This window comes from Larkinella bovis (assembly GCF_042655385.1).
GTDB lineage: Bacteria > Bacteroidota > Bacteroidia > Cytophagales > Spirosomataceae > Larkinella > Larkinella bovis.
Window position 1 is genome coordinate 1 of sequence record NZ_JBHSMA010000010.1, and the last position, 186,609, is coordinate 186,609.

General features: G+C 53.6%; 140 protein-coding genes and 1 pseudogene. 83 read left to right on the forward strand and 58 right to left on the reverse strand.

What is annotated here, in order from left to right:
- Positions 1-2,011 (reverse strand): M1 family metallopeptidase (locus tag ACFPMF_RS22170; protein ID WP_379849174.1); only part of this gene is annotated, 2,011 nt, incomplete at its 3' end.
- Between the two features lie 115 nt (positions 2,012-2,126).
- Positions 2,127-3,854 (reverse strand): DUF885 family protein, encoded by a 1,728-nt coding sequence (locus ACFPMF_RS22175; RefSeq protein WP_379849176.1) that lies wholly within the window; start codon positions 3,852-3,854, stop codon positions 2,127-2,129.
- A 130-nt stretch (positions 3,855-3,984) separates the two neighbouring features.
- Here ACFPMF_RS22175 and ACFPMF_RS22180 point away from each other — a divergent pair, with 130 nt between their 5' ends.
- From ACFPMF_RS22180 to ACFPMF_RS22200, 5 genes are all read left to right on the forward strand, one after another.
- Positions 3,985-6,174, forward strand: a complete 2,190-nt coding sequence (locus ACFPMF_RS22180) for a M28 family peptidase (protein ID WP_379849178.1) — start codon at positions 3,985-3,987, stop codon at positions 6,172-6,174.
- Positions 6,175-6,268: 94 nt separating this feature from the next.
- Entirely contained in the window at positions 6,269-7,753 is a 1,485-nt protein-coding gene (locus tag ACFPMF_RS22185) for a hypothetical protein (protein WP_379849180.1), read from the forward strand.
- Positions 7,754-7,840: 87 nt separating this feature from the next.
- The gene (locus tag ACFPMF_RS22190) at positions 7,841-9,775 is read left to right on the forward strand and encodes a glycoside hydrolase family 2 protein (RefSeq protein WP_379849182.1); all 1,935 of its coding nucleotides are present in this window, start codon (positions 7,841-7,843) and stop codon (positions 9,773-9,775) included.
- A gap of 376 nt (positions 9,776-10,151) precedes the next feature.
- Positions 10,152-13,346: a SusC/RagA family TonB-linked outer membrane protein gene (locus ACFPMF_RS22195; protein ID WP_379849184.1), complete on the forward strand. Its 3,195-nt coding sequence runs from the start codon at positions 10,152-10,154 to the stop codon at positions 13,344-13,346.
- Between the two features lie 25 nt (positions 13,347-13,371).
- Entirely contained in the window at positions 13,372-15,021 is a 1,650-nt protein-coding gene (locus ACFPMF_RS22200; RefSeq protein ID WP_379849186.1) for a RagB/SusD family nutrient uptake outer membrane protein, read from the forward strand.
- A gap of 234 nt (positions 15,022-15,255) precedes the next feature.
- Here the strand turns inward: ACFPMF_RS22200 and ACFPMF_RS22205 are convergent, their stop codons facing one another.
- A complete protein-coding gene (locus tag ACFPMF_RS22205; RefSeq protein ID WP_379849188.1) occupies positions 15,256-16,662 on the reverse strand; it encodes a cellulase family glycosylhydrolase in 1,407 nt (468 codons plus the stop codon).
- A gap of 181 nt (positions 16,663-16,843) precedes the next feature.
- On the opposite strand from ACFPMF_RS22205, the gene ACFPMF_RS22210 reads away from it, so the two are divergent.
- A complete protein-coding gene (locus ACFPMF_RS22210) occupies positions 16,844-17,458 on the forward strand; it encodes a c-type cytochrome (protein ID WP_379849190.1) in 615 nt (204 codons plus the stop codon).
- A 98-nt stretch (positions 17,459-17,556) separates the two neighbouring features.
- Here the strand turns inward: ACFPMF_RS22210 and ACFPMF_RS22215 are convergent, their stop codons facing one another.
- The 4 genes from ACFPMF_RS22215 to ACFPMF_RS22230 all read right to left on the reverse strand — a co-directional run bounded on the left by ACFPMF_RS22215 (position 17,557) and on the right by ACFPMF_RS22230 (position 21,941).
- Complete coding sequence (locus tag ACFPMF_RS22215) at positions 17,557-19,479, reverse strand: histidinol-phosphatase (RefSeq protein ID WP_379849192.1); 1,923 nt, start codon at positions 19,477-19,479, stop codon at positions 17,557-17,559.
- A gap of 81 nt (positions 19,480-19,560) precedes the next feature.
- Complete coding sequence (locus tag ACFPMF_RS22220) at positions 19,561-20,370, reverse strand: helix-turn-helix domain-containing protein (protein ID WP_379849194.1); 810 nt, start codon at positions 20,368-20,370, stop codon at positions 19,561-19,563.
- Positions 20,371-20,381: 11 nt separating this feature from the next.
- On the reverse strand, positions 20,382-21,413 hold the full coding sequence (locus ACFPMF_RS22225; RefSeq protein ID WP_379849196.1) for an SDR family NAD(P)-dependent oxidoreductase: 1,032 nt from the start codon (positions 21,411-21,413) through the stop codon (positions 20,382-20,384).
- Between the two features lie 336 nt (positions 21,414-21,749).
- Entirely contained in the window at positions 21,750-21,941 is a 192-nt protein-coding gene (locus tag ACFPMF_RS22230) for a cold-shock protein (RefSeq protein WP_379849198.1), read from the reverse strand.
- Between the two features lie 289 nt (positions 21,942-22,230).
- On the opposite strand from ACFPMF_RS22230, the gene ACFPMF_RS22235 reads away from it, so the two are divergent.
- Positions 22,231-23,856 (forward strand): S8 family peptidase, encoded by a 1,626-nt coding sequence (locus ACFPMF_RS22235; protein ID WP_379849200.1) that lies wholly within the window; start codon positions 22,231-22,233, stop codon positions 23,854-23,856.
- 31 nt (positions 23,857-23,887) lie between these two features.
- Here the strand turns inward: ACFPMF_RS22235 and ACFPMF_RS22240 are convergent, their stop codons facing one another.
- From ACFPMF_RS22240 to ACFPMF_RS22250, 3 genes are all read right to left on the reverse strand, one after another.
- A complete protein-coding gene (locus ACFPMF_RS22240) occupies positions 23,888-25,420 on the reverse strand; it encodes a T9SS type B sorting domain-containing protein (RefSeq protein ID WP_379849202.1) in 1,533 nt (510 codons plus the stop codon).
- Positions 25,421-25,615: 195 nt separating this feature from the next.
- Entirely contained in the window at positions 25,616-26,848 is a 1,233-nt protein-coding gene (locus ACFPMF_RS22245; protein WP_379849204.1) for a DUF5009 domain-containing protein, read from the reverse strand.
- 6 nt (positions 26,849-26,854) lie between these two features.
- A complete protein-coding gene (locus ACFPMF_RS22250; protein ID WP_379849206.1) occupies positions 26,855-27,673 on the reverse strand; it encodes a ThuA domain-containing protein in 819 nt (272 codons plus the stop codon).
- Positions 27,674-27,888: 215 nt separating this feature from the next.
- Here ACFPMF_RS22250 and ACFPMF_RS22255 point away from each other — a divergent pair, with 215 nt between their 5' ends.
- From ACFPMF_RS22255 to ACFPMF_RS22305, 11 genes are all read left to right on the forward strand, one after another.
- Positions 27,889-29,019 (forward strand): FecR family protein, encoded by a 1,131-nt coding sequence (locus tag ACFPMF_RS22255; RefSeq protein WP_379849208.1) that lies wholly within the window; start codon positions 27,889-27,891, stop codon positions 29,017-29,019.
- 149 nt (positions 29,020-29,168) lie between these two features.
- Complete coding sequence (locus ACFPMF_RS22260) at positions 29,169-29,633, forward strand: RidA family protein (protein WP_379849210.1); 465 nt, start codon at positions 29,169-29,171, stop codon at positions 29,631-29,633.
- Positions 29,634-29,702: 69 nt separating this feature from the next.
- Positions 29,703-30,923: an aminotransferase class V-fold PLP-dependent enzyme gene (locus ACFPMF_RS22265; protein WP_379849212.1), complete on the forward strand. Its 1,221-nt coding sequence runs from the start codon at positions 29,703-29,705 to the stop codon at positions 30,921-30,923.
- Positions 30,924-30,938: 15 nt separating this feature from the next.
- Positions 30,939-32,186, forward strand: coding sequence for an amidohydrolase/deacetylase family metallohydrolase (locus ACFPMF_RS22270; protein WP_379849214.1), 1,248 nt, complete (start codon positions 30,939-30,941; stop codon positions 32,184-32,186).
- 110 nt (positions 32,187-32,296) lie between these two features.
- Positions 32,297-34,057, forward strand: a complete 1,761-nt coding sequence (locus ACFPMF_RS22275; RefSeq protein ID WP_379849216.1) for a PQQ-dependent sugar dehydrogenase — start codon at positions 32,297-32,299, stop codon at positions 34,055-34,057.
- A gap of 190 nt (positions 34,058-34,247) precedes the next feature.
- A complete protein-coding gene (locus tag ACFPMF_RS22280) occupies positions 34,248-34,688 on the forward strand; it encodes a c-type cytochrome (protein ID WP_379849218.1) in 441 nt (146 codons plus the stop codon).
- Positions 34,685-36,148, forward strand: coding sequence for a PQQ-dependent sugar dehydrogenase (locus ACFPMF_RS22285; RefSeq protein WP_379849220.1), 1,464 nt, complete (start codon positions 34,685-34,687; stop codon positions 36,146-36,148). The genes ACFPMF_RS22280 and ACFPMF_RS22285 overlap by 4 nt, the downstream gene beginning before the upstream one ends.
- A gap of 11 nt (positions 36,149-36,159) precedes the next feature.
- Complete coding sequence (locus tag ACFPMF_RS22290) at positions 36,160-37,377, forward strand: aminotransferase class V-fold PLP-dependent enzyme (RefSeq protein ID WP_379849222.1); 1,218 nt, start codon at positions 36,160-36,162, stop codon at positions 37,375-37,377.
- 39 nt (positions 37,378-37,416) lie between these two features.
- Positions 37,417-38,697: an amidohydrolase/deacetylase family metallohydrolase gene (locus tag ACFPMF_RS22295; protein WP_379849224.1), complete on the forward strand. Its 1,281-nt coding sequence runs from the start codon at positions 37,417-37,419 to the stop codon at positions 38,695-38,697.
- Between the two features lie 127 nt (positions 38,698-38,824).
- Entirely contained in the window at positions 38,825-39,931 is a 1,107-nt protein-coding gene (locus ACFPMF_RS22300; RefSeq protein ID WP_379849226.1) for a bile acid:sodium symporter family protein, read from the forward strand.
- 26 nt (positions 39,932-39,957) lie between these two features.
- Positions 39,958-40,860: an SMP-30/gluconolactonase/LRE family protein gene (locus ACFPMF_RS22305; protein ID WP_379849228.1), complete on the forward strand. Its 903-nt coding sequence runs from the start codon at positions 39,958-39,960 to the stop codon at positions 40,858-40,860.
- An 18-nt stretch (positions 40,861-40,878) separates the two neighbouring features.
- Here the strand turns inward: ACFPMF_RS22305 and ACFPMF_RS22310 are convergent, their stop codons facing one another.
- The gene (locus ACFPMF_RS22310; protein WP_379849230.1) at positions 40,879-41,934 is read right to left on the reverse strand and encodes a response regulator; all 1,056 of its coding nucleotides are present in this window, start codon (positions 41,932-41,934) and stop codon (positions 40,879-40,881) included.
- Positions 41,912-43,129, reverse strand: coding sequence for a PAS domain-containing sensor histidine kinase (locus tag ACFPMF_RS22315; protein WP_379849232.1), 1,218 nt, complete (start codon positions 43,127-43,129; stop codon positions 41,912-41,914). The genes ACFPMF_RS22310 and ACFPMF_RS22315 overlap by 23 nt, the downstream gene beginning before the upstream one ends.
- Positions 43,130-43,399: 270 nt before the next feature.
- Here ACFPMF_RS22315 and ACFPMF_RS22320 point away from each other — a divergent pair, with 270 nt between their 5' ends.
- Positions 43,400-43,717, forward strand: a complete 318-nt coding sequence (locus ACFPMF_RS22320; protein WP_379849234.1) for a thioredoxin family protein — start codon at positions 43,400-43,402, stop codon at positions 43,715-43,717.
- 366 nt (positions 43,718-44,083) lie between these two features.
- Here ACFPMF_RS22320 and ACFPMF_RS22325 read toward each other — a convergent pair whose 3' ends face one another.
- Positions 44,084-44,887, reverse strand: coding sequence for a peptidoglycan-binding protein (locus ACFPMF_RS22325; RefSeq protein ID WP_379849236.1), 804 nt, complete (start codon positions 44,885-44,887; stop codon positions 44,084-44,086).
- Positions 44,888-45,139: 252 nt separating this feature from the next.
- Between ACFPMF_RS22325 and ACFPMF_RS22330 the strand changes: the two genes are divergently transcribed.
- Complete coding sequence (locus ACFPMF_RS22330; RefSeq protein ID WP_379849238.1) at positions 45,140-45,304, forward strand: hypothetical protein; 165 nt, start codon at positions 45,140-45,142, stop codon at positions 45,302-45,304.
- Positions 45,305-45,624: 320 nt separating this feature from the next.
- Here ACFPMF_RS22330 and ACFPMF_RS22335 read toward each other — a convergent pair whose 3' ends face one another.
- Both ACFPMF_RS22335 and ACFPMF_RS22340 read right to left on the reverse strand, forming a co-directional pair.
- A complete protein-coding gene (locus ACFPMF_RS22335) occupies positions 45,625-46,668 on the reverse strand; it encodes a glycoside hydrolase family 43 protein (RefSeq protein ID WP_379849240.1) in 1,044 nt (347 codons plus the stop codon).
- A gap of 178 nt (positions 46,669-46,846) precedes the next feature.
- Positions 46,847-48,826, reverse strand: coding sequence for a sialate O-acetylesterase (locus ACFPMF_RS22340; protein ID WP_379849242.1), 1,980 nt, complete (start codon positions 48,824-48,826; stop codon positions 46,847-46,849).
- Between the two features lie 366 nt (positions 48,827-49,192).
- Here ACFPMF_RS22340 and ACFPMF_RS22345 point away from each other — a divergent pair, with 366 nt between their 5' ends.
- From ACFPMF_RS22345 to ACFPMF_RS22355, 3 genes are all read left to right on the forward strand, one after another.
- Positions 49,193-51,853 carry a DUF7133 domain-containing protein gene (locus ACFPMF_RS22345; RefSeq protein ID WP_379849244.1) on the forward strand — a complete coding sequence of 887 codons (2,661 nt, stop codon included), beginning with the start codon at positions 49,193-49,195 and terminating at the stop codon, positions 51,851-51,853.
- A gap of 137 nt (positions 51,854-51,990) precedes the next feature.
- On the forward strand, positions 51,991-52,563 hold the full coding sequence (locus ACFPMF_RS22350) for a TetR/AcrR family transcriptional regulator (protein ID WP_379849246.1): 573 nt from the start codon (positions 51,991-51,993) through the stop codon (positions 52,561-52,563).
- A complete protein-coding gene (locus ACFPMF_RS22355) occupies positions 52,560-53,231 on the forward strand; it encodes an NAD-dependent epimerase/dehydratase family protein (protein ID WP_379849248.1) in 672 nt (223 codons plus the stop codon). Before ACFPMF_RS22350 ends, ACFPMF_RS22355 begins: the two co-directional genes overlap by 4 nt.
- Before the next feature lie 50 nt (positions 53,232-53,281).
- Here the strand turns inward: ACFPMF_RS22355 and ACFPMF_RS22360 are convergent, their stop codons facing one another.
- The 4 genes from ACFPMF_RS22360 to ACFPMF_RS22375 form a co-directional block, all read right to left on the reverse strand.
- Positions 53,282-54,667, reverse strand: a complete 1,386-nt coding sequence (locus tag ACFPMF_RS22360; protein ID WP_379849250.1) for a sensor histidine kinase — start codon at positions 54,665-54,667, stop codon at positions 53,282-53,284.
- Positions 54,668-54,703: 36 nt separating this feature from the next.
- Positions 54,704-54,940, reverse strand: a complete 237-nt coding sequence (locus tag ACFPMF_RS22365) for a hypothetical protein (RefSeq protein WP_379849252.1) — start codon at positions 54,938-54,940, stop codon at positions 54,704-54,706.
- 58 nt (positions 54,941-54,998) lie between these two features.
- Positions 54,999-55,676 (reverse strand): response regulator, encoded by a 678-nt coding sequence (locus ACFPMF_RS22370; RefSeq protein WP_379849254.1) that lies wholly within the window; start codon positions 55,674-55,676, stop codon positions 54,999-55,001.
- Positions 55,677-55,751: 75 nt separating this feature from the next.
- Entirely contained in the window at positions 55,752-56,624 is an 873-nt protein-coding gene (locus tag ACFPMF_RS22375) for an arylamine N-acetyltransferase family protein (RefSeq protein ID WP_379849256.1), read from the reverse strand.
- A 136-nt stretch (positions 56,625-56,760) separates the two neighbouring features.
- Here ACFPMF_RS22375 and ACFPMF_RS22380 point away from each other — a divergent pair, with 136 nt between their 5' ends.
- Positions 56,761-57,288: a DinB family protein gene (locus ACFPMF_RS22380; RefSeq protein WP_379849258.1), complete on the forward strand. Its 528-nt coding sequence runs from the start codon at positions 56,761-56,763 to the stop codon at positions 57,286-57,288.
- Between the two features lie 96 nt (positions 57,289-57,384).
- Positions 57,385-58,449, forward strand: coding sequence for a winged helix DNA-binding domain-containing protein (locus ACFPMF_RS22385; RefSeq protein WP_379849260.1), 1,065 nt, complete (start codon positions 57,385-57,387; stop codon positions 58,447-58,449).
- 152 nt (positions 58,450-58,601) lie between these two features.
- On the opposite strand, the gene ACFPMF_RS22390 is transcribed toward ACFPMF_RS22385, so the two are convergent.
- From ACFPMF_RS22390 to ACFPMF_RS22400, 3 genes are all read right to left on the reverse strand, one after another.
- Complete coding sequence (locus tag ACFPMF_RS22390; protein WP_379849262.1) at positions 58,602-59,876, reverse strand: sensor histidine kinase; 1,275 nt, start codon at positions 59,874-59,876, stop codon at positions 58,602-58,604.
- A complete protein-coding gene (locus tag ACFPMF_RS22395; RefSeq protein WP_379849264.1) occupies positions 59,873-60,550 on the reverse strand; it encodes a response regulator transcription factor in 678 nt (225 codons plus the stop codon). The genes ACFPMF_RS22390 and ACFPMF_RS22395 overlap by 4 nt, the downstream gene beginning before the upstream one ends.
- Positions 60,551-60,741: 191 nt before the next feature.
- On the reverse strand, positions 60,742-61,158 hold the full coding sequence (locus tag ACFPMF_RS22400) for an OsmC family protein (protein ID WP_379849266.1): 417 nt from the start codon (positions 61,156-61,158) through the stop codon (positions 60,742-60,744).
- Positions 61,159-61,294: 136 nt separating this feature from the next.
- On the opposite strand from ACFPMF_RS22400, the gene ACFPMF_RS22405 reads away from it, so the two are divergent.
- The 4 genes from ACFPMF_RS22405 (at position 61,295) to ACFPMF_RS22420 (ending at position 67,984) form a co-directional block, all read left to right on the forward strand.
- The gene (locus ACFPMF_RS22405; protein ID WP_379849268.1) at positions 61,295-61,888 is read left to right on the forward strand and encodes a Crp/Fnr family transcriptional regulator; all 594 of its coding nucleotides are present in this window, start codon (positions 61,295-61,297) and stop codon (positions 61,886-61,888) included.
- Positions 61,889-62,087: 199 nt separating this feature from the next.
- Positions 62,088-63,521: a TolC family protein gene (locus ACFPMF_RS22410; protein ID WP_379849270.1), complete on the forward strand. Its 1,434-nt coding sequence runs from the start codon at positions 62,088-62,090 to the stop codon at positions 63,519-63,521.
- Positions 63,522-63,623: 102 nt separating this feature from the next.
- The gene (locus ACFPMF_RS22415) at positions 63,624-66,851 is read left to right on the forward strand and encodes an efflux RND transporter permease subunit (protein WP_379849272.1); all 3,228 of its coding nucleotides are present in this window, start codon (positions 63,624-63,626) and stop codon (positions 66,849-66,851) included.
- A complete protein-coding gene (locus ACFPMF_RS22420) occupies positions 66,848-67,984 on the forward strand; it encodes an efflux RND transporter periplasmic adaptor subunit (protein WP_379849274.1) in 1,137 nt (378 codons plus the stop codon). The genes ACFPMF_RS22415 and ACFPMF_RS22420 overlap by 4 nt, the downstream gene beginning before the upstream one ends.
- A gap of 9 nt (positions 67,985-67,993) precedes the next feature.
- Here ACFPMF_RS22420 and gloA2 read toward each other — a convergent pair whose 3' ends face one another.
- Positions 67,994-68,383: an SMU1112c/YaeR family gloxylase I-like metalloprotein gene (gene gloA2, locus ACFPMF_RS22425; protein WP_379849276.1), complete on the reverse strand. Its 390-nt coding sequence runs from the start codon at positions 68,381-68,383 to the stop codon at positions 67,994-67,996.
- Between the two features lie 330 nt (positions 68,384-68,713).
- Here gloA2 and ACFPMF_RS22430 point away from each other — a divergent pair, with 330 nt between their 5' ends.
- From ACFPMF_RS22430 to ACFPMF_RS22445, 4 genes are all read left to right on the forward strand, one after another.
- Complete coding sequence (locus tag ACFPMF_RS22430; RefSeq protein ID WP_379849278.1) at positions 68,714-70,072, forward strand: sulfatase family protein; 1,359 nt, start codon at positions 68,714-68,716, stop codon at positions 70,070-70,072.
- A gap of 223 nt (positions 70,073-70,295) precedes the next feature.
- Complete coding sequence (locus ACFPMF_RS22435; protein WP_379849279.1) at positions 70,296-73,745, forward strand: ThuA domain-containing protein; 3,450 nt, start codon at positions 70,296-70,298, stop codon at positions 73,743-73,745.
- 239 nt (positions 73,746-73,984) lie between these two features.
- A complete protein-coding gene (locus tag ACFPMF_RS22440) occupies positions 73,985-74,593 on the forward strand; it encodes an RNA polymerase sigma factor (RefSeq protein ID WP_379849281.1) in 609 nt (202 codons plus the stop codon).
- A 234-nt stretch (positions 74,594-74,827) separates the two neighbouring features.
- Entirely contained in the window at positions 74,828-75,469 is a 642-nt protein-coding gene (locus ACFPMF_RS22445) for a carbonic anhydrase (protein ID WP_379849283.1), read from the forward strand.
- Between the two features lie 7 nt (positions 75,470-75,476).
- Here ACFPMF_RS22445 and ACFPMF_RS22450 read toward each other — a convergent pair whose 3' ends face one another.
- The gene (locus ACFPMF_RS22450; protein WP_379849285.1) at positions 75,477-76,181 is read right to left on the reverse strand and encodes a hypothetical protein; all 705 of its coding nucleotides are present in this window, start codon (positions 76,179-76,181) and stop codon (positions 75,477-75,479) included.
- Between the two features lie 286 nt (positions 76,182-76,467).
- On the opposite strand from ACFPMF_RS22450, the gene ACFPMF_RS22455 reads away from it, so the two are divergent.
- The gene (locus tag ACFPMF_RS22455) at positions 76,468-80,655 is read left to right on the forward strand and encodes a two-component regulator propeller domain-containing protein (protein ID WP_379849287.1); all 4,188 of its coding nucleotides are present in this window, start codon (positions 76,468-76,470) and stop codon (positions 80,653-80,655) included.
- 12 nt (positions 80,656-80,667) lie between these two features.
- On the opposite strand, the gene ACFPMF_RS22460 is transcribed toward ACFPMF_RS22455, so the two are convergent.
- A complete protein-coding gene (locus tag ACFPMF_RS22460) occupies positions 80,668-81,924 on the reverse strand; it encodes an asparagine synthetase B (protein ID WP_379849289.1) in 1,257 nt (418 codons plus the stop codon).
- Positions 81,925-82,161: 237 nt separating this feature from the next.
- Here ACFPMF_RS22460 and ACFPMF_RS22465 point away from each other — a divergent pair, with 237 nt between their 5' ends.
- Positions 82,162-83,163: an ankyrin repeat domain-containing protein gene (locus tag ACFPMF_RS22465; RefSeq protein ID WP_379849291.1), complete on the forward strand. Its 1,002-nt coding sequence runs from the start codon at positions 82,162-82,164 to the stop codon at positions 83,161-83,163.
- 238 nt (positions 83,164-83,401) lie between these two features.
- Positions 83,402-84,262 (forward strand): DMT family transporter, encoded by an 861-nt coding sequence (locus ACFPMF_RS22470; protein WP_379849293.1) that lies wholly within the window; start codon positions 83,402-83,404, stop codon positions 84,260-84,262.
- Between the two features lie 10 nt (positions 84,263-84,272).
- On the opposite strand, the gene trxA is transcribed toward ACFPMF_RS22470, so the two are convergent.
- Positions 84,273-84,599, reverse strand: a complete 327-nt coding sequence (gene trxA / locus ACFPMF_RS22475) for a thioredoxin (RefSeq protein WP_379849295.1) — start codon at positions 84,597-84,599, stop codon at positions 84,273-84,275.
- A gap of 76 nt (positions 84,600-84,675) precedes the next feature.
- On the reverse strand, positions 84,676-85,158 hold the full coding sequence (locus tag ACFPMF_RS22480; RefSeq protein WP_379849297.1) for a Cif family virulence factor: 483 nt from the start codon (positions 85,156-85,158) through the stop codon (positions 84,676-84,678).
- 120 nt (positions 85,159-85,278) lie between these two features.
- On the opposite strand from ACFPMF_RS22480, the gene ACFPMF_RS22485 reads away from it, so the two are divergent.
- Positions 85,279-86,085: a class I SAM-dependent methyltransferase gene (locus tag ACFPMF_RS22485; protein ID WP_379849299.1), complete on the forward strand. Its 807-nt coding sequence runs from the start codon at positions 85,279-85,281 to the stop codon at positions 86,083-86,085.
- A 72-nt stretch (positions 86,086-86,157) separates the two neighbouring features.
- On the opposite strand, the gene ACFPMF_RS22490 is transcribed toward ACFPMF_RS22485, so the two are convergent.
- The 3 genes from ACFPMF_RS22490 to ACFPMF_RS22500 all read right to left on the reverse strand — a co-directional run bounded on the left by ACFPMF_RS22490 (position 86,158) and on the right by ACFPMF_RS22500 (position 89,203).
- Entirely contained in the window at positions 86,158-87,060 is a 903-nt protein-coding gene (locus tag ACFPMF_RS22490; RefSeq protein WP_379849301.1) for an FKBP-type peptidyl-prolyl cis-trans isomerase, read from the reverse strand.
- A gap of 88 nt (positions 87,061-87,148) precedes the next feature.
- On the reverse strand, positions 87,149-88,207 hold the full coding sequence (locus ACFPMF_RS22495) for an MBL fold metallo-hydrolase (RefSeq protein ID WP_379849303.1): 1,059 nt from the start codon (positions 88,205-88,207) through the stop codon (positions 87,149-87,151).
- A 6-nt stretch (positions 88,208-88,213) separates the two neighbouring features.
- A complete protein-coding gene (locus ACFPMF_RS22500) occupies positions 88,214-89,203 on the reverse strand; it encodes a fasciclin domain-containing protein (RefSeq protein ID WP_379849305.1) in 990 nt (329 codons plus the stop codon).
- A gap of 228 nt (positions 89,204-89,431) precedes the next feature.
- Here ACFPMF_RS22500 and ACFPMF_RS22505 point away from each other — a divergent pair, with 228 nt between their 5' ends.
- A complete protein-coding gene (locus ACFPMF_RS22505; RefSeq protein ID WP_379849449.1) occupies positions 89,432-89,992 on the forward strand; it encodes a 3-keto-disaccharide hydrolase in 561 nt (186 codons plus the stop codon).
- A gap of 98 nt (positions 89,993-90,090) precedes the next feature.
- Here the strand turns inward: ACFPMF_RS22505 and ACFPMF_RS22510 are convergent, their stop codons facing one another.
- Both ACFPMF_RS22510 and ACFPMF_RS22515 read right to left on the reverse strand, forming a co-directional pair.
- Complete coding sequence (locus tag ACFPMF_RS22510) at positions 90,091-91,653, reverse strand: SusD/RagB family nutrient-binding outer membrane lipoprotein (RefSeq protein WP_379849307.1); 1,563 nt, start codon at positions 91,651-91,653, stop codon at positions 90,091-90,093.
- An 18-nt stretch (positions 91,654-91,671) separates the two neighbouring features.
- On the reverse strand, positions 91,672-95,115 hold the full coding sequence (locus ACFPMF_RS22515) for a SusC/RagA family TonB-linked outer membrane protein (RefSeq protein WP_379849309.1): 3,444 nt from the start codon (positions 95,113-95,115) through the stop codon (positions 91,672-91,674).
- Between the two features lie 558 nt (positions 95,116-95,673).
- Between ACFPMF_RS22515 and ACFPMF_RS22520 the strand changes: the two genes are divergently transcribed.
- The 5 genes from ACFPMF_RS22520 (at position 95,674) to ACFPMF_RS22540 (ending at position 102,049) form a co-directional block, all read left to right on the forward strand.
- The gene (locus ACFPMF_RS22520) at positions 95,674-97,836 is read left to right on the forward strand and encodes a TonB-dependent receptor (RefSeq protein ID WP_379849311.1); all 2,163 of its coding nucleotides are present in this window, start codon (positions 95,674-95,676) and stop codon (positions 97,834-97,836) included.
- 45 nt (positions 97,837-97,881) lie between these two features.
- A complete protein-coding gene (locus ACFPMF_RS22525) occupies positions 97,882-98,523 on the forward strand; it encodes a hypothetical protein (RefSeq protein WP_379849313.1) in 642 nt (213 codons plus the stop codon).
- Positions 98,524-98,546: 23 nt separating this feature from the next.
- The gene (locus ACFPMF_RS22530) at positions 98,547-99,713 is read left to right on the forward strand and encodes a sensor histidine kinase (RefSeq protein WP_379849315.1); all 1,167 of its coding nucleotides are present in this window, start codon (positions 98,547-98,549) and stop codon (positions 99,711-99,713) included.
- Positions 99,714-99,776: 63 nt separating this feature from the next.
- Positions 99,777-100,544, forward strand: a complete 768-nt coding sequence (locus tag ACFPMF_RS22535; protein ID WP_379849317.1) for a LytR/AlgR family response regulator transcription factor — start codon at positions 99,777-99,779, stop codon at positions 100,542-100,544.
- 749 nt (positions 100,545-101,293) lie between these two features.
- Positions 101,294-102,049, forward strand: coding sequence for a LytR/AlgR family response regulator transcription factor (locus ACFPMF_RS22540; RefSeq protein WP_379849319.1), 756 nt, complete (start codon positions 101,294-101,296; stop codon positions 102,047-102,049).
- Here the strand turns inward: ACFPMF_RS22540 and ACFPMF_RS22545 are convergent.
- Complete coding sequence (locus ACFPMF_RS22545) at positions 101,955-105,311, reverse strand: ATP-binding protein (protein ID WP_379849321.1); 3,357 nt, start codon at positions 105,309-105,311, stop codon at positions 101,955-101,957. The two genes, ACFPMF_RS22540 and ACFPMF_RS22545, sit on opposite strands and share 95 nt — an antisense overlap.
- A gap of 1,461 nt (positions 105,312-106,772) precedes the next feature.
- Here ACFPMF_RS22545 and ACFPMF_RS22550 point away from each other — a divergent pair.
- From ACFPMF_RS22550 to ACFPMF_RS22570, 5 genes are all read left to right on the forward strand, one after another.
- Positions 106,773-107,513 (forward strand): isoprenyl transferase, encoded by a 741-nt coding sequence (locus ACFPMF_RS22550; protein WP_379849323.1) that lies wholly within the window; start codon positions 106,773-106,775, stop codon positions 107,511-107,513.
- A 3-nt stretch (positions 107,514-107,516) separates the two neighbouring features.
- Positions 107,517-110,156, forward strand: coding sequence for an outer membrane protein assembly factor BamA (gene bamA, locus ACFPMF_RS22555; protein WP_379849325.1), 2,640 nt, complete (start codon positions 107,517-107,519; stop codon positions 110,154-110,156).
- A 116-nt stretch (positions 110,157-110,272) separates the two neighbouring features.
- A complete protein-coding gene (locus ACFPMF_RS22560; protein WP_379849451.1) occupies positions 110,273-110,914 on the forward strand; it encodes an OmpH/Skp family outer membrane protein in 642 nt (213 codons plus the stop codon).
- Positions 110,915-110,924: 10 nt separating this feature from the next.
- Positions 110,925-111,569 (forward strand): OmpH/Skp family outer membrane protein, encoded by a 645-nt coding sequence (locus ACFPMF_RS22565; RefSeq protein ID WP_379849327.1) that lies wholly within the window; start codon positions 110,925-110,927, stop codon positions 111,567-111,569.
- Positions 111,570-111,794: 225 nt separating this feature from the next.
- Complete coding sequence (locus ACFPMF_RS22570) at positions 111,795-113,423, forward strand: hypothetical protein (RefSeq protein WP_379849329.1); 1,629 nt, start codon at positions 111,795-111,797, stop codon at positions 113,421-113,423.
- Between the two features lie 74 nt (positions 113,424-113,497).
- On the opposite strand, the gene ACFPMF_RS22575 is transcribed toward ACFPMF_RS22570, so the two are convergent.
- From ACFPMF_RS22575 to ACFPMF_RS22595, 5 genes are all read right to left on the reverse strand, one after another.
- A complete protein-coding gene (locus ACFPMF_RS22575; RefSeq protein ID WP_379849331.1) occupies positions 113,498-114,355 on the reverse strand; it encodes an aldo/keto reductase in 858 nt (285 codons plus the stop codon).
- A 132-nt stretch (positions 114,356-114,487) separates the two neighbouring features.
- Positions 114,488-115,393: a DUF4249 domain-containing protein gene (locus ACFPMF_RS22580; RefSeq protein ID WP_379849333.1), complete on the reverse strand. Its 906-nt coding sequence runs from the start codon at positions 115,391-115,393 to the stop codon at positions 114,488-114,490.
- A 9-nt stretch (positions 115,394-115,402) separates the two neighbouring features.
- On the reverse strand, positions 115,403-117,883 hold the full coding sequence (locus ACFPMF_RS22585; RefSeq protein ID WP_379849335.1) for a TonB-dependent receptor: 2,481 nt from the start codon (positions 117,881-117,883) through the stop codon (positions 115,403-115,405).
- 117 nt (positions 117,884-118,000) lie between these two features.
- The gene (locus ACFPMF_RS22590) at positions 118,001-118,975 is read right to left on the reverse strand and encodes a DUF4249 domain-containing protein (protein ID WP_379849337.1); all 975 of its coding nucleotides are present in this window, start codon (positions 118,973-118,975) and stop codon (positions 118,001-118,003) included.
- Positions 118,976-118,979: 4 nt separating this feature from the next.
- Positions 118,980-121,412, reverse strand: coding sequence for a TonB-dependent receptor (locus ACFPMF_RS22595; RefSeq protein ID WP_379849339.1), 2,433 nt, complete (start codon positions 121,410-121,412; stop codon positions 118,980-118,982).
- A gap of 191 nt (positions 121,413-121,603) precedes the next feature.
- On the opposite strand from ACFPMF_RS22595, the gene ACFPMF_RS22600 reads away from it, so the two are divergent.
- Positions 121,604-122,443 (forward strand): 3-keto-disaccharide hydrolase, encoded by an 840-nt coding sequence (locus ACFPMF_RS22600; protein ID WP_379849341.1) that lies wholly within the window; start codon positions 121,604-121,606, stop codon positions 122,441-122,443.
- 42 nt (positions 122,444-122,485) lie between these two features.
- Here ACFPMF_RS22600 and ACFPMF_RS22605 read toward each other — a convergent pair whose 3' ends face one another.
- Both ACFPMF_RS22605 and ACFPMF_RS22610 read right to left on the reverse strand, forming a co-directional pair.
- A complete protein-coding gene (locus tag ACFPMF_RS22605) occupies positions 122,486-123,454 on the reverse strand; it encodes a DUF4249 domain-containing protein (protein WP_379849343.1) in 969 nt (322 codons plus the stop codon).
- A 5-nt stretch (positions 123,455-123,459) separates the two neighbouring features.
- Entirely contained in the window at positions 123,460-125,877 is a 2,418-nt protein-coding gene (locus ACFPMF_RS22610) for a TonB-dependent receptor (RefSeq protein ID WP_379849345.1), read from the reverse strand.
- A 129-nt stretch (positions 125,878-126,006) separates the two neighbouring features.
- Between ACFPMF_RS22610 and ACFPMF_RS22615 the strand changes: the two genes are divergently transcribed.
- From ACFPMF_RS22615 to ACFPMF_RS22655, 9 genes are all read left to right on the forward strand, one after another.
- Complete coding sequence (locus tag ACFPMF_RS22615) at positions 126,007-127,353, forward strand: NAD(P)/FAD-dependent oxidoreductase (RefSeq protein ID WP_379849347.1); 1,347 nt, start codon at positions 126,007-126,009, stop codon at positions 127,351-127,353.
- Positions 127,354-127,522: 169 nt separating this feature from the next.
- The gene (locus ACFPMF_RS22620) at positions 127,523-129,673 is read left to right on the forward strand and encodes a S46 family peptidase (RefSeq protein ID WP_379849349.1); all 2,151 of its coding nucleotides are present in this window, start codon (positions 127,523-127,525) and stop codon (positions 129,671-129,673) included.
- Complete coding sequence (locus tag ACFPMF_RS22625; protein WP_379849351.1) at positions 129,670-130,362, forward strand: cytochrome b/b6 domain-containing protein; 693 nt, start codon at positions 129,670-129,672, stop codon at positions 130,360-130,362. The genes ACFPMF_RS22620 and ACFPMF_RS22625 overlap by 4 nt, the downstream gene beginning before the upstream one ends.
- A 36-nt stretch (positions 130,363-130,398) precedes the next feature.
- Positions 130,399-131,205 (forward strand): molybdopterin-dependent oxidoreductase, encoded by an 807-nt coding sequence (locus ACFPMF_RS22630; protein ID WP_379849353.1) that lies wholly within the window; start codon positions 130,399-130,401, stop codon positions 131,203-131,205.
- Positions 131,206-131,278: 73 nt separating this feature from the next.
- Positions 131,279-133,546, forward strand: coding sequence for a S9 family peptidase (locus ACFPMF_RS22635; protein ID WP_379849355.1), 2,268 nt, complete (start codon positions 131,279-131,281; stop codon positions 133,544-133,546).
- Between the two features lie 174 nt (positions 133,547-133,720).
- A complete protein-coding gene (locus ACFPMF_RS22640; protein ID WP_379849357.1) occupies positions 133,721-134,296 on the forward strand; it encodes a magnetosome magnetite crystal formation protein family in 576 nt (191 codons plus the stop codon).
- A gap of 646 nt (positions 134,297-134,942) precedes the next feature.
- Positions 134,943-136,088, forward strand: a complete 1,146-nt coding sequence (locus ACFPMF_RS22645) for a pyridoxal phosphate-dependent aminotransferase (protein WP_379849359.1) — start codon at positions 134,943-134,945, stop codon at positions 136,086-136,088.
- Between the two features lie 122 nt (positions 136,089-136,210).
- Positions 136,211-137,236, forward strand: a complete 1,026-nt coding sequence (gene aroB / locus ACFPMF_RS22650; protein WP_379849361.1) for a 3-dehydroquinate synthase — start codon at positions 136,211-136,213, stop codon at positions 137,234-137,236.
- A gap of 128 nt (positions 137,237-137,364) precedes the next feature.
- The gene (locus ACFPMF_RS22655) at positions 137,365-137,901 is read left to right on the forward strand and encodes a DUF4136 domain-containing protein (RefSeq protein WP_379849363.1); all 537 of its coding nucleotides are present in this window, start codon (positions 137,365-137,367) and stop codon (positions 137,899-137,901) included.
- Between the two features lie 45 nt (positions 137,902-137,946).
- On the opposite strand, the gene gldA is transcribed toward ACFPMF_RS22655, so the two are convergent.
- Entirely contained in the window at positions 137,947-138,900 is a 954-nt protein-coding gene (gene gldA, locus ACFPMF_RS22660; RefSeq protein WP_379849365.1) for a gliding motility-associated ABC transporter ATP-binding subunit GldA, read from the reverse strand.
- A gap of 216 nt (positions 138,901-139,116) precedes the next feature.
- Between gldA and ACFPMF_RS22665 the strand changes: the two genes are divergently transcribed.
- The gene (locus ACFPMF_RS22665) at positions 139,117-139,560 is read left to right on the forward strand and encodes a lysozyme inhibitor LprI family protein (RefSeq protein ID WP_379849367.1); all 444 of its coding nucleotides are present in this window, start codon (positions 139,117-139,119) and stop codon (positions 139,558-139,560) included.
- A gap of 11 nt (positions 139,561-139,571) precedes the next feature.
- Positions 139,572-141,236: an amino acid permease gene (locus ACFPMF_RS22670; protein WP_379849369.1), complete on the forward strand. Its 1,665-nt coding sequence runs from the start codon at positions 139,572-139,574 to the stop codon at positions 141,234-141,236.
- 343 nt (positions 141,237-141,579) lie between these two features.
- On the opposite strand, the gene ACFPMF_RS22675 is transcribed toward ACFPMF_RS22670, so the two are convergent.
- The 5 genes from ACFPMF_RS22675 to panC form a co-directional block, all read right to left on the reverse strand.
- Entirely contained in the window at positions 141,580-142,266 is a 687-nt protein-coding gene (locus ACFPMF_RS22675) for a zinc metallopeptidase (protein ID WP_379849371.1), read from the reverse strand.
- Positions 142,267-142,416: 150 nt separating this feature from the next.
- Positions 142,417-142,899, reverse strand: a complete 483-nt coding sequence (rfaE2, locus tag ACFPMF_RS22680; protein WP_379849373.1) for a D-glycero-beta-D-manno-heptose 1-phosphate adenylyltransferase — start codon at positions 142,897-142,899, stop codon at positions 142,417-142,419.
- Between the two features lie 178 nt (positions 142,900-143,077).
- On the reverse strand, positions 143,078-144,124 hold the full coding sequence (locus ACFPMF_RS22685; protein ID WP_379849375.1) for a lysylphosphatidylglycerol synthase transmembrane domain-containing protein: 1,047 nt from the start codon (positions 144,122-144,124) through the stop codon (positions 143,078-143,080).
- Positions 144,125-144,243: 119 nt separating this feature from the next.
- Positions 144,244-144,591 carry an aspartate 1-decarboxylase gene (gene panD, locus ACFPMF_RS22690; RefSeq protein ID WP_379849377.1) on the reverse strand — a complete coding sequence of 116 codons (348 nt, stop codon included), beginning with the start codon at positions 144,589-144,591 and terminating at the stop codon, positions 144,244-144,246.
- Between the two features lie 103 nt (positions 144,592-144,694).
- On the reverse strand, positions 144,695-145,537 hold the full coding sequence (gene panC / locus ACFPMF_RS22695) for a pantoate--beta-alanine ligase (RefSeq protein ID WP_379849379.1): 843 nt from the start codon (positions 145,535-145,537) through the stop codon (positions 144,695-144,697).
- Positions 145,538-145,736: 199 nt separating this feature from the next.
- Between panC and ACFPMF_RS22700 the strand changes: the two genes are divergently transcribed.
- The 9 genes from ACFPMF_RS22700 (at position 145,737) to gldD (ending at position 154,339) form a co-directional block, all read left to right on the forward strand.
- Positions 145,737-146,546: a glycogen/starch synthase gene (locus ACFPMF_RS22700; RefSeq protein ID WP_379849381.1), complete on the forward strand. Its 810-nt coding sequence runs from the start codon at positions 145,737-145,739 to the stop codon at positions 146,544-146,546.
- On the forward strand, positions 146,476-147,918 hold the full coding sequence (locus ACFPMF_RS22705) for a DUF4270 family protein (protein ID WP_379849383.1): 1,443 nt from the start codon (positions 146,476-146,478) through the stop codon (positions 147,916-147,918). Before ACFPMF_RS22700 ends, ACFPMF_RS22705 begins: the two co-directional genes overlap by 71 nt.
- Positions 147,919-148,127: 209 nt before the next feature.
- On the forward strand, positions 148,128-149,981 hold the full coding sequence (gene glmS, locus ACFPMF_RS22710) for a glutamine--fructose-6-phosphate transaminase (isomerizing) (protein ID WP_379849385.1): 1,854 nt from the start codon (positions 148,128-148,130) through the stop codon (positions 149,979-149,981).
- Positions 149,982-150,113: 132 nt separating this feature from the next.
- The gene (locus ACFPMF_RS22715; RefSeq protein ID WP_379849387.1) at positions 150,114-150,485 is read left to right on the forward strand and encodes a Rid family detoxifying hydrolase; all 372 of its coding nucleotides are present in this window, start codon (positions 150,114-150,116) and stop codon (positions 150,483-150,485) included.
- Positions 150,486-150,586: 101 nt separating this feature from the next.
- Positions 150,587-152,122: a glutamate--tRNA ligase gene (gltX, locus tag ACFPMF_RS22720; protein WP_379849389.1), complete on the forward strand. Its 1,536-nt coding sequence runs from the start codon at positions 150,587-150,589 to the stop codon at positions 152,120-152,122.
- Between the two features lie 105 nt (positions 152,123-152,227).
- Positions 152,228-152,467 carry a hypothetical protein gene (locus ACFPMF_RS22725; protein ID WP_379849391.1) on the forward strand — a complete coding sequence of 80 codons (240 nt, stop codon included), beginning with the start codon at positions 152,228-152,230 and terminating at the stop codon, positions 152,465-152,467.
- Positions 152,468-152,518: 51 nt separating this feature from the next.
- Positions 152,519-153,298 carry a TIGR00266 family protein gene (locus ACFPMF_RS22730; protein WP_379849393.1) on the forward strand — a complete coding sequence of 260 codons (780 nt, stop codon included), beginning with the start codon at positions 152,519-152,521 and terminating at the stop codon, positions 153,296-153,298.
- Positions 153,299-153,360: 62 nt separating this feature from the next.
- Positions 153,361-153,651 (forward strand): hypothetical protein, encoded by a 291-nt coding sequence (locus ACFPMF_RS22735; RefSeq protein WP_379849395.1) that lies wholly within the window; start codon positions 153,361-153,363, stop codon positions 153,649-153,651.
- 106 nt (positions 153,652-153,757) lie between these two features.
- On the forward strand, positions 153,758-154,339 hold the full coding sequence (gene gldD, locus ACFPMF_RS22740) for a gliding motility lipoprotein GldD (RefSeq protein ID WP_379849397.1): 582 nt from the start codon (positions 153,758-153,760) through the stop codon (positions 154,337-154,339).
- 11 nt (positions 154,340-154,350) lie between these two features.
- Here gldD and ACFPMF_RS22745 read toward each other — a convergent pair whose 3' ends face one another.
- The 5 genes from ACFPMF_RS22745 to ACFPMF_RS22765 all read right to left on the reverse strand — a co-directional run bounded on the left by ACFPMF_RS22745 (position 154,351) and on the right by ACFPMF_RS22765 (position 161,009).
- Complete coding sequence (locus ACFPMF_RS22745; RefSeq protein ID WP_379849399.1) at positions 154,351-155,703, reverse strand: TolC family protein; 1,353 nt, start codon at positions 155,701-155,703, stop codon at positions 154,351-154,353.
- Positions 155,693-158,800 carry an efflux RND transporter permease subunit gene (locus ACFPMF_RS22750; protein WP_379849401.1) on the reverse strand — a complete coding sequence of 1,036 codons (3,108 nt, stop codon included), beginning with the start codon at positions 158,798-158,800 and terminating at the stop codon, positions 155,693-155,695. Before ACFPMF_RS22750 ends, ACFPMF_RS22745 begins: the two co-directional genes overlap by 11 nt.
- 8 nt (positions 158,801-158,808) lie before the next feature.
- Entirely contained in the window at positions 158,809-159,849 is a 1,041-nt protein-coding gene (locus ACFPMF_RS22755) for an efflux RND transporter periplasmic adaptor subunit (RefSeq protein ID WP_379849403.1), read from the reverse strand.
- A gap of 66 nt (positions 159,850-159,915) precedes the next feature.
- On the reverse strand, positions 159,916-160,320 hold the full coding sequence (locus ACFPMF_RS22760) for a ferredoxin reductase domain-containing protein (RefSeq protein WP_379849405.1): 405 nt from the start codon (positions 160,318-160,320) through the stop codon (positions 159,916-159,918).
- Between the two features lie 173 nt (positions 160,321-160,493).
- On the reverse strand, positions 160,494-161,009 hold the full coding sequence (locus ACFPMF_RS22765) for a Crp/Fnr family transcriptional regulator (protein WP_379849407.1): 516 nt from the start codon (positions 161,007-161,009) through the stop codon (positions 160,494-160,496).
- A 345-nt stretch (positions 161,010-161,354) separates the two neighbouring features.
- Here ACFPMF_RS22765 and ACFPMF_RS22770 point away from each other — a divergent pair, with 345 nt between their 5' ends.
- The gene (locus ACFPMF_RS22770) at positions 161,355-162,029 is read left to right on the forward strand and encodes a hypothetical protein (RefSeq protein ID WP_379849409.1); all 675 of its coding nucleotides are present in this window, start codon (positions 161,355-161,357) and stop codon (positions 162,027-162,029) included.
- Between the two features lie 431 nt (positions 162,030-162,460).
- Positions 162,461-165,022 (forward strand): TonB-dependent receptor, encoded by a 2,562-nt coding sequence (locus ACFPMF_RS22775; RefSeq protein WP_379849411.1) that lies wholly within the window; start codon positions 162,461-162,463, stop codon positions 165,020-165,022.
- 94 nt (positions 165,023-165,116) lie between these two features.
- Here ACFPMF_RS22775 and ACFPMF_RS22780 read toward each other — a convergent pair whose 3' ends face one another.
- Positions 165,117-166,088, reverse strand: coding sequence for an aldo/keto reductase (locus tag ACFPMF_RS22780; RefSeq protein WP_379849413.1), 972 nt, complete (start codon positions 166,086-166,088; stop codon positions 165,117-165,119).
- A 130-nt stretch (positions 166,089-166,218) separates the two neighbouring features.
- On the opposite strand from ACFPMF_RS22780, the gene ACFPMF_RS22785 reads away from it, so the two are divergent.
- Positions 166,219-166,518, forward strand: coding sequence for a putative quinol monooxygenase (locus ACFPMF_RS22785; protein ID WP_379849415.1), 300 nt, complete (start codon positions 166,219-166,221; stop codon positions 166,516-166,518).
- 90 nt (positions 166,519-166,608) lie between these two features.
- Positions 166,609-170,181, forward strand: coding sequence for a carboxypeptidase regulatory-like domain-containing protein (locus ACFPMF_RS22790; protein ID WP_379849417.1), 3,573 nt, complete (start codon positions 166,609-166,611; stop codon positions 170,179-170,181).
- A gap of 28 nt (positions 170,182-170,209) precedes the next feature.
- On the opposite strand, the gene ACFPMF_RS22795 is transcribed toward ACFPMF_RS22790, so the two are convergent.
- The 6 genes from ACFPMF_RS22795 to ACFPMF_RS22820 form a co-directional block, all read right to left on the reverse strand.
- Positions 170,210-170,737, reverse strand: coding sequence for an acyl-CoA thioesterase (locus ACFPMF_RS22795; protein WP_379849419.1), 528 nt, complete (start codon positions 170,735-170,737; stop codon positions 170,210-170,212).
- 296 nt (positions 170,738-171,033) lie between these two features.
- Positions 171,034-172,236: a DUF748 domain-containing protein gene (locus ACFPMF_RS22800; protein WP_379849421.1), complete on the reverse strand. Its 1,203-nt coding sequence runs from the start codon at positions 172,234-172,236 to the stop codon at positions 171,034-171,036.
- Positions 172,237-172,373: 137 nt separating this feature from the next.
- Entirely contained in the window at positions 172,374-173,144 is a 771-nt protein-coding gene (locus ACFPMF_RS22805; RefSeq protein WP_379849423.1) for a pentapeptide repeat-containing protein, read from the reverse strand.
- A 110-nt stretch (positions 173,145-173,254) separates the two neighbouring features.
- Entirely contained in the window at positions 173,255-173,620 is a 366-nt protein-coding gene (locus tag ACFPMF_RS22810; protein ID WP_379849425.1) for a hypothetical protein, read from the reverse strand.
- 51 nt (positions 173,621-173,671) lie between these two features.
- On the reverse strand, positions 173,672-174,379 hold the full coding sequence (locus tag ACFPMF_RS22815) for a PD-(D/E)XK nuclease-like domain-containing protein (RefSeq protein WP_379849427.1): 708 nt from the start codon (positions 174,377-174,379) through the stop codon (positions 173,672-173,674).
- 81 nt (positions 174,380-174,460) lie between these two features.
- Positions 174,461-175,141 carry a hypothetical protein gene (locus ACFPMF_RS22820; protein ID WP_379849429.1) on the reverse strand — a complete coding sequence of 227 codons (681 nt, stop codon included), beginning with the start codon at positions 175,139-175,141 and terminating at the stop codon, positions 174,461-174,463.
- Between the two features lie 298 nt (positions 175,142-175,439).
- Between ACFPMF_RS22820 and ACFPMF_RS22825 the strand changes: the two genes are divergently transcribed.
- The 10 genes and pseudogenes from ACFPMF_RS22825 to ACFPMF_RS22870 form a co-directional block, all read left to right on the forward strand.
- Positions 175,440-175,865, forward strand: coding sequence for an XRE family transcriptional regulator (locus ACFPMF_RS22825; RefSeq protein WP_379849431.1), 426 nt, complete (start codon positions 175,440-175,442; stop codon positions 175,863-175,865).
- 32 nt (positions 175,866-175,897) lie between these two features.
- Positions 175,898-176,638, forward strand: a complete 741-nt coding sequence (locus tag ACFPMF_RS22830; protein WP_379849433.1) for a tyrosine-protein phosphatase — start codon at positions 175,898-175,900, stop codon at positions 176,636-176,638.
- 440 nt (positions 176,639-177,078) lie between these two features.
- A complete protein-coding gene (locus ACFPMF_RS22835; RefSeq protein WP_379849435.1) occupies positions 177,079-178,410 on the forward strand; it encodes a UDP-glucose dehydrogenase family protein in 1,332 nt (443 codons plus the stop codon).
- A 75-nt stretch (positions 178,411-178,485) separates the two neighbouring features.
- Complete coding sequence (locus ACFPMF_RS22840) at positions 178,486-179,466, forward strand: UDP-glucuronic acid decarboxylase family protein (protein ID WP_379849437.1); 981 nt, start codon at positions 178,486-178,488, stop codon at positions 179,464-179,466.
- Positions 179,467-179,520: 54 nt separating this feature from the next.
- Positions 179,521-180,459: a GDP-L-fucose synthase gene (gene fcl / locus ACFPMF_RS22845; protein ID WP_379849439.1), complete on the forward strand. Its 939-nt coding sequence runs from the start codon at positions 179,521-179,523 to the stop codon at positions 180,457-180,459.
- Between the two features lie 32 nt (positions 180,460-180,491).
- Positions 180,492-181,604, forward strand: coding sequence for a GDP-mannose 4,6-dehydratase (gmd, locus tag ACFPMF_RS22850; RefSeq protein ID WP_379849441.1), 1,113 nt, complete (start codon positions 180,492-180,494; stop codon positions 181,602-181,604).
- A gap of 46 nt (positions 181,605-181,650) precedes the next feature.
- Positions 181,651-182,415, forward strand: a complete 765-nt coding sequence (locus ACFPMF_RS22855; protein ID WP_379849443.1) for a WecB/TagA/CpsF family glycosyltransferase — start codon at positions 181,651-181,653, stop codon at positions 182,413-182,415.
- A 455-nt stretch (positions 182,416-182,870) separates the two neighbouring features.
- Positions 182,871-184,379 carry a hypothetical protein gene (locus ACFPMF_RS22860; RefSeq protein WP_379849445.1) on the forward strand — a complete coding sequence of 503 codons (1,509 nt, stop codon included), beginning with the start codon at positions 182,871-182,873 and terminating at the stop codon, positions 184,377-184,379.
- Positions 184,379-185,947 carry a glycosyl hydrolase family 28-related protein gene (locus ACFPMF_RS22865; RefSeq protein WP_379849447.1) on the forward strand — a complete coding sequence of 523 codons (1,569 nt, stop codon included), beginning with the start codon at positions 184,379-184,381 and terminating at the stop codon, positions 185,945-185,947. The genes ACFPMF_RS22860 and ACFPMF_RS22865 overlap by 1 nt, the downstream gene beginning before the upstream one ends.
- A gap of 297 nt (positions 185,948-186,244) precedes the next feature.
- A pseudogene (locus ACFPMF_RS22870) lies at positions 186,245-186,481 on the forward strand (transposase); the annotation flags it as partial.
- Positions 186,482-186,609 lie beyond the last annotated feature (128 nt).

Sequence of the window (186,609 nt, forward strand, 5' to 3'; positions counted from 1 at the left end):
TGCGCTCGTCGTCCGACAACGTTGCCAGGTAAGCCTGGTAGCGCTGGCGGTCGGCATCGGTCACCGCAAACGGGTCGTAGCGGTTGTAGAAATCCTTCATGGTCGAATCCTGAGCCACCACGGTTTGGTCTTTGGTAGCCGCATCGCGCAGCTTGCTGATGGTGTTGGCCCTGGCCTGGGCCTCGGCGCGGGCCAGTTCTTTTTCCACCTCGGGATTCTGGGTGTTGATGGTGAACCAGTCCACTTCGACCAGATCCTGATCGACGGCTTCCACACCGTAGAACCAGCCTTTCCAGAACCAGTCCAGATCGACGCCGGAGGCATCTTCCATGGTGCGGAAGAAGTCGGCGGGGGTGGGGTTTTTGAAGGCCCAGCGGTTGGCATATTCCTTGAAGGCGTAATCGAACAGTTCGCGGCCCATGACCGTTTCCCGCAGGATATTCAGCGCCACCGACGGTTTGGAGTAGGCATTCGGGCCGAACTGGAGAATGTTGTCCGAAGAGGTCATAATCGGCGACAGCAACGCCGGATCCGACTTCATATAGGGAACGATGTACTGCGGTTCGCCGTACCAGCTTGGGAAGTTATAATCCCATTCTTTTTCGGCCAGGTACTGGCAAAAACTGTTGAGCCCTTCGTCCATCCAGGTCCACTGCCGCTCGTCGGAGTTAACGATCATCGGGAAAAAGTTGTGCCCCACTTCGTGGATGATCACCCCGATCATGCCGGCTTTTGTACCTGCTGAATACGTCCCATCGGGTTCGGGCCGACCGCCGTTGAAGCTGATCATCGGGTATTCCATCCCACCACCCGGCGTAGCGTGGCAGGAAATGGCGACCGGATACGGGTACTTGAAGGTGCGGTTTCCGTACGATTTCAGCGTGTGTTCCACCACCCGCGTCGAATACTGCTCCCACAACGGATTGCCTTCTTTGGGGTAAAACGACATGCTCCAGATTTTCTTGCCATCGCCGTAGACATCGGTTTGCATGGCATCCCAGATGAATTTGCGCGAGGAAGCAAAGGCGAAATCCCGCACGTTATCGGCTTTGTAAATCCAGGTTTTCTTGCCGGTGGGCTTTCCTTTTTCGGCCGCTTCGGCTTCGGCCTGGGTGACGATGATCACCGGGGTTTTGGAATTAGCGGCTTTCTGCATCCGCTGCTGCTGGGTGGGCGTCAGTACCTGTTTGTAGTTTAGACATTCGCCGGTGGCGGCCACCACATGGTCGTTGGGGACGGTGATGGCGACTTTGTAGTTACCGAAAATGAGCGTGAATTCGCCCTGGCCCAGAAACTGCTTGTGCTGCCAGCCGTTGACGTCGTCATAAGCCGCCAGGCGCGGAAACCAGTGGGCGATGAAGTAGTTGTAGTTTCCATCTTTCGGAAAATATTCGTACCCGCTGCGGCCGTAATACGCGGTGATGTTGTAATTCCAGTCGACGCCGAAGACGAAGTTCTGACCCGGTTTTAAGGGCGTCGGCAGCTCGATCCGCATCATCGTCTGGTTGATGGTATATTTCAGCGGTTTACCGGCGGCATCCCGAACGGCGGTTATTTTGTACCCATACTCTTTTTTAGGATCGATCTCAGCGCCGGGTTCGGCATTGTTAAGGTTGTTCAGCCGGGTCAGGCTGGTGCCATTACCCGAAACCACCGACTGCTTCGTGAGGTTGGCCGTTGAATTCGTCTCGAATATATTCTGGTCGAGTTGCAGCCAGAGGTATTTCAGGGCGTCGGGGGAGTTATTATAATACGTGACGGTTTCCGACCCGGTAATTTTCTGGTTGGCATCGTCCAGTTCGACTTTAATGTTGTAATCCGCCCGGTTCTGGAAGAAATCCCGGCCCGGCGCGCCGGAAGCCGTGCGGAAGGTGTTGGGCGTGGGCAGCACGGGCCCGAGTTGCTCGAACCGGTCGTTGGCCTTGTAATTGGGGGTGGATGGTGCCTGGGCTCGCAGGTGCAGCGAAAGACTTACGAAAACCGCCACCAGGACGGAAACTTTCCTTGTCATTATGTTGATGGAAGCGTTGGTAAAAAGAATGTTAGATGGGGGTTAAAGTTAAACGGAAAGCGGAATTGTCCCAAATTTTGGGACACTGGGATTGATTTTCAGACCGAAAAACCGCCTATTTTCCTTCCTTTTCGTAAAACCGCCACGACGTTTTGAAGTCCCGGCTCAGTTTCTGGTTCGTCAGGATGGCGCGGATCATTTCAACCGGCATCGCGTTCAGTTGCAGAATGGCGTCGTGGAACTGCTTGTAGGTCATTTTCTTGCTGTCCACCAATTCTTTTTTCAACCCGTAAAACTGAAAACCGCCGGTCATGTACGCCAGTTGATAAAGCGGAGGATACCCGCCCACGAACGACCGGCGCACTTCGCCTTCGGCGTTGGCGCGTTCGTGCCCGACCCGATCCACCAGAAAGTCGATGCACTGCTGCGGGGACCATTTGCCGAGGTGGTAATTGAGCGAGAAAATAATCCGGGCGCAGCGGTGCATCCGCCAGAACAACATCCCGATGCGGTCTTCCGGCGATTGCGGAAACCCCAGGTCCCACAGAATCATTTCCCAGTACAAGGCCCAGCCCTCGGTCCAGAATGGCGTGTCAAAATGCCGGTACGTCTTGTAGCGGTTGTTCATGAATCCCTGCAAATGGTGCCCGGCGATGAGTTCGTGGTGGACCGTCGAGCGGGAAAAGTGCGGATTGTTGCCCCGCATGCTCATCAGTTTGTCCTCGTGGCTCATCGTGCTGGTCGGGTAGGAAATCAGAATGGTTTCGCCACCCAGAAAAAACGGGCTCACTTTCTGCCGTGCGGGCGACATCATCTGCATCCGCCAGGTTTCCTCCGCAATCGGCGGAATCGTGATCAGGTCTTTTTGTTTCAGAAAGGCAACCGACTCGTTATACAGTCGCAAGATGAGTTCGGGCTGTTTACCGGCGGGAACCGTCGTGTTTTTCACTTTCTCCTGGGCGGCTTTCCAGTCGGTTCCGAAGCCCATTTCCTTCGATGCTTTCAGCAATTCGCGGTCGCACCAGGCAAACTCCCGGTTGGCAATGTCGATGAGGTCTTCCGGCGAATACGGAATCATTTCGTACGCCAGTTGCCGCAGCAACTCCTCGCGCCCTACGGCGATGCCCGCAATACCGCTGCCGTCGTCTTTGGTCGGGGCCGCTTCCCGGACTTTTTTGCCCAATAGAACCATATACGTCGTTAATAGGCTGTCGGTTTGGCGGTAGGGTTCGGGCACCCACCAGCTAAATTGCGGGTCGTAGGCGTTGTAAAACATAAACACGCTTTTCAGGGCCGCCTGTAACCCTTTGGCGGTTCCTTCGGCGCGTCGGGCGACGGCGGGGTCGGGCTTTTCCGCTTTTTCGGCCACTTGCCGGGCCGCGACGATTTCCCGGCCAATGGCGTTAAGCTCCGCGGCTACCTGCTCGGCCACCAGCGGCAGGCCGCGCCGACGCTGTTTTTCGAGGGCATAAATTTTGTCGGCAAACGGAAACCAGCTTTGGATCTGCTTCACCTCTTTTTCCTCATTCGCCAGCTCGAGCAGTTCGTTTTTCAGGTTCCGCTGAAACAGCAGGTAATCCACCCGGCTGTCGGTGCTCATCCGGTCGAAATCCAGTTGCTGCAACTGCCGCACATAGTCGCTGAAAAACGTTTTGAGCCGTTCCCGACGCTCGGGCGAATTTTCGATGGTATAAAACCGGCTCAGGCTGCCCCAATCCGCTTCGTACTGCGTCAGCAGGTGGTGGACGTCGCTGGTCTGGTGGTACAGATCGGGGGTAGGTTGCGCCAGCACCGAACGGGTCACAACTAGCAGGATAAGGGGTGTGGTAAACAGGTGTTTCATGAGCGTGTCGGTCAGTTCAATTCACTAAAATAGTTACAGTAGGATAAAATCCGGAAAATATTCGGCCAAAATCGCTTTTTGCCAACTATTCTGTACCTTATCGGGTGGTTAACCTGAACAACCTGATTCCATGAACAGACTTTTACACTATTCGGCGCTTCTCCTGGTTTGTGGCGCAACCGCTGGTTTTGGCCAGCATTTTACCGGTTTTACGCCCGCCCGGCAGGCGACGGAAGAAAAAGCCGAAGCCGAGTTCAAGAAACACCAGTCGTCGGCGGTTTTCAAAAAGCACCTCGAAGCCCTGAGCAGCGTTCCGCACGTGGCCGGAACGCCCGAAAACGAGCGTGTCCGCGACTACATTGCCGAAACCATGCGGAAAGCGGGCTGGCAGGTGGACATTTATCCGCACGACATTTATCTGCCCAAAGGACCGGGTGAGATTGCCGTCGAGCTGGTGGAACCGGTACGGCAACCGCTCAACATCCGCGAATACCTGTTTCCCGAAGATAAGTACAGCAAAGACCCGCGCATCATGCCGGGCTGGAACGCCTATTCGGGTTCGGGCGACGTAACGGCGGAGGTGGTTTACGCCAACTATGGTCGGAAGGAAGATTTTGAACAACTGAAGGCGATGGGCATTTCGGTGCAGGGCAAGATCGTCATGGCGCGCTACGGCGGTAATTTCCGGGGTTACAAGGCGCAGTTTGCCGAAGCCGCCGGGGCTGCGGGCCTGATCATTTATACCGATCCGGCGGATAATGGCTACATGAAAGGACTGACATTTCCCGAAGGGCCACAACCCAGCGAAAGCATTATCCAGCGGGGTTCGCTGCTGACGGTGCCGTATACCGGCGACCCGCTGACACCCGGAGAACCCGCTTTGCCGCTGGATGGTAAAACCAAAATCAAACGGCTGGACCCGAAGGATGTGGCCCTGCACAAAATTCCGGTGACGGCCATTCCGTACGGTTCGGCCATCGACATTCTGAAACGCATGACCGGCGCCAAACCTGTTCCGGCGGGCTGGCAGGGCGGTTTGCCGTTTACCTACCGGCTGGAAGGTGGTTCGGCGCTGAAAGTGCGGCTGATGGTAAAACAGGAGAAAGCCATGACACGGATTTACGAAGTGGTCGGAACGCTGACTGGTTCGGAGTTTCCGGATGAATGGGTGATTGCCGGTTGTCACTACGACGCCTGGTCGTTCGGGGCCACCGATCCCAACAGCGGCACGGCCATGCTGCTGGGCTTGACCGAATCATTGGGTAAACTGGCCAAAACCGGGCAACGGCCCCGGCGCACGATTAAAGTGGCGCACTGGGATGCCGAGGAGTTTGGCGTGATCGGGTCGGCAGAATGGGCCGAGCAGTTTCGGGACGAACTGACGCAGAAAGCGGTCGCCTACATGAACTACGATGCGGCCGTGTCGGGCCGGATGTTCGGGGCCAGCGCGTCGCCCTCGATGAAAAAGCTGCTGATTGAAGCCACGCAGGCCGTCGAATACCCGGATTCGAACATGACGGTTTACCAGCACTGGCTGAAACAGGGCGGTCGGCGGGGCGGCAGCACCGTCGGGATTGCCTCGTCGGCACCGGCTACCGTGGTCAACGAACCGGTGATTGGCAACCTGGGTGGTGGCTCCGATCACATTGCGCCGTATATGCACGTCGGAATTCCGTCGCTCAATGCCGGAACCGGTGGGCCGACGCTCTACCACTCGGCCAATGATGACCTGTTTTTTTACGACAAATTTGCCGACCCGACGTATAAGATGGGCCCGATGGTCGAGCAGGTGGTGGGCACGATGGCCCTGCGGCTGGCCAATGCCGATTTGCTGCCGTATGACCTGACCCGCTACGCCAGTGACCTGGATACCCACCTGAAAGCCGCCGAAAAAGCGATCAAAGTTTATGCGCCCACCTATTCCATCCAGCCGGTGCTGGCCGCCGTGGCCGATTTGAAGAAAACCGCCGAGGCCGCTGAAACCGCCCGGCAGGAGTATCTGAAAGCCGGTCGGACGGACAAACTGGCTGACCTGAACAAGACGATGCTGCAATTGGAAAAGGCATTCATCGACCCCAAAGGCATGGCGTTCGGGTCGTGGTACCGGTCACTGTATGCTTCGTCAGATCCGTACAGCGGCTACGCGTCGTGGATGTTACCCGGTTTTCTGTACGAAGCCTCCCTGAAATCGACGGCCAACCTGCCCGATCTGGAAAACCGGTACAAAAAAGCCATCCAGACCCTGGGCGAACGACTGGCGACCTTCGCGGAAGGTATTTCCGCCGGAAAGCCGGCTTCGCTGGGCGGAGGAAAAAAATAGCGATTTTTGGTATCTTGGGGCGGTATAGGCATTTTTGATCGTTCACCGGAAATACGACACCGGCGGACGGTTTGCTTTTAACCTAACCCTAATCATGCTCCTTTTGCGTCTCCGTACGTTGGTTCTGATCGGCTCGCTGATTACGTCTTTCGCGAGTTTCGCTCAGAACCAACCCATTGTCCTGCGCAACCAGCGCGAACTTTTTGTCGATAAGTACCTCATCGATACGCTCATCAATCTGGATTGGCGCCTGGGAACACCGGTTTCGGCCGGAAAAGCCCTGCAATTCGATCAGCCCTGGGAAGGCCGGTTTTGTACCTATGTTTCGGTGGTAAACGCCGGTGATCGTTTTCAGATGTATTACCGGGGGTTGGCCGGCTACGAGAACAAAGGCGATCAGCAGGTAACCTGTTATGCCGAAAGCCGGGACGGGATTCACTGGACCAAGCCCAACCTGAAGCTTTTCAAGGTCAATGGCACGCTCGACAACAACGTGGTGCTGGCCGATAACCGCCAGCGGAGTACGCACAACCTGACGGTGATGTACGACCCCCGGCCCGGTGTGCCGGCTGAAGAACGGTACAAAGCCGTGGGCGGGGAGTCGAATACGAAGATTCCGTCCAGCGGGTTGTTCCGGTACGTTTCGGCCGATGGGATTCACTGGAAACGGTATCCGAAGGATACGACCGCCCTTTTTCATGATTTTGCGCTGGATTCGCAGAACGTGCTGACGTGGGTGCCGGAAGAAAACGTGTATGCGCTTTACCTCCGGGCCTGGACGGGTGGAAAACCGGGCGATTTGTATCCGGCGGGGGGTGTCCGGTCCATTGCCCGTTCGGTTTCCCGCGATTTTCTGCATTGGTCAAAACCGGAGATGATGACGTTTGGGCCTACCGAAACGGAACATCTGTATACCAACACAACGCACCCCTATTTCAGAGCCCCCCAGATCCTGATTGCGATGCCGTTCCGGTTTTCGCCCCAGCTGAAAGTGCTTTCGGATGCGCAATTAATCGAAAATGGGACAGATCCAACGCAGTGGAAAGGCGTTGCCGACGGGGTTTTTATGACGAGTCGCGGGGGAAACCGGTACGACCGGACCTTCATGCAGTCGTTTGTTCGGCCCGGTTCTGAGCAAAAAAACTGGGGGGCACGGAGTAACATCCCGGCGCTGGGCATTATCCAGACCGGACCGGCCGAACTATCGTTTTTTGTGACCCGGGCCTACGGAACGCCCTCCGTTTTTCTGGAACGCATGACGCTACGGATCGACGGTTTTGCCTCTCTCCACGGCGGTTACAAAGAAGGCAGTATGGTGACCAAACCGGTTTTTCTGAAAGGAAAGGAACTGGTTGCCAACTATGCTACCTCGTCGGTGGGCTATGTAAAAGTGGCGATTCTGGAGGAAAATGGGCAGGTTATCCCCGGTCTTGAAGAGTCGGTGCCACTGGTGGGCGATAAAATCGATGGCCCCATTACCTGGAAAAGCGGTAAAACCGTTAGCGAGTTGGGTGATCGGAAAGTTCGGCTGAAATTAATCGTCCGGGACGCCGATCTGTATTCCTTTGCCATTCATTGATTCGGATTAAACCGGCTGATCAATCGAAAGAGTTCTATCTTTACGGGGAAAATTGCACTATTGCAGTAGTATCTATTTCTATACCTTATGAAACACCCGATTCGACGCACCTTCGATCGTATCTTATTGAGTTTATTCTTTGGTACCCTCCTTAGCCAGCCCATTCAGGCGCAAACGACGGCGGCCGAACCCAAACCGGCGGCCATTCTGAGCCGCTGGGAAAAGCAGGTGACTTCCGACAATGCCTGGCGGGAATACCCCCGTCCGCAGATGGTACGGGCCAACTGGCAGAACCTGAACGGGATGTGGGAATACGCCATCCGGCCCAAAACCGAAGGGCAGCCTACGAAATTTGACGGCCAGATTCTGGTGCCGTTCGCGTTGGAATCGACGCTTTCGAAAGTGACGAAAGGATTAGCCGCCGACCAGCGACTCTGGTACCGTCGGAACGTTACCATTCCGGCAGCCTGGAACGGCCAGCGGGTGTTGATGCACTTCGGGGCGGTCGATTATGAATGCAATCTGTGGGTGAACGGCGGTTTGGTCGGGTCACACACGGGTGGTTCGGATCCGTTTGAATTTGATATTACCGATTATTTGAAATCCGGGCAGAATGTGGTCGTGCTGGGCGTTACGGACCCCACGGATAAGGACGAACAACCCCGGGGCAAGCAGATCAACAACCCGCACGGTATCTGGTATACGCCGGTGTCGGGGATCTGGCAAACCGTCTGGCTGGAGCCGGTTCCCAATCCCAACTACATTGAAGAGGTTCGCATTACGCCGGAACTGGATTCGAGCCGGATTCGGGTAGAGGTCCTGGCGCGGACGCCGATGACCAGCCCGACGGCTGCGGTGCGGTTAACGGCGCTGGACGGCACGCAAACGGTTTCGAGCCTGATCGTCCGGTCGGGCCGTACGGCGTATGTGCCGATCAAAAATCCGAAACTGTGGACGCCCGACAGTCCGTTCCTGTACAATCTGAAGGTTGAACTCGTGACGGTAAAAGATCCGTTCCCGGGTACCGACAACCGCAAACGACCGATGCATAACGAAGCCGAGCGTTCGGCGTATGCCAAGGCGGAAGTAACGGGCAACGCCATTGATGCCGTAACGAGCTATTTCGCCATGCGGAAAATTTCGATGGGGCCGGGTAAAATCGCCGGACAGCCGGTCATGCTGCTGAATAATAAACCGCTCTTCCAGAACGGTCCGCTCGATCAGGGCTGGTGGCCGGGCAGCCTGCTGACGCCCCCGTCGGATGAAGCGATGGTTTTTGAACTGGATTTTCTGAAAAAATCGGGTTTCAATATGCTGCGGAAACACATCAAGGTCGAACCCGCCCGGTATTATTACCACTGCGACCGGCTGGGTATCATGGTCTGGCAGGATATGCCGTCGGGTTTTGTGAGCGGGCAGGATATGCATCCGTCGGAAAATGTAGAGCCCCTGCGCCGGTCGAAAGGCAAGGAACAGTTTGAATTGGAACTGCGCCGGATGATGAACCGGTTGCACAACCATCCAAGCATTGTAACCTGGGTGGTGCATAACGAAGGCTGGGGCCAGTACGATAACGTCCGGCTGGCCGACTGGGTGAAGGCCATCGATCCGAGCCGGCTGGTGAATGCCGCCAGTGGCTGGACCGATCTGGGCGCGGGTGAATTTTTCGATATTCACACGTACCACGAGGTGCCGCACATTCCGGAAGCCAAGAAAGACCGGGTGATCGTCGTCGGGGAGTTCGGAGGCATCGGCTGGCCCATTGCCGGCCACCTTTGGGACCCTAACAAACGCAATTGGGGGTATCAGACGTACCAGGATAAAGAGGCCGTCCTGAAAGCCTATAAAACCAAGTACGCGAAAATGGTCGAGATGTACCAGAAAAACGGCGTTTCGGCCGCGGTGTACACCCAGACGACCGATGTTGAAGGCGAAGTGAACGGTTTGCTGACCTACGACCGGGAAGTGATCAAGATCCCGATTGAAACCCTGCGGGAAATCCACGCACCCTTGTTTAAATAGAGCCGGTTTTCTGGTAGAATCGGTAGGAGGTTAAACGCCTTTTCTACCGGTAGTTAGGCTCAGATCTTTTCACGTAGCGCAGCGGCTTTTTGGTCAAAAAGCCGCTGCGCTACGTTGTTTTTATGGGATTTTTTTAATTGGATAACCGATAAAGTTCTAAAAAATATTGGTTACGTTTTATCGGCTTTTCGCCGGTCATTCAATCAAAATATTATCTTTTATTAATTCTACTATCTGGAATATTAACACAATAATATTTTAGATAGTAATAATTCAACAAAATTATTGATCGAAATTAAATTAATAACGGAATATAATATCGCATTGATTATTCTTTAGATTTGGGTAATCATCAACCTAAACTAAAGTAATACTCATGTCTAAATCTCTACTGACGGGATTCCTGTTGGTGTGCTCGGCTTTTGCCCCTCTGCTAGCCCAGGACAGGAAAGTTTCCGGAAAAGTCACTGCTGCGGAAGACAGCAGCCCCCTCCCCGGTGTATCGGTTTTGTTGAAAGGTACTTCCATTGGTACCGTAACCGATGGGAATGGGACGTATACCCTCTCCGTTCCCAACGCCAGAGGCACCCTGGCCTTTTCCTTCATCGGCATGCTGACGAAAGAAATCGAACTCGGCGCCAGTTCCGTCATCGATGTGCAGCTATCGACCGACGCCAAACAACTGTCTGAAATCGTAGTCACGGGGGTTGGGGTGGCCACCGACAAACGCAAAATTGCCATCTCTGTTGAATCGGTCAGCGCGAAAGAGTTGCCGCAAACGCCATCTGCCTCCGTCGATCAGGCCCTGATCGGGAAGATTCCGGGGGCACAGATTACCAGCCGGAGCGGAACGCCCGGTGCCGACGTGAATATTTTGCTGCGCGGCATCAACACCATCAACCGGGGCACCCAACCGATGATCTTGATCGACGGGGTGCAGATGGGCGCCACGAGCCTGCAAACCATCGACCTGAACGCCATCGAGCGCGTGGAAGTGGTGCAGGGAGCCGCTGCCGCGACGATCTACGGGGCTCAGGGGGCCAATGGGGTGATCCAGTTGTTTACCAAAAAAGGCAAGAACGGCCAGCTGAATATCGACATTTCGTCCAGCATTGCCAGCAACACGTACCTGAACGTGGGCGGGGTGAGCAAGGCGCAGAACCACGCTTTTGTGACCGACGCCAGCAACAACATCATCGGCTCGTCGGGCAAACCGATTGCCTATGACGCCGACAAGGGGATTTATACGGAAAATGTGCAGTATAACTCGACCGACCCTACGGCCACGAACAGCAAACCGTACAACGCGAACCTGCAATACCACGATCATTTCGCGTATTTCTTCCAACCGGCCAACACGATCAACAACAGTATTGCGATCTCGGGCGGTAGTCAGAAGGCGGATTTTGGGCTGTCGGTTTCCAACAGCCACCAGGAGAGCAACATCATCGACAACGGCTACTGGGATCGGAGCAATCTATCGGCCAACATCGGTACGCAACTAGCCAAGGGCCTGACGCTGCGTTCGATCACCCAACTGGCGTATACCAAAAGTACGCTGAAATCGAGCGACCGGACCATTCTGTATAACATGCTGAATGCCTATCCGCTGGCGGATTTCTCGCTGCTGACCACCGACGGTTCCATTCCGTACAACATGAACCAGACGATCGGGATCAACGCGTCGAACCCCTCGTACCGGCAGGCGTATACCCGCAACAACGACAATACCGTTGACATCATCCAGAATCTCAATCTCAACTACAAATTCCCGAAATTTGTGGAACTGGATGCCAAATACGGCTTGAACTTTCAAACCAAAAACCGGGATCTGGAATACCTCAACCAGTCGAACAACCAGAATATCAAGTACTGGCTGACGCAGGGGACGGCCTCCTACATCTCCAACTACAACACGACGAACAGTGGCGACCTGACCAAGTACGTCAACAGTAAAATGTTCCAGAACTTTCTGGCGACGGCCACGGCGGTTTTTGACTTCAGGGAAGATTTTGGCCTGAATCTGCCGATCCGGTCGGTCACGCAGGCGGCTTTCGACTGGCGCAACAGTACGGCGAAGGAGTACACCAGCGCGGCCATCGGGTTGCCGGCAGCCTATACGCCGTATAATGCGGCCAATACGTCGTCGTGGCGGATTTACCGTGATTACAGCGAACCGTTTATTACCTATGGATACCTGGTTAATCAGCGGTTTGAATACGGCGAGTTTGCCGGTGTTTCGGGCGGTTTCCGGAGCGATTATTCCTCAGCCTTCGGCCAAGGTTCCAAACCGTTTACGTTCCCGCGCGGGGATGCGTACCTGCGGCTGTCGGCCCTGAATTTCTGGCAGAACAGCGCCGTGAACAGCTTCCTGCCCGAATTTAAACTGCGGGCGGCTTACGGGCAGGCCGGGATTCAGCCCAAACCGTTTGACCGGTATGTGACCATCACGCCGACAACCCTGGGGAACACCACCGCGTTTTATTACGCCTACGGACAGAGTAACCCGGCGCTGGGCGTCGAGGTTTCGCAGGAAACGGAAGTTGGTGCTGATCTGGTTTTCAGTCTGTTAAAAGGAACGAGTTGGCTGAATGGCGTGGCGGTTTCGGCCACCTACTGGGATCGGAAAACGAAAGATGCCATTTACTCGGTGGACGTCGCCCCGTCCGTCGGCCTGGGAACCCTGATCGACAATGCCTTTACGCTCGGTTCGCGGGGACTTCAGATGTCGCTGAACTCCACGGTGTATAACGGCGCGACGGTAAAGTGGAACACGACGGTCAATTACGGAAACCAGACCTCGGAAATCGTTTCGGTCCGGGGCGATGCGCCGATTATCGTTACCTCCAACGCCGGTAGCACGAACTACGTCCTGAAAGCCGGGGAGAAAATCGGGCAGTTGTACGGGTATAAAACCATCGGCAGTGTCGGCGAACTCGGGCCGGACGGCAAGCCCTTTATTCCGCAGGCTGAGCAGGAAAGCTATACGCTCGCCAGCAACGGCATCGTCGTCAACAAAGCCACGAAGCAGCCCTATTTCACGGCGGATAAATTCAGCTTCGGTGATCCGAACCCGAAATTCAATATGTCGTTTATCAACGATCTGACGTTCAGAAATTTCCTGACGTTCAACTTCCAGCTCGACTGGGTGTATGGCAGCCACCTCTACAACCAGACGAAAGAATGGATGTACCGCGACGGGATTCACAGCGACTACGCCGTTCCTATTACCATCGACGGCCAGCCCGGGGCCTGGACGGCATTCTACCGCGGGGTTTATGCCCAGCGGACGGCCAACGGGACGAAGGATTATTTCTACGAGGATGCTTCCTTCCTGCGGCTACGGAACATTTCGGTTGGCATTGACTTAGCCAAGGCGTTCCACATCCCGGTTTTCAAAAAACTTCAGCTGATTCTGGCGGGCCGCAACATCTGGACGGCTACCAAGTACAGCGGTTTTGACCCGGAAATCAGCTCCGGCACCTCGAACTCGGCCTGGGACCGGGGCACCGACCACAGTACGATGCCGAACTTCAAGTCGTATCAGGCCACGCTGAACATTGGATTCTAAGACGCTTCATCTCATCACTGACTTCATGAAAAGACTAAAAATATGGGCCGTGGCGCTGGTATTTACCGGATTCCTGGCCGCTTGCAAGGAGGATCTGAACGTTCAGAACCCCAACCAGCCCTCATCCCCGGCACTGAAAACCGAAACCGGGTTGATTTCCTTCGGGCAGGGTTTTTACATCACCGGTTTCAAGGACGTCAAGTATTACGACGGGGTGCCGGGTTACTTCTGGTCGGGTGCTATTGGGAACCACGAACTGATGGGCGACGTCATCGGGACGGATATTGCCAACATCTTCATCAACCAGATCGGTTGCCCGGATGCGGTCACACTCGACGACGGTACGGTTTTGCCAAACCCGAATTCGCCCAGTAAACAGATTGATTTTATTCGTATTACGGCCAACGTCAATTCGACCGGTTACCAGAATTCGACCTACTACGAGTGGGCGTACATGTACAACCTGAACAATGCGGCCAACACCATTCTGACGAACGTCGATGCGGTGCCGTTTACAGGCGAAGCCGACACAAAAAAGGGCGTTCTAAAAGCCTGGGCCTACTGGTGGAAAGGCTATGCCTATTCCCGGATCGGTTCCATTTATTACGCCGGAATTATCAACAACCTGGCGAACGGTGAAACGTTGAACGGTACGAACGGTACTTACGTGGCCAAAGAAGCGATGATTGCCGAAGCCAATAAAAATTTCGACGAAGCCTTCAAAATACTGGGCGGCCTGACGGCCAGCGCCGATTACACGGCCGCGATGCAGGGGCTCATCCCTAACTTCAACCGGGTGGGCAAAGGCGGGGTGCTGACGCCCGCGATGTGGCAGCGGAACATCAACACGATGAAGGCCCGCAATATCCTGGTGAACAACCGGGTCAGTGCCATGACGGCGGCCCAGTGGAACGAAATTCTGACCCTGACCAATGCGGGCATTCTGGCGACCGACTTTGTATTTACGGGCCGTTCGAACGCGACCGGGGATTTTCTGTCACCCACAACCGGCACGGTTTCGGGCAAAACCACCGGTTCGAACAACACCTACAAAATTTCGGAGCGGCTGATTCAGGATTTCAAACCGGGGGATCTGCGGTTTACGAACAACTTCAAGCAACGGGCTTCGGCGTACATCGGTGAAACCTCGCGGGGGAACGCGTTCTTCACGCGCTTCGACCTGGTCAATCGGGGAGCGGCTGGTTCGGAAGGCAGCGCATCGGTCATCACTTTCTCGAACACGAATGCCGGGGGCTACGAATTGTATCTGGCAAGCTCGTACGAAGAAAATCAGTTGATGAAAGCCGAAGCCCTGCTCTATACGGGAAAAATAGAGGATGGTCTGGCCCTGATCGACGAGGTGCGGAAAGCGCAGGGCGCGGGTCTGGCGGCCGTGGCCGGAACGGGTTTGACGCTGGAGGCCGCCAAGGAGGAACTGCGTCGGGAACGCCGGATCGGTCTGCTGTTCCGGGCCCTGGCGTTCTACGACGCCCGGCGCTGGGGGGTGCTGGAAACCGGTCGGAGCAACGCCGTTGCCCTCAGCCGCACCGGCGCGGTCAGCACGAAGGCGAAACTTACCTACGGGTTTCTGGATTACTGGGATGTGCCCGATAACGAGCTGGTGTATAACCCGCCCGCCAGCGGCAGCGCGCCCACGACGAATCCGAAAAAATAACCGGCTGTTCAGGATTTGCTGTTCAGGATTTCCAAATCCTGAACCTACCTGCTGCGGATTTGCAATCCGCGATAGGTAACGTCAACCGGTTGTCTGGGATTTGCGATTTAAAATCCTGAACGGAACTGCTGGGGATTTAAAATCCCCAATAGCTAGCGTCACGATTGCAAATCGTGACGAGCCGCCCAAAAAGTACCCACGGACGAAAGCCGGAACGGCTGGTCCGTGGGTACGTTATTTTTTGATCATCACCGCCAGATCGACGCCAAACGGTGGGGTGGTCAGGGTGGCCTGACCGTTCCGGTGCCGCAGCTTGTGGGATTGTTTCCGACCGGTTTCCGGATCGACATAGGTGACGGTATACCGGCCAGCAGGCAGATTCAGCGCCAGCGTCAGGGGGTTGGCGGTTTTCGGATGGTTGCGGTTGTAGACGTAAAAAGCGTATTGCCGGCCCGCTTCGCTGAGCGCGTGCACCCGCATTGAGGGCGGCAATGTACCGCTCAGGAAGTTTGAATCCGGTTTCATGCGAACAAAGTCCAGCTGCTGCATGAAGGACTTTAAATAGCCGAGTTGCTGCCGCAGCGCCGGGCTGCCCCCGCCGGGCGATTTCGGACCCGGTTGATAGGTGCCATCCGGTTGGACGGACGTAAAGGAATAATCGAGGTTGTTGTACAACCCGCCCCCGGCCAGCAAAAACTCCCAGCCCTCCTTGCGGTAGGTCGAATCGGCGGTGCCCCGAAACCCGGTTTCATTGTCGCCCAGCACTTTGTTCAGGCCGTAATTCAGCGGGACGGTTTTGGGGGGCGTCGCGTAGTGGAAATTGAAGACGGAAACCGCCGGATGCGGTTTTTCGATTCGGGCCGAACCGTTGGCGATGTTCTGCGTGATCAGGTGTTTGTTCGGCAGATCCCGTTCGGTTTCCACAATCACGTCGGCGATGCGGTGCTGCCAGTTTAGTTGAACCCCACCAAAATACGGTTCGTTGCAGATCTCGAACAGCACATTACTAAAACCGTTCAGTTCCGTCACAATTTTCCGAACCAGCGCTTCCTGCACCGCCAGCAAACCGCCGTTTCTGTCGAGCGTATAGACCTCGTTCCGCCCGACGGTGCCGAGGTTGTTGACGTTATTCGTGACGTGCATTGGACTGATTACCCACATCTTTTCTTCGTAAAACGGACAGAACAGCGCCAGTTCCACCACAATGCCGCGTTGCTCAGCCGCCCCGACAAACGCCTTTAATCGATTGAAATAGGCATCATCCCAGCGCGTGAGATCGAACTTGTTGCCGCCCACGGCGTAGCCGGGTTGCTCGCTCCGGGCCCAGGGAGCTATGAACCGCCCCGATTCCGGTGCCATCGTGTTGTTTTCGATCCCGAAATCGCCCGGTGCTTCGCGGTAGGCACCCGTGAACGTCCGGGTCAGGTTCAGACCGTCTTTCTGGAGGGTATTGAGGTAGGTAATGAAATCAAAATCGAGATTCAGCACCGCGCCATAATGCTCGCCCGACGTAATCAGCACCGTCGGCTGGCCTTTGTAGCGGAAATAATGCGGGTTGTCCTGGTGGAGCGCAATGGGTTGCGCAGCAAGCCCGCCGATCAGCCCAGTGACGATCAAGACGGCCAGGAAAAGAGTTTTCATATGATATTAACTATCTGTAAATCAACGTATTGGTAAGGGTTTCGTTCTGCGGTGCAAAGTTTCCGTTTCAACCCTGAAAGTTACATACTCATCGATACTACTCTTGAAACCGGCGTGGTGAAGCCTGACCTTTGACACCGGAGTCTTTCTCTTTTCTTTTACACTTTAACAACCAATTCCTATGGTGAAAAAATGGCTTTATTCTCTGTCGATCGCCGTGCTTGGGTTTGCGGCCCTGAGTTTTACCGCTGACCGCAACGAGCCCGTAAAGCCCGCTCCCGCTACCGGCAACCGGATGGCCACCGCCAAACCGGCTAATGATCCAACGTTGGTCAAACGGGGTGAATACCTGGTAACGATCATGGGATGTACTGATTGTCATTCGCCCAAGAAGTTTACCGATAAAGGACCGGTGTCGGACATGGATCGGTATCTGTCGGGGTATGATGCGCGCGAAAAACTGCCGCCCTTCGACCGCAACATTGTGAAAGACGGCCAGTGGGCGATGTTTAGCAGCCAGTTTACAGCCATTGCGGGTCCCTGGGGCGTGTCGTTTGCCGCCAACCTGACGCCCGACGAAACCGGGATTGGAAACTGGACGTTCGAGCAATTCTCGAAAGCCTTCCGGCAGGGAAAATACCGCGGACAGGACAACACCCGGCCGTTGTTGCCACCGATGCCCTGGGAGCAGTATGCCCACGTGACTGATGACGATGCCAAGGCGATTTTTGCGTATTTGAAATCGCTGAAACCAGTCCGAAACACGGTTCCCATGCCGATTCCGCCGGGGCAGTAAAGGGTTAAGTCTAACTAGACAAAGGAGGAAAGACAAGAGAGGAAGGACTAATCCAGGGTCGAGTATCCAGTATCCAGAACTAGTCTTTCCTCTCTTGTCTAGTTCAACAAAAAATCGCGGGCGAGTTCGAGTTGATCCGTGCTGAGAAAATCGGCGCCGGCTTCGCGGAGTTTGGCCCAAACCACCGGGTCTTCGGGGCAGGCCCAGAGCCGTAGTTTTTTCCCTTCCGCGTGCACGCGTTGCACCAGTTGTTTCAGCTTCTGGAATTGCTCGTCGGGCATTGGCCCCTGGCCTCGCCAGCTTAATTGGTTCGCGTACGAATCGCTGACCACGGGCATCAGGCTCGGACTGAACCCTTTGCCCAGATCCGCCGGCCGACCGTCGAGGCCCGCCAGTCGTTCCTTCGCTTTTTTCAGGGTTTCAGTCGGGCGGTTTCCGGAAATGAAAACTGTCACGGCTCCCGGCTGACAGCGGTTGCCCCGGCAGGTCGTCAGGATGGAGCGGTAGTGTTGCAGCACTTTTTCCAAGGCTTTGTAGGTGCTGTCGGCTGCGGTTTTGAAGTCGATCATCAGGTAAACCGGATCCTTGTAATTGGGATACACCGTGCCGCCGTTCTGCCGGATGCGCTCCGTGAGCGGGCGGAGGTACAGGTTTTCGAGCGATTTGTCGGTATTCCAGAACGCCGGGCGGTTGTGGGAAACGTAGAGCGTGTCACGGAACGCATACACATCCGCTTCGATGCTCGTAAAACCGTGGTCGAGCGCGTCCCAGAGGGGGCGCGACTGTTCGTAATCGTTGTGGGCGTGACCACTGGGCAGCGGTTTGACGGTCGCCAGCGGCTGAGGAGTTTGCAGGCGGGCGATGGGCTGCGTCCAGGCGGTTTCCACATCACCGGCTTCAAACGGGTTGTATTTGGGCTTGCTCGAGATGATTTTGGCCCGCACCAGCCGTTCGTCGGTGACGTCGTACCGGGCTTCCGTGCCGGTCACTTCGCGGAGCACTTCCGCCTTTTCCTGCCCGTTCCGAATGCCGATGAACTGAATGCGGTAGCTGACGTTTGGTTCGGCTTTGATCTTCAAGGCCAGGGTCGAAGCGGTTTGCGTCAGGGTTTCCAGCGTGACACCCGTGGTGGCGTAAAACCGGCCGGCTTCCAGCGCTTCGACAATCGTGTTCGGCTTCAGTTCGGGAGCATTCACCATCACCCAGGCCCGGCCCGAATTGCTGAAGGTCGGCCCGAAAAAGTAGTAATGGTGGCTGTCGTCGGTGGCCAGCCCCAGCATCAGCGGACGGCCCTGCTTCAGAAAATGCAGGTTGATTTTGTCCCACATGGCCTCGGTGCCTTCGCGGGTGCTGTCGCCGTAATTATGTACCAGCGGGTGGCCGTTGAAGACCTCGAAAAACCGCTCGTGCCGGAGCTGCATGAGGTCGTTGGCGGTAATGGCGTAGTAGAAATTCGGGTGGTTGATGTGCGGAAACATGGGCTGGTTGGTTTGCCGCCGTTGCGCCACCAGCGCGTCGATGTTGTTCTGCATGACCTCGGCCACGCTGTTGCCCGGCAGGGGGCGCAGCAGGTGCTGGATGTTGGTCATGTTGATGTGAATCGGTTTTCCCTGATAACCGGTCGAAACTTCTTCACTTTTCAGGATCATGAACTTGCCGGGGTCTTCAAAATACGAGCGGTATTCGCTCAGGTTTTTCAGCCGGACTTTCAGCGAATCATTGGGGCCGGTTTCGTACTTCACCCAATCGGGGCCGAAGGTGCGCAAATACCGCTCGAAGGTCCGACGGCGTTCGGGGGCGCGGGGCACTTTGATCCATTTTTCGCCTTCCTGAAACGTGTTGTGGTCCGACAAACCGACAAAGTTGTACCCGTTGGCCTTGTACCAGTCCATGATCATTTCGGGATAATCGTCGCCGTCGCTCCAGAGCGAGTGCGTGTGCAAATTGCCTTTGTACCAGTTTTGGGCCTGAGCCAGGGAGATGGTGAACAGAAATAAGAAAGAAAGTAGGCGTGATCGCATGATGGCTAGAAAGAGGATGCATCCGAGAAAGCGGGAAAGGAACAGTTTCTAACCGGAAAGCGAGCGGGCGTAACGAAGAGTTTACGGGGCCATTCGCTCCGTCGGAGCGTAACCGTACCGTTTCCGAAACGCGTAGCCAAAATGGGAGAGGTTCTCGAAACCCACTTCCAGGTATACCTCCGACGGTTTTCGTTTCTTTTCCCGAATCTGGTAGTGGGCCAGTTCCAGCCGTTTTTCCATGAGCCATTTCTGCGGAGTCGTCAGAAAGGTCTTTTTAAAATCCCGTTTGAAGGTGGTCAGACTTCGGCCCGTCAGGTAACCGAATTTATCCATCGGCATGTTGAACATGAAATTCTGCTCCATGAAATCGACCAGACTGATTTTGCCGGGTTCGTCGAAATTCGCCAGTAAATGGTCAATTGTGAGGTCAATCATCCGAAGAATCGCGATGGCTTCCTCTATTTTTAACGACGCAATCGCGTCGGGGAGGGGGGCGTTCAGGTCGAAATACGGAATCAGCGACGCCAGGCAGCTTTTTAAGAGCGGATGTTGGTCAAAGGTACGGAACCGGGGCGGTTGCATGGGCCGAATGGCTACCCGGTTTTTGGTGTAAAAATCGGTTAACCGCTGTTTCGTCAGGTGCATCACCACCGACTGGTGGGGCAAACCGTCTTTCGGATAGTTGATAACCGTCACCAGTTGATTGCGGGGAAAGAGCAGGGTATCGCCGGTTCCGAACCGGTACGTACGATCGCCGTGGATGATGCGGGTTTCGCCCGAAATAAACCAGACCAGCAAATGCTGTTCGAACAGCACATCCGCTTTGTAAAACGGGCCATCGAAGCGCGAGAGCTTCAGATCAGGATGGATATAATTCGCTTGATACCCCATGCTTGTCGTCCTTAATTTGGTAAAAACCGCACGCCCGTCAGGTCTTCGCTCAACGTCCACAACCGCTCGGCCAGTTCCGCATCGACCGAATACGGTTTAACGCCCCGGAGCGTCAGGGGATTGTCGTACTGGTGATCGATGGTGCCATCATCCAGGTCGGCCACGTCCGCATTTTCACAGTAAAGACCGCCCAGGTCATTTAACTGCGGGCTGGTGGCGCACCAGACCGTGGTGGCGGCTCCCTGCGGAATCGTCTTAAGGGTTCGGGCGACTTCCGGGAAGAGATTGCCGTCGGCATCGTGCGTTCCCAGTTGCTGAAACAACGCCATCGGAGCTACCCGGCCCAGATCCGTCCCATTGACCGAGCCCGGATGCACCACAAAGGCACGAACCCCAAATTCCTTCGCGCGTCGGTCCAGTTCAACCGTAAACAGGTTGTTGGCGGTTTTGGATTGTCCGTAACCGGCTAAGGTTTCGTATGGGCGGTTTTCGAAGTTAGGATCGTCAAAGTTAAAAGAAGCCATCTGATGGCCAAACGAAGAAACCGTCACGACCCGGGCTCCGGCCGCTTTTTTCAGCGCCGGCCATAGCTGGGCGGTTAGTTGGAAATGGCCTAAGTGGTTGGTGGCCAGTTGCGACTCGTACCCCCGGGCATCCCGTTGTAAAGGTACCCACATAATGCCCGCATTGTTGACCAGCAGATGCAGCGGGCTGCCGGTGCGGAGGAATTTCTCCGCGAACGCATCGATGGAAGCCGGGTCCATCAGGTCCATGGATTCGAGGAGTACGTTCGGGACGCCCAGCAGGTTTTGGGCGGCTTTTTTCAGATCCCGGGCGGGTACGATCACTTGAGCGCCTGCCGAAACGAAGGTTTTGACGGTTTCCAGGCCAATACCGGCATACCCCCCGGTTACGATGGCGGTTTTTCCCGTCAGCGAAATCCCGGTGATGACGTCGGTGGTAGTGGAGGTGGGCGTAAAACCGGAGCCGATGGCTTTTTGCAGAGGGCTCTTGTCGTTGTCTACACTTGTTTGTTGTTCCATGGTGGTAGAAAAATTGGTTGGAACAAAGGTAGACGGTGCGGTTTTTGGCGATTTTGTTTTAAAGGCCTAATTCATTTGTTCTAAAGGCCAGGGACGGTTTCCGGTGCAGCCGATGCAGATCGGGATTTCAAATCCCGATCCTTACTGGAACCGATTTGCAATCGGTATTTTTAGTTTGATTTCGGATTACAACTCCGAAGCAGATAAGATCGGGATTGCAAATCCCGATCAGCAGTGTAGTAAATTCCGATCAGCAGCGAAACCCACCCCTGTAAACAAAAAAAGAACATGCCCGAAGGCATGTTCTTCATCGTTTCAGAGTATTATATCTTTCGATTAAATAACTTCTACGTTGATGGCGTTCAGACCTTTTTTGCCTTGCTCCACCTCGAATTGAACTTTGTCGTTCTCACGAATTTCATCGATCAATCCGGATACGTGAACGAAGATGTCCTTGTCTGAATCCGAAGGGGTAATAAACCCAAAACCTTTGAGTTCATTAAAAAATTTAACAGTTCCTGTTTGCATTATAATGTATTGTATTTAAATAATCTCCCAAATTTAACCAAAATATGTCAGACTTGTGCAATTGTGTCCATTTATTTTAGGGAAACCGATCAACGACCGGAAAAAACATTCGGCGGGGCAACTGACTGACGAAATCTCCCCTTGTTTGGGGGAAATTGAACGGTTTAAGTACAATAATCAGTAAAACATACCGGAATTTATCTTCGCTCCGTTATATTACCCGGTTAGCCGTGCGAACACAGATTCGCGTTCCGTTGTTAACCGATAAATAACTGATAACTTTTCTTTTATGGCGTTTAAACCGCTTGTAGTTCGACTTCTTAGTCTCTATACAATCCTTCTATCGGGTTCGGCCTTTAGCCAGACCCAATCCGCTCAATGGTTTCACCTGGATTCGAAGACCGATAGTGTCCTGGGCATTAGCACCGATCGAACCTACCGCGAATTACTCAGCAACCGCAAACCGACGCCGGTCGTCGTAGCCGTGATCGACGGCGGTATTGACTCAACGCACGAAGACCTGAAACGTATTCTCTGGACCAACCCGAAGGAAATTCCCGGCAACGGCATCGATGACGATAAAAACGGGTATGTCGATGATATCCACGGCTGGAATTTTATCGGTGGAAAAGATGGCCGCAACGTTCAGTACGAAACCGCCGAAGTGACCCGGCAATACGTCCGGCTGCGTCCGTTGTACGAAGGCAAAAAACGCTCGGCGCTGAAACCGGCCCAGCAAAAGGAGTACGATCAGTTTGTGAAGTATAAGGCCGAAGTGGAGAAGAAACGGGCCGAATACCAGGAACAATACAAATCCTACAGCGAATTCAGCAGTCAGCTGGTTACCATCATCGGTGGGCTGAAGCAGGCGCTGGGCGTCTCCAAACTCGATACGGCCACGCTGCGCAACCCGACGACAGACAATGATTTTGTGAAGAAAGCGGCCGCGGCTTTGTACGAAATGACAGCCTCGCAGGGCTACAGCTCCGCGGACGATATTCAGAATGAACTGGAACGGGGCCTGGAAGACCTCAAATCGAAAGCTGAATACGCTTACAACCCGGATTACGACGGCCGCTCGATTGTGGGCGATAACCCCAACGACCTGACCGAAACCGCCTACGGAAATCCGGATATTACGGGACCCGATGCTCTCCACGGTACGCACGTCGCCGGAATTATTGCCGCCGACCGCACCAACAACCTCGGGGTGCAAGGGGTGGCCGATCAGGTGAAAATCATGGCGATCCGGGCCGTTCCGGATGGCGACGAACGCGACAAGGATGTGGCCAACGCGATCCGGTATGCGGTCAACAACGGGGCCCAGATCATCAACATGAGCTTCGGAAAAGACGTGTCTCCGCAACGGAAAGTCGTCGATGACGCCATGCGGTATGCGCTTTCCAAAGGCGTTCTGCTGATTCATGCCGCCGGAAACGACAACAAATTGCTGGATACGACGGCCAGTTTTCCGGCCGACCGGTTTATGGATGGTTCGGCCATTCCGAACCTGATTACGGTGGGGGCCATTACGGCGAAAAACAACGAGAATCTGGTGGCACCGTTTTCCAACTACGGTCGGAAAACCGTCGATGTATTTGCGCCGGGCATGACGATTTATTCCACCACGCCCAAGAATGGCTACGACAACCTGAGCGGTACGAGTATGGCCGCCCCCGTGGTGACCGGCATTGCGGCCGTGCTGAAGTCGTATTTCCCGAAACTGACCTATAGCGATCTGAAACGGATCATTGAAAAATCGGCCATTGTGCAAAACCGGCGGGTGCTTCGGCCCGAATCCAACGAACTGGTGGAATTCACGGACTTGTCGAAAACCGGCGCGATTGTTAATCTGTACGAAGCCATCAAGCTGGCGGAAGCCGAGGAAGCGGCAGCGGCCGAAAAGAAAGGCTGACAGTTTTGGCAGGAAACCACAACGGGGAGCATTAGCGAATCAGGCTGAGGGCTCCCCGTTTTTGTTCGTGCACGGCGCTGGTACCCTGTTTGCGCTGGTAGTGAACCAGCCAGCCATACACCCCAGCCGGGCAGGTACGTCCGTGATACGTCCCGTTCCATTCGAACGGCGGCTGGTCGCTGTAGAAAATCAGTTCGCCCCAGCGGTCAAAAACCGAGAGCGACGTTACGGTAATATCCCCGCAGGCCATCAATTCAAACCTGTCGTTTTGGCCATCGGCGTTGGGCGTGAAACTATCCGGCGTCTGGATTACACAGCCGCAGTCGCCGTACGAAATGGCGATGGTATCGCTGACGGTCGCGCAATCGTTGCTCACCGTTGCCCTAAACTGGCCGGATTGGCCGACCGTCCGGATCAGGTCCGGGCTCTGGTCCTGCCAGCTAAATTTTCCTTCGGCAAAATCGGGCCGGATCGTAAACACCTCGGCTCCGCACAGGCGTTGATCGCGGCCCAGATCGAGCCGGGGCGGCAACACATACCGGATCTGAAGGCTGTCGGTGGCGATGCAACTCGCCTGCTCGATCCGCAAACTGTATAAACCGGCCTGCCGGACGGTTTGCGTGGGCGACGTGCTGCCATCCTGCCAGCGGAAGGTGGGTGGAACGTCGGGCGGTGTGGTGAGCGTAAGGGTCTGCCCTTCACAAAGCGTCGTGTCGCGGCCCAGATCAAAATCCAGGGCGTAATCGACGGTGAGAGTGTCGCGCAGTACCTTACAGGGCGTGGTAACGATAACCGAATACGTACCCGGTTTTGACACCAGCAGTGTAGGCGACGTACTGCCGTCCTGCCAGCGGTACTCGGTGGCGCCGGGCGTGGTGGCATCGAGCCGCAGGGTGCTCTGCCGGCCACAGAGCGTGGTGTCGTTGCCCAGGTTCAGTTCGATCGGGAGCAGCGATACATCGTCGATGAACAGGTAATAATAGCCCAGAAAAACCGGCAAGCGTTTAAAACTCCCGAGGGTCAGGTACTGCTCCCCGCCTTTGGCTTTCAGGTAGCCCGAAACCCGCTCCCAGTGAAGCTGCAGAATACTGGGACTGATCGCATTATCCAGGATTTGCGGGTCGGCGGTCAGCAAGCCTTTTTCCGGGGCGGTCAGCGGTTTTTCGGAAAAATACGCGCCCAGCGTTCCGGTCAGGTACTTGCCGGGCGTCGGGGTCGCTACGTATAGTTCGAAGAAATAGCATTCGTCGGCCACCAGCGGTTTTTTCAGCGGGGTCTGAAGGTATTCCGCCCAGCTGACATCCAGAAACAACCGGGCCAGCCCCTGCCCGGAATGGGGCGGCAATTCCATCTGAACCGTCGGGAAGCACTGGTGGTAGAAGTCCGGCGTCGCGCCGTTGGGGTTGTACCAGGGAGCCGCTTCGCCGAGCAGATTGTCCTGACGCGGACAGGTGCGGTATTCTTCAAAACCGCCGTTTGGGACGAGGTTTCCGCGCTGGGCCATACCGATGCCGGGCAGGCAGACTACCAGCCAGAACACGATCCGTCCCGCCTTTCTCACCATAGGTTTCGCACGAACAAAAAAAGATGCACCTGCAACGAGACGTAATATACCGTGTTTTGGCGACTTAAGCATACGGCTGGCGCAAGCCTGGGCGTCGGCGGGCGGGCCGTTGGCGTCGCGTTCCTGACCGTGTGCTGGGGCCGGGCCTGAAAGCCGCCCTGGGCGATCCCGTGAAAAGCCTGGGTTCGGAAGAAGTTATAATTTCAGCCGGATGCCGATTTTGCCTAACACACTCGTGATTCCGACGCACAGAAGCGCAAAACAGAACGACTTCAGCAGGCCGATACCGCCCGTCAGCAGCATTTCCGGCAGATGAATGCCGAGGAAAGCCGTTGTCGCGTACGCAAAATGCGGAATCAGGTAACACAGCAGCGTGTCGGTTCCGGCGGGTTTTACTACGGCAAACCGTCGGCTTTGGCCCCAGACATCGGTCACCCAGTAAATTACCGTGAAAGCCAGCAGGGTGAACGCACTGCATAGAAACAGCCAGGCCGGCGTTTCGCCCAGTTTCGATAAGCCCCAGTACGGGCGGGTGAGGAGCGACAAACCAATGAGCCCAATGGAAATGCCGCCGAAAACCAGCGTCATTTGCCGGTTATCCCCCTTTTTTCGGTAGAATTGAAACAGCGTCGAAATGACAACGCCCCCCAGGCTCAGCCCCACCAGTGTGCCGTTGCGGATTGCGCCCGGAATGAAGCGGACGGCTTCCGGTACCAAACCGGCCTGGGCCAGCATACTCAAAACCGCAAAACCGCACCAGGCCGCGATGAGGGTGGGGAGTCGGTTTTGGGCAAAAACCGTAATCAGGCCCGTTACCAGGTAGGCCCAGCCAATCAGTCCCAGAATGCCCCACCAATGCGGTTCAAAACGGCTGAGGTGGCCGGTTTCTCCGCCACGATACTGAAACGCCAGCCCGAGCAACGTCAGCAAACCGACGGTTTTTAATCCCCGTTGGAGCCACCGGGGCGTTGTGCCGGGATAGGCATTCCAGATCAGGATAAACGACGTACACGAAAGGACATTCCAAAGAAGCCGGGGCAGACCGGTGGCTTCGGCGTTGATGGATTCGCCGTTGACCAGGAAAACCCCCATGGTCAGCAGGGCAACAGACCGGAAGAACACATGCCCGACGAGCTGCCCGATGGAGTCGCCTTTCCTCCGCCGGTGATCGATGGCAAAGGGCAGCGACAGGCCCACGATGAACAGAAAAGCCGGAAAAACCACATCGGCCAGCCCGATGCCGTCGGCCCCCTGGGGCACGTGTTCGAGCCAGGCCGGAATGCCGGTCAGCGACCAGAGATCGTTGACAAAAATCATCAGGACCATCGTCAGCGCGCGCAGGATGTCGATGGCTTCTACCCGTGCCGGTTTCAGCGGATGCGGAGTCGTGGAGGTAGCGGTTTTCGTCCCGGTTTGGTTCAGATTCATACCATATCAATGGGAATGGGAAGATGAAGAAGGATCGGCATTATGGTCCGAGGCCCAGCGAATGGCGTTCAGCAGCAGCGTTTTGTAGGCTTCATTTTTGAACAAGTCGGGATGGTGGCCCATAAAAATGTACACATTCCGGGCTTTCATCCGCTCGTTCGACCAGATTACGGGGTGATCACCGCCCATTTTCGTGGGCGAATCGGGCACGTAGGTCGACTCATCGACGGTGGCTAATACCCGGACGTTCGGACGCGGATTCTTGTCATAGGTGTACCATTCTTCCTTTTCGATTTCGAACGAAATTGGTAAGCCCTTCAGGACCGGATGTGCTTTTGCTTCCACGTTCACGGTGGCTTTGGCAAAACCGGGAATGTAATTTTTAAACCGGATGCCGCCCATGAAGCCCGAAAACCACGGCCAGATCGCATAGCCGTCGAATTCACCCAGCAACGATGCGTGGTGCAACCCCACCCAGCCGCCACCTTGCCCGGTTTCGAGGTACTTGATAAAGGCGGTTTTGGCGGTTTCTGTCCACCGGTAGGGCGGGTAATTCAGCTGGAGAAAGACCTGGTAGTTGGCCAGAAAAGTGTCATTGACCGGGTCGGTAGTTTCAATGTAATCGATGGTGAAATGGTTTTCCGCAGCCGCTTTTTGCAGCCATTCCTTCGCGGCCGCGACAAACGGCGCGTGAACGCCCCCTTCTTTCTCGGCGATGGCCACGACCCGAAACGCCGGTTTTTTGGGTTGGGCGGTGGCCGGATTGGCCAACCCCAGCAGCAGGACCCATCCAATGAGAACGGAAAAAAGGGGATTGGTTTTCATGTCTGAGGTTAATCACGTTTAAATCGCCCAGAGAGTGACAGACCGTCGGTTGCTCAAATGTATTAAACCCACCGGCAACTTCCTGCCGAAACCAGGGCGGACTTTGTTAAAAAATCGCGCTTATGAAGAAATCGAAATATAATTCCGAAAAATAGAGTATTAGCCGCATAGTCCTGCATCTTTATGGACAAATAGCCATTGTATTACCGTTTTGTATGCAAGATTACCGGAATTTCGAACCCGAAGAATTAGCCATAGATCCCTCTTTTCAGCGTTGGAAACTATTTAACGATCCCAAAGAAGTCGATTTCTGGCAAAACTGGCTGGTTCAAAACCCTGATAAGCAGGATCTGATCGATAAGGCTCACCAGTTGCTTCGGGCGTTGAACGGGGCGTATGCGCCAACGACCAGCGACCGGGTTCTGCTTTCGGACCGGGAAATTCAGCACGAAATACAACGGTTGCACCAGTCCCTCGATGATACCGATAAGCCCGTTACAAAATGGTACCGGTTTACGCCCCTGCGGTACGGGATGGCCGCCAGTATTGTGGTGATGCTGGGTGTGTTCTGGCGCTACATCATTCATCCTCCCTGCACCAAAAACAAAGTCGATGTAACGTATTCCGAACTGATTACGGAATCCGCCCGACCCCTGAAGGAAGTGACTAACCCGAATGCTGCCCCCCGGCTGGTGAGCCTGCCCGACGGGAGTACGCTGCTGTTGAAAGCGGGCGGGCGCATTAGTTACGCGGAAGATTTTCAGGGACCAATCCGGGAAGTCTATCTGACCGGCGAAGCTTTTTTTGAGGTTCACAAAGATCCGGATCGCCCCTTTTTTGTCTACGCCAAAGGGTTGGTGACGAAGGTGTTAGGGACGAGTTTTACCGTTCAGGCTTTTGAGAACGACAAGCAGGTGAAAGTGGTGGTCAAAACCGGGAAAGTGTCGGTTTTCGCCCGTAACCAGACGGAGCTGACCCAGCAGAAAGCGAATAGTAAACTGGGGGGAATCGTACTGACGCCCAACCAACAGATCGTCTTTTCGCCCACGAACACGAGCCTGATCAAGAGCGTAGTGGAAAAACCGTCGTTGCTGGAAGGCATCGCCCAGAGTAAACCGTTCCAGTTTAAGCGGACGCCGATTGCCGAGGTGTTTGCTACCCTCGAGAAAGCCTACGGCATCAGGATCGTCTTTGACGAAGACGTGATGAAGTCGTGTTACCTCACGGCGGCCCTGGATGATGAACCCCTTTTTGAAAAGCTGGACCTGATAACGCAGACGATTAACGCCCGGTACGAACAACTCGATGCGCACATCATTATCGACAGCAAAGGGTGTGAACCCTGATCGGGGACGGAGTAGGCAGCCGAAAAGGGCACTCCCTGCCGGAAGGCCAGATTTTTTTGCAAAAAGCGGCTGAAAATGAGTAAACAAGTACTATTCACTGAATTTAATTAATATTTTTAATAATTATCCACTTATTCTTTACTCTTCTGATGAAACCACAACGCCGATCCCTTTTAAAACGACTTTTTGCCTCCGTCGCTGGTATAACCGGCCTGGGCGTGGCAGCCTCCAAAGCCGAAGCGAGTGTAGCCGCTCCGCAGAAGGAAGTATTCAATGTAGTCAACGAGAAGGATGTGCCGCTGTTCTCTGGTTCGACCAAGCTGGGCAACCTGGTTTTTGTAGCGGGGAAAGGGTACCACAAGGAAGGTGATATCAAAGTGCATACGGACGAGGTGCTGAAAGAACTGGAAAAAGAACTGATCAAAGCCGGTTCTTCGATGGAGAAGGTGTTGAAAGTCAATGTTTACCTGCATGACCTGAACGACTACAAAGGCATGAACGAAGTCTATAAAGGCCGGTTTGGCAGCAAACCGCCGGTTCGCACGACGGTGGCCGTGTACGGCGGTGTTCCCGGCGACTCGCTGGTCGAGATGGACTGCATCGCTTATATTTAATTTTCTACTCACCCCCTTCCCGCCTTCGGGCGGGAAGGGGCTTGTTCACGATCCTAGCTTACCCATCCCATGATCAGTCGCAGAACCATCCTCAAACGCTTATCGACCATGCCCCTGTTGGGCGGTTTGGTCGGCAGTACCGCCCCTCTTCAGTCGGCCCTTGCCTCGTCGGCAGTGGCTCCCCGCAACCTGGTGAAAGAACTGGGGATCCGGACGTTCATCAATGCCGCCGGAACCTACACGGCCATGACCGGTTCGCTGATGCAGGAGGAGGTGCTGGAAACCATTCAGGCGGCTTCGAAAGAGTTTATGATGCTCGACGACGTACAAACCAAAGTGGGGGAGAAAATTGCCGCTCTGGTTCATGCGGAATCGGCGGTCGTCACGGCGGGTTGTTTCTCGGCCATGACGTTGGGGCTGGCGGGCGTGCTGACCGGCCTGGATGCGAAAAAAGCCGCCCAGTTGCCGCACCTGGAAGGCAGCGGCATGAAGTCGGAAGTAATTATCCAGAAAGGCCATAACGTCGGCTATTCGCAGGCGCTGACCAATACCGGCTGTACAATAGTGTTTGTGGAAACGCCGGAAGAGGTCGAAAAGGCGATCAACGAAAAAACCGCCCTGATGTGGTTTCTGCACATTCAGTCGGATAAGGGCAAGATCATGCACCAGGACTGGGTGAATCTGGCCAAAAAACACAACATCCCGACCATGATCGACATTGCCGCCGACGTGCCGCCGGTCGAAAACCTCTGGCGGTTTCACGATATGGGCTTCGATCTGGTGTGTGTGTCGGGCGGAAAAGCCATGCGGGGCCCGCAAAGCGCCGGGTTGCTGATGGGCAAAAAACACCTGATTGATGCGGCCCGGCTGAGTATGCCCCCGCGCGGTTCGACCATCGGGCGGGGCATGAAAGTGAACAAGGAGGAAATCCTGGGCATGTACGTGGCCGTCGAGAAGTTCATCAAGCAGGATCACCAGAAAGAATGGCAAATGTGGGAAGACCGCACCGCCCACATTGCCGAGGCCGTTAAAAAAGTAAACGGCGTAACGACCGAAACCTTCCGGCCCGAACTGGGTAACCACACGCCGACGCTCCGCATCAGGTGGGAACCGGCCAAAGTGAACCTGACGGTGAAAGCTTTGCAGGAAAACCTGCGGAATGGTGATCCGTCCATTGAGATTGTCGGCGAACAGGGAGGCATTAGTCTGACAACCTGGATGTTAAAACCGGGTCAGGAGAAAATCGTCGCCAGCCGACTCAAGGAAGAATTAGCCAAGGCAGCGGTTTGATAAGGCACGAAACTCATGCAAAAACGTCTTTTTATTCTGCTGATGGCCTGCCTGGTCGGTGGTCTGGTGCAAGCCCAAACCTACAGCATCGTCATCAAGGGTGGTCAGGTGATTGACCCGAAAAATAACCTCAACGAGGTCATGGATGTTGCCATCACCGACGGCAAGATTGCCCTGGTTGCTAAAAACATCGACGCGGGCAAAGCCCGGCAGGTGGTCAATGCCAAAGGCATGCTGGTTACGCCCGGTATTATCGACATTCACGGTCACGTGTATTTTGGCACTGAACCCGACCACTACCTCAGCAATGGCCTGATTGCCGTGGCCCCCGACGGTTTTACGTTCCGCGTGGGGGTCACCACCATCGTGGATGCGGGCGGAGCGGGCTGGCAGTCGTTTCCGGCCTTCAAGAAAAACATCATCCTGACCTCCAAAACGCGCGTTTTGTCGCTGCTGAACATCGTGGGTGAAGGGATGCGGGGCGGTATGTGGGAACAGGATACGACCGACATGGACCCTAAAATGGCCGCAGCGATGGCTCTTGGCAACCCGAACGACGTGGTGGGCTTCAAAGTCGCGCACTTCATGGGCGGCACCTGGACGCCCGTGGACCGGGCCGTGCAGGCCGGAAAACTGGCGAATATGCCAGTGATGATCGATTTTGGCATGCACGATCCCCCGTTGTCGCTGCAAGAACTGTTTCTGAAACGGCTGCGCCCCGGCGATATTTTCACCCATACCTACACCTTGCTCGAAGGCAATGTGCGGGAAACCATTGTTGATGAGGCCACCGGCAAAGTCCGACCGTTTGTCCTGGAGGCCCGCAAAAAAGGCATCGTGTTCGATGTGGGGTACGGCGGAGCCAGTTTCAACTACACCCAGGCGATTCCGGCGCTGAAAGCCGGTTTTTACCCGACCACGATCAGCACGGACCTGCATACCGGCAGTATGAACGGGTCAATGAAGGACATTCTGAGTGTCATGTCCAAATTCGTGGCGATGGGTATGCCGGTGGCTGATGTGATCAAAGCCAGCACCTGGACCCCGGCGCAGGTCATCAAACGCGAAATCCTGGGCCATCTGTCGGTCGGGGCGATTGCCGATGTGGCCATTCTGAACCAGCGCGAAGGCAATTTTGGCTTTTACGACAAAACCGGGTACCGGGTCGATGCCAAAAAGAAATTCGAATGCGAAATGACGATCAAAGGGGGCAAAATCGTGTACGACTTAAACGGTATTGCCAATCCGATTGTGTTGAAATAGAGTTTTGCGAAGAAAGAGATTAAGACAAGAGACGTGAGACAAAAGTCAACGATGAAAGTCTCACCTCTCTTGTCTCATGGAATTCCAAATCCTTACCTTAAAAAGCGTTAATGGTAAAATTTTACACGAAAAGCCTGTTTCTGGCTTTGCTGGCGGTAGTAGGTTTTGTCCGGCCCGATGAAAAAACCAATCTTCTGCCGGTTCGGACGGCGGAAAACGGCGGGTTGTTTCTGCCCGACGGATTTGAAGCCACGGTGGTGGTCGATAGCTTGCCCGGGCGCGCCCGGCACATCGCCGTCAACGACAACGGTGATATTTACGTCAAAGCCCGGTTTGCCCGTGACAAAGGTGAATCGGTTATCGCCCTGCGGGATACCAACGGCGACGGCCGGGCCGACATCATCAGGCGGTTTGGGGGACAGGAGCGGGAGCGAGCCTATGGAACGGCCATGCGGATTTATAACGGGTATCTGTATTTCAGTTCCGAACTGGTCGTGTACCGGTACAAACTGACGCCCGGCAAACTGGTGCCCGAAGGACCGGAGGAAATCGTGATGACCGACGACCACGCCCACGGCATGCACGAGCACATTGCCAAACCGATTGCCTTCGACAACCAAGGAAATATGTACGTACCGTTCGGGGCGGCTTCCAATGCCTGTCAGGAGCGAAACCGGATTCCGAGTTCACCGGGGATGGACCCCTGCGGTATGCTGACCGATCACGGCGGAATCTGGCGGTTTGATGCCAACAAACTGGGGCAGACCCAGAAAGACGGCTACCGGTTTGCCACCGGTTTACGGAGTATTGTTGCCCTGGACTGGAATCCGGCCGATCAGACACTCTATACCGTGCAGCATGGCCGTGATGATTTTCTGATGCTGTGGGCCGGGTTGTATTCGCCCTGGGAAAGCGCCGTGCTGCCCTCCGAGGAGTTTTTGCGGGTGAAAGACGGCATGGACGCGGGCTGGCCGTATTATTATTACGATCAGGAAAAGAAGAAAAAACTCCTGAACCCGGAATACGGCGGAGACGGCAAAAAAGCGGGGAAAGGCGCGGACTATGAGCAGCCCATCATCGGTTTTCCGGCGCACTGGGCTCCCAACGATCTGCTGTTTTACCAGGGTACCAACGCGAAAAATGGTTTTCCGGCGCATTACAAAGACGGCGCTTTCATCGCTTTTCACGGTTCGACCAACCGCGCGCCCTATCCGCAGGCCGGTTATTTTATCGGATTTGTCCCGGCTAAAAACGGCGTTCCGGCCAGCGATTGGGAAGTGTTTGCCGACGGTTTTGCGGGCGTCGATCCGGTGGTGAATGTGAGTGATGCGTTATACCGGCCGATGGGCCTTGCGATGGGTCCCGACGGTTCGCTGTATGTGGCCGAAACCGAGAAAGGGAAAATCTGGAAGGTGACCTATCAAGGCGATAAGGCGAAGTTCGGGTCGGCGCAACTCGCGCAGATGGAGAAACGCAAGACGATGTCGAACATCCGGACGCCCGACAAAGTCGCCGATAACCTGGACAAGGACAAGCCGGTGCTGGGCAGCAAGGTTTACGGTGTGTATTGTGCCGCCTGCCACCAGCGCAACGGCCGGGGTGATTCGCAGCGGTTTCCGCCCCTGGCCGAGTCGGAATGGGTGCTGGGCGATAAAAACCGCCTGATCGAAGTCTTGCTGAAGGGGCTGGAAGGGCCCATCGAAGTGAAAGGGCAGTCGTACAACAACGTCATGCCGCAGCACGACTTTCTGAAGGACGAAGACATCGCCGAGGTGCTGACGTTTGTCCGGCAAAGCTTCGGCAATTCCGCCAGCGCCATTTCTGCCGATGAAGTGAAAGCCGTTCGGAAAACGATTAAGAAGAAGAAATAACCGGGAGAAAGTACCGCCGTTCAGGATTTGCAAATTCTGAACCGGACGGTCGTGGATTTAAACGGGTCGCCCGGCTATCCGCAGCAGGGAACGTCAAGCTAGGGCAGCGCCATTTCAAACCTTGACGAGCATCGGAAAGGCAAAGCGAGAAATCCGACACCCTACACCTCTTAACTCTTTTTATTGACCAATGCGTTTGTATCACTTGTTGCTTGCCGGTTTCTGCGTGCTGGGTTGCCTGGGCGGGATGGGATTCACGGAAAACCGGAAAACCGACGACCCCAAACAGGACAAATGGAAAGCCCCGGCCTGGGCCGATACGTTGAAAAACCACGATCCGACCGAACCGCTCACGCTGGCGCAGGGCGAAGAACTGTTCCTGGAATTTTGTTCGTCATGCCACGGCGAAGCGGGCTATGGCGACGGTGCGGCCGGGCGGGCGCTGGGGGCCAAACCGGCCAATTTTCACGAATCCGAGGTTACCGGACAAACCGATGGCGCATTGTTCTGGAAACTATCGAACGGGCGGGGCAACATGCCGCCGTTTAAAGAGGTATTTTCGGAGGAACAGCGCTGGCAGTTAGTGGCTTATCTACGCAAATTGACCGCTCCGAAGACCAACAGCAAATGAGAACGTTACCTCCCTTCCTGAAAAAAATAAGCGTACTGGCAACGGCGGTTTGTTGTCCGATATTGCTCTGCGCGCAAGGCGTTGACCCCAAAACGCTGGTGCCGCCAACGGCCCTGCGACCGGATATTAAAGTAGAGCATTTTCTGGCTGTCGGCCCCGAAGCCGTGCGGTTGATTCAGCATCCGGGAACTGGCGATTTATACTACACCACCTTTACCGGCGACGTGTTCCGGGTGAAGATGAACGGGCAGCCGCCGGTGGCCGAGAAGGTGTTCTCGGCGGAGGATCACGGGATTACGCGTTTGCAGGGGGCAGCTTTTCTGAAAAATACGCTGTTTCTGGCCGGTAACATCAGCGTCAATAACAACAAGGGCACGAAAGGCCGGATGGTGCGTTACGAGCTGGCGTCGGGCGAAAAACCGGACATGACGGTGGTGTTCAATACCGTCGAATACGGAACCAACAAAACAACCTTCGATCACGGGTGGAACGCGCTGGAAATCAGTCCCGATGAGAAATTTATTTACGTCAATACCGGAGCGCGAACCGACCACGGCGAGGTGCAGGACAACGGTGGAGCCTATCCGAATGCCCGCGACAATGCGCTGACCGCCAAAATTTTCCGGTTTCCGGTCCACGCGAAAAATCTGGAGTTGCCCGACGACGAAGCGAAACTGAAAGCCGACGGTTACATCTACGCCGAAGGCATCCGAAACGCCTACGACATGGCGTTCGACGGTGAAGGACGATTGTTTGCGGTTTCCAATTCCGGTGATTATGATCATGCGGAAGATATGTTCTGGATTCGGCAGGGACACCATTACGGTTTTCCGTGGGTGATGGGGGGCGGCCTCGACAATCCGCAGCAGTATCCCGACTGGCAGCCCGATCCGGAGAAAGATCCCTTCATCAGCAAATTTGCCCACGCCTGGCTCATGCGGTATTTCCGCAATGACCCGGAGTTTCCGAAAAAACCGGCTGGGGTGAAATTTACGGGACCGGTGCTCAACCTGGGACCGGATGCCAACGAATACCGCGACCCGAAAACCGGGCAGGTCATGGACGGTGATTCGACGGGCGTGGGCGTCGGTACCTTCAACGCGCACAGCTCCCCGCTCGGGCTGTTTTTCGATACCCAAAAGGTCTTGGCCGACGACTTCAAGGGCGATGGTTTTGTGATCCGGTATTCGGGGCCGCGCCGGAACGCGACGATCGTTAATCCGCTCAAAAAACAGGGGCGCGACCTGCTGCACCTCGACCTGAAGTACGACAAGACCACCGACAATTACACCATGAAAACCACCCGGATTGTCGACGGTTTTACGGAACCGACCGACGCGCTGCTGGTGGACAATACGGTGTATATCATCGAATACGGCGGAAAGGGCGGCCACATCTGGAAGATTACTTTGCCTGCCGATCCGAAAACCGCCCGGAAAAACCGCAGGAAAAGAACCTAACAGACTACCTCATGCTAAGCAGAAGAAAACTCATCCAACGGCTGTCGAGTGTGCCCCTGCTGGGCGGACTGGTTGGCACGTTGCCCATTCCCGCCGAAGCGGCTGCGCTGGCGGCTCCCAAACGCGATCTCTTCCGGGAACTGGGCGTCCGGACGTTCATCAATGCCGCCGGAACGCTGACCTACATGACCGGTTCGCTGATGCACGACGAAGTGCTCGACGCCATCCAGTATGCCTCGAAGGAGTTTTGTATGCTCGACGAGCTGGAGGACAAAGTCGGGGAACGGATCGCAAAGCTGGTGCATTCGGAAGCCGCCGTTGTGACTTCGGGCGCCTTTTCGGGCATGACGCTGGGCCTGGCCGGGATTCTGACCGGGATGGACCAGAAGAAGGTGGAACAACTGCCGCACCTGGAAGGCACTGGCATGAAATCGGAAGTGATTTGCCAGAAAGGCCACGAAATTGTGTATAACCACGCGCTGGTCAATACCGGTTGCAAAATGGTGTACATCGAAACCGTCGAGGATCTGGAAAAGGCGATCAACGAAAAAACCGCCCTGTTGCACTTCCTGCATATCCAGTCGGACAAGGGCAAAATCAGGCACGAAGAGTGGGTGGCACTGGGCAAAAAACACAACATTCCGACCTCCATCGACATTGCCGCCGACGTGCCGCCGATCGAAAACCTGTATAAGTTCAACGACATGGGCTTCAGTTTCGTGGTGGTATCGGGTGGGAAAGCCATGCGCGGGCCGCAAAGTGCCGGTTTGCTGATGGGCAAGAAAGACATTATTGCGGCTGCCCGGCTGCACATGCCTCCGCGCGGTTTTAACATCGGTCGGGGCATGAAGGTAAACAAGGAAGAGATTCTGGGCATGTACGTGGCGGTGGAGAAGTTTCTGGCGCAGGATTTTGCCAAAACCTGGAAAAGCTGGGAAGAGGGTGTGGCGCATGTCGAAAACACGGTTAAAACCATCAACGGCATCAAAACCGAGGTGCGCGTGAACCCGCTGGGCAATCACACGCCTTCGCTGCGGATTTCCTGGGACCCGGCGCAATTGAAAATCAGTGGCAAACAATTGCAGGAAGCGCTGCGCAACGGCGATCCGTCCATCGAAGTTGGGGGCGGTGGCCCCAGCAGCATCGGCGTGACAGTCTGGATGCTGAAACCGGGTCAGGAGAAAATTGTTGCCCGACGGATCAAGGAAGAACTTTCGAAGGCGGTTTAAGAATAACGGCCGAATTGTTAACCCATTAACCTACAACCCATGCTGAAACGGTTTCTTTTCGTTCTCGCTTTCACCTTCCTTGCCGGAACGCTGGCAGTGGCGCAACCCTATCACATCGTGATCAAAAACGGGCACGTCATCGACCCGAAAAACAACATCGATGCGGTGATGGATGTGGCCATTCAGGACGGCAAGATTGCGAAAGTCGCTAAATCCATCGACGCGACCGGTGCCCGGCAGGTGGTCAACGCCAAAGGGCTGTATGTGACGCCCGGTTTGATCGACATTCACACCCACGTCTTTTTCGGGACCAACATGGACCAGACCTACAGCAACGGCCCCAACGCCCTGCCGCCCGACGGGTTTACATTTCGGAACGGCGTCACGACCATCGTGGATGCGGGCTGCTCGGGCTGGCGCAATTTCGAAGTGTTCAAGAAACAGACCATCGATGCGTCGCAGACGCGGGTGCTGGCCCTGCTCAATATCGTCGGCAACGGGATGCGGGGCGGTACATTCGAGCAGAACATTGAGGACATGGACCCGAAAGCCACGGCAGAAGTGGCGAAAAAGTACCCGGATCAGGTGGTGGGCGTCAAGCTGGCGCACTTCAACGGCTACGACTGGACGCCAACCGACCGGGCCGTGGAAGCCGGTAAGCTGATTGACAAACCGGTGATGATTGATTTTGGGGGTAGCAAACCGACGCTTCCCATCGAAGAACTGTTCCTGAAACACCTGCGGCCGGGCGATATTTTTACCCACTGTTTCGGCCAACTGGCGACTCGTGAACCAATTCTGGACGTGACCACCAACAAGCTGAAACCGTTCGTCTGGGAAGCGCAGAAAAAAGGACTCATTTTCGATGTGGGCTACGGAGGCATCAGCTTTTCTTTCTCGCAGGCGATTCCGGCGCTGAAAGGCGGTTTTTTTCCGAACACGATCAGCACGGACATTCACACGGGGAGCATGAACAACGCCATGAAAGACATGCTGAACGTGATGTCGAAATTTCTGGCGATGGGAATGGACCTGAAAAGTGTCATCAAAGCCAGCACCTGGAATCCGGCCCTGGCCATCAAACGGCCTGAGCTTGGCCATCTGACCGAAGGGTCGGAAGCTGATGTTGCCATTCTGGATCTGCTCGACGGCAAGTTTGCGGTGCGGGATACGGGCTATTTCGGGTATTTCGATTATACCGGCTACAAAATTGAGGGAAAACAGAAACTGGCCTGCGAAATGACGATCCGCAAAGGCCGCATCGTGTACGACCTGAACGGTATTGCCAATCCGGTGGTGGTGCAGCAACGGCCACAGTAACAGGCTCCGGTTTTCAGGAACGACGTTGCTGACCGATACGAAACCCGACTAAAACCGGATACCGTAAACCGAATACCGTAAACTGTTATATTTGACAGAGTTTTCCTAAACCTTCTGAACTGGTATCATGTATAAACTGATTATGGGTCTGGCCGGTCTGTGTCTGCTGGTCGCGCTGGGGTTGATGGTGAGCGGCAATCTGCCGCTGGCAGGCCCTTTCCTGATTGCTTTCTTTCTGGGCGTTGCGATCGGTTTTCGCGGTTTCCCGACCCTGAAAGGGTTTTCGTATACGGTGGTCATTTTTTCGGCGGTTACGACGGCCCTGTATTACCCGCAGTACTTCGTTTCTGCCGGTGATTTCAAATTCAGTACGCTCATTACCCCGCTGATTCAGCTCATCATGTTCGGGATGGGAACCTCCATGAGCCTCGACGATTTTGTGGGCGTCATCCGGATGCCAAAAGGTGTACTGATCGGCGTCATCAGCCACTTCATCATCATGCCGAGTCTGGGCTACTTTCTGGCCAGCATCAGCGGACTACCGCCCGAAATTGCCGCCGGGATTATTCTGATCGGCTGTTCGCCCAACGGCATGGCGTCCAACGTGATTTCCTACCTGGCCAAAGCCAATCTGGCATTGTCGATTACCATCACTGCCGTGTCGACCATGATGGCTCCGTTCGTGACGCCGGTTTTGATGAAACTGCTGGCCGGGGCTTTCGTCGAAATCGACACCGTAGACATGATGATCGACATTGCCAAAATGGTGATCATTCCCATCGGGGCGGGTTTGTTATTCAACCGGTTTTTGAGCGGGAAAGCCGTCTGGCTGGATAACCTGATGCCGTATGTGTCGATGTTTGGCATTGCGTTCATCATCGTGATCATCACCGCAGCGGGCCGCGATAGCCTACTGACCATCGGGCCATTGCTGTTAGGGCTGGTCCTGATTCATAATTTGTCGGGGTATTTCCTGGGCTACTGGTCCGGGCGGCTTTTCCGGATGAGCGAACGCGACTGCCGGACGATGGCCATCGAGGTAGGGATGCAGAATGGCGGACTGGCGTCGGGTATTGCCAAGGAAATGGGCAAAATGGCGACCGTCGGACTCGCTCCGGCCATCTTCGGTCCCTTGATGAATATTACCGGTTCCATCCTGGCGTCGTGGTGGCACAGTCGAATGCCGAAAGAAGAGCGCGACGCGGTGGAGGAAATGGAATACCGGCGTCATTAACGCATCAACATACCAATTAAGTAAGGATGAACAATATATCGCTGGCCCTTGCCACTGCACTGATGGGTTCTGTTTTGACCGCTGCCAACTCCAACGAGGAGTTATTCAAATCGAGGGTGTTCACGCCCGTGAACGGGTTTACGTCGGGCGTCGAAGGACCGGCGGTGGACAAAACCGGGACGGTTTACGCGGTGAACTTTGCCAAGCAGGGCACCATCGGGCAAATCACACCGGGCGGGGAAGCCAGCGTCTTTGTCGAGCTTCCCGAAGGCAGCATTGGCAACGGGATCCGGTTCAACCGGAAAGGGGATATGTTCATCGCGGATTACCCGAAACACAACATTCTAAAAGTAACCGTCGGGACAAAAACCGTCAGCGTGTTTGCGAACGAACCGCGCATGAACCAGCCCAACGACATTGCGATCGACAGCAAAGACCGGCTGTATGCCAGCGATCCGAACTGGAAAAATAATACCGGTAACCTCTGGCGTATCGACACCGACGGCAAGGTGACGCTGCTGGAAGAAAACATGGGGACGACCAACGGTATTGAAGTAAGTCCGGACAATAAACGGCTGTATGTCAACGAATCCGTTCAGCGGAAAGTCTGGGTGTATGACCTGGCTGCCGACGGAAACGTAAGCAATAAACGCCTGCTGATCGAATTCCCGGATTTCGGTATGGACGGCATGCGGTGCGATGCCGAAGGCAATCTTTACGTAACCCGGTTTGGCAAAGGAACCGTCGCCAAAGTGTCGCCCGATGGCAAAATCCTTCAGGAAATCCAGCTGGTTGGCAAGCGGCCGACCAACATCTGTTTCGGCGGGAAGGACGGCCGCACGGCCTACGTCACGCTCCAGGATCAGGGCAACCTCGAAAGCTTCCGGGTCGATACACCGGGTCGGGAGTGGGCCATGCAGAAAAAGTAAACCGGTTATTTCCTGATTTTACCACCTGGACCGTTTCAGCTTTTCGGGCTGGAGCACGCGGATGTTGGTGCCGCTGACATCGATCAGTCCGTCGGTTTTGAACTCGCTCAGGGTCCGGATCAGCGATTCGGTCGCCGTGCCGACCATGGATGCCAGATCGTCGCGGGAGAAGGGGATCACCGGTTGAGTGTCGGCGGTTTTCAAGTTTTCGTGGAGCCGCAGCAGCGTATCGGCCACCCGTCGGCGCAGCGAGTTGTAGGCCATGCCCAGCAGTTGCTGTTCGCGCTCGGTGACGCGGTTGGCGAGCAGTTGCACAAACCGCCGGGACACTTCCGCATCACGGGAAAGCAGGTCGATGAAGATTTCCCTGGGAATGTAAATCAGTTCCGAATCTTCCAGCGTTACCGCCGAATCGGTCTGGTCGGTTTGTTCCAGCAGGCTGATGTAGCCGAAAAAATCCCCCGCCTGGTACAAACCGGTAATGAATTCCTTGCCGTCGGGGTTGGTTTTGAACGTTTTGATCCGACCCGCCTGCACAAAGTAGAGCCGCATCGGTTCGTCGCCTTCCGAATACACAAACTGCTTTTTCTTGATCAGATGCCCTTTCCGGTCCACCGTCAGCGAACCGATGCCGGTCACCGTCTGGGCGTCGTCCAGGAACTGCACCAGCCCGGCCTTGGTTGGTTCGTAGGTCGGTCGCATCTGGTCGAAGCGCTTGAGTCGTCCTTCCACCGCGTTCAGCAGTTCGATTTCGTCGAACGGTTTGGTCAGGTAATCGTCGGCCCCCATCTCCATGCCCCGGCGGAAATCGGCCCGTTCGGTTTTCGCCGTCAGGAAAATAAAGGGAATGCCGGCCAGATCCGGGTTTTTGTTGAAAATATGGAGGACGCCGAAGCCGTCGAGGATCGGCATCATGATGTCGCAGATCACCAGATCCGGTCTGGTTTGCAGCGCTTTTTCCACGCCAATTTTGCCGTTTTCGGCCGTCAGGACGTGGTAGCTGGCGAGTTCCAGAATTTCGGCGGTGTTTTCCCGAATGTCGGGATTATCTTCAATGAGCAGGATCGTTTTCATGACGGAAGGAAAGGGTAACGGTGGTGCCGTGGTTTAAGTGGCTTTGGAAGTCGATGGTACCATTGAGCAGGGCTAGGTATTGGGCGACAATGTGCAGCCCCAGGCCTGTACCCTGAATGGTGGTGGCATTTTTGGCCCGGTAAAACCGCTCGAACAGGTGTTTCTGGTCGTCTTCGGACATGCCGATGCCTTCGTCCTGAACCGAAATCCGCACAGAATCGTCGCGACACTGAAGATTGACCCGGATGGACTGATTTTCTCTGGAATATTTAACGGCGTTCGACAGGAGATTCACCAGCATTTTGCGGACCAGCGACGGGTCGAGCCAGACTTTCCCGGTGCAATCCCGCTTGATCTGAATCGTCTGGCCGGGCTTCAGCATGCCCTGCATGTCGGTGACAACGGTGCTGACCAGTTCATAGAGGTTGAACAGGGAATAGGACGCTTCAATCTTGCCTTCTTCGAGTTTCCCCACCGACAGAAATTCTTCCAGAATATCGTTAAGATGATTGACTGATGCTTTAATGCGCTGAATGTGCCGGTTTCGTTTGTCCTGCTGCTCGGTGGTGGTGTATTTGTTCAGCAGATCGGCGGAGGTCATAATGGCGCTGAGGGGCGTCCGGAACTCGTGCGAGGCCATCGACACAAACCGGGATTTCAGCTCGCCCAGTTCGCGCTCGGTGGTCAGGGCCTTCGACAGTTCATCTTTCGAAACTTCCAGCTGGTGCAGCGTTACCATGAGCGCGTTCGTCCGGTCGGCGACTTTCTGTTCCAGTTCGGCATTCAATTGTTCGATCCGGTTTTTTTGGGCAATCAGCGCCCGTTCCGCTTCCAGTTTATAGGTTGTATCGATGATGTAGGCAACGATATAGAGTTCCTGGTCCTGGTAAAAGTAGCTCAGGCTGACTTCGGCCGGAAACAGTGAACCATCCTTGCGTTTGACGTGCAGGTCGCGCCCGTGCCCCATCGGGCGCACTTCCGGATGGGCGTTAAACGACTCCCGTAGACCCTTGTGCAGATTGACCAGCGAATCAGGGACCAGCAGTTCGATGGTTTGTCCCACCATTTCGGCTTCGGTGTATCCAAACATTTTCTGCGCGAACTGGCTGACTGACAGCATTTTCCCCCGGCTGTTGGAGAGGATGATGCCGATGGTGGCGTTATCGAAAACGGCAGAAAACAGGTCGGTAATCATACGGTTTTAATCCGGTTTTTTGCAAAGAAAGGCTTCCTCCGGAATTTGTCGCAAAGTAAGGGCGAAAAAAGAGCTTCTAGCTGACGAACATCAGTCGGCAAACCAACCGATCTCATGGGGCCGGGGGCGGGAAACGTGCAATTTTACAGAACCGATTGCCCGGTACTCGGTTTACGGAATTCGGTTTACGGTTCTCTGCTGGAGGTCAGCGACGGCCGTAAACGAGGCCACGTTAAACTGAAAACCGGAAACCGTACAACTGATGACTTTATGGAAACGACTGTTTTTCGGCCTCTTATCGTTCCCGCCAAAACTGCGGTCCTGCTGGTGTTCGTGCCCCCTTCGTTGACGCAACTACTCGCCGTCAATCAGGTACTGGACCGGGTTCGGACCGAACTGGGTGCTTTTATTCGGATTACCCGTGTCGATCAGGCCGTTCATCCCGAAGTTGTTCGAAGTTTTGAAGTCCAGCAACTGCCTTCGTTCGTCTTATTGAAGCAGGGGGCTGAAATCTGGCGCCATCCCGGTTTGCTGGATGCGCAGGAATTGACCCGGCTCCTGACCGAACGTTTGCAGGAGGACGATTGAAAGACGTACCGCAGGTTTGTGGTTTCGTACCCTGTTGACTGCCTATTTGGAAACGTTTAAACAAAACCCTGCCAGTGGTCCAACGCCCTGGCAGGGTTCCCAGCTACCATCTTACTCGAACAGACTCAACATTCACGGAATCGATTGTTACCAGCCGGTGCCTGCGGGCGATTGGCCCCAAACGGCGCAGCTGTTCCGACTCATGAACAGCAAGTTGCAGCAGGAAGCTAAGAATGAGCTTAATAAAAGCTTAGAATTAGCTTAGAACGGCTACCGATTCACGAAAACCGCAGCGTGCCAGGGAGATCATCGCATCGTCCGCGTGATTGTATCATTTTGATTTAAGCCAGCACCAGCAGCCGGTTTTTAGGCCGATAAAAGCCGTTCGCCCGTCCGGAACGCATCCGTAAATTCGGCCAGTCCGTGGCTCCCGCCGTTGACGAGCCGCCGGGCCTGTCGCAGATCGTCGTCGATCAGGGCTTCGCGGATTTGTCGTTCTTTGGTTTTCAGAAAAAGGGCGAGAATATCAGCCGCAATCTGCGGGTCATTGGCCTTGGTCGGGTTGGTAATCAGGTCGATTTTGAGCTTATCGCCGATGGTTTTGTAGTTACTCCGGCCCGTCAACTGAATAAATCCCCGGCCCTTGAACTGGCTGCCGTCGGGCGGCCCCTGGTTGCCAAGGTCCTTCCGGTGGTCGTACAGATCGAACGGTTTGCCGCCCGGTGAGGTATTGAAGCGCGATTTCCCCTCGTCGATGGGCACAAAACCGGCGGTTTCGGCCCGAATCGTTGACAATGCCATCAGAATCATGTTTCGGTCGCCGAGCTGCTGTTTTTCCAGCGCACCGAGAACGGCGGGTAAATTCTTCTTGATGTTGTCGAGGGGTGTTGCCGGAAACATCCGGGAGACGAGGCCCACGGTCACGTTCTGGATGATCGAATGGGCGGCCACGGTTTCGGGCTCGGGCTCGAAACCGAGTGCCAGCAGCGTTTTGATGTCCACAATGCCGTTAGCGAGCAGTCCTTCACTTTTCTGAAAGGCAATCACTGCCGCTTCGGTGCCGGTGCCAAAATCCTGATCGACCTTGCCGGGGTTGAAGCCCAGCGCCTTCAGGCGTTGTTGCAGAAGGGCCACGTCCGGGCCAAAATCATCAATCTTGAGGGGTTTCATGAACAGAAGAGGATTGGAATAGTGGAGGAAAGAACGTGTTCAATTTCGTTTATTTTCAGGGTGATAGGAAACCGTTTGCTAAAAGGCAGTGGAGCACAGTCCGCCCGATAAAGCCGGTTTTTCGATTTGGCGCAAAGTCGAAGATATCACGGGCGAAAAAATGGGGATGATCGGAGCAAGGACGACGTTCTGGTACAGGAACCGATGAGCGAATAGCTCGTTTACCCGCGTCATTCTGACCGCTAGCTTTCCATGCGTGTGGTGCTTCGTCCGAATCAATGGCTTCTGCTGCTGACCGGCTGGCTGCTGGCGGTTTTGCCCCTGCACGCCCGGGTTGAAATCACCAGCCGCCAGTCGCCGACTTTTGAAGGATGGATTTTCGGGAAAACCGGGGTGGCAAGCTGTTTGGTGGATTGAACAACAGCAGCGGGGGAAACGACCCGCCAACTGCCGCCGACGCGGGGGGCGGTTTTTGACCGGGGTAAATACGGCTACATTTCCCGACCTCCAGTGATGGATGGAAACGAATAAACCGCCGAACAGTCCCTTGATCAGCCCACGGCTTTAGCGGTGGGATAAAGCGAACAGAAACCGGCTGATCCAGGAACCGTTAAAACGGTTCGGTTCCTACTGGGGTCCTGTTGCCCCGGTTTTAACCGGGGGGCTGATAAAGAGCGTCAATTCGGCGGTTCGTTAATTTGTTACCGGGGCTGAGATTGCATTTCGGGCAATCCGGCTTAGGGCGTAATGGTTTCAAGCGTGCCGTCGGGGTTTCGTTTCAATTCCCGGACTTTGATATTGCGCAGGTGCGTTTTTCCCGACAATTCAACGTCGTGGTAGAAGAGGTACCACTTGCCCTTGAACTCAACAATGGAGTGGTGCGTCGTCCAGCCTGTAACCGGATTCATGAGGTTACCCTGGTAGGTAAACGGGCCGTAGGGCGATTTGCTGGTAGCGTAGGCCAGAAAATGGGTGTCGCCGGTCGAGTACGAAAAGTAATAGGTGCCGTTGTATTTGTGGAGCCAGGCGCCTTCGAAAAACCGGCGGTCATGGTCACCCCCGAGCAGCGGTTTGCCGGTTTTGTCCACGATCACCACGTCCCGCAGGGGTTCGTCGAGTTGGAGCATGTTGTTGCTCAGCCGGGCGACTTTGGCGCTCAGGGCGGGCTCCTTGTCTTTGCCCAAATCCGTTTTGGACCCGTTCGCTTCGTACTGACCCGTATGCCACCGCTGTAACTGCCCTCCCCAGATGCCACCTAAATACAGGTAGGATTTGCCGTCGGTATCGGTAAAAACCGCCGGATCGATGCTGTACGCGCCCGACATTGGCTGGGGTTCGGCCTTGAACGGTCCGGCGGGTGATTTGCTGGTAGCGACGCCGATGCGGAACACGTCCTGTTTATCCTTGACCGGAAAATAGAGGTAATACGTGCCGTTTTTGTAGGCCGCATCCGGTGCCCAGAGTTGCCGTCCCGCCCAGGGAATATCCTTGATGTCGAGCGCTACCCCGTGGTCGGTAACCTTCCCGTCGATGGCGTCCATCGACAGCACGTGGTAATCCCGCATGGCAAAATGGCTCCCGGCATCATCCTGCGGGATGTTGGCTTCAATGTCGTGCGATGGATAAATGTAAATTTTTCCGTTGAAAACGTGCGCCGACGGGTCTGCCGTATAAATGTGCGTGACCAGCGGTTTGGGTTTGGCTGTCTGGCAAAAACCGGGTGTGAGCCCCGACAGCAACAGGCAACTGCCAGCAACGATGGTTTTGGTGAAAACTGACATAAGAGATGGATTATTGATTAATTGAAATAGCGATTGGCAAGAAATGCTTTTCGGGTCGAATCCGGGTCCGGCGCCACGGCGTTCAGGACTGGCAGGGCCAGAAGAAGGAGGTAGGCGGTTGTTTTCATGGTCATGTCTTGGGATGCAGGCAACAAGCGGGACGAAAACCGGGTCATGGTTACGGATCGGTACTGAACGGTGAAGCCGGTAAACCTTCCTGGTTAGCGAGATTGGCGGTTTCCGGATTGTCGGCCCAGGCGTAGCGGACTACCACCGGATTCGGGACCTGCTCACTCCAGACCACGACCTGGTTCCCCTGGATGCGGGTGTGGGCCCAGACAAACCGTCGGTCGGCTCCGGCAATGGCAAAATGCTTCAGTTCACCGCCATTCTTCGCCACCAGCCCACTGCCAACCTGGGAAAACGAAAGCACGATCCGGTTCCCTTTCCGGTGCATGGATTGATAAACCGGGCCGGAATACACCCCTTTTTTGTCGCCGTAGGCCCGATGCCGGGCCGCCAGCGCGAGCCGTTTGCCTACGGTTTCCTTGTCCAGCGGGTGAATGTCGTTCCACTCCCCGGCATCAATGGCGACGGCCATTGCCGTATTCGGCACCGACAGGGTTTTCAGTTGCGCATTCCGTAGTTCGGCCCACTGACTTTCTGCAGGCTGGTCGGTGGCCGGGAGGTAGTTGGCCAACTGCACGAACAGAAAGGGGAAATCGCCCGAAACCGCTCCTGTATGGTTCCAGTGCCGTCGCCAGTCGGCAATCAGGGCCGGGAACGATCGTTGGTATTCCGACGCGTTGCCGGTGTTGGCTTCCCCCTGGTACCAGATGACGCCCTTGATGGCGGTTTGGATCAGAGGGGCTATCATGCCGTTGAACAGGCCACCCGGTTTATACTGGAAGAAGGTCGTAGCGGGCATCGGTCCCGACCGTGCCCCGACCTGATACTGCCAATGTCCCCGGAGGTCGATGGTTTGCCCCCCGGCGATGAGCTGATACGGTTTGTCCGGGATAAAACCGCCTTTCCCGGCGGTGTTGATCACCCGGACCACCAGCGTATTTTTTCCGGGTTTTAACAGATTCGGAGGCAATTCGTAGCGCCGGGGTGGATACTGGTAACCGATCGTTCCGGCAAAATGACCGTTGATAAACACCGAATCGCTGTCGACAATCCGACCCAGAAATAACTTGGCAGGCTGGTTGGCCAGGCTGGCCGGTAGCTCGATTTCTTTCCGAAACCAGACTACGCCATTGCCCTGGGGGACGCCCGCATCTTCCCAAAAACCGGGTAGTTCCATCGTCGGCCAGTGGGATGCGTCGTAGGTTGGATCGGCCCAGTTTGGTGATCCTTGCCAGCCCTTGTCCTGTCGGCGCAACTGTAAATGCCAGTCGCGAAGGGCCTTTTGTTCACGTTTCTGAATTCGGGTGACGTACAGACTGTCTTTTAAGGGTTCAGCCGTGGCCAGGTGCTCCGGAAAGGCTTTCAGGGCTTCGGCGCTCAGCCAGGCTTCGGCCGGAGAGCCGCCCACGCTGGCGTTGATCAGGCCGATGGGTATGCGGTATTTCTCGAAAAGTTCTCTGGCAAAAAAGTACCCCACCGCCGTAAACCGCAGCACATTCTGGGGGGTAGCCGATTCCCAGCGTCCCGGCGGTACATCGTCCTGCGGCTGTTGGAAATCATACCGGGTCGGCAGGAAAAAGTGGCGGATGGCCGGATTCCGGGCCTGGGCAATTTCGTTGGGATAGCGTTCCTTAACCCGCTCCATCGGCAGCACCATGTTCGATTGGCCCGAACAAATCCAGACATCGCCGATCCATACGTCGTTCATTGTGATCCGGTTACTGCCTGTAATCGTCAGTTGGTAAGGGCCACCGGCTTGCAGGGCGGGCAGTTTAAGTTTCCATTTACCGTCGGGTCCGGTTGTCGTCCGGGCGGTCCGGCTGTTGAGCGTCACCTCGACAGTTTCGCCCGCGCTGGCCCAGCCCCATACCGGAATGGGCGTGTCCCGTTGCAACACCAAGCCGTCGCTGATCAGCCGGGGCAGCCGAACCTGCCCAAAAACCGGTGGGCCGATGATGAGGAATAGCCAGAGCCACTGACTCCGCATCCGGAAAACCGGCCCTTTCACCAGGTACGAAGGAAACCGCATAGCGTTAGAGTCGTTGGGATAATGGCCCGCTCAATCAGTTCGTGGTTTAACGGCATGGTGCGGGTGGTATGGGCGCGCCACCATCTGCCTGAAGGCGCTTCCGGACAACGGAATAATAATCGATTTTATCCTGTTTTTTGACGAAAATGGACCATAGCGAGGCAGGAACAGCGGCTATTGGATTTCGAAAATCCTTCTTAAATACAAGGATACAAAAAATAAATGCAGCCATACCGATCATTCCCGGAAATTTATGCAACCGACTGGCGTTGTAGATAAGCCTAAATTTTATTTTAAATCTGCCCGTTGTCCGCTTATTTCGTAGTTAATTCTCCGCGTGCTGTAAAACCTCTAAAAAGTGATAGTATGTTAAAAGTCTCCTTGAGTCTGGTGTATGCTTTTCTGATCCTGATTACGGCTGTCGGGAAGTTAGGCATTTCCGGGAATTCACTTGAAAATTCTGATGATCAGGCTGCCAGGTTGCAGCCTAAACCAAAGAGCCAGCCCAGCGGACCGGATGATATTGTCATTACTCCTTTTGCCGGCCCCGAACTGACGCCCAGTCCGGCCTGTCTGGCGGTGGCGCCAACCGGCGAGGTGTTCGTGGGCGTCGATATGATCGGCTCGCTGGGTAAAACCCCGGGGAAGGGGTACGTCATCAAACTGGTAGACAGCGATAATGACGGTAAGGTAGACCAGAACACGAAGTTCTGCATGGTCGATAACCCGCGCGGAATTATTGCCAACGGCGACCAGCTTTTTGTGCTGCACACGACGTTCTCGAAAGAAACCGGCAAAGCCAGTGGCATGGATCTGGTGGTTTTCGAGGATAAGAACCACGATGGCGTGGCCGATGGAGATCCCAAACCGCTGATTCAAAACATCAGTTCGCCGAAATTTCTGCAAAGCCGGGGCACCGACCACGCCACCAACGGCATTCGGATGGGCATCGACGGCTGGATTTATATCGCCGTGGGGGACTTCGGTTTCCACGACGCGGTGGATCGCTCCGGGAAAAAATTGACGCAACTCGGCGGGGGAATTGTTCGGGTGCGGCCGGATGGCACCGAAACGGAGGTGTTCACGCACGGACTGCGGAACATTTACGACGTAGCCATTGACCCGTATATGAACGTCTTCACGCGGGATAACACCAACGATGGCGGGGGCTGGAACATTCGGTTCAGCCACCAGATTCAGTCGGGTGAATACGGTTATCCGGTGCTGTTCAAGCATTTTACGGACGAAATCATTCCGGCGCTGGTCGATGTGGGGGGCGGTTCGGGAACGGGTTCGCTATTCCTGGACGAGCCGACCTGGCCGGCGAAATACAATAACGTACCGATGATGGCCGATTGGGGCCGCAGCCAGTTGTACATCCACCGCGTAACACCGGACGGGGCGAGTTATACGCAGAAAGAGGAAGAATTCATCAAACTTCCCCAGATTACGGATGTCGATGTCGATGCGTCGGGCCGGATGTATCTGGCCGCCTGGGACGGTGCGGGGTATTCGGGGAACCCCTCGAAGGGCTACGTGGTGCGGGCGGTGCCCAAAGGCTGGTCTTACAAAGCGTTTACGGACGTAAAAAAAGCGTCGGTGAAGCAACTGGGCGAGTTGCTGAAATCCGCTAGCGCCGTGGCCCGTCTGGCCGCGCAGCAGGAATTGCTGACCCGGCCCGGTAAAAATTCGGCCAGCACCGCCTGGAAAATTGCCGAAGACAAGAGCTTATCAAAACCGGCCCGGATTGCCGGAATGTATACATACGCGCAACTGGCGGGCGAAGAAGGCATCGCTAATCTGGTGAAGCTGACCGCCGAACCCGACTTTCGGGAATATGCGCTGCGGGTGCTGGCCGACCGGAAACCGTACCTCAAAACGGTACCGATTGAGCCGTTTTTACAGGCTTTGACCGATCCGTCGGAACGGGTTCGACTGGCCGCTACCATCGGTTTGGGCCGTTTGGGTCGGCCGGAAGCCGCAACGGCGCTGTTAAAGATCAACGTTCCGGCTTCGTTTACGCCCCCGGCCAAAGGGACGGAAGGCCCCCACGCGACGCCCAATTCGGCGCTTGTTCCGGGGCATATTGCGGTGCGTTCGCTGGTGGCCCTGAATGCAGTCGATGCCTGCGTCAAGGCGATTGGTACCGAAAATTCGACGATTGCGCTCTGGGCGTTGCGGTACATGCACGATCCGAAAGCCGTCAGTGGCTTGATTGCAGCCTACACCAAAAGCCAGGATGCGACCCTGAAAAAAGAGATCCTGACTACGCTGGCGCGGCTGTACAAAAAAGAAGCCGACTACGATGGTTCGTGGTGGTGGAGTACCCGGCCCGACACGCACGGCCCGTATTACAAGGGAATTACCTGGGAGTCGTCGCCCGCTATCAAAGAGGTTTTGAAGCAGGAATGGAATAAAGCCGGGGAAGGCGGAAAGCCCTTTTTTGCCGATCTGAACAGCCGGTTACGCCTGGAAATTACGGAATTCGGGGGAGAAGAAGTGGTGGCGGCCAAGGAAGAAACCAGGGTCGATCTGGAAAAAATCAGAAACCAGAAAGGGCAGGTCGGGAAGGCGTCGATTGAAGATGTGATGCTGGCCATGGCCAAAATACCGGGTGACCCGGCGCTGGGCAAACAACTCTTTACGCAACAGGGCTGTATTGCCTGCCACAGCCTGTCGAAAAGCGAGCCGATGAAAGGGCCGTTCATGGGCCAAATCGGGTCGATCATGAACCGGGAGCAGATTGCCGAATCGATCCTGAAACCGAACGCGTCGATTTCGCAGGGATTTGCAACGGTCCAGATTACCGCCAAAGGCAACAAAACCTATATGGGCTTCGTGACGGAAGAAAGTTCGAGCCGCGTGGTGCTGCGGGACATTGCCGGGCAGGTATATACGCTCAAGGCCAGCGACATTCTTACCCGGAAGGAACTGGAAACTTCGATGATGCCGTCCGGACTGGCGAATGCGTTATCGTATGAAGAATTTGCGTCGCTGATTACCTTCCTGTCGCAGCAGAAAAAGTAAACACCGTCGGGTTACGGGCTGAAGAAACAACCTGATCCGCCAAAAACCGGTGACAAAATACAAGCTCCGACGGAGCGTTCTAAAATTTTAGGGCGCTCTGCCGGAGCTTTTTTGAAGAGTGATCAGTCAATTCTGAGATGGAAAAACCCGAAAAAATATTAGCAACAGCCCTAACGCTTTTTGTGAACTACGGTTTTCATGGTACGCCCACGAGCCGGATCGCCCATGAAGCCGGGGTGTCCAACGGAACGCTCTTTCATTATTTCAAGACCAAGGACGAACTGGTGGTGGCGCTTTACCATTCCATCCGGGCGGAGCTGAACCAATACCTGGCGGACCGAATCAGCGGAGGGAAAACGCCGAAGGAGAAGTTTCAGAATCTGTTTGTGGGGTCGGTGGAATGGGGGCTGGAACATAGCGACGCGTTTTATTTCATCCAGCAATTTCATTTTTCCCCGCATCTGGGGCTGGTGCCCGAAGAAAGCCGGCAGCAAACCGCCATCCAGACGCAGGTGTTAGAGGAAGCCGGAAACGCCCATCGGTTCAAACCGTTACCGATTGCGTTGATCGCAACGCTTTCGACCAGCCAGATGTACGGCACATACCAGTACCTGATGGCGCATCCGTTACCCCCCGATGCGCGTCGGCAATGGCTCAATGATGTTTTTGAACTGACCTGGACGATGGTCGCAAACCCCGAAGCCCCATGAAAAGCAATGGCGTACGAGCAATTATTACCGGCGTAACCGGCATGGTTGGTGAAGGTGTCCTGCTGGAATGTCTGCAACACCCGGAGGTGGAAGCTGTGCTGATCATCAACCGGAAACCGTCCGGTTTTTCGCACCCCAAACTGACCGAAATCGTTCACGCCGATTTCTATAATTTTACGCCGATTCAAAACCGCCTGGTGGGTTACAACGCCTGTTTCTTCTGTCTGGGCGTATCGTCGGTGGGGATGAACGAAAAGGATTACTACAGAGTAACGTACACCCTGACGATGCACGTAGCGACCACCCTGAGCCAGTTGAATCCGGACATGACATTCTGCTACGTTTCGGGCGGGGGGACCGACAGCACCGAAAAAGGACGCTTGATGTGGGCGCGGGTGAAGGGCAAAACCGAGAATGATCTGACGAAACTACCGTTCAGACAGGTCTATAACTTTCGGCCGGGCTTTCTGAAACCGTCCGAAGGCATGAAAAACACGAATCGATACTACCACTACATCGGCTGGCTGTATCCGATGGGTCGCGCGCTGTTCCCCGCCCTTTTTTGCTCCCTCCGGGAAATGGGACAGGCCATGATCAAAGCCGTCACGAAGGGGTACGAGAAACCGGTTCTGGAAGTGAGGGACATCGTCGAATTAGCGAAACGATAGGCGGTTTTGTTTGAAAATGACCACTTTGCGGGTTGCGGAAAACCGGCTGGTCAGGAAACCGGCTGTCCGGCAGCCCGGATGAATTCAAGCCGGAACACCGTTGGCTGGCCCTCCCCCGAAGTAACGGAAATTTTTCCCTGATGCAACCGGATGATTTGCTCGACCAGCGACAGCCCAACGCCATAGCCCCGGGTTTCGGCGGTTTGCCGGCCTCGGTAGAAGGGTTCGAAGACGTACGGCAGATCAGCAGCCGGAATGGGTTTGCCGTTGTTTTGAACGCTCACCAAAACCGAGTTGTCGTTGAAATGAACCTGAATCAGCGCCTTGCCGTCGTTGGAAAATTTGCAGGCATTCTCGGTCAGGTTTTTCAGGGCGGTTCGCAGCAGGGCGGTATTGCCCGGCACGGTTAGCTGGTTGAAATCGTCGGGCAATTCTTCAAAATGAACGCTCACGTCATAACCTGGCCCCAGCCTGCTGACCTCCTCCCGAATGTCCCAGATGACCTCATCCAGCCGCACCGAGTCCGTCAGCAGATCGACCGGCGACGCCTGATTGACCTGCGAAAGCTGCAATAACTCCCGCGTCAGAATCGACAGTTCCGTAACATCATCGAGCACCGACCGGATCGTTTCTTCGTACACCGCCGACTCGCGGGGGTTGAGCAGGGCCACTTCCAGTTGCGAACTGATCTGCGTCAATGGGTTTTTGAGTTCGTGCGAAACATTGGCGACAAACATCCGCTGCAACCGGAATGATTCGTCGATCCGGTCGAGCAGCCGGTTAAGGGTGGTGGAAAGGCGGCTGATTTCGTCGTTTTCCGTACTGACCGGCAGACGTTCCGACCGGGTATTCGGAAAAATATGGTTCAGGTACTGTTCGATGCGCTGCATGGGCCGGAGCGCTTCCCCCGCATACAGCCAGCCCGAGAACGCTACGACGCCCACAATGGCACCGAACAGCCCGATCAGAACGCCGAGCATCTGGCGCAGAAACTGATCGCCGTAGAGGTTTTCGGCACTGGCCAGCACGACATACTGTTCGGAAGCGGTGTCGTACCGAACGCCGGTGACGTAAGCCGTGCCCTGCCGGAATTTACGGCTTTGCTTTTTCCGGATCACATCCAGCTCCTGCGTGGAAACGGCGAGCGGAACGCGCTGGGTGGTAATAAAAACCGGGGTGTTGTGACCATCATACACCGCAATTTTCTGCGCAGGAAGCTGGTCTTTCCGCAGGCGGGTGAGTTGGCCCAGCAGTTGCGGGGCCATGTGTTGCCGGATCAGCAGCTCCCCGACGGTGTCGGCCTTGCGGTGGAGCCGCCGGTAAAAGTCCGACGAAATAAAATACCAGCAAAAGGCATACAGGCAGGCAAACGCCAGCGCCAGAATGGCGGAAACCAGGCCGGTAAAGCGAAGGGTCAGTCGGGTACGAATGGTCATACCGTTGGAGAAAGCAGTCCGGTAACATTCGGCATGTTACGGCCGCAGTAAGGCAGGAATATCAACAAACCAGGCAATCAGCAGCGTCAGGACAAACAAACTAACCATCAGAATCAGGAGCCAGTCGGGGCGCCGGGGTTCCCGGGGATCGGAGTCGGACAACCGCAAACCCTTTGGGGATTGCCTCCGGTGACCCGGACCGGTTTGGAAGGAGTGACTGTACCGCACGTTAGCCATATTGTATTCAAACACGCTCGGCTGCAAAGCTGCCACAAAGTCCTTAAACCGGGCTAAGGAACTCCTTAGAATTTACTTAGAAAACCGCCCCGCATCATTCTTCTTTCAGAACGTACCCCATGCCAAACTGCGTATGAATGAGCTTTTTCGGGAAATCCTTGTCGATTTTCTTGCGCAAATAATTGATGTAAACTTCCACCACATTCGTTCCGGCATCGAACTTCAGATCCCAGACCCGCTCGGCAATGTCTACCTTCGACAACACCCGGCCCTGGTTGCGCATCAGGTATTCGAGCAGCGCAAACTCGCGGGCGGTCAGGTCGATGGGCTGGCCGTCGCGGCTGACGGTTTTGGCATCCAGATTCATTTCAATCCCCGCAAACCGGAGTAGCTGGGCCGTCATGGCCACCTGCGAACCGCGTTTGGTCAGCGACCGCACCCGCGCCAGCAGTTCGGCAAACTGGAACGGTTTGGTCAGGTACTGATCCGTTCCGGCATCGAATCCGGTTACTTTATCGCTGGTTTCGCCCAGAGCCGTCAGCAGCAAAATCGGCGTCGTCACGCCCTGCGCCCGCAGTTGCCGAATCAGTTCAAAACCGTTCAGGCCGGGAATGATTACGTCGGTAATGATGGCGGCATAGGTATTCTTTAGGGCTAAGCGTTTGGCAATCAGGCCGTCGTACGCAATGTCCACTTCGTACTGCGTCTCTTCCAGGCCCTGCCGGATCGCGTGCAGGGTCTTGGGTTCATCTTCTACCACTAATAGTTTCATAAGCAGAATTGTCGTTAAATACCTAACCGTTCGCCAACCGGATTGTTCCGGAAAACCGCCCGCCCAAACCGGGACTTACCGGGATTCAGCCGCTGCGTCGATCAGCCCTTGGAGGGTAGCATCCAGGTCGGGATGGTCGGGTAACGTCAACCGGAAGTTTTCCCGGAGGACACGCCGGATGTCGGCCACACTCGTGAGTTCGCACTGTTCGGATTCGCGGCCCAGCCAGTGGGTCGTCAGCACGGTATTGCGGAGCCCAAACCGCCCACCGGGAAACGGCCGGGCGACCGAAAGACTCGTCAGGAAAAAGGAAGCCGGGTGGGTGCACAGATACCAGCTAAACATTTCATAATCAGGTTGCAGGTGTTCGCGCAGGGTGAAGCGATACAGCGGCCGCCACGCGTGCTGGACGTGGGCCTGTAATACCCATTCGCCCCCGGATTCGATCAGCCGGAAGTCTTCGTGTGGAGTCGTTTGTACCGCATTCAGCACCAGTTGCAACGGCCCCGTGGGCGTTAGCCCCCCAAAACCGACATCGACCAGAAACGACTCGCCTTCGGCTTCGACCTGCAAAAGCTTGTGACTGATCGCCTTGACCGTCCCTTCCGGAACGTTCCACAGCACCCGGGCGGCCAACCCGCGGACCCGGTATCCCAACGTTTTCAGGACATGACTCAGCAGCAGGTTGTGTTCGAAACAATAGCCACCCCGGCCCCCGTAGACCATTTTTTGCTGCAACGAGTCGATGTCGAGCAAAACCGGGATGCGAAGCAGCGGATTGAAGCTTTCAAAAGCGATGGTTTCCGCATGCAGACGCTGCAGGAGTTGCAGGGTTGCGAGCGTCGGTTGCCGGTCGCCAGTGTAACCGATGCGTTGTAAATAGGCATCAAGGTCCAGCCCGGCTGCGGGCTGGGCTACTTCCTGTTTCTGAGTGAGTTGTGCTTGCATGGGAGCGGTGGTGAAAAAACCGGGTGAAAAATAACCGGGCTATTTTTTCAAATGATCAGACAAGACCGGTTGGCTGCTGACATAGGGCTGTCACAAGGCCGTCGTATCTTTATCGTACACAAAAACCAACAACATTATGGTACCAGCCCGCATCGAAAAAACCGAACTGACCCTGGCCTCTTTTGTCGCCGACTGCGCAATTTACAACCTCTGGGCCAATCAGCAACTGGTCGATTGGTTGAAAACCAAGCCGGTTGCATTGATGGAGAAAACCGTGCCGTCGAGTTTTCCGAGTTTGAAAGAGACGCTGGTGCACATCTGGGATACGGAGCGGTTCTGGCTGTCGGTCTTGCAACAGGTTCCGGCCCCGCCCTCGTTCCGGTTGTTTGGCTTCGATGGTACGGTGGAAGAGGTTTTTGAGGGAATTGTGGAACATTCCGCCGACTTGGCCGACTACCTCCAGTCGTTGACCGAGCCGGAATGGCAGGAAGACGTTATCTTTACCTCACCCTGGGCCGAAGGCATCCGGTCGCGGATCGAATTCACGCACCATTGCCTGAATCACAGTACCTATCACCGGGGGCAGGTCGTCACCATTGGCCGGAATCTCGGCCTGACCGACGCGCCCATGACGGATTACAGTTTTTATTTTCTGATGAAATGAAATAGACAAGAGAAGAAAGACTTCCGACAGAAACCCGCCGTTTTCTCCCTCCTTTATCTCTTGTCTCTTGTCTTTTCTCTTTTGTCTCTAAAAAACATGACCCTTTCGGACATCACCCGCTTCCGGCTATATAACCAGCAACTAACGCAAACCCGTTTCTCAACGCCCGCCGAGGTGGTAGCCTGGTTTGGCGCGGTGCAGGCGCAGGAGCACCCCGCCAGTAAGTGGGCGCTTGGCCAGCGCCTGCCCGGCAGCACGGATGCAGACATGGAACAGGCGCTGGCCGACCGGGCCATTGTCCGCACCTGGCCCATGCGCGGCACCCTGCATTTTGTGGCTGCGGCTGATATTCACTGGTTGCTGGAACTGATTCATCCCCGTTCGCACGCAACGTATGCCAATCACCTGCGTCGGCAGGGACTGGACGAAACCGTTGTGGCGCATAGCTACCGGGTGATGACAAAAGCGCTGGAAGGCGGTAAGCGGCTGAAACGCAGTATCTTGAAAAGACTGCTGGACGAAGCCGGAATTCCGACGGACGAAAACCGGCTGGGTATTCTGCTCGGCCGCGCTTCTTACGACCGGCTGATTTGCCACGGGTGCCGGAGCGGGAATGAGTTTACCTTTGCCCTGCTCGAAGAATGGGTTCCCAAAACCGGCAGCCTGTTGCGCGAGGAAGCGCTGGCTAACCTGACCCGTCGGTATTTTACCAGCCACGGGCCGGCCACCCTGGCCGACTTCAGCTGGTGGTCGAGCCTGACGCTGACCGAGATTAAAACCGGGATTGAACTGGTTAAGGATGACCTGGTATCGGTGGCGGTGGATGGACAAACGTACTGGATGCCAGCCGCGACACCCGATCTGGCAAAGGAGAAAAATACGGTTTTTCTGCTGCCGGTTTACGATGAGTATCTGGTGGCTTATAAAGACCGCAGTGCCCCGCTTGCCGGACTCGATCCGGCGCAGGTTGCCAAAGCCGGTAACGGTATTTTCAGTCCGGTGATCGTGATCGATGGGCGGGTGGTTGGTACCTGGAACCGCAAGCTCGTGAAGAATACGCTCTCCCTCAGTTTCCATTTTTTCCGGTCGCTGAGTAAAGGGGAAGAACAGGCGTTGGCCGATGCCGAAGAGCGATACCGGCGGTTTTTGGCGATCGGATAGGAGCCCCCGGAAGGGTACAAGTCATGTGCGGTATCTGATGGTACCCGTAGGATCACTATTTTGATTGGTATGGTACAACCCGTTGACGCCCTCTTTTACCTGGAAGACTCGATTGGTAGGCAGAAAGCGCGATTTCAGGCGTACTACGGTGGTTATTCTTCGACTGATTTCCGTGACAGGCAAAACCGGTGCCAGCCGTTCTGCTCCTCATAGCGTACCTGTAAACCGTAATTATCGCAGATTTCCTTGATGATCGCCAAGCCTAAACCGACCGAATCCGGGCCGGCGCCCTCTTTCTTAAACCGTTCGAACAGGCGTTCCGGTTGTGTTGTCAGCGACTGCCCGGTATTGATGAGCCACAACTGATCGCCGTCGGATAGCAATTCGACCTGCCCCTCCGCATGATTGTGTTTAATGGCATTATTGACCAGATTCGTTACCAGACTATCGGCCAGCGCAGCGGGCAAGGGCACTTCGAACGGTGTTTCGTTTCGAATGTGAACGGCAATTTTTTTATGGATTAACACCTCTTCCATATCGGCCAGTCTTTCAGCCAGCAAGGCGGTCAGATCAATGGTTTGGTCGCCGGTGAACTGGTGGTTTTCAATTTTAGCCAGCAACAACAACCCCTGATTGAGCCGGGCCATGCGCCGGGAGGCCTGGTAAATGTCTTCAATCCAGCGGGTTTGTGTTTCGGTCAGCTTCTCCGACTGGATCAGCTGTTCCACTTTGGCGTTGATCAGCGCCAGCGGGGTTTGGATCTCGTGCGACGCGTTTTCGGTAAACTCTTTCAGGCTGCGGTAGTCCTGCTGCATTTTGTCGCCCATCTTGCGCAGCACCTCGTTCAATTCCCGAAATTCGGTAATCTCCGGTTTTTCCAGTTGGAGAGGGGTTGCGCTCGCCAGATTGAAGCGTTTGATGCGCGACAGGGTTTCGTAGAACGGATGCCAGAGCCGTCCCGATAGTTTGCCCTGAAACCAGAACGTGCCGAGCAGCAGCAACCCCAGACAGGCCGCCATCGTTACCGTAATGACTTCAATGAGCCGGTACGACTGAATCAGCGACTTCCGGATGGCAACCCGGTGCATCACGTTCTGAATAGGGGTATAAAACGTCAATTGCCGAAACGGCATCAGTTCGTTATCGTACCGGTTTCGGATCAGCGTATCGGTGAACGTTTCCAATAGCTGCGAATTAGAGCCAACCGGATCCACCTCAATTTTATTTTCGACAAAATAGGTCGTATCCGACCAGCTTTTGTGGGTCTCGATATACTTCTCAAAATCAAGCCGTTCTACCTGCAGCCGGCTTTCTACTTCTTTATAAATCAGAAACCGGACAACTTTGTAGAAGGCCAGCCCGGCGAAGAGGTAGATCACCAGCGAGAAAGCCAGGTAAATGCGGTTGGTTTTGGCAAGCAGTTTCAAGAGTCTCCAAATTTGTAGCCGATTCCGTATACCGAGCTAACGTAGTCAGAACCGCCTTTTTCCACCAGTTTCCGGCGCAGGTTTTTAATGTGCGAATACACCATATCGAGCGAATCGGCCGAATCGATGTTGTCGCCCCACAAATGCTCGGCAATGGATACTTTGGTCAGCACCACGTCGATGTTCGACAGAAAATACAGCAGTAAATCGTATTCTTTCCGTGACAAAACCGTCAATTGATCGTTGACGTATACCTTCCGGGAAGACGGATTGACCCGGATTTCCTTAAACCGGATCTCGGTATGACCACCAAAATTCCGCCGTCGAATCAGCGACTTCACCCGGGCGTTCAGTTCCGACAGGTGAAACGGTTTGGTCAGGTAATCGTCCGAGCCGATTTCCAGTCCCCGGATTTTGTCTTCCAGCGCATTACGGGCCGAAATGATGATCACGCCGGTGGTGGCCAGCAGTTTTTTCAACGTCTGGATAATCTGAAAACCGTCGCCATCGGGCAGCGTCAGGTCCACGATCACGCAATCGTAGTCGTACAGATAAATCCGCTCGTCGGCTTCCCGGAACGTACTCGCCGTTTCGCAAAGATACCCTTCTTTGCTCATGTAATCGGTGATGCTTTCGGCCAGCCCTTTTTCGTCTTCTACCACCAGTACTTTCATGATACCACAGTTCGTCTAATAAACGCCAAAAGTACCGGACAATATTGGAGAAATTTGGGAAGTTTTGTACTCTAAATTCTTAACGCTGGTGCTGGCACCACTGGTATTTTCCTGGTACTTAACCATTCCTGAAATGCAAACGGCGACGGGGTTGAGTAGTCCGTCGCCATTTGCATCGCGGTTATCAATCGTTACGCCAGCGTTGCGTCCACGCTGATGGTGGTGTTAAACAGTTTCGAAATGGGACAATTGTGTTCGGCATGGTCAACCAGTTCAGCAAACTTCGCCTGATCAAGTCCCGGCACGCTGGCCGTCAGTGTGAGCTTCGAGCTGCTGATGCCGCCATCTTCCAGCGTCACGGCGCAACTCACATCCAGCGCATCGGCGGCAAAACCGGCCTGCTGAATGTTGAACGCCAGTTGCATGGCAAAACAGCCCGCGTGGGCAGCCGCCACCAGTTCTTCGGGATTGGTGCCAATACCGTCGGCAAAGCGGGTGTTAAATGAATATTGAGTCTGGTTCAAAACCGTGCTGGCGGTGGTCAGGGTTCCTTTTCCCTCTTTGCCGGTTCCGGTCCAGTGTGCGGAGGCTTTACGCGTAATTTTCATGGCAGTCTGATTTAGAGTTGTTTGTCATTTATTTTTGATGGTTCAAAGGTAGCCGACGGTTTTGGACCGATTTTTCACCTAGGTTAAAAAGCGTCGCACACGCTCAAATTTGTGGCCTGAAAAGGCGGTTTTGAAAATGGATTCGACCAAACACACGGTTTTATACGACCAGTTGCAGCAGTTCGCCCAGCTTTCCGCAGCAGATTTACAGTTGGGCGGCCGGTTCTGGCACGTCCGGACCATGCCGAAACACGATTACTTCAATTTCCAGAACGCCATCTGTCGGCAGGTCGGTTTTATTCTGAAGGGGCTTTTTCGGGTCTATTATATCGATCCGAAAACCGAGCAGGAGCACAATCTGTACTTCATTCCGGAACAAGCCTTTCTGACCTCGCTGAAGGGCCTGTTGACGCAGACCGCCTGTCCCTATCTGATTGAAGCGCTGGAAGATTCCGAGTTGATGGTGATTGACCGAGACCATCTACACTCCCTATATACCCAGTCGCACGGCTGGGAACGCTTTGGCCGGTTGCTGGCCGAGCAGTATTTTTTATTCAATCAGATGCGCTCGGAAAGTTTGCTGACGCAGAGCGCCGAGGAGCGCTATCTGGATTTACTCAACAGCTTCCCGGACATTCTGAACCGGGTTTCGCTGGGCCACATTTCCTCCTACCTGGGGATTAAAGGCCCTTCCCTGAGCCGCATCCGGGCGCAGGTGGCCCGGCGGTGAACGTTGTCGCGGGGCCGTTATTACACAGGGTTAATCAGAGGTTATCAGGGCATTCTCTGATCAACTCCGCTCTTCTCTGGTCCACTCTGTGTAACAATATTCTCTATTCTGCCCGTTTTCCCAAATGTTTCCAACATTGAGAGCGTGTTTTGTGGTTGCCCAACTGCGAAAGACCAAAAATCCGGTTGGGAAACAGGGAATGAAGCAAGCACGTGATCAGGAAATCAGACAACAAACCGTGGGCGGTCGGCGACGCAGCCGGACCGTTTGGTTACTCCTGCTGGGAGCCGGTCTGTTGGCAAAACCGGCTGCCGGTCAGTCTATTAACCTTAATCAGGCCATCGAACAGGGTACGCAGGCGTATCCATTTCTGAAATCCAAACAGGCCGAGATTCAGAGTGCCGAAAAACGGCTCCAATCCGGCCGAACGGAGTTTTTGCCCAGCATCATTGTTCAGGATCAGTACACCTATGGAACCAGTAATGGCCTGAACGGTTCATTTTTTCCCAACGAAGGTGCGGCTATGGGTACTTCCGGCGGGATTCGGCCCGAAAACATCTACCGGGGCACCACCGGCAGTTTCGCCAGCGCCATTATCGACTGGCGAATCGTCAATTTCGGACGGGTAAAGGCCAGCGTAAAAGCGGCCGAAGCCGACCTGAACCGGTCGCAAACGGATTATGAAAACGAGATTTTCCAGCACCAGATTCGGATTATTGACGCCTATCTGACGCTGCTGGTCAACCAGAAACTGGTGGACGTGCAGCGGGCCAACCTGCAACGGGCGCAGACGTTCAAAAAGGTGATTGATGCCGGCGTTAGTTCCGGCATGCGGGCGGGTGTTGATAGTTCGCTGGCCACCGCCGAAGCCGTTCGCGCCCGGTTACAATTACTGGAAAGTGAGCAGCGCGAACAGGTCCAGCGTCTGCGGTTGTCGGAGCTCATGGGCCAGGTGCAGCCCGGTATGCGGATTGATAGCATGCGGTTTTATACCACGCTGCCCCAAACTACCTTCCAGTCGGATTCGATTTCACCCAAAAACCCGGTTTTAAGGCTGTTTCAATCGCAGATTAATCTGTCGTCCGCGCGGAGTACCGCTTTGCAACGGTCCATGCTGCCGTCCGTTTCGCTGGTCGGCGGAGGCTGGGCGCGGGGTTCCGGATTTACCAATGCCGACGATACCTTCAGCATGAATTTTAATCAGGGGCTGGGCTACCAGTCCTATAATTACCTGTTCGGCGTTGTTGCCCGCTGGAACCTGACCAATACGCTGCGGCTCAAACACGATTACCGCGCCGAGCAGTTTCAGGTCGAACGGTTCCGGCAACTCTACAACGACCAGCAATTGCGCATCACCCGGCAAAACCGGGAAGCGGAAACCCAGCTTTTGCTGGGGCTGGAACAGGCCCGGCAGGCACCCGTCCAACTTCGGGCGGCCCGGCAGGCTTACAACCAGGCGCAGGCCCGCTACCAGAACGGGCTGGCCGATCTGCCCACGCTGCTCCAAAGTTTCGTCACGCTCAACCGGGCCGAAATCGACGGTTACGTCGCCACCAGCAACGTCTGGCGGTTTCTGCTCCTGAAAGCCGCAGCCGAGGGCGACCTGTCGATATTCATGAATCAGATTAAATAAAGTATACGGTTTTGGGTTTGCCGTTTTCGGTAGCTGACGCACACATTTAGAACGCTTCAGCCAACCGACAACCGGGAACCGAAAACCGAAAACCGTAAAAGTATGTATCAAATCATTCGTTCTGCCTTGCGAAAACCCATCTCGGTGGTGGTGTTGGTGCTTGGTCTCCTGTTTTTTTCGGTGATGTCGCTGTTTACGATTCCGGTGGATATTTTCCCGAATCTGGATTTGCCGACGATCTATGTAGTGCAGCCCTATGGGGGGATGGCTCCCGACCAGATGGATGGTTTTATTGCGACCCGTTATCAGGACCACTTTCTGTATGTTTCCGGGATCCGCGACATCGACGTAAAAACCATTCAGGGGTTGTCGCTCATTAAACTCTCTTTTTATCCCGGTACGGACATGGCGCAGGCGGCTGCTGAGGTCGCCAACAACGTTTCCAGGGCCAAGGCCTACATGCCCGAAGGAACCGTGCCACCCCAGGTGGTGCGGTTCGATGCCAGTTCGGTGCCGGTGGGGCAGCTGGTGTTTGAAAGCCCAAGCCGGTCGTTGAACGAAATTCAGGATTTTGCCTCCTCGCGGGTGCGGCCGATGTTCTCCCGGATTCCGGGCGTTTCCAGTCCTCCGCCGTTCGGGGGTAACCAGCGGACCGTCATTATCAAAGTCGATCCGCAACGGGTGCGGAGTTATCAATTGACGCCGGAAGAAGTCATCAAGTCGATTGTAACCAACAACCAGCCTTCGCCCGCCGGTAACATCCGGATTGGCGATAAAGCCCTGATGACGCCGGTGAACTCGCTGGTGAAACGGCCGGAGGATTTCCTGAACATTCCCATTCGCGTAGGAGCCGGACCGACGGTTTTTGTGCGGGATATTGGCACGGTGGAAGACGGTGCCGATGTGACGGTGAGTTACGCGCTGGTCAACGGGCGCCGGGCGGTGTATATTCCGGTGGTGAAAAAGTCGGATGCTTCGACGCTTGATGTGGTGAACAACATCCGCAAAGCTCTGCCCGAACTGCGGGCCGCCGTACCGGAAGATGTGAAGATTTCGTATGAGTTTGACCAGTCGGTTTACGTAACCAACGCCTTGAAAAGTCTGGTAACGGAAGGGATTCTGGGGGCGGTTTTGACCGGTTTGATGGTACTGCTTTTTCTCCGAGACTGGCGCAGTGTGATCATTGTGGTGGTAACCATCCCGATCTCGATTCTGTCGGCGGTGATTATGCTCAACCTCTGCGGGCAAACGATCAACATCATGACGCTGTCGGGGCTCGCCCTGGCCATCGGGATTCTGGTTGACCAGGCCACGGTGACGATTGAAAACATTCACCAGCACCTGGAAATGGGGAAACCCAAAGCCGTTGCCATCTGGGAAGCCTGTAAGGAAATCGTTTTTCCGGAATTCCTGATTCTGCTGGCAATTCTGGCGGTATTTGCCCCCGCGTTCGTCATGAGTGGCGTACCGCGATCCATGTTTTTGCCCTTGTCGCTCTCGGTGGGTTTTGCCATGATTGCCTCGTTCCTGCTTTCGCAAACATTCGTGCCGGTATTGGCCAACTGGTTGCTGAAAAGCCATCCCGAACACGAAGCGCCGACGCTGGCCCTCGATGCCGACGAGCGGCATGCTATGCTGGACGAAGCGGCCCATCCGGCCAAGAATCCAACCGGTTTTGACAAGTTCAAGCAGGGGTATTCAAACTGGCTCGAAAAAATCCTGAACCGTCGCGGGCTGGTGGTTGGCGGCTACTTAGTGGGTAGTCTGGCGGTTATCGTCGTCTGTTTCATGGTGATCGGAACGGACATTCTGCCGCACGGAAACAGCCATCAGTTCCAGATGCGGCTGCGGATTCCGGACGGAACCCGGGTAGAACGCACCGAGATGGCGACGTTGAAGGTGCTTGATATTCTGAAAGAAACCGTTGGGGCCGAAAACGTGGATATTTCGTCGGCCTACGTCGGTACGGTTCCGTCCAGCTACGGGACATCCAACATTTTTGTGTTCAACAGCGGCCCGCACGAAGCCGTCTTGCAGGTGTCGCTCAGCGAAGAGCATCCGGTGAAGATGGACGATCTGAAGGAAAAACTGCGGGAACGTATCGCCAAAGACCTGCCCACGGCCCGGATCTCGTTCGAGCCGATTGAGCTGACCGAAAAAATCATGAGCCAGGGCGCTTCGACCCCGATTGAGGTAACGGTGGCCGCCAAAGACCTGAACGAAGCCGGACGGTTTGCCAACAAGATTCGGGCCGAAATGGCAAAAATCGATTTCCTGCGCGATGTGCAGATTCCCCAGCCGCTGAATTATCCGATTCTGAAAGTCACGCTGGACCGCGAACGTGCCGGGCAACTGGGCGTTACGTCCACGCAGGTGGCCCGGTCGATGGTAGCGGCTACCTCATCCAGCCGGTTTACGGATAAAAACCTCTGGCTCGACGAGTCGAAAGGGCTGGCCTATCAGGTACAGGTACAGATTCCGGAGTACAAAATGAGCAGCCCCAGCGATATCGGCAACATTCCGTTGCGGAGTGGTCAGATGCGCCCGCTGCTGTCGGATGTGGCGACTTTTACGGAGGGGACGGCCCCCGGCCAGTACAACCGCGCGGGTCCAAACCGCCTGGTAACCATCACCGCCAATTTGCATAACAAAGACCTGGGTTCGGCGCAGAAAGCCGTGGAACAGGCCATCAAAAATGCGGGCGAACCGCCCCGGGGCGTTATCGTCGAGATGGGTGGACAAACCAACCTGCTGACCGATACGCTGAGCAGTTTGCAAACCGGTCTGCTTGTTGCCATTGTGATTATCTTCCTGCTGCTGGCGGCTAACTATCAGTCGTTCAGGCTGTCGCTGGTTATTCTGGCGGCTATTCCGGCGGTGGTGGCCGGGGCGTTGCTGATGCTGCTGGCCTGCGGAGCTACCCTGAACCTGCAATCGTACATGGGCCTGATCATGTCGGTCGGGGTGTCGGTGGCCAACGCCATTCTGATGGTAACGAACGCCGAGAATCTACGGCTGGAAACCCGTGATACGCGAAAAGCCGTGGTGCTGGCGGCCAACAGCCGGATCCGTCCGATTCTGATGACCAGTATCGCCATGATTGCGGGTATGGTGCCGATGGCGTCGGGTATGGGCGAAGGTGGTGATCAGATTGCCCCGCTCGGTCAGGCGGTTATTGGTGGTTTGATTGCCTCCACGGCGGCCGCACTGCTCATTCTACCCTGCGTCTTTACGCAATTCCAGACCAAAGCCACCTTACAATCGGTATCCCTTGATCCGGAAGATCCGGAAAGCAAATTTTATAATCAACCTTTGAGTACTGTCGCATGAAACCGCTTTTAAACCTCGTTTGGCCTGTTGTTGCCGTAGCCGGTCTGGCGGCCTGCTCCTCCGCTTCCAGTGAAGAAAAGAAAACCGTTAAAGAGCCTGAAATCCAGCAGGTCGCTACCACGGAAGTACAAACCATGCGTCCAAGCAGACAGATTGTTCTGCCGGGCGAATTGAAACCCTGGAACCACGTGAGCCTGTACGCCAAAGTGAAAGGTTTCATCCGCGATGTGCGCGTTGACCGCGGTTCGGTGGTCCGGAAAGGGCAGGTGCTGGCGATCCTCGATGCGCCGGAAGTGTTGTCGGAGCTCAGTCAGGCCGAAGCCCAGTTGCAGGCCCAGGAGGCAGCTATTAACGAGCAAAAAGCCCGTTTTCGGGCCAGTCGGCTGACGTACAACCGCCTGCTGAAAACCAGTAAAGTAGAAGGGGCGGTTTCCCAGCACGAACTCGATCAGGCCGAAGCCCGGATGCTGGCCGACAGTGCCATCGTTGCCACGGCTACGGGCAATATCCAGGCCAGCCGGTCCAATTACCAGACCAAAAAGGAACTGCGTCAATACCTGACGATCACGGCTCCGTTCGACGGGATCATTACGGAACGGAACGTGAGCGCCGGGGCACTGGTGGGTGCGGGCGATGCCAAACCGCTCTTCGTACTCGAAGACAGCCGGACGCTCCGCCTGACGGTGGCCGTTCCGGAAACGTATGCCAATCAGTTGCCTGAGAAAAGCGCGGTTTCGTTCACCGTGACTGCCATGCCGGAGCAGGAATTTCAGGCCAAACTGGCCCGGAGTGCCCAGAGTCTGGTAGAAGCCAACCGGTCGATGATGGCCGAATTCGACGTAGACAATAAGACGCATCTGCTCAAATCCGGGATGTATGCCGAGGTGCGGCTACCGGTGGAGCGGACGGCTCCCACGCTGTTTGTCCCGAAAACCGCCGTGGTTAGTTCCAGCGAAAAAACGTTCGTCATCCGCGTCAACGACAACAAAGCCGAGTGGGTGTCGGTCGAAAAAGGCAATACCCTCGACAGCCTGGTTGAAGTATTCGGCGGTTTGCGCGCCGGTGAACCCATTGTCCGGATTGCTTCCGAAGAAATTCGGGACGGTCAGGCCGTGAGTGCCAGCAAAAAATAAAACGCTGATTTATTCTTCATAAAATTCCAACGGAAGCCCATCCGGATCGCTGAAAAACGTAAACCGTCGCCCGGTTTGCGCATCGATTCGGATGGGTTCTACGTCTACGCCAGCCGCTTCCAGTGCGGTTTTTGCGGTTTCGACATCCCCGACCGCAAACGCCAGATGCCGCAGACCGAGGGCTTCGGGCCGGGATGGGCGGGCGGGCGGATTGGGAAACGAAAACAGTTCGATGACGTACTGCCCGTTCAGCGCCAGGTCCAGCTTGTACGAATCGCGCTCGGCGCGGTACACTTCCTGAATGATTTGCAGGCCCAGAATTTCGGTATAAAACTGCTTGGATCGTTCGTAATCGGAACAGATAATGGCAATATGATGGATTGCGTTGAGTTGTAGCATAGCCAATGACATCGTTTTCGAACGGCCCCGTAAAGCATCAGGGCTTCTTCAAACGATTGGAAATAGTCCGGCAATATGGGCCAAACTTTCTGTTTTCACAAAACCGTACCGGGGATCTTTGGCCGGAAAACCGCTCCGAACCGTGAACTCCGTATGATTTTGCGTCAAAATGAGATATTGGAGCAATTGGACTCAGTACTTTCAGGACGTAAGTGCCTTTTCAGGAAGCGGGCCAATTTTAATTCACAAGTTGCAGCCGAATCCGGACCAGTAAAAATGGGTTTAATGAAACGATCAGGACAGTTTAGCATAAAAATAACGGTTTTTGGAGTGCTATATCTGATACTCAACGCGCTGGCTCCGTTTAGTTGGGGGCAAAGCCGGCAGTCTGGATCGGGCAAAACGAAGCGGCCCAACATTGTTTTTATTATTACCGACAGTCACCGTGCCGACGCGCTGGGCGTGAGCGGTCATCCGTTTGTACAGACGCCCCACCTCGATCAACTGGCGAAGACGGGCATCCGGTTCACCAATGCCTACGTGACCACCGCCATCTGCGCCGTCAGCCGCGCCAGCATCCTGAGCGGGCAGCATCAGGCCCGGCACAAAATCAACGATTTTACGACCAGCTTTTCGGAAGCGACCTGGCAGCAGACCTACCCGGTGATGCTCCGGAAAGCCGGTTATAAAACCGCCCAGATCGGTTTTCTGGGTGTAGGCAAAAATCCACCCGCCGATCAGTTTGACCACTGGGACGCCAATATTCCCTGGATGACGCCGGACGGTTTGCACCAGACGGACAACATCACCCGCAAAGCCGTTGAATTTCTCGAAAAACAGCGGTCCGACGAGCCGTTCTACCTGGCGCTGTCCTTTCATGCCGCCCACGAAATTGATGGCGTTAACGGCAAACCGGCCACGTATCTGGTTCAGGAGCGGTACAAAAACCTGTACCGGGAACGCACGATGCCGGTGCCCGTCACGGCCTCGGAGGACCACTGGAACAGCTTTCCGGATTTCTTCCGGACCGATCAGAACATTGGGCGGCAGCGGTGGTACGGGTTGTTTTCGACGCCCGAGCTGTTTCAGGAAAATGTGAAAAACTACTACCGGTTGATCACCGGCCTGGACGAAGCCGTCGGGCGGGTGGTGGCCAGGCTGAAAGAACTCAAGCTGGATGAAAATACCGTAGTAGTCTACACCAGTGATCACGGTTTTTCGCTCGGTGAACACGGTCTGATGGGCAAATGGTACGGTTTTGAACCCTCAACCCACGTGCCCCTGATCATCAACGACCTGCGCCCGTCCGCGAAAAAACGACCCTTGCGGGCCGATCAGCTGGTGTTGAATATCGATCTGGCCCCCACGCTGCTGGGCATCGCAGGCATTCCGGCGCCCCGGGAGATGCAGGGCAAGGATTTGCGGCAACTGGTAGCGGGGTCGCTGCCGGAGCGCCCCCACTTTTTTTACGAACACACGGTTTTCAAGAGTCCGGCCCTGCCCAAAGTCGAAGGCATCATTTCCAAAGACTACAAATATTTCCGGTATACCGAACACGATTTTGAATCGCTCTACGATTGCCGGAACGATCCGCACGAAACCCGGGATGTGGCCCGCGACCCGGCGTATCAGAAACAGCTGGAAAAAGTCCGCTCGCTCTACGTTCGGGAAAAAGTTTCGGTTGAATAAGCCGGTTTAGCCAGCCTTATCGCCTAGGGCTTGGTTGCACCGGTAAAACTACCGCGAAAGATATCGCGCCGACCGTGATTCGAAGACTCACCAAAACCGAATCCATGCTTGTTGGGCGTAATTTGCGAGGTGTTTTCACTTTTGTCGAAAAAATGTCATTATTTTTATAGGTGTATACTCCCTCCAGAGTAAATAGTGCTAACCAATCTCTTCCCCTTGCGTTATGTCATTCCCACTACGCATCAGTTCCCTTTTCCTGTTCGGCGTCATCGTTCTGCTGTCGACCAGCCTGACCGTTCGCGTGGCCGATCCGGTGCGCGTGCTGGTGTTTTCGAAAACCAAAGGCTGGAAGCACACCTCGATTCCGTTTGGCATTGCGGCCCTTCAGAAGCTGGGACAGGAGCATAATTTTTTGGTGGATACAACCAAAAATGGCGCGTTGTTTACGGACGAAAACCTGAAGAAATACGCGGCCGTAATTTTTAATAACACCACCGGCAACGTCCTGAACGGCGAGCAGCAGGCGGCTTTTGAGCGTTACATCCAGGCCGGGGGCGGCTACGTCGGGATTCACGCGGCTGCCGATACGGAATACGACTGGCCCTGGTATGCCAAACTGATGGGGGCGCATTTTGCCAGTCACCCACACAATCCGAACGTCCGGAAAGCCACCGTTGAGGTAACCGACAAAAATCACGGCGCGACCCGGCACTTGCCGGATCGCTGGGAACGCACCGACGAGTGGTACAATTACCGCTCGTTTTATACCGGCATTAAACCGCTGGCCTATCTGGACGAAAGTAGCTATGAGGGCGGTACCAACGGGGCCAATCACCCCATTAGCTGGTACCACGAATTTGACGGCGGGCGGGCCTTTTACACGGGCAACGGCCATACCGACGAAAGTTTCAGCGAACCGCTGTTTCTGACGCATTTGCTGGGCGGCATCCAGTACGCCATCGGCGACGCCAAACCGCTCGATTATAAAAAAGCCTACGCGAAAGTGACGCCGGAACCCAACCGCTTCGTCAAAACCGTACTGGTCAACGACCTCGCTTCGCCGATGGAACTGGCCGTCACGCCCGACGGCCGGGTGTTCTTCACCGAACTTCAGGGCAATCTGTCGGTCTACGATACCAAAACCCGGAAGCACTCGCTGGTCCACGCTTTTCCGATCACCAATGCCGGTGGTACGGGCCTGATCGGCGTGACAGTGGATCCGAACTTCGCCAGAAACGGGCACCTTTTCGTATACTATGCGCCGGGTGGTCAGACGGAAGAACCGATCAATTTCCAACTCTCGCGGTTTACCGTTCGGGCCAATAATACGCTGGACCTGGCATCGGAGAAAGTGTTGCTGAAAGTGCCGGTTGAGAAAATCAGCGGGGCGCACCACGGCGGTTCGCTGGCCTGGGACAAGGACGGGAATTTGTATTTATCGACCGGCGACAGTTCCAGCCCGTTTCCGTCCGACGGCTATTCGCCGATGGATGAACGCCCCGGGAAAGAATTTTACAGCCTGGATGCGCAGCGCTCGTCGGCAAACACGAACGATCTGAAAGGGAAAGTACTCCGGATTCATCCCGAACCGGATGGTAGTTACACGATTCCCGGCGGCAATTTGTTTCCGAAAGAAACCGGAAAAACCCGACCGGAAATTTACGTGATGGGGTGCCGAAACCCGTATCGGATTGCGGTTAACCCGAAAACCTCGACGGTATACTGGGGCGAAATCGGGCCGGATGCGGGCAAGGATGGGGTGCAGGGGCCGCGCGGCTACGACGAATTTAATCAGGCGAAAAAAGCCGGAAATTTCGGCTGGCCTTATTTTGTCGGGAACAATTATGCGTACGTAAAATGGGACTTTGCGACCAAAACCGCCGGACCAAAATTCGATCCCCAAGCACCCGTGAACTATTCGCCGAACAATACGGGGTTGAACCAGTTGCCCCCGGCCACCCCCGCCATGATCTGGTATCCGTACGCGGCATCGGAAGAGTTTCCGGAACTCGGTCAGGGGGGGCGCAGTGCCATGGCGGGGGCATTTTACACCTTTAACCGGAATTCGACTTCGACGAGCAAGTTTCCGGAGTATTACGACGGCAAGCTGTTTGTGTTCGACTGGATGCGCAACTGGGTGCTGGCGCTGACGTTCGATGAAAACGAAAACTACGTCCGCAGCGAACCCTTCATGCCCGGCAACGGCGACTTCCGGCGGCCTATTGACCTCAGTTTCGGAACCGATGGGGTGATGTATATGCTGGAATACGGTTCGGTTTATGGGGCGGATAACGAAGATGCGCGACTGGTCAAAATTGAATACAATACCGGCAACCGGGCGCCCATTGCGCAGGCCAGTGTACAGGACACGGTGATCGAAAATCGCCTGGACCGTACGGTTTTTCTGACCTCCGAACGCCGGAATTTCCCGATTTTGCGGGAATCGGCTGGCCCGGCTCCGTTGCGGGTGATGTTCAGTGGCCGGGGAAGCCGTGACCTCGATGACGACAATGAAGTGACCTACCAGTGGCTGTTCGATGGGAAAAAGGTAGGCGCCACTACGTTGAATGCCAGTCACACCTACACGAAACCCGGTATTTATAGAGCTATTCTGAACGTAACCGATCGGGCGGGGCTGGTGGGGCGCGATACCGTCATCGTGAAAGTCGGTAATGCCAAACCGGCGGTGGCCATTGCCAGTCCGCAGAATAAGTCGTTTTACTGGGAAGGAAAACCGTTTGCGTATGCCGTGAAGGTGCAGGACCGTGAGGACGGTACAATTGACCCGAAGCGAATCCGGGTGTCGTATAGCTATAATCCGCAGCCGAGTATGCTTGATCCAAATGCGCCCAAGTCACCGACTTCGGTGCTGGTCAGTAACCCGCCGGGCAAAATCCTGATGGATGCCAGCGACTGCAAAGCCTGTCACACGATCGATAAAGTATCGGTGGGGCCGTCGCTGCTGGCCGTGGCGCAACGGTATAAAAGCCAGCCCGATGCTCCCGACAAGCTGGCGGCCAAGATTATCAAGGGCGGGGGCGGCAACTGGGGAACCGTGCATGTGATGAGCGCGCACCCGCAAATTCCGATGACCGATGCGCAGGAAATGGTCCGCTACATTTTTTCGCTGACCGACAAACCGCGCGCGCCGAAAACCGTACCGTTGCAAGGCTCACTGACGCTGAAGGACCATCAGAAAGACGAACCGAACGGGCAATACACCCTCCTGGCTTCCTATACCGACAAAGGCGGGCCGGTGGTGGGGCCACTCACCGCCACGGAAGCCGTCACCCTGCGACCTGCGAAGGTACTGGCCATTTATGCCGACGCCCATCCCGGCTTCAACCGGTTTGGTAAAAACCTGTCGCAGGGCGGCCACAAGGCGTATATCTTGCTGAAAAACATCGACCTGACCAACATCAGCCAATTCGTCTACGAGTACGCATCGTCGGAGCACGCGGGCGAGATTCAGGTGCGCATTGATTCGCAGGCCGGGCCGATCATCAGCACGACACCTTATCAACCAACGGGCAACGGCAATACGCTGAAAGAAATAACGGGTACGGTTGAAAAACCGGTTTCGGGGCGGCACGATGTCTACTTCTTCGCCATCAAACCCACCAAACCGAACGATTCGATCCTGAAACTGAACAGCATCGAGTTTCGGCAGTGAAAGGGGGCGGTTTAGGGGATTCGGTTTAGGGTGGCTGGTGTAGATGGTATAGGCGCCAGCTACCGCATACCGTAAACCAGCAACTGTAAACCGAATCCCGTCAGCCTGCTTCTGCAAATTTTATTCGGCTAATCTGGGATTTAAACAGTTTTTACTTGTATAAATCGCAAACTGACGGTTTTTTAGTTATGTAATAAGAATTATTGCTGTTATTTTACCTCCTGATAATACCGGCAACTTTGGATCAGCGCAACCGCGTCATCGAAGAAAACAGCTACTTACTGGAACTCTGGCAACGCTCAAAAGCCGGAGACAAGCTGGCTTTTTGTCAGTTGGCGGAATCGCAGTACCGATCCCTGTTCAGCTACGCGACCAGTTTTACAACGGACCGCGAGTTCATCAAGGACTCAATTCAGGAAATTTTCATCAACATCTGGGAGAAGCGGCAGGTCATTTCGATCCAGTACGTTTCCATTTACCTGTTTAAATCGCTCCGGAATCAGTTGCTTCAGGAGTTTCGTCGGAACAGGCATGCCGTGTCGGTTCAGGAGATTAGTCAACTATCTGACTGGGAGACGGTTGAGAATACGATTGAGCGCAACGAAACCGATCTGGAAAGCCAGCGCAAAATCCGCGAAGCCATTGATTCGCTCCCCAAACGGCAACAGGAAGTCGTTTTTCTGAAGTTTTACAAAGGGCTGGAAAATGAACAAATTGCGGAATTAATGGAAATCAACCGCCAGTCAGTGGCCAATCTTCTCTATAAGGCCTTATCTTCCCTCAAGAATCAGATCGCGTTTTTCCGGTACTGGTTGATCGTACTGGGATTATTTCTAAAAATCTGGTAACAAAATAACCACCGAATAACAAATTCGGTGGTTATCGGGTTGTTAGACAAACCTAAAAACGCGCTATTTGAACCGACCGGACCGAAACCGCCCTGCCGGTGTTGCTGAATTCGTCCTGAATTCAACCGTGAAGGCAAAGAAACCGGGCTTTGCTTAGAAGCGGTTTAAGAACTTATTAGAATTTGCTTAGCCGGATTGCCGGTTTTTTTAACGTTTACTTTAATATCCTATCCGATGCAGATTGAGAGTGTATTTCGCAACAACGAGAAGTGGATTGCCGAAAAACTGGCGATTAACGAGGATTATTTTCATGATTTGGCAAAAGGGCAATCGCCTGAAATCCTGTACGTTGGGTGCTCCGACAGCCGGGTGACCGCCGAGGAGTTGATGGGGGTTCAGCCGGGCGAGGTATTTGTTCACCGGAACATCGCCAACCTCGTCAACAACATCGACCTGAATGTCATGTCGGTGATCAATTACGCCATCCGGCACCTGAAAGTCAATCACGTGGTGGTCTGCGGGCATTATAACTGCGGGGGGGTGAAAGCGGCCATGCAGTCGGTCGATCTGGGCATTCTGAATCCGTGGTTACGCAACATCCGTGATGTGTACCGGCTGCACAAGGACGAATTAAATGCCATTCAGGACCTCGACGCTCGCTACGACCGGCTGGTTGAACTGAACGTCGAAGAGCAGTGTGTCAACCTGATCAAAACCGCAGCCGTTCAGGAAGCCTCCCGCGACCGGGGCCTGATAGTACACGGGTGGGTATTCGATATCCGGACCGGCAAATTGATCGATCTGAAAATCGATTTCCAGAAGAAACTGGAAAGCATTCGGGAAATCTACAACCTGATGAACCAGTCCGGCCAGTAACTGCTGTTTAGTCCGGCGAACCGTGAGGTACCAGCCGGAACCGGTATCGAAGCGTAAAATTCTGCGCCATCCGTGCGGGCAGCGGTTCAGACTGCTGCCCGGCGGACGGTGTGATCCAGCCCGACCAGGCCGTTGACTCCTGCGGGTGTTTGGGTAAATCCAGTTGATAGTCAACGGGTTCATTGTAGACGAAGACGCGCATTCGCCATTTGTTAATTTCGTAAGGCGTGGTCTGCCAGGGCAGAATCACAAAACCGCCTTCTTCCCGAACCGGCATCGGAAGCCTGGACTCGAAATCCTGCCCGATGAACTGAAAGCCCAGCGCGGAGTCGATGGCTTGCCCGTTCAGAAATGCTTTCGGTACGCGCGCTTCCACGTCGAGCACCGCCCGGTGGTCGGCATACTGAAGCACATACGGTTCGTCGGCCGACCAGATCAGGTAGGTCACCAGCCAGCCGATGAGCGCAACGCCATCAAAAAGCTGGAGGTAGCGCAGGAAATGGTCGGCCAGCAACCGCTGCGCCAGCAACCAGGTCAGCCAAAAACCGACAAAAGCCGCCAGAAAACCACCCCAGGTACCGAAGTAGGCCACGGCCATACCGCTATCGCCGGAAAGGCCTTTGTTCATCGAAAAGACTATGCCGGAAAACAGAAAGAAATACAGCGGGGCCGCACACAGGCTGGCAATCAGTAATGTAAGAAACCGTTCCATAGCCCCAAGGTAAGGGCCTATCGGTTGTAGGAATAGCCAGAATCAATAACCGGGTGGTCTGGATAGATAAGCCGGCGAAAAAAAACGATAAGTAACACAATTCGGTCTCCACAAAACCGGATGAGACATCCGGCGCGTCCCTTATCGCGTTGTTAAGTTTTTACGCACGGTTTTTGTTGCGAATTATCCGTATTATCAGACATAATTATAAAAAATATAGATAATTTTATTTTTCTTTATATAGATCAACAGGTTTATGATGAAATGCTTACGTTTTTTTTTATTAGTGTTCCCGTTGTCTTTCCTGTTATTTATCGCTCAGGCATTCCCCATCCGGTTTAAACATATTACGACCAACGATGGTCTTTCGCAAAACAATGTTACCTGTATTTTGCAGGGTCGGCAGGGCTTTATGTGGTTTGGCACGCAGGATGGTTTAAACCGGTATGATGGCTATACGTTTACGGTGTACCGGAACGATCCGAAGAACCCAGCCAGTATCAGTCATAGTTTTATCCGGGCCTTGTACGAAGACCGGCAGGGGCGCCTGTGGGTGGGCACCGAAGACGGTGGACTGAATCTCTTTGACCGGGAGACGAATGGTTTTACGACTTTTCAGCGCACGGCCGACAAGCAGAGAGGCCTGAGCCATAACCAGGTGACGACCATTCGGCAAGACCAGCAGGGCTATTTGTGGGTCGGGACATTTGGCGGGGGGGTCAACCGCTTCGATCCGGTTCGCCAGACGTTCACGCATTTTACCCACGACCCCGCCCGGCCCGGGAGTTTGGGCAATGATTTTGTCAACGATCTGCTGGTGGATACCGACGGCCATATCTGGGTGGCGACTGAAGGGGGACTGGACGAATTTGACGCGACGACCCAGACATTCCGGCATTTTATAACAAATCCGGCGGACCCGCACTCGCTGAGTCACAATAATGTTATGGCGCTTCTGGAGGATACGCAGAAGCGCATCTGGGTAGCGACCGAAGGGGGCGGTTTGAACCTGCTGAATCCCGATCAGAAAACCTTTACCCGTTTCCAGTACAACCCGAAGAATGCCAATACCATCGGTCATAATGACGTTATTTCGCTCGAAGAAGACAGCGGAGGCAATCTGTGGGTGGGCACCCGCAACGGCGGGATCAGCATCATCAGCCGGAATCTCAGTACAGTAACGCGCTGCCCGTACAGCGAAACCAACCCGGAAGGGCTGAACAACGGCTCGATTTATTCCCTCTGCCGCGACCGGAAAGGCGATATGTGGGTGGGCACTTACAGCGGTGGGATCAATTTTTACGACCGCGAACCCCGGAAATTTGAATTGTACGAACGGGATCGGTACAGCGACAACAGCTTGAGTAACAACAATGTACTGTCGATTTGGGAAGATCATGAAGGATTCCTCTGGCTGGGAACCGATGGCGGTGGCCTGAACCGGCTGGATCAGAAAACAAACCGGTTTACGTGGTTCTTCCACCAAGCCAGCGATCCGCACAGCATCGGCAGCGACTTTGTCATGTGTGTCTACGAGGACCAGGACCACAACCTCTGGACCGGAAACTACAAAGGCGGCCTGAGTGTAAGGCGGAAGAATACGAATGGGTTCATTAATTTTCCGAAAACCGGCGGCCCCGACGGCATTAGCCATGAGAGCATCTGCGCGATTACGGAAGACCGCGATGGCAACCTCTGGCTGGGCACGCTGGGCACGGGCGTGAGCCGGTATGAGAAGAAAACCGGGACGTTTACGCATTTCCGGCCAAACCCGGAACGGGCCGGGAGCCTCAGCCACGGCCTCATTCGTTCGCTGTACTGCGACCGCCGGGGCACGCTCTGGGTAGGGACGGAAGGGGGTGGTTTAAACCGGTTTGACGCCCGGAGCGGTACGTTTAGTGTGTATCGCTACAACCGGAACCAACCCGGTAGCCTGAGCAACAATTTTGTCAATAGTGTTTACGAAGATACCGGCGGCACCTTGTGGATTGGTACCGACAGCGGACTGAACCAGTTCGACCCCAAAACCGGGTTGTTTCGGACCTACCGGCAGCAGGATGGCCTGCCGAACGAGGTGATTCAGGGCATTGCCGAAGATAGCCACAAAAACCTCTGGATCAGTACGAACAAAGGGGTTTGTAAGTTCAATGTCCGCACCAGGGCTGTCCGTACTTACGGCATCAGCGACGGTTTGCAGGGCAATTCATTCAACCGGCGGGCGGTTTTTGTCGGACGCCAGGGCGAGATTTTCTTCGGCGGCACCAACGGGATGAACCGTTTTTACCCCGATAGCCTGCGCGATAATGCTGCCAAACCGCCGGTTTTCATCACCGATTTTCAGCTTTTCAACAAATCGGTCGTGATTGGAGCGCCGGATTCACCCCTTCGGAAAAGTATTACCGAAACCACGGAACTGACGCTGGCGTACTGGCAGTCGGTTTTTACGCTGAAGTTTGCGGCCCTGAATTATTCGTTGCCCGAAAAAAACCAGTACGCCTACCAACTCCAGGGATTTGACCACGACTGGCATTACGTGGGCAACGTCCGGACCGCGACCTACACCAACCTGGACCCGGGTGAATACATGTTCCGCGTCAAAGCGTCGAACAACGATGGCGTCTGGAACGAGCAGGGAACCGCCCTCAGCATTATTATTACCCCGCCGTTCTGGAAAACCTGGTGGTTCCGAACCGCCGGGGTGTTACTGCTGTTGCTGGGCGCGTATGGGCTTTACCGGTACCGGGTCAAAACGATTCAGGCGCAGAAAGCCGCACTGGAAAAGGAGGTGGGCGAACGAACGGCGGAAGTGCGTTACCAGAAAGGAGAATTGCAGGCGCAGTCGGAGCACTTGCAGACGCTGGTGGAAGAAATCCACGAGCAGCGGGTTCAGGAAAAACGGGCGCGGGAAGACGCCGAAAAGGCCAATCAGGCCAAAAGCGTATTTCTGGCTACGATGAGCCACGAAATCCGGACGCCCATGAACGGGGTGCTGGGCATGACGTATCTGTTGCAGGAAACCGAACTGTCGGAAGAACAGCACGAATACGTCGATACGATTCACCAGTGTGGCACTAACCTGCTGGGGGTCATCAACGATATTCTCGATTTCTCGAAGATCGAATCGGGGAGTTTGGAACTGGAGTTGCAGGATGTCGATCTGCGGCACTGCATCGAAGATGTGCTGGATTTGTTTGCCAGCAAAGCCGCCGACATGGGGCTGGATCTGGTATACGAAATTGAACACCAGGTGCCGACGCAGATCATCGGCGACGCGCTCCGGCTCCGGCAGATTCTGATCAACCTCGTCGGCAATGCCATTAAATTTACCGAGCGGGGCGAGGTATTTGTCAGCATCGGCGTTCAGCGCAAGCTCAGTGAGCAGGAACTGGAGCTGGTTTTCCGGGTGCGCGACACGGGCATCGGTATTCCCGAAGACAAACTGCAACGGCTTTTCAAGGCGTTTTCGCAGGTCGATTCGTCCATGACCCGGCGCTACGGCGGCACCGGTCTGGGGCTGGCGATCAGCGAACGTCTGGTGAAACTGATGGGCGGAGCGATTTGGGTCGACAGTCAGCTAGGGCAGGGCACGACCTTTACTTTTACCATTCGGTGCCCCATCAGCCAGCAGGCGCAGCGGCAGTACATTTTTTTCAATACCGGCGAGAACGACGGCAAGCGGGTGCTGCTCGTCGACGATAATCCCACCAACCTGACGATCCTGAAATCGCACCTCGAACAGTGGAAATTAGCCGTTGTCGCGGCTTCGTCGGGAAAACAGGCGCTGGCGCTGCTGACGCAGGAAGAACCGTTTCAGTTGGTGGTAACCGACATGCAGATGCCGGAAATGAACGGGGTGCAACTGGCGCGGGCCATTCGCAGCCGGAATCTGACGGTGCCGATTCTTCTCCTGAGTTCCATCGGAGAAGAAACCCGCAAGTCGTATCCCGACCTTTTCTCGGCGGTGTTGACAAAACCGGTCAGGCAGCAGCAGCTATTCGATCTCGTGCAGAAACACCTGAAACAGAGCCCAGAACCGCATCGGGTAGCTACTAAAACCGTACACCACGCGCTGTCGGCGACGTTTTCACAGGAATATCCGTTGCAGATTCTGGTTGCGGAGGATTACCCGGCCAACCAGAAACTGGCCCTCAATCTGCTTACAAAACTGGGGTACCAGCCGCATTTGGCGCAGAACGGTGTCGAAGTGCTGGAACTGGTGCAGCGCCGGTTTTACGAAGTCATTCTGATGGACGTGCAAATGCCGGAAATGAACGGGCTCGAAGCCACGGTCTGGATTCGGAAACATGCCGAACAACAACCGATCATCATCGCCATGACGGCCAACGCCATGGCCGACGACCGCGACGAGTGTCTACGGGCCGGCATGAACGATTACATCGCCAAACCCATCGTAATCGAAGAACTGAAAAACGCCCTGCAACAGGCCGCCATTCAGCGCCAGACGCGGGCCTGAAAAACCGGATGGTCAGGTTTTTCGTTTTTTCTTCTTGGCCGATGGGAAGAGAACATTGTTGAGGATCAGACGATAACCGGGTGAGTTGGGGTGCAGGTTCAGGTCGGTGGCCATTTTCCAGCCACCACCCCGCGTGCCTTCCGGATCGTGGCCACCGTAAAACGTCCACTGCCCCCGGCCGCATTCCCCGTAAATGTACCGGTCGGACGACGGGCTGGTGCCCATGACCAGGACATTGGGTTTGACGGTGCTTTTTCGGAAAGCCGTCGTCTGGCCGTGAAATTCCTTGATGTTCGATTCGTGGTTCTGAACCAGCATGGCCGGAATCATGTCCCACTTGGCCGAAAAGTTAAACAGGCTGAAATAGCCCGAGGGCTGGTCCCAACCCCCGAAACGCCCGGCGGTACTGTTGATGTCGGAAAAGGCCATGCCGCCGTAGCCGTTGTCGAGTTCCAGCGTGAAGTTTTGAAAGGCCACGGTTTTGCTGAAATCGAGCTTCGACTGGGCGTTCGGATCGATCCCGTCGCCATCGTAGATGCTGCCGACAATATCGACTCCCTCGGCCGCCAGCGCAATGTCGAAGGTTTCGGCCCCCGAACACATCGCAAACAGATACCCGCCCCCGGCGCAGAAATCCCGGATTTTCTTGGCCACCGCCAGCTTCATCTGCGACACTTTCGGGAAATTGAATTTGCGGGCGATGTCTTCCTGGGCTTTGATATCTTCCGTCGACATCCGGCGCGTGTTGCGGCCGTACTGGCCCGTAAAATCTTCGTGGTGGAGGTGGAGCCAGTCGTATTTCACCAGTTCACCGTTCAGGATTTCTTCGTCGTACACGACCTCAAACGGAATTTCGGCGTATTTCAGCACCAGCAAAACCGCATCCGTATTCTCAAACTCCGACGGACTGACCTTGATCGGCGAATAGACGACAATTTTGGCCGCCGAAACCAGTTTCACCGACGCCATATTCAGATCGGGATCGGCAATCTGCTGCTGGATGGTGTTGGCTTCGGCATCTGAGATGATCTCGAACGAAATTCCGCGAACCCGGCATTCGGTTTCGACCGTGGAGCTATGCTTGATCAGGAAACTGCCGCCCCGGTAATTCAGCAGCCAGTCGACTTCCAGACCCGCTTTCAGCACAAAGTAAGCAATACCGTATGATTTGAGATGGTTTTTCTGGCGATCATCCATCGGAATCAGGATGGAATTGGCCCGGGCAGCCATCGCCAGGAGGACCAGCAGGAGCGTGAGAGAGCGTTTCATAACGAGCGGTTTTCCATATAAAGGCCGGAACGTAAAAACTCACTGGCATTCAGATACCTAAGTTACTTTAAGTTTAAGCAAAAATGACAAGTCGGGTAATAATTTATCCAGGAAAATGAGCGAATGCGACCGCCCGGTTTTGGTAGGGCGTGGTTTCCCAGCGTTACCGGTTGACTCAATCCGGCCTGTTATTGGTTTCCGGTGGTTTTCGGCCGTTGGTCTGGCCAATTTTGGGGCATGAAAACGATCACCATTGCCAACTGGGTCCTGATTGGTGTATACGGACTTCTGATTCTGTATACAGTCCTGAATGGAAACCGTTCCGGCAACGACGCGGCCGGGCGGAGCCTGGAAGCCGGTTTTGTGTTCCTTGGCGTCATTGTCCTGGTGGTATTGATTGTCCTCAACGTTCTCCCGTACCGGTTCGCCAGGCTGGCGGTGCTGGTGGTGGGCTTGCTGCCCCTCCTGATGGGGCTCTACAATTTGATCAGCAACTATTGGGTTTCCCGGCAGTATGAGCGGACGGAAGCAGCCCGGGCCAATGGTTCGCTGTTTTTTGAGGACAAAAACCGGCAGGAAATGGCGGCTGCCATCAGTCGGGCCGACACGGTTCGGCTCCGGATCGTACTGCAAAAACCGGTTCCGAACCTGAACGAATGTGGCAAGGAGTTGACCACCCTGCTCGATTTTGCGGCTTATCACACCACCCAGAGCCGGACATCACCAGCCAGTTTGCGGTGCCTGGAAATGCTGATGGAAAAAGGAGCGACCCTGCAGGGAAGCGATCCCAACCACAAACCGACCCATTTCCTGGCTTGCCGCGACGGCTCGGCGGCTTTGCTGGCCTGGTTTCTGGAAAAAGGTGCGGACCCGAACGTCAAACCGCCGGAGTCCAGCCCGATTCTGTTTCATGTGATGAGCTACGGCGAGGAACGGCTGGAAAAGGTCAAACTCCTGCTCGATCATGGCGCGGACCCGAACACGCTGGCTTTTAATACGGGCTACGCGGTCCGGGATGGCTATTCGCCCCTGATGTACGCGGCCGAGGAACAGTTATGGGACATTGGCCGGCTTTTGCTGGAGCGGGGCGCTAACCCCGGCCACCAGACGAAACAGGGCGAATCGTTGCGGAAAATCATGAAACTGCACGAGGACCTATACGCGGATGTCAATGACACGCCGGCTTCCTATACGGCCTTCAAAAGCGTTCTGGAAACGTATTCCGCGAAAAAACCATGATCAGGGCCTTCTTTAAAGCGCTTTCCCGGGCGCGGAGTAAACCGATCCGGTTTACCAGACAAATGTCCCGACTGAATTTGCGGATAAGCCAGCCGTCATCATCCTGTTCTGATAACGCACTGAGAACGGTTGAGGGGCGGTTTTTACGGCTTTCCGAACGGTTTTCAGGACTGGCAGCGTTGGCAGAACAGACTTCGGTCAGTACCTTTGGCCTTCCGCATTCGTCTCGATTACCTCCATGTCGGCCCGTTTCAGTCTTGTTATTGGTATTCTGTGCATCAGTATTTTCCCGGTTTTGGTTCGATCGACACCGATTTCCGGGATCAGTGATGCCTTTTACCGCCTGAGCCTGGCCGCCGTTCTGATCTGGCCGTATGTCATCCTGCGCCGAAAATGGGATCCGGCGGTATGGCGGTACTGGAAACCGATCACGGTCTGCGCCCTTTTTTTTGCCTCCGACATTGCGGTCTGGAACCTGTCGATTCACTACACCTCGGCGACACAGGCCAGTTTGCTGACCAACCTGTCGCCGATCTGGGTCGGTATCGGTACGCTGCTGTTTGCGGCCGAAAAACCGAACCGGTATTTCTGGTTCGGAACGGTGCTGGCGATGGTGGGGCTGGTGCTGCTGATGGGCGCCGAGACGTTTTTAAAACTGCGGTTCGATAAAGGGTTTTTTCTGGCCGTTTTATCCGGTTTGTTTTACGCCGGCTACATCGTGGTCAGTCGAACGGTCTTAACGAAAATACCGGTTCTGGCTTTCATGACGTGCAGCATGACCATCTCGAGTGTGTATTTACTGGGCGTTTGCCTGGTGCTGGGCGAACCACTCTGGGGCTTCGAACCGAGGATTTGGGGCTCGCTGATCGTGCAGGCGCTGGTTTGCCAGCTGCTGGGGTGGTTTTCGGTGAGCCATGCCCTGCAATCCATTGATGCGCAGCGGGTTTCGCTGAGTTTGCTCAGCCAGGCCATCGTGACCGGTTTTTTAGCCTGGCTGCTGATCGACGAACAAATTACCCTCCAGATGATCATCGGCGGGCTGGTTATTCTGGCCGGAATTGCCGTTACGTTTCGCCGGGAACGTACCCCCGAACGTTAGCTGGGGTAGATCAGCCGATCACCGGGCGCACCATCGCTTCCAGTTTCTGAAGCGGAAGCACCCCGGACTGCCGCCAGACGATTTTGCCCTTATGGAAGAGAATCATCGTCGGAACGCTCTGGATCTGGTACGTGCCGGACGCCCAGCGGCTTTTATCGACGTCGACCTTGATGATGCGAAGTTTGTCGCCGGTTCGTTCGGCGAGTTGTTTCAGGGTCGGAGCCAGCATTTTACAAGGCCCGCACCAGTCGGCGTAAAAATCGACCAGTACGGGCTTGTCGCCCCGGATGATGTCGTGGAATGACTCGGTTTTTGGACCGCTTGCTGCGTTGTTCATGGCGAAGGGCCGGGCAAAAGAGACACCGGCACCGGTATAACACCGCTATCCATCCGGAAGTTTTGCAGACTCGTTTTTAGGGGTTATTGGCCGATTGCGTTAATTGACTCAGATTCGTGAGGGCTGTGACGTGGATGATTTTCCACTTTCCGCCGATCTTTTCCACCACGCGCGATTCTTTCGAATCGGTTTTGCCGTGGCTGTCCAGCAGCGTCTGATCGTACCAGACAAAAGCCATGTTGCCGTTCTGGTGGATCGTGTAATTGGCGTTTTTTACCGTTACCTGATCCGCCGGCCGACCGGTTTTGAACTGATTCCGGAATTGCTTTTCCATATTGTCCCACCCTTTGATCAGGGTAAAATCACCACCGTACAGATTGGCTGCGAAAGAAATATACGGCGTATGCGCCCAGCAATCGGCCCATTTTGCCTTATCCCGTTTAAAAAAACCCACCGTTTCGTTGTAGAGAAGGTTTTTGATGGCCACTTGATCATCCTGTCCCCAGGCGGGCAGGTGCAGGCCAACCAGAACGACGCTGAAAATAAGAAGCTTTTTCATGAGCGTGTCAGGGAATGGTGTAGGATGAAGATAGGGAGTTTTATTGGAGTAATCAAATAAAACATTGTATTTTCTTTGTCCCAGTGGAAGGTCTGATGGCTTATCTGTATTTTCGACCCTATGTCAAACGAAACCGCCACCACCCGGGCCGCCATGCCCCAGGTTGCCAATCCGATTCTGGATCGCCGAACGGTTGAGAACAGCAACCGCAATCTGTTGAAACACCTGCGAGCCGGTATTTCAGTCCTGGACGTGGGCTGTGGGTCGGGGGCCATTACGCGGGGCATTGCCGAGCGGGTGGGGCCTCAGGGCCGCGTGCTGGGCATCGATCCGGGCGAAAAACTGATTGCTGAGGCCCGGCAACACGCGGTCGATTTCCCCCAACTGGCGTTTCAGCAGGCAGATATTTACCAGTTTGAGACGGAAGAACGCTTCGATATTGTCACCTGCGCCCGGGTGCTGCAATGGCTGAATCGTCCGGAGGACGCGCTGGCCCGGATGAAAAACCTCGTAAAACCGGGCGGTTGGCTGGCCGTGCTGGATTATAACCACGAAAAAATCGAATGGAAGCTTGGGCCGCCGGTTTCGATGCAGCGGTTTTACGGCGCATTTTTGCACTGGCGGCAGGAGGCCGGTTTCGACAATGCCATCGCCGACCATTTAAAAGCCTTATTTAAGCAACTGGGACTGGAGTCGGTAACGGTGGAACCGCAGCTGGAAGTGAGCCGGAAAGGAGAACCGGGGTTTGCCGTAGCCAGCCGCATCTGGTCGGAAGTGGGCGAGATTCGCGGTCCGCAGTTGGTAAAAGACGGTTTTATAACCGAAGAAGACCGGCTGCAGGCTATTACAGAATATGATCAATGGATTGTCACCACCGGCGAATCGATGCAATTATACCTGCTGGCGGTGGAAGGGAGGAAGGAGTAGGCGGTTTTGGGGATTCGGTGGCTGATGCGTCGTTCCCTTCTGCGCAAACCACCGAATCCCAAAACCATCACCTTACTGTTTTGATTTGACCGTTACTTCAAACGCCAGTGGCGTGTACGGAGGGACAACGTAATATTGTTTATTCTGATCAAAACTGCCTTGCGAGCCATAGCCCGCTGACGAAGGAAATACCAGAATCGCTTTGTCACCCACCCGGAGGGACCGGATTCCTTCGTCAAACCCCGTAATGTACTGGCTGGAACCGGTTTTAAACGTCAGCGCATCGCCTTTGTCAAAAGGCTCCTTCCCACGGAGCGTGTTAGCCGTATAGGCTACCGTAACGGTTTCTCCGGAGGTTATGGTTGCTCCCGTTCCTTTGGTGATGTGGTAGACCCGGGTACCGCCGGTCGTTGTGGTGGTTAAGGCCGGAAGGTTCTTGATCTGCACGTAATCATCAATCTGCTCGGCTTCGGTGCGGGAGCGGATCAATTTAACCTTGAAAATGACCGGGCTATATTCCGGCATTTTGCCGTTACGGGTATCGTTCCCAAAACCAATGTTGGAGGGAATAAAGAAATCGGCGCTCTGGCCTTCCCGCATCAGCAATAAACCCTCTTCCAGCCCCGGAATAACCACGCCCGAAAGAAAAGGAATATAGGCGGATTTTGTTTTGTTCGTACTGTCCACCAGAACGGCCTGCCCGCTCGGGTTGATATAATATATTTCGTAGGTGAATTCCAGCTCCTCACCCGCCGTTGCTTTCTTCTGCGAGGTAGAAGTATTCCCCAAAATATAATATAAACCGGATAAAGAGGACTGGACTTTGTCCTGCAACTGGTTGGCAGTCAGGTAATCTTTAATCTGCTGGATGTTTTCTGCCGCCTTGCCCGCGCTCGGATCGTCAAATTTTGTGCAGGATGCCAGACCGACAACCAGCAGCACTGCAATCAGGATACTCAACTGTTTGAACTTCATACTCGCTATAAAAAGAAAAGAATTGATAAAGTGATACCTACAACCAAGGACCCCGGCCTGGGAAAAACCGTTGCAATTGGTTACAAAATTACGGAACAAATCGTCCTTCCCCTTCCGGAATTGTCCAAAATTTTTCGGTGAGTTGCGGGTGGTTGCGGAGAGCCTGCTGTAATTCCTCCACGGGTTCCGGCAGGCTGTCGTCGGCCAGCGGGAACGTGCCGTAGTGAATCGCTACGCTCTGCTGCGACTGAATATCCTTGTGAATCTGAACGGCTTCGGCGGGGGAGCAGTGGATGGGCGACATGAACCAGGTAGGTTGAAACGCGCCAATCGGAATCAGGGAAAGCCGCATTGGTCCGTAGTGCTCGCCGGTTTTTCGGAAAAACGAGCCGTAGCCCGTATCCCCCACAAAATACAATTTTCCGGCGGTTTTATTGTCGACAATAAAACCGCACCAGAGCGTCGCGTCGCGGTCGAACATACCGCGTCCAGAGAAGTGTTGCGCCGGAACGCAGTGAATCGTGGTGCCCGTATTGTAGGCCAGTGATCCGTGCCAGTCCATTTCGGTCACATTCCGGCACCCCTGGGCTTCCAGGAAGACTTTTACGCCCAGCGGGCAGTATATTTTTGGCTGGTCCCGCTGGCAAAGTTGCCGGACGGTTTTGATGTCGAGGTGATCCCAGTGGTTGTGGCTGATGAGCAGAATGTCAATTTTGGGCACATCGTCAAACCGGATGCCGGGCGGGCGGTTGCGTTCGGGCCCAATCCACTGGTAGGGGCTGGTGCGATTGTACCAGACCGGGTCGGTCAGCACGTTCAGGCTGTCGAATTGCAGCAAAACCGTCGAATGGTTGACAAACGTCACGCGTAGTTGCGAGCCGGCAACACGGGCGGGCGGGGGCGGACCGGGCGGCAGGTTGCGGAAAGGAGGCCACGGTTTTTTATCCCGGCCGGACAGCATCCACTGCAGTGCTTCACCAAGCCCTTTGGCTTTTACGCCGTTGTAATTATAAAACTGCTTGCCGTCAAAATGGTCGGAGACCGGCCCCTGGTAACGGGGTGCGGAAATCAGGTACCCAATCGTCAGAATAATGGCGAAAGCAACGACAACAAAAAGCAGAAGGCCCAGCAGAATTTTCGGAAGCATAGAGCCTTATAGTAACACCCTGTCGATCTTGTGAACAACGCCGTTGGTGGCGGTAATGTTCGCCCGGGTGACAATTGCGGGGGTCATGAGGCCACTGCTTTTGACGGTGACGGCGCTGCCGCTGACATTTACGGCGAGTTTTCCGGTGCTATAGGCCGTGAGGTTACCGGTAGCCAGGTTGTTCGAATAAAGCCGTCCGGCCACCACGTGATTGGACAACAGGGCGGTCAGGGTGTTGACGGGCACTTTATTGATGGTATCGGGGGTACTCAGTTTCAACGCCCGGAAGGCGCTATTCGTTGGCGCAAAAGTCGTATAGGGCTGGGTACCCGTCAGGACCCCGGCCAGCGTTGGGTTGACGGCAGCCACCCGCAGGGCCGCCGTTCCGAGCAGCGACAAACTGGTGTCAGCCGCCACCACCCCGACCAACGTGCCGCCACCACTCCCACCCGACAGGGGCGGTAGCAGAAAGTGATCAATGACGTGAATGACGCCGTTGGCGGCCTGCACATCGGGCGTAATCACTTTGGCACCGTTAATAAACAAACCGGCCGGGCCGTTGGTGACATAGGCCACCACCGCCTGGTTGTTGATGCTCAGGGATGTCTGAACGGGTTTGTTGTTTTCCATCGGAAAACCGGACGACGCCACGGCGGCTTTCAGGACATGGTATTGCAGGATGGCGGTTAACTGCTCTTTCGTCATTATGGAAAGCGCCGTCGCGTCGGCGATACCGGAGGCCTTAAATGCCGCATCGTTCGGCGCGAAAACCGTCAGGTTCGGGTTTTTGAAGGCGTCGAGCTGACCCGCTTGCCGGATGGCCGCTTCCAGAATTGTAAAATCGTCGTTTTCTACAATGTAGTCGGCGACGGTTTTGGGTTGGGCGGGTGCGTTGTCGTCCTCTTTGTCACAACTGGTCATTCCTGTAAACAGTGTCACTAAAACGGCCAGCAGGTGAATACGGGATCGGAGCGGAGAAAAGCGTATTGTTTTCATGTAAAAGCAAGTAATGGAAAAAGATTAAGTATCTAAATTCGTTCGGACAGACGTTTCGGCATGCTATCTTTATGCCGGCACTTTTCAAAACGAACCGGGTCGGGCATTTATTGAACAGCGAGAACCGGTTACAACTACTTTACAAAACTATCAAATCCTTTGTTAAACTTACTTTTTTGATAACCCATGAAAGAAAAATTGCTGGTGTTGGTTCTCCTGGTTACCGTGATGGTCGGCTTTATGGCCCCGGCCAAAAAAATCAAGTTATTCAACGGGAAAGACCTGACAGGCTGGAAAATCTACGGCACCGAAAAATGGTACGTTGAGAACGGCGAACTGGTTTGCGAAAGCGGCCCGGACAAAGGCTACGGCTACCTGGGAACCGAACAGTTCTACAAGAATTTTGACCTCTCGCTGGAATTCAAACAAGAAGCCAACGGCAACAGTGGCGTGTTCATCCGCTCAACGGTGGACGGTACGAAAGTAAGCGGCTGGCAGGTTGAAGTGGCCCCCCCGAACCACGATACCGGCGGTATTTATGAATCCTACGGCCGGGGCTGGCTGGTCCAGATTCCGGACGAAAAAGAAACCATCCTGAAACCGGGTGAATGGAATAAACTGCGCATCCGGGCCGAGGGCGACCGCGTCCAGACCTGGCTCAACGGTAAGCCCATGGTGGATTTAAAAGACGAGAAAATCGGCAAGGGTGAAGGGGGCGTAGCCCTGCAAATCCACGACGGGGGCGGTATCAAAGTGCGCTGGAAGAATCTGGTGCTCCAGCCACTTTAAGCATCGATGAGCCGTAGAGGCCGCATCGGTCATCCGTAACCAAAAAAAGCACCAGGAACTCCCGGTGCTTTTTTGTTTTTAGTCTCGAACAGTCATTTTTATTTATCCCACCAGACTACGCTGGAAAGCGTGTTGGTGCCACCCTGCCGGGTGCGCGCTTCGAGGAAGTTGGTTTTGTTGTAGGTTTCCTCGGAATCCGGAATGACAAACCGGGTCGGAATTTTGCCGCCCGTCAGGTTGCCGGGGTAATTCGTCGGGGTCAAAACCGGGTAACCCGTCCGGCGCCAGTTGGCGAAGATCTCGTATTCGTCCTCCAGAAACAGGGATACCCACTTCTGCGTTTGAATCTGCTCCATCTGTTCGGCAACGGTTCCGGCGGTTTTGTACGGATTCTGGGCCAGGTACGCGTTTATTTTCGCTTCGGAAATCACCCCGCCCGTTCCGAACAGCGCCCATTGCCGCATCCCGGCTTTGACGGCGTTGGCGTAAGCCGCGGCAGCGGTGGTTCCGCTGGCCCAGCCGCGTACGGACGCTTCGGCCAGCAGCAGGTTTATCTCGGCATTGCCCAGCACGATCAGGGGCGCACTGTATTTCAGCAGCGTATTGGGGTTGGGTTCCGAGAAGGTGTTGAAGTTGGCGGGCAGGTTGTTGTAGGCCGCATTGGGCATTCCGCTTTGCAGGGCCGTGGTCGTATCCGCCGTAAAGGTTTTGCCGTCGGTCGATGTCCAGACGATCGAAATCACATTCAGACGCGGGTCTTTGGTGGTCTTCAGGTAATCAATGAACGTTTTGGCAAACTTGCCCCCTTCCACATTGTCGCCACCGGGTGTAATGTAGTCGGTACTCAGTAAACCGTTGGCGATGAAGTTCCGGCTGGCGGTTTGCGAACCGTCTACGTAGGCAATTACGGCGCGGTCGGCATCGTCCAGGATAACGCCCCCGGCGACGGCTTTCTCGACCCAGGTTTTGGCCAGGGCGGCATCCACCTGCGTCAGGCGCATACCCAGCCGCAGCATCAGCGAATAGGCGAATTTCTTCCATTTGGTTACATCGCCCCCGTACATCAGATCGGCGGTTCCGAACGTGGGTTTGGCCGCATCTAAGGCTTTGATCGATTCGTCCAGTTCTTTCAGCAGATCGGCGTAAATCGCCTGCTGGGTATCGTATTTTGGACCGTAATTTTTGTCCGAAAGCGCTTTTCCGGCGTCGAAATACGGGATGTCGCCGTACAGGTCGGTCAGACGGTGGAAGATGTAGGCTTTCCAGATGCGGGCGGCCGCCAGTTTGTTCACGTCCGCCGGATTGACCGAAACCTTATCGATCACCTGCCGAATGGAAATGATGGCTCCCTGCCCGGCACCGGTTCCGGCATAGGCATTCCAGTTTCCGGTCGAGTAGCTGTAGTTGAAGTATTTATCACCGGCGGCTGGTACTTCCTTGTAGGTCGCAAAGTGCTGCATCGATTGACCGATGGTCAGGTAGGCCGCCCCCGTGAAATTGGTGCTGACGCCGTCGAGCAGGGCGCGGGTGAACAGGTATTCGGGAACTACTTCGGCGTATTTATTCGGGTCTACATTCATTTCCTCAAACCCTTTGTCGCAGGACGACAGGAGCAGGAACAACGGCGCGGCAAGGCATATTTTTTGAATCAGACGCTTCATAGTGCGATAGTTAGCAGATTAGAATTTTACCATTAAATTCACCCCCAGGCTCCGGGTTCTGGGCACCCCAAAGGCTTCCAGCCCCTGGGCGTTGGTGCTGGTATACCCTGATTCCGGATCGAAATACTGGTTCTTCTTGTCCTTGTACAGGATCGCCAGGTTCCGGGCTACCAGGGAAACCGATGCACCCTGGAGTTTGAGGAACGACAGCTTGCCGACGGGCAGGTTATAGCTTAGAATGACCTGCCGCAGCTTCACGAAGTCGTTGTTGAACATGAACATCGCGGTGTAGTTCTTGTCGTTGTCGTAGTACGTATCAACGTCTTCTTTTTTCCAGGTTTTGGTGAACGGATTGCCTTCCGGCGTGACACCCGTCACGGTGACCCCGGTTTCGCGGCCCGGCAGCGTTTCCTGCGGCAAACCGAAGCGGTAGGCGTATTGATACAGGTTCGAATACACGATACTGCCGAATTTACCGTCCATCAGCACGTTCAGCGAGAAGTTTTTATACCGGAAGTTGTTGGTAAATCCCATCGTCAACGGCGGAGTCCCCTGCCCGATTTCTTCCAGATCGCCCCGCACGGCGTAGCCACTGGCGGTGTTGTACACGACGTTACCGCTGGCGTCGGTTTTCTTGCGATAGCCCCAAACCGTTCCGTACGGCCGGCCCAGTACGTTCCGAACCAGACCGCCCCCGACCCCCGAACCCACATCGATGCCGGTCAGCCCGTCGGCCAGCCGCTCGATTTTGCTCTTGTTGTACGCCATGTTGTAGCTGACATCCCAGCTAAAACCGCTTTTGGTAATCGGCGTTCCGGTCAGCAACAACTCGATTCCCTTGTTGCTCAGTTCACCCACGTTCAACAGGGCAGACGTATACCCGGACGAAACTGCAATGTTGGTCGTGACAATATCATTCGTGGTTTTACGGTTGTAGAGCGTCAGGTCGATCCCCAGCCGGTTGTTCAGGAATTTGGCTTCAAACCCGGCTTCGGCCGTCGTGGAGGTCAGCGGTTTCAGGTCGGGGTTGGGCACCTGCGACGACGACAAGACCTGCACCGGCCGGCCGTTATGTCCACCCTGCTGCATCGAGTAATATTGATAAATCTGGTAGGCGTTGACCGTTGCCCCTCCCACCTGCGCCCAGGAGGCCCGTAATTTGGCAAAACTGACCGCTTTGGGCATCCGCATCGCGTCCGAGAGGATGAACGACCCCCCCACTGACGGGTAGAAAATGCTGTTGCTCTTCGGATTCAGGACCGAAAACCAGTCCTGGCGGCCCGAAAGCGTTAGGTAAGCCACATTTTTGTACCCGAAGTCTACCGAGCCAAATACCGAATTGATGGCGCTTTTCATGTACGTCGGTGTCGTGGTTGAAGCGGCCAGGTTGGTGTAGCTGTAGAAGTAAGGCACCGTAAATTCGCTACCGGCGATCTGGGTCTGGTCGTAAATGGCCCGTTGCACGTTGCCCCCCAGCATGGCCGAAAAACTCAGGTTGTCGCTGAAGAAATTCGCGTTGTAATTCAGTGTCAGCATGCCGTTCGTTTCCGACGAGGTCACTTTGCGGGCGTCATAGGTTCCCAGCGGCTGGTAGGCGTTATTGGTCGGCTGAACGTATTCCGACTGGAAGCTGTAGTAATCCTGGCTCACGCTTCCCTTGATGTACAGGTTGTCCAGAAGGTCGTACCGGATGCTTCCCTGGCTGATAAACCGGTGTTTGGTGTCGTCGTTTTTGAACTTATTCACCACAAAATACGGATTCGGTGCGGCCGGAACCGGGTTCCATTCCATCTCTTTGCCCGTGACCGGATCGTAACCCGGCGACAGACTCCGGATATCGACCACGTTGGCCACCAGATACGTTGCCCAGTGCGGGTTCATGTCAGCATAGCCCACTTTGGGGCGGTTTTTGCCTTCTTCCAGATTGTACTGGAAAACCGTCTCGATGCTTAGTTTTTTGCCCAGAAACGCGTTCAGGTTCAGGTTGGCGATGCGTCGGGTGAACGACGAGTTCGGCACGATGCTGTTGGAAGCCGTGTTGTTCAGACCCAGCCGGAAGTTGACCGACTCGTTTCCGCCCGTGAAAGCCACCGAATTGATGTAGTTGGTGCCGGTCCGGTAGAAGTTTTTGAGGTTGTCTTTCTGGGGCGAATAGGGGTGCAGTTGCCCATCGACCTGGATCGTCGGCTGGCCGTCCATGCGCGCACCGTAGGAAAGCCGCCCCGTGCTTTTGGCTTCGGTCACCGTGGTCGGTTTTTTGCCATCCACGCCCTGTCCGTATTCATACTGCCAGTTTGGAATCACGGCGATGTTTTCGAAGGTTGTGTTGCTGTTGATTTCCACGCCGATACCTTTCTGGCCCCGGCCTTTTTTGGTCGTGATCAGAATCACCCCGTTGGAAGCGCGCGCACCGTACAAAGCAGCCGCCGGACCGCCTTTCAGAACGCTGATCGATTCGATGTCGTCGGGGTTGATCCCGCCAATTCCGTCGCCACGGTCCACATTCATTCCGTTGCCGTCGGCTGCCGTACCTCCGCCGGGAATGCTGTTGTCCATCGGCATCCCGTTGATGACGTATAATGGTTGGTTATTCCCGTTGAGCGAACCGTTTCCCCGGATGATGATGCGGCTCGAACCGCCGGGGCCAGTGGCCATCCCGGTGGCATTCACCCCGGCGATTTTCCCGGTCAGGGCGTTGGCGACGTTGGTTTCGCGGGCCTGTGTAAATTCCGTTCCTTTCACTTCCGAAACCGAATACGCCAGGGCCTTTTTCTCGCGGGAAAAACCGAGCGCCGTCACCACGACCTCATTCAGCGATTTGGCTTCCGGCACCATCTGCACCGAAACGACACTTTGGTTGCCGACCGTTACCTCCCGCGAAACATAGCCTACAAAGCTGAAAATCAGCACGGCTGCTTCTGCTTCCGAATCCGGAACCACCAGCGAATATTTCCCTTCAGCGTCCGAGGACGTTCCGCGCTGGGTACCCTTCACCAGTACGCTCACGCCCGGCATGCCGGCACCGGCTTCGTCCGATACTTTTCCGGTAATGGTCCGTTTGGGCGCTTCCTTCATACCCGCCGGAACGATTTCCACCGCAGCGGGGGCGCGTTTGAGGATGATACGGTTTTCAATCACTTCGTAGGTCACCCGGTGGGGGGCCAGAATTTTCGCCAGTACTTCCGCCAGCGCTTCTTCCTGAAATTTGAAGGAAAATTTCTGCGCACTGAAAATCTGGGGATTATACATGAATTTGACTTTCGTCACCTTTTCGATCTTGTCGAGCGCCTTCTCCACATCCACATTGATCAGCGACAGATTGACTTTTTGTTCGAGCACTTTCGGGCCGCGCACGTCGCGTGCTTGCGCCTGTGAGATGAGCGAGATGGCAAGGAGGGCCTGAAACAGAACCACGCGCAGGAGGGCCTGAAAGGCAGGTTGAAAGTGTACGGTTTTTGACATAATTCGGATTTTGTCGGTTAAAATTCGGCGTAATGATTCCCAATCCATCCCCAAAGGATGTAGCGAAACGGGCGTAAAAATCATGGAATCAACGGACCGATAATGGGGGCTCATTACCGGCTCTGAGAAGGATCAGTAATGAGCTTTCGGCATAGGCGTCAGTCTTTTTGTCACAGAGATTGATGAGTTAGGTTGGTCGTTTATTCGGATCGGTATACGGTTTTCGGTGTACGGTATTGGCCAGGGAAGGCAGGGAAATCGCCACGTGAGCCGCCGGATGCTGTAACCTGAAAACCGCTTGCCGTCATCGTATCGTGGATTTGGGGTAAAGATGCAGCAACTGCTACCCAATACTCTCTTTGTTGAAATTATTTTTTGAAAATTTTTAAAAACCTGAAATAATATACGGTGAAGAAGGCGAGTGGGCCGGCCAGGCTCTCCGGGCCAATCATCCGCCGATTTGCCGGGTTTGCGCTACCCGAACCGGTGTTCGTCGGAATTTGCTTCAAATCCGGCGGGTACGCCCCTAGTTTCGATTCGCATTCGAACGAATCCACGATGAAAACACTCTTACTTTTCGGCGGAGCCCTCCTGCTGCCCGCGCTGCTCCGGGCGCAGACTACGATAACCGGCCGAATTACCGACCGCAAAGGGGCCGGACTTCCCGGTGCCAACGTCTTTATCAAAGGCTCATACGACGGCGTCAATACCGATGCCAATGGCGCGTTCAGTTTCCAGACCGATCAGAAAGATACGGCAACCGTTGCGGTGAGTTTTATCGGGTACGAGCCATTTCAGCAGCTCCTTAAGCTTGACCAACCGACGGTTTTGTTCAACGCGAAATTGCAGGAAACGGCCACGATCCTGAATACGGTCGTCATCACGGCGGGGGCCTTCGAAGCCAGCGACGAAAAACGCCAGACGGTTTTGAAACCGCTCGATATTGTGACGACCGCCAGCGGGGGGGCCGACATTCCGGCGGTGATGCAACTGCTGCCGGGGGCGCAGCGCGTCGGCGACCAAACCGGCCTGTTTGTCCGGGGTGGGGCCGCTTCCGAAACGCGCACGATCATTGACGGTATGGTGGTGCAAAATCCGTTTACGAGCGGAGGGCCGGACGTGGCCCAGCGAAGCCGGTTTTCGCCGTATCTGTTCAAAGGTACGGCGTTCAGCACGGGCGGTTATTCGGCCCAGTACGGTCAGGCGCTGTCGTCGGTCCTGACGCTCAATACGAAAGACCGGGCCGAGGATAACGACGGGGTGAGCATCGGTTTCCATGCTGCGGGGATTGATCTGTCGGCTTTCAAAAAAGAACGGGTAACGGTTTCGCTGAATTACACCAACCTGAATCCGTTGTTTAATAGCCTGAAACAAAACATCAGCTGGAGGCACGCACCCGAAGCAGGTGGAGGCTCAATTATCCTGACGCAGCCCTTCGGCAAACACGGGCTCCTGAAACATTATACGGATGTATCGGCCAGCTACCAGGCCATCGAGTTCCGGAATTTTACCGGCGATTTCCGCCCGTCGCCCTTTACTGTCCGAAACCGGAATGCCTTTACGATGACCACCTACCAAACCACCTGGGACGAAGGACGCTGGGGGTTGCAGGCTGGCATGAATTACAACATCAACCGCGACCAGCTTGGGATCGATACCGTGCAGGCCCGGACGCAGGAGCAGCGGATGCAGGGGCGGCTGGTGCTGACCCGTTCGTTAAATGACAACGTCTCGTTATTGACTGGCGCAGAATTGCATCGGTACACCTACCTGAACCGCTACGGCCCCTGGGGCGGCTCGCTGACCGACTGGTATTCGGCAGTTTTTGTGGAAACCGAGGTGTTCTTCAGCCGGAAGTTGGCCATGCGGGCGGGTGTGCGTGGGGAACGGTCGTCGGTGATTGGGCGCGGCAATGTGTCGCCCCGCCTGTCGATGGCGTACAAAACCGGCCCCTACGGCCAGGTCTCACTGGCGGCCGGGCAGTTTTACCAGACACCAGAGCAAACCTACCTGCTGACGAATCCTGACCTGCGGTTTGAGCGGGCCAGCCATCTGATTGTGAATTACCAGCGTATTCACAACAACCGGACGTTCCGGGTAGAAACCTTCTACAAAGATTACCAGAACCTGGTGCGGGAACATACCAACGGTTTTTACGATCCGAACATGTACCGTTTTCCGAACGGGCAGACCGACAACAGCGGGTTTGGCTACGCGCAGGGCTTCGATCTGTTCTGGCGCGACAAGCAGTCGATGAAAAACGTCGATTATTGGGTTTCGTACTCGTTTCTGGATACCCAGCGGTTGTTTCGCAATTACCCCGTAGAGGCCATGCCAACCTTCGCGGCCACGCACACGCTGAACCTGGTTTTCAAGAAAGCGTTTCCGGCCATCGGCATCAATACCGGGGCGACATATTCGCTGGCGAGCGGACGGCCCTACTATAACCCGGGAAGCGACCAGTTTCTGGGCGATAAAACCCGCCCGTACAGCAGCCTCAGCATGAAGGTGAGCTACGTCCGAATGCTATCGCGGAAGTTTCTGGTGCTCTACGCATCGGCCGAAAATGTGCTGGGAACGAAGAATATATACGGCTATCGCTACACCCCCGATGGCACGCAAAAGTTTGCGGTGGTGCCGCCGTTCTACCGGTTTTTCTTCGTCGGAGCCTTATTGAGTCTAACCCGGAAAGCGATTGATCCTGACTTGATTACCAATTAAGGTCCGTGCGAACAGCCTTTTTTATCCATCTACTTATTATCAACCATGAAAAAAATAGCCCTTTTCCTTGCGCTGGTGCTGGTATTCTCCCGCACGTACTCCCAAAACGAGAAATACACGAAAGCGATGGAAGATGCCATTGCCAAGGCAACATACGCGACGCCGACGCCGGAGCTTCAGCGGACAGCCGGCCAGTTTGAACGCATCGCCAATGCCGAAACCGCCGAGTGGTTGCCCGCTTACTGGGCTTCGTACACCTACATGTTGCTGTCGTTTAAAGAAACCGATACCGGTAAGAAAGACGCCCTGCTGGACAAGGCCGATGAGTTTTACAAAAAAATCGCTACCCGGCAGGCTGACAACGATGAACTGATGGTGTTGGCGGCCGCCCTGGCCAGTGCCCGGCTGGCGGTCGATGGTGAAAACCGCTGGCAGGAATACGGCCCGATTTTTCAGGCGAATCTGGATAAGGCGAAGCAGAAGAATGCCGGGAATCCGCGAATTTATCTGCTGGAAGGGCAATCGCTGTACTACACACCGGAGCAATTTGGGGGAGGGAAAACCGTGGCCTGTCCGGTGTTGAAAAAAGCCGCCGAAAAATTCACTACCTTCAAACCGGCGTCCACCATTCACCCCGGTTGGGGGCTGGATATGAATCAGCAACTGCTGAGCCAGTGTGGGCAGTAGAGCAATCTTAACCTGTTGTGCCGATGAGTTCTTTTCAAAGCCGGAAAGCCAGCAATCTATTTCTGCAAAATAGCCTGCGCGACTGGGTCGTATCCATTGTGGTTATTGCTATGATGGTCTACGGGTTGAGCGGCATCATTTATTTTACGCTGGAACTGGTCAACCCGACCGGCGAGTACATCGGGATTACGATCATGATCTGCATCAGCAACCTGATCGATGCGATTTGTGTCCTGGCCATCTGCTCACTATTTGGGTTGGTTGCTCACCGGTTTTCGCCGGTCTGGGTGCAACACCTGGTTTTGACCTTAATCTTTCTGAGTACGGTTGGTGTATTAGACGTGCTGATATGGCGGAAGATTGGACTTGTTTTTTTCGATACGCCCGAAATTATGATGTACCGAAAGCGGGCCAATAACACGTCGATGCTATACCTGCTGGGGCCGATTGGCGTCGGGAATCTGTTTTTTTATTTTCAGCAGCGGGCCCGCACCTTCACCCGGAAAATTACCGAGCAGGAGTACCAGTTGTTGCAGCTCGAACAGCAGAAAACCCGCGCCGAACTCGAAGCGCTTCAGGCTAAAATCAATCCCCATTTTCTGCATAACGCCCTGAATTCCATCGCCAGTCTGGTGCACGATGAACCCGACCGGGCCGAACGGATGGTGGTTTTGCTGTCCAAATTGTTCCGGTATTCGACCGGGATGAAAAACCGCTATTTCAATTCCATTGCCGATGAACTGGAGATGGTGCAAACCTACCTGGATGTGGAACAGGTGCGATTTGGCGACCGACTGACGTACCGCATCGACCTGACGGACAAACGCCTGAATGACATCCAGATTCCGCAATTTCTGCTGCAACCGCTGGTCGAAAACGCCATCAAGCACGGGATTTCGAAAGTGGCCGGGCCGGGCGCGATCGTTCTCCGGATTACGGAAGAAAACGGCTGGCTGATGGCCCGGATTCACGACAATGGCCCGGTTTTCCCGGAAGACCTCGTCGCGGGGTACGGGTTACAAAGTATTCAGGATAAGCTCAAATTATTATATGGAGCCGATGCCAGATTGCTGGTCGAAAACAAACCGCTGAAAGAAGTGGTGGTGCAGATTCGGAAAGAACGACTAAGCACCGCTCCGGAGCCGGTTCGACCGCCGGTGCTGGCCACTACCAAACCGATTTCATCCTGAGAACCGTCCATTTCCGGGCCCACGAAAACCGGGTATACAGCCGCTGAACCGAACGTTTGACACATGGCAACTCAATTTCCCCTCCGAACGCTGCTGGTTGACGACGAACCACTGGCCCTGAACCGGCTCCGTCGCCTGCTGAAGCGCTATGAAGATACTTTCTCGATCGTCGGCGAAGCGGTCAACGGGCTGGAAGGGCTCAAGGCGGTGGAAGAGCTGGAACCCGATCTGATTTTTCTGGACATCGAGATGCCTGGTCTGACGGGTTTTGAAATGCTCGGCAGGTTGCCGTATCTGCCGATGGTGGTATTTGCGACGGCCTACGACGATTATGCCGTCCGGGCTTTCGAGGAAAACTCCATCGACTACCTGCTGAAACCCATCGAGCCGGAGCGGCTGGAAAAAACCGTTGAGCGAATTCGGAAAATGCGGTTGGAACCAGCCGTGGCCGGCCCGGATTTGCGGCATGTGCTGGCGTTGTTGAAACCCAAGAAAGAGCTGCACTCCATCTCCGTCAAAACCGGTGACCGCATTCTGTTGATTCCGCTGTCAACCATTGCCTATTTCGAAGCCGAGGATAAGTATGTTTTTCTGAATACCATTGACGGTCAGCAGTTTTTGACGAATTATACCCTTTCGACGCTGGAAGAGAAACTCCCGGATTCATTCACCCGCATCAGCCGGTCGGCCTTGCTTAACTCGCGCCACATTCAGGAGATCCAGCGGCATTTCAATGGGAAATTCGTCATCATTATGCGGGATAAAAAGGCTACGCATCTGATGACCGGCAGTAGTTTTCACGACAACCTGAAAAGTATCATGGAACTATAGCGTGGACTGGTGAGCCGGCTTTCGGCCGCCGGTGCAACGGGTCACGGCGTCGGCGCCCGGAAATACCGGCCTACCTGCGTTCCTCTTTCTTGTGCCCACAACGTACGACTCTCCGCCTGGGCAGCCCATTTATAGGACAGCACGCTCACAACGTACGGCAAATTCTCTGCGGTGGCTGAAATCGCCAGCTTTTCCCAATCTGGGTAAAAATACTGAGAGAGACAGGATGGAAATTGGAGATAAACCTCCGAAGTCTGTTCGTCTGCCTGCCGGGCGTCCGAAAAATTACCTAATTTACGGTTTTTGGCAGGATTCTCCCAGTCTTTTGGCAGGATTTTTATCTATTTTAGAAGGTACTTTGTGCGCAATTGCTGAGCGTTCCGCTAAACACGCCTTGCTACTACTATACCTAAAAGCTCTTATTCTCTGTCCTATCCTTTTATTCCCATGATCATTCCAATCGATTGCTCCAAAAAAAGTCGTGACCAGCTGGGCCGCTATGTACTCTTCCTTTCCTGCGCCTACCCTGGCCCCCGTTTGGCTGGGCAAACCGCGGGTATCAGCCAGAAACCGGCTGATTCAAAAAAGAAATTTTCGTAACTACCGAAACCAATCAGTCGTCCGACGTCTAAAGAAAGACTCTTTTTCGTATCAGCCAGAAACCGGCTGATTCAAAAAAGAGTCTGTTTATCCCGCGAGCTGGTCAGCTTCCTATGCGATTAGTCCGTATACCCACTGATTGAAAAGTTATGGATATCGATTCTGTTCAACCCTCCAGGGCATCGGTCGGCCTTATGCAGGTGCAGCAATGCCTTATTGTGACTCCCTCCACGCTGGCTGCTGCCGAATTGGGGGGCTACATCAATCAGTTGCCCTTTTTGGCTCCTCCCGAGGTTTGTGTGTCCACAGACCAGGCTGAGCACCTGCTGCAGACCAAATCATATGATATAGTCTGGCTGGATATGAGCCATCCCACTACGGCCGGGGCCCGGCTGATTCGGTCGTTTGCCGGACGGGTGCCCTTCATTGTAACCTCAGCCAACGCCAATTTTGCCGTGGAAGGCTTCCAGCTGGGTGTGGCCGATTACCTGCTCAAACCGTTTAATTACCTGCGTTTTACGCGCGCCGTCAATCGGGCCCTGAGCGCTCAAACGACACCGGCTATAGGGACAGAACACCCGTTTCTGTTTCTAAAGCAGGGGCATTCGTTTCAGCGGTTTGATCATAGTGACATCGACTATATTCAGGCCTACGGAATTTATTGCAAGATTTACGGTCGGCGGCAGGTGGATGTGGTCAACGAAACGATTTCGCGACTGGAGCAGGCGCTGCCAGGGCAGCAATTTTTGCGAATCCACAAGTCCTACATCGTCAACCTGACCAAGATCACGGGGTACTCCTACCGGACGATCAACGTCGGTCAGCATCAGCTGTCGCTGGGGGCGGCTTATCGGGACCGGTTTGAAGGTTTTCTGAGTCTGCTTGGTAAAAAAGAGGAAGAGTAGCCTGGGTATCGGTCGTTTTCGCCGAATTTCGCAGGAAAGCAGTCGGATACTTGCCAAACCGCTGAAAAAACAACCGTGAGAAATACACCACATCCTGAAATCCCACGGCATAACACACTTCCTTGACGGTCGTATACCGTTGATTTTCCAGCGACTCGCGGGCACTCTGCAGCCGGACTTCCTGAATGAATTGATGGGGTGAAAAACCGGTTCGTTTTTTTAATTGCCGGTACAGTTGCCGTTCGCTGCTATTGATGGCGTCGGCCAGTGTATTGACCTGAAAGGAGCGATTAGCCAGATTTTTCTGGATGATCTGCGCGATCTGCAGCAGCCATTCGTCTTCTGCCGAGGGCGGAGCTGTCGGAGCGGTTTCGGGCGGCAGTTGTTGCTCCCAGACCGCCCGTTCCTGTGATCGTTCGAGCAGGTTATGGATCCGGATAACGAGTTCATCCTGATCGAACGGCTTATTCATGTAGTCAGCTACGCCGAGTCGCAAAGCCTGAAGTTTAACATCCCGGCTGTTGCGGGCCGTTAGCATCAGCACCGGAATGGTCCGAAAGGTAGGATGCTGTTGAAGCTGATCGACGAGTGCCATCCCATCCATATCCGGCATCATCAAATCGGTCACGATCATCTGGGGCAATTCCGGGTCGGGCAGGCTACCCAGCCATTCCCAGGCTTCCCGACCATTATGGGTGACGTGAAGCTGATAAAAGGGAGTCAGAATCGTTTCGAGGTAGGTCACCATGTCGACATTGTCTTCGACGAACAGAATGCGGGCTACTTTCTGATTTACAGATGACTCCAGATCTTTCGAAATCGTCGTAGGAGTCTCGGCAGGCTCGGTAAGGATTGGTTGTCGGGGCTGAATTGACTGGGCGGGCTGGTATGGATGGGTAAAGGAAAACGTACTTCCTTTTCCGGGTTCACTGTCAACGGTTAAGGTTCCTTCCCAGAGACGGCAATAGTCGAGGGACAAGGCTAAGCCAATCCCGGTTCCCCCATGTAACGGAGCGTCCGGTTGTTGTGACTGGTAATACCGCTCGAAAATATGGGGCAAGTCATTCGGATGAATACCGGGGCCGGTATCCATGACGTCAACGCGGACCTTATCTTCCGAGGTTTGCAATCGAACGGTGACTGCTCCGCCCGAGGGGGTAAAGCGCAGCGCATTTGCCAGCAGGTTTTTCAGGACGGTTTCGACCTTGGAAGCGTCCATCAGGAGCCAGAGCGGCTTGTTCGTGCCCTCGACGGTTAAACGCAGGCCGGTATATTCAGCCTGGGAATGGAACATCGCGACGGTCTGGTTGATGAGTTGGGCCAGATTCGCAGGTCGTTTTACCACCTGAATGCCGTTTTCATCCAGCTTCGACAAGTCGAGCAAATCACTGACCATTGTCAGCAATTGCCGGGCGTTACGGTCCATGCTGCTGAGCAGCCGGAGCAGCGCCGGGTCGGAAAGCTGCTTCGACAAATAGGTCAGCGGTCCCAGCAATAAGGTCAAAGGAGTTCGGAATTCGTGCGAAACATTGGCGAAAAACCGGTCTTTCAGTGTGGCGCTGGCCTGCAGATCGGCGGCCTGTTGTTCAATAACGGCTTTGTCTTTTTCAATTTGGGTGGTTCGGCGGGAAACCTCCTCTTCCAGTCGTTTGGTTTCACGGATCAACTGTTTGTTTCGCCACCAGAAAATGCCCCAGATCGCCCCTGCCACCAGCAGCAACAGCAGCAGCAAAAACCAGTTTTGAAGATAGAACGGTTTCAGGACTGTGATTGGGATAGTCAGCGTTTTGGAAACCCACTGGCCGTTGGGGTTTTGAGCGCGTACCTCAAGCTGATAGGTTCCCGGGGGAAGTCCATTGATGCTGATGTCCCGCTGGAGTTTGGAGGTCCAGTAGTCCTGCCAGCCTACGATGCGGTAGGATAGCCGGAACTGCCGGCCGTACCGGTAGTCGAGCAGTGAAAAAGAAAGCGAAAAAGAACGATTCTGGGGTGGAATACGAATTTGTTTTGTTTGGTCGAAGTCCGGAAGATAGTCGATTCGCTCGCCTGTGTTGGCGTTGAGCTGTTCGTAGTGGGTGAGCATGAGCGGCACAATAACCGGTTTTTCCGTTAACTGCTTATCAGGCCAGAACGTAGTAATCCCGTTAAGACCACCCAAAAATAATTGCCCGTCATTACTCTGATAGTTCGAAGTCAGGTTAAATTCTTCGTGGGCAATACCGTCTTTAGGCAGATAGACTTGAACCTGATGCGTGTATTTGTTGAAGCGCATTAAGCCATAGTTACTCGGTAACCAAAGATGTCCATGCCGGTCTTCATGAACGGAATAAAGCGCATCGTTGGATAGTCCGTTTTCCTGGGAAAAATGCTGCCATTTTCCCGTATCGCGTTCCCAGCGGATAAGCCCTCCAATGCGGGAGGTTAACCAGAAGATACCCGGTTGAGTTCGGTCAAAATGAACAAATGAGATGTTATCGAGCGGTAGATCGTTAGGAGCAGCATCCTTCGTGCTGTACCGGGCTATGATTCCGCGCACGGTGTCGAGCAGGTACAGCCCGGAGGTAGCTGCCACCCAGATATGGCCGGTTTTTGGATCGGGAAAAAAACCGTGAATTCGGTTCTGGGCAAGTTCCGGGTAGTGATTATAACGGGTGAAGGGCTGGACCTGTTGCTTCTGAGCATCGAAAAAGCCGATTCCTTCGTCATAGCCCAGCCAGAAATTATGTCGTTTATCCTGCCAGAGCGCCCAGCAATTGCCATGCGCTTTATCCAGGCTGAATTTCCGGGCAATCCGAGTTTGGAGATCAATTTGGGCCAGCGTATCCCCGGAAGCGGTCCATATTTTATTATCATTGCCCAGAATGACAGGCACGTAGTCGTATCGTACCAGATTTTGCAGATTATGCGTTTTTCCGGTGCCCAGTTCAATGAGACGAACGCCATTGTAGGAGTTTACCCAGAGCCAATTCCCTACTTTGAGAATTCCCCGGGTGCTAAATTTGAGGGGATTCACGTCATTTTCCGGCGAGTAAAGCAACCGATTAAATTGGTTGCGTTCGAGCGTTAACAGTAAAAAACCGTTCTGCGTGCTTATCCAAACGGCCCCGGTTTTGTCAACAAATAGGTGGTTTAATTTGGCCAGGCTGGCAATCGGAAAACCGGTACTGGCCAGATTGAATACGATCCCCTCTCTTGGATGCCAGGCAAAGAGTACATTAGGCCCCATAAACCAGAATAATCCGTGCGTTGCGTCGTAAACCATTCTGGTTTCTTCGAACGAATAATCCAGCGGGTCTGGAAAAGGACTGGTTGACCAGGTAATCGGGATATTGTGCAATTCGCCCGTCTGATCAAGCCGGTATAAAAGGTTCTTAACCCCGTCTCGTGATAACCGAGGAGATATGTTAGGGGTTTCTTTGGAATCGAAGTAAGCGGATAGGTAAATCGATCCCTGAGAATCAACGGATGTAAGGGCTAGATGAGCGGGAATAAGCTGTCGTCGGTGAATGTGTCCACTTCGGGTAAGTTCAATAAGTTCGTTCTGATCCGGGTTTGTGGGCACAGCAAACGTCAGTAAAAGGTTTCCTGTTGGCGAAGTCAGGATGCTTTGCAATCGAGCCTGGGCCGGGTGCCGGAAAAGATGGTTGAACCTTCCCTTGCCTTCATAAACCCAAATAGACCCATCAACGGTAGGAAATACCAGGGGGTCGCCAGGTCGGGGTGAGCGATAAAGTTTTAAATTATTTAAATCGACCCTGGAAAAATCAAATGGTAGCGGGTGTTTAAAACGCTGTTCAAACGATATAGCTTCTGATTGTCCGGGCGGAAGAATGACCAGTTGATTCTGGTTTCCCATTCCATATTTTACAATCCAGAGATTTCCTTCGGCATCGGTTTGGAGAGACTTAACGGACATGTACTGTACGTTTTCCTTCAAGGTAGATCCCAGTCGGTGCGAAAGTGTTTTAAAGGTGTAATTATCAAACCGATAGGCATTACTTAACGTACCGATCCAGACAAAACCCTGTTGATCCTGTCCTATCGTTAAAACGCCCCGAGCGGGCAAGCCTTCGGAGAGGGAGAAGTGTTGCACCTTGACGATATACAAAGGATCGGCTGCAAGGGCCGATATTGCCGCAAACAAGCTCCAGATCAGGGTAAAAACCGTTTGCGGGGGACGTATAACCATTGACAATCGGACTTTAAAGAACTTGTCACTCGTCTGCATACAAACCAATATCTTCCAAAATTACCTTATTTCCTGCTTTTGACAGTGTAGTCATCGTTGTTTGGGGTTTATTTCAGGTACGAAGTTGCTGACCGCGCTTCAAACTGAACCGATCCCTCGTCAGGACGTCTAAAGGTAGGCATTTTAAACATAGCTAGGTGGCCTACCTGCCCGTTAGGTTGTATCCCGCGCGCGAATTGGGTGGGATCGACTCGACGGATAGGGGCTCCGGTCAGGCAGAAACCGGAGGATCCGAAACTAAAAACCCCCCGCTTTGAGGTGGTCGGAATGGCCCTGGTCTCTCCATTTCCAACCCGGAAATATCGCATCGGCCACCAGGCCGGGAAGGATTAAAAATATAATCTTTCCTTTATGGCTTCGCGTTCTCACTCCTTTTAAATCCCTGTGTTTTTTAGTAACTTGCAGCCTGATTTTGAACGGCCCACCTCGTCGGGCCGTCTTTTTGTTAAAGTTTGTTAAAACGAATCCGGCTGAATGAAAGAACTCATTGACCTGAGCAATCTGCCCCGACACATCGCCGTTATTATGGACGGAAACGGACGCTGGGCCAAAAAGCAGGGCGCTGCGCGGGTATTCGGCCACCGAAATGCGATTAAATCCGTCAGGGAAGTAACCGAAGGATGTGCAGAGCTGGGTGTGAAATACCTGACACTCTATACCTTTTCCACGGAAAACTGGAGCCGTCCCAAGATGGAAATCGATGCACTGATGCATTTGCTGGTGCATACCATCCGCAACGAGGTTCCGACGCTGATGGAGAATAACGTTCGGTTGCAGACCATCGGAAATACCGAATCGTTACCGAAAGATTGCCGGTCGGAGTTGGCTGAAGCCATGCGGCTGACCGAAAATAACAATGGGCTGCAACTGATTCTGGCCCTGAGTTATAGCGGAAAGTGGGATATCATGGAAGCCACCCGGAAAATTGCCCGGGAAGTTCAGAATGGAACCCTGGCACCCGATCAGATTGACGAAGAGGTGTTTGCCAATGCCCTGGCGACGAAGGGAGTCGACGAGGTCGATCTGATGATCCGGACGGGGGGCGATCATCGAATCAGTAACTTTATGCTCTGGCAGTTAGCCTACGCAGAACTCTATATTATGAATGACGTGTTGTGGCCCGATTTTCGTAAGCCCCACCTGTGGGAAGCTATTCTGACGTATCAGAACCGTGAACGGCGTTTTGGCAAAATCAGTGAACAACTCGTGAAGTGATGTATGAAAATAACTCTTACCACCTTGCAATCCCTGAATAATCGAGTATTTCTGGCGGGCGTTAGTGCGCTGTTGGTCCTGGCTTCCCTGACGGGTCAGGCGCAGGTTCGGCCCGGATTCGGGGGGGGACGCATTACCACGACCCCAAGCCCGGTTGCTCCCTCGCCGATTACGCTGGATTATGCCGATCCGAAAGAATATGAAATTGCCGGCCTGACCGTCACGGGTAACAAATACCTCGATCCGAACTCCCTGCTGTCACTGACCGGTTTGAAAGTAGGCGATAAAGTCCGGATTCCGGGCGAAAGCATCAATGGCGCCATCAAACGACTCATGGCCCAGGGGCTGCTGGAAGATGTCGAAATTCTGGCCACGAAAGTCGAGGGCAGCCAGGTGACCCTCAATGTATCGATCAAGGAACAGCCCCGGTTATACAAAGTAACGTTCGTCGGCATTCGGAAGTCGGAGCAGGATGCGCTTAAGGACAAAGTTAAACTGAACCTGGGCCGGTTGATTTCCAATACGTTAGTGAAGAATACCCAGCTGAGCGTTAAAAAGTACTTCGTTGAAAAAGGCTTCCTGAACGCGAAGGTAAAGATCATTCAGGTTCCGACCGATAGTACCCGCAACCAGGCCACCATGCGCGTGTCCGTTGAAAAGGGCGGCAAGGTTAAGATCCACAATATCGACATTCGGGGCCGCGAACTGGTGGATGAATCGAAAATACGGATGAAAATGAAGGGGACCAAGCAGATGCGGTTTGGCCGGCTGTTTACGCCTTCCAAATTTGTTCCCAAGAAGTTCGAGGAAGACAAGCAGAAAGTGGTCGAGTATTACAATAAACTCGGCTACCGCGATGCCGCCATTACCTTCGACTCGGTTTTTGCCCATGATGGCCGGACGGTGGACATTATTATGGACATCGACGAAGGCCAGAAATACTACGTTCGTAACATCACCTGGGAAGGCAATTACCTGTATACTGATGAAAAGCTGACGCAGATTCTGGGGATTAAAAAAGGGGACGTATACAGTAAAGAAGCCATCGAGAAGCAGAAAAACGGTATTCCCGGCGGTGACCTGAGTTCGGCCTACATGGACTTTGGCTATCTGTATTTCAACGCCGAAGACGTCATCAAGAGCGTCGAGGGGGATTCGCTGGACCTTGAATTCCGGATTTTTGAAGGCAAACAGGCTACCATCAACCGGATTATCCTGAACGGTAACACAAAAACCAGCGACCACGTTGTCCTGCGGGAAATCCGGACGTTGCCCGGGCAGAAATTCAGCAAAACCGACATCATCCGGACGCAGCGCGAATTGGCTACGCTGGGCTATTTCGACCCCGAAAAGATCGGAATCAACCCGGTTCCGCAGCCCGATGGCACGGTCGATATTGAATACAACGTGGAAGAAAAACCGAGTGACCAGATCGAGCTGTCCGGTGGCTGGGGTGGTTACGTGGGCTTTGTCGGTACGCTGGGGCTGGTGTTCAACAACTTCTCGGCCCGCAACATCACGAACATGAAAGCCTGGCGGCCGCTCCCGGCGGGTGACGGCCAGAAACTGGCCCTGCGTTTTCAGGCCAACGGACGGCAGTTCCAGACCTACTCCCTGACGTTTACGGAACCGTGGCTCGGCGGTAAAAAGCCGAATGCCCTTTCCGTCAGTGTGTCGCGGACGGTTTACCGGATTTCGGATTATTCTCAGCTGTATACCAATCCGAGTGCCTACGGAAAGAACTTCCTGGGGTCCTACGGAAACACGATGGTTTCGTTGGGGTTGGGCCGCCGGTTGCGTTTCCCGGATGACTTCTTCCAGTTGAGCAACTCGCTGACCTACCAGCGGTATGAGCTGAATAATTACGACATTTTCGGGATTGGATTGAACAACGGGACCTCCAACAGCATCACGTTCAACACCACGCTGGCGCGGAACAGCATCGATAATCCGCAGTTCCCGCGTTCGGGTTCGTCGATCTCCCTGCTGGCGACGTTTACGCCACCTTACTCGGCTTTCTCCAATAAAACGACCAACAAGAACGTCGATATCCGGGACCGGTATAAATGGGTCGAATACCACAAATGGATGTTCGACGCCAGCTGGTTTGCCACCGTTACGGGTAAACTGGTCCTGAACGCCCGGGCGCACATGGGCTTCCTGGGTCGGTATAACCCCCGGACGGAGTTCAGCCCGTTCGAGCGGTTTGTGCTGGGGGGATCGGGTCTGGCCGGTACGGGGCAGTTCGCCCTCGCCCAGGACATCATCGGTTTGCGGGGCTATAACGACCGCGATGTCTACACCGGCATCAACGGTATTGCGCCAACCCAGCAGGAGCGGGCGCGGGGCGGTTTGGCCTTCAGCAAATACATAATGGAATTGCGGTATCCGGTTTCTCTGAACCCCTCAGCGACGATTTTCGTGCTGACGTTCCTCGAAGCCGGAAATAACTGGGGGAACTTCAAAAACTACAACCCATTTGATCTGAAACGATCGGTGGGGGCCGGCGCGCGGATCTTTATGCCAGCCTTCGGTCTGATCGGGATCGACTACGGGTACGGTTTCGACCGGATGCCCGGTTCGCCGACCCGGACAGGGCCGGGTGGTCAGTTCCACTTTACCATCGGACAGCAAATCCGATAAGAAATTGCACTCGGCGACGTTACTTATAGACACAAAACAAGTGACAGTCAGACTGTAATTGATTCATGCAGAAGAAAATAATGTCGATGCCGCCCGGTTTTGTTTCAAAAAGTGTCATGAAAAAAGGACTAATTTTTGTAACTTTGCTCTCCTTTTTGGCGATTGGGTCCGCGCGGGCGCAAAAGTTGGGGTACGTTGATTCGGAATTTATTACGAGCAAAATGCCCGCTTATCAGAAAGCCCTGGCGGAGATCGACAAGTTTGCCGAAAAATGGTCGAAGGATATTCAGGATAAATATGCGGAGATCGACAAATTGCAAAAGACCTACCAGGCCGAAGAAATCCTCCTGACGGAAGATATGAAGCGCGACCGGTTGCGGGTCATCAGTGATAAGGAGCACGAGGCCCGGGAATATAATAACCGGGTATTTGGCTACGAAGGGATGCTATTTGAGAAAAAGAAAGAGTTGATGAAACCCGTGACCGAAACCGTCATGCGGGCCATCGACAAAGTAGCCACCCAGAAACGATTGGGCATGGTGCTGGACAAAGCCAGCGAGGGGGTAGTTATCCTCTACACCAATCCAATTTACGATTACACCGATTACGTGATGGAAGAACTGGGTTTATCCATCGATAAAAAATCCAAAAACGTCACAACTGCTGAAGGCGATAATACCGTAGCGCCGGATAAGGAATTAAACCCGGCAACCAATTCTAAATCAAATACAAGTAAACCGACCAAACAACCAAAATAACGAGGTAGAAATGAAAAACAAACTCATTGCACTGGCAGTCACTCTGCTATTAGGAGGTAGCCAGGTGTGGGCGCAGGCGCAACAACCAGCCACGACAGCGGCTCCGGTAGCAACTGCGAAAATTGGTTATACGAATATGGAGTACATCCTGCAAAATATGCCGGAAAGCAAAGATATTCAGAACCAGATTACCATTCAGCGTACGCAGTTGGAGAAAAACTATGGTGATATGACCAAGGAATTTCAAGACAAACTGGCTGCTTACGAAAAAGGTCAGGCGCAGATGTCAGACCTGATCAAAGCCGATAAAGAGAAGGAATTGCAGGGCTTGCAACAACGGATTCAGGAATTTCAGCAGAACTCGTCGTCGCAGTTGCAGAATAAATACAACCAGCTGGTCAATCCGGTGATGCAGAAAATCCAGAAGAACGTGGACGACGTAGCCAAAGAAAACGGCTTTACGTTCGTGTTTAACCTGGATGCCGGCTCCGGTACGATTCCGGTTTTGCTGTATGCTCCGGAAGAAAACGACATTACGAATCTGGTGTTTAAAAAGATGGGGGTTGCCATTCCGTCGAAGCAACCGGCACAACAGCCGGCTGCCCAGCCTACTGCCGCTCCCAAATCGGCGACACCGGCCCCGAAAAAGAATTAACCGATTTGCCCCGGTGGAAAAGCCGCTCAGCAATGGGCGGCTTTTTGTTTTAGCGGGTAAAACGCCGTAAAACCGGCGGGTAATTCATTGAACTTTCTCTTGAATAAATGCAAAACCAGAAGGCAGTAAAGGAACAATCTGTCAATTATATGCCGGGATTTCTGCTTGCATGAAATCTATCTGTTATTTTTACGTTACATTACAAACCATCGGTAACGATTCCTCATGTTTCAAAAAATAGGGAGTATAGTTGCTTTCTTTATTATCTTAACCAAGCTAACGGTTTTCGGTCAGGACGCTAAACCTCTTCAAATAATCCTACCGCATCAGGTAGACCGGCAGAATACGAACTGGAATCAGGTAGCGGAAGGGCAGCTTATTGATGTAATTCTGAAGGCGGGCGGGGCCCGATCGGATACGGTGACTTTCAGCATTAAGCAAGGGCAAATGGAAGGAATGACGCTGGATTCAACCGGCCATTTCCGCTGGAAACCCGGTTTTGATATCGCCGATCGCATCAATACGACCCGGGTCATTCCGATCCTGTTTGAAATCCGGAACCAACACGGCGAAACCGCAACGCAATCTGTCGATCTTAAAGTGCAGCACGTCAACCGTCCGCCGGTGGTGGGCGATTTGCGGCCTTTTTACGTTCGGAACAAAACCCAGAATGTTTATAAAATCGATCCGGCAGCCATTCGCGATGAAGACAATGATCCTGTCGTTTTTATCCCCATTCCGGATCAGATGCCGGAAGCGGCCAAACTGACGGCGCAGGGCGAACTGACCTGGCAATTGTCGCTTCAGCAGTTCAATCAGCTGAAGAACGACAAAGCGCATTACATTGAGTTCTATGTGGAAGACCAGCCCAGCAAATCGCGCACGAAAGGCCGGTTGAAAGTGGAGGTGACGCAGATGGATGTGCCGCCTGAGATTACCATGGTTCCGGACGAATCCCGGATTCGGATCAAGGAAAACGCGACGGTCAATCTGAAATTTTACCTGGGCGATCCCAACGGTGATGACGATATCAAGACCTTTGATTTTCTTTCGGACAGCCAGGATGTGCCCAAAAGCGCGCTGCGGAAGAACACTGAAACGAATTACGAATTCATCTGGAAACCGGATTATGACTTTGTCAAAGATCCGCACGATTCGCTGACATTCCAGATTGTGTTTTTTGCGCTCGACCAGGGTCAGAACCGCGCCGAAAAGAAGCTGAAGTTTACGGTTTATAACGCGATCAACGAAGAAGAAAAAGACCGGTACTATTATGCGCAATACCGGCAGGCGCTGGTTACGGCCTGGAACCTGCTCACTCAGTTGGGCGAGAAAGAGGAAGAACTCAAGAAAAGCTACCGGAGAGCCAAAACCGGAAAGCGCAATCGCTCCGTAGCCAATGCCGGGTTGGGGGCTGTCACCGGTGTAACCCCGGCCATTGTGGCCAATAACCAGAATACCAAGATACAGACCAATATGCGCTATGTTTCGGCGGTGGGCGGCACGGCGGTGTTGACGATGGGAACGCTCGAAGCAACGGAGGTCATCGGGAAATCCATGAAAGACCTGCTCGACCGGTTCAATTACGTCATGAGCAAGAAGAGTGAACTCCAGAATAAAGGCGATGTGTTTGCCCGGGAGTTTGCCTTGAAAGCCACCCGTCGGAACCAGGATTTTGTGAAAAAACTGGACGATTTTCGGGCGGCCATGAGCCTTTCCGGGCTGGTGGCGCTGGAACTGGATGCGGCCTGGCAAAGCAAGAGCGAAGCAAACGACAAGGCGCTGAAACGCATGTTCAAGGACTTTACGCCGATGGAAGACAAAGAGGCTAAAACGACGAGCAGCCGCCAGTAACGAACAGAAACAAAGAAGATAGCCCGGAAAAAAGAACGCTCTCAGGTGTCTTTTTCCGGGCTATTCTCTTTGGGTTACTCTTCATTCGATAGGGCGGCAAAATCGGCATCCGACAACTCAATCTGGTCGGCGGACCGGTTTTCGTGCTGGTGCGCCAGCGACCTCGTTCCCGGAATCAGCAGGATGTTCGGCGCGCGTTTCAGCAACCACGCCAGCGCAATCTGGGCGGTGGTGGCCCGGTGCTTTTCTGCAATCTGCCGGATTTTGCCCGCCAGTTTTTCCGGCCCCGAGGCCAGGGGATACCACGGAATGAAAGCCATACCGCGCCGGGTGGTATAGTCGAGCACCTCTTCCCAGGTACGGTTTCCCAGGTTATACAGATTCTGGACCGACACGATCGGAACTACTTTTTCGGCCCGTTCAATGTCTTCAATGCGGACTTCCGACAACCCGACGTGCCGGATTTTGCCCGCTTTCACGGCATCGACCACTGGCCCGAGGGTTTCTTCCACCGGAATGCTCGGGTCAACGCGGTGGAGTTGCCAGAGGTCAATCTGCTCCCGTTTCAACCGTTGTAAACTGCCATCGATGGCCTGCCGGATGTGTTCGGGGCGTCCGTTCGTAATCCACCGGTTGGGGCCCGTTCGATCAAAACCGCCCTTGGTGGCAATAACCAGCCCGTTGGGATACGGGTGGAGCGCATCGGCGATCAGGGTTTCGTTCGTATGCGGACCGTATGAATCGGCCGTATCGATAAAATTAATGCCCGATTCGACGGCGGTTTGCAGGACTTTCTTCGCCGTATCGCGGTCGGGCGCATCGCCCCAGACGCCGGGGCCGGTCAATTGCATACCGCCGTAACCCAGCCGGTTGACGTTCAGATCACCCCCAATGTCGAAGGTTGATGCGGTTTCTTGTGTGGTTCTGCTCATTTCAGTTTTTAGTCGATGAATCGTTAACACCACAACCGTAGCGGGTGTTCAGGTCCAGCCGGTGAAAATAGGCAACTGGGCCAATCCCAACCATCTGGAGGAATTCCTTCTTTCGCGCTTCTCGACCTGGGGCTACGGTACCGTAACGGTTACGGTTGAGCGGTTATAGGCACCGAAACAGCCCAAACCGCCCTGAATGTTGCTGGGAATGATGACGGGTTCGGCAAACGGGTTGCCGTCGGCCTGCTGCTGCCGGGCCAGCGCTTCGTGGTAGCGGTAACTGTCGGTGTTCAGGTGCAGCAGGTCCGCCGTCAGGACGAACGGTTTCTGAAAAACCGCCGGGAAAAACGGCTGGCCGACCGGCACGGAACCACCCAGGTAGCCCTTGCCCGACACGATCGGTTTGCCATTGTTGTCCTGATCGGTGTAAAACGCCCGTGTTCCCGTGCTGCTCACAAACGCAACGGGCTGGCGAACGGTTTTTGGGGGAGAACATCCGACGCAGGGGTAACTAAAGATTCCTTCCGTTTGGTAATAATCGGTTTCGCCGGACCGATCAGTCCACAAATACTGCGCAAAAAAGCGTTTTCGGACCTCATGATTTTCCTGCACAACTTCCGAATCCAGGCGAACCTGCTGCAAATCGACCGCAGCTGGAACCGTGGTTTGGGCTTCAACCCGCCGACCGTCCGGGGTCTGAACGATGAGCTGGTACGTTTCTCCGGCCCGGATCGGAAACTGATCCGGTGTTACGCGGTAATACCGTAGCCGGGGATGATACCGTAATACCACGCTTCGCGACCCGGTTTGCAGCGTGACGGTAGCGTTCATAATTTCCAGGCTGGTCACAGTTTCGTCGTCCAGAACCGGGCGGGAGCGGGCCACTTTGGCGGCCAGAACCGTATCCTGGGGTGAGATGAAACAGGCCACAATCAGTCTGACCGGTTCGTCGGCCAGTTGTTGGGGCTGGACCTCCTGCTGGAGAGGCTGACAGGCCGCCAAAGCCCCAAGGCCGAGTAGCCATCCGAGTGTTTTCATGCGACTCCTTCAGAAGGAAAGGGTGTAACTGACCGACGGGACAACCGGAAAAAGCGAGTACTTGTAGAGGACACTTTTGGAGTGTCGGCCTGCGCCCTGATCCCGGGCTTCCAGCGAATAGTAGAATGGGTTTCGGCGGTTATACATATTGTAAAGCCCCAGTTCCCAGGTTCGTGTGAGGGCTTTCCGCTGTTTCCGGAACTGCCAGCCGATGTCGAGCCGGTGGTAAGCCTCAGCCCGAAAACCGTTGCGGGCTCCGTATTCTTTCACGTTCGGAGCCGGGCCGAACAGTTGCTCCTGCGGATTTCCATTGACCGAGGACGCCGGGCGGTTTTCGTAGCCGGAAAACCGGGCAACCGGCAGCGTCAGCGCCTGTCCGGTGCCATACACCCACGTCCAGGAAAACGTCAGGCCCGGTCGGATTTCGTAAATACCGACAATCGACGCATCGTGCCGACGGTCGTAGCGGGGGTGAAATTTGACACCCCCGTTCAGGGCCGGAAACTGCCACCACGTCCAGGAGAGTGTATACCCCACCCAACCCGACAGCCGACCGGTTTTTTTCTGAGCAAACAGCTCGCTGCCGTACGCCCAGCCCCGGCCCGATGTGATGTTGTTTTCCCACTGGCTGGCTGCGGCTGGCCGGGCCGGTTCGGTGGTCAGAAAACTAGTCCCTTCCGCAAAGCTGATGCTGTTTTTGAGAATTTTATAGTACCCTTCCAGCGTGACGGTCAGATTCCGGTCGGGCCGGTCGGGGTGGAGGAAATCCTTCGCGAAACCGATGGCCACCTGCCGGGCCTGCTGCGGGCGAATGCGGAGCGTCGTCGGAATCCACAAATCGGCGGGTAATCCCAGGCCGGTGTTGGATAGCAAATGGGCGTATTGGTTCATCATTGCAAACGACATTTTGACGGAGAAAGAACTGTCGAGCTGGTAGGCCATTGACAAACGGGGATCCGGATTTAGGTACTGAACGGGCCGCCCCCGTGGCTGGCCTGGTCCGTTCGCTTCGCCCGGCGGTTTTCCGCCGGTGGGCAGCGTCCCGGATTGAAGTTGCAGAAAATGATTCAGCCGAAAACCGGCGTTCAGGTGCCAGTGCCGGGCCGGCTGCCAGGTATCTTCGGCGTATAAGCCGGATTCCAGGGCGTCGATAAAAAAACGGGGCGCAGTGGCCGGATCGACGTTTCCTGTCGTAACGACGGCACCGGGCGTAAAGCGGTGGTGTATCGTCTGAAGGCCGAAGTGGAGCCGGTGGTGGTCCTGCCCGAATTCCAGGGCGTATTTCAGTCCGATATCCCGAATGCCGGATCGGTACCGCAGTTCGTAGCGCAGACTGGCTGTATCGCGCAGACTACTGCCGTCATTGGCGACTTTTAGCTGATACTGACTGTACAGAAACGACAGACTCACGAAGGCCTGCTCGGAAATCCGGTGGTGCCAGCGCAGGGTACTCAGGGTGTTGTGCCAGTTCAGGCTTCCCTGTAAAGGCTGGTTGCCGGTTTGGGTGTGATTGACAAAGGCATCCCGGCTCCGAAACCCGCTCCAGAACAACCGATCCCGGGCCCCCAGTGTATACGTCAGCCGGGCATTCAGGTCGTAAAAGAACGTCTGCGTGGCCCCCGATTGCCGGGAGGTGGCGAAGGGGCGGGTGATGAGGTCGATGTAGGTCCGGCGACCGGCGAGCAGAAACGTTAAGGGCTGTTTCCCGGAACCGGATTTGCCGAGTGGTCCTTCCAGCAGCAGGCGCGAAGACACCAGCCCCAGACTGGCTTCACCGGCCAGTTTTTCGGCGTTTCCTTCTTTGGTATTCACTTCGATCACCGACGACAGCCGTCCGCCAAACCGGGCCGGAAAACCGCCTTTGGTCAATTCGACATTCCGGAGGGCACTGCCGTTGAACGCCGAAAAAAAGCCCAGCAAATGGCCGGAATTGTACAGAACGGCCTCATCGAGCAGCACCAGATTCTGGTCAGGGCCGCCCCCACGCACGTAAATGCCGGTATTTCCTTCCGAGCCTTTCTGGACGCCCGGCAGGAGTTGCAGCACGCGCAGCAGGTCTTTCTCGCCCAGTAAGGCCGGTATTTTTTCCAGCTGTCGGGCCGAAATACCAATCTGACTCATCTGCGGATTCCGGCTGGTGGCCTCCGGGTCCGTGGCCGGACGAACCGTCAACTCAGCGAGCGTTTGACCCGCCGGGAGAAAAACCGACAACTGCTGGTTCTGCCGAAACGGGATGGTTTGCCGGACCGTCTGGTAGCCGACGCAGGAAAATACGAGCGTCAGGCTGTCGCGGGCGGGGAGGGTCAGCGAGAAAAAACCGCTGGGGTCGGTAACGGTTCCGGCGGTTTGACCGGGGGTGAAAACGTGAACGCCGAATAAGGGCTTCGGGCGACCTTCTTCGAAAACGGAGCCTTTGACGGTGTACAACGGCTGCCCCGGACTACTGAAGCCCGTAAGCAGAAGGCACAGCACCGCAAACAGGCGTTTCATGAAAAGAGATGGTTATTGAGAATCCGTTACCAAGATACGATTTATCAAACAAAATCGATTGGGCCGTATCCTGGTAACTCCGGCGTAAATCCGCCGGTTTGGGAGGCCGGTCTGAACTTATTTCAGCGTCACCGCCAGGGCCGAGCGGTTGTAGGCGGCAAAACAACCCAACCCGCCTTCGATGTTGGTTGCCACCAGAACCGGTTCGGAGAACGGGTTCCCTTCGATGTCGTTTTGTTGTTGCAGCGTTCGGTGGTAATCGTAATAATTTTTGTCGACGTGCAGCAGCATGAGGGTTAGGGTGACCGGGCGTCTGGAAATCGAGGCATAACCGCCGAAATAAGTATTGCTGGCGCGGTCGTAGTACGTGAAATGGAGGTTGTTAGGGATAATTCCTTTCGGTGACGTTATGGACTGCCCATTCTGGTTGCGGTCGGAAAGGTACTGTTGCACCGTATTGAAGAAAACCGGGGATCGCATGGTGACAAACCGGACCAGCGTATCGGGCGCGGTTTGGTTGGGGATATACCGGTTGAGCGTCACCCATTGCGACAGCGAAGCTTCCCCCGCCACCCGGTAATAATTGGCCTCGTGGCCGGGGTCCTGCCAGCTCAGCCGCGTTTCGTACACCCACGGAAATTGCTGCGACCAGAACGGCGACGTTTCGCGCGTTGAGTCCAGTTTGACCGACGTAATCGGGACCGCTTCCGGAACCGTGCAGGAAGCCGTCACCACTTGCTTGTCCAACTCGGCCCGTAGATGGTAGGTTTTGCCAGCTTCAATCGGAAACTGACGCGGGTCGGCCACAAACGCCAGCAACTTTTCGTCAAACGTCATGACAATGGAGCGGTTTCCCTCCGACAATACCACGCGGGACGCGCCCACAACTCCTCCCTGCCCCGATCCTAAAACCGCACGCGAGCGGCTGACGGTGGCCATCAGCAGCGTGTCCTGCGGGGAAATGAAGCACTGGACAACCAGCTTCTCGTCTATGGTGGGCAGACGATCCGGATCCACTTCATTGATTAAGCTTTCGCAGGCGGTCAGCGACGCCAGTAAAACCGCCAGAAGGATGGTGAACGAGATCCGCATCCGTTTAAAAAGTGAAGTTATAACTGAACGACGGCACAATTGGAAAAACCGAATACCGTTTCAACACCGTTTGCCCGGCTGCATTGTTTTGCAACGCGTAAAAAAACGGGTTCCGGCGGTTGTAAAGGTTGTACACGCTGAATTCCCAGGTGCGCTCGTGGTGGCGTTTCTTTTTGTGAAACTGAATGCCAAAATCCATCCGGTGATAGGGCTCGGCCCGGAAACTATTCTTTTCGCCGTAGTCATTCGCCGTCTGGCCGAAGAAAGGGAAATAGCCTCCCGGCGAAAAACCGTTCGAGGGGTCCGTGATCGGCTGGTGCGGACGGGTCGTGAACGTCGCCAGCGGGACGGTCAGCGCGTTGCCGGTGCCGTAGACCCAGGTGCCCGAGAGCGTAATCCGTGGGCTGAGTTCGTAAATGCCCACCAGCGAAATGTCGTGCCGCCGGTCGTAGCGCGGGAAAAACTTCTTGCCAAAGTTCAGCTCCGGAAATTGCCACTGTGTCCACGACAGCGTGTAGCCCAGCCAGCCCGAAAACCGCCCGACTTTCTTTTGCAGCAGAAACTCCCCGCCGTACGACCAACCGCGGCCCGCTGTCACATTGTCTTCCCACCGCACCTCATTGGCCGATTCCGGGTTGCCGATCAGCAGAAAACTGGCTCCTTCGCGGTAGTTGATGATGTTTTTCATCGTTTTATAATACCCTTCCACCGTCAGGGTCAGTCCCCGGAATAAACTCCCGGCTTTCGTGAAATCCTTGGCAAAACCGGCCGCAAGCTGTTCCGATTGCTGGGGTTTGATGCGATCGGTGGTGGGCAACCAGAGGTCGGTGGGCAGGCCAATGCCGGTATTCGACAGCAGGTGTACGTACTGGTTCATCAGTGCGTAGGACGCCTTCACAGAGAAATCCGGTTTCAGCACGAAAGCCGCCGACAGCCGGGGTTCAGGCCGGAAATAATTCACGGCCTTGTGCTGAAAATGACTTAGCCGAAAACCGGCGTTGACCCGCCAGCGGCTGGTTGGTTTCCAGGTATCTTCGGCATAAATGCCCGATTCCTGCACCCGAATGGCGTCCACTTCCGTCCGGAATCGTTCGGCTTCGGTGTCTTTGAGAACAATCGCGCTGGGGGTGAATTTGTGGTGCGTCGTCTGGACGCCAAACCGGACAGCGTGTTGCGGATTGGGGTAATAATCCAGATCGTATTTGAGCGATATGTCCTGAATACCAGAGCTGTAGCGGAGTCGATACGTGTCGGTTTCCAGTTGTGACCCGTTACGGCGGGTCGATTCTTCGTCCGCAAAAATCTGAAAAGTATAATTGCTGAAAATGAGGGACGTATTGGCAAATAGTTTTTCGGAAAACAAGTGATTCCAGCGCAGCGTACCGGTACCATTCCCCCAATACAGGCCGGTATTTGTTTTCGTTTTTAGTTCGTCTTTGGGGGTTTCGCGGGCGAAAAACCGGTCCCGGCCAAAATAACCGCTCAGATAGAGTTTGTCTTTCCGGCCAAAATCGTAATTCATTTTGGCATTCAGGTCGTAGAAATAATACCCGGCCATCGCTTCACCCTTGCTTTCGGCACGGATCAGCGGTCGGGCCAGCACGTCGAGGTAGGTCCGGCGTCCCGACACCAGAAACGACGACTTGCCCTTTTGTATCGGTCCTTCGAGCGTCAGCCGGGAGGCAATCAGGCCAATGCCGCCTTCGCCGTGGAGCTTTTCCTTGCTACCCTCCTTCATATTCATTTCGATCACCGACGACAGCCGGCCGCCGTAGCGCGCCGGAAAACCGCCTTTGATTAGCTCCACGCTCTTGAGCGCATCGCCGTTGAAGACCGAGAAAAACCCGAACAAATGGTTGGCGTTGTAGACGACGGCATCGTCCAGAATCACCAGGTTCTGGTCGGGTCCGCCCCCGCGCACGTAAATACCGGTGCTGCCCTCGGAGCCTTTCTGAACGCCCGGCATGAGTTGCAATACTTTCAGCACATCCTTTTCGCCCAGGAAAGCCGGTATTTTCTTGATCTGGTGAATGGGGATATCGATGGTGCTCATGCGGGCGCTTTCGCTGACTTTCTCCTCGCCGGTTCGGTTGCCGGTGACGGTGACTTCCGACAGCAGTTGCCCGGGTATCAGCAGGATATTGAGTTCGGTATTGCGCCGAAAGGAGACGGTTTGCTGGATGGTTTCGTAGCCGACGAAGGAGAAAGCCAGGGTGAGGCTGTCCTGTTGGGGCAGGGTCAGGGAATAAAAACCGTAGGTGTTGGTGGTGGTTCCGGTGGCGGTGCCGGGCAGGTAGACATTCACGCCGATGAGCGCTTCCTGGCTGCCTTTTTCCCGGACATACCCACTGATGGTAGCGCGGTTTACCGGGTCCTGGCCGTTGGCAAACAGACTATAAAAAAACAAGCAGGACAGAAACAGTAGCGGATACTTCATACGGGCGATACGAACGGGCAAGCATTGATTCGTATACGACCAAAGAGTGGAAAACGTGTGGAAAGGTTGGAAAATTAACAGATTTTAAGAGCGCGCCGGTCGGCGACCAATTTGGACCGGATCAGCGGTTAATAGGAAAGAGTCGCTATTTTTGTCTTTTCTTAAATTTGCTCCATTGCCTTTCTACCGCTATGCGACCATCCGTTATCGTCATCGCCCTGTTGCTGTTCGCCGGTTTCAGTCTAGGATTGTCCCGGCCCAAACCGCGTGGCTGGATTCAATTGTTCAACGGCAAAGACCTGAAAGACTGGTCAGTCAAGATTTCGAAACACCCGCTCGACGATAATTTCGGCAATACCTTCCGGGTGGAAGACGGCAAGCTGGTGGTTCGGTATGACCAGTACAAAACCTTCGACGAACAATTCGGCCACATTTTCTACAAGAAGCCCTTTTCGGCCTACCTGCTGGCGGTCGAATACCGGTTTGTGGGCGAGCAGGTCGCGGGAGGTCCGGGTTGGGCCGTCCGCAACAGCGGAGCCATGCTGCATTGCCAGGACCCGAAAACGATGGGCGTTGATCAGGACTTTCCGATTTCGCTGGAAATGCAGTTGCTGGGCGGGGACGGGCAGCACGAACGCCATACGGCCAACCTCTGCACGCCCGGCACGAACGTGGTCATGAACGGAAAACTGTTTACCCCCCACTGCATCGATTCGAAGTCAAAAACCTACCACGGCGACCGCTGGGTTCGTGCCGAAACGCTGGTGCTTGGCGACTCGCTGGTGAAACACATTGTGGAAGGAGACACCGTTCTGACGTACGAAAAACCGCAGATCGGGGGCGGCAACGTGATTCATTACGATCCGGCCGTGAAAAAAGACGGGCAATTGCTTCGTGAAGGCTACATCTCCCTGCAGAGCGAAAGCCACCCGGTCGAATTCCGCAAAGTCGAACTGTTCGACCTGGCGCCGTACCTGAATAAACCGGAGCAGTTGCGTAAAGTCCTGCGTCAGTTACAAAACCGGAAATGAGCTTTCGGTCCACACGGTTAAAACCGCGGGCGATACTTTGATTTAGTTGATCACGAGAACCGCCGTCGAGCGGTTGTAAGCGGCAAAACAACCCAGGCCGCCCTCGATGTTCGAGGGCATCAGAATGGGTTCGGCAAACGGATTGTTGGCCGACTGGCGCTGTTGCTGGCGTGCCCGGTGATACTGGTAATAATTTTCGTCGGTTTGCAGCACCGATACCCGGATGGTCAGCGGTTTGGAAAACGGGGCGTTTCCGGTATACGTGCTCTGCGTTGAATCATCGTAAAACGAATAATCAAAGAAAAGCGGTACCTCGCCCCGGGTGGACACGAGTGTCTGTCCATCCTGATTCTGATCGGTTACAAACTGTTCCAGTCGTCCGAAACCGATGAGGCCGCGCGTCAACACGGTCGGGTCCGTTGGATCGATATGCGCGGTGGGAAAGCGGGAAACCCGGCTCATGGATTCGCCGTATCCGGCTACCCGGTAATAATTGGTTTCCCCCGCCGGGTCCTGCCAAACCGCCCGTACGCTGTACGTCCACCGGGGTTCGGCGCCTTCGCCGGAAAACGTTTGGACCGAATCGAGCACAAGCTGCGAAACCGGCACGCTGGCCGGCACTGTACAGGCACTGGTCACGGTTTCAAAACCGGGCGCATCGACCTGCAAGGTGTAGGTTTTGCCGGAAAGAACCGGAAACTGACGGGTTTGGGCGGTATAAACCCGCCGATCGGCGTCGTACGATAATGTGATCGTTTGGCCTTCGCTGGCGATAACCACCGTGGCGTTCTGCACCGTATTGACCGAATCGGTAATGATCTGTCCCAAAACCGTCTGCGAACCCGACACCGAAACCGCCAAAACCGTATCCTGGGGTGACAGATAACCGTTAACCACCAGCTTGCGGTCGAGTGGCGGCAAGTTCGACGGATCGATTTCCGTGACCAGGTTCTGACAGGCCATCGTGACCAGCAGCATCAGCGCAAAAAGGGACGACAAACGGAAGGCCATGCTGTTTAAAATTTAAAACCGTACGTAACCGACGGAACAATCGGGAACACCGAATACCGCTCAAAAACCGTCTTGGTCGGCTGGTTGGTCTGTTCGTTGATTTGGGTGGTTAGCTGGTAAAAAAACGGATTCCGGCGGTTGTAGAGGTTGTACACGCTGAATTCCCAGGTGCGTTCGTGGCGACGCTTTTTCTTGTGAAACTGCACGCCCAGGTCCATCCGGTGGTAGGCTTCGGCCCGGAAACTGTTTTTGGCGCTGTAGTCGTTGACGGCCCGCCCGTAACTGAAGAACTCATTGATGAACGAGTTGTTGTTGGTAATCACTGGATTAACCTGGTGTGTGGCGGCCTGGTATTTGGCCAGCGGGACGGTCAGCGCGTTGCCGGTACCGTAGACCCAGGTGCCCGAGAGCGTAATGCCCGGATTCAGTTCGTAAATACCGACTACCGAAACGTCGTGCCGCCGGTCGTAGCGCGGGAAAAACTTCCGCCCGAAATTCAGTTCCGGAAACTGCCACTGCGTCCACGACAGCGTGTACCCGGTCCAGCCCGTAAACCGCCCCAGTTTTTTCTGCAACAGCACTTCCCCGCCGTACGACCAGCCTTTGCCCGCCGTCACATTGTCTTCCCAGCGGACCTGATTGGCCGATTCGGGGCTGTTGATCAGCAGAAAACTGGCTCCTTCGCGGTAATTGATAATGCGGTTCATCGTTTTGTAATACCCTTCAACGGTCAGCGTCAGGCCCCGGGCGGAGCCTTTGTCGGCAAAATCCTTCGCGATGCCGACGGCGATCTGTTGCGACTGCTGCGGTTTTACCTGGTCGGTGGTGGGCACCCAGAGGTCGGTGGGCAGGCCAATGCCGGTATTGGACAGCAGGTGCACGTACTGGTTCATCAGCGCGTACGACGCCTTCACGGACAACGACGGTTTTAGCACATAAGCCGCCGAAATGCGGGGTTCGGGGCGCAGGTAATTTACCTGTTTCTGAATGAAATGACTGAGCCGGATTCCGGCGTTGATCCGCCAGCGGGCGTTGGGTCGCCAGGTATCCTCGGCGTACAACCCGGATTCCAGCACGTCGATGGCGTCGATTCTGGTCGTGAACTGGTTGATCAGGGTATTCTGCAGGACGACGGCGCTGGGCGTAAACCGGTGGGCAATGCTCTGGACGCCAAACCGTAACGAGTGCTGCGGAGACGGATAAAAATCAATGTCGTACTTCAGCGAAAAATCCCGGATACCGGAGCTATACCGCAGCGCAAACCTGTCATTGGAAACGGCATCCGTTTCATCCGACGAAATCCTGAAGTTGTACTTGCTGAAAATCAGCGAGAGGTTGGAAAAAAGCCGCTGCGAAAACAGGTGGTTCCAGCGGAGTGTCGCCGTGGTGTTCCCCCAGTCGAGGTTGATGTTGGTGCCGCTTTCCTTGTCGTTGGCATAAAACCGGTCCTGTCCGAAGTAGCCACTGAGGTACAATTTATTCCGGGGGCCAAAGTCGTAATTGGCCTTGGCATTCAGGTCGTAAAAGTAATACCCGGCCACGGTTTGCCCGTCGGTCTGCTGCTTGATGATGGGCCGGGCCAGCACGTCGAGGTAGGTCCGGCGTCCCGACACCAGAAACGATGATTTGCCCTTTTGTATCGGTCCTTCGAGCGTCAGCCGGGAGGCAATCAGGCCAATGCCGCCTTCGCCGTGGAGCTTTTCCTTGTTGCCCTCCTTCATATTCATTTCGATCACCGACGACAGCCGTCCGCCGTAACGCGCCGGAAAACCGCCTTTGATTAGCTCCACGCTCTTGAGCGCATCACCGTTGAAGACCGAGAAAAACCCGAACAAATGGTTGGCGTTGTAGACGATGGCATCGTCCAGGATCACTAGGTTCTGGTCGGGTCCGCCCCCGCGCACGTAGATACCGGTGCTGCCTTCGGAGCCTTTCTGAACGCCCGGCATGAGTTGCAATACTTTCAGCACATCCTTTTCGCCCAGGAAAGCCGGTATTTTCCTGATCTGGTTGATGGGAATGTCGATTTTGCTCATCTGCGGGCTATCGCTGATTTTTTCCTCGCTGCGATTACCCGTTACGGTAACTTCCGACAGCGCCTGCCCGGGGGTCAGGAAGAGGGAAAGTTCACGGTTTTTTCGCAGGGAGACGGTTTGCTGGACGGTTTCGTAGCCGACGAAGGAGAAAGCCAGGGTGAGGCTGTCCTGTTGGGGCAGGGTCAGGGAATAAAAACCGTAGGTGTTGGTGGTGGTTCCGGTGGCGGTGCCGGGCAGGTAGACATTCACGCCGATGAGCGCTTCCTGGCTGCCTTTTTCCCAGACATACCCGCTAATGGTGACGTTGGTTCGCCCCGAAACGGGTTGGGCAACCAACTGGGTTACAGTTACTAAAAATAGAAAACAGGACAGGAGAAAATGCTTCATTCAGGCATTCTATGAGCTTAGTATTTGTTATTACGATAGAAGACTTCAAAAAGTATAACGGGCTTCGAAGTTAACAGTTTCGCGCGGGCTGAGTTACGTAAGGAACAGCCTGATAAACACACGAAAACCATGCTGAATTTTGATCAACTTTCGCTCAATATTCCCGACACGACCAAACCGCGAGTGGTGGTCATCGGGGGCGGTTTTGGAGGCATCAATCTGGTGAAGAAGCTGAGCGGCAAAGACTTCCAGATTGTGATGTTCGATAAGCAGAACTACCACGGTTTCTGGCCGTTGCTGTATCAGGTTGCCACGGCGGGGCTGGAGCCCGACGCCATCGCCGAACCGCTGCGTAAAATGTTCGATGAGGACTACGAAGATTTTCACTTCCGGCTGGTGCGGATCCTGGGCGTCGATCCGCTGACGAAAACCGTCAAGACGATGATCGGGGACCTGCATTATGATTACCTGGTGATCGCGACGGGGACAAAAGCGAATTTTTTCGGAAATGAGCAGGTTCAGAAATATTCGTTTTCGCTCAAAACCATCCCCGAAGCCCTGAATTTGCGCAGCCAGTTGCTGCAATCGTTCGAGCAGGCCAGCATCACGAAAGATCCCGACATCCGGCAGAGCCTGCTGAATTACGTCATTGTGGGGGCGGGGCCGACGGGCGTCGAAATGGCGGGTTCGCTCGCCGAGATGCGGAAGCACGTGCTGCCGGGCGACTATCCGGGGCTGGATTTCAGCAAAATGAACATTTATCTGGTCGAAGGGCTGGACCGGGTGTTACCACCAATGTCGCCCGAAGCCAGCGCGAAAACGCAGAAATATCTGGAGGACATGGGCGTGGTCGTCAAGCTGAAAACGCTGGTGGAGTCGTACGACGGCGAAACCGTAACCTTCAAGGGCGGGGAGCAAATCCGCTCGCAGACGGTTGTGTGGGCGGCCGGGGTGACGGGGGCACTCATCGACGGACTGCCCAAGGAGCTGATTGCGCGCGGGGGCCGCATTACGGTCAACGAATTCAACCAGGTGCAGGGGTACAACGATATTTTTGCCATCGGTGATATTGCGTTCATGAAAACCGAGAAATGGCCGAATGGTCATCCGGGCGTGGCGCAACCGGCCATTCAGCAGGGGCAGCATCTGGCCAAAAACCTCCGTCGTCTGATCAAGAACGAACCCATGACGAAGTTCGATTACTTCGATAAAGGTTCTCTGGCGATTATTGGCCGGGTTCGCGCCGTGGCCGATTTGCCCGGCAACCTGCACCTGGGCGGTTTTGTCGCCTGGGTGGCCTGGCTGTTCGTCCACATCTACTACCTGATCGGTTTTCGGAGCAAGCTGGTGGTGTTGAGCAACTGGATTTACCGGCTCTTTACCTACGAACGCGGCACCCGCCTGATCATCCGGCCTTTTGTCCGCCGGGATAAGAAGGAGATGGAAGAATTCGTGGTGAAGAATGAACTATCCTGACGTTTTGAACGGGGATTACGCGGATGGAAACGATCCGCTGTCGCGGGGTTAACTGGGATTATTTTTATACCTTTCCCCGGTTCGTACCATCCGATAGAAAGCATACACGTCGTTAATCCATTAATCATACCATCGTTACTCCGCGAAATCCGGTTCAACTCCCTTTCTGATGAGATTTTTATTAACCGCCCTGCTCCTGATCGAAACGGTTTTCGTTTCGGCCCAGCCGGCCCTGAACCCCGACACGGTCAAAGCCGGTCCGTTCGATATGGGCAAGATGTGGACGTTCGACACACCGCCCCAGGAATATTTCCAGAAGACGTACGGTTTTACGCCCGACCAGAAATGGTTCGACGAGGTTCGGCTGGCGTCGCTGCGGTTTGCCGATTACTGCTCGGCTTCGTTTGTGTCGGCCAACGGCCTGGTGATGACCAATCATCACTGCGCCCGCGAATCGGGCACGGGAGTCCAACGGAAAGGCGAAGATTTGAACCATACCGGTTTTTTTGCCAAAACCTTCGCCGAGGAACGCAAAGTGCCGAATCTGTATGTTGATCAACTCCTTAAGCTTGAAGATATTACAACCCGCGTACAGGCCACTATGGCCAACGGGAAATCTGATGCCGAACAACTGCAACTACGCGAACGGGAATTTGCCGCCATCAAACAGGAATATGGCAACCAGCCCGACTGGAAAGGGCTTGAACTGCAAACGATTACGTTCTACAACGGTGGCCGGTATGCGCTCTACGGGTTCAAGCGGTACAACGACGTGCGGCTGGTGCTGATGCCCGAACTGCAACTCGGTTTTTTCGGCGGTGATCCCGATAACTTTACCTACCCGCGTTACGCGCTGGATTTCTCGTTTTTCCGGGTGTACGACAACGGCAAGCCGTTGAAAACCAGTCATTATTTCAAGTTCAATCCCAACGGAATCAACGAAAACGAACCGGTTTTTGTAACCGGAAATCCGGGCAGTACCGAACGGCTGAAAACTGTGGCCGAACTTGAGTTCGACCGCGACCTGAAAATGCCGTACATTCTGCAACTGCTCCGCAACCGCGCCGAAGCGCTGCAGGTGTATAACACCAAGGTCAAAAACGACAGCATTCAAAACGAAATTTTTAGTCTGGAAAACAGCCTGAAAGCCTACGGTGGTCAACTCGACGGCTTGCGTGATCCGTATCTGATGGCCCGAAAGGCGGCTTTTGAACAGCAGTTCAAGGCCGAGGCTCAGCGGCTGGAAGGCAGTCGCGGACAGTCGAAACTGAGCACCGGTTCGGGCCGGAGTTTGAGTGAGGGCGCCAAGGCACCGGTTTCGCGATTTGACATCAACCTGAAACTCTGGGACAACCTGGCTGCCAATGTCTCGGAATTGCGGAAATATTACAACGACAACACCTATCTGTCGCCGAGCGAACTGGCGCGGGGCGATTTGCTGGTGTTTGCCCATCTGCTGGTGACCTACGCTGAGGTGGCCCGCCAGAATCCCGGCCGGGCCGAACAGCTCAGGGAATTGCTGGAAACCCCGAAACTGACCGATCGCGGGCTGGAAGAAGCGTATCTGGCCGCCCACCTGAGCGAAGCGCAGCAGGCGCTGGGCAACGACGATCCGTACATCAAAGCGGCTCTGAACGGAAAAGCCCCCAAAGAAGCGGCTGCCTATCTGATGAATAACACGAAGCTGAACGATCAGGGGTACATCAATGACCTGATTACCAAAGGTCCGGCGGCCATCAGTGGCGACAATGATCCGTTGCTGGCGCTGGCCCGGATTTCGGTACCGCGCTACCAGCGGGCGGCTTCGGCGGTGCAACAGATCAACCGGCAGCAAACGGTTTTGCGGAGCAACCTGGGGCGGTTGCTGTATGAAGTCTACGGAACCGCCATTCCGCCGGATGCCACATTTTCGCTGCGGATCAACGACGGCGTGGTGAAAGGATTTCCGTATAACGGAACCGTTGCGCCCTATCAAACCACCTTTGCCGGTTTATACGACCGGTATTATTCCTTTCAGGGTAAATTTCCGTGGTCGCTGCCCAAACGCTGGCTGAACCCGCCCGCCGAGTTGCTGCGGCAACCGATGTGTTTTGTATCGACCAACGACATCATTGGTGGTAATTCAGGCAGTCCGCTGATCAACAAAAACCGGGAAGCCGTCGGTCTGGCGTTCGATGGAAATATGGAGAGTCTGCCGGGGAGCTTCATTTTTGTGCCGGACAAAAACCGCACGGTTTCGGTGCATACGGGTGCCATCGTGGCCGCCATGCGGTATATCTACAAAGCGAATCGGCTGGTGATCGAACTGGTGGGCAAATGAAACGCATCGTTCACAAACATCCGCTGGCGATCCGGTGGTTTCACTGGATTAATTTCCCGGTTCTGTTCGTGATGATCTGGAGCGGTTTGCTCATTTACTGGGCGTATCAGCCGTATAAAATTCAGATTGGTGATACGGTTTTGTTTAAATTTTTCCCGAACTGGTTTATTCAGGCGCTGCACCTGCGTCGGCGGCTGGCCGAGGGCATGTCGTGGCACTTTGTGTTCATGTGGCTGTTTACGCTCAACGGCCTGCTGTACGTGCTTTACACGCTGCTTTCGGGTGAATGGCGGTTGCTGCTGCCCAATCGGCACTCGTTCCGGGCAGCCTGGCAGGTGACATTGCACGATCTGGGTATTCGAAAAACCGCCCCTCCGCAACGGAAGTACAATGGTGCGCAACGGATTGCCTATACCGCGATTATTCTGATGGGCGTCGGCTCTCTGCTGACGGGGCTGGCCCTCTACAAACCGATCCAGTTGGCCGGTCTGACGAGCCTTATGGGTGGGTACGAAACCGCCCGGCTGCTGCATTTCGCCCTCACGATGGGCTACGTGCTGTTTTTTGTGATTCATATTTTGCAGGTGCTTCGCGCAGGCTGGAACAATTTTCGGGGCATGGTTACTGGGTTTGAGGTAGAAAAAGAAGAAGAAAAACCGGGCCCGCCCAGCCCAACGATTTCCGTTTAACACATTCTGAAATAGCCGGTTTATACACCGCTACGCATGGCTGAAATGGACGATATTGACAAAAAACAGCCCGAAAAGGAACCGGAGCCGGAAACCCTGACGACCGATCAGCAAATCCGGCGTCGGACCATCAAAGCGTTTGCGTGGTTTGGGCTAGCCGGTTTGGTGCCCTACGGCGTCTGGAAATGGATTCTGGCCCAACCGAAGGAAGCCGGGCTGCCGAAGTTCTTTCGCGAAGTGCTGGGCGTGAATGAGCAGGTCGCCAACCGGTATTTCAGCGATACGCACCTGGCACCGACGTTCCCGAAGGAGATGGCCGTCAAAAACGTTCGGATCAATGGCCGCGCCGGGTTGCGGACGGCCCTCGACCCGACGGCCTGGCGGTTGCGGGTGGAGCGAGCCGGCCAGAAACCGCTGTTGCTTTCGCTCGATGACCTGAAAGCCCTGCCGAAGCAGGAGCTTATTTTCCAGTTCAAGTGCATCGAAGGCTGGAGCCAGATTCAGCATTGGGGCGGGGTCAATTTTGCCGAATTTGTCAAAAAATACGAGCTGGGCCAGAAAACCGGCTCCGGCGACTGGTATCCGTACGTCGGTATGAAAACGCCCGACGGGGGTTATTACGTCGGTATCGACACGCCCAGCGCCCTGCATCCGCAGACACTGCTGGCCTACGAAATGAATGAACAGCCGTTGCAGGACCTGCACGGAGCGCCCCTGCGACTCATTATTCCGGTCAAATACGGTGTTAAAAACCTCAAACGCATCGGCAGCCTCTGGTTCAGCGACGAACGCCCGCGCGACTTCTGGGCCGAACGCGGGTATGATTACCACGACGGTTTGTAACCATTTATCCTTCTTCTGAGCGTTCCATTCCGCTTTTTGTTATCTTCGGAATTCATTCAGAAACAAACTATTCATGAAGAGATTTCTCCTCCTCACGGCCGTTCTGGGGCTGGTGGTGCCCATGGCCCATGCCCAGACGGCTCCGAAACAAAAAATTGTGGTGACCGACCTGACCCGGATCAAACAGGTCAGTAGCATCAAAACCTCGCCCGACGGCAAACAGGCCGTGTATACGCTGACAACCATTGAGCCGGATGCGGAGAAAAAAGAGGAATACGAATACAAAACGCATCTTTATCTGACCGGCTTAAAACCGGGTACGTCGAAAGCCCTGACGCACGGCAGCGAGAGCGCCCGGCAGCCGGACTGGTCGCCGGATGGAAAGTCGATTGCGTTTGCGCGGACCGTGAAGGGGAAATCGCAGATTTTTGTGATGCCGCTCGATGGGGGCGAAGCCTGGCAGTTAACCCGCCTGAGTTACGGGGCTTCCAGTCCCCAATGGTCGCCCGACGGCAAACGGATTTTGTTCACCGTCAACGCGTCCCTGTCCGAAATTCTGAAAGACTCTATTCTGAACCCGGGCAGGGCGGTGCCGGTCTGGTCGCTCGAAAAACCGGGTTTTGCCAACAATGATTTTATCAAACCGGACAAAACCGTCAAGGCCAATCCCGACGGTTCGCTGGCCGAAATCCGGGCGTATCTCAGCAAGGATGTCGAAGATAAAAAAGCGAAAGTTATCAACCGACTCAACTTTCAGGGCGAATCGACGACGGAGCCCGAGCTGAGTTTTACGCACCTCTACAGCATCGAAGTAAAGGAAAATGCGACGGCCAGGCCGCTGACACGCGGTTTTTATTCGTTTCGGGCACCGGTCTGGATGCCCGACGGACAGGGCGTTCTGGCCGTGACCGACCGCGACACGCTCCGGCACCCCGACCGGGAACAGGATGCCGCGCTGGTCTGGCTGGCGGCCGATGGGTCCGGCAAGCGCCTGAACCTGCTGTCGGAACCCGGCAGGACTTATTCCGCGCCAGCCATTTCACCCGATGGACGCCGATTGGTGTTACTGACCAGTTCGGCGCAGGGGGTTAACGTGGGCCAACTCGCCGTCGCCAGCCTGAGCGGAACGACGGTTTCCGACTTCCAGACCGTTGCCTTCGATCGGGCGGCCGGGAGCCTGAAATGGGGCATGACATCGGTGGCTGGGCCAAAGAAGAAAACCGGGGCGTCTACCCCGGCTTACGCGGTCTTTTTTACGGCACCCTCGAATGGCGGTGTACCGTTGTACCAACTGGACCCCGCAACCCGGCAGGTAACCCAGTTGTCGGATTTCAACAGCGGAGTGAGCGCCTTTGATCTGGCCGGGAATCAGGTGGTTTTTGCCAAAACCGAAGTCGCCAATCCGTCGGAATTATACCTGGCAGGTTTGACCGGTGCTTCCGTCGAAAAACCGTTGACGACCCAGGCGGTGAAACTGAGCAACCATAACGACTGGGTGACGGGGAAAGCCTTGAGTTTCCCGGAAAAACGCACTTACCGGAACTCCAAAGGGCAAACGGTCGAGTACTGGATCATGAAACCGACCGCGATTGCGGGCAGCAATACAGCGGCTCCGGCCCGTAAATTTCCGTTGTTACTCAACATGCACGGTGGCCCGACGGCCATGTGGGGACCCGGTGAAGCCTCGATGTGGCACGAATTTCAGTATTTCTGCGCCCAGGGTTACGGAATTGTGTATGCCAACCCGCGCGGATCGGGTGGTTACGGGGTTGATTTTCAGCGGGCCAATGTAAAGGACTGGGGGACGGGACCCACTGAGGATGTGCTGGCGGCTGCCACCGATGCGGCCCGGGAAGCCTGGGTGGATACGAGCCGGCAGGTGATTACGGGCGGTTCGTACGCGGGCTACCTGACCGCCTGGATTGTGGCGCACGACAACCGGTTTAAGGCGGCTTTTTCGCAGCGGGGCGTTTACGACCTGACAACGTTTATGGGCGAAGGCAACGCCTGGCGGCTGGTTCCGAACTATTTTGGCGGCTATCCGTGGCAAAAACAGGCTGAGGAGGTGCTGGAAAGCAATTCGCCGTATACGTTTGTCGAAAAAATCCGGACGCCGTTGCTGATCAAACACGGCGAAAACGACTTGCGGACGGGGGTGATTCAGAGCGAAATGATGTACAAAAGCCTGAAGATTCTGGGCCGTCCGGTCGAGTATGTGCGGATGCCGGGAGGGACGCACGAATTGAGCCGCTCGGGGAATGTTCGGCAGCGCATCGACCGGATGCTGCGGATCTACGAATTCTTCGAACGATACGTCGGTGAAAAGAATAGCCGGCAATAAGCAGGAACGCAGCTGGGTCGCTGACCCAATCGGACTGTGCAACGGCGACCCGGTCGCGTTTCCAGCAAAAAAGCGGTTTCTTCAGGCGATGACACAAATGCCGTAGAAATGTCGGGATAAAACCGGCCGACCGGAACGCCTGCCGGACTACCTTTGATCAAAAACAACGGAACCATGATCAAGGGAATACTAGCCGCAAAAATCGGGTCCCTGAGACGCAGCAAAGGACTTTCTCAGGAAGAACTCGCCGACCAGGCATCGATCAACCTCCGGACGCTGCAACGGATCGAAAACGGAAAAACCGAACCGCGCGGGCAGACGCTCCGGCTGCTGGCAAAAGCGCTGGACACGCCCGTCGAAGAGTTTCTCGATTTTACCAAGGAAGAAGATACCGGTTTTTTGCAACTGCTGAACCTGTCGGCGCTGTCGTTCTGGGTCGTGCCGCTGGGCAATATCTTTATTCCGCTGGCGCTCTGGGTCATGAAACGGGACAAGATAAAAGGCGTGAGCGAGCTGGGCCGGCGCATGATCAATTTTCAGATTACCTGGACCGTTCTCACCTTCGGTCTGGTGGCCGGCTGGATAATAATGATGGTCACGGGTAAGCTGGGGCATTGGTCGCCTTTGGTGGCTTTTGCCAGTATGGTGGGGCTTTGTGTCTTCAATTCGGTGATCATCCTCGTGGCTACGTTTCAGGTCCGGCGGGGTGGTGAAAATGTCTATTCGATCGGTTTTCCGATTCTCCGTTAAATCCCTTCCCGACGGCTTTACGGGTAGGAGAAAATAAACAAAGAAAGTTGGATTTAACAGGGAAATAGTTTGTGTAAACAAGGGCTGGATTTGGCTGATCAGGTAATTGTAAAAATTTTGTACGTTACTGATTAAAAAACCGCTGATTAAATTTGGTGAACCTGCTGTTTTCCTTACTTTTGGTTTATCAACAAACCACAGAGACTTCTTCTTTCCGGATGGGATGATCCGCTGGCCGCACTGCCGGACTCCCCAACCGAAGCACACCTTTTTAGGGGAGCGAACACGATTCGTGCGCGTTCCTGCCTGAGAATACCCGGTGCAGGTTTGATTCCGCCTGACCTTATGATGATGCATTTCTGCTGATCGGGCCGGTTGGTCGTGCTTTGCCTTTTCGCGGCACCTTCCCATCCGCTATTGCATCGGATACGAGACTGAAGCCGGTTCCATCCGGCTGTCAGCAGTTGCCATGCGCCCGGTTGCGAAGGGCGGTTCGGCGAAGCGGCCAGTGTCCGGCCGGCCGACGCACCGGGTTTGCATGACAATAGACCCAACTAGCCATCTCTATTAACACCTTATTACCAGCAGATCGCGCTGCCGATGATCGTGAGAACTTTTGAACTTGATAATCAACAAACTTCTAATTATGTCTCTTAACCGTCGCGAATGGCTCCGGTCCGGCTTGCTGGCCGGTATAGGGGTAGCCGCTGCACCAGCGGCCTATTGTGAACCCTGGCTGGACAAACCGGAGTCAGCCGCTGCGCTGCCGCCGACCGCACCGAAGGCGTTGAAAGCGCGACTGTCGGCTAACGAAAATCCGTACGGCCCGTCGCCCAAAGCCCTGAAAGCGATTTCGGAAGCGGCCCGGGAAGGGTTTCTGTACCCGTTTCAGTACGGGACGGAGTTGCAGAAAATGATTGCGGAAGCGGAAGGGGTGGCACCGGAGCAAATTCTGTTGTCGGCGGGTTCGGGCGCGTTGCTGCACGCGACGGCGCTGGAGTTTGCGCACAGGAATCCGGGGGGCAGCGTGTTGTCGGCCGATCCGACCTACGAACAACTCGTGCGGGCGGCCGTTATGCACGGTATGGCGTGGGATAAAGTGCCCCTGACGTCGGGTACGTATGATCATAACCTGGAAGAAATGGAAAAGCGGATCAACAACAAAACCAGTCTGGTGTATCTCTGCAATCCCAACAATCCGACCGGTGTTACGATGAATCCCGACACGCTGCGGGCGTTTGTCGACCGCGTTTCGGCCCAAAAACCGGTGTTTGTCGACGAAGCTTACATTCACTACACGGGCGATCCGAAAAAGTATACGGTTATTGAAAACATCAAGCAAGGCCAGAATGTAATGGTGGCCAAAACCTTCTCCAAAATCTACGGCATGGCCGGTTTGCGGATGGGGTATATGGTCGGTCAGCCCGATATGCTGAAAACCATCTCGAAATGGGGTGGTGGGCCCGGGAGCCTGAGCATGACCACCTTGCGGGCCGCGCTGGCGTGTTTCAAAGACGAGGAGTTTATCCAGTACTCGCTGGGCAAAGGGCTCGAAGCCCGGGAGTTTCTGTACACGACGCTGAAGCAGAACGGCTATACCTACCTGCCGTCGGGCACCAACTTCGTGCTGTTCCCGATCCGGATGAATGGCGACGATTTTACCGGGAAAATGATGGAAAACGGCGTCAGCGTCCGGCAGTGGAAATTCGACGGGCAGTACTGGTGCCGCGTGAGCCTCGGGACGATGGACCAGATGAAGGCGTTCGCCGACGCGCTGAAAGTTGTTTCGTAACGTCTGTAGTCTTGCTTTAGGCCCCGCCCCTTAAGCCAGTTCGCCCGGACTAAAGTCGGGCAGTCCGTGGTTGAAATCGCTTCCGAAGTTTTACCTTTGGGAGCGATTTCTTTATAACCCCTATGTCCGTTCATATCTCATCCCTGGCCGAAAGTCTGCCGGTTTTCCTGCAACAGCGCAATTATTCGGCAATTGCGGTTCTCGTCGATTCAAATACCAAGCGTTTTTGTTATCCGGCCATAAAAAATTTTTTACCGAAACATAAAATTATTACGATTCGGGCGGGCGAGGAAAACAAGAATTTAAGCAGTTGCGAAAGCGTCTGGCAGGGGTTAACCGACGCCCACTTTGACCGTCACGCGCTGGTAATTGATCTCGGAGGGGGCGTAATTGGTGATTTAGGCGGTTTTTGTGCCTCGACCTACAAGCGCGGCATTGATTTTATTCAGATTCCGACCACGCTGCTGTCGCAGGTAGACGCGAGTGTGGGCGGAAAGTTGGGTATTGACTTTCACGGATTTAAGAACCATATTGGGGTCTTTAAATTGCCGGAAGCCGTACTGATTGATACGGTTTTTCTGCAAACATTACCGGAGCGGGAGTTGCGCTCCGGATTCGCCGAAATTATCAAGCATTGTCTGATTGCCGACGAGGCCAAATGGAACGTAATCCGTCGTCTTGATCTGCACCAGCAGAATTGGGAAGATCTGGTGGCGCATTCGGTGGCCGTGAAAAAAAAGGTCGTCGAACAAGATCCAACGGAGCAGGGAATTCGTAAAATACTGAACTACGGCCATACCGTAGGGCATGCGCTCGAAACATACCTGCTGGCGGACCCCAAACGGCGGTTGTTGCACGGCGAAGCGATTGCCGTCGGGATGATTGCCGAAGCCTTTATTGCCGCCCGGAAAGGGTTGATTCCGGCGCAGTTATTAGAACAGATTGAAGAGTATCTTTTTGCGGTATACGGCCGTGTTGCCATCACCGATGCCGATCTGGAACCGGTGCTGGCGCTGACGTTGCAGGACAAGAAAAACCGGGGTGGTCAGGTGCGGATGGCGTTGCTCGACGGACCGGGCCGTTGCACCTACGATGTCCCCGTATCGAAGGCCGAAATGCGCCGGGCCTTGGAGTATTACCGAACCTAAACTGTAAGCAGGGCCGTTGCCACGGTTTTTTGAACTTTACAGCGGAAACGTGATTGTAATCAGTATTCATTACCTAACCAGTTTGTCTATAAAGAGTCACTTTTACAACCCTGTTAAACAGTTCGTTTATGAAAAATTTTATTGGCGTTCTTGTGTTGCTGGCTGTGGTTTCGCTGGCTGGCTGTATGCCCGGCAAGTTATTTGTTGAGCACGATTACAGTTACGAAGGGCATTTCAAAAACTACGAGTCTTTTAATTTTCTGGAATGTGAGTACATCGATTCTACCCTGCTTTGTTCGGATATTCAGGAAGCGATTCGTCACCAGATGGAAGCACGTGGTTATAAAGTCGCCAACCGCGGTCCGAATCTCCTGATTTCCTACAATATCTTCCGCAACGACCTGCGTTTTCGCGGGTATCAGCAGCCCGTTATCAAAGACTGGGTGGTGAGTGAAGATGGCGATGCCACCTACAAACGGATCGACTACAACCTCGACGAAGGAACGCTGATGATTTCATTGATTGATGCCGAAACCTATCAGGTAATCTGGAAGGGCTATGCTTCGCGGGTGACCCGCAATCCAAACTTTAAAAACAACTACTTCAAGGGGATCGTCCGATCCATCTTCGACCAGTACCCGCTCATGGCCTCGGCCCGGAAATAGCGTTTAGAAGGCCCAATGATGTATGAAGGGGGGGCAACTGAACCCCTATTCATGCTTCATTGGGCTTTTCTGCGTTGTCAATTCCCTGAAAATTCCCTCCAGGCTGCTCTCCTCCTGTTTCAGCCCCACCAGCGTCAGGTTTTTGTCGGCCGCCAGGCGGAAGATCGCGGCCCGCAGATCGCTGTTTGGGTCGGCCACCAGCCGGTACCGGTTTTCGCCCAACCTTTCCACGTGCCGGATACCGGGCAGGGTATTCAAAACCGCTGCATCGGCCAGATCCTGTTCAAATTCGGCCACCACCGCGATGGTGCCATCGGCGGTTTCGCGCAAGGTGCTTAGCTGGCCATCGGCCACGATTTTTCCCCGATTGATGATAATCACCCGGTCGCAGAGGGCTTCAACTTCCTGCATGATGTGGGTTGAAAATAGGACGGTTTTTTCGCGGCCAATGGTGCGGATCACCTGCCGGATTTCCGTCAGCTGATTGGGGTCCAGGCCGGTCGTGGGTTCGTCCAGAATCAACACCGGCGGGTTGTGAATCAGCGCCTGCGCCAGTCCGACACGCTGGCGGTATCCTTTCGACAACTGGCCGATCTTTTTGCGCTGCTCCAGTTCCAGTCCCACCAGGTCAATCATCTCCGCCACCCGCTGCCGCAGAACCGAACCGCCCAGGCCGTGCAGCGATCCGGCAAAGTGCAGAAACTCCTTTACGTACATATCCAGGTAGAGCGGATTGTGTTCGGGCAGATACCCCAGACTGCGCCGGACATCGATGGACTGCGTCCGGACATCAAAACCATTGACCTCGATGGTCCCTTCGGTGGGAGGCAGGTAGGCCGTGGCGATTTTCATTGTCGTGGATTTTCCGGCCCCGTTTGGGCCCAGAAAGCCCACAATCTCGCCCGGCTGCACCGCAAACGAAATGGCATCGACCGCCCGCTGGGGTGCAGCACCCGGACGGGCGTAGAGTTTGGTCAGATTTTTTACCAGAATGGACATCGAGTACGTACGAAACTACAAAGAGACAACGTGTTGTGGAATAAAACAACAAAACCGGGTTGGTGACCCGAGCGTTCGTGGGAGGCTCGAGCCTGCGAATGCAACCAATCCCGCAAATCAATGTATTAACGGCGTTTTGGAAAAACCGCTTTTAAAACCAAAAACAATTTTTATTTTTAACCCCTTGTTGACGACCTGGGAGATGAAATGACGGGGATGAGAACGAAATACATCGGTACGGTAGTAAGCTGCCTGATGGCAATCGGGACGTGGGCGCAACCGCCGGGAAATCGGGATACCTCCAGAACCTCCCTTGAAAGTATCGGCCATCCGCCGGAGGTTTTTACGAATTGCGATAACGCGCAAACGCAGACCGAACTGAATTTATGCGCCCAGATGCGGTTTCAAAAAGCAGATCTGGAACTGAATACGGTTTACCGGCAACTACTGACCCTGTTGCCGAAAGAAGACAAATCCCTGGTTATGGAAGCCCAGCGGCAATGGATTGCGTACCGCGATACCCACTGTAAAGTTTACGAAAAAATGTACGCGGGCGGGTCCATGCTGACGATGGTGGTGGCTACCTGCAAGGAAACGACTACCCTGAGCCGAATCAACGAATTGAAAGAATTGATTGCCGAACGAAAACTTAGACCATAGACACCTGCCGTATGAGTGATTCTGTATTCCGGAAAAAATCAGTAGTAAAAGCCGTAGCTGAGGTCGATGAAGGAAGTTCGTCGCACATGAACAAAGTCCTGGGCGTTCGCGACCTCACCTCGTTCGGGATTGCAGCCATCATCGGCGCCGGAATTTTCAGTACCATCGGCCGGGCCAGCGTTAACGGCGGGCCCGCGGTTTCGCTGTTGTTTGTGTTTACCGCCATTGCCTGCGTGTTTACGGCCCTCAGCTATGCGCAGTTTGCTTCCACCGTGCCGGTGAGCGGGAGTGCCTATACCTACGCCTATGTGTCGTTCGGGGAGATCTTTGCCTGGATCATCGGCTGGGCGCTGATTCTGGAATACGCCGTCAGTAACATGGTGGTGGCCATTTCGTGGTCGGAATACTTTACGTCGATGCTGGAAGGTTTCGGTGTCCATTTTCCGGGGTATTGGGCAACCGACTATGGGTCGGCGGCCCGGGCCTACGCGGAGGTGCAGGCCAGTACCGCGCCGGGTAGTTTGCCCGCCAGCACGCAGGAACTGGCGCAGGCTTTTCGGGATGCCCCCACGCTCGGCGGTCTGAAACTCATTGCGGATCTTCCCGCCGGGGTGATTACCGTGCTCATTACTGCCCTAGTCTACGTCGGGATTAAGGAGTCCCGGACGGCCAGCAACATTCTGGTGGTGCTCAAACTGGCCGTGATCGGGCTGGTCATTGGGGCCGGCGCTTTTTACGTTAAACCCGAAAACTGGTCGCCGTTTGCGCCCAATGGCGTTGGTGGTGTCCTGAGCGGGGTAGCGTCGGTGTTTTTTGCTTTCATCGGTTTTGACTCGATTTCGACGACCGCCGAAGAGTGCCGGAATCCGCAGCGGGATCTGCCGCGGGCCATGATTTACTGCCTGATCATCTGTACGGTTTTGTACGTCCTGATTACGCTGGTACTGACCGGAATGGTCAATTACAAAGAACTGGGTGTTGATGATCCGCTGGCGTATGTTTTCCAGAAGGTCGATCTGAATTTCGTGGCGGGAATTATTTCGGTCAGCGCGGTGGTGGCCATTACGAGTGCTTTGCTCGTTTTTCAACTGGGACAACCGCGGATCTGGATGACCATGAGCCGGGATGGGCTGTTGTGGCCGCGGTTCTCGAAAATCCATCCGCGTTATCGGACGCCTTCCTTTTCAACCATCGTTACCGGTTTTCTGGTCGCCGTGCCGTCGTTGTTTATGGATATGCAGTTTTTCATCGACCTGACCAGCGTGGGGACTTTCTTCGCGTTTATTCTGGTTTGCGGAGGTATCCTGTATTTAGACGCCAAAGGCCTTTCCAGCCAGTCGAAGTTTAAAGTGCCGTACATTAACGGTAAGTATATCATCGGCCTGTTGTTGATTCTTACCGTGTTTCTGGTGGCACGGTCGGGCCATCTTTTCAGCGGCATTGAAGAAAAACCGCTGCTGGCATTTTTCTGGCTCACCTGGGTGATTCTGGCCGTTCTGGCGTTCCGCTCCAATTTCTCGCTGCTGCCGGTTTTGGGTATTCTCACCAATTTATACCTCATGACCGAACTGGGCATCAGCAACTGGCTCATCTTTGTGATCTGGCTGGTGATTGGGCTACTCATTTACTTCTCGTACGGGTACCGGAAAAGCCGGTTAGCTACGCTTCAGGGCTAGGGGTATCCCGATGCGCTCGGTACCGTAAGGGGGCGATTTGCAGCTATTCCTTCTTTTAGCCTACCTTCTGTCGGACCTCAGAGAAAATTACGATAAATCATTAGTTGATTGTACAGTCAATAATAATTCTGACTATATTGTGCCCGGAAAAGTCAGGCTGATTGCCAGACAGAAGGGACAAAGAATACCCGCAGCAAGGTCTTTTCCAGAAGGCTCTACTTAATCTTTACATCTCGCAATAGTGCAGAAAGCCTGAAGGGTTTCCCTTTAGGCTTTTTTGATGGGAAACAAAAAGCGGTTCGGCAGTGAATTGCCGAACCGCCCGGTATAGAAGGACGAGTGATTAGTCACTTCGACGACCGCCCATCAGCAGACTGGCGTAGTAGAGCAAGGTAGCCAGTGAACCGAGGGCCGCAACGACGTAGGTCATAGCCGCCCACCAGAGGGCGTCTTTGGCATAACCGTATTCCCGCTGGTTAACAATGTTCCGGTTTTGTACCCAGGCCAAAGCCCGACGGCTGGCGTCGAACTCGACAGGCAGCGTTACGAAACTGAACAGGGTCGTAACGGCAAACAAGGCTACCCCAACGGCCAGCGGAATGATCGTGGTGTTGATCAACAGAATTCCGATCAGGATAATCCATTGCAGATAACTGGATGAAATCGTCAGGAACGGTACCATCGCCGAACGGAATTTAAGCGGTCCGTAGGCCGTTGCGTGTTGCACGGCGTGACCGCATTCGTGAGCCGCAACGGCTGCTGCGGCCACACTTCGACCGTAATAGACGTCGGCACTCAGGTTAACGGTTTTGTCCTGCGGGTTATAGTGGTCGGTTAGCATCCCTTCGACCGACAGGACGCGAACGTCGTAAATGTTGTTTTCCTGAAGCATTCGCTCGGCAATATCCTTACCGCTCAGACCGTTGCTCAGTCCGATTTGTGAATACTCGTTAAACTTACTTCTCAGCCGCCAGCTAACACCGGCACTGAGGAGAGCGAAAATGATGAAAATAATCCAGATTCCAGGCATGATTCAATAAAACCGGGTCGCCGGCACGATTAAGTTAAGGTTAAACAGTAGTGTGGAGCACTCTATCGAATAAACAAATATCGGTAAAAAAACAGTTCCTTGTTCATCCCGGCCCACAACCGCTGATCCCGGTTTTGGGAAGTCCGTCACTCAGCGATAGGCTTCCCGGATTTTGCCAATGAGCGCCGTAGTGGAGTAACCCGCCACGAGCGGAATGGTTTCGACCCGTCCGCCGTTTTGCAGCACCAAATCGGCACCCACAATGTCGGCGATGGCGTAATCATTGCCCTTTACCAGCACATCCGGTTTTAGGGCCTGAATCAGTTCGAGCGGAGTTGGTTCGTCGAACAGAACCACGGCATCGATAAACGCGAGCGAAGCCATCAGCCGGGCACGGGCGTATTCGTTAACCACCGGGCGCAGGGGGCCTTTGATCCGGCTCACGGACGCATCCGTATTCAGACCCAGTATTAATTTGTCGCCGAACTGGCGCGCTTTTTCGAGGTAATCGACGTGTCCCAGGTGCAGAATATCGAAGCAGCCGTTCGTAAACACAAGGCGCTTTCCTTCCGTATGCCAGCGGTCGGCCCATTCAACAGCCTGCGGACGCGTCAGAATTTTGGATTCAGTCATACTAATCACTAATCTTACTGGGGTTGGAGGGGTTGATGCTGGATACTAGATGCTAGATGTTTTTGATACTGGATGCTAGATACGGGCTGTTTTTTGGGCTCATCTAACGATCCAGCATCCAGCATCAAAACCATCCAGTATCCAAAATCTAGCATCCAGTTCATCCAGAACGTCCAACTCATCCGGCATCGGAACCATCCAGGTTAACGACCGGCTGTGTTTTTGGTTGCGGACTACGACCTTTCAGCATCACGATCAGAAAACTGACGGCACCCAGGACAACGACGTAGAACCATTGTGTAAACAGCATCAGCGTGGCTAGCGTCGCACCTTCCTGGTGGCTCAGGCCGTAGAGTGCCAGGGCCGCCCCGACCAGAATATTGAAGGCTCCGGCTCCGCCCTGCACGGGGGCAGCCATACCGATGGCGCCCATAATCAGGATGGTCAGGCCAGCCCGCCAGCCCAGGTCGGCGGTTTGCGGCATGGCCCAGAAGAGCACAAACGACATGAAATAATACATCGTCCAGATCAAAACCGTATGGAACACAAACGCGCCGGGGTTTTTCAGTTTCCGGATGCTTAGCAGGCCCTCCAGCAAGCCCCGAATAAATTTTTCAACGCGCTGGTAGAACGGTTTCTGGCGGAGGATTTCCTTGTAGCGGTTATAGAAATACCAGACCATCACGGCCAAACCGAGCAGGCAACCGCCCAGCAGGACCAGTAACCAGGTGTTGTCGGCCAGCCTGGAGGCTCCGCTGAATTTGGACGAGAAAAAATCCATCAGAAACGTACTGAGCCGGTTGAACTCGATCAGAAACGTGGCGCCAATGAGCAGCACCAGCATCATTACATCAAAAATCCGTTCGGCAACCACCGTCCCGAAACTCACGTTGACAGGCACATTTTCCAGCCGGTTCAGGGTCCCGCAGCGGGTTACTTCACCCATGCGCGGCACCACCAGGTTGGCAAAATAGCCCGTCAGAACCGCCAGCGTGGCATTAAACTGGGCGGGTCGATAGCCCACAACCGGTTCGAGCAGCAAGCTCCAGCGATAGGCCCGGCTCCAGTGCGCAACGACGGTCAGCAAACCGGAAACGACAATCCAGCGGTAATCCGCCTTGCTGAACGCATCGAACATGGCCGCCCGGTCCACATCCTTGAAAACGTACCAGAGCAAAACGCCCGCGATACCCAGGGAGATTCCGTACTTTACGATGTTTTTCAAGGTTGGTGATGGTTAGATGGAAGGGGGTTGGTGGCTGGATGCTGGATGCAAGATACTAGATGTTTTGATACGGGATATTAGTAGCTCCAGGTCCTTAACCATCCAGTATCCAGCATCATTTAAACAAGCCGGTTGTTGCTATCGGGGAAAACAACCTGCGGCTTATAGGCTTTGGCTTCTTCGGGGGTCATCATGCCGTATGAAATGATGATGATGATGTCGCCGACCTGCGCCCGCCGGGCAGCCGCGCCGTTCAGACAGATAATGCCCGAGCCGCGTTCGCCCTTGATGACGTAGGTAATCAGCCGTTCGCCATTGTTGTTGTTGACAATATGAACCTGCTCATTTTCAAGCAATCCGGCGGCATCCATCAGGTCTTCGTCAATGGTGATGCTGCCGACGTAATTCAGTTCGGCCTGCGTCACCCGGACCCGGTGGATTTTGGATTTCATTACAGTAATAAACATAGTAGTAAAGACGACCCGGTTCAAACGGACGGCCAAAATTAGTGAAAAACCGTCCATCCGTGTCAGTCACCGCAAAAACAGCCGGCGGAATGAGTTGGTTCAGTCAGAGAACGAGGTTGTCGATCAGCCGGGTCTGGCCCAGGTAAGCGGCAATGCAAAGCGCTGTGACTCCCGGCGCCTGCAACTGCTCGACCGGTTGCAGCGTGTCGGCGTTCGCAATTTCGAAATACTCCAGCCGAAAAACCGGGTGCTCCTGCAAGTTGTTGATAACGGCGGTTTTGGCGGCTTCAAGCGTTCCGCCATTTTGCAAAACCGCCCGTGCGTGGCTGAGCACCTGGTAGAGAGCCGGTGCTTCCCGGCGCTCGGCGGGCGAGAGGTTGCGGTTGCGCGACGACATGGCCAGACCGTCGTCTTCCCGCACAATCGGCATCCGGACCAGTTCCAGCTGAAACCCCAGATCACGAATTAATCGTTTGACCACGGCCACCTGTTGCAGGTCTTTCTGGCCGAAATAGGCCCGGTCGGGCTGCACAATGTGGAAGAGTTTGGATACCACGATGCCGACGCCGTTGAAATGGCCGGGCCGGAAAGCCCCTTCCAGCACGGTTTCCAGTTCGCCGAAATTCAGCTTCAGCACGGGGCTGGACGGATACATTTCGTCGACCGACGGGGCAAAAACGAAATCGCAGCCGGCGGCTTCCAGCAACTGGCAATCGGCCTCGAGCGTGTGCGGGTACCGGGCCAGGTCGTCGGGGTTGTTGAACTGCGTCGGATTGACAAAGATGCTGCAAACTGTCAGGTCGTTCTGCGCCTTGCAGGCATCGACCAGGGCCATATGACCGGCGTGTAAAGCCCCCATCGTGGGAACGAGTCCAACCAATCGGCCGGCCCGGCCTTGAGAATCAAGGGCTTGCCGTAATTCGGCAATCGTTGTGTAGAGTTGCATAACTGGGTTTTAAACGAACCGCCCGTTCTGCGGCAGCCGGTATTCCAGGCGCAAATTCGGCAAGAACGGCTTTGGATTGACAAAACAGGAGTTTTTCTGGCGAAAATCTATTGAAATACCAGAAAAAATTGTATAATTTTGCAGATTTTTAATTTAGTCCGCTACGGCGGTTATTTCACTAAAGCCCCCCAATCGTGCTATGAGCAAACTACGGATTCTCTACGTTGCCAGTGAAATCAACCCGTTTCTACAGACCTCAGCAGTAGCCGATTTCGTTCGGAAACTCCCGCAGGCCATGCAGGAACGTGGTATGGAAATTCGCATTTTGGTACCACGTTTCGGGCTGATCAATGAGCGTAAAAACCGGCTTCACGAAGTGGTCCGGTTATCGGGTATCAATATTACGGTAGGTGACGAGGAGAAACCGCTGATCATCAAAGTGGCCTCCATTCCTAATGCCAAGCTTCAGGTGTATTTTATTGACAACGAAGACTATTTTCAGCGGAAACACGTTTTTCTTGACAAGGATGACCGATTCTACGAGGACAACGACGAGCGGACCATTTTCTTCTGCAAAGGCGTTCTGGAAACCGTAAAGAAACTGGGCTGGTCGCCCGACATCGTTCACTGCAACGACTGGATGACGGCACTGATTCCGCTGTACCTGAAAACCACTTACAAGAACGACCCGATGTTTAAGGATACCAAGTCGGTGTTCTCGGTGTATAATAGTTCGTTTTCGTACCGGTTCGACGACGGTCTGGTGGAAAAAGCCAAGGCCATGGATGTGGACGATGATATGCTGAAATACCTGAAATCGGCAGATTTCGACGGTTTTATCCGCATGGGCTGTACGTATGCCGATGTGGTGGTCAAAGCCGATGAAGATTATAGCGAGAGTCTAAATAGTATTTTGAATGATTTGTCCAACAAGAAAGTTGAACTCACCGAAGAAGGCCAGGAAGTTGCTGATCAATACTACAATCTTTACACGGAACTGGCGGGATAGCCGGTCGTTCAACGGCGTTCGGCTGAGTCTGCTCGCGGTTTTGGTGGCACTGGTTTCGGTGCTCGTGGCTTGCGAAGAGCCCAAAGACATTGGCCTGCCGCCCAACACGGCCATTGGGGTGTTATACACCGACACACTGACCGTCAGTACCTCGACGGTTTTGCTGGATTCGGTGGAAAACGACCGCAATCTCCTGCTGTTCGCCGGGCAGTATAATGACCCGGTTTTCGGGAAGGTGTCGGCCAAAGCCTTTGGTCAGTTATACGTGGAATCGGGCAATTTCAAGACCGAAACCGAAATGGTGTATGACTCACTGGTGGCCTGGGTGGGCTATACGTACGTGTACGGCGATACGACCCGGTCGCAGGAGATTTTCCTTCACCGGCTGACCGAAGATCTGGACACGGCGAAGCGGTATACCGCCAATTCGTCAGCCACCTACGAGGCTCAGCCTTTGGCCAAGTTTGAACTGACACCCACGGCCAAAGGAGGCTCCAAATACGTTAAACTGTCGGATGCGCTGGGTCGCGAACTGCTGGAGATGTCGAAAGGGTCCGGCATTACCCAGGCTGATTTTGCGAAAAAATTCAAGGGCATTGCCCTCGTTCCCGGCGCCACGAATACGACGGTTTTTGGATTCAGCAATGGCGTAGTCTACCTTGAACTGTATTACCACAGTGCCGCCGATACGACCAAAAAGCTGGCAACCGACTTTTCAACGAACCGGGCCCGGCCTTCGTTTAGCCAGATCAAGGTGGATCGGTCGGGTACGAAGCTGGCGGGTCTGAGCGTCAGCAAACCGCTGACAGCCTCGGCAACGGGGGGCGAAATGTTTTTGCAGGGCGCCACGGGGGTCACCACCAAAGTCTCGTTCCCGACCATCGAAAACCTGAAAAAAGAATCGGGCCGGATTGCCATCAACCGGGCGGAACTGCAGTTTTTTGTCAAGGGAGGCAGCCCCGGCGGACCCGTAACCTCCGTGGTGTCGCTGGCGCAGACCGACGCGAATAACCACGTGCTGTATACCCCCGAACCCGGCACGGGAACCCGGCTTTACCACCTGGTACAAACGCAGGCCGGTACGTTTCAGTCGGCCAACAAGTGGTACTACCCGCAGATTGTTGGGTATAGTTCCCGCATGAAAACGTATACGTTCGACCTGACGACCTATCTGCAGGCGCTGCTGGTCGGGTTTGCGCCGAATAATGGGTTGGTTCTGTTTCCGCTCTCGACCACTTCGCTGGTGCAAACCAGTTCGATTGGTACACCGCAGTATCTCTCGCAGCCGTACATTTATAATCAGCTAAACGGATCGGTTTTAAGCGGGCCGACCAGCGCAAAACTGGTTGTCTTTTACACGTATACACCGTAAAACCGTAACCAGCAATAAAAAAGCCAGCTCATTCGTGGGCTGGCTTTTTTATTGCTGGTACTTCCTGGCTAAAAACCGCATGGTTTTACCGATTGTTTTGTATCTTTCTCAAAAACAAGTCGCTTTTTATCAGCAATTTAGGTATGTAAAAAGCCTTTTTTAACTATTTTAAAAAGTAGTTTTCACAGCACCATTTAATTTAAAAACCGATGTGTGGAATTGTTGCTTATGTGGGGCACCGGGATGCCGCACCGCTTATTCTGAAAGGACTCAAACGCCTGGAATACCGGGGATACGATAGTGCCGGGCTGGCGCTGCTCGAAGGCGAAGATCCCAATCAGCCGGGCTTGAACGTTTATAAGAAAAAAGGGAAAGTTGTTGACCTGGAAAACGAACTGGCCGGGAAAGAACGGCACGCTAGCATTGGCATCGGGCACACCCGCTGGGCTACCCACGGTGCCCCGAACGATGTGAATGCGCACCCCCACTACTCGCATAACCGGAAGCTGGCCATCATTCACAACGGGATTATTGAAAATTATGTATCCATTAAACAGAATCTGCTTCGGAAAGGGCATGTTTTCCGCTCCGAAACCGATTCTGAAGTACTCGTTCAGTTTATTGAAGACATTCAGAACGAAACCGGGTCGTCGCTGGAAGAGGCCGTTCGGCAGGCGTTGCTGGAAGTCGTGGGTGCTTATGCCATCGTCATCCTTTCGAAAGAAGATCCAACGCAGTTGATAGCCGCCCGCAAAGGCAGCCCGCTGGTGATCGGCGTGGGCGACAACGAGTATTTTTTCGCGTCGGATGCGACCCCGATTGTGGAATACACCAAAGATGTGGTTTATCTGAACGACCACGAAATTGCCGTGGTTCGCGACGGTGAACTCAAACTGATTACGCTCGAGAATACCCCGGCAACGCCTTACATTCAGAAAGTCGAACTGGAACTGGAAGCCATTGAAAAAGGCGGTTTTGAGCATTTCATGCTGAAAGAAATCTTTGAGCAGCCGCGCTCCATTGCCGACAGCATGCGGGGCCGTGTTCGGGCCGACGAGGGGCATCTGCGGCTGGGTGGTCTGCGGGATTACGTCGATCGGCTGGCGGCTTCGGAACGGATCGTCATCGTCGGTTGCGGAACCTCCTGGCATGCCGGACTGGTGGCCGAGTACATTTTTGAAGAACTGGCCCGGATTCCGGTCGAAGTTGAATACGCGTCGGAATTCCGATACCGCAATCCGATCATTCAGGAACGCGATATTGTGATTGCCATCTCGCAATCGGGCGAAACGGCGGACACACTGGCGGCTATTGAACTGGCCAAATCGAAGGGGGCGACCATTTTTGGGGTGTGCAACGTGGTGGGCTCGTCCATTGCCCGGGCCACCCACGCGGGGGCTTATACCCATGCGGGTCCGGAAATCGGGGTGGCCAGCACGAAGGCGTTTACGGCGCAGGTAACGGTTTTGACGCTCATGGCCCTCACGGCGGCCCATAAAAAAGGAACCCTTTCCGAAACGCTTTTCCGCCAACTGCTGGCCGAAATGGAGCATATTCCGGCGTTGGTTGACCAGGTTCTGCAAAAGGCCGAGAAAGTGAAGGAGATCGCCTACATTTTTACGTACGCCAAAAATTTTATCTACCTGGGCCGGGGGCTTAATTTTCCGGTGGCACTGGAAGGTGCCCTGAAATTGAAAGAAATTTCGTACATCCACGCCGAAGGCTATCCGGCAGCCGAGATGAAACATGGACCGATTGCGCTGATCGATGAGGATATGCCGGTCGTGGTGATTGCCACGAAAGACAGCTCGTACGAAAAGGTGGTTTCCAACATTCAGGAGGTAAAAGCCCGCAAAGGCCGGGTGATTGCCGTCGTTACGGAAGGCGACGAGCAGATTCGGAGCATGGTCGATTTTGTAATTGAAATTCCGAAGGTCCACGACATTCTGATGCCGCTGGTTTCGGTGATTCCGCTCCAACTGCTGTCGTATTACATTGCCGTGATGCGGGGCCGTAACGTCGATCAGCCGCGTAACCTGGCCAAATCGGTGACGGTGGAATAATCCGGTAGGCTTTCTGAACGAGCTGCAACGCCCGCATGGTTGGGAAAACCGTACGGGTCTGCGGTTTTTATTTGCCATGCGACGGTTTTGATTGCTAACTTGCAGCCTGATTTGTACAAAATCAACTTTCGTATGGCAACTAAAAAAATCATATTTTCCCCCGACGCTCCGGCACCCATCGGTCCTTACAACCAGGCTGTTATGGTGAATGAAACATTGTATGTTTCCGGTCAGATTGCACTCGATGTGGCCTCGTCCGGCGATATTCAGGCCGAAACCCGTAAAGTAATGGAGAACATCGGCGCTATTTTAAAGGTTGCCGGCCTGACCTTTGAGAACGTCGTAAAAGCTAGCATTTTTGTGAAAGACCTGAATAATTTCGGGGCCATCAATGAGGTGTACGGCAGTTTCTTTACCGCTGATCCACCCGCTCGTGAAACCGTCGAAGTAGCGCGGTTGCCGAAAGATGTGAATGTCGAAATCTCAGTGATTGCTGTTCAATAAATTAACAGGAAAAAGAGCATAAATAGAAGAAGGGAGAGCGGTTGGGTACCGCGTTCCCTTTTTCATTGTTGTTCTTTTCTTTCTACCTCTTTTCTTTAATTATGTCCGAAATACGCGTTCGTTTTGCGCCCAGCCCGACCGGGCCGTTGCACATTGGTGGGGTGCGAACTGCTCTATACAATTACCTGTTTGCCCGTAAACACGGCGGAAAAATGCTGCTCCGGATCGAAGATACGGACCAAAACCGCTTTGTGCCGGGTGCTGAAGATTACATTGTTGAATCCCTGAAGTGGGTTGGAATTGAAATTGATGAAGGGATAACGACGGGAGGCCCCCACGCACCCTACCGGCAGTCGGAACGCAAGGCCATTTATCGCGAACACGCCGAGCGGCTGGTGGCTGAAGGCAAAGCGTATTACGCGTTTGATACGGCTGATGAACTGGACGCCATGCGGAAGCGGATGGAAGAAGCCAAGGCGCCGTCGGCCCAGTACAACGCCATTACCCGGCGTCAGATGAAGAACTCGCTGACCCTCAAGCCGGAAGAAGTACAGACGCTGATCGATTCGGGTGCGCCTTACGTGATCCGGCTGAAAGTGCCGAGCAAAGAAGACATCCGGCTGAACGACCTGATTCGGGGCTGGGTGGTGGTTCATTCGTCGCAGATTGATGACAAGGTGTTGCTGAAATCGGACGGGATGCCCACGTATCACCTGGCTAACATTGTCGATGATCATCTGATGGGAATCACCCACGTGATTCGGGGCGAAGAATGGTTGCCCTCGGCGCCGTTGCACGTGTTGCTGTACCGGTTTTTGGGCTGGGAAAGCACCATGCCGCAGTTTGCGCACCTGCCGCTGCTGCTGAAACCCGACGGCAACGGCAAGCTCAGCAAGCGCGACGCTGATCTGGGCGGTTTTCCGGTTTTTCCGCTCGAGTGGACCGATCCATTCACCGGAACCGTGGCCCGCGGATTCCGCGAAGACGGTTATTTGCCCGAAGCATTAGTCAACTTTCTGGCATTTCTGGGCTGGAATCCCGGCACGGAGCAGGAAATGTTTACCATGGATGAACTGATTCAGGCGTTCAGTCTGGAGCAGATTCACAAGGCGGGGGCCCGCTTCGATATTCAGAAAGCCAAGTGGTTTAACCACGAGTACCTTCGGCAGCAACCCAACGAGCAACTGGCCGAAACGATTGTTGCCCACGCTACCGCCGACGGTTTCGAGTGCTCACCGGAGCAAGCCGCCAAAATTGCCGGGTTACTGAAAGAGCGCGTCAACTTTGCGAGCGAGATTTATGCCGAATCAGGCATCTTCTTCCGAGCCCCCCAAAGCTATGATCCGGCGGTTGTAACGGCTAAATGGAATGACGAAGCCATTCGCGCTTTGACCGCATTCAAAGATGCGTTAACTTCGGTAACGGAACCCCTTACGGCGGAGTTGGCAAAAACCACGCTGGCCGAAACCATGACCGCCATTGGGGTTAAGCAGGGTAAAATCATGCAGGTACTGCGGCTGGCCATTACCGGCGTTGGTGCCGGACCGGATTTGATGATGACCCTGGAAATTATTGGTAAACAGGCCACCATTGACCGGTTGCAAAAAGCGTTAACAGAGTTAGGAATTAAGAGTTAAGAGTGATGAGTGAAGAGTTGCTCCGCCCGGCGGTTGGCTGACGCATTCTACAATTGTGGAGCAACTCATCACTCTTAACTCATCACTCATAACTGAAAAAAGGAAATGGCAAAGAAAGGCGCGAAACCCGAAGATCCGTCGAATGACAAGCCCCGGGTTCACAAAGAACTGGAAGGGTTCGACATCAAGATCAATACCTTTGGCGAAATTACGACCAGCTACGATATTGATAAAATCAACGCGTTTCTGAACAAAACCGTTGACGATAAAAAACTCCGGAACCGCAAAGACCTGAAAGAAGGGGAGTCTGGGGAGGAGGAGGAGTATACCGATGAAGAAGAGTAAGTAAACCGGTTTTCTTAAACTTTAACTTTTAAGCTGTAATTCACATACTGCATGCGTTCCCACGAAATCGATTATCGCATCATCGGCGAAGATATTCAGGTCGTCGAAATTGAACTGGACCCGAACGAAACCGTCATTGCTGAAGCCGGTGCCATGTTGTTCATGGAAGAAGGGATTCAGTTTGAAACCAAGATGGGCGATGGCTCGCAGCCGAACCAGGGTTTTATGGGCAAGCTGTTTCAGGCCGGTTCGCGGCTGCTGACCGGCGAATCGTTGTTCATGACGCATTTTACCAACCGGGGGTACGGCAAACGGAAAGTGGCCTTTGCGGCACCGTATCCGGGCACGGTCATGCCCATTGATTTAGCCAAAATTTACGGTAATCAGCTGATTGTCCAAAAAGATGCCTTCCTGTGTGCCGCTCTCGGGACACAAATGGCCATTCATTTCAACCAGCGGATTGGTACCGGTTTATTCGGCGGAGAAGGTTTCATCCTCCAGAAAATTCAGGGTGATGGCATGGCCTTCATTCACGCCGGAGGGGTGGTGATGGAACGCCAGCTGAACAACGAAATGCTGCGGGTTGATACCGGTTGCGTGGTCGGTTTCGAACCGTCGATCAGTTTCGATATTCAACGCTCCGGTGGGCTGAAATCCATGGTTTTCGGGGGAGAAGGTATTTTCCTGGCCACGTTGCGCGGAACCGGCAAAGTCTGGATCCAGTCGATGCCGATTTCCAAACTGGTAGACCGGCTGTCGCCGGGTGGCGGACAGGCCCGCAAGGAAGGCGGCTCCGTATTGGGCGGCCTCGGGAATTTGTTTGAGGATTAATTTGTTACGACTCAGGGTTTACAAATTATCTTGAACTGATTCTGGTTCAGACATTAATTAATATGGAAGTTATTTGCGTAAATGACAATTTTCCGGCGCCGGTTCTGGCTTTTTATGCCGAATTTGGTGTCAAAACGCCTAAAGAGGATCAGATGTATTCGATCCGGATGGTTAAACGCCATACCAACGGCGAAACGGGCGTGTTGCTGGGCGAAATTCAGAACCCCGACGTGCCGGTAAAGCACCCGGTTTTGGGTGAAGTATGGTTTGAGCCTACGTTCAACATCAACCGGTTTCGGACGCTGCTGGGTCAACCCGTCCGGCAGGAAGAACTGGAAATGATCAACTCCTAAAGGATAGCAGTAAGTACGGTTTTCAAAACCGTGCAGGAATTGAAAAGCCCGGCACGAAACGGCCGGGCTTTTTCGTTTAGCTTTTTGTGTAACATTTCATCCATCCGTGACCAAATACCTTTTCGTCGTTTTTGCGGTTTTTCTGGCAGCCTGCGGAGGTCGCCATGCGGATAACTACGTCCCGAAACCCAAAGGCTACAACCGCATCGACCTGCCTCCGCATCGGTATCAGCCGTTGACGGAAGCGCACCCGTATACGTTTGAATATTCCAGAGAGGCCCGGATTTTACCGGATACCTTTCGGGGGGCGCAGCCGCACTGGATTTTTGTTCATTATCCCGAATTCAAAGCCAGTGTGCAGTTGACGTATCATTCTGTCCAGAACAGCGAAAAACGGCTGGCGGGGATGATTGCCGACTCCTACAAACTGGCGGCCATGCACAACGAAAAGGCCTACGGTTTTAAGGAAGAGGTCATCCAGCTTCCCTCCGGACTGAAAGCCGACGTATTGTCGATTACGGGTGAAGTGCCCAGCCAGTTGCAGTTTTTCACGACGGATACGACCACCCACTTCCTGCGGGGAGCCCTGTATTTCAATACCGCCACCCGCAACGATTCGCTGGCCCCGGTAATCGATTACGTCCGGAAAGACGTGCTTCACCTGCTTAAAACGCTACGCTGGAAGTAATCCCGACGGGGTTACAGCTCGCCCGTCAGGATTTTCAGATCCGACTGCGCCAGCCGGTAATTCAACTGGGCGGCCAGTAAATCGGCCTGCGCTTTTGCCAGTTGCGCCTGGGTCGTCAGGATGTCCGATGGCAGGTTGAGCCCGGCGGCTTTTCGGTCATTCTGCACTTTTAACTCTTCTGTCCGGTATTGAACCGCCCGTTGCGCGACGTTGATCAGGGCCGTGGCCTGATTGAGTTTGCGGTACGCTTTTTCGATGTCGTTGTTGACCTGTTCCTGGATGTTGGCAATGTTTTCCTGCGCCTGCTGCCGCAAAAAATGACGCTGGGTCAACACCTGTCTGTTGGAAAACAGATCCTGAATGTTCCATTTGAAATTGACGCCCGCAAAAGGGTTGTGTTTCGGGAACAGCAAATTGCCGCGCTGATAGGTATATCCGGCCACCAGCCCTACGTCCGGGCGGTAGCTTTGCTGAGCGGCTTTAATGCCCAACTCGGCTTTGTCGCGGCCCAGCGTGGCCAGTTTCAGATCGACATTGTTTTTGTTGGCCGTAGCCTTGGCGTCTTCCGGATTGGCCGTAGGGGTGGCCGACAGATCGACGCCCTCCAGGGCAACTTGATCCGCCGTTAAACCGGTCAGGTGTTTCAAGTCCGCCATGTAGTCGTCCAGCTGGATGTTCAGCTTCAGCAGGTTCTGCTCCTCATCGGCGATGCTGGCCTGCAGGCCGGCTTTGCTGACGTCGATGGTCTTGCCCGACAGCAGGGCGCTTTCTACATCGTAGAGTTTGAGGTTGGCCAGTTCGAGCTTCGCGCTGGCTTCCTCTTTCTGCTTTTGGGCAATCAGCATACCGTAGTATAACCGCTCGACACCCTGGCGGATCTGGAGGGCGACTTTTGCCTGTTCCTGCTCCGAAATCTGCACGTCGGTCTGGTCGATGGCGAGGCCGGTTTTGATTTTCCCCAACTGGGACAGCGGCTGGTAGGCCGTGGCGCCCGCGTTGAACGTGTGGTGTTCGCCCAGGTCGAACGTCTGCGTTTCATTCGGCAGCGCAATGACCGTGGTTGGATTCAGGGGGAGCGCGCCAAACGACCCTTGCGGAATGGCCAGTTGCCCCAGGTTGACATTATACTGGTAGGTCGAATTAACCGTGACCGATGGGTATTTTTTGACTTCGTCTTCCCGGACTTTGGACCGTTTTTCGGCCACCTGTAATTTTTTGATGTTCAGCGAACGGTTGTTCTGCAAGGCCAGGTCAATGGCCTTTTGTAAACTCAACGGTTCGGTTTGCTGTGCGTGGGCCAGCGTGGTCGCCATCACCAGCAGCAGGGTGGCGATATGTTTTTTTAAATGGCTATCAGATTTCATGGTGTGCGGGTTGACTCGCTACGACTTGATTCTCTTTTTTATCGCTGGGCTTTACCCAGGCGATGTACAAAACCGGCACGGTGAGGAGCGCCATGATCATGGACCACACCACCCCGACGGCAATCACACTGGCCAGCGGGCTCCACATCGGTGAGCCGGACAGGATCATGGGCAGAACGCCAATGGCGGCAGCCATGGCAGTCAGGAAAATAGGACGCAGCCGACGCTTGCCCGATTCGATGGCCGCCGTCCGGATATCCATGCCGTGCTGAAGCAATTCGTTGGTATGATCGACGAGAATGATGGCGTTCCGGACGACAATCCCCGACAGGCTAATCAGACCGACGAAAGCCGTAAATCCGAAGTTGTTACCGGTGAGGTACAGTCCGAACAGAGCGCCGAACAGGCTCAGCGGAATGGTGAGCATGACAATCGTGGCTTCTTTCAGGTTGCGGAACTGGAACAGCAGGATGAAGAAAATCAGCACCAGACTAATGACCAGGACCGTAATCATCTGGCTGAAGGTTTCCTGCTTATTGGCATATTCGCCCCCGTACTCGATACGGTACCCGGCTGGCAATTGAATTTTGGCAATGTCGGGCTGAATTTCTTTCAGCAGTTCGGCGGGCAGAACACCGTGGTGGGTTTCGCTCTGCACGGTCAGCGTCCGAACCCCGTTGCGGTGCATGATCTTGCCGGTTTGCCATTCGGGTTGAATAGCGGCAATCTGACGCAGCGGCACCCGGGCCTGGGTAACCGGCGATTCGAGATAGATATTCTGCAAATCGTTGGTAGTCCGGCGGTTTTGTTCGTTCAGGCGCAGGACAATATCAATACCGTTATTGCCTTCATACAGCGTCGTAACCGGCGCCCCGCTAAACCCGGTATACACCATTTGGGCAATGCTGGACGTGGTGAAACCCAGACGGTTGGCTTCGTCTTTCAGTTGAATGCTGATGCCGTAATAATCTTCCCGGAAATCGTTGCGAACCAGCGCACTACCGGGCGCTTTTTTGACAATATCCTGCACCTGCTGACCGATCTGTTTCAGGCGGTTCAGGTCTTCGCCGATGATGCGGACTTCAACCGGGGCTTTCAGGGGCTGGCCCTGCTGCATCAGTTTCACCTGCGGCATTCCTTCGGGAATCAGTTGCGCTACCTGATGCGCTAGTTCTTCCGACAGCGCTTCGGTCGTTTGCTCGGTGGTGGTGTTCACCAGAATCTGGGCGTAATTGCTGACGGGCACTTCCGGCGAAAAGTTGTAATAAAACCGGGGGGCGCTGGTACCGACAAACGTAGCAAACGACGTCACCCGCTCATCGTTCCGAATCAGGCTTTCCATTTTCTGGATGGCGTTTTCGGTTTTTTCCAGCTTCGTACCCGTGGGCATCCAGAGTTCAACGACAAACTGGTTCCGCTCGGCCGCCGGGAAAAACTTCTGACGCACCCCACCGAAATACAGAAGGCCTGCCAGCACAATCGTAATCAGGCTGACGCCCACAATCGGGGCCGGGTGTTTAACCGACCATTCCAGGGCTGCGTTATACCCGTTCTGCATCCGGTCGAGCAGCGAAAATTTCTTTTTAGGATTGGCTTCGACACTCGGATCGTGCAGGCCTTTTTTGATAAAGGTGTAACAAAGCAACGGAGTCAGCACCATGGCGACGATGAACGAAGCCGCCAGCGCAATCGCCACCGTCCACGGCAGGGCGTTGATGAATTCGCCCACTGCGCCGGTCAGCAGCACCATCGGCATAAAGGAAGCAATGATGGTGACCGTAGCCGCCAATACCGGGATGACCAGATCACTGGCGCTGCGCCAGGCCGCCGTCCAGCGGTCCATTCCTTCATCGAGCAGTTCGACGTAATTATCGGCAATCACAATGGCATCGTCCACCACCATCCCCAGCACCACAATCAAAGCCGCCAGCGAAACCTGGTGCAGTTCAATCCCAAACGCGTGCATGAGCGCGAACGTCACGGCCACCGTCATCGGAATCGCCATCGCGGCCACGGCGGCAATCCGGAACGGCAGCAGCAGGATCACGACAATGACCACCGAGAAAATCGCCAGGAAAAATTCGCCGATGAAGTGCGACACGTTGGCGTCGACCATCTGCGGCTGGTTTACAATCGTGCTTAGTGTAACGTTGGCCGGTAACAGGTTGGTTACCTCCGCAATTTTCTGGTTCACTTCCTCGCCGAACTGCACAATGTTGTTACCCTCGTGCATCTGGACGGTCAGCATCATGGCCTTGCGCCCGTTGACACTGATTTTACTCGTCGGCTCGGCATATTCCCGCTGCACGGTGGCCACATCGCCCAGCCGCACAATGGCGCCCGATTTTGAGGCTCCGACAATCTGGTTGGCGATTTCTTTTTCGGTATTGTAATAGCCGCTGGTGTACAGGGGCGTCTTGCTGTTCTCGGTTTTCAGATCGCCGGTTGCGCCAATGGTGTTCTGCGATTGCAGGAGCTTCACCACCTGCTGAAGGTTGACGCCGTACTGCGAGAGTTTCTCGGAATTGGACGAAACCGTAATCTGTTCCTTCTGCTCCCCGACGCGCTTGATTTTCGAAACCGCCTTGATGGTCCGCAGGTTGTCTTCCAGTTTCTGGGTGTAGTCTTTCAATTGCGCGTAACTGGCCTCATCGCTTTCAATGCCGATCACGAGTGCTTCGGTATCCCCAAAGTCGGAGTTGACAATCGGTCCGCGAACCCCCTGCGGTAAATCCAGTGTTTTGACCACCAGCAACTGGTGACGCAGTTTGCTCCAGAAGACATCCGGGTTCTTGACGTTCTCGCCCAGTTCGACGTTGACGACCACCATGCCGTCCTGCGTGGTCGAGTAGGTTTTGTCTTTCCGAACTTCCTCAAACTGAAACAGGTATTGTTCCAGTTTTTTCGTAACCTGATCTTCCACCTGGGCCGAATTCGCGCCGGGGTAATAAGCCAGTACCAGCCCCTGACGAACCGTAATTTTCGGGTCTTCCCGGCGCGGCATGGTCAGCAACGAGTTGACGCCCACCGCGAAGAGCAACAGCAACACCGACAGGGTGACCTGTTTGTATTTTAATGATGCCTGAACAAAATTCATCGCTGTGGTTAGTTAGTGAGTGAAATCAGCGTGCCGTCGCTGAGTTTTTGCTGACCGCCCGTTACCACGACCTCGTTGGCGTTAAGCCCCGACGTAATTTCAATCTGGTTGTTGATGAGTTGCCCAACGCTCACTTTGCGTTTGAAGGCTTTCTGCCGGGCCGAATCGACCACGAATACGTAGCTCTGGTTGTCGAGATCGTGCAGCACGGCTTCGGCGGGGAGGGTCAGCATCTCAGCTTTCTGGTTGGAAGCCAGCTTCACCTCGGCAATCATGCCGGGGCGAATCAGCTGTTTCGGATTGGGCAGTTCAATCTTGACCGTAAAGGCACGGGAGGTTACGTCGGCGGCTGAACCGACTTCGGTGATTTTTCCCGTGAATGTTTCGTTCAGGGACGACACCAGCACGGTAGCGGCTTGGCCTAGTTTAATGTTGTGCAGCTCATTTTCGGGAATGAATGCGTTGACATTGACGCGGCTGATGTCCGAAATGACGAACAGTGGGGTACCGACGCCCGTAATTTCGCCGACTTCGGCCAGCTTTTTCAGCATGACGCCACTAATCGGAGCGTATAATTTGGTATCGGAAAGATTTTTGGCCTGGAGCTGCTGCTGTGCCTGTGCCTGTTGCAGCCCAAAATTGACTTTGGCAAAATCGCTTTCACTCAGGCTGTTGCGTTCTCGCATGAGTTTCAGGCGGTTATACTCGTCGGTGACCTGGTTCACCTGCACATCGGCCATTTCCTTGGCAATGCCGTAGTTGGTGGGGTCAAGGCTGGCCAGCAGTTGGCCTTTGCGAACAAACTGACCTTCGTCGGCAGCAATGTAATTGATCTTCCCGGCGACCATAAAGCCGAGCCGGACGGTTTTACTGCCTTCAATATTTCCGCTGATGGAAATGTCGCGAGTCGCGTTCGTCTGGCTGATCCGGGAAGTAACCACCGGAATCGCCTTCGCCGTTTCGGGCGCATCCGTCGGGGTAGTTTTCGACTGGCAACCGCCCAGGAACAGGCTCGTTGTCAGGAAGAAATAGAGTTTGCTGCGTTTCATTGTGTGGTTTGTGATGGTAAGAATGACGGGGCAAAATTGGCGCCGGGGCCGAAGCTTTCTTTTCATCTATCTTAAAAAATGAAGCTTGATGGCTTTTTTTTCGACGTTCAGAAACAGCAACTGTTCCCGGACCGATGTCATGAATTCGTCCGTTCCGTAAATAAGGATACGTAATTCTTCCCGCGTGTTGGTATTCAGGATGGCTTCGAGCGTTTCCTGCGGTACAAACGTGAGCTCAGTCGGCTGACCGGTTTCGTAATAGGGAATGAACTGCGTCGGGAAATGGCGGCTTAAAATAGCGAGTTCCCGCTGAAAGACAGGTGGTTCGGCGGGAGAATGGTAAACCAGCGAAACATGGTTGGCCGGATGGGCAACCAGGCTGGACTTGAGGAGCGCAAACGCAGCACCCATTCCGGTTTCATCGGTGATAAACAGGAAATGGATGGTAGAAGCAGGATGAAGAGCTTGCATGGCTTATCCGTTTTGACAGTGCAAAGGACGGCTAGTCCGGCAGGCTTTCTTTTCATCTATCTTAAAAAATGAAGCCAAGGGGAAATTTATAGATATTCCCTGACTACGGCGCCAGCGTGTGTTGTCCGGCTACTTCCGTATTGTGCGGGTAAGCTGCAATCCGTGGCGGGTCTTTACCGCTGCGCCCGGATCACGCTCAGGGTTTGCTGCGTAATGCCCAGGTACGATGCAATATGGCCCAGGGGTGCGCGCAGGAGGATGTCGGGATAGGTTTCGAGCAGAATTCGGTACCGTTCCTGGGCGGTTTGAAATTGAATGGACTGAAATCGGTCGGAGAAGGCTTTGAGCATATCGATCAGCAGTAGGCGCATCAGCTTCTCCAGCTCGTCGGATTGGTCGATGTAGTGTTCCAGTTCAGCATAGGGTATGGTTCGAATGATACTGTTTTCGAGTACTTCAACGCCGTACGGTGAATTGTTGTGGTAAAAAATGCTTTCAATGGCCATGAAAAACGCATTTTCCGCAAAAAAGAAGTGCGTTATGTCTTTCCCTTCGTCTTTCAGGTAATACGTTCGGATTAACCCTTTTTCAACGAAAAACACCTTCTGGGAGCGGTTGCCGGGTTGCAGCAGTTTGTGGTGTTTCGGGCATTCCTCCCGTTTGAAGGCCTGTTCCAGTACGGTTTCCATTTCCGGCAAAAGTGTTACTCTCTGTTTCAAGTAGGTAATCAGTTCCATCCAGGTCAAAAATTAGGGTGGGACAATAGCCGGACTGGCTTTGGTACGTGCCCCAGCAAGCCGCCTTCCGGAGCCTGTAGGCAACGTGGTAAAGAACGCAATTAAATCGGGAAAACCGAATTGGGGCAGCCGGGGTGGGTGAAATTAACCGAAAAGAATACCGATCGCAGCCGTTGTCTGATAAAAAAGTGTTGAAAATCAATTCACTATTTTGTATCTTTATAACCCTTTTCGGGAATTTAACCTCTTGGTATTCACGAACCCTGGCTAATCAAAACCGCCGACTGAAAATCCGCTATGAGACGCACAAAATTTAATCCGAATCAATTTCAGATCGATTTCCTGGCTGCGTTTCGGCGTATGCTCGTTAGTCTGGGGGATTCGCAGAACTTACTCGTCAACGAAACGATTTTTGTCAAACTGAGCGATCAGTGGGAAAACAACCGGCAACTTCCGGCGGATTTGCTATTCCACAAGAGTCCGGTTGAAGCCGTGGTGTACCGGCTGTCCAAAACCGATGAGCGACTGCAGTTTCCTGAAGACCTGGTTGCGGGCGATTTGCGGGGCATTCCCGGCCTGACGGGGTTTGCGGCCAAGTTCCGGGAGCAGGGCTGGGTGATCTTGCCTAATGAACTCGCAGGGGCTTACAAACAATTGTATCTGCATATTCTGACGGCAGCATTGGGCCTGGAGCACTTGTACGCTAATCGTACGGAACTGCTGGCCGAAGCGGAAAAAGTAGCGCTGGCGGCCCTATTGCCCGAAACCGAAATCCGGAGTTTCTTCGGTGTGCGGCTGTCGCGTTTCCCCGATAGCTTCCGGATGGATGTGTCCAACTATTTCAACCTGCCGTTTGAGTCGGTACTGAAACGGGCGCACCAACTGGAAATTATTTCCGATGCCGTGCTGGAAGGCGCTAAGAATGACGCTATCCGTACAACCCGCCGTACGCCGGTGAAGAAAGTCGCCTGATTAGAAACCGTCCCAGGTTTGGATTCGCCTTGTTGTTGAGTAGGACTATTTAAAGAATATACGGTTTTTACAAAAACTTTTTGTGCCATCTGTTGGAAATCGACAGATGGCACATTTTTTTTGCTAAAAACTACTAAGTCAATAGATTTTAAGTGGTATAAATCCCTATAGTCTATCTAATGGAGTAGTTAGTACTTGTCAATCAATCAACCACCAATGAGAAATTCACGATCTGCTTTTTCCTGTCAAAACTCCTGTTGGCCGTATCGCCGTTAAGTTACCCCCCTGATTATCCTTAAATAACCTTCATCACCAGTTGAATACGTTTCGCATCATTGCCTATAATATCTATAGATCTTATAGTAAAATGGAAATGTAACTAAAATTTTCTGAGAAGGCGCAAGCGAATTAACACCAAACACGGTTTTACAATGAAACAATTTTTCAAGTTTATATTTTGGATAGGGGTGATCTTATTACCTCTGGTGGCGGCCGCCCAGCAACCCACGATCAACGCAACGATTTCCGGTAAGGTGCTCGATGCCACCAACAATGAACCCCTGGTGGGAGCAACGGTTACCATCAAAGGAACGACTAATGGGGATGCGACGGATGCCAATGGCGAGTTTAACCTGGTTACGGGTCAAAAACTCCCCTTTACTTTAATCGTTACGTTTGTTGGCTACATCAAAAAGGAAGTCTTGATCAACGGAAGCAATGTGGAAATCAAGCTTGATCCAACCACCACGCAGCTGGAAGACGTTGTGATTTCCTCGCGTCGTCGCCAGGAGTCGGCCCAGGAGGTACCGATTCCCATTTCGGTGATCGGGGGGCAGCGGGCCGAAGATGCCGGTGCCTTTACCGTAAACCGTCTCAAGGAGTTGGTGCCTACGGTTCAGTTATACGCATCCAATGCCCGGAATACTACGCTGAACATTCGTGGGTTGGGATCGACCTACGGGTTGACCAACGACGGAGTGGATCCGGGCGTGGGTTTCTACGTAGACGGTGTTTACTACGCGCGTCCGGCGGCCACGGCACTCGATTTTATCGACATCGAACGCGTTGAGGTCCTGCGCGGACCCCAGGGAACGCTTTTCGGAAAAAACACCACGGCGGGGGCATTCAATATTACAACGCGGGGGGCTGGCTTTACGCCCGGTGGCAACTTTGAATTGAGCTATGGTAACCTGGGTTTCATCCAGGCGAAGGGATCGGTGACGGGTCCGCTGAGCAAAAAACTGGCGGCTCGTGTTTCGTTCACGGGAACCCAGCGGAACGGCACGTTCTTTAATGTGCACACGCAGTTGCCTATCAACGATATCAATAACATCGGGGTCAGGGGGCAATTATTGTATACGCCCAGCGATAACGTAAAAATCACGCTGATCGGCGATGTTTCGGATCAGAAACCCACGGGTTACGGCTGGCCGGTTGCGGGCGTGGTGACTACCCAGCGGGCCGCTTATCGCCAGTTTAACGCCATTATTGCCGATTTAGGTTATACGCTGCCTTACAAGAGCGCCTTCGAACGGAAACTGGATCTGGATACGCCTTCCAAGGCCGATAACCAGTTGGGGGGCGTTTCGGCCAACGCCGATATTAAAATCGGGAACGGCACCCTGACCGCTACATCGGCCTGGCGGTACTGGAAATGGACGCCTTTAAATGACCGCGATTATATTGGATTGCCGGTCTTTACGATTTCTTCGGGTAATTCCGTACACGACCAGTGGTCGCAGGAAATCCGCTATTCCGGGAAGGTTTCTCCGAAACTGAGTGGGGTAGTGGGTTTATTTGGCCTTTGGCAAGACCTGAAATCAGACCCGGTACAAACGGAAGAAGCCGGTTCAGCGCAGTGGCGGTTTGCCCAGAGTACCACCAGCCCGCTCTGGAATACACCCGGGTTGTTCGACAACTTTGGTATCCGCACCACCAACCAAATCAAGAGCACGAGTCTGGCCATCTTCGCGCAGGCAGACTGGGCCGTGACGGATAAACTGCATGTGATGCCGGGGGTACGTTACAACTATGACAAAAAGGTAGTGGATTACAGCCGGGTGACGTATGGTGGTTTGCAAACCACCGACCCCGCCCTGCTCGCCCTGAAAAACGGTGTTTATACCAACCAGGCTTTTAACACGGATTACGCCAAAGGAAATTTCTCCGGGCAACTGTCGGTCCAATATAGAGCCACTGCCAATTTTAATGCGTATGCTACCTATTCGATTGGTTTTAAGCCAATTGGGGTTAATGTGGGCGGTTTGCCTACGGCAAATGGACAGGTGTTGGTTGATCTGGCTAATGTGAAGCCCGAATACGTGGATCACAAGGAGTTTGGTATAAAAACCAAACCGTCGGGAAATTCGGTCCTGAACCTGACGATCTATCGTTCGGATATCAAAGATTACCAAACGCAGGTGCAGACGCCGGAACCGGGTGTAAACCGGGGGTACCTGGCCAATGCGGAGAAAGTGCGGGTGCAGGGAATCGAACTGGATGGGAATGTCCGCTTTACCAACCTGGTCCTGAATGCCGCTGTTGCTTACACCGATGGTAAATATGTACGGTTTATCAATGCGCCGGTGCCGCTGGAAGAAGTGGGAGGACCGCAAGCGTTTAAGGATATTTCGGGTGGCCGACTTCCGGGGATCTCTAAGTGGTCGGGTTCGATAGGGGGTGAAGTAACCACCCGGGGAACATTCGTTGGCCTTAAAGGAATTTACTTTTTAGGTGTTGATGAATTTTTTCGGTCGGAATTTTCTTCAAGTCCATCGCCTTCAAAGTATCTGAATATTGATGGCTATGCACTGACTAATGCCCGGCTGGGTTTCAGAGCTTCCAACGGCCTTACCTTCTTCTTGTGGGGGAGAAATATCTTCAACAAGGACTATTATGAGCAGCTATTGGCGGCTCCCGGAAGCTACGGACAATATGCCGGCATCGTGGGCGACCAACGTACTTACGGCGTAACCATACGGTTTACGTACTAGAATGAAGAGTGAAGAGTTATGAGTGAAGAGTTAAATCCGTCAGCCAACCGCCGGGCGTCCCACTCTTCACTCATAACTCTTCACTCATAACTCCCTATTGGCTCCATTCGGTTGGGGTGCGATCCCAGCGGTGGCCTTTCAGCTGCTGAATCAGTTCGGGGGATAACCCTTTGGCGTCGCTGGCGGCCATGTTGGCTTCCACGTTCCGGAGTTTACGCATACCAGGAATCGTTGTGGCAACGTCCGGATTGCTCAGAATGAAACGCAGGGCCATTTCAGGCATCGTCATATCGGCCGGAATCAACGGTTTCAGGGCGTCGGCGTGGTCAACACTGGCGTTGAGGTTTTCCGGTACAAAATACGTTGAGCGCCAGTCGTCGGCCGGGAACGTCGTTTCCTTCGTGAAGGTACCGGTCAGGGTCCCTTCATCGAACGGCACGCGGGCAATAACGCCGATGTTCAGGTCGCGGCAGAGCGGAAACAGATTATCTTCCGGTGCCTGATCGAAAATATTGTAGATGACCTGAACGGCATCAATGAGGTTGGTCCGCAGGGTGTTCAGGCAGTTGTCGGGTTCCCAACGATTGACCGAAATACCCCAGGCCTGCACTTTTCCTTCTTTTGTCAGCTTCGTGATGGCTTCTTTCCACTCGTCACGGTCGGCCCAGCCGTCTTCCCAGACGTGAAATTGCTGCAAATCGATGGTTTCGACGCCCAGATTTTTGAGGCTTTTTTCGGTGTATTCAACAATGTAATCCGCCGGAAAAACGTCGTTCAGGGCAAAGTCGGGTTTCGACGGCCATTTGCGGTTTTTCGGTGGGATTTTGGTGGCAACGTATAACCGCCTATCGCTGTAACGCTTCAGCAAATCACCCAGGATGCGTTCGCTCAGTCCTTCGCCATACCCCCAGGCCGTATCGAAAAAATTGCAGCCCAGTTCGACGGAACGGTTCAGCGCCTGATCAACCTCCTCCCGTTCGGAGCCTGTCCAGCCGGCCAGTCCCCACATGCCGTAACCAATTTCACTCACTTGCCAGCCGGTGCGGCCAAACGTACGGTATTGCATTTTGAGTTAAGAATTAAGAGTGATGAGTTAAGAGTTATATTGCAACGAGAGCACAATACATTCAGCCACTAATTTTGGAAATGCAATTTTGAACTTTTAACTCTTAATTCTTAACTCATCACTCAAATTTATGTTGATCCGCATTGTTCGAATGACATTTCTGGAGAAAAGAACGGCTGATTTTCTGGCAATTTTCCAGGAATCGAAGCACAAAATCCGGACGTTTCCCGGTTGCCTGCACCTGGAACTTCAGCGCGATCTTGACCATCCGGCGGTTTTTGTGACCTACAGCCATTGGGAATCGGCGGAAGCCCTGGAAACATACCGGCAGTCGAGCCTGTTTAAAGCCACCTGGGCGGCTACGAAAGTCCTCTTTGCCGGGCGGCCGATGGCTTTTTCCGTCGAAAACGTGGAAACCGTAACGGCTTGAGCCTAACTTATTTACAGGATGTATCTTTTCGGGTATTCCATGGTATTGTGCTAAGGAACACGTATTTTTAAGTGATCTTTTCCGGAACCTATGAAGGCCTCTTTCACCGACTGTGTTCGTAAGCTGCTCTGCGGGTGGTGGTGGGTCTTTATGGCATATACCGGCGTGTCGGCCCAGGAAACCGCCGTCATTAGTGGTAAGGTAATTGACCAGCAAACGCGGCAGCCGTTGCCTTTTGCCAACGTTTATCTCAACAATTCGACCCGGGGAACAACCACCGACGAAAAAGGCCATTACCGGCTGACGCACGTTCCGCTCGGCACCATCGAACTGGTCGCTTCGTTTCTGGGCTACCAGCCCGCCCGGCAGTCGGTCCGGCTGGAAAACAGTCAGCCCCGCGTCCTGAATCTGGAATTGAAAAGTACGGGCGTCACGCTGGCGGATGTCACGGTGAAGGGCAAACGCGACAAGACCTGGGAGCGCCATTTCCGGGAATTTGAACGCGAACTGCTCGGCAAAACGCCGTTTCGGAACCAGTGCGAAATCCTGAATCCGGGGGTACTCCATTTTACGTACGAAAAAAACACCCTGCGCGCAACGGCTACCGAACCACTGCTTATCGAAAACCGGGCGTTCGGTTACCGCATTCAGTACGATATGCAGTATTTTGAAGTAATCACCAATGGAGTCATGTATTTCGCCGGGACCACCCGCTTTGAAGAATTAAAACCGACGGATGCCCGGCAGGCACAACGCTGGCAGCACAACCGTCAGCGGGCCTATCTCGGCTCAACGCGTCACCTCATTGCCAGCCTGATTGCCGGAACGTACGAAAAAGAGGGTTTTATTATCTACCGGGTGAACCCGAAGATTCCGGAGAAAACCAATACGGCCAGCCTGTTCTGGGACATCAACCGCCATTTACTGGACATTAACCCCGATTCCCTGATTCGGCCGGGACGCCTGTCGTTTGAACGAAAACTGGTTACTGACACGCCCCTGAAGGTTTTTTACAGCCGTATTCTGACGGGGCCGACGCAATACCGGGATACGCCGTACGCCTTTACCGAGTTCCGGTTTCCGCAGGGCATGAGTGAGGTGACCGTCGATGGCCGGATAACGCTGCCGCTCGGCATGCTGGCAATGGGTTACCTGGGCAACGACCGGTTTTCGTCCCTTTTGCCCGCCGACTGGCAACCCAGTGCGAACACCACAAAACCGGATTCGGCGGTCGCGGCACCCATCGAAGGGCAGATTCTGGCCTCCGATTACCGGCTCGATTCACTGTTTCGTCACTGGAAACAGGCCCATCCGTATCAGGCACCATCTGTTTTTGCGCATATCGATAAACCGTTTTACCTGACCGGCGACCGGCTTTGGCTGAGTGCCTACGTGCTGGACCCCGCCACCTCGCAGCTTTTTTTCGGGGAGGGCGCCCTGCATGTCGATGTGCTGGCTCCGGGGGGCAAGCTGGTGCAGCACCAGTGGCTGCGCATCAATGATGGACGGGCTGCGGGGGACTTTCGGCTATCGGATACGCTGACTACCGGGGTGTACCGGCTGCGGGCTTATACCGACGAGGATTATGCCTCCTCCCGCCCGGCGTTTGAACGAACGATCAACGTCTATAACCTGCTGAATGGGACCGACGCCCGGGCAGCATTCGGTTCAGCCGGGCTGGATCTTCAGTTTTTGCCGGAAGGAGGGCGCTGGGTAGCGGGCTTACCGGCCAGACTGGGCTTTAAAGCCGTCGGTCGGGATGGCCGCGGGAAAACCGTATCGGGCCGGATTCTGGACGGGCAGGGGCGGGAAGTGGCCCGGTTTGCCAGCAATCGGTTGGGCATGGGAAGCGTCGTAATGCGTCCCGTCGGGGGAGAAACCTACCGGGCCGAAGTGCAATCCAACGGCCCGACGCAACACGTTACCCTACCGCCCGTTGAGCCGCAGGGATTTGTACTGATGGCGGATATGGTGAGCGATTCAACCGAACTGGACGTTCGGATTCTGGTTAACGGTCCGAAACCCGATCCGGTAATTTACCTGACGTTTCAGAGTTATGGGCAACTGGTGCAGCGGACCAAAATGAAATTGCAGGAGGGCAAAGCCCGTCTGGGCCTGCCGATGAGCGTTTTGCCCCCCGGTTTGTGCCAGCTAACGCTGTATGATGCCAATGGTCAGCCGCGGGCCGAACGGATCGTTTATATTCCGGATCAAACGCCACCAGTGCAACTGGGTCTGGTGGCCGATAAGCCGAAATACACCCCCCGCGAACGGGTTGTGCTGACCCTGAAGCTGACGGCCAGCGCGGAGGCTTCGTCTGTCGCCATGTTATCGGCGGCCGTGACCGATGCGGATCAGGTGCCCGACGATTCCACGACGGCGGATATTCGAACGCACTTGTTGCTAACGGGCGATTTGCGCGGACGCGTCGAGGAACCCGGTTTTTTCTTCAAAGATACGACGGCGGCCACACGCCGGGCGCTCGACGATCTGCTGCTGACGCAGGCATGGCGCCGGATCGGACTCCGAAAACCGGAAAATCCGGCGGATACGCTGGGGGGTATTGTGTTCAGCGGGCGCGTGGTGGACGAAAACCGGCGGCCCATTCCGAACGCGGAACTGCTGCTGGCGGCACCCAATTCGTCGCAGCCGATTCCGCATTCGATCGGGACCAATGCCTACGGCCGGTTTCGTATGGCGGGTCTGGGCGTGATGGATACGCTGAAACTACTCGTGCAGGTGATGAATCAGCAATTCAAGGCCATTAAAGGCACCGTCGAACTGGATACCGCGGGCCGCGTCTGGGCGTCGGCAGACCATATGCCGGAACCGGCCCCGGACTGGCTCCAGTTCCAGCACCAGCTTGAGGTGGCCCGGTTGCGGCAGGAGGCCGACCCGGGGCAATACCGGGACAAACAGGCCAAAGTTTTGAAGGAAGTGACGATTAAAGGCTATCGGCCGAACGAGCGGGCCGACCATAACGACCGAAGGAGCTTGCACGGCTCGGCCGATGCGGTACTGGTTTTTGACGAAAAATCCCCTGCATTTGCCAACGTCTACGAAATGCTGATCGGGCGGGTACCGGGTGTTCAGGTGAAGAAAACCATGAGTGGTTATATCGTCAATATCCGGAATGCGGTTTCATTCGGAACAAATAATTCAATGCAGGTGCAGGCACCCCTGTATATTCTGGATGGCTCCTATTTGACCGAAACACCCGATGGAAATGCCCTGTTGAGTCTGAATCCCAACGATATTGAACGGATTGAAGTCCTGAAAAATGCGGCTACGTCGGCTATTTATGGCGCGCGGGCGGGGAGTGGCGTCATTGCATTTTATACGAAACGGGGGCCGCGGAAACCGGAAAAGACGGAGGCCAGTGTGGGCTTAAACCAGTTGTCCTTCATTGGTTTTCCGGCACAGCGGGAGTTTTACATGCCGCGCTACGGCGATACTTCCGGTACGGTTTTGCCTGAACTGAACGCGCCTATCGACCGACGGGACGTTTTGTACTGGAAACCCTTCGTACAAACCGACTCCAAAGGCAGTGCCAATCTGGCGTTTCCGCTTTCCGACGTCGTGCGAACCCTCCGGGTGGTTGTGCAGGGCATTACCACCGATGGCCGGCCGGTGGTAGGGATTACTAAAATCAGGGTACAGTAAACCGTATGCCGACAACCGGTAAACTGTCTCATCCTTCGTCGGTGACGCCAAAAAGCGCCCGCAACTCCTTGGCCTCCTGCGGTTTCATCCGCCCGGCCAGCACCAGTCGTAATTGTCGGCGACGTAAGGCGCTGGTATACAGGTCTTTCTCGGCGTCCGTTTCGGGGATTACCGGCGGTACTTCGATCGGCCGGCCGTTCTGATCAACGGCGACAAAGGTGTAAAAGGCCCGGTTGGTGCTCACCCGTGTTCCGGCGGGAATGTCTTCGGCCCAGACTTCGATGTTGACCTCCATCGAGGAGTTGAACCCCCGTGTTACCTTGGCCTGCATCGTAACGATATTGCCTAATTTGATCGGTACCGAAAAGGAAACGTTATCGACCGAAGCCGTGACTACAATGCGGTTGGAATGTTTCTGGGCGGCAATGGCGGCACAAATGTCCATCCAGTGGAGCAATCGGCCTCCCATGAGGTTGTTGAGGGTATTGGTGTCGTTGGGCAACACCATTTCGGTCATGGTTGTCAGCGATTCGCGGGCGTATTTGGGTTGCGGCATAGCGGCATTTCAAGCGTTTATAAAGCAAACGGTTTGCGGCCGGACCCTGTTGTGCAAATGTGTAGGGACTGCCAGGCCGGATCGGAGCAAACCGGGTTGCAAGATAGCGGATAATTGCCGTGGTTGGTCAGGCAAGGCGCTGTCCTCCGTGCTGTATTTGCTGCTTATCCGGTATAAAACCTGAGCGCAGGTGTTGGTGATCATCCGGTTTACGGCCTGGCCGGAATGCCATAAGAACAGCAAATGGGGAGAGAAGATAACCCTATGGCGTTGCTAACCTGCCAGGATTGGCGGTTTTATCTGGCGTCCTTCTCCTTTTTTCGGGCTTCTCTCCGTTCCTCGCGTTTTTTCTGACGGGCTTCTTTTCGTTCTTCCCGTCGTTCTTTGCGTTCGGCTTTCTTCTTTTCGCGTTTGGCTTTGTAGTCCTCTTTCAGCGTTTCGACAGCATCCTTAAAGGTGACCGTATTGTCAAATTCCTTGGTGAATGCTTCGACATACGCGTTACGGAGTACGCCGATGATGATGGGCCAGATTTCGGTTTCCGTATTTTCGACGGTACCCCGCAGGGGAATCCGGGTAGCCACCTGATCGCGTTTCTGATTTTCCAGAATTTCGCTCCCCCCTTCGGCCAGGAGTTCGGTAAAGAAGCGTCCGACGGTTCGATGATCCTCCGGTTCTTTGAGCTTGAAAATCTTCATGCCTTTGGTGAGCGGTTTGAAATAACCCACAAACCGGCCGTCGTACATGGCCATTTCACTAATGACACTGATCGTTCCTTGCTCAAAATCGATATTGCCGTACTTCCGCGCCAGGTCGTTGAGTTTGACGAGCTGAAGGTTGTCAAAGCTAAGGTTGTAATTGAAATCGGGGATCTGTTTGAGCAGGTTCATCCCCGCTTCAAACTTCATGGTACCTCCCCAGCCCGGTACGTCGCCCGATGCCGTTACGGGTGAAGGCAATTTGGATTGTTTGTCTTCCACATTCCGGATGTTGTGGATGTCGACGTTGAATTTTTCGAGCGAAAGGTCGGTTTTGGTGGCTTCGAAGAGGTTGACCAGATCCACTTTTCCATTGTAAGCGGCAAACCGGTTGATTTGGATGGGCAACAAATCTTTGACCAACTTGGTCCAGTCGAGTTCTTTACCCGTCTGGCTGGCCTGCTCATTATTGCTGAACGCAAAGTTCAGTTCAGGCTGGTAACATTCTACTTCACCGACCAATGCTCCTTTAAACAGGGATTTCCATTCGACAGACAGGTCGATCTTGGGCACATATAAAAACGGCTCTTTGATTTTACCGTTGATTTTCCGGATGCGCAGGTCTTCGATCTGGTACGATCCCCGGATGAGGGCAATATCGACATCTTCAACATGGCCAGTGTAAGAGCCCATATCCGCCATCAGTTTATTGACATAGCGGAGAACGAAATAGGGCAGCAACAATCTGGCGACGATCAGCAGGACAACAATGGCCAGAATAATTTTTGTGGAGCGTTTCAAAGCAACAACGGATTAATGTTGCCTATAAAACTGAAAAATGGCTGAAGGGTTATAACAAAGCCGTTCCCGCAGCCTTTAGGAAGGTGTCTGATAGCCTGAACGATAAAGCAACGCACGGCCTAAAGGCTGCGGGGTGATTAGCGACGGCTGGGGGAAAACTTCCGGCCGTCCAGCGTGGCATATTTGAAATCCGCCGGTCCGCCGAAAACCGTGTCTTCGAAGCTGGAGTTGCGGGGCAGGTGCGTGTATTTGAAGTCCGCCATGCCGTCGAACCGCGCTGTCCGGAAATTGACGCCTTCGTCAAACTTGGTGTATTTAAAATCGGCGTAGCGGTCGAAGCGGGCTTTCTGGAAGGTAATATCTTCTTTAAAACCGGTGTATTTAAAGTTACCCAGGTTGCCAAACCGGGTGTTGCTGAAATCGGCCACGGACCGGAATTTGGCGTACTTGAAATTGGCTTCTTCCCGAAAACCGGTGCCGGTAAACAGTGCCCGTTGTTTGAAGTCCGAGTATTTAAATTCCGATTTCTGCTCAAACGTACAATTTTCGAATGTGACGACTTCGGAAAAATGCGCTGCGTACGTCACCCCCTCTCCGCCCCAGCGACGGCCTTGCTTGTCGATATGTTTGTAGGCCAGGAAATCGTTTTTGAAGGTACAGTTGCGAAAGGTAACCGGCGTTTCGACCACACTCTCGTAGGCTTCGTTTTCGGCCCAGCTATTGTCAGCGCGTCTTTTGTTGGCGAGTTCTGTCAGGTCGAGGGTGCCGGTAATGGTCGCGTTTTCGTAGGAGATAACCTCTTTTCGGTTGATTTTGGCCAGAATTTCTTTAGCATCGACGGTGCGTTGCGCCCAGGCCGCCGGGAAAAACGTCAGGATGAAGAGGAGCGTCGTCAGTAGTGTTTTCATAAGGGAGACAATCAAGTTCTCCCTAAGGATGAAAATTGCTCTGCAAAGGTTGCACGTCCCACAGACGCGGACACGCAGGCCGGCCTGCGTGTCCGCGTCTGTGGGGTACGTTAGGGAATCCAGAGAGCTTTTTCGTACGCCGTGTCGTAATCGAATTCTTCCAGCGGCACAAAGTCGGCGAATTTCCCCGCTTCGTTCATCCGGATCGCGTACCAAAGACCCGTGGCATCCCGGAGCAGTAACCGGTATCCGTAGAGCGGGTGAAAGGTGTGGGCGTCGGTGCGGTGATCCCAGCCGGTCTGGAGTTCGATGGCGAAGGCAATCTGGGACAGGGCCTCGTCGATATACGCCATCAGACTTCCAAAACCGTCCAGTTCTTCAATCCAGATGACCAGTCCATCGATTCCCCAATCGAATAACGGGGCCGAAGAGGTCCGATCGGACGATTCGGCCAGAAGGATATCGTTTGTTTTCATGGATAAATTCGGGTTCGCATTCGAGTTCAGACAACGGATGACCGGAGGGCGTCAGGAGGCTTGCCGGAGCCAGAAACCGGTTTCTTCGGGCTGTTGCTCTTTCCATTTCCGGAGCCAGAACCGGTATTTTTTTCGCCCATAGTCCACAAAATCCGGAATCGAGGTAGCATCGACCGCAAAAAGCCGGTGTGGTTTCTGCTTCTGAACACCAATCAGGATAAAGCGGAACTGACGCGTCTGCGCCCATTCCCGGCTCTCGGCATGACGCAGACTATCGATGTAAAAAGCCGCCTGCCGGTCGTAATCATAATCGTAACAGCTCTGCAGAAACTGGCTTTGCGTGCGGGCGGAGGTCGTTTTGAAGTCCAGAATCAGGGCATTGCGGTTTTTGGGACTGGTATAAACCATATCCAGCCGGGCTTTACAGGCCAGTTCGGTTACCGGGTCGGTAAAGAGTACCGTCCGTTCGCGCTCCGATTTCCGGAGATACCGCCGGCAGAATGAGTCACGCCGAACCTGCTCCGTCAGCAACTCCAGCCGCCCCGATTCCACCGGTTTCATGTCGGGCAGGAGCTGCTCGATAATGTCCCCAACGCGCTCGGGCTCGAGCAGGTGTGAATGGAACGCCCGCCCGAACTGCATGGCTCGCTGCGGAACAAACCGGTTTGAAGTGTAGCCCAGGTATTCTTCCTTTAAACGGGTCAAATCGGAATTGGAAACCCGCGGAATGGAACGATAATCGATAAGTTCAGCAATCATAACGGACTAACTTTTAATGAAGAAGAAAAATCGGAGCCTGGTGCCGAAACCGGTTTCGGCACCAGGCGATCCAACACCGGATTAGTTCAGGAGATGAACCCCACCCTCGGTCGACAGCTCCTCGCTGACGTTATGAAACGGGTTGTAATAATTGTAGGCGGTTTTAATGTTGGCGATATCGGTCAGGGTTTCCTGCCGGAAAATCTTGTTTTCCTGACCGAACGCTTTCAAAATCTTCGTTTGTTCCGGATCGGCGAGCTGGTAGCTGAACGTGGCAATATAATAGACGCCCTTGGGCTGAATTTTGGTATTTTCTTTTTTCTCGGCCACGGCAGTGATTACCACATCGGCCAGCGTGAGGTCGTCGTAGAACAGGGGTTCGATGAGCCGGAAGATGTTATCGACCGAATACCCATGAAACAAAACCGCCGACACACAGTTCTTTTCATCGATAAAAAAGATCTCGGCCCAATTTTTGGTGCCCATGTTCAAAATATTATCGGTAAAAATGCGCCAGGCAATCGGTTGGAAGGTCAGCGATCGGCCGTTCATCGGGCCACCCAGTTTTTCGGTGCCGTTGATGTTAAAAATGCCTTCTTTCGCGTCAAAACGGTATTGGCGGGGGTGCCCTTCCAGGTATTTAAAGGGATTGGAAACCGGATTAGCAGCGACCTCATCCGTCGTTTCGTTAACCTTCTGATAAACTTTCAGTTCCAAACCATTTTGATTTGTTGTGCCCGTGTTGTTTTTTTGTGTGTTCATTAGTATTTGTTGTTTACTGTTCGGACAGGGGGACCGCTATGCGATCCCTTTTGCCTTTTTATGGGGGTTTGTATTTAAGTTTAAATATACTTAATAGTGTGTATAATACAAAATGATACATAAAAAGATTCGCAAAAAATTACTGTGTTGCCAGTTGGCGTTATAAAACCGCTTTCTTTGTGCTGGTTTGCTATTATACCCGCCTTCCAGTTTTGCAGAACCAGAAATTCGTATAGAGGGGAGGATAAAAACGGTGTGCGCTGTCATTACATGGTTTTATGTAAATTTTCGCTGTTTCATGTCGATTGAAACCCGTTTGCAACAGTTGATTGATGCGTTGGATATCAGCGTCCTGGAATTTGCCCGGCAATTGGGCGAAAAACGGGGAGAGAAAGTCTACCATATTCTGCACGGTCGGTTGAAACCGCGGTACGAAACGCTGCAGAAAATTGTTCAGGCGTATCCCCAGGTGAATACTGACTGGCTGTTGCGCGGGGAGGGGCTGATGTTCAGAAGTTTGCCGCAGACTCCGCTGGCTGCCATGACGTTAGACGAGCGGCTCCGAAATATGGAGTTTCTTTTGTTTCAGTTAACCGAACGTGTAGCTTTGCTGCAAGAATCGAATGACATGCTCCGGCAGGAACTGGAGGAGGTCATCGGTCAAAAAAAAGTCATTCGTCTATCATACACGAGTCGTCGGTCCGATTTATCCTCAGAAGGCTGATGGCGCTACGACTTACGACTTCCATTTTATCTATGTTCTCATTTTTTAAGCGTCGGCCGGAAAAAACTTTTTTTACAGATTACGGATTTCTGGGTGTTGATATACATTCTCACCTGATCCCGGGCATCGACGACGGGGTTCCCGATCTCGAAACCGCCCTGACGTGTCTGCGTTCTTTTCAGGAACTGGGTTACAAAAAGGTGGTCACGACGCCCCATGTTCTTCGCGACTATTATCCCAACAGCAGTGACACCATTCGGCAGGGCCTCGAAACGCTGCGCCGTGCTGTGGCCGAGACCGATCTGACGATTCAGGTGGAAGCGGCTGCCGAATACCTCATCGACGATCATTTTGTGACCTTGCTGAAGTCGAAAGATCTGCTGACGTTCGGCGCAAATTATGTGCTGGTGGAGCTATCGTTTGCCAATGCGCCACTCAACCTGGAGGATATCATTTTTCAGATACAGACGAATGGGTATAAGCCCATCCTGGCGCATCCCGAACGGTATTCTTACCTGAAAGATCATATGGAGCGGTTTGGGAAACTAAAGGACAAGGGTTGTCTTTTCCAATTGAATCTGCTTTCGCTGGCCGGGCAATATGGCGGGCGGGTGCAGCAGTTTGCCCGGCAACTACTCGATGAATCGCTGATTGATTTTGTGGGTTCGGATCTGCACCGTCCCCGGGATGCTGAAAAATTAACGCAACTCCTTCAGTCGAAAGAACTGGCGGGGCTGGCGTCGCACACCTTCCTGAATTCCACGTTGCTTTGATCTATAAACTGGAAAATAGCAGTATCTAATTTTGTTTTTTTTATAATGTTTCGCAATTGGTAGATAGGCCGTATCCACGGCATAGTTTTTGTCTTTTTGATTTTCACTTCTTGTTTGATAAATTTCTTCTCTCTGTCTGGTAAATAGGAAAAAAACTTTGCAGTGGTTTTAACGGATATCTGTAAATAGTATACTGTAAAAATTATTTGTTGGCTTATTTCAAGATTTTATGCCTCTAACTAAAAGAAACATTGCAGATTGTGTAGTTAATCTCGTTTTATTTTTTTAGGTTTAAATCACAAAGCATGCTGGAAATCTAAGACGAACTGTCTGTTTTTGAATGTAAAAAGACAAGGCTTTTTGATTTCGTTGCGGTTTTATGAAGTCGATATTTAATTAGAATATACGTACTTTTATTTACTCTATTTTTACTCAACGTTATGAAAATTGCTGTTGTAGGAACCGGTTACGTGGGACTCGTAACCGGGACTTGTTTTGCCGAAACCGGCAACCAGGTAACTTGTATTGATATTGATGAACGGAAGGTTCAAAAGCTCATCAATGGGATCATTCCTATCTATGAACCGGGTCTGGACGTTCTTTTCAACCGTAACACCGCCGAAGGTCGTCTGAAATTTACGACCAATTTAGCCGAGGGCATTGATGGCGCCGAAGTGATTTTTCTGGCCCTGCCCACTCCTCCGGGCGAAGACGGTTCCGCCGATCTGAAGTATATCCTGAAAGTGGCCGGCGATCTGGGCCAGTTGCTGAAAGACTACGTGGTGGTGGTTGACAAGAGCACAGTACCGGTCGGCACCGCCGAAAAGGTACGGGAGTATATTTCCCTGGCCGCCCAGGTTGATTTCGACGTTGTCTCGAACCCCGAATTTCTGCGCGAAGGTGTGGCCATCGAAGATTTCATGAAACCCGACCGCGTGGTGATCGGGACAAAGTCCGACCGGGCCAAAGCGGTCATGAACAAGCTGTATGCTCCGCTGGTTCGGCAGGGTAATCCGGTTATTTTCATGGACGAACGCTCGGCCGAAATGACCAAGTATGCCGCCAACGCTTTCCTGGCCGTCAAAATTTCGTTCATGAACGAAATTGCAAATCTCTGCGAAAAAGCCGGTGCGAATGTCGATGATATTCGGAAAGGGATCGGAACCGACAGCCGGATTGGTAAGCGGTTTTTGTTCGCCGGCATCGGCTACGGCGGAAGCTGCTTCCCGAAAGACGTACAGGCTTTGGGCAAAACCGCCCAGGAATATGACTACGATTTCCAGATCCTGAAGTCAGTGATGGCGGTGAACGCCAAACAGAAAACCAAACTGATTCCGGTCATCAATCAGCACTTTAACGGTGATTTGAAAGACAAAACCATTGCCGTTTGGGGCCTGGCCTTCAAACCGTATACGGACGATATCCGGGAAGCCCCGGCGCTGGAGAACATCCAGGCATTGCTGGAAGCCGGTGCCAAGGTGACGGCCTATGATCCGGAAGCGATGGATAACGTGAAAAACGTGCTGGGCAATAAGATTACCTACGCCCACACCTCGTATGCCGCGCTGGATGATGCTGATGCGCTGGTGATCATGACGGAATGGCCGATGTTCCGGACCCCGGAATTCAGTAAAATGAATCTGCTTCTGAAGAACAAAGTCATCTTTGATGGTCGTAACCTTTACGAACTGGATCAGATGAAAGAGCTGGGCTACACCTACTATAGCATCGGTCGCGAGACGATTATGCAGGAGGTGGAGCAACCCGCATAAAGTTATTACGGCCCGTTAGTAGCAATTATTAACGGGCTGATTTATTCAACGTTATGAAATCTTTTTGACAAGTACATGAAACGCATTCTGATAACAGGAGGAGCGGGGTTTCTCGGTTCGCACCTTTGCGACCGATTCATCAAAGAAGGTTACCATGTCATTGCCATGGACAACCTCATCACCGGGGATATTCGCAATATTGAACACCTGTTTCCGAATTCCAACTTTGAGTTTCATCACCACGATGTATCGCAGTTTATCCACGTTCCGGGGGAACTTGATTACATTCTGCACTTTGCTTCACCCGCCAGCCCAATCGATTACCTGAAAATCCCAATCCAGACGCTGAAAGTCGGCTCGCTGGGCATCCACAATTGCTTGGGGTTGGCTCGTGTCAAAAACGCCCGGGTTTTAATTGCATCAACCTCCGAAGTGTACGGTGATCCGACGATTCACCCACAGCCCGAAGAGTATTGGGGCAATGTGAATCCCGTTGGCCCGCGTGGGGTCTATGACGAAGCCAAACGGTTTCAGGAAGCCATGACGATGGCGTACCATACGTTTCACGGCCTGGAAACCCGGATTGTCCGGATTTTTAATACGTATGGCCCCCGGATGCGGCTAAACGATGGGCGCGTTCTACCTGCTTTTATTGGGCAGGCGCTGCGGGGGGAAGACCTGACTATTTTCGGCGATGGTAGTCAGACGCGTTCGTTCTGCTACGTCGATGATTTGGTGGAGGGTATTTATCGCTTGCTGTTAAGTGATTATGCGTATCCGGTCAACATTGGTAATCCCGGGGAGATTACGATCAAAGAGTTTGCCGAAGAAATTATCAAGCTGACGGGAACCAATCAGAAGGTTGTTTACAAACCGTTGCCCAAGGATGATCCGAAACAGCGTCAGCCCGACATCTCCAAGGCTAAAGTGATTCTGGACTGGGAGCCAAAAGTGTCACGCGCGGAAGGATTGCGGATTACGTACGAATATTTCAAAAGCTTGCCGGAAGAAGAACTGTATAAGGCGGCTTATCATCGGGAGTTTGCGGGTCACTAATTCGATACGATAGAATACTGACGCAAAGTTTACGGTTGAAAATTTATAGCATTAATGAGAAAACAAGACAAAATTTATGTTGCCGGTCATCGCGGAATGGTTGGGTCAGCTCTTGTCCGTAGCCTTTTAAATAAAGGCTATCAGAATATAATAACGCGAACTTCGTCGGAACTGGATCTCCGTAACCAGGCGGCTGTTACCGATTTTTTTGCAGAGGAACGCCCGGACTATGTATTCCTGGCAGCAGCTAAAGTCGGCGGTATCTGGGCAAATAATGTCTATCGAGCTGAATTTCTGTATGATAACCTGCTGATTGAAGCCAACCTTATTCACAGTGCTTACCAAAATAAGGTTGAAAAATTACTCTTTCTGGGGTCTTCCTGTATTTATCCGAAGATGGCCCCGCAGCCGTTGAAAGAAGAATACTTGCTGAGCGGTTATTTGGAAGCAACCAATGAGCCGTATGCCATTGCTAAAATAGCGGGTATTAAGCTTTGTGAGGCTTACCGGAGCCAGTACGGTTGCAACTTTATTTCAGCCATGCCGACCAATCTGTATGGTCCGAATGATAATTACGATTTGCAGGGTTCTCATGTATTGCCGGCACTGATTCGAAAGTTTCATGAAGCAAAAACCAGCCATCAGCCTTTCGTAGAGATTTGGGGTACTGGTTCTCCCCGACGGGAGTTTCTGCACGCTGATGATCTGGCGGATGCCTGCGTATTTCTAATGGAAACGTATAACGACGAACCTTTTGTCAATATTGGTACGGGCGAAGATGTTACAATCCGGGAATTGGCTGAACTAATCAGAGAAACCGTAGGCTTTGAAGGCGAACTGCGCTGGAATACCGAAAAACCGGATGGAACACCGCGTAAGTTAATGGATGTTTCCCGGTTGCACAACATGGGATGGAAGCATCAGATCGAACTAAAGAACGGCATAGCCGCAACGTATAAGGACTTCCTGAGCAATCAGGAAGTTTATGTCTAAGTAAAAATTAAAAAGAATAGTACTCAATAGTTATGAAAAAAGCACTTATCACCGGTATTACGGGTCAGGATGGCGCTTATCTGGCCGAATTGTTATTGGAAAAAGGATACGAAGTTCACGGCATCAAACGCCGTAGTTCGTTATTCAATACACAACGGATTGATCATTTGTACGAAGATCCACACGAAAAAAATGTTCGTTTTAAACTTCATTTTGGGGATCTTTCAGACTCTACCAATATCATTCGGATCATTCAGGAGGTACAGCCCGACGAGATCTATAACCTTGGTGCAATGTCACACGTGCGGGTGAGCTTTGATGAACCGGAATATACGGCCCAAGTCGATGGCATCGGGACACTGCGTATCCTGGAAGCCGTTCGGCTCTTAGGATTAACAGAAAAAACCCGTATTTACCAGGCTTCGACTTCCGAACTATATGGTGGAGTACAGGGGCACGCCCAGTCAGAGCTGACACCATTTTATCCTCGTTCGCCCTACGCAGTTGCTAAATTGTATGGCTACTGGATCACGGTTAATTATCGCGAAGCCTATAATATGTACGCGTGTAATGGAATTCTATTCAACCATGAATCACCACTGCGGGGTGAAACATTTGTGACGCGCAAGATTACCCGTGCTGTCGCTAGAATCGGTTTAGGTTTACAAGACAAGGTATTTCTGGGAAACATTGATTCGCTACGGGACTGGGGCCATGCCAAAGATTACGTAGAGGCTATGTGGTTGATTTTGCAACAGGAAAAACCGGAAGATTTTGTGATTGCCACCGGGGTGACAACTACAATTCGGGACTTTGTGAAAATGGCCTTTGGCGAAATTGGTGTGGAACTGGAATTCCGGGGTGAAGGCGTTGATGAAAAAGCATATGTAGTAAGTGCTTCAAATCCAGACTTCCCAGTCGAGATTGGAAAAGAAGTATTAGCCATTGATGAGCGGTATTTCCGACCGACGGAAGTGGACTTACTGTTGGGGGACCCGACCAAAGCCATGACCAAACTGAACTGGAAGCCTAAATACGATTTGCCGGCTCTGGTGAAAGATATGATGAGTGCTGATATCGACTTATTCCGGCGTGACCAGCTGCTGGCCGAGGGCGGACATTTGGTGTTGAATTATTTTGAGTAACTAAAATTAAGCTGGTTTGGGGACCAGTAAAACCTGCTTACTTTTTATGTCATGGACCTTGAAAAAACGGGCGACGGTTATTAGCCTTAACCTGTCATTAGGTAACTACCAGCAATTTAAGGAGGAGATTGTTGCGGCAGCAAAAGCAAAACAGGCTGGTTCAGTCTGTTTTGCTAATGTTCACATGATCATTGAGTCAAAGTTTAATTCGAATATTGGGCAGGCTGTCAATGGCGCCGATTGGGTTTTATGCGATGGTGTTCCATTGTTATGGAGCTTACGCTGGTTATACGGCGTCAAACAGGATCGGGCTACCGGCTTGGATATGCTGCCTGATTTACTGCAAACGGCCGCAGAAACCGGTATTTCTGTTTTTTTCTACGGCTCAACGCCCGAGATTTTGCAGCAAACGGTCAATGTCTGTCACCAGAAATACCCGAAATTAATCATCGCGGGAACGCTTTCTCCACCTTTTAGAGCCCTTACCCCGGAAGAAGACGATCAAGTGGTTAAACAAATTAACCAGTCAGGAGCCGGTTTGGTGTTTGTCTCGCTGGGTTGTCCGAAGCAGGAACTCTGGATGGGCAAAATGCGGGGCCGTATCCCGGCGGTTTTGCTGGGCATTGGCGGGGCGTTACCCGTCTTAGCGGGTGATGTCAAACGGTCACCGGAATGGATGCAACGGGCGGGGCTGGAATGGTTATTCCGGTTTGCGCAGGAGCCAAAACGGCTGTTTAAACGGTATGCGGTGACGAATAGTTTGTATACTTGGTATTTGATGAAGCAGTTAATTCATAAAGGCTCCGTATAATTTTCAGGCACTTACGAATAAATGTATTCGTAAGTGCCATTTTTATTACAAATAACTTAATAGTTATTTGTAATAAAAATGGCTTACTCCAAATCTGATGAACCCCATAACCTGACCCCGTTATCTAAGACAGAAAGAAGGAATGAGGAGGCTATGACGCCAATGACTATAGCTGTTACTATGCAAAAAAAATTGATAGTTAAACGCCCAATTAATTCCCAATCCCAAGGCCTATCTAATAACCAATTGAGAAGTGCATTCATTACAATAACAAAGCAAGAGAGTCCGATTACTATTCTAAGCATATTCATCTCTTTGTCTTCGAATTTAAAATTTATGACACTAAGATAATATTATTAAATCATCTAATTATTATAGCGCAGTTAAGTAATTATTAAGTCTAAAGCCATAAATGTTGATGAAATAGTTTTTTTTGAACAAAACGAATATGTATTATGGTTCTATTTCGCTATATATTGGTTTTTTTGATACTTACTTTGTGTACATTTAGCAATATTATGGCGCAAAGTAACTCTATTTCTAGGAAAATACACTATTTTTCTGAATTAGGCGGTGTAGTAGCTTCCAATAACCATATCCCATTTTGGCTTTATGCTAACCAATATGGTACTATTCCTATTTCTTCTTCGTTAGGATATGCGAGAATAGGAACTTTTGGAATATTTAAACCTGATAGTAGTGCAAAAAGGAAATGGTCACTTCAATACGATATTGAAATAGCTGGAAATGCGGGAAGAAAAACTCAAGTTCTATTACCGAGCGCTTTCTTTCAAGCTAATTTAGGTAAATTTTACATTTATGGCGGACGGAAAAAGGAAATCATTGGCTTAGTGGATTCTACTCTTTCTTCAGGATCTTACTCATGGTCGAAAAACGCTTTGCCTTTAACTAAAATTCAAATTGGGACTCAGGGTTTTATACCTATTAAATTCACAAAAGGATTAATCTCATTAAATGCCATGTTTGCACATGGATGGTTTCCAGCCACAGACTCAGTGCAAGGATCTTATCTTCATCAAAAGGCATTCTATGGACGTTTTGGTAAAGAGAATTGGAAGCTTAAATTTTATGGAGGGTTTATCCATAATGTTCAATGGGGTGGCAGAGTGAATTACGCAACAAACTTAATTAAAAATGGTAAGCTTCCTTCTTCCTTTAAAACCTATTGGTCTGTATTATTGGTGAGTAGACCTGACGAAATGCAAACAGATACTTATACTAGTTTTGATGGCTCAAACCAATTTGGCAATCACTTAGGGTCATTAGATATTGGTGTTGAATATTATGCTCGTCGGTGGCAAATTTTTGGTTATTATCAACACCCATATGATGATAAGTCTGGTTTCGCACTTATTAATATGCCTGATGGATTATATGGATTAAGAGTTAAAAATACTTCTAAAGTCCCGGCACATATATTTAAGGTTACATCAGTTCTGGTTGAATATCTAACAACTATGGATCAAAGTGGTCCATTAAGCGGCAGTGATAATCCTGGATTTATAAAATATGATGGACGAGACGAGTACTTTAACCATTTTCAATATTTAGATGGATGGTCAAATCAAAAAAAAACAATAGGTACACCATTTCTGATGAACAGACAAGAGGTCAGAGAAGTGTTTAGGGAAATACGTGGTAGAAAAGGAATAATGTGGAGCATAATAAATAACAGAGTTCAGTTAACTCATATCGCTATATCGGGTGAGTTTGCTTCTGGAATTAAAGTTCAGAGCCGGTTTTCTTTTAGCCATAACTATGGTACTTACTTAGTACCTTTCGGAAAGCAAATAAATCAATTTTCGGCGGTAACATGGGTAGGGTGGCCTTCTAAAATTCTAGGTGGTACAGAATTTCGAGCTGCAATAGCTTTAGATAAAGGTAAACTGTTAAATAATTCTTTAGGAAGTCTAATTAGTATTCGAAAAGTTTGGGGGAGGTAATGGATATTTTATCAATAGTAAATACAATATTTATTTGTCTTATAATAAAAGAAAGTACGAATTGTATTTCTTGGGTAAAGCCTTGTGTGTTAATAAATGCCAAAATTGATACAATTCAACCAGTAACAACAAAAAAACAGTTAAGTATTGTTAATAGTTTAAATGAGTTTAAGCTTATTGAAAGCGATGAAGTAGTTTATGATGGATCTATTTGGGTAAAAAAGAAGGGCCTTGTTACTCAGAATACACCTGGACATAGTAGTATACTTTACCAAGGGCCTAATGGTTATTTCTTTGAAAGAAAATTTACAGGTGGAGTTGATATAAGATGGTTCGGAGCTAAGGGTAATGGTAAATCTGACGATTCTTTTGCTATTAATAATGCAATTCAATTTGTTAAAAAAACTTTATCAGGAGGTAAGGTTCTAATTCCACTTGGAGAGTGGGGGATTGGTAATAGTATTATTATATATACTGGTATTATAATTCAAGGCGAGAGTTCTGGGAGCCCTAACAATCCGGGAAGTAGATTAATTGCGTTGCCGACATTAGCAAATGCTGTTATTGAATCAAGTAATATAAGTTCAGAGGATTGGATACATAATGCTGGAATATTTGATATACAAATAAGATGCCATAGGCAAATTTCAGGCGATGGAATACATCTGAAAAAAATAGGAGAAATGACTACCATTGATAGAGTGCAAGTTATATCCTGTTTTAGAAATGGAATATTCATTGAGGGAGATTCATCACCAATGCATTTGGGATACTTATCAGTACATGGAAATGGTAGAGGAGGAGCTGGTTCAGGAGTATATATTGAAAATTCTATTAGCACAAGTAATTATATTGAATATTTAGCAGGTGATAATAATAAAGATGCTTTATTAAAAGTTTCAGGCTTGTATCGAGCAAATCTTTTACTAATGGCTTTTAAATCAGAAAGGTGGAATAATAACAGTACTTATCCAGGAAATCAAAATGTAATCTGGTTACATAATGGAAATGGTGGAACAATTATTATTGGAGCTGGTAGAGTACATATGGGAAAAAACGTTCCTGAAGGAAACGCAATATTTAAATTAAGTAATGATGCACATAGTTCAGAAGGAGGAATTATTGTACTTGGAACTGTAGAATATGATACGAAAGCGGTAAGATATAAATATGATATAGAATCCCAAGACGTAAGAAATACTGTAAAATTTAATAATATAAGAGGACGTCCTCTTGTATATAATGTTGCCAAACCTTTATTGATTAATACATCACGAAAAGATAACCAATATAATATGTCTTCTGATAAAAGCGCAGGCGTAGTGGAGAGGAATGGGCTTAATACGGAAGTCGTTATAGGCGGTTCCGGTCTTGTAAATTTAAAGAACGGAGAAGCTGTAATAAATAATTATAAAATAACTAGCAATAGTAAAATATTCGTTACAAGGCAAGAAGGCAATAGTGATGCGAGTTTAAAAATAACGGAAAAAATTATTGGAAAGTCCTTCAAAATAACAAGCTCTGACAAAATTGACAATAGTTTAGTAGCCTGGATAATTATTGAGTAAATAGGGTCTCATTGAAAATAGGTAAGATGCTGACCTATAGTGGTCCTATAGATGCGCTACAGATGATACTTATCAAAAACTTGACTTATCTTATTGATCCGTGCATTAGTCCGTAATGAAGGCAATCTCCTTTTTGTTGAAGAAGGCCTGCACTAGCTTTGGATCTGTTTCCAAGCATTTGACTTGATCCATAACCGCTACTGTAAGCTAAATTGACCTTAGCCCTAAAAACTGGACAGCAAGAGGATAGAAAAATCAAGGCGATTTAGGTAACTTAAACAAACCAAAGAATCGCTTATGAAAAAGTCAAAGTTCACCGAAGCACAGATCATTTTTGCCCTTCGTCAAGCTGACACGGGAGTGCTTGTATCGGAAGTATGCCGCAAGATGGGCGTCAGCGAGGCTACCTTTTATATTTGGAACGGGGCCGCCCGGCGGAAGAAATATGCTGGCTTGGGTGTTAGTTACGCAAACTACGACAGCTTGAGCCGGGTGGCCGGTGCCGAAGAAAATAAGCAGCTTAAACAATTGGTAGTGTAAGTGTCCCTAAAATTCGGACAGTTTAGAATTAGAGAAAAATGCTAATTTTAAACTGATTCCTATGAAAAAGACGCGATTCACCGAATCTCAAATTGTCAAAATCCTCAAACAGCAGGAAAATG

What these genes read in the sequence shown, in the direction of transcription:
- ACFPMF_RS22175 (WP_379849176.1), bottom strand. Translation starts at nt 3,854, where the DNA reads ATGAAACACCTGTTTACCACACCCCTTATCCTGCTAGTTGTGACCCGT.
- ACFPMF_RS22180 (WP_379849178.1), top strand. Translation starts at nt 3,985, where the DNA reads ATGAACAGACTTTTACACTATTCGGCGCTTCTCCTGGTTTGTGGCGCA.
- ACFPMF_RS22185 (WP_379849180.1), top strand. Translation starts at nt 6,269, where the DNA reads ATGCTCCTTTTGCGTCTCCGTACGTTGGTTCTGATCGGCTCGCTGATT.
- ACFPMF_RS22190 (WP_379849182.1), top strand. Translation starts at nt 7,841, where the DNA reads ATGAAACACCCGATTCGACGCACCTTCGATCGTATCTTATTGAGTTTA.
- ACFPMF_RS22195 (WP_379849184.1), top strand. Translation starts at nt 10,152, where the DNA reads ATGTCTAAATCTCTACTGACGGGATTCCTGTTGGTGTGCTCGGCTTTT.
- ACFPMF_RS22200 (WP_379849186.1), top strand. Translation starts at nt 13,372, where the DNA reads ATGAAAAGACTAAAAATATGGGCCGTGGCGCTGGTATTTACCGGATTC.
- ACFPMF_RS22205 (WP_379849188.1), bottom strand. Translation starts at nt 16,662, where the DNA reads ATGAAAACTCTTTTCCTGGCCGTCTTGATCGTCACTGGGCTGATCGGC.
- ACFPMF_RS22210 (WP_379849190.1), top strand. Translation starts at nt 16,844, where the DNA reads ATGGTGAAAAAATGGCTTTATTCTCTGTCGATCGCCGTGCTTGGGTTT.
- ACFPMF_RS22215 (WP_379849192.1), bottom strand. Translation starts at nt 19,479, where the DNA reads ATGCGATCACGCCTACTTTCTTTCTTATTTCTGTTCACCATCTCCCTG.
- ACFPMF_RS22220 (WP_379849194.1), bottom strand. Translation starts at nt 20,370, where the DNA reads ATGGGGTATCAAGCGAATTATATCCATCCTGATCTGAAGCTCTCGCGC.
- ACFPMF_RS22225 (WP_379849196.1), bottom strand. Translation starts at nt 21,413, where the DNA reads ATGGAACAACAAACAAGTGTAGACAACGACAAGAGCCCTCTGCAAAAA.
- ACFPMF_RS22230 (WP_379849198.1), bottom strand. Translation starts at nt 21,941, where the DNA reads ATGCAAACAGGAACTGTTAAATTTTTTAATGAACTCAAAGGTTTTGGG.
- ACFPMF_RS22235 (WP_379849200.1), top strand. Translation starts at nt 22,231, where the DNA reads ATGGCGTTTAAACCGCTTGTAGTTCGACTTCTTAGTCTCTATACAATC.
- ACFPMF_RS22240 (WP_379849202.1), bottom strand. Translation starts at nt 25,420, where the DNA reads ATGGTGAGAAAGGCGGGACGGATCGTGTTCTGGCTGGTAGTCTGCCTG.
- ACFPMF_RS22245 (WP_379849204.1), bottom strand. Translation starts at nt 26,848, where the DNA reads ATGAATCTGAACCAAACCGGGACGAAAACCGCTACCTCCACGACTCCG.
- ACFPMF_RS22250 (WP_379849206.1), bottom strand. Translation starts at nt 27,673, where the DNA reads ATGAAAACCAATCCCCTTTTTTCCGTTCTCATTGGATGGGTCCTGCTG.
- ACFPMF_RS22255 (WP_379849208.1), top strand. Translation starts at nt 27,889, where the DNA reads ATGCAAGATTACCGGAATTTCGAACCCGAAGAATTAGCCATAGATCCC.
- ACFPMF_RS22260 (WP_379849210.1), top strand. Translation starts at nt 29,169, where the DNA reads ATGAAACCACAACGCCGATCCCTTTTAAAACGACTTTTTGCCTCCGTC.
- ACFPMF_RS22265 (WP_379849212.1), top strand. Translation starts at nt 29,703, where the DNA reads ATGATCAGTCGCAGAACCATCCTCAAACGCTTATCGACCATGCCCCTG.
- ACFPMF_RS22270 (WP_379849214.1), top strand. Translation starts at nt 30,939, where the DNA reads ATGCAAAAACGTCTTTTTATTCTGCTGATGGCCTGCCTGGTCGGTGGT.
- ACFPMF_RS22275 (WP_379849216.1), top strand. Translation starts at nt 32,297, where the DNA reads ATGGTAAAATTTTACACGAAAAGCCTGTTTCTGGCTTTGCTGGCGGTA.
- ACFPMF_RS22280 (WP_379849218.1), top strand. Translation starts at nt 34,248, where the DNA reads ATGCGTTTGTATCACTTGTTGCTTGCCGGTTTCTGCGTGCTGGGTTGC.
- ACFPMF_RS22285 (WP_379849220.1), top strand. Translation starts at nt 34,685, where the DNA reads ATGAGAACGTTACCTCCCTTCCTGAAAAAAATAAGCGTACTGGCAACG.
- ACFPMF_RS22290 (WP_379849222.1), top strand. Translation starts at nt 36,160, where the DNA reads ATGCTAAGCAGAAGAAAACTCATCCAACGGCTGTCGAGTGTGCCCCTG.
- ACFPMF_RS22295 (WP_379849224.1), top strand. Translation starts at nt 37,417, where the DNA reads ATGCTGAAACGGTTTCTTTTCGTTCTCGCTTTCACCTTCCTTGCCGGA.
- ACFPMF_RS22300 (WP_379849226.1), top strand. Translation starts at nt 38,825, where the DNA reads ATGTATAAACTGATTATGGGTCTGGCCGGTCTGTGTCTGCTGGTCGCG.
- ACFPMF_RS22305 (WP_379849228.1), top strand. Translation starts at nt 39,958, where the DNA reads ATGAACAATATATCGCTGGCCCTTGCCACTGCACTGATGGGTTCTGTT.
- ACFPMF_RS22310 (WP_379849230.1), bottom strand. Translation starts at nt 41,934, where the DNA reads ATGAAAACGATCCTGCTCATTGAAGATAATCCCGACATTCGGGAAAAC.
- ACFPMF_RS22315 (WP_379849232.1), bottom strand. Translation starts at nt 43,129, where the DNA reads ATGATTACCGACCTGTTTTCTGCCGTTTTCGATAACGCCACCATCGGC.
- ACFPMF_RS22320 (WP_379849234.1), top strand. Translation starts at nt 43,400, where the DNA reads ATGGAAACGACTGTTTTTCGGCCTCTTATCGTTCCCGCCAAAACTGCG.
- ACFPMF_RS22325 (WP_379849236.1), bottom strand. Translation starts at nt 44,887, where the DNA reads ATGAAACCCCTCAAGATTGATGATTTTGGCCCGGACGTGGCCCTTCTG.
- ACFPMF_RS22330 (WP_379849238.1), top strand. Translation starts at nt 45,140, where the DNA reads ATGCGTGTGGTGCTTCGTCCGAATCAATGGCTTCTGCTGCTGACCGGC.
- ACFPMF_RS22335 (WP_379849240.1), bottom strand. Translation starts at nt 46,668, where the DNA reads ATGTCAGTTTTCACCAAAACCATCGTTGCTGGCAGTTGCCTGTTGCTG.
- ACFPMF_RS22340 (WP_379849242.1), bottom strand. Translation starts at nt 48,826, where the DNA reads ATGCGGTTTCCTTCGTACCTGGTGAAAGGGCCGGTTTTCCGGATGCGG.
- ACFPMF_RS22345 (WP_379849244.1), top strand. Translation starts at nt 49,193, where the DNA reads ATGTTAAAAGTCTCCTTGAGTCTGGTGTATGCTTTTCTGATCCTGATT.
- ACFPMF_RS22350 (WP_379849246.1), top strand. Translation starts at nt 51,991, where the DNA reads ATGGAAAAACCCGAAAAAATATTAGCAACAGCCCTAACGCTTTTTGTG.
- ACFPMF_RS22355 (WP_379849248.1), top strand. Translation starts at nt 52,560, where the DNA reads ATGAAAAGCAATGGCGTACGAGCAATTATTACCGGCGTAACCGGCATG.
- ACFPMF_RS22360 (WP_379849250.1), bottom strand. Translation starts at nt 54,667, where the DNA reads ATGACCATTCGTACCCGACTGACCCTTCGCTTTACCGGCCTGGTTTCC.
- ACFPMF_RS22370 (WP_379849254.1), bottom strand. Translation starts at nt 55,676, where the DNA reads ATGAAACTATTAGTGGTAGAAGATGAACCCAAGACCCTGCACGCGATC.
- ACFPMF_RS22375 (WP_379849256.1), bottom strand. Translation starts at nt 56,624, where the DNA reads ATGCAAGCACAACTCACTCAGAAACAGGAAGTAGCCCAGCCCGCAGCC.
- ACFPMF_RS22380 (WP_379849258.1), top strand. Translation starts at nt 56,761, where the DNA reads ATGGTACCAGCCCGCATCGAAAAAACCGAACTGACCCTGGCCTCTTTT.
- ACFPMF_RS22385 (WP_379849260.1), top strand. Translation starts at nt 57,385, where the DNA reads ATGACCCTTTCGGACATCACCCGCTTCCGGCTATATAACCAGCAACTA.
- ACFPMF_RS22395 (WP_379849264.1), bottom strand. Translation starts at nt 60,550, where the DNA reads ATGAAAGTACTGGTGGTAGAAGACGAAAAAGGGCTGGCCGAAAGCATC.
- ACFPMF_RS22400 (WP_379849266.1), bottom strand. Translation starts at nt 61,158, where the DNA reads ATGAAAATTACGCGTAAAGCCTCCGCACACTGGACCGGAACCGGCAAA.
- ACFPMF_RS22405 (WP_379849268.1), top strand. Translation starts at nt 61,295, where the DNA reads ATGGATTCGACCAAACACACGGTTTTATACGACCAGTTGCAGCAGTTC.
- ACFPMF_RS22410 (WP_379849270.1), top strand. Translation starts at nt 62,088, where the DNA reads ATGAAGCAAGCACGTGATCAGGAAATCAGACAACAAACCGTGGGCGGT.
- ACFPMF_RS22415 (WP_379849272.1), top strand. Translation starts at nt 63,624, where the DNA reads ATGTATCAAATCATTCGTTCTGCCTTGCGAAAACCCATCTCGGTGGTG.
- ACFPMF_RS22420 (WP_379849274.1), top strand. Translation starts at nt 66,848, where the DNA reads ATGAAACCGCTTTTAAACCTCGTTTGGCCTGTTGTTGCCGTAGCCGGT.
- gloA2 (WP_379849276.1), bottom strand. Translation starts at nt 68,383, where the DNA reads ATGCTACAACTCAACGCAATCCATCATATTGCCATTATCTGTTCCGAT.
- ACFPMF_RS22435 (WP_379849279.1), top strand. Translation starts at nt 70,296, where the DNA reads ATGTCATTCCCACTACGCATCAGTTCCCTTTTCCTGTTCGGCGTCATC.
- ACFPMF_RS22445 (WP_379849283.1), top strand. Translation starts at nt 74,828, where the DNA reads ATGCAGATTGAGAGTGTATTTCGCAACAACGAGAAGTGGATTGCCGAA.
- ACFPMF_RS22450 (WP_379849285.1), bottom strand. Translation starts at nt 76,181, where the DNA reads ATGGAACGGTTTCTTACATTACTGATTGCCAGCCTGTGTGCGGCCCCG.
- ACFPMF_RS22460 (WP_379849289.1), bottom strand. Translation starts at nt 81,924, where the DNA reads ATGAAACGCTCTCTCACGCTCCTGCTGGTCCTCCTGGCGATGGCTGCC.
- ACFPMF_RS22465 (WP_379849291.1), top strand. Translation starts at nt 82,162, where the DNA reads ATGAAAACGATCACCATTGCCAACTGGGTCCTGATTGGTGTATACGGA.
- ACFPMF_RS22470 (WP_379849293.1), top strand. Translation starts at nt 83,402, where the DNA reads ATGTCGGCCCGTTTCAGTCTTGTTATTGGTATTCTGTGCATCAGTATT.
- trxA (WP_379849295.1), bottom strand. Translation starts at nt 84,599, where the DNA reads ATGAACAACGCAGCAAGCGGTCCAAAAACCGAGTCATTCCACGACATC.
- ACFPMF_RS22480 (WP_379849297.1), bottom strand. Translation starts at nt 85,158, where the DNA reads ATGAAAAAGCTTCTTATTTTCAGCGTCGTTCTGGTTGGCCTGCACCTG.
- ACFPMF_RS22485 (WP_379849299.1), top strand. Translation starts at nt 85,279, where the DNA reads ATGTCAAACGAAACCGCCACCACCCGGGCCGCCATGCCCCAGGTTGCC.
- ACFPMF_RS22490 (WP_379849301.1), bottom strand. Translation starts at nt 87,060, where the DNA reads ATGAAGTTCAAACAGTTGAGTATCCTGATTGCAGTGCTGCTGGTTGTC.
- ACFPMF_RS22495 (WP_379849303.1), bottom strand. Translation starts at nt 88,207, where the DNA reads ATGCTTCCGAAAATTCTGCTGGGCCTTCTGCTTTTTGTTGTCGTTGCT.
- ACFPMF_RS22500 (WP_379849305.1), bottom strand. Translation starts at nt 89,203, where the DNA reads ATGAAAACAATACGCTTTTCTCCGCTCCGATCCCGTATTCACCTGCTG.
- ACFPMF_RS22505 (WP_379849449.1), top strand. Translation starts at nt 89,432, where the DNA reads ATGGTCGGCTTTATGGCCCCGGCCAAAAAAATCAAGTTATTCAACGGG.
- ACFPMF_RS22510 (WP_379849307.1), bottom strand. Translation starts at nt 91,653, where the DNA reads ATGAAGCGTCTGATTCAAAAAATATGCCTTGCCGCGCCGTTGTTCCTG.
- ACFPMF_RS22515 (WP_379849309.1), bottom strand. Translation starts at nt 95,115, where the DNA reads ATGTCAAAAACCGTACACTTTCAACCTGCCTTTCAGGCCCTCCTGCGC.
- ACFPMF_RS22520 (WP_379849311.1), top strand. Translation starts at nt 95,674, where the DNA reads ATGAAAACACTCTTACTTTTCGGCGGAGCCCTCCTGCTGCCCGCGCTG.
- ACFPMF_RS22525 (WP_379849313.1), top strand. Translation starts at nt 97,882, where the DNA reads ATGAAAAAAATAGCCCTTTTCCTTGCGCTGGTGCTGGTATTCTCCCGC.
- ACFPMF_RS22530 (WP_379849315.1), top strand. Translation starts at nt 98,547, where the DNA reads ATGAGTTCTTTTCAAAGCCGGAAAGCCAGCAATCTATTTCTGCAAAAT.
- ACFPMF_RS22535 (WP_379849317.1), top strand. Translation starts at nt 99,777, where the DNA reads ATGGCAACTCAATTTCCCCTCCGAACGCTGCTGGTTGACGACGAACCA.
- ACFPMF_RS22540 (WP_379849319.1), top strand. Translation starts at nt 101,294, where the DNA reads ATGGATATCGATTCTGTTCAACCCTCCAGGGCATCGGTCGGCCTTATG.
- ACFPMF_RS22545 (WP_379849321.1), bottom strand. Translation starts at nt 105,311, where the DNA reads ATGGTTTACGACGCAACGCACGGATTATTCTGGTTTATGGGGCCTAAT.
- ACFPMF_RS22550 (WP_379849323.1), top strand. Translation starts at nt 106,773, where the DNA reads ATGAAAGAACTCATTGACCTGAGCAATCTGCCCCGACACATCGCCGTT.
- bamA (WP_379849325.1), top strand. Translation starts at nt 107,517, where the DNA reads ATGAAAATAACTCTTACCACCTTGCAATCCCTGAATAATCGAGTATTT.
- ACFPMF_RS22560 (WP_379849451.1), top strand. Translation starts at nt 110,273, where the DNA reads ATGAAAAAAGGACTAATTTTTGTAACTTTGCTCTCCTTTTTGGCGATT.
- ACFPMF_RS22565 (WP_379849327.1), top strand. Translation starts at nt 110,925, where the DNA reads ATGAAAAACAAACTCATTGCACTGGCAGTCACTCTGCTATTAGGAGGT.
- ACFPMF_RS22570 (WP_379849329.1), top strand. Translation starts at nt 111,795, where the DNA reads ATGTTTCAAAAAATAGGGAGTATAGTTGCTTTCTTTATTATCTTAACC.
- ACFPMF_RS22575 (WP_379849331.1), bottom strand. Translation starts at nt 114,355, where the DNA reads ATGAGCAGAACCACACAAGAAACCGCATCAACCTTCGACATTGGGGGT.
- ACFPMF_RS22580 (WP_379849333.1), bottom strand. Translation starts at nt 115,393, where the DNA reads ATGAAAACACTCGGATGGCTACTCGGCCTTGGGGCTTTGGCGGCCTGT.
- ACFPMF_RS22585 (WP_379849335.1), bottom strand. Translation starts at nt 117,883, where the DNA reads ATGAAACGCCTGTTTGCGGTGCTGTGCCTTCTGCTTACGGGCTTCAGT.
- ACFPMF_RS22590 (WP_379849337.1), bottom strand. Translation starts at nt 118,975, where the DNA reads ATGCGGATCTCGTTCACCATCCTTCTGGCGGTTTTACTGGCGTCGCTG.
- ACFPMF_RS22595 (WP_379849339.1), bottom strand. Translation starts at nt 121,412, where the DNA reads ATGAAGTATCCGCTACTGTTTCTGTCCTGCTTGTTTTTTTATAGTCTG.
- ACFPMF_RS22600 (WP_379849341.1), top strand. Translation starts at nt 121,604, where the DNA reads ATGCGACCATCCGTTATCGTCATCGCCCTGTTGCTGTTCGCCGGTTTC.
- ACFPMF_RS22605 (WP_379849343.1), bottom strand. Translation starts at nt 123,454, where the DNA reads ATGGCCTTCCGTTTGTCGTCCCTTTTTGCGCTGATGCTGCTGGTCACG.
- ACFPMF_RS22610 (WP_379849345.1), bottom strand. Translation starts at nt 125,877, where the DNA reads ATGAAGCATTTTCTCCTGTCCTGTTTTCTATTTTTAGTAACTGTAACC.
- ACFPMF_RS22615 (WP_379849347.1), top strand. Translation starts at nt 126,007, where the DNA reads ATGCTGAATTTTGATCAACTTTCGCTCAATATTCCCGACACGACCAAA.
- ACFPMF_RS22620 (WP_379849349.1), top strand. Translation starts at nt 127,523, where the DNA reads ATGAGATTTTTATTAACCGCCCTGCTCCTGATCGAAACGGTTTTCGTT.
- ACFPMF_RS22625 (WP_379849351.1), top strand. Translation starts at nt 129,670, where the DNA reads ATGAAACGCATCGTTCACAAACATCCGCTGGCGATCCGGTGGTTTCAC.
- ACFPMF_RS22630 (WP_379849353.1), top strand. Translation starts at nt 130,399, where the DNA reads ATGGCTGAAATGGACGATATTGACAAAAAACAGCCCGAAAAGGAACCG.
- ACFPMF_RS22635 (WP_379849355.1), top strand. Translation starts at nt 131,279, where the DNA reads ATGAAGAGATTTCTCCTCCTCACGGCCGTTCTGGGGCTGGTGGTGCCC.
- ACFPMF_RS22640 (WP_379849357.1), top strand. Translation starts at nt 133,721, where the DNA reads ATGATCAAGGGAATACTAGCCGCAAAAATCGGGTCCCTGAGACGCAGC.
- ACFPMF_RS22645 (WP_379849359.1), top strand. Translation starts at nt 134,943, where the DNA reads ATGTCTCTTAACCGTCGCGAATGGCTCCGGTCCGGCTTGCTGGCCGGT.
- aroB (WP_379849361.1), top strand. Translation starts at nt 136,211, where the DNA reads ATGTCCGTTCATATCTCATCCCTGGCCGAAAGTCTGCCGGTTTTCCTG.
- ACFPMF_RS22655 (WP_379849363.1), top strand. Translation starts at nt 137,365, where the DNA reads ATGAAAAATTTTATTGGCGTTCTTGTGTTGCTGGCTGTGGTTTCGCTG.
- gldA (WP_379849365.1), bottom strand. Translation starts at nt 138,900, where the DNA reads ATGTCCATTCTGGTAAAAAATCTGACCAAACTCTACGCCCGTCCGGGT.
- ACFPMF_RS22665 (WP_379849367.1), top strand. Translation starts at nt 139,117, where the DNA reads ATGAGAACGAAATACATCGGTACGGTAGTAAGCTGCCTGATGGCAATC.
- ACFPMF_RS22670 (WP_379849369.1), top strand. Translation starts at nt 139,572, where the DNA reads ATGAGTGATTCTGTATTCCGGAAAAAATCAGTAGTAAAAGCCGTAGCT.
- ACFPMF_RS22675 (WP_379849371.1), bottom strand. Translation starts at nt 142,266, where the DNA reads ATGCCTGGAATCTGGATTATTTTCATCATTTTCGCTCTCCTCAGTGCC.
- rfaE2 (WP_379849373.1), bottom strand. Translation starts at nt 142,899, where the DNA reads ATGACTGAATCCAAAATTCTGACGCGTCCGCAGGCTGTTGAATGGGCC.
- panD (WP_379849377.1), bottom strand. Translation starts at nt 144,591, where the DNA reads ATGTTTATTACTGTAATGAAATCCAAAATCCACCGGGTCCGGGTGACG.
- panC (WP_379849379.1), bottom strand. Translation starts at nt 145,537, where the DNA reads ATGCAACTCTACACAACGATTGCCGAATTACGGCAAGCCCTTGATTCT.
- ACFPMF_RS22700 (WP_379849381.1), top strand. Translation starts at nt 145,737, where the DNA reads ATGAGCAAACTACGGATTCTCTACGTTGCCAGTGAAATCAACCCGTTT.
- glmS (WP_379849385.1), top strand. Translation starts at nt 148,128, where the DNA reads ATGTGTGGAATTGTTGCTTATGTGGGGCACCGGGATGCCGCACCGCTT.
- ACFPMF_RS22715 (WP_379849387.1), top strand. Translation starts at nt 150,114, where the DNA reads ATGGCAACTAAAAAAATCATATTTTCCCCCGACGCTCCGGCACCCATC.
- gltX (WP_379849389.1), top strand. Translation starts at nt 150,587, where the DNA reads ATGTCCGAAATACGCGTTCGTTTTGCGCCCAGCCCGACCGGGCCGTTG.
- ACFPMF_RS22725 (WP_379849391.1), top strand. Translation starts at nt 152,228, where the DNA reads ATGGCAAAGAAAGGCGCGAAACCCGAAGATCCGTCGAATGACAAGCCC.
- ACFPMF_RS22730 (WP_379849393.1), top strand. Translation starts at nt 152,519, where the DNA reads ATGCGTTCCCACGAAATCGATTATCGCATCATCGGCGAAGATATTCAG.
- ACFPMF_RS22735 (WP_379849395.1), top strand. Translation starts at nt 153,361, where the DNA reads ATGGAAGTTATTTGCGTAAATGACAATTTTCCGGCGCCGGTTCTGGCT.
- ACFPMF_RS22745 (WP_379849399.1), bottom strand. Translation starts at nt 155,703, where the DNA reads ATGAAATCTGATAGCCATTTAAAAAAACATATCGCCACCCTGCTGCTG.
- ACFPMF_RS22750 (WP_379849401.1), bottom strand. Translation starts at nt 158,800, where the DNA reads ATGAATTTTGTTCAGGCATCATTAAAATACAAACAGGTCACCCTGTCG.
- ACFPMF_RS22755 (WP_379849403.1), bottom strand. Translation starts at nt 159,849, where the DNA reads ATGAAACGCAGCAAACTCTATTTCTTCCTGACAACGAGCCTGTTCCTG.
- ACFPMF_RS22760 (WP_379849405.1), bottom strand. Translation starts at nt 160,320, where the DNA reads ATGCAAGCTCTTCATCCTGCTTCTACCATCCATTTCCTGTTTATCACC.
- ACFPMF_RS22765 (WP_379849407.1), bottom strand. Translation starts at nt 161,009, where the DNA reads ATGGAAACCGTACTGGAACAGGCCTTCAAACGGGAGGAATGCCCGAAA.
- ACFPMF_RS22770 (WP_379849409.1), top strand. Translation starts at nt 161,355, where the DNA reads ATGAGACGCACAAAATTTAATCCGAATCAATTTCAGATCGATTTCCTG.
- ACFPMF_RS22775 (WP_379849411.1), top strand. Translation starts at nt 162,461, where the DNA reads ATGAAACAATTTTTCAAGTTTATATTTTGGATAGGGGTGATCTTATTA.
- ACFPMF_RS22780 (WP_379849413.1), bottom strand. Translation starts at nt 166,088, where the DNA reads ATGCAATACCGTACGTTTGGCCGCACCGGCTGGCAAGTGAGTGAAATT.
- ACFPMF_RS22785 (WP_379849415.1), top strand. Translation starts at nt 166,219, where the DNA reads ATGTTGATCCGCATTGTTCGAATGACATTTCTGGAGAAAAGAACGGCT.
- ACFPMF_RS22790 (WP_379849417.1), top strand. Translation starts at nt 166,609, where the DNA reads ATGAAGGCCTCTTTCACCGACTGTGTTCGTAAGCTGCTCTGCGGGTGG.
- ACFPMF_RS22795 (WP_379849419.1), bottom strand. Translation starts at nt 170,737, where the DNA reads ATGCCGCAACCCAAATACGCCCGCGAATCGCTGACAACCATGACCGAA.
- ACFPMF_RS22805 (WP_379849423.1), bottom strand. Translation starts at nt 173,144, where the DNA reads ATGAAAACACTACTGACGACGCTCCTCTTCATCCTGACGTTTTTCCCG.
- ACFPMF_RS22810 (WP_379849425.1), bottom strand. Translation starts at nt 173,620, where the DNA reads ATGAAAACAAACGATATCCTTCTGGCCGAATCGTCCGATCGGACCTCT.
- ACFPMF_RS22815 (WP_379849427.1), bottom strand. Translation starts at nt 174,379, where the DNA reads ATGATTGCTGAACTTATCGATTATCGTTCCATTCCGCGGGTTTCCAAT.
- ACFPMF_RS22820 (WP_379849429.1), bottom strand. Translation starts at nt 175,141, where the DNA reads ATGAACACACAAAAAAACAACACGGGCACAACAAATCAAAATGGTTTG.
- ACFPMF_RS22825 (WP_379849431.1), top strand. Translation starts at nt 175,440, where the DNA reads ATGTCGATTGAAACCCGTTTGCAACAGTTGATTGATGCGTTGGATATC.
- ACFPMF_RS22830 (WP_379849433.1), top strand. Translation starts at nt 175,898, where the DNA reads ATGTTCTCATTTTTTAAGCGTCGGCCGGAAAAAACTTTTTTTACAGAT.
- ACFPMF_RS22835 (WP_379849435.1), top strand. Translation starts at nt 177,079, where the DNA reads ATGAAAATTGCTGTTGTAGGAACCGGTTACGTGGGACTCGTAACCGGG.
- ACFPMF_RS22840 (WP_379849437.1), top strand. Translation starts at nt 178,486, where the DNA reads ATGAAACGCATTCTGATAACAGGAGGAGCGGGGTTTCTCGGTTCGCAC.
- fcl (WP_379849439.1), top strand. Translation starts at nt 179,521, where the DNA reads ATGAGAAAACAAGACAAAATTTATGTTGCCGGTCATCGCGGAATGGTT.
- gmd (WP_379849441.1), top strand. Translation starts at nt 180,492, where the DNA reads ATGAAAAAAGCACTTATCACCGGTATTACGGGTCAGGATGGCGCTTAT.
- ACFPMF_RS22855 (WP_379849443.1), top strand. Translation starts at nt 181,651, where the DNA reads ATGTCATGGACCTTGAAAAAACGGGCGACGGTTATTAGCCTTAACCTG.
- ACFPMF_RS22860 (WP_379849445.1), top strand. Translation starts at nt 182,871, where the DNA reads ATGGTTCTATTTCGCTATATATTGGTTTTTTTGATACTTACTTTGTGT.
- ACFPMF_RS22865 (WP_379849447.1), top strand. Translation starts at nt 184,379, where the DNA reads ATGGATATTTTATCAATAGTAAATACAATATTTATTTGTCTTATAATA.